General features: G+C 71.1%; 193 protein-coding genes and 7 pseudogenes (1 of these 200 running past the window's edge). 105 read left to right on the forward strand and 95 right to left on the reverse strand.

What is annotated here, in order from left to right; translation table 11 throughout:
- On the reverse strand, positions 1-301 hold a 301-nt coding region (locus ACZ7L5_RS31530; protein WP_471520951.1), incomplete at its 3' end, for a hypothetical protein.
- A 339-nt stretch (positions 302-640) separates the two neighbouring features.
- Between ACZ7L5_RS31530 and ACZ7L5_RS31535 the strand changes: the two genes are divergently transcribed.
- From ACZ7L5_RS31535 to ACZ7L5_RS31555, 5 genes are all read left to right on the forward strand, one after another.
- Positions 641-1,312 carry a response regulator transcription factor gene (locus ACZ7L5_RS31535; RefSeq protein ID WP_471521506.1) on the forward strand — a complete coding sequence of 224 codons (672 nt, stop codon included), beginning with the start codon at positions 641-643 and terminating at the stop codon, positions 1,310-1,312.
- 152 nt (positions 1,313-1,464) lie between these two features.
- Positions 1,465-2,697 carry a cytochrome P450 gene (locus ACZ7L5_RS31540; protein ID WP_471520953.1) on the forward strand — a complete coding sequence of 411 codons (1,233 nt, stop codon included), beginning with the start codon at positions 1,465-1,467 and terminating at the stop codon, positions 2,695-2,697.
- A 91-nt stretch (positions 2,698-2,788) separates the two neighbouring features.
- Positions 2,789-2,983: a ferredoxin gene (locus tag ACZ7L5_RS31545; protein ID WP_062710869.1), complete on the forward strand. Its 195-nt coding sequence runs from the start codon at positions 2,789-2,791 to the stop codon at positions 2,981-2,983.
- The gene (locus ACZ7L5_RS31550; protein WP_471520955.1) at positions 2,980-4,173 is read left to right on the forward strand and encodes an NAD(P)/FAD-dependent oxidoreductase; all 1,194 of its coding nucleotides are present in this window, start codon (positions 2,980-2,982) and stop codon (positions 4,171-4,173) included. Before ACZ7L5_RS31545 ends, ACZ7L5_RS31550 begins: the two co-directional genes overlap by 4 nt.
- A gap of 33 nt (positions 4,174-4,206) precedes the next feature.
- Positions 4,207-4,728 carry a MarR family winged helix-turn-helix transcriptional regulator gene (locus tag ACZ7L5_RS31555; protein WP_471520957.1) on the forward strand — a complete coding sequence of 174 codons (522 nt, stop codon included), beginning with the start codon at positions 4,207-4,209 and terminating at the stop codon, positions 4,726-4,728.
- 19 nt (positions 4,729-4,747) lie between these two features.
- On the opposite strand, the gene ACZ7L5_RS31560 is transcribed toward ACZ7L5_RS31555, so the two are convergent.
- Positions 4,748-5,926, reverse strand: coding sequence for an MFS transporter (locus ACZ7L5_RS31560; RefSeq protein WP_471521508.1), 1,179 nt, complete (start codon positions 5,924-5,926; stop codon positions 4,748-4,750).
- Between the two features lie 87 nt (positions 5,927-6,013).
- Here ACZ7L5_RS31560 and ACZ7L5_RS31565 point away from each other — a divergent pair, with 87 nt between their 5' ends.
- From ACZ7L5_RS31565 to ACZ7L5_RS31580, 4 genes are all read left to right on the forward strand, one after another.
- Positions 6,014-6,808: an AraC family transcriptional regulator gene (locus tag ACZ7L5_RS31565; protein ID WP_471520959.1), complete on the forward strand. Its 795-nt coding sequence runs from the start codon at positions 6,014-6,016 to the stop codon at positions 6,806-6,808.
- Between the two features lie 77 nt (positions 6,809-6,885).
- The gene (locus ACZ7L5_RS31570) at positions 6,886-7,266 is read left to right on the forward strand and encodes a DoxX family protein (protein ID WP_471520961.1); all 381 of its coding nucleotides are present in this window, start codon (positions 6,886-6,888) and stop codon (positions 7,264-7,266) included.
- Positions 7,263-7,721 carry a peroxiredoxin gene (locus tag ACZ7L5_RS31575; protein ID WP_471520963.1) on the forward strand — a complete coding sequence of 153 codons (459 nt, stop codon included), beginning with the start codon at positions 7,263-7,265 and terminating at the stop codon, positions 7,719-7,721. The genes ACZ7L5_RS31570 and ACZ7L5_RS31575 overlap by 4 nt, the downstream gene beginning before the upstream one ends.
- A gap of 108 nt (positions 7,722-7,829) precedes the next feature.
- Complete coding sequence (locus ACZ7L5_RS31580) at positions 7,830-10,166, forward strand: ATP-binding SpoIIE family protein phosphatase (RefSeq protein ID WP_471520965.1); 2,337 nt, start codon at positions 7,830-7,832, stop codon at positions 10,164-10,166.
- On the opposite strand, the gene ACZ7L5_RS31585 is transcribed toward ACZ7L5_RS31580, so the two are convergent.
- The 4 genes from ACZ7L5_RS31585 to ACZ7L5_RS31600 form a co-directional block, all read right to left on the reverse strand.
- Complete coding sequence (locus ACZ7L5_RS31585) at positions 10,090-10,557, reverse strand: ATP dependent DNA ligase (RefSeq protein WP_471520967.1); 468 nt, start codon at positions 10,555-10,557, stop codon at positions 10,090-10,092. The two genes, ACZ7L5_RS31580 and ACZ7L5_RS31585, sit on opposite strands and share 77 nt — an antisense overlap.
- A 293-nt stretch (positions 10,558-10,850) precedes the next feature.
- Positions 10,851-11,165: an ATP-dependent DNA ligase gene (locus ACZ7L5_RS31590; protein ID WP_471520969.1), complete on the reverse strand. Its 315-nt coding sequence runs from the start codon at positions 11,163-11,165 to the stop codon at positions 10,851-10,853.
- A gap of 98 nt (positions 11,166-11,263) precedes the next feature.
- Positions 11,264-11,875: a DNA polymerase ligase N-terminal domain-containing protein gene (locus ACZ7L5_RS31595; RefSeq protein ID WP_471520971.1), complete on the reverse strand. Its 612-nt coding sequence runs from the start codon at positions 11,873-11,875 to the stop codon at positions 11,264-11,266.
- 80 nt (positions 11,876-11,955) lie between these two features.
- Positions 11,956-12,786 (reverse strand): aldo/keto reductase, encoded by an 831-nt coding sequence (locus ACZ7L5_RS31600; RefSeq protein ID WP_471520973.1) that lies wholly within the window; start codon positions 12,784-12,786, stop codon positions 11,956-11,958.
- Between the two features lie 97 nt (positions 12,787-12,883).
- On the opposite strand from ACZ7L5_RS31600, the gene ACZ7L5_RS31605 reads away from it, so the two are divergent.
- Positions 12,884-13,948, forward strand: a complete 1,065-nt coding sequence (locus ACZ7L5_RS31605; protein ID WP_471521509.1) for a LacI family DNA-binding transcriptional regulator — start codon at positions 12,884-12,886, stop codon at positions 13,946-13,948.
- Here ACZ7L5_RS31605 and ACZ7L5_RS31610 read toward each other — a convergent pair.
- From ACZ7L5_RS31610 to ACZ7L5_RS31625, 4 genes are read right to left on the reverse strand one after another with little or no spacing between them, the layout of a single operon-like run.
- Positions 13,911-15,311 carry a glycoside hydrolase family 32 protein gene (locus tag ACZ7L5_RS31610; RefSeq protein ID WP_471520975.1) on the reverse strand — a complete coding sequence of 467 codons (1,401 nt, stop codon included), beginning with the start codon at positions 15,309-15,311 and terminating at the stop codon, positions 13,911-13,913. The genes ACZ7L5_RS31605 and ACZ7L5_RS31610 overlap by 38 nt on opposite strands.
- On the reverse strand, positions 15,308-16,162 hold the full coding sequence (locus ACZ7L5_RS31615; RefSeq protein WP_471520977.1) for a carbohydrate ABC transporter permease: 855 nt from the start codon (positions 16,160-16,162) through the stop codon (positions 15,308-15,310). The genes ACZ7L5_RS31610 and ACZ7L5_RS31615 overlap by 4 nt, the downstream gene beginning before the upstream one ends.
- A 13-nt stretch (positions 16,163-16,175) precedes the next feature.
- Complete coding sequence (locus tag ACZ7L5_RS31620; RefSeq protein WP_471520979.1) at positions 16,176-17,132, reverse strand: carbohydrate ABC transporter permease; 957 nt, start codon at positions 17,130-17,132, stop codon at positions 16,176-16,178.
- A complete protein-coding gene (locus tag ACZ7L5_RS31625; RefSeq protein WP_471520981.1) occupies positions 17,129-18,538 on the reverse strand; it encodes an extracellular solute-binding protein in 1,410 nt (469 codons plus the stop codon). The genes ACZ7L5_RS31620 and ACZ7L5_RS31625 overlap by 4 nt, the downstream gene beginning before the upstream one ends.
- 169 nt (positions 18,539-18,707) lie before the next feature.
- Here ACZ7L5_RS31625 and ACZ7L5_RS31630 point away from each other — a divergent pair, with 169 nt between their 5' ends.
- A complete protein-coding gene (locus ACZ7L5_RS31630) occupies positions 18,708-20,258 on the forward strand; it encodes a glycoside hydrolase family 32 protein (RefSeq protein WP_471521510.1) in 1,551 nt (516 codons plus the stop codon).
- A gap of 104 nt (positions 20,259-20,362) precedes the next feature.
- Positions 20,363-21,337: a TauD/TfdA dioxygenase family protein gene (locus ACZ7L5_RS31635; protein ID WP_471520983.1), complete on the forward strand. Its 975-nt coding sequence runs from the start codon at positions 20,363-20,365 to the stop codon at positions 21,335-21,337.
- A 36-nt stretch (positions 21,338-21,373) separates the two neighbouring features.
- Here the strand turns inward: ACZ7L5_RS31635 and ACZ7L5_RS31640 are convergent, their stop codons facing one another.
- Positions 21,374-22,252 carry an alpha/beta fold hydrolase gene (locus ACZ7L5_RS31640; protein ID WP_471520985.1) on the reverse strand — a complete coding sequence of 293 codons (879 nt, stop codon included), beginning with the start codon at positions 22,250-22,252 and terminating at the stop codon, positions 21,374-21,376.
- A gap of 86 nt (positions 22,253-22,338) precedes the next feature.
- On the opposite strand from ACZ7L5_RS31640, the pseudogene ACZ7L5_RS31645 reads away from it, so the two are divergent.
- The 3 genes and pseudogenes from ACZ7L5_RS31645 to ACZ7L5_RS31655 all read left to right on the forward strand — a co-directional run bounded on the left by ACZ7L5_RS31645 (position 22,339) and on the right by ACZ7L5_RS31655 (position 36,720).
- A pseudogene (locus ACZ7L5_RS31645) lies at positions 22,339-24,378 on the forward strand (AfsR/SARP family transcriptional regulator).
- 131 nt (positions 24,379-24,509) lie between these two features.
- Positions 24,510-31,910 (forward strand): annotated as a pseudogene (locus ACZ7L5_RS31650) (SDR family NAD(P)-dependent oxidoreductase); the annotation flags it as partial.
- A 517-nt stretch (positions 31,911-32,427) separates the two neighbouring features.
- Complete coding sequence (locus ACZ7L5_RS31655) at positions 32,428-36,720, forward strand: amino acid adenylation domain-containing protein (protein ID WP_471520987.1); 4,293 nt, start codon at positions 32,428-32,430, stop codon at positions 36,718-36,720.
- On the opposite strand, the gene ACZ7L5_RS31660 is transcribed toward ACZ7L5_RS31655, so the two are convergent.
- From ACZ7L5_RS31660 to ACZ7L5_RS31670, 3 genes are all read right to left on the reverse strand, one after another.
- Positions 36,665-37,729: an LLM class flavin-dependent oxidoreductase gene (locus ACZ7L5_RS31660; RefSeq protein ID WP_471520989.1), complete on the reverse strand. Its 1,065-nt coding sequence runs from the start codon at positions 37,727-37,729 to the stop codon at positions 36,665-36,667. The genes ACZ7L5_RS31655 and ACZ7L5_RS31660 overlap by 56 nt on opposite strands.
- A gap of 125 nt (positions 37,730-37,854) precedes the next feature.
- On the reverse strand, positions 37,855-39,357 hold the full coding sequence (locus ACZ7L5_RS31665) for a metallophosphoesterase family protein (protein WP_471520991.1): 1,503 nt from the start codon (positions 39,355-39,357) through the stop codon (positions 37,855-37,857).
- Positions 39,358-39,439: 82 nt separating this feature from the next.
- Positions 39,440-40,318 (reverse strand): MHYT domain-containing protein, encoded by an 879-nt coding sequence (locus ACZ7L5_RS31670; RefSeq protein WP_471520993.1) that lies wholly within the window; start codon positions 40,316-40,318, stop codon positions 39,440-39,442.
- Positions 40,319-40,510: 192 nt separating this feature from the next.
- On the opposite strand from ACZ7L5_RS31670, the gene ACZ7L5_RS31675 reads away from it, so the two are divergent.
- On the forward strand, positions 40,511-41,413 hold the full coding sequence (locus ACZ7L5_RS31675) for an arginase family protein (RefSeq protein WP_471520995.1): 903 nt from the start codon (positions 40,511-40,513) through the stop codon (positions 41,411-41,413).
- Between the two features lie 239 nt (positions 41,414-41,652).
- Positions 41,653-42,651 carry an alpha/beta fold hydrolase gene (locus tag ACZ7L5_RS31680; RefSeq protein WP_471520997.1) on the forward strand — a complete coding sequence of 333 codons (999 nt, stop codon included), beginning with the start codon at positions 41,653-41,655 and terminating at the stop codon, positions 42,649-42,651.
- A 49-nt stretch (positions 42,652-42,700) separates the two neighbouring features.
- Here the strand turns inward: ACZ7L5_RS31680 and ACZ7L5_RS31685 are convergent, their stop codons facing one another.
- Together ACZ7L5_RS31685 and ACZ7L5_RS31690 are read right to left on the reverse strand one after the other, a co-directional pair.
- Positions 42,701-43,891 (reverse strand): MFS transporter, encoded by a 1,191-nt coding sequence (locus ACZ7L5_RS31685; protein ID WP_471520999.1) that lies wholly within the window; start codon positions 43,889-43,891, stop codon positions 42,701-42,703.
- Between the two features lie 69 nt (positions 43,892-43,960).
- Positions 43,961-44,761, reverse strand: a complete 801-nt coding sequence (locus ACZ7L5_RS31690; RefSeq protein WP_471521001.1) for a DUF899 domain-containing protein — start codon at positions 44,759-44,761, stop codon at positions 43,961-43,963.
- Positions 44,762-44,948: 187 nt separating this feature from the next.
- Here ACZ7L5_RS31690 and ACZ7L5_RS31695 point away from each other — a divergent pair, with 187 nt between their 5' ends.
- Both ACZ7L5_RS31695 and ACZ7L5_RS31700 read left to right on the forward strand, forming a co-directional pair.
- The gene (locus ACZ7L5_RS31695; RefSeq protein ID WP_383248247.1) at positions 44,949-45,335 is read left to right on the forward strand and encodes a metalloregulator ArsR/SmtB family transcription factor; all 387 of its coding nucleotides are present in this window, start codon (positions 44,949-44,951) and stop codon (positions 45,333-45,335) included.
- Positions 45,332-45,823: an SRPBCC family protein gene (locus tag ACZ7L5_RS31700; protein ID WP_383248245.1), complete on the forward strand. Its 492-nt coding sequence runs from the start codon at positions 45,332-45,334 to the stop codon at positions 45,821-45,823. The genes ACZ7L5_RS31695 and ACZ7L5_RS31700 overlap by 4 nt, the downstream gene beginning before the upstream one ends.
- Positions 45,824-46,098: 275 nt before the next feature.
- Here the strand turns inward: ACZ7L5_RS31700 and ACZ7L5_RS31705 are convergent.
- The 3 genes and pseudogenes from ACZ7L5_RS31705 to ACZ7L5_RS31715 all read right to left on the reverse strand — a co-directional run.
- A pseudogene (locus ACZ7L5_RS31705) lies at positions 46,099-46,480 on the reverse strand (arsenate reductase/protein-tyrosine-phosphatase family protein); the annotation flags it as partial.
- Positions 46,434-47,167, reverse strand: a pseudogene (locus tag ACZ7L5_RS31710) (aquaporin). The pseudogenes ACZ7L5_RS31710 and ACZ7L5_RS31705, both read right to left, overlap by 47 nt.
- The gene (locus ACZ7L5_RS31715) at positions 47,164-47,541 is read right to left on the reverse strand and encodes an ArsR/SmtB family transcription factor (RefSeq protein ID WP_471521003.1); all 378 of its coding nucleotides are present in this window, start codon (positions 47,539-47,541) and stop codon (positions 47,164-47,166) included. Before ACZ7L5_RS31715 ends, ACZ7L5_RS31710 begins: the two are co-directional and overlap by 4 nt.
- 105 nt (positions 47,542-47,646) lie before the next feature.
- Between ACZ7L5_RS31715 and arsM the strand changes: the two genes are divergently transcribed.
- On the forward strand, positions 47,647-48,405 hold the full coding sequence (gene arsM, locus ACZ7L5_RS31720; protein WP_471521005.1) for an arsenite methyltransferase: 759 nt from the start codon (positions 47,647-47,649) through the stop codon (positions 48,403-48,405).
- Here arsM and ACZ7L5_RS31725 read toward each other — a convergent pair.
- The 3 genes from ACZ7L5_RS31725 to ACZ7L5_RS31735 form a co-directional block, all read right to left on the reverse strand.
- Positions 48,329-49,645 (reverse strand): MFS transporter, encoded by a 1,317-nt coding sequence (locus ACZ7L5_RS31725; protein WP_471521512.1) that lies wholly within the window; start codon positions 49,643-49,645, stop codon positions 48,329-48,331. The two genes, arsM and ACZ7L5_RS31725, sit on opposite strands and share 77 nt — an antisense overlap.
- Positions 49,646-49,958: 313 nt before the next feature.
- The gene (locus tag ACZ7L5_RS31730; RefSeq protein WP_471521007.1) at positions 49,959-50,714 is read right to left on the reverse strand and encodes a dienelactone hydrolase family protein; all 756 of its coding nucleotides are present in this window, start codon (positions 50,712-50,714) and stop codon (positions 49,959-49,961) included.
- Positions 50,715-50,838: 124 nt separating this feature from the next.
- The gene (locus ACZ7L5_RS31735) at positions 50,839-51,459 is read right to left on the reverse strand and encodes an L-threonylcarbamoyladenylate synthase (protein ID WP_328429969.1); all 621 of its coding nucleotides are present in this window, start codon (positions 51,457-51,459) and stop codon (positions 50,839-50,841) included.
- Between the two features lie 173 nt (positions 51,460-51,632).
- Here ACZ7L5_RS31735 and ACZ7L5_RS31740 point away from each other — a divergent pair, with 173 nt between their 5' ends.
- Positions 51,633-53,165: a helix-turn-helix domain-containing protein gene (locus ACZ7L5_RS31740; protein WP_471521009.1), complete on the forward strand. Its 1,533-nt coding sequence runs from the start codon at positions 51,633-51,635 to the stop codon at positions 53,163-53,165.
- A gap of 125 nt (positions 53,166-53,290) precedes the next feature.
- Here ACZ7L5_RS31740 and ACZ7L5_RS31745 read toward each other — a convergent pair whose 3' ends face one another.
- Genes ACZ7L5_RS31745 through ACZ7L5_RS31770 form a run of 6 tightly spaced genes read right to left on the reverse strand, consistent with a single transcriptional unit; the run spans position 53,291 to position 58,771 of the window.
- Entirely contained in the window at positions 53,291-54,541 is a 1,251-nt protein-coding gene (locus tag ACZ7L5_RS31745) for a cytochrome P450 family protein (RefSeq protein ID WP_471521011.1), read from the reverse strand.
- Complete coding sequence (locus ACZ7L5_RS31750) at positions 54,538-55,776, reverse strand: cytochrome P450 family protein (protein WP_471521013.1); 1,239 nt, start codon at positions 55,774-55,776, stop codon at positions 54,538-54,540. Before ACZ7L5_RS31750 ends, ACZ7L5_RS31745 begins: the two co-directional genes overlap by 4 nt.
- The gene (locus ACZ7L5_RS31755) at positions 55,773-56,417 is read right to left on the reverse strand and encodes a GTP-binding protein (RefSeq protein WP_471521015.1); all 645 of its coding nucleotides are present in this window, start codon (positions 56,415-56,417) and stop codon (positions 55,773-55,775) included. Before ACZ7L5_RS31755 ends, ACZ7L5_RS31750 begins: the two co-directional genes overlap by 4 nt.
- Positions 56,386-56,751, reverse strand: coding sequence for a DUF742 domain-containing protein (locus tag ACZ7L5_RS31760; RefSeq protein ID WP_471521017.1), 366 nt, complete (start codon positions 56,749-56,751; stop codon positions 56,386-56,388). Before ACZ7L5_RS31760 ends, ACZ7L5_RS31755 begins: the two co-directional genes overlap by 32 nt.
- A complete protein-coding gene (locus tag ACZ7L5_RS31765; RefSeq protein ID WP_328883901.1) occupies positions 56,748-57,170 on the reverse strand; it encodes a roadblock/LC7 domain-containing protein in 423 nt (140 codons plus the stop codon). Before ACZ7L5_RS31765 ends, ACZ7L5_RS31760 begins: the two co-directional genes overlap by 4 nt.
- Positions 57,167-58,771 carry an ATP-binding protein gene (locus tag ACZ7L5_RS31770; RefSeq protein WP_471521019.1) on the reverse strand — a complete coding sequence of 535 codons (1,605 nt, stop codon included), beginning with the start codon at positions 58,769-58,771 and terminating at the stop codon, positions 57,167-57,169. Before ACZ7L5_RS31770 ends, ACZ7L5_RS31765 begins: the two co-directional genes overlap by 4 nt.
- A gap of 295 nt (positions 58,772-59,066) precedes the next feature.
- Here ACZ7L5_RS31770 and ACZ7L5_RS31775 point away from each other — a divergent pair, with 295 nt between their 5' ends.
- The 9 genes from ACZ7L5_RS31775 to ACZ7L5_RS31815 all read left to right on the forward strand — a co-directional run bounded on the left by ACZ7L5_RS31775 (position 59,067) and on the right by ACZ7L5_RS31815 (position 82,563).
- Positions 59,067-59,303, forward strand: coding sequence for a hypothetical protein (locus ACZ7L5_RS31775; RefSeq protein WP_471521021.1), 237 nt, complete (start codon positions 59,067-59,069; stop codon positions 59,301-59,303).
- Positions 59,304-59,699: 396 nt separating this feature from the next.
- Positions 59,700-61,478, forward strand: a complete 1,779-nt coding sequence (locus tag ACZ7L5_RS31780; RefSeq protein ID WP_471521023.1) for a fatty acyl-AMP ligase — start codon at positions 59,700-59,702, stop codon at positions 61,476-61,478.
- Between the two features lie 66 nt (positions 61,479-61,544).
- On the forward strand, positions 61,545-75,359 hold the full coding sequence (locus tag ACZ7L5_RS31785; RefSeq protein ID WP_471521025.1) for an SDR family NAD(P)-dependent oxidoreductase: 13,815 nt from the start codon (positions 61,545-61,547) through the stop codon (positions 75,357-75,359).
- Positions 75,360-75,420: 61 nt separating this feature from the next.
- Positions 75,421-77,910 (forward strand): thioester reductase domain-containing protein, encoded by a 2,490-nt coding sequence (locus ACZ7L5_RS31790; RefSeq protein WP_471521027.1) that lies wholly within the window; start codon positions 75,421-75,423, stop codon positions 77,908-77,910.
- Positions 77,907-79,046, forward strand: a complete 1,140-nt coding sequence (locus ACZ7L5_RS31795; protein WP_406208685.1) for an alpha/beta hydrolase — start codon at positions 77,907-77,909, stop codon at positions 79,044-79,046. The genes ACZ7L5_RS31790 and ACZ7L5_RS31795 overlap by 4 nt, the downstream gene beginning before the upstream one ends.
- 73 nt (positions 79,047-79,119) lie before the next feature.
- Positions 79,120-79,899 carry an alpha/beta fold hydrolase gene (locus ACZ7L5_RS31800; RefSeq protein WP_471521029.1) on the forward strand — a complete coding sequence of 260 codons (780 nt, stop codon included), beginning with the start codon at positions 79,120-79,122 and terminating at the stop codon, positions 79,897-79,899.
- Positions 79,900-80,006: 107 nt separating this feature from the next.
- Complete coding sequence (locus tag ACZ7L5_RS31805; RefSeq protein WP_471521031.1) at positions 80,007-80,360, forward strand: ArsR/SmtB family transcription factor; 354 nt, start codon at positions 80,007-80,009, stop codon at positions 80,358-80,360.
- Positions 80,353-80,991 carry an SRPBCC family protein gene (locus ACZ7L5_RS31810; protein ID WP_471521033.1) on the forward strand — a complete coding sequence of 213 codons (639 nt, stop codon included), beginning with the start codon at positions 80,353-80,355 and terminating at the stop codon, positions 80,989-80,991. The genes ACZ7L5_RS31805 and ACZ7L5_RS31810 overlap by 8 nt, the downstream gene beginning before the upstream one ends.
- 189 nt (positions 80,992-81,180) lie before the next feature.
- Positions 81,181-82,563 carry a glycoside hydrolase family 10 protein gene (locus tag ACZ7L5_RS31815; RefSeq protein ID WP_471521035.1) on the forward strand — a complete coding sequence of 461 codons (1,383 nt, stop codon included), beginning with the start codon at positions 81,181-81,183 and terminating at the stop codon, positions 82,561-82,563.
- A 162-nt stretch (positions 82,564-82,725) separates the two neighbouring features.
- On the opposite strand, the gene ACZ7L5_RS31820 is transcribed toward ACZ7L5_RS31815, so the two are convergent.
- Complete coding sequence (locus ACZ7L5_RS31820) at positions 82,726-83,454, reverse strand: lipoprotein (RefSeq protein ID WP_471521037.1); 729 nt, start codon at positions 83,452-83,454, stop codon at positions 82,726-82,728.
- Between the two features lie 105 nt (positions 83,455-83,559).
- Here ACZ7L5_RS31820 and ACZ7L5_RS31825 point away from each other — a divergent pair, with 105 nt between their 5' ends.
- Complete coding sequence (locus tag ACZ7L5_RS31825; protein WP_471521039.1) at positions 83,560-84,357, forward strand: maleylpyruvate isomerase family mycothiol-dependent enzyme; 798 nt, start codon at positions 83,560-83,562, stop codon at positions 84,355-84,357.
- A gap of 1 nt (position 84,358) precedes the next feature.
- On the opposite strand, the gene ACZ7L5_RS31830 is transcribed toward ACZ7L5_RS31825, so the two are convergent.
- Complete coding sequence (locus ACZ7L5_RS31830; protein WP_471521041.1) at positions 84,359-84,988, reverse strand: NADPH-dependent F420 reductase; 630 nt, start codon at positions 84,986-84,988, stop codon at positions 84,359-84,361.
- Between the two features lie 222 nt (positions 84,989-85,210).
- On the opposite strand from ACZ7L5_RS31830, the gene ACZ7L5_RS31835 reads away from it, so the two are divergent.
- Positions 85,211-85,852 carry a class I SAM-dependent methyltransferase gene (locus ACZ7L5_RS31835; protein ID WP_471521043.1) on the forward strand — a complete coding sequence of 214 codons (642 nt, stop codon included), beginning with the start codon at positions 85,211-85,213 and terminating at the stop codon, positions 85,850-85,852.
- Positions 85,853-86,148: 296 nt separating this feature from the next.
- On the opposite strand, the gene ACZ7L5_RS31840 is transcribed toward ACZ7L5_RS31835, so the two are convergent.
- Complete coding sequence (locus ACZ7L5_RS31840) at positions 86,149-87,729, reverse strand: glycerol-3-phosphate dehydrogenase/oxidase (protein ID WP_471521045.1); 1,581 nt, start codon at positions 87,727-87,729, stop codon at positions 86,149-86,151.
- Positions 87,726-88,325, reverse strand: a complete 600-nt coding sequence (locus tag ACZ7L5_RS31845) for a TetR/AcrR family transcriptional regulator (RefSeq protein WP_365062377.1) — start codon at positions 88,323-88,325, stop codon at positions 87,726-87,728. The genes ACZ7L5_RS31840 and ACZ7L5_RS31845 overlap by 4 nt, the downstream gene beginning before the upstream one ends.
- 74 nt (positions 88,326-88,399) lie before the next feature.
- Here ACZ7L5_RS31845 and ACZ7L5_RS31850 point away from each other — a divergent pair, with 74 nt between their 5' ends.
- Positions 88,400-89,998: an FAD-binding oxidoreductase gene (locus ACZ7L5_RS31850; protein ID WP_471521047.1), complete on the forward strand. Its 1,599-nt coding sequence runs from the start codon at positions 88,400-88,402 to the stop codon at positions 89,996-89,998.
- Positions 89,999-90,136: 138 nt separating this feature from the next.
- A complete protein-coding gene (locus ACZ7L5_RS31855) occupies positions 90,137-91,018 on the forward strand; it encodes a YegS/Rv2252/BmrU family lipid kinase (protein ID WP_471521049.1) in 882 nt (293 codons plus the stop codon).
- A 378-nt stretch (positions 91,019-91,396) separates the two neighbouring features.
- Here ACZ7L5_RS31855 and ACZ7L5_RS31860 read toward each other — a convergent pair whose 3' ends face one another.
- Positions 91,397-91,762 (reverse strand): helix-turn-helix transcriptional regulator, encoded by a 366-nt coding sequence (locus ACZ7L5_RS31860; protein WP_384190598.1) that lies wholly within the window; start codon positions 91,760-91,762, stop codon positions 91,397-91,399.
- 183 nt (positions 91,763-91,945) lie between these two features.
- Here ACZ7L5_RS31860 and ACZ7L5_RS31865 point away from each other — a divergent pair, with 183 nt between their 5' ends.
- The 3 genes from ACZ7L5_RS31865 to ACZ7L5_RS31875 all read left to right on the forward strand — a co-directional run bounded on the left by ACZ7L5_RS31865 (position 91,946) and on the right by ACZ7L5_RS31875 (position 95,363).
- Entirely contained in the window at positions 91,946-92,629 is a 684-nt protein-coding gene (locus ACZ7L5_RS31865; RefSeq protein WP_471521051.1) for an ANTAR domain-containing protein, read from the forward strand.
- A 59-nt stretch (positions 92,630-92,688) separates the two neighbouring features.
- Positions 92,689-93,141, forward strand: a complete 453-nt coding sequence (locus ACZ7L5_RS31870; RefSeq protein WP_471521053.1) for a flavodoxin family protein — start codon at positions 92,689-92,691, stop codon at positions 93,139-93,141.
- A gap of 233 nt (positions 93,142-93,374) precedes the next feature.
- On the forward strand, positions 93,375-95,363 hold the full coding sequence (locus ACZ7L5_RS31875; protein ID WP_471521514.1) for a DUF1996 domain-containing protein: 1,989 nt from the start codon (positions 93,375-93,377) through the stop codon (positions 95,361-95,363).
- Positions 95,364-95,470: 107 nt separating this feature from the next.
- Here the strand turns inward: ACZ7L5_RS31875 and ACZ7L5_RS31880 are convergent, their stop codons facing one another.
- A complete protein-coding gene (locus ACZ7L5_RS31880; protein ID WP_471521055.1) occupies positions 95,471-96,232 on the reverse strand; it encodes a YqjF family protein in 762 nt (253 codons plus the stop codon).
- An 80-nt stretch (positions 96,233-96,312) separates the two neighbouring features.
- Positions 96,313-96,972 (reverse strand): TetR/AcrR family transcriptional regulator, encoded by a 660-nt coding sequence (locus tag ACZ7L5_RS31885; RefSeq protein WP_471521057.1) that lies wholly within the window; start codon positions 96,970-96,972, stop codon positions 96,313-96,315.
- A gap of 57 nt (positions 96,973-97,029) precedes the next feature.
- Between ACZ7L5_RS31885 and ACZ7L5_RS31890 the strand changes: the two genes are divergently transcribed.
- Positions 97,030-97,716: a class II aldolase/adducin family protein gene (locus ACZ7L5_RS31890; protein WP_471521059.1), complete on the forward strand. Its 687-nt coding sequence runs from the start codon at positions 97,030-97,032 to the stop codon at positions 97,714-97,716.
- On the forward strand, positions 97,713-98,642 hold the full coding sequence (locus ACZ7L5_RS31895) for a carbohydrate kinase family protein (protein WP_471521061.1): 930 nt from the start codon (positions 97,713-97,715) through the stop codon (positions 98,640-98,642). The genes ACZ7L5_RS31890 and ACZ7L5_RS31895 overlap by 4 nt, the downstream gene beginning before the upstream one ends.
- Before the next feature lie 39 nt (positions 98,643-98,681).
- Here ACZ7L5_RS31895 and ACZ7L5_RS31900 read toward each other — a convergent pair whose 3' ends face one another.
- Positions 98,682-99,413: a DUF4232 domain-containing protein gene (locus ACZ7L5_RS31900; RefSeq protein WP_471521063.1), complete on the reverse strand. Its 732-nt coding sequence runs from the start codon at positions 99,411-99,413 to the stop codon at positions 98,682-98,684.
- A 213-nt stretch (positions 99,414-99,626) separates the two neighbouring features.
- On the opposite strand from ACZ7L5_RS31900, the gene ACZ7L5_RS31905 reads away from it, so the two are divergent.
- From ACZ7L5_RS31905 to ACZ7L5_RS31915, 3 genes and pseudogenes are all read left to right on the forward strand, one after another.
- Complete coding sequence (locus tag ACZ7L5_RS31905; RefSeq protein ID WP_471521065.1) at positions 99,627-100,940, forward strand: helix-turn-helix domain-containing protein; 1,314 nt, start codon at positions 99,627-99,629, stop codon at positions 100,938-100,940.
- Between the two features lie 42 nt (positions 100,941-100,982).
- Positions 100,983-101,302 (forward strand): annotated as a pseudogene (locus ACZ7L5_RS31910) (diadenosine tetraphosphate hydrolase); the annotation flags it as partial.
- A gap of 21 nt (positions 101,303-101,323) precedes the next feature.
- Entirely contained in the window at positions 101,324-101,548 is a 225-nt protein-coding gene (locus tag ACZ7L5_RS31915) for a hypothetical protein (protein ID WP_471521550.1), read from the forward strand.
- A gap of 151 nt (positions 101,549-101,699) precedes the next feature.
- Here the strand turns inward: ACZ7L5_RS31915 and ACZ7L5_RS31920 are convergent, their stop codons facing one another.
- Together ACZ7L5_RS31920 and abc-f are read right to left on the reverse strand one after the other, a co-directional pair.
- Positions 101,700-102,827 (reverse strand): hypothetical protein, encoded by a 1,128-nt coding sequence (locus tag ACZ7L5_RS31920; RefSeq protein WP_471521067.1) that lies wholly within the window; start codon positions 102,825-102,827, stop codon positions 101,700-101,702.
- Positions 102,828-102,931: 104 nt separating this feature from the next.
- Complete coding sequence (abc-f, locus tag ACZ7L5_RS31925; protein ID WP_471521069.1) at positions 102,932-104,578, reverse strand: ribosomal protection-like ABC-F family protein; 1,647 nt, start codon at positions 104,576-104,578, stop codon at positions 102,932-102,934.
- A 209-nt stretch (positions 104,579-104,787) separates the two neighbouring features.
- Here abc-f and ACZ7L5_RS31930 point away from each other — a divergent pair, with 209 nt between their 5' ends.
- The 4 genes from ACZ7L5_RS31930 (at position 104,788) to ACZ7L5_RS31945 (ending at position 109,367) form a co-directional block, all read left to right on the forward strand.
- Complete coding sequence (locus ACZ7L5_RS31930; RefSeq protein ID WP_471521071.1) at positions 104,788-105,315, forward strand: GrpB family protein; 528 nt, start codon at positions 104,788-104,790, stop codon at positions 105,313-105,315.
- A gap of 185 nt (positions 105,316-105,500) precedes the next feature.
- On the forward strand, positions 105,501-106,298 hold the full coding sequence (locus tag ACZ7L5_RS31935; protein WP_471521516.1) for an ABC transporter ATP-binding protein: 798 nt from the start codon (positions 105,501-105,503) through the stop codon (positions 106,296-106,298).
- Complete coding sequence (locus ACZ7L5_RS31940) at positions 106,295-107,290, forward strand: iron-siderophore ABC transporter substrate-binding protein (protein ID WP_471521073.1); 996 nt, start codon at positions 106,295-106,297, stop codon at positions 107,288-107,290. Before ACZ7L5_RS31935 ends, ACZ7L5_RS31940 begins: the two co-directional genes overlap by 4 nt.
- Before the next feature lie 4 nt (positions 107,291-107,294).
- Positions 107,295-109,367: an iron ABC transporter permease gene (locus ACZ7L5_RS31945; RefSeq protein ID WP_471521075.1), complete on the forward strand. Its 2,073-nt coding sequence runs from the start codon at positions 107,295-107,297 to the stop codon at positions 109,365-109,367.
- Between the two features lie 195 nt (positions 109,368-109,562).
- Here ACZ7L5_RS31945 and ACZ7L5_RS31950 read toward each other — a convergent pair whose 3' ends face one another.
- From ACZ7L5_RS31950 to ACZ7L5_RS31965, 4 genes are read right to left on the reverse strand one after another with little or no spacing between them, the layout of a single operon-like run.
- Complete coding sequence (locus tag ACZ7L5_RS31950) at positions 109,563-110,933, reverse strand: GH1 family beta-glucosidase (protein ID WP_471521077.1); 1,371 nt, start codon at positions 110,931-110,933, stop codon at positions 109,563-109,565.
- A 59-nt stretch (positions 110,934-110,992) separates the two neighbouring features.
- Positions 110,993-111,832, reverse strand: coding sequence for a carbohydrate ABC transporter permease (locus ACZ7L5_RS31955; protein ID WP_328884600.1), 840 nt, complete (start codon positions 111,830-111,832; stop codon positions 110,993-110,995).
- Between the two features lie 25 nt (positions 111,833-111,857).
- Positions 111,858-112,853, reverse strand: a complete 996-nt coding sequence (locus ACZ7L5_RS31960; protein ID WP_471521079.1) for a carbohydrate ABC transporter permease — start codon at positions 112,851-112,853, stop codon at positions 111,858-111,860.
- Between the two features lie 5 nt (positions 112,854-112,858).
- Entirely contained in the window at positions 112,859-114,175 is a 1,317-nt protein-coding gene (locus tag ACZ7L5_RS31965; protein ID WP_471521081.1) for an ABC transporter substrate-binding protein, read from the reverse strand.
- Positions 114,176-114,336: 161 nt separating this feature from the next.
- Here ACZ7L5_RS31965 and ACZ7L5_RS31970 point away from each other — a divergent pair, with 161 nt between their 5' ends.
- Both ACZ7L5_RS31970 and cpt read left to right on the forward strand, forming a co-directional pair.
- The gene (locus ACZ7L5_RS31970) at positions 114,337-115,605 is read left to right on the forward strand and encodes an ROK family transcriptional regulator (RefSeq protein ID WP_471521083.1); all 1,269 of its coding nucleotides are present in this window, start codon (positions 114,337-114,339) and stop codon (positions 115,603-115,605) included.
- Complete coding sequence (gene cpt, locus ACZ7L5_RS31975; RefSeq protein WP_471521085.1) at positions 115,602-116,135, forward strand: chloramphenicol phosphotransferase CPT; 534 nt, start codon at positions 115,602-115,604, stop codon at positions 116,133-116,135. The genes ACZ7L5_RS31970 and cpt overlap by 4 nt, the downstream gene beginning before the upstream one ends.
- 50 nt (positions 116,136-116,185) lie before the next feature.
- Here cpt and ACZ7L5_RS31980 read toward each other — a convergent pair whose 3' ends face one another.
- Together ACZ7L5_RS31980 and ACZ7L5_RS31985 are read right to left on the reverse strand one after the other, a co-directional pair.
- Positions 116,186-116,578, reverse strand: coding sequence for a VOC family protein (locus ACZ7L5_RS31980; RefSeq protein WP_471521087.1), 393 nt, complete (start codon positions 116,576-116,578; stop codon positions 116,186-116,188).
- The gene (locus tag ACZ7L5_RS31985; protein WP_471521088.1) at positions 116,575-116,877 is read right to left on the reverse strand and encodes an ArsR/SmtB family transcription factor; all 303 of its coding nucleotides are present in this window, start codon (positions 116,875-116,877) and stop codon (positions 116,575-116,577) included. The genes ACZ7L5_RS31980 and ACZ7L5_RS31985 overlap by 4 nt, the downstream gene beginning before the upstream one ends.
- Positions 116,878-117,091: 214 nt before the next feature.
- On the opposite strand from ACZ7L5_RS31985, the gene ACZ7L5_RS31990 reads away from it, so the two are divergent.
- The gene (locus tag ACZ7L5_RS31990) at positions 117,092-117,532 is read left to right on the forward strand and encodes an ATP-binding protein (protein ID WP_365062339.1); all 441 of its coding nucleotides are present in this window, start codon (positions 117,092-117,094) and stop codon (positions 117,530-117,532) included.
- A gap of 59 nt (positions 117,533-117,591) precedes the next feature.
- Here ACZ7L5_RS31990 and ACZ7L5_RS31995 read toward each other — a convergent pair whose 3' ends face one another.
- The 4 genes from ACZ7L5_RS31995 to ACZ7L5_RS32010 form a co-directional block, all read right to left on the reverse strand.
- Positions 117,592-118,020 carry an ATP-binding protein gene (locus ACZ7L5_RS31995; protein ID WP_471521091.1) on the reverse strand — a complete coding sequence of 143 codons (429 nt, stop codon included), beginning with the start codon at positions 118,018-118,020 and terminating at the stop codon, positions 117,592-117,594.
- A gap of 156 nt (positions 118,021-118,176) precedes the next feature.
- The gene (locus ACZ7L5_RS32000; RefSeq protein WP_471521093.1) at positions 118,177-118,548 is read right to left on the reverse strand and encodes a PRC-barrel domain containing protein; all 372 of its coding nucleotides are present in this window, start codon (positions 118,546-118,548) and stop codon (positions 118,177-118,179) included.
- 49 nt (positions 118,549-118,597) lie between these two features.
- Entirely contained in the window at positions 118,598-118,897 is a 300-nt protein-coding gene (locus ACZ7L5_RS32005; protein WP_471521095.1) for a DUF5133 domain-containing protein, read from the reverse strand.
- Positions 118,898-119,006: 109 nt separating this feature from the next.
- On the reverse strand, positions 119,007-119,840 hold the full coding sequence (locus tag ACZ7L5_RS32010; protein ID WP_471521097.1) for a SigB/SigF/SigG family RNA polymerase sigma factor: 834 nt from the start codon (positions 119,838-119,840) through the stop codon (positions 119,007-119,009).
- A gap of 326 nt (positions 119,841-120,166) precedes the next feature.
- On the opposite strand from ACZ7L5_RS32010, the gene ACZ7L5_RS32015 reads away from it, so the two are divergent.
- A complete protein-coding gene (locus ACZ7L5_RS32015) occupies positions 120,167-121,042 on the forward strand; it encodes an RNA polymerase sigma factor SigF (protein ID WP_471521099.1) in 876 nt (291 codons plus the stop codon).
- A 907-nt stretch (positions 121,043-121,949) separates the two neighbouring features.
- On the opposite strand, the gene ACZ7L5_RS32020 is transcribed toward ACZ7L5_RS32015, so the two are convergent.
- Complete coding sequence (locus tag ACZ7L5_RS32020; protein ID WP_471521101.1) at positions 121,950-122,420, reverse strand: ATP-binding protein; 471 nt, start codon at positions 122,418-122,420, stop codon at positions 121,950-121,952.
- A 392-nt stretch (positions 122,421-122,812) separates the two neighbouring features.
- On the opposite strand from ACZ7L5_RS32020, the gene ACZ7L5_RS32025 reads away from it, so the two are divergent.
- On the forward strand, positions 122,813-123,211 hold the full coding sequence (locus tag ACZ7L5_RS32025) for an STAS domain-containing protein (RefSeq protein WP_471521103.1): 399 nt from the start codon (positions 122,813-122,815) through the stop codon (positions 123,209-123,211).
- 269 nt (positions 123,212-123,480) lie between these two features.
- On the opposite strand, the gene ACZ7L5_RS32030 is transcribed toward ACZ7L5_RS32025, so the two are convergent.
- Complete coding sequence (locus ACZ7L5_RS32030; RefSeq protein WP_328883956.1) at positions 123,481-123,960, reverse strand: MarR family winged helix-turn-helix transcriptional regulator; 480 nt, start codon at positions 123,958-123,960, stop codon at positions 123,481-123,483.
- A gap of 155 nt (positions 123,961-124,115) precedes the next feature.
- On the opposite strand from ACZ7L5_RS32030, the gene ACZ7L5_RS32035 reads away from it, so the two are divergent.
- The 6 genes from ACZ7L5_RS32035 (at position 124,116) to ACZ7L5_RS32060 (ending at position 129,909) form a co-directional block, all read left to right on the forward strand.
- The gene (locus ACZ7L5_RS32035) at positions 124,116-125,294 is read left to right on the forward strand and encodes a PP2C family protein-serine/threonine phosphatase (RefSeq protein WP_471521105.1); all 1,179 of its coding nucleotides are present in this window, start codon (positions 124,116-124,118) and stop codon (positions 125,292-125,294) included.
- A 62-nt stretch (positions 125,295-125,356) separates the two neighbouring features.
- Positions 125,357-126,256 (forward strand): STAS domain-containing protein, encoded by a 900-nt coding sequence (locus ACZ7L5_RS32040; RefSeq protein WP_471521107.1) that lies wholly within the window; start codon positions 125,357-125,359, stop codon positions 126,254-126,256.
- Positions 126,253-126,675 carry an STAS domain-containing protein gene (locus ACZ7L5_RS32045; protein ID WP_471521109.1) on the forward strand — a complete coding sequence of 141 codons (423 nt, stop codon included), beginning with the start codon at positions 126,253-126,255 and terminating at the stop codon, positions 126,673-126,675. The genes ACZ7L5_RS32040 and ACZ7L5_RS32045 overlap by 4 nt, the downstream gene beginning before the upstream one ends.
- Positions 126,672-127,115, forward strand: coding sequence for an anti-sigma regulatory factor (locus ACZ7L5_RS32050; RefSeq protein WP_471521111.1), 444 nt, complete (start codon positions 126,672-126,674; stop codon positions 127,113-127,115). The genes ACZ7L5_RS32045 and ACZ7L5_RS32050 overlap by 4 nt, the downstream gene beginning before the upstream one ends.
- Positions 127,115-128,188 carry a SpoIIE family protein phosphatase gene (locus ACZ7L5_RS32055; protein ID WP_471521113.1) on the forward strand — a complete coding sequence of 358 codons (1,074 nt, stop codon included), beginning with the start codon at positions 127,115-127,117 and terminating at the stop codon, positions 128,186-128,188. Before ACZ7L5_RS32050 ends, ACZ7L5_RS32055 begins: the two co-directional genes overlap by 1 nt.
- Positions 128,185-129,909, forward strand: coding sequence for a PP2C family protein-serine/threonine phosphatase (locus tag ACZ7L5_RS32060; RefSeq protein WP_471521115.1), 1,725 nt, complete (start codon positions 128,185-128,187; stop codon positions 129,907-129,909). The genes ACZ7L5_RS32055 and ACZ7L5_RS32060 overlap by 4 nt, the downstream gene beginning before the upstream one ends.
- Positions 129,910-129,936: 27 nt before the next feature.
- On the opposite strand, the gene ACZ7L5_RS32065 is transcribed toward ACZ7L5_RS32060, so the two are convergent.
- From ACZ7L5_RS32065 to ACZ7L5_RS32085, 5 genes are all read right to left on the reverse strand, one after another.
- Positions 129,937-130,437 carry a MarR family winged helix-turn-helix transcriptional regulator gene (locus tag ACZ7L5_RS32065; protein WP_471521117.1) on the reverse strand — a complete coding sequence of 167 codons (501 nt, stop codon included), beginning with the start codon at positions 130,435-130,437 and terminating at the stop codon, positions 129,937-129,939.
- A 102-nt stretch (positions 130,438-130,539) separates the two neighbouring features.
- Positions 130,540-130,860, reverse strand: coding sequence for a GYD domain-containing protein (locus ACZ7L5_RS32070; protein WP_365065737.1), 321 nt, complete (start codon positions 130,858-130,860; stop codon positions 130,540-130,542).
- Positions 130,861-130,966: 106 nt separating this feature from the next.
- Positions 130,967-131,530, reverse strand: a complete 564-nt coding sequence (locus tag ACZ7L5_RS32075; RefSeq protein WP_471521119.1) for a TetR/AcrR family transcriptional regulator — start codon at positions 131,528-131,530, stop codon at positions 130,967-130,969.
- A 16-nt stretch (positions 131,531-131,546) separates the two neighbouring features.
- Positions 131,547-132,980: an amidase gene (locus ACZ7L5_RS32080; RefSeq protein WP_471521120.1), complete on the reverse strand. Its 1,434-nt coding sequence runs from the start codon at positions 132,978-132,980 to the stop codon at positions 131,547-131,549.
- Positions 132,967-133,188: a hypothetical protein gene (locus ACZ7L5_RS32085; RefSeq protein WP_471521122.1), complete on the reverse strand. Its 222-nt coding sequence runs from the start codon at positions 133,186-133,188 to the stop codon at positions 132,967-132,969. Before ACZ7L5_RS32085 ends, ACZ7L5_RS32080 begins: the two co-directional genes overlap by 14 nt.
- A 97-nt stretch (positions 133,189-133,285) precedes the next feature.
- On the opposite strand from ACZ7L5_RS32085, the gene ACZ7L5_RS32090 reads away from it, so the two are divergent.
- Entirely contained in the window at positions 133,286-134,215 is a 930-nt protein-coding gene (locus tag ACZ7L5_RS32090; RefSeq protein ID WP_471521124.1) for an MBL fold metallo-hydrolase, read from the forward strand.
- On the opposite strand, the gene ACZ7L5_RS32095 is transcribed toward ACZ7L5_RS32090, so the two are convergent.
- Positions 134,192-135,247: a zinc-dependent alcohol dehydrogenase gene (locus ACZ7L5_RS32095; RefSeq protein WP_471521126.1), complete on the reverse strand. Its 1,056-nt coding sequence runs from the start codon at positions 135,245-135,247 to the stop codon at positions 134,192-134,194. The genes ACZ7L5_RS32090 and ACZ7L5_RS32095 overlap by 24 nt on opposite strands.
- 115 nt (positions 135,248-135,362) lie before the next feature.
- On the opposite strand from ACZ7L5_RS32095, the gene ACZ7L5_RS32100 reads away from it, so the two are divergent.
- Complete coding sequence (locus ACZ7L5_RS32100) at positions 135,363-137,078, forward strand: IlvD/Edd family dehydratase (RefSeq protein ID WP_471521128.1); 1,716 nt, start codon at positions 135,363-135,365, stop codon at positions 137,076-137,078.
- Positions 137,079-137,162: 84 nt separating this feature from the next.
- Here ACZ7L5_RS32100 and ACZ7L5_RS32105 read toward each other — a convergent pair whose 3' ends face one another.
- From ACZ7L5_RS32105 to ACZ7L5_RS32120, 4 genes are all read right to left on the reverse strand, one after another.
- Positions 137,163-137,657, reverse strand: a complete 495-nt coding sequence (locus tag ACZ7L5_RS32105; protein ID WP_471521129.1) for a peptidylprolyl isomerase — start codon at positions 137,655-137,657, stop codon at positions 137,163-137,165.
- Positions 137,658-137,725: 68 nt separating this feature from the next.
- A complete protein-coding gene (locus ACZ7L5_RS32110; protein ID WP_383243619.1) occupies positions 137,726-138,718 on the reverse strand; it encodes an alpha/beta fold hydrolase in 993 nt (330 codons plus the stop codon).
- 292 nt (positions 138,719-139,010) lie between these two features.
- Positions 139,011-139,700: a GAF and ANTAR domain-containing protein gene (locus ACZ7L5_RS32115; protein WP_363043296.1), complete on the reverse strand. Its 690-nt coding sequence runs from the start codon at positions 139,698-139,700 to the stop codon at positions 139,011-139,013.
- Positions 139,701-139,976: 276 nt separating this feature from the next.
- On the reverse strand, positions 139,977-141,362 hold the full coding sequence (locus ACZ7L5_RS32120) for an MFS transporter (RefSeq protein ID WP_471521131.1): 1,386 nt from the start codon (positions 141,360-141,362) through the stop codon (positions 139,977-139,979).
- Positions 141,363-141,611: 249 nt separating this feature from the next.
- Between ACZ7L5_RS32120 and ACZ7L5_RS32125 the strand changes: the two genes are divergently transcribed.
- Complete coding sequence (locus tag ACZ7L5_RS32125; protein ID WP_471521133.1) at positions 141,612-142,724, forward strand: methyltransferase domain-containing protein; 1,113 nt, start codon at positions 141,612-141,614, stop codon at positions 142,722-142,724.
- Here the strand turns inward: ACZ7L5_RS32125 and ACZ7L5_RS32130 are convergent.
- Positions 142,693-143,517, reverse strand: a pseudogene (locus tag ACZ7L5_RS32130) (ThuA domain-containing protein); the annotation flags it as partial. The gene ACZ7L5_RS32125 and the pseudogene ACZ7L5_RS32130 sit on opposite strands and share 32 nt — an antisense overlap.
- Entirely contained in the window at positions 143,514-145,748 is a 2,235-nt protein-coding gene (locus tag ACZ7L5_RS32135; RefSeq protein WP_471521134.1) for an RICIN domain-containing protein, read from the reverse strand. The pseudogene ACZ7L5_RS32130 and the gene ACZ7L5_RS32135, both read right to left, overlap by 4 nt.
- 293 nt (positions 145,749-146,041) lie before the next feature.
- Between ACZ7L5_RS32135 and ACZ7L5_RS32140 the strand changes: the two genes are divergently transcribed.
- Together ACZ7L5_RS32140 and ACZ7L5_RS32145 are read left to right on the forward strand one after the other, a co-directional pair.
- Positions 146,042-146,434, forward strand: coding sequence for a VOC family protein (locus ACZ7L5_RS32140; RefSeq protein WP_328883976.1), 393 nt, complete (start codon positions 146,042-146,044; stop codon positions 146,432-146,434).
- A 169-nt stretch (positions 146,435-146,603) separates the two neighbouring features.
- On the forward strand, positions 146,604-147,785 hold the full coding sequence (locus ACZ7L5_RS32145; protein WP_365065715.1) for a PP2C family protein-serine/threonine phosphatase: 1,182 nt from the start codon (positions 146,604-146,606) through the stop codon (positions 147,783-147,785).
- A 22-nt stretch (positions 147,786-147,807) separates the two neighbouring features.
- Here the strand turns inward: ACZ7L5_RS32145 and ACZ7L5_RS32150 are convergent, their stop codons facing one another.
- The 4 genes from ACZ7L5_RS32150 to ACZ7L5_RS32165 form a co-directional block, all read right to left on the reverse strand.
- Positions 147,808-148,809 carry an LLM class flavin-dependent oxidoreductase gene (locus ACZ7L5_RS32150; protein WP_471521136.1) on the reverse strand — a complete coding sequence of 334 codons (1,002 nt, stop codon included), beginning with the start codon at positions 148,807-148,809 and terminating at the stop codon, positions 147,808-147,810.
- Positions 148,810-148,872: 63 nt separating this feature from the next.
- Positions 148,873-149,826: an SMI1/KNR4 family protein gene (locus ACZ7L5_RS32155; RefSeq protein WP_471521138.1), complete on the reverse strand. Its 954-nt coding sequence runs from the start codon at positions 149,824-149,826 to the stop codon at positions 148,873-148,875.
- 69 nt (positions 149,827-149,895) lie between these two features.
- Positions 149,896-150,819 (reverse strand): GNAT family N-acetyltransferase, encoded by a 924-nt coding sequence (locus tag ACZ7L5_RS32160; protein ID WP_471521518.1) that lies wholly within the window; start codon positions 150,817-150,819, stop codon positions 149,896-149,898.
- 419 nt (positions 150,820-151,238) lie between these two features.
- Entirely contained in the window at positions 151,239-152,114 is an 876-nt protein-coding gene (locus tag ACZ7L5_RS32165; protein WP_471521520.1) for an RNA polymerase sigma-70 factor, read from the reverse strand.
- A gap of 637 nt (positions 152,115-152,751) precedes the next feature.
- Here ACZ7L5_RS32165 and ACZ7L5_RS32170 point away from each other — a divergent pair.
- Positions 152,752-153,933, forward strand: coding sequence for a DUF418 domain-containing protein (locus tag ACZ7L5_RS32170; protein WP_471521140.1), 1,182 nt, complete (start codon positions 152,752-152,754; stop codon positions 153,931-153,933).
- Positions 153,934-154,058: 125 nt separating this feature from the next.
- The gene (locus tag ACZ7L5_RS32175; RefSeq protein WP_471521141.1) at positions 154,059-154,625 is read left to right on the forward strand and encodes a hypothetical protein; all 567 of its coding nucleotides are present in this window, start codon (positions 154,059-154,061) and stop codon (positions 154,623-154,625) included.
- A gap of 238 nt (positions 154,626-154,863) precedes the next feature.
- Here the strand turns inward: ACZ7L5_RS32175 and ACZ7L5_RS32180 are convergent, their stop codons facing one another.
- Positions 154,864-155,997, reverse strand: a complete 1,134-nt coding sequence (locus ACZ7L5_RS32180) for an AI-2E family transporter (RefSeq protein WP_471521143.1) — start codon at positions 155,995-155,997, stop codon at positions 154,864-154,866.
- A 366-nt stretch (positions 155,998-156,363) separates the two neighbouring features.
- On the opposite strand from ACZ7L5_RS32180, the gene ACZ7L5_RS32185 reads away from it, so the two are divergent.
- From ACZ7L5_RS32185 to ACZ7L5_RS32205, 5 genes are all read left to right on the forward strand, one after another.
- Complete coding sequence (locus tag ACZ7L5_RS32185) at positions 156,364-157,647, forward strand: phosphatase PAP2 family protein (RefSeq protein ID WP_471521522.1); 1,284 nt, start codon at positions 156,364-156,366, stop codon at positions 157,645-157,647.
- 140 nt (positions 157,648-157,787) lie between these two features.
- A complete protein-coding gene (locus tag ACZ7L5_RS32190; protein WP_471521145.1) occupies positions 157,788-158,453 on the forward strand; it encodes a nucleoside deaminase in 666 nt (221 codons plus the stop codon).
- A gap of 105 nt (positions 158,454-158,558) precedes the next feature.
- Positions 158,559-159,173: a dihydrofolate reductase family protein gene (locus ACZ7L5_RS32195; protein ID WP_383243664.1), complete on the forward strand. Its 615-nt coding sequence runs from the start codon at positions 158,559-158,561 to the stop codon at positions 159,171-159,173.
- Between the two features lie 68 nt (positions 159,174-159,241).
- Positions 159,242-160,858 carry a phospholipase D family protein gene (locus tag ACZ7L5_RS32200; RefSeq protein WP_471521147.1) on the forward strand — a complete coding sequence of 539 codons (1,617 nt, stop codon included), beginning with the start codon at positions 159,242-159,244 and terminating at the stop codon, positions 160,856-160,858.
- A gap of 72 nt (positions 160,859-160,930) precedes the next feature.
- Positions 160,931-161,557, forward strand: a complete 627-nt coding sequence (locus ACZ7L5_RS32205; protein WP_471521149.1) for a glyoxalase — start codon at positions 160,931-160,933, stop codon at positions 161,555-161,557.
- A gap of 204 nt (positions 161,558-161,761) precedes the next feature.
- Here ACZ7L5_RS32205 and ACZ7L5_RS32210 read toward each other — a convergent pair whose 3' ends face one another.
- From ACZ7L5_RS32210 to ACZ7L5_RS32220, 3 genes are read right to left on the reverse strand one after another with little or no spacing between them, the layout of a single operon-like run.
- Positions 161,762-162,088: a hypothetical protein gene (locus ACZ7L5_RS32210; RefSeq protein ID WP_471521151.1), complete on the reverse strand. Its 327-nt coding sequence runs from the start codon at positions 162,086-162,088 to the stop codon at positions 161,762-161,764.
- On the reverse strand, positions 162,085-163,059 hold the full coding sequence (locus ACZ7L5_RS32215) for an amidohydrolase family protein (protein WP_471521153.1): 975 nt from the start codon (positions 163,057-163,059) through the stop codon (positions 162,085-162,087). Before ACZ7L5_RS32215 ends, ACZ7L5_RS32210 begins: the two co-directional genes overlap by 4 nt.
- A gap of 29 nt (positions 163,060-163,088) precedes the next feature.
- On the reverse strand, positions 163,089-163,664 hold the full coding sequence (locus tag ACZ7L5_RS32220; protein ID WP_471521155.1) for a hypothetical protein: 576 nt from the start codon (positions 163,662-163,664) through the stop codon (positions 163,089-163,091).
- A 209-nt stretch (positions 163,665-163,873) separates the two neighbouring features.
- On the opposite strand from ACZ7L5_RS32220, the gene ACZ7L5_RS32225 reads away from it, so the two are divergent.
- Genes ACZ7L5_RS32225 through ACZ7L5_RS32235 form a run of 3 tightly spaced genes read left to right on the forward strand, consistent with a single transcriptional unit; the run spans position 163,874 to position 167,213 of the window.
- Positions 163,874-165,232 (forward strand): lectin, encoded by a 1,359-nt coding sequence (locus tag ACZ7L5_RS32225; RefSeq protein ID WP_471521156.1) that lies wholly within the window; start codon positions 163,874-163,876, stop codon positions 165,230-165,232.
- 57 nt (positions 165,233-165,289) lie between these two features.
- Entirely contained in the window at positions 165,290-166,432 is a 1,143-nt protein-coding gene (locus tag ACZ7L5_RS32230) for a glycoside hydrolase family 19 protein (protein ID WP_471521159.1), read from the forward strand.
- 13 nt (positions 166,433-166,445) lie between these two features.
- Positions 166,446-167,213 carry an NPP1 family protein gene (locus tag ACZ7L5_RS32235; RefSeq protein ID WP_471521161.1) on the forward strand — a complete coding sequence of 256 codons (768 nt, stop codon included), beginning with the start codon at positions 166,446-166,448 and terminating at the stop codon, positions 167,211-167,213.
- Between the two features lie 64 nt (positions 167,214-167,277).
- Here ACZ7L5_RS32235 and ACZ7L5_RS32240 read toward each other — a convergent pair whose 3' ends face one another.
- The 3 genes from ACZ7L5_RS32240 to ACZ7L5_RS32250 form a co-directional block, all read right to left on the reverse strand.
- The gene (locus ACZ7L5_RS32240; protein ID WP_471521163.1) at positions 167,278-168,633 is read right to left on the reverse strand and encodes an MFS transporter; all 1,356 of its coding nucleotides are present in this window, start codon (positions 168,631-168,633) and stop codon (positions 167,278-167,280) included.
- A gap of 69 nt (positions 168,634-168,702) precedes the next feature.
- Entirely contained in the window at positions 168,703-170,178 is a 1,476-nt protein-coding gene (locus ACZ7L5_RS32245) for an NAD-dependent succinate-semialdehyde dehydrogenase (protein ID WP_471521165.1), read from the reverse strand.
- A gap of 177 nt (positions 170,179-170,355) precedes the next feature.
- Positions 170,356-171,153 carry an IclR family transcriptional regulator gene (locus ACZ7L5_RS32250; protein WP_328883997.1) on the reverse strand — a complete coding sequence of 266 codons (798 nt, stop codon included), beginning with the start codon at positions 171,151-171,153 and terminating at the stop codon, positions 170,356-170,358.
- Positions 171,154-171,374: 221 nt separating this feature from the next.
- Between ACZ7L5_RS32250 and fae the strand changes: the two genes are divergently transcribed.
- The 5 genes from fae (at position 171,375) to ACZ7L5_RS32275 (ending at position 176,863) form a co-directional block, all read left to right on the forward strand.
- The gene (fae, locus tag ACZ7L5_RS32255; protein WP_471521167.1) at positions 171,375-171,914 is read left to right on the forward strand and encodes a formaldehyde-activating enzyme; all 540 of its coding nucleotides are present in this window, start codon (positions 171,375-171,377) and stop codon (positions 171,912-171,914) included.
- Positions 171,911-173,023 carry a mandelate racemase/muconate lactonizing enzyme family protein gene (locus tag ACZ7L5_RS32260; RefSeq protein WP_471521169.1) on the forward strand — a complete coding sequence of 371 codons (1,113 nt, stop codon included), beginning with the start codon at positions 171,911-171,913 and terminating at the stop codon, positions 173,021-173,023. The genes fae and ACZ7L5_RS32260 overlap by 4 nt, the downstream gene beginning before the upstream one ends.
- Positions 173,020-174,540, forward strand: a complete 1,521-nt coding sequence (locus ACZ7L5_RS32265; protein ID WP_471521171.1) for an aldehyde dehydrogenase — start codon at positions 173,020-173,022, stop codon at positions 174,538-174,540. Before ACZ7L5_RS32260 ends, ACZ7L5_RS32265 begins: the two co-directional genes overlap by 4 nt.
- A gap of 80 nt (positions 174,541-174,620) precedes the next feature.
- Positions 174,621-175,559, forward strand: a complete 939-nt coding sequence (locus tag ACZ7L5_RS32270) for an NAD(P)-dependent oxidoreductase (protein ID WP_471521173.1) — start codon at positions 174,621-174,623, stop codon at positions 175,557-175,559.
- A gap of 143 nt (positions 175,560-175,702) precedes the next feature.
- Positions 175,703-176,863: an iron-containing alcohol dehydrogenase family protein gene (locus ACZ7L5_RS32275; protein WP_471521174.1), complete on the forward strand. Its 1,161-nt coding sequence runs from the start codon at positions 175,703-175,705 to the stop codon at positions 176,861-176,863.
- Between the two features lie 10 nt (positions 176,864-176,873).
- On the opposite strand, the gene rph is transcribed toward ACZ7L5_RS32275, so the two are convergent.
- The 5 genes from rph to ACZ7L5_RS32300 all read right to left on the reverse strand — a co-directional run bounded on the left by rph (position 176,874) and on the right by ACZ7L5_RS32300 (position 182,414).
- Positions 176,874-179,504, reverse strand: a complete 2,631-nt coding sequence (rph, locus tag ACZ7L5_RS32280) for a rifamycin-inactivating phosphotransferase (protein WP_471521175.1) — start codon at positions 179,502-179,504, stop codon at positions 176,874-176,876.
- 242 nt (positions 179,505-179,746) lie between these two features.
- Positions 179,747-180,358: a 3'-5' exonuclease gene (locus tag ACZ7L5_RS32285; protein ID WP_471521176.1), complete on the reverse strand. Its 612-nt coding sequence runs from the start codon at positions 180,356-180,358 to the stop codon at positions 179,747-179,749.
- A gap of 441 nt (positions 180,359-180,799) precedes the next feature.
- Positions 180,800-181,249, reverse strand: coding sequence for an SRPBCC family protein (locus ACZ7L5_RS32290; RefSeq protein WP_471521178.1), 450 nt, complete (start codon positions 181,247-181,249; stop codon positions 180,800-180,802).
- Positions 181,225-181,752, reverse strand: coding sequence for an alpha/beta fold hydrolase (locus tag ACZ7L5_RS32295; RefSeq protein ID WP_471521180.1), 528 nt, complete (start codon positions 181,750-181,752; stop codon positions 181,225-181,227). Before ACZ7L5_RS32295 ends, ACZ7L5_RS32290 begins: the two co-directional genes overlap by 25 nt.
- Positions 181,753-181,913: 161 nt before the next feature.
- Complete coding sequence (locus tag ACZ7L5_RS32300) at positions 181,914-182,414, reverse strand: DinB family protein (RefSeq protein WP_471521181.1); 501 nt, start codon at positions 182,412-182,414, stop codon at positions 181,914-181,916.
- A 236-nt stretch (positions 182,415-182,650) separates the two neighbouring features.
- Between ACZ7L5_RS32300 and ACZ7L5_RS32305 the strand changes: the two genes are divergently transcribed.
- The 5 genes from ACZ7L5_RS32305 to ACZ7L5_RS32325 all read left to right on the forward strand — a co-directional run bounded on the left by ACZ7L5_RS32305 (position 182,651) and on the right by ACZ7L5_RS32325 (position 188,128).
- Positions 182,651-183,259, forward strand: a complete 609-nt coding sequence (locus ACZ7L5_RS32305; protein WP_471521183.1) for a helix-turn-helix domain-containing protein — start codon at positions 182,651-182,653, stop codon at positions 183,257-183,259.
- 80 nt (positions 183,260-183,339) lie between these two features.
- Positions 183,340-183,906 (forward strand): DUF6817 domain-containing protein, encoded by a 567-nt coding sequence (locus ACZ7L5_RS32310; protein ID WP_471521185.1) that lies wholly within the window; start codon positions 183,340-183,342, stop codon positions 183,904-183,906.
- Positions 183,907-184,155: 249 nt separating this feature from the next.
- A complete protein-coding gene (locus ACZ7L5_RS32315) occupies positions 184,156-184,872 on the forward strand; it encodes a FadR/GntR family transcriptional regulator (RefSeq protein WP_471521187.1) in 717 nt (238 codons plus the stop codon).
- The gene (locus ACZ7L5_RS32320) at positions 184,869-186,275 is read left to right on the forward strand and encodes a hypothetical protein (protein ID WP_471521189.1); all 1,407 of its coding nucleotides are present in this window, start codon (positions 184,869-184,871) and stop codon (positions 186,273-186,275) included. Before ACZ7L5_RS32315 ends, ACZ7L5_RS32320 begins: the two co-directional genes overlap by 4 nt.
- Entirely contained in the window at positions 186,272-188,128 is a 1,857-nt protein-coding gene (locus ACZ7L5_RS32325) for a GMC family oxidoreductase (RefSeq protein WP_471521191.1), read from the forward strand. Before ACZ7L5_RS32320 ends, ACZ7L5_RS32325 begins: the two co-directional genes overlap by 4 nt.
- A gap of 31 nt (positions 188,129-188,159) precedes the next feature.
- Here ACZ7L5_RS32325 and ACZ7L5_RS32330 read toward each other — a convergent pair whose 3' ends face one another.
- The 3 genes from ACZ7L5_RS32330 to ACZ7L5_RS32340 form a co-directional block, all read right to left on the reverse strand.
- Complete coding sequence (locus ACZ7L5_RS32330) at positions 188,160-188,483, reverse strand: DUF4326 domain-containing protein (protein WP_471521193.1); 324 nt, start codon at positions 188,481-188,483, stop codon at positions 188,160-188,162.
- 8 nt (positions 188,484-188,491) lie between these two features.
- The gene (locus tag ACZ7L5_RS32335) at positions 188,492-189,046 is read right to left on the reverse strand and encodes a PaaI family thioesterase (protein ID WP_471521195.1); all 555 of its coding nucleotides are present in this window, start codon (positions 189,044-189,046) and stop codon (positions 188,492-188,494) included.
- 110 nt (positions 189,047-189,156) lie between these two features.
- Complete coding sequence (locus tag ACZ7L5_RS32340) at positions 189,157-189,456, reverse strand: putative quinol monooxygenase (protein ID WP_471521197.1); 300 nt, start codon at positions 189,454-189,456, stop codon at positions 189,157-189,159.
- Between the two features lie 167 nt (positions 189,457-189,623).
- On the opposite strand from ACZ7L5_RS32340, the gene ACZ7L5_RS32345 reads away from it, so the two are divergent.
- A complete protein-coding gene (locus ACZ7L5_RS32345; protein WP_471521199.1) occupies positions 189,624-190,583 on the forward strand; it encodes a GlxA family transcriptional regulator in 960 nt (319 codons plus the stop codon).
- 125 nt (positions 190,584-190,708) lie between these two features.
- On the opposite strand, the gene ACZ7L5_RS32350 is transcribed toward ACZ7L5_RS32345, so the two are convergent.
- From ACZ7L5_RS32350 to ACZ7L5_RS32375, 6 genes are all read right to left on the reverse strand, one after another.
- Complete coding sequence (locus tag ACZ7L5_RS32350) at positions 190,709-191,482, reverse strand: LPXTG cell wall anchor domain-containing protein (protein ID WP_471521201.1); 774 nt, start codon at positions 191,480-191,482, stop codon at positions 190,709-190,711.
- 245 nt (positions 191,483-191,727) lie between these two features.
- Positions 191,728-192,606, reverse strand: coding sequence for a PhzF family phenazine biosynthesis protein (locus ACZ7L5_RS32355; RefSeq protein WP_471521203.1), 879 nt, complete (start codon positions 192,604-192,606; stop codon positions 191,728-191,730).
- 56 nt (positions 192,607-192,662) lie between these two features.
- The gene (locus tag ACZ7L5_RS32360) at positions 192,663-193,499 is read right to left on the reverse strand and encodes a carbohydrate ABC transporter permease (protein WP_365061829.1); all 837 of its coding nucleotides are present in this window, start codon (positions 193,497-193,499) and stop codon (positions 192,663-192,665) included.
- A complete protein-coding gene (locus ACZ7L5_RS32365; protein WP_471521206.1) occupies positions 193,496-194,479 on the reverse strand; it encodes a carbohydrate ABC transporter permease in 984 nt (327 codons plus the stop codon). Before ACZ7L5_RS32365 ends, ACZ7L5_RS32360 begins: the two co-directional genes overlap by 4 nt.
- 2 nt (positions 194,480-194,481) lie before the next feature.
- Positions 194,482-195,783, reverse strand: a complete 1,302-nt coding sequence (locus ACZ7L5_RS32370; protein ID WP_471521207.1) for an ABC transporter substrate-binding protein — start codon at positions 195,781-195,783, stop codon at positions 194,482-194,484.
- A gap of 17 nt (positions 195,784-195,800) precedes the next feature.
- Positions 195,801-197,030 carry an aminotransferase class V-fold PLP-dependent enzyme gene (locus tag ACZ7L5_RS32375; protein WP_471521209.1) on the reverse strand — a complete coding sequence of 410 codons (1,230 nt, stop codon included), beginning with the start codon at positions 197,028-197,030 and terminating at the stop codon, positions 195,801-195,803.
- Between the two features lie 239 nt (positions 197,031-197,269).
- Between ACZ7L5_RS32375 and ACZ7L5_RS32380 the strand changes: the two genes are divergently transcribed.
- From ACZ7L5_RS32380 to ACZ7L5_RS32400, 5 genes are all read left to right on the forward strand, one after another.
- Positions 197,270-198,004, forward strand: a complete 735-nt coding sequence (locus tag ACZ7L5_RS32380) for a FadR/GntR family transcriptional regulator (protein WP_471521211.1) — start codon at positions 197,270-197,272, stop codon at positions 198,002-198,004.
- Between the two features lie 156 nt (positions 198,005-198,160).
- Complete coding sequence (locus ACZ7L5_RS32385; RefSeq protein ID WP_471521213.1) at positions 198,161-199,066, forward strand: hypothetical protein; 906 nt, start codon at positions 198,161-198,163, stop codon at positions 199,064-199,066.
- A 53-nt stretch (positions 199,067-199,119) separates the two neighbouring features.
- Positions 199,120-199,536, forward strand: coding sequence for a hypothetical protein (locus ACZ7L5_RS32390; protein ID WP_471521215.1), 417 nt, complete (start codon positions 199,120-199,122; stop codon positions 199,534-199,536).
- 272 nt (positions 199,537-199,808) lie between these two features.
- The gene (locus ACZ7L5_RS32395) at positions 199,809-200,636 is read left to right on the forward strand and encodes a class I SAM-dependent methyltransferase (protein ID WP_471521216.1); all 828 of its coding nucleotides are present in this window, start codon (positions 199,809-199,811) and stop codon (positions 200,634-200,636) included.
- A gap of 227 nt (positions 200,637-200,863) precedes the next feature.
- Positions 200,864-202,957 carry a SpoIIE family protein phosphatase gene (locus ACZ7L5_RS32400; protein ID WP_471521218.1) on the forward strand — a complete coding sequence of 698 codons (2,094 nt, stop codon included), beginning with the start codon at positions 200,864-200,866 and terminating at the stop codon, positions 202,955-202,957.
- 48 nt (positions 202,958-203,005) lie between these two features.
- Here ACZ7L5_RS32400 and ACZ7L5_RS32405 read toward each other — a convergent pair whose 3' ends face one another.
- Positions 203,006-204,430, reverse strand: a complete 1,425-nt coding sequence (locus ACZ7L5_RS32405) for a Gfo/Idh/MocA family protein (protein ID WP_471521220.1) — start codon at positions 204,428-204,430, stop codon at positions 203,006-203,008.
- Between the two features lie 289 nt (positions 204,431-204,719).
- On the opposite strand from ACZ7L5_RS32405, the gene ACZ7L5_RS32410 reads away from it, so the two are divergent.
- Positions 204,720-205,556: an endonuclease/exonuclease/phosphatase family protein gene (locus tag ACZ7L5_RS32410; protein ID WP_471521524.1), complete on the forward strand. Its 837-nt coding sequence runs from the start codon at positions 204,720-204,722 to the stop codon at positions 205,554-205,556.
- Positions 205,557-205,583: 27 nt separating this feature from the next.
- Here ACZ7L5_RS32410 and ACZ7L5_RS32415 read toward each other — a convergent pair whose 3' ends face one another.
- A complete protein-coding gene (locus ACZ7L5_RS32415; protein ID WP_328884025.1) occupies positions 205,584-205,961 on the reverse strand; it encodes a MerR family transcriptional regulator in 378 nt (125 codons plus the stop codon).
- A 116-nt stretch (positions 205,962-206,077) separates the two neighbouring features.
- On the opposite strand from ACZ7L5_RS32415, the gene ACZ7L5_RS32420 reads away from it, so the two are divergent.
- Positions 206,078-207,151, forward strand: coding sequence for an alkene reductase (locus tag ACZ7L5_RS32420; protein ID WP_471521222.1), 1,074 nt, complete (start codon positions 206,078-206,080; stop codon positions 207,149-207,151).
- Positions 207,152-207,170: 19 nt separating this feature from the next.
- On the opposite strand, the gene ACZ7L5_RS32425 is transcribed toward ACZ7L5_RS32420, so the two are convergent.
- The 3 genes from ACZ7L5_RS32425 to ACZ7L5_RS32435 all read right to left on the reverse strand — a co-directional run bounded on the left by ACZ7L5_RS32425 (position 207,171) and on the right by ACZ7L5_RS32435 (position 210,486).
- On the reverse strand, positions 207,171-207,638 hold the full coding sequence (locus ACZ7L5_RS32425) for an SRPBCC family protein (RefSeq protein ID WP_471521224.1): 468 nt from the start codon (positions 207,636-207,638) through the stop codon (positions 207,171-207,173).
- Between the two features lie 188 nt (positions 207,639-207,826).
- Entirely contained in the window at positions 207,827-209,170 is a 1,344-nt protein-coding gene (locus ACZ7L5_RS32430) for a carotenoid oxygenase family protein (RefSeq protein ID WP_471521226.1), read from the reverse strand.
- A complete protein-coding gene (locus tag ACZ7L5_RS32435; RefSeq protein WP_471521228.1) occupies positions 209,167-210,486 on the reverse strand; it encodes an MFS transporter in 1,320 nt (439 codons plus the stop codon). The genes ACZ7L5_RS32430 and ACZ7L5_RS32435 overlap by 4 nt, the downstream gene beginning before the upstream one ends.
- Before the next feature lie 173 nt (positions 210,487-210,659).
- Between ACZ7L5_RS32435 and ACZ7L5_RS32440 the strand changes: the two genes are divergently transcribed.
- Complete coding sequence (locus ACZ7L5_RS32440) at positions 210,660-213,323, forward strand: AAA family ATPase (protein WP_471521230.1); 2,664 nt, start codon at positions 210,660-210,662, stop codon at positions 213,321-213,323.
- On the opposite strand, the gene ACZ7L5_RS32445 is transcribed toward ACZ7L5_RS32440, so the two are convergent.
- On the reverse strand, positions 213,285-213,659 hold the full coding sequence (locus ACZ7L5_RS32445; protein WP_471521232.1) for a DUF2255 family protein: 375 nt from the start codon (positions 213,657-213,659) through the stop codon (positions 213,285-213,287). The two genes, ACZ7L5_RS32440 and ACZ7L5_RS32445, sit on opposite strands and share 39 nt — an antisense overlap.
- 107 nt (positions 213,660-213,766) lie before the next feature.
- On the opposite strand from ACZ7L5_RS32445, the gene ACZ7L5_RS32450 reads away from it, so the two are divergent.
- Positions 213,767-214,003 carry a hypothetical protein gene (locus tag ACZ7L5_RS32450; RefSeq protein ID WP_471521234.1) on the forward strand — a complete coding sequence of 79 codons (237 nt, stop codon included), beginning with the start codon at positions 213,767-213,769 and terminating at the stop codon, positions 214,001-214,003.
- A gap of 60 nt (positions 214,004-214,063) precedes the next feature.
- Here the strand turns inward: ACZ7L5_RS32450 and ACZ7L5_RS32455 are convergent.
- A pseudogene (locus ACZ7L5_RS32455) lies at positions 214,064-215,876 on the reverse strand (FAD-dependent monooxygenase).
- Positions 215,877-216,067: 191 nt separating this feature from the next.
- On the opposite strand from ACZ7L5_RS32455, the gene ACZ7L5_RS32460 reads away from it, so the two are divergent.
- From ACZ7L5_RS32460 to ACZ7L5_RS32515, 12 genes are all read left to right on the forward strand, one after another.
- Positions 216,068-216,505 carry a PPOX class F420-dependent oxidoreductase gene (locus ACZ7L5_RS32460; RefSeq protein ID WP_471521526.1) on the forward strand — a complete coding sequence of 146 codons (438 nt, stop codon included), beginning with the start codon at positions 216,068-216,070 and terminating at the stop codon, positions 216,503-216,505.
- A 91-nt stretch (positions 216,506-216,596) separates the two neighbouring features.
- Entirely contained in the window at positions 216,597-217,406 is an 810-nt protein-coding gene (locus tag ACZ7L5_RS32465) for a MerR family transcriptional regulator (RefSeq protein ID WP_471521236.1), read from the forward strand.
- Positions 217,403-218,425, forward strand: coding sequence for a BtrH N-terminal domain-containing protein (locus ACZ7L5_RS32470; protein WP_471521239.1), 1,023 nt, complete (start codon positions 217,403-217,405; stop codon positions 218,423-218,425). The genes ACZ7L5_RS32465 and ACZ7L5_RS32470 overlap by 4 nt, the downstream gene beginning before the upstream one ends.
- Positions 218,426-218,511: 86 nt before the next feature.
- Positions 218,512-219,021, forward strand: coding sequence for an SRPBCC family protein (locus ACZ7L5_RS32475; RefSeq protein ID WP_471521241.1), 510 nt, complete (start codon positions 218,512-218,514; stop codon positions 219,019-219,021).
- The gene (locus tag ACZ7L5_RS32480; protein ID WP_471521243.1) at positions 219,014-220,633 is read left to right on the forward strand and encodes a phytoene desaturase family protein; all 1,620 of its coding nucleotides are present in this window, start codon (positions 219,014-219,016) and stop codon (positions 220,631-220,633) included. The genes ACZ7L5_RS32475 and ACZ7L5_RS32480 overlap by 8 nt, the downstream gene beginning before the upstream one ends.
- A gap of 3 nt (positions 220,634-220,636) precedes the next feature.
- A complete protein-coding gene (locus ACZ7L5_RS32485) occupies positions 220,637-221,125 on the forward strand; it encodes an MSMEG_6728 family protein (protein ID WP_471521245.1) in 489 nt (162 codons plus the stop codon).
- A gap of 68 nt (positions 221,126-221,193) precedes the next feature.
- Positions 221,194-222,033, forward strand: coding sequence for an oxygenase MpaB family protein (locus ACZ7L5_RS32490; RefSeq protein ID WP_471521247.1), 840 nt, complete (start codon positions 221,194-221,196; stop codon positions 222,031-222,033).
- Between the two features lie 197 nt (positions 222,034-222,230).
- Positions 222,231-222,653 (forward strand): CBS domain-containing protein, encoded by a 423-nt coding sequence (locus ACZ7L5_RS32495; RefSeq protein WP_362385500.1) that lies wholly within the window; start codon positions 222,231-222,233, stop codon positions 222,651-222,653.
- 47 nt (positions 222,654-222,700) lie between these two features.
- On the forward strand, positions 222,701-222,931 hold the full coding sequence (locus ACZ7L5_RS32500; protein WP_328884035.1) for a DUF6480 family protein: 231 nt from the start codon (positions 222,701-222,703) through the stop codon (positions 222,929-222,931).
- Between the two features lie 241 nt (positions 222,932-223,172).
- Positions 223,173-224,354 carry a carboxylate-amine ligase gene (locus tag ACZ7L5_RS32505; protein ID WP_471521528.1) on the forward strand — a complete coding sequence of 394 codons (1,182 nt, stop codon included), beginning with the start codon at positions 223,173-223,175 and terminating at the stop codon, positions 224,352-224,354.
- A gap of 195 nt (positions 224,355-224,549) precedes the next feature.
- The gene (locus ACZ7L5_RS32510; RefSeq protein ID WP_471521249.1) at positions 224,550-226,334 is read left to right on the forward strand and encodes an N-acetylglutaminylglutamine amidotransferase; all 1,785 of its coding nucleotides are present in this window, start codon (positions 224,550-224,552) and stop codon (positions 226,332-226,334) included.
- Positions 226,307-228,550, forward strand: a complete 2,244-nt coding sequence (locus ACZ7L5_RS32515) for a S9 family peptidase (protein ID WP_471521251.1) — start codon at positions 226,307-226,309, stop codon at positions 228,548-228,550. The genes ACZ7L5_RS32510 and ACZ7L5_RS32515 overlap by 28 nt, the downstream gene beginning before the upstream one ends.
- A gap of 7 nt (positions 228,551-228,557) precedes the next feature.
- On the opposite strand, the gene ACZ7L5_RS32520 is transcribed toward ACZ7L5_RS32515, so the two are convergent.
- Entirely contained in the window at positions 228,558-229,106 is a 549-nt protein-coding gene (locus ACZ7L5_RS32520; RefSeq protein ID WP_471521530.1) for a hypothetical protein, read from the reverse strand.
- Between the two features lie 200 nt (positions 229,107-229,306).
- Here ACZ7L5_RS32520 and ACZ7L5_RS32525 point away from each other — a divergent pair, with 200 nt between their 5' ends.
- Positions 229,307-229,354 carry the 5' end (the start) of a SpoIIE family protein phosphatase gene (locus ACZ7L5_RS32525; RefSeq protein WP_471521253.1) on the forward strand. Its footprint extends 2,073 nt past the window's final position, so only the first 48 of its 2,121 coding nucleotides appear in the window; the start codon lies at positions 229,307-229,309; its stop codon lies beyond the right edge, outside the window.

Genomic DNA, 229,354 nt, shown 5'->3' on the forward strand with positions numbered 1-229,354 from the left:
GCGCGATGCTCTCCGGCAGGAGTCGGCTCTCGCTCACCGCGCTGGGTGGGAGGCGTGCGCGATGGTGCCTGATGGTGGCCTGGAGGCATCGGCCATTGCGTGGGGTGGGGCCGATGGAGCCCTGGGCCGCGTGCGCGATGCTCTCCGGCAGGAGTCGGCTCTCGCTCACCGCGCTGGGTGGGAGGCGTGCGCGATGGTGCCTGATGGTGGCCTGGAGGCATCGGCCATGGCGCGGGGTGGGGCCGATGGAGCCCTGGGCTGCGTGCGCGATGCTCTCCGGCAGGAGTCGGCTCTCGCTCACCGCGCTGGGTGGGAGGCGTGCGCGATGGTGCCTGACGGTGGCCTGAAGGCATCCGCCCTTGCGCGGGGCGCCGCCCATGAGGCTCCCGGCCTCGCTCGCAGTGCCGTCCAGGAGGCACTCACGCCCGCCTCCGCCCTGGGCGCATCTGCCTTCGCCCGGCGCGCCGGCGATGAGGCACCCGCCCTCGCGCGCACCCCCGCCCCGCAGCCACCCACCTCCACCCCCACTCCCACCTCCACCCCCTCTCCCACCTCCACCCCCTCTCCCACCTCCACCCCCACTCCCACCCCCGCACCCCCCGAAAGCCGACTCGCCCTGGCCCGTGGGGCCGGTCAGCGGATCCTGGTCGTGGCCGGCGAAGCCGACCTCGCCGAACTGCTGTCGACCACACTCGAGTTGGCCGGCTACCGGATCAGCCTCAGCGGCACCGGCGTCGACGCGCTGGCGTGGATTGCGAAGCGGCGATTCGATCTGGTCGTCTTCGACACCGACGTGCCGGACATGGGGCGATTCAGTCGGGAGCACCGGCCCCGGCTTCCGTACCGCCCGCCCGTCCTCCTCCTCAGCGGATGCGACCGTCTGCACCGGCTCGTGCCCGAACTCGGTCCGGGGGAGCGGGACTACGTCACCAAGCCCTTCCGGGTGGCCGAAGTCCTCGCCAGGATCCAGGTCTTGCTGCGGGGCACCCGGCCGGGCCCGGCAAGGGGTCATCCGCTGCAGTACGGGGACCTCGTGCTGGACGACGCGGTGTGCCGGGCGTGGCGCGGGACGAGGGCGCTCGAACTCACGCCCGCGGAGTACCGGTTGCTGCGCCATCTCCTGGCCAACGCGCACCGGGTGCTGTCCAAGGAGCAGATCGGCCGCTCCGTCTGGGGAGACCACCGCGACGACAACGCGATCGAGCAACTCGTCTCACGGCTGCGCCGCAAGGTGGACCGGGATGCCCCGTCGCTGATCCACACGCGCCGGGGTTTCGGCTACTGGCTGGGCAGGGGCGAGAGCCGTACCTGAGCCCGGCGTCCCTGTGAGCTGAGCCACGTCAGCCTCCTGTCAGGAAACTGACCGAGTCGCGTCAGACCCCTCTGTTTGCCTGTGCTCATCGAGGCCTCGACGCTTCGCCCGGCGCTCGACCCCACCCGGAGCCCCCACATCCGAGGAGAACCATGGCCGACATCCTGACCGACCCCGCGCCCGAAGCGCCGGACGCCGTCCCCGAGTTCCCGATGCCCAGGGAGTCCCGCTGCCCCTTCGACCCGCCGCCCACCCTCAAACAGCTCCAGGAACAGGGCCCGCTGACCAAGGTGCGGCTGTGGGACGGCAGTGAGCCGTGGCTCGTGACCCGGTACGCCGAGCAGCGGGCACTGCTCGGCGACGCGCGCGTCAGCGCCGACACCGACAGCCCCGGCTATCCCACCAAGGCCAGCCCCGCCGCCGGCGAGGGCAAGCTCAGCTTCATCATGATGGATGACCCCGAACACGCCCGGCTGCGCCGGATGGTGACGGCGCCGTTCGCGGTCAAGAAGGTCGAGGCGCTGCGGCCCGCCGTGCAGCGCATCGTGGACGGCCTGATCGACGACATGCTGGCCGGCCCGTCCCCGGTGGACCTGGTGGACGTGTTCGCGCTGCCGATCCCGTCGCTGGTCATCTGCGAGCTGCTGGGCGTGCCCTACGAGGAGCACGACTTCTTCCAGGAGCACACCAGGACCATGGTCCGTACGACCGCCACGCCCGAGGAACGGGGCAGGGCGAGCCGTGACGTCGCGGGCTACCTCGCCGGACTCCTCGGCAAGCGGCTCGCCGAGCCGAAGGACGACCTGCTGTCGAGCATCGCCGGCCGCATCACCGCCGGTGAACTCACGCACCAGCAGGCGACCGAGATGGCCCTCCTCCTGCTGATCGCGGGTCACGAGACCACCGCGAACATGATCGCGCTCGGCACCCTGGCGCTGCTCCGGAACCCCGACCAGCTGGCCCTGCTGCGCGAGACCGACGACCCCAAGTTCGTCTCCGGGGCCGTCGAGGAACTCCTGCGCTACCTGCACATCACCCACCTCGGCCGGCGCCGAGCGGTGACCGAGGACATCGAGATCGGCGGCCAGGTGATCAAGGCGGGCGAGGGCGTCATCATGGTCAACGAGATCGGCAACCGCGACCCCGAGGTGTTCACCGAACCCGACCGCCTCGACCTCACCCGCGACGCCCGCCGCCACGTCGCCTTCGGCTTCGGCGTGCACCAGTGCCTGGGCCAGCCGCTGGCCCGGATGGAACTCCAGGTCGTCTACAGCACGCTCTACAAACGCATCCCGACGCTGAAACTGGCGGCCCCGGTCGAGGACCTCCGCTTCAAGACCGACGCGTTCATCTACGGCGTCCACGCACTGCCCGTCTCCTGGTGACGGCTCCCCCTCACCCGCACGCGAACAGAACCTCGCACACGAACAAAGTCCGTACACGAACAAAACCCCGTACGAAGAAGGGAATCCGGTCATGAAGGTGGAGCTGGAAGCCGACAAGTGTGTCGCGTCCGGACAGTGCGTGCTCGCCGCGATGGACGTGTTCGACCAGGATGACGACGGGATCGCGATCCTGCTCGACGAGCAGCCCGCCGCCGAACACCTCGACGGCGTACGCGAGGCCGTCGCGATCTGCCCGGCCGCCGCGATCCGGCTGGTGGACCAGTGAGGCGCGTCGTCGTCGTGGGTGCCTCGGCCGCCGGACTCGCGGCGGCCGAGACGCTCCGCCGCGAGGGCCACGACGGCACGCTCACCCTGGTGGGCGACGAGCCGCTCGCCCCGTACGACCGCCCCCCGCTGTCCAAGCACCTGCTGGCCGGCGAGTGGGAGCCCGAGCGGCTGGCGCTGCGTACTCCCGACGACCTGGCCGGTCTCGACCTCGACCTGCGCCTCGGGGTGGCCGCCACGGGCCTCCGACTCACCGACGGCACAGTGCAGTTGGCCGACGGTTCGACGGTGCCGTACGACGGCCTGATCGTGGCCACCGGGGTACGCCCGCGTCGCCTGCCGGGGCAGGGCGGGCATGTGCTGCGCACGCTGGACGACGCCGTGAGGCTGCGGGACCGGCTGACCCCCGGCAGGCGACTGGTCGTGGTCGGCGCCGGGTTCCTCGGGGCCGAGGCGGCCGCCGTCGCCTGGCGGCTGGGCTGCGAGGTGACGCTCCTCGAACCCGCCCCGGTGCCGCTCGCCCACGCCGTCGGCACGCAGGTCGGCGAGCTGCTGACGCGGGCGCATCTGGAACGGGGCGTGGACCTGCGCTGCGGCGTCACCGTCACCGAGGTGACGGAGAGGGGAGTGCGACTTGCCGACGGTGGACTGGTCGACGCCGACGAGGTGTTGATCGCGGTCGGCGCTCTGCCCAACACCGACTGGCTCGACGGCAGCGGGCTCACCATCGGCGACGGCGTGGTGTGCGACGAGTACTGCGAGGCCGCTCGCAACGTGTATGCCGCGGGCGACGTCGCCCGCTGGTACAACCCGCTGTTCGGCAAGTCGACGCGGATCGAGCACCGCACCAACGCCGCCGAGCAGGGGATGGCGGTCGCGCGCAACCTGCTCAACCCTGACGGACGCAAACCGTTCGCCCCTGTGCCGTACTTCTGGTCCGACCAGTACGACATGAAGATCCAGGCGTACGGCTTTCTGCGCGGCCACGACGAAGTGGCGATCGTGGACGGTGACCTGACGGAACGCCGGTTCGTCGCCGCCTACCGCACCGGCGAACGCGTGACCGGCGCGCTCGCGGTGGGCATGCCGCCCCGCGCGATCAGGCAGTGGCGACAGACGATCGCGTCCGGCACGAACTGGCTGGAGGCGGTGGGCGGGCAGGTGGCACGCGCCAGGCAAGCCGTAAATTAATTGAGTTACGCAATGAGATGGTAAAGTGGCCCCATGTCCACACCACCGCTCCCCGAACTCCCCGAGGCTCCCGCGTCCCGCGAAGTGATCGAGATCGAGCGCGCGCTCACCCGCATCACCTATCTGAGCACGCGGGCCCGGCAGCACGACCGGCTCATGGCCCTGGCCGACGTGCCGCTGGACCGGGCCGCCGTGGCGCTCCTGCGCCAGGTCTCCGACTCGGAGTCGCTGCGCCCCGGGGAGCTGGCCAACCGGCTCGGTGTGGAGGCCTCGCATGTGACGCGCACGGTGCAACAGCTGGAGAAGAGCGGCTACGTCACCAGGGTTCCTGACCCGCAGGACCGCCGCGCCCAGCGCATCGAGCTCACCGGGCCCGGCCGGCAGGCCATCGCCCGGGTCCGCGAGGCCGGCGCCCGCGGCATGCAGCTCGCCCTGTCCGACTGGACCCCCGACGAGCTGCGGCAGCTGGCCACCCTCTTCCACCGCATGGTCGACGACTTCCTCGCCCACGCCGTCGACGAGGACACCGAGCAGCAGCCGGCCGGCACCGTCTGACCCGCGGGCCACCGCACTCTCACGCCGACGCGGTGCGAGGGCGGTGACCGGAGGCCTCGGACCCCGGCGCGGCATCGGGCTCGGCCTGTCCGGGCGAGGCAGGCTCCCGCAGCCCGCGCAGCAGCAGTCGTCCCAGCACGGGCAGCGCGATGAGCGGGACCAGTGCCGTCCGCAGCGAGGTGGCATCGGCCAGCGCGCCGATCAAGGGAGCGGCGAGGCCGCCCACGCTGACGGCCAGCCCCAGCGTCACTCCACTCGCGGTGCCCACCCGGCGGGGCAGGTAGTCCTGGCCGAGCGTGACGTGCAGCGAGAACGGGACGTACAGGCCGGCCGACGTCAGGGCGACGAACAGATACACCGCCGGCCCGGGAACGAGCACCACCCCGGCCACCGCGAGCGCGGACAGCGCATAAGCGTGGCGTACGACCGTGATGCGCCCGTACCGCTCGGCGAGCCGGCCCCCGGCCACGGTGCCCACCGCGCCGCCCGCGTAGAGCACGCACAGTGCGGCCGTTCCGGCGACGTCTCCACCGTCGGTGCGCTGACGGACGTATAGCGAGACGAACGCGCTCAGGCCGACGAACACGATCGAGCGGCACACGATGGCGCCGGACAGCCGCAGGAACGACGGCCAGTCGTCGGTGCCGACCCCTTCGGCCCTGGGGCCGGTCGCGCCACGATCCGCTGCCGAACGCACCGCCCCGACGCACAGCGCGGCCCCCGCGAGGGCCGGTACGACCAGTAGCGGGGAGGCGCGCAGTCCGCCGGTGGCGATCACCGCCGCCACCAGCAGCGGTGCGAGGGCGAAGCCGACGTTGCCGCCGAGGGAGAACCAGCCCATCGCCGTATGACTGCCTCGCGAGGCGGCGCGGGCCGCGCGGGCCGCCTCCGGGTGGTAGGCGGCGACCCCGATCCCCGACACGGCGACCACGGCCAACGTGAGTGCGTAGGAACCCATGACGCCGCTCAGTGCGACACCCGCCCCGCCCAGCAGCGCGCTCAGCGGCAGCAGCCAGGGCATCGCCCACCGGTCGGTGAGCGCCCCGAACAGCGGCTGCACCACCGACGACAGCAGGGACGCGGCGAGCACGACGCCCGAGGCGGCGGCGTAGCTGTAGGCGCGCTCGGCGACGAAGAAGGGGACGAGGGCGGCGACGGCACCCTGGTACACGTCGACACAGGCATGGCCCAGGGACATCAGGGTGATCGCTCGGTTGCGTTTCTCGGTCACCCCGCGATCGTCGCCGCGCCCGGCAGTGGCCCGCTTCCGATAATCTGCCGAAGTATGTCGGACATCCGCCACACGCCGACCGCGCCGACCCGCGCCAAGGTCCTGGCCGCCGGGGAGCGTATCGACGCCCACCGGCACGACGACCACCAGATCGTCTACGCGGGCTCCGGCGTCCTCGCCGTCACCACCGACGCCGGCACGTGGGTCGCCCCCGGCAACCGCGCCATCTGGGTCCCCGCCGGCACCGTGCACGCGCACCGCGCCCACGGCCACCTCGACCTGTACCTGGTCGGCCTGCCCGCCGACGACAACCCTCCCCCAGACTCCGTCCGGGGGCACCCCCATCTCGCTTCGCTCGGCCTGGACGCCCCCACCGTGCTCGCCGTCAGCCCGCTCCTGCGCGAACTGATCCTCGCCTACACCCGCGACCCCGCCGACGACAGCCCCGAGCGCCACCGCCTGCTCGCCGTCCTGCGCGATCAACTGCGTGCCTCGCCCCAGCAGCCCCTGCGCCTGCCCACACCCGCGGATCCACGGCTCGCCGCGGTCTGCGCGCTTGTCCACGCCGACCCGGCCGACTCGCGCACCCTCGCCGCGCTCGGCGCCGCGACCGGGGCCGGCGAGCGCACCCTCAGCCGGCTCTTCCGTGCCGAGTTCGGCATGACCTTCCCGCAGTGGCGCACTCAGTCGCGCCTCTACCACGCGCTGCGGCTGCTCGCCGAGGACATTCCCGTCACCGCCGTCGCCCACCGCTGCGGATGGTCCTCCGCCAGCGCCTTCATCGACGTCTTCCGCCGCTCCTTCGGATACACGCCGGGAGCGCACAACCGCCGCACGGAACAGGGCTGATGACCGGCCAGGGGCGGGTGTCGGGCCTTGCCCTACCCTCCGGTAGCATCCGGCGGCAGGCCATCCAAGGAGGATCCGTGCCCCGGTCCGAACGCTCACCCCTGCTGCTCGCCGGCCTGCTGGCCACCTCGGGGGTCGCCCACTTCGCCGTCCCAGGCCAGTTCGACGCGGTCGTGCCGCGCGCCCTGCCGGGAAAGCCCCGGACCTGGACGTACGCCAGCGGTGTCGCCGAGCTCGCGCTCGCGGCCGGGGTGGCGCTGCCGCGCACCCGCAAGGTCGCCGCACTGGCAGCCGCCGGCTTCTTCGTCGGCGTGTTTCCCGCGAACGTGAAGATGGCCGTCGACTGGCGGCACCGGCCCACCCCGCAGAAGGCCGCGGCCATCGGCCGGCTGCCGCTGCAGATCCCCCTCGTGCTGTGGGCCCGCGGCGTCGCGAAGAACACGGAGGGACGGGCATGAGCGCACAGCTGAAGGTCGGCGACAAGGTCGAGGACTTCGCGCTCCCGGACGAGACCGGCACCACCCGCAGCCTCACCGAACTGCTCACCGAGGGACCGGTGGTGCTCTTCTTCTACCCCGCCGCCCTCACCCCCGGTTGCACCGCGGAGGCCTGTCACTTCCGTGATCTCGCCGCCGAGTTCGCCGCCGCCGGCGCACGTCCCGTGGGCATCAGCGGCGACGCGGTCGAACGCCAGCAGGAGTTCGCCGACCGGCACACGCTCGGCATGACCCTGCTGTCCGACGCCGACGGGAAGATCCGGGACCGGTTCGGTGTGACCCGCGGCTTTTCACTGGCCCCGACCAAACGGGTCACCTTCGTCATCGCCCAGGACCACACCGTCCTGGAGGTCGTCCGCAGCGAACTGCGGATGAACACCCACGCCGACCGGGCCCTCGCCGCGCTGCGCACGTGACCCGACGGCCGCCCGGGGCGCGGCGGCAGCGTGCGCCAAGGCGTGACGGGCGGTAACGGCTGGGCGTCGCGGTTGATGCGGTACGGCCGAGGACTCATGCTGGACCACATGGAGCGCGTCTCCGCTGCGGTGATCCTTGATGCCCAGGGTGTGGTCAAGGGGTGGAGCGAAGGTGCCCTGCGGCTGACCGGGCGCACGGCCGAGGAGGTCGTAGGACGGCCCGCGCGCGAACTGCTCGCCGAGGAACCGCCGCCCGCGGCCGTCGCGGCTCTGGCCGGCACCGTCGTGCTGCGCCACCGGGACGGCTCGCACGTGCTCCTGGTGCTGCGGGCGCACAGCATGCTGGGCGAGGACGGCGCCCCCGACGGCTACATGGTCGTCGGTGAACCCGCCGAAGGGCCCGAGCCCACCGTCGCCGAGTGGGCCTTCCAGCAGGCCTCGATGTCGATGTCCGTCTTCGACACCCGGCAGCGCTACCTGCGGCTCAACGATGTCGCCTGCCAGGTGATGGGCGTGCCCGAAGAGGTCCTGATCGGCCGGCCCTTCCCGGAGACCGTGGAGGAGGCGGAGCACAGCCGCGGCTTCCACTGGCATCTGCGGCAGGTCGCCGAGACGGGCCGGCCCGTCCGCTACGAGAGCTTCACGGGAGCCCCGGCCCTGAACCGGGAGCACGCCTGGAGCATCCAGATGTGGCCCGTACGGGACACCTCCGGCGACGTCGTGGGCACGGCCCTGGCGGCGTTCGACAGCTCCGACCAGTACTGGGCGCGGGAGCGGCTGGCCCTGCTGAACGAGGCGGCGGCCGCCATCGGCACGACCCTGGACGTCGTGCGCACCGCCGAGGAACTGATCGGGATCATGGTGCCCCGGTTCGCCGACTTCGCCAGCGTCGACCTGTTCGACTGGGTCATGGGATCGGAGGAGCCCCCGGCCCTGGCCGGCACCGACATCGCCCTGCGCCGCGTCGCCCACGGCTCCGACACCGAGGGCACCCCGGAAGCGGCCGTGCACCTGGGAGGGGTGGACCACTACTCGCCCTTCTCGCCACCGGCGCGGGCCATCCTCGACGGCGGCGTGATCCAGAGTCAGGCGGGCGAGCCGGCGTTCATGCGGTGGATCGAGGAACGCAACGCCCGCGCTCCGTCCGGCCGGCGCCACCGAGTGGGCGCCCACTCGATGATGGCCGTGCCGCTGCGGGCCCGTGGCACCACGCTCGGTGTCGCGGTCGCCGTGCGCATCCGGCAGTCGGACGACTACGGAGCGGACGACGCCGTGTTCGCCGAGGAACTCGCCAGCCGCGCGGCCGTCTGCATCGACAACGCCCGCCGCTTCGCCCGGGAGCGCACCACGGCACTCGCCCTGCAGCACAACCTGCTGCCCCGCGGACTGCCCGGACAGGCGGCCGTCGAGGTGGCGCACCGCTATCGGCCGTCCGGATCGCAGGCCGGCATCGGTGGCGACTGGTTCGACGTGATCCCGCTGTCCGGTGGCCGCGTCGCCCTCGTCGTCGGTGACGTCGTCGGACACGGCATTCCGTCGTCGGCGACCATGGGCCGCCTGTGCACGGCCGTACGCACCCTCGCCGACGTGGACCTGCCGCCCGACGAACTCCTCACCCACCTCGACGACCTGGTCACCCACCTCGCGGGCGACGACAGCGACGAGGTCGCCGAACTGGGCGCTACCTGCCTCTACGCCGTCTACGACCCCGTGAGCCGCTGCCTCAGCCTCGCCGCCGCGGGCCATCCGCCACCGGCCCTCGTGCTGCCCGACGGCACCACCCGGATCGTCGAGATGAGCGCGGGACCCCCGCTCGGCGTCGGCGGGCTGCCCTTCGAGGCCGTGGAGGTGGAACTGCCCGAGGGGTCCCTGGTCGCCCTGTACACGGACGGTCTCATCGAGGACCGCGACCGCGACATCGACCACGCCACCGTCGAACTGTGCCGCGCGCTGACCGCGCCCGCCGAGAGCCTGGACGCCCTGTGCGACACGGTCCTCAAGGCCGTCCTCCCGGAGGACCCCAGCGACGACGTGGCCCTGCTGCTGGCCCGCACCCGGGCCCTGGGCGCGGACCGCATCGCCACCTGGGACGTCCTGCCGGACCCCGAATACGTGGCGAGAACCCGGCAGGCCGCCACCGACCAGCTGACCGCGTGGGGCCTCGACGAGGCGGCCTTCGTCACCGAACTCGTCGTCAGCGAACTCGTCACCAACGCGATCCGGTACGGCGCACCGCCCATCCAACTGCGCCTGATCCGCGACCGCACCCTCATCTGCGAGGTCTCCGACGGCAGTTCCACCTCCCCGCACCTGCGCCGGGCCCACGCCTACGACGAGGGCGGACGCGGACTGCTCCTCGTCGCGCAGCTCACCCAGCGCTGGGGCAGCCGGCAGACAGGCAGCGGCAAGACGATCTGGGCGGAACAGCCGCTGCCGCCGGTGTGATCCCCGAACCGGTGTGATCCCTCGCAGAGCCGTCAGGGTTCACCGGCACATCCGCCGACTTCAGCCGTCGGCCCGCCCCGACCACCGTTCCCGTACGACCTCCTCGGCCGCCTTGTCGTTCGGCAGCCCCGCAGCCCCAAGTACCGCGCATGGCGCAGCATGCCGTCGCGGTCCACTCCGTGAAGTCGACCTGCGCGACCGGTTCCGGCCTCGCCCACCGCGCCCCCGCCTCCCGCACCCGGCCGTCTAACGGCGAGGCGGCGACACGCAGACCGTCCAGGCGCTCGCGCAGATCGAGCAGCGCGGACCGGCCGAAACCGGTACCGACCTTCCCCGCGTATCGCAGGCGCCCGTGCTCGTAGTGACCGAGCAGCAGCGCACCAAGCCCCACCCGGCTCCCGGCCGGCTCGGTGAAGCCGCCGACGACGAACTCCTGCCCCTGTGAGCACTTAAGCTTGAGCCAGTCCCGGGACGGGCGCGGCTGGTAGTGCCCGTCGGCTTGGCGATCAGCCCCTCCCAGCCTTGGGCGCAGGAGGCGGCCGGCAACTCGGCGCCGCCCTCGTTGCGGTAGGGCGTCATGCGCAGCGGGTGCGGTAGGCCAGAGCGCGGCACAGCAGGGACTTGCGGGCCCTGAGCGGCAGCCGCGTGGTGTCCTGGCCGTCCAGCCCGAGCAGGTCGAAGACGTTACGTCACGGCGACACCGGCCGCCTCTACGTCCTGCCGCCGGGTCAGGCCCATGCGCTGCTGGAGTCGGGCGAAGTCGGTCCGGCCCCGGGAGGACGCGACGATCTCCCCGTCGACCGTGAAGTCCGAACAGCCCTGCCCGCCCAGTGCGTCCACGACCTCCGGATACGTGTCGTCGAGCCGGCGGCCGGTGCGGGAGAGAAGCGAGCCCCGGTCGCCCGCACGCACCGCCGGCACCCGGACCCCGTCCAGTTTCCGTTCGAAGAGCCACTCCTCGCCGGAGAAGTCCCGCCGATCGCTGAGCGTGGCGAGCATCGGCTCCGCGGCCAGGTCAGCTCCCGGGCGCGCCCCGCTCAGCAGCCGGCGCCGCGCTGCTCGGCGGGGAGCGAGTCCAGGAGACCGGTCGCCACCGCTCACCCCGTGTCGCCCTCGGCGGCGACCTGGCCGAGCGTACGGCCGGTCCGCACCGAACGCGCCCGGTGCGGGTCGGGCGTGCCGTGTCCGCGCGTGCGTCCCTTACCGGCCTTCACCAGCAGCCACGCCTCACGGTCACCGTCCTCCCCGCTGCGGAACCGGGTGAGGGCGTACTCGCCGTGCAGCTTCGAGCCGCTCAGCCGGAAGGTGGCATGGCCGCCCTCGAGCGACTCGCCGAAGTCGACCGGCCGCCCCTTGCGGTCATGGCTGAGCGGCTCATACGTCCCGTTGTCCCAGACGATCACCGTGCCGCCGCCGTACTCGCCCTTCGCGATCACGCCCTCGAAGTCCTCGTACTCCAGCGGATGATCCTCGGTGGGCATGGCGAGCCGCTTGTCATGGGGGTCGTCGGAGGGCCCCTTGGGGACCGACCAGGACTTCAGTACGTCGTCCACCTGCAGCCGGAAGTCGAAGTGCAGGGTGCTCGCGTCATGGATCTGCACCACGAAGCGCGGCTGAGTACCGGAGGCCGTCGAGCGGCCCTCGGGTTCACGGGTCCGCCCGAAGTCACGCTTGCCGCGATAGTCCCGCAGCCGGTCCTTCTCGCCCACGGTCGCCTCCTTCCTGAGCGCCCCGAGTACCCCGCGCCGTGTCCCCGACGCCCGCCGGGGGCCCGGTCGGCCACGCCCGCTCAGAACTCCTCGTGCACCGCGGGGTCGCCGCCGAGGCGCCGCTGGGCGCGGTCGGTGAGGGCGGCCATTCGGGTGTCGTCCAGGGCGAACCCGAAGATGTCGAGGTTCTCGCGCTGCCGCCCCGGGCTCGCCGACTTGGGGATGGGCAGGGCGCCCAGCTGGGTGTGCCAGCGCAGGACGACCTGCCCTGGAGTCACCCCGAGGCCGTCGGCGATACCCCGCACGACCGGGTCCTCCAGGAGGCTGGAGCCGCGGCCCAGCGGGCTCCAGCTCTCGGTGACGATGCCCTTCCCGGAGTGGAAGGCGCGCAGCTCGTCCTGTGGGAACATCGGATGCAGCTCGATCTGGTTGACGGAGGGCAGGACCCCGGTCTCCTTCTCCAGCCGGTCGATGTGTGCGGGCGTGAAGTTGGAGACCCCGATCGACCGGACGAGGCCGTCCTCGCGCAGCTTGATCATGGCCTTCCAGGAGTCGACGTACTTGTCGACCCGGGGGAGCGGCCAGTGGATGAGGTAGAGGTCCACGTAGTCCAGGCCGAGGCGGGCGCGGGACTCCTCGAAGGAGGCGAGGGTCTCCTCGTAGCCGTGATGCCGGCCGGGAAGCTTGGTCGTCACGGCGATCTCCTCGCGGGGCACGCCGCTGCCCGCGACGCCACGGCCGACGCCGGTCTCGTTGCGGTAGTTCGTCGCCGTGTCCACCAGGCGGTACCCCACTTCCAGGGCGCCACGAACCGCCTCCTCGGCCTGCGCGTCGTCCATCGGCCAGGTGCCGAGACCGAGGGCGGGGAGAGTCGTACCGTCGTTGAGCGTGTGGGTCGGGATGCTGATCACTTCCGGACCTTCCCTTGACTGTGTCGTGCATCCAGCGTCACGGATAGGGTGAGCCGTGATCAACCGGAACGGCGGGGGGACGAGGGCAGCGGACGTCATGGGCGGCATGGAGGAGAAGCAGCCGACGGGTTCGGCACGTCCGACGTCACGCGACGTCGCCCGGCTCGCCGGGGTGTCGCACACGGCGGTCTCCTTCGTCTTCAACGGCCGCGCCGAGGGCAACCTCTCGCCGGCCACGCAGGAACGCATCCGGCAGGCGGCCACGCAGCTCGGCTACCGCCCCGACCCCGTCGCCCGCGGCCTGCGCCGCCGCCGGACGGCCGTGATCGGCCTGGTCACCGACGAGATCGCCTCCTCGCCCTTCGCCGGCCGGCTGCTGCGCGGCGCCATGGAAACCGCCTGGGGGAGCGAGCACCTCGTGCTGACCATCGACTCCGGCGGCGACCCCGCCAAGGAGGACGCCGCCGTTGCCGAACTCCTCGACCGACGCGTGGACGGCATCATCTACGCGGCCATGTCCCTGCGTCGCGTCCGCGTCCCCGAGGGCCTGCACCGCACCCACTCCGTCCTCGCCAACTGCCTGCCCGAGGACGACTCCCTGCCCGCGGTCATCCCCGCCGAGCGCGCGGGCGGCCGTACGGCGGCGCGGCTGCTGCTGGACGAGGGGCACCGCAGGGTCGCCATGGTGGGCGGGCAGGACGACATCGCCTCCGTCGACCGGCTGCGCGGCTTCCGGGACGCACTGCGCGCCGAGGGGGTCACCGTTCCCAAGGAGTGGGTCGTGCGCACCGGCGGCGAGATCACCGGCGGGTACGAGGGCGCGCTGCGGGTCCTCGACGGCGTGCCCGCCGACCTGCGTCCCACCGGGATCTTCTGCTACAACGACCGGGTCGCGGCGGGCGCCCTGCACGCCGCGACCCGGCTCGGCATCGCCGTCCCCGGCGAGCTGTCGGTGGTCGGCTACGACGACCAGGAACACATGGCCGAGTTCCTCACCCCGCCCCTCACCACCGTCGCGCTGCCCCACCGGGCGATGGGCGACGCCGCCGCACGGCTGGTCCTCGACGCCATCGACACCGGCAGGACGCCGCCCGCGACGGTGCGGCGCCTGGCCTGCCCGGTGATCAGTCGCGCGTCGGTGGGACCAGCTCCCAGCCGGTGACCGCGATCGAAGCGCCGGTCACCACGAGTTCGGCCACGTCGTCCGGTCGCCGGTAGACCCGCTCGGTGACCGTCGCCCGGTCGCCGACGAACAGCTCGAACAGCGAGCCGTCGACGAGGATCCGCACCTCGCCGGCCGGGGCCCGCACCACGATCGGCCCCGATCCCTCGCGTCCTGTCCGTGGCCAGTCGCCGCGGTCGAGCGTCACGGTGCCGGCTTCCGGGTCCAGGACGACAGTCAGCTCGGCGCCCGAGGCGGACCGGAGCAGGCCGACGGTGGTGCGGCCGGACGCGGCGACGGTCAGGTCGTACGCCTCCGGCAGCGCGGTTCGACGGTCCGCCGACGTGGCGAACGGCTCCGCCGCACGCAGCAGTTCGAGCTCCGGCGCCGGTACGACCCGCAGGGCCCCGTCCGGATGCACGTCCACGACCCTCGGCGCGGTCAGGACCCCGGCCCAGCCCACTCGATCGACCTCGCCCTGCTCGCGGGCCTCCCACGACCAGCCCCACATCAACGCCCGGTCCGGCTCCTGGAGCACGGCGGGCGCGTAGAAGTCCCGCCCGTGGTCGAGCCGTCCGCCGGTGCGGGACTCGAAGTGCAACTCGCCCTCACCGTACGGCTGGAGACGCCCCGTCAGATAGCCGGTGGTGCAAGGGCTTCCGTCCCACAGCGACAGCACCAGCACCCAGTCGCCGCCCGCCGTCGAGTACAGCTGCGGACACTCCCAGCCCACCGCCCCGTCCCCGAAGGCATCCGCCGCGACCGGGTCGTCGCCGTCCAGGAACACCCCCGCGAACCGCCAGTCCGCCAGGTCGTCACAGTCGTACAGCAGCACCGACGGCGTCCCGTCGGCGTGCCCTGCGCCGACCAGTGCCCAGCGGCGTCCGCCGCTGCTGAACACGAACGGGTCGCGGAACATCACCACATCGAGGTCGGCGGGCGGGCCGGTCACGACCGGTGTCGGCAGCGGCTTCCAGTCGGTGAGCGTCTCGTCCTCCGGGACCACCGCGCGCGCCAGGCAGATCGTGCCGAGGCCGGTGTGGTGGCGGTCGACGCCCGTGTACACCGCGGCCGGTGTGCCGTCGTCGTCGACCACGCACCCGGACCAGCAGCCCGCCTCGTCCGGGCCGCCGGGCGTCGGGGTGAGCGCGATCGGATGGTGCTCCCACCGGACCAGGTCGGCGCTGGAAACGTGTCCCCAGTGGACGTTCGCGTGCACAGGAGCGGCGGGGTTGTGCTGGTAGAAGAGGTGATGGCGGCCCCGCCAACGGAAGGGCCCGTTGGGGTCGTTGATCCAGTTGGCGGGTGGACGCACCCGGAAGCGCGGGGCGCTGGGGTCCGGGGACTGAGCGGTGAGGCTCAACGGTTGACTCCTGCGGACGTGATGCCCTCACGCAGAGGGCGCTGACCGACGACGAACACGGCGACGGCGGGGATCATGGAGAGGACGACACCGGCGAGCACCACGGAGATGGAGCCGGTGCCCAGGTTGCCCTGGAGGGAGACGAGACCCAGCGGCAGCGTGTAGTTCTGGCCGGAGGTTTCCAGGATCAGCGGGCGGAAGAACTCGTTCCAGTGGTAGTTGAAGGCCAGCACACCGACGATCGCGAGACCGGGCGCGGCCAGCGGCGCGTACACGGACCGGAAGATCCGCCATGGCCCGCAGCCGTCCAGCATCGCCGCCTCGCCCAGGTCCTTGGGCATGCCCAGGAAGTACTGGCGCATCAGGAAGGTGCCGAACGCGGTCGGGAACGCCGGGATGATCAGACCGAGCAGGGTGTCGGTGAGCCCCATCGACTTCAGCACCAGGAACACCGGCACGATCGTGACCTGCAACGGCACCATCATGGTCGCGAGGGCCAGCCCGAACAGCGGCTTCTTGAACCGGAACTCGAGACGCGCGAAGGCGTAACCGGCCAGTCCCGCCGTGATCATCTGGCCCACCGCGATCAGCGCGGTCACCAGCGTCGAGTTCAGGGCGAGCAGCCATACGTCGATCTGGTCGAAGACTCCGCGGTACGCCTCGACGGACGGGTCCGTCGGGATGATCCGCGGCGGCAGGTCGAAGGCCTCGGCCGGGGTGCGCAGTGAGGTGGAGACGGTCCACAGGACCGGGCCCAGGGTCAGCAGCGCGCACGCCGCCAGCGCGGCGATCCGGGCCCACGGCGCTAGCGAGTGCCGGGTGCGGCTCAGGGACAGGGTTGCTTGGCTCATGGAACTCACCGGCTCACTGGTAGTGGACGAAACGCCGGCTGAGCCGGAACTGGAGGGCGGTGACCGCCATGATCAGCACGAACAGCAGCACACCCACCGCCGAGGCCTCGCCGAACCGCAGCTGCTCGAAGGCGCTCTCGTAGATCACCATCACCGCGGTGCGGGTGGCGTCACCGGGACCGCCGTTGGTGAGGACGTACGGCTGCTCGAAGACCTGGAGCGCGTTGATGATGCCGACCACCGACGCGACCAGCAGCGTGGGCGAGAGCAGGGGGAGCGTGATGCCCAGGTGCTTGCGCAGACCGGTCGCGCCGTCGAGTGAGGCGGCCTCGTGGACCTCCTTGGGGATGTTGTTCAGGCCTCCGACGAACAGCAGGAACGAGAAGCCGAACTGCTGCCAGACGTAGACCAGGATCACCGTGGCCATCGCCGCGTTCTCGGACGTCAGCCAGGGCACCGGAGCCACCCCGACGAGCCCCAGGAGCCAGTTCACGACCCCGAAGTCCTGGTTGAACAGGTACTTCATCACCACCGAGATCGACGCGGCGGACAGCACCAGCGGGAAGAAGAACGCCGACCGGAACACCGAGCGCAGCCACACCGGCATCCGCCCGTTCACCGCCAGGGCCAGCACCAGCGCGATCAGCAGTTGCAGTGCCACCGCGAACACCATGAAGACGAGCGTGTTGCGGAAGGAGACCAGCACGGTCGAGTCGGTGAAGGCCTCACGGTAGTTGGCGGCCCCGGCGAAGCGCGGGGAGTCGATGACGTTCCAGTGGAAGAGGCTCAGCACCACCGATCCGACGATCGGTACGACCGTGAAGACGACGATGCCGACGATCGTGGGCGCCAGGAACAGCGTGGCCAGCAGGTGCGCGCCGCGGTCGCGGGCGGAGGGGCGGGCCGTGGGTGCCGACGGAGCGGCCGGCCGCTTCGGCCGTACGGCGGCCGGTATCCGGGTGTTCGTCATACGTCACGCTCCATGGCCTTCTCCAGATCGCCCTGCATCCGGCGCAGCGCGGGGCCCACCGCACGCCGCGAGGAGAGTGCGGTACCGGTGTGCTTGAGCAGTACCTGCTCGACCTCGGCGACCTGCGGCGGCGCCGGGATCGGCCCGGTGTCGGGGAACTGGTCGAGGGTGTCGTAGAAGACCTGCCAGCGGTTCGGGCCGGTCTCGCGGTAGCGGTCGGCGGTCAGCATCGAGCGGCGCGCCGGGGTGGTCTGGTTGGTCATGAACAGCCGCGTCAGGGTGTCGTGGCGGGCGGCGTACTTGATGAACTCCCAGGCCTCCTCCTGCCGCTTCGACGTGCGCAGCAGCGCGTAGCCGGCGGCGCCGTACTGCATGCGCTGGGTGCGCCAGCGCGGGAAGTACTGCACGTCGAAGCCGCCGGCCGGCATCCCGGCCTGATGCAGGCCGCCCGCCCAGAAGCCGCCCGCGGGCGTGACCCCGACCCGGCCGGTGGAGAACACACCGATCAGGTTCTGGCCGTTGCCGCCCTCGGGACGGGTGCACAGCCCCTCCTGGATGAGGGAGGCGAGATAGTCGTACGCCTCCTCGACGCGGGCGTCGGTGGCCTGCGGCGTCGTCCACCGGAAGCCGCCCCCGCGTCCCTGTCGCTGGGCGGCAGGGTAGAAGGAGTCCCACAGCCAGCCGCCACCGGGTGCCTTGGACTCGGCGAGCAGGTTGGTGTCGTTGGCGAACAGCCAGGGCACCACGCCGCCCCACAACCGGTTGGTCCAGAAGTACGGCGTGAACTGGGAACCACTGGACCGCTTCATGTCCCGCAGCAGCGCGGTGAAGTCGTCGCGGGTCCAGCCGGCCGCCGGGAAGGCGGCCCCCGCCCGCTCCAGCACCTGGTTGTTGAGGTACATGTCGGCGGCGTTGAACTCGACCGGCAGCTGGTAGAGGCTGCCCTCGTACATCATCGACTCCACCAGCGAGGGATGGACGTCGGCGAAGTACTCGCGCAGCTCCTCGGCGTCCCGCCGCACCCAGTCGTCGAGCGGGACCCCGAGACGCTGCGCGAACAGCTGGACGCCCTCGGTGGCGACGTAGACGAGGTCGGGCGCCGTGCCCGCCGCGATCTGGGTGAGGATTTTCGCGAAGAAGTCCGACCAGTCGACGGCCTGCACGGCGTTGATCCGCAGCTTGATGTCGGGGTGGACCTTGCCGAAGCCCTCGGTGAGCGTGCGGACGGCCTCCGGTCCGTAGGCGGGGCCGAGCGTGGCGACGACGAGCGAGCCGTCGTTGCGGCCGGGGATGTCGGCTCCGGTGAGCCGCTCCCAGCTCGCGGCGGTGCCCGCCAGCGCGGCGGCTCCCGCGCCGTAGGCGCCGTACCGCAGCAGGGTGCGGCGGGTGAGGTGCGAGTCGGTCATCTGAACGGGCCTAACTCGTGTTAGTCGAGTAGTGATGCCCCAGATGATGGGAAGCGGGCCAGGGCCCTGTCAATAGGTGCGAACCACTTGACCTTTAACGAGTTAGGTCCCAAAGTCCTGATCCCACGAGCCACCGTTCTGACACCTCTGACGAGAGGAACGATGCGTGATGCGAGGGATGTCCAGGAGAGCGCTGCTAGCCGGTTCGGCGGCGGGAGCCTCGGCCGCACTGCTGGCGACCGCACCGAAGGCCGCCGCGAAGCCCAGGAAGGCGGCAGCCGCCTGCGCCAGTTACCGCGCCCAGTACCACTTCACGGTCCCCGACCAGTGGAAGAACGACCCCCAGCGCCCGATCTGGATCGACGGCGAGTATCACTACTACTACCTGTACAACCCGGACTATCTCGCCGGGGGAACCACCACCGGCACCGCCTGGCGCCTGGCCACCAGCACCGACCTGGTCTCCTTCACCGACCGCGGGATCGCCGTGCCGAAGGACACCACCCCCAACGGCGACGTCTGGTCCGGCTCGGCGGTGATCGACAGCGACAACACCGCGGGCTTCGGCGCGGGCGCGGTGATCGTCCTCGCCACGATGGCGCCGGACGAGATCACACAGGCGCAGTACCTGTACTACTCGACCGACGGCGGCCGCACGTTCACGCCCCACGGCACCGCCCCGGTCCTGCCCAACCCCGGCGTCCGGGACTTCCGTGACCCCAAGGTGATCCGCGACGAGGAACGCGGGCGCTGGGTGATGACCCTCGCCGAGAACGACAAGGTGGGCTTCTACCACTCCACCGACCTGAAGTCGTGGACGTACGTCAACGGCTTCGTCAAAGGCGGGATCGGCGTCCTGGAGTGCCCGGACCTGTTTCGCATCACCGCCGACGACGGCACCGCGAAGTGGGTGCTCGGCGTCAGCGCGAACGGCAAGGGCTCGGGGCTGCCGAACACGTACGCCTACTGGACGGGCTCCTTCGACGGCACCGCCTTCACCGCCGACGCCGCCGACCCGCAGTGGCTCGACCACGGCTGGGACTGGTACGCCGCCGTCACCTTCGACAAGCACCGGAGCGACGGCTCGGTGGACCCGGCCGTGCGCTACGCGATCGGCTGGCTCAACAACTGGGACTATGCCAACACCACGCCCACCATCGACTGCGACGGCTTCAACGGCACCGACTCGATCGTCCGCGAGATCACCCTGAAGCGGGGATCCGGCGGCACGTACCACCTCGCCTCACAACCGGTCGCCGCCCTGCACGACCACGTCTCCCGCACGGTGGACCTGGGCGACCTGGAGGTCACCGGCACCCGCGTGCTCGACTACCAGGGCACGGCCTACGAGGTGACCTGCGAGATCACCTGGGACCAACTCACGGGCGCCGGACTCCAGTTGCGCCGTTCACCCGACGGTGCCCGCCATGTCGACGCCGGGATCTACCGTGACTACGCCTTCCTCAACCGCCGCCCCACGTTGAACCCCGACGCCTCCGGCAGATGGCAGGAGAGCCACAGCCCCTTCGACCCGTCCGCCCGCACCGTGCAGCTGCGGATCCTGGTCGACCGCACGTCTGTCGAGATGTTCGTCGACGACGGACGCCATGTGCACTCGGCGGAGGTATTCCCGTATCTGATCGACACCGGGCTCGCGCTCTTCACGATCGACGGCACCGCGGTCTTCCGGAACACGGTGATACGGGAGTTCACGGTCTGAGGCTCTGTCGTGGCCCTGTCGCCAGGCCCGCCGAACACTGTCACGATCTTCCTGGGGCCGGCTCGGACCGGGGCTGGTGCGGACGGACGACCGACGGAGCAGGCATGACGACGGACAGGGCCACAGCGGACGGGACGGAGCAGTTCGCGGGGATCGAGGTGAAACCGGTCGCCGGACACATCGGGGCGGAGATCACGGGCGTCGACCTGGCCGCGGAGCCGGCCGACGCCGTGGTCGCCGCGATCCGGGCGGCCGTACTGCGCTGGAAGGTGGTGTTCTTCCGCGGGCAGCGGCTGGACCACGCCGGGCAGGTGGCGTTCGCGCGCCGGTTCGGCGAACCCGTCGTCCTGCGCAAGCGGGGGAGCGCCTCCCCGGCGGACTTCCCCGAGATCGAGACGACCGCCGACCGGCTGGAGCTGGGCGGGAAGTTCGGCATGGAGCACGACGAGTGGCTGCGGCGCCGCCGCCACACCCTGGTGCGCGGCTGGCACTGCGACCACGGCGCCCGTGTCGACCCGCCCGCCGCGACGATCCTGCGCGCCGAGACCGTACCCCCGTACGGCGGCGACACGACCTGGTCGAACCTGGCGGCCGCCTACGCCGGTCTGTCCGGCCCGGTGCGGGAGTTCGTGGACGGACTGCGGGCCGAGCACCGCCTCGGCGTCGGCTACCAGCCCCGGCCCGGCGACGACGCGTACGTCCGTCATCTCCTCGACCATCAGGTCGCCACCCTGCATCCGCTGGTCAGGGTCCACCCAGAGACGGGGGAGCGGATCCTGTACGTCAACGGCTACTACGTCGAGCAGATCGCCGATCTCTCCCGGGCGGAGAGCGCCGCCGTCCTGGAGATGCTGCTGGACCAGGCGACCCGCCCCGAGTACACGGTCCGCTTCCGCTGGGAGCCCGGCAGCGTGGCCTTCTGGGACAACCGGGCCACCATCCACCTCGCCCCCAGCGACAACGCCCACCTCGGCTTCCCCCGCACCATGCACCGGGTGATGCTCGCCGGTGACGTGCCGGTGGGGGTGGACGGCAAACCGTCGGAGCCGATCACCGGGACCGAACCCGGGCGCTGGTAGCCAACGCCCCCGGTCGGCTCGGCACATTCGGCGCGCTCAGCCGGCGATCAGGTCGCGCAGCGCCTTCACGATCTCGTCCGGCGCCTCCTCGGCCATGAAGTGACCGCACGTGACCGTGGTGTGCCGCAGATCGGGCGCCCAGGCACGCCACAGCGCGACGGCGTCGAAGCCGAGGGCGGCGCCCCAGTCCTGCTGGAGCACGCCGACCGGCATACGGAGCGTGGTTCCGGCCGCGCGGTTGGCCCGGTCGTGCTCGATGTCGACGCCGGCCGAGGCCCGGTAGTCGGCGACGATCGAGGGCACGGCCTCGCGGCAGGCCGCCAGGTAGGCGTCGCGGACCTCGTCCGGCACGGCCCGCCGGTCGGACGTCCAGATGTCGAGGAAGTGGCCGAAGAAGTCGTCCGGCGCGGCACTGATCATGCGTTCGGGCAGGCCGGGCGGCTGCGCCATCAGATAGAGGTGGAAGCCGACGGCGGCGGTGACGCCGTGCATCACCTCCCACATGTCCAGCGTCGGCAGCACATCGAGGCAGGCCAGGTGGGTGACCGTGGCGGGGTGGTCGAGCGCGGCACGGAAGGCCACCAGGGCGCCGCGGTCGTGCCCGGCCAATGCGAAGCGCTCATGTCCGAGTTCACTGGCCAGGGCCACGATGTCCGCGGCCATGGTCCGCTTGGCGTAGACGGTGCCGTCGGTCTCGGCCGGCTTGTCGCTGGCGCCGTAGCCGCGCAGGTCCGGGCAGATCACGGTGTGGTCGGCGGCGAGGTCCGCGGCCACGTGGCGCCACATCAGGTGCGTCTGCGGGAAGCCGTGCAGCAGGACGACGGGCGGGCCGGAGCCGCCGACGGCCGTGTGCAGGGACACGCCGTCGGCGACGGGGACGCGGTGGTGATCGAAGCCGGCGATGACGGGTGGCATGGCTCCGCTCCTTTCGATGCGATGGGGGAGGATCTCCCTCGGGAAGATCGGGTTCCTCGATCCTCGCGGCGGCCGATGAGCGGGTGATGAGCACAGCGGCGGCGTGGCGGCGGTGCCCAGGGAGGAGGACGGCGGTGGACGACGTGGGGCCTGCCTTCGGTGTGCTCGGACCGGTGACGGCCTGGGACGCGGACGGGAACGCGATCGACCTGAAGGGCCCGCGGCACCGCTCGGTCCTCGCCCGGCTGCTCGTGGCCAAGGGCCATGTCGTGCCTGTCTCCCGCCTGGTCGACGACCTCTGGAGGGACGACCCGCCTGCCGAGGCCGTGGGCGCCGTACGCACCTTCGTCGCGGCACTCCGCCGCGCCCTCGAACCCGACCGGCCACCCCGCACTCCGGCACGGCTGCTGGTCACCGACGGCCCGGGCTACGCCCTGCGCGCCGCGAAGGACGCGGTGGACGCCTGGCGGTTCGAGGACTCCGTCACCGCTGCTGGTGCCCTGCCGGCCAAGGAGGCGGCCGTACGGCTGGACGAAGCGCTCGGCTGTTGGCGTGGTCCTGCCTACGCGGAGTTCGCGGAGCAGGAGTGGGCCCGGACCGAGAGCCGGCGCCTGACCGAGCTGCGCCTGCACGCCGTGGAGCTGCGTGCCGAGGCGCTGCTGGCCCTCGGCCTGGCCGACCGCGCCGCCGCCGACCTTCGGGCGCACGCGGCCGAGCACCCTTGGAGGGAGAACGCCTGGCGCCTGCTGGCCCTGGCGCTGTACCGCACGGGCCGGCAGGCCGACGCGCTGGACGTGCTGCGTCGGGCGCGTGCCCTGTTGGCCGAGGAACTCGGCATCGACCCGGGGCCCGGTCTGCGTTCCCTGGAGGCGGACATCCTCCACCAGGCCGACCACCTCGGCGAGGCGCGCGACAACCCCGCCGGCCGGGTCTGGGAGCAGGTGGCCGCCGCCTACGACCGTGCCGTCGCCCCCGGCGCCCGCGCCCGCCTGGAGTCCACGGCAGGTCTGCTGCGCAACCTCGCTGTGACCGGAGGCGGTGGGCTGCTGGCTGCCCGGGAGCACCGGGTCGCGGCCGTCAAGGCCGCCGAGGAGCTGGGCGACGCCGAGCTGACCGCCCGGGTCATCGGTGCCTACGACGTCCCGGCGATCTGGACCCGCCTCGACGACCCGGACCAGGCGGCACAAGTGGTCGCGGCAGCCGAACGCACACTCATCGCCCTGCCCGCCGAAGACCACGAGGCGGCCAAGGCCCGGCTGCTGGCCACGATTGCCCTGGAGTCGCGCGGCACCGCGCATGCCCGTGGCCCGCAGGCCGCCCGCCAGGCCGAGGAGATGGCCCGCCGGCTGGACGATCCGGCGCTGCTGGCGTTCGCCCTGAACGCGGCCTTCATGCAGTGCTTCGACAGCACCGGACAGGCGCCGCGCCGCGCCGGGATCGGTGCGGAACTGGTCGCGCTCGCCACCCGCCACGGCCTGACCACGTTCGAGATCCTCGGCCACCTGATCCGGCTCCAAGCCCTGAGCGCCCTCGGCGACTTCACCGCGGCAGACCGTCACGCGGCCGCCGCCGACGCACTGGCCGTACGCCACGAGGCACCGCTGGTGGGTGTGTTCACCGGCTGGTACGCCGCACTGCGACTGGATGCCACCGGCCGGGCGCCGGTGACGGAGGTGGAGTCGGCCTACTAGGAGGCGGCCACCCTGCTGCACGGCGCGGGCATGCCGGGCCTGGCCCAAGGCCTGCTGCCGCTCGCGCTGCTGTGCCTGCGCGTGCGGCACGACCTGTCACTGCACTTCGACGACCGGACGGACTGGGGCCCATACGCGCCATGGGTGCGCCCCCTGCTGCTCCTCGACCGGGGCCACCGCTCCGAGGCCGCCGAGGCCCTCCACGCCACCCCCGAACCACCCCGCGACCTCCTCCAGGAGGCCCTGTGGTGTCTCACGGCCCGAGCGGCCCTGGGCCTCGGCGACCGGCCGGCCCTGGCACGTGTGCACACCGCCCTCACGCCGGCGGTGAACGAACTGGCCGGAGCCGGCAGCGGGTTGCTCACCCTGGGCCCGGTCTCGGCGTTCCTGCAGGACATCACCGCTGCCCTCGGCAGGACGGGCGCCACCAATTGATCATTTTGCCCGGTGAACCGTTCGGCGAGACTCGTCGTCGTACAGGTGAATGATCGACAACGCTCTGCGGGGGTACCGGACCCTGGCGGGCGCGTCCGCGGGCCTGCCCCGTGCGATGAGGAAGGAAGCGCATGCCGACTCCCGGGCGCCGTACCGCCACGCTCGTAGACCTCTTGCTGCACGCCGCCGCCGAGGCCCCCGGGCAGGTCGTCGTCCACGTCCGCGGTGACGGCGGCGAACGCACCGTCTCCTTCGCCGAGCTCCGCGACGACGCGCTGCGCGTGGCAGGTGGTCTGCACGCGGCGGGTCTGGAGCCCGGCACGCCCGTGCCGGTCCTCGCGGGTCTCGGCGAGGACTTCCAGCCGATGTTCTGGGGAGCGTTGGCGGCGGGCCTCGTGCCGGTGCCGCTCGCTCCGGAGGCGCGTCGGGTGGGGCCGGTGTGGGAGTTCCTCGGCAGGCCCGCCGTCGTCGTGGACGCGAACACGGAGGCGCTGCTCGCCGAGATTCCGGGACCGGTGAACGCGCTGCGCCTGGGTGAGCTGCGCAAGGCCGGCCCGCTTCGCTCACTGCCCCGGCGCTGCCCACAGGACCTCGCGTTCCTCCAGTTCTCCTCCGGCAGCACCGGCGCCCCGAAGGGCGTGGAACTCACCCACGAGGCCGTTCTCGCCAACCTCCGCCAGATCCGTACCGCCATGGCGATCACACCTGACGACGTGGTGGCGAGCTGGATGCCGTACTTCCACGACATGGGCCTGATCGGCACCCACCTCGTCCCCATGGCGGCGCGCCTGAAGCAGGTACGACTGGAACCGCTGACGTTCGCCAAACGCCCGGTCCTCTGGCTTGAGGCGACGGCCAGGCATGGGGCGACCCTGCTGTCGGCGGCGAACTTCGCGCTGGCGCTGGCGGCACGGCGGGTGCCGGACCGTACCTGGGCCGGACTGGACCTGAGCTCCGTACGCCTGATGCTCGTCGGCGCGGAGCCGATCGCCCCGCGCGTGTGGCGGGAGTTCACCGCGAAGGCCGGGACGGCAGGACTGGACGCCAGGGCCATGCTCCCGGTGTACGGGCTCGCCGAGGCCACGCTCGCCGTGACCGTGCCCCCGCTCGGCGAGTACGCCGTGCCGCTGCGACTGGACCGGGCGGCACTCAGCCGTGGCCGGGCCGTTCCCGCGGAACCCGGCCCGGGCGCCGTGGAGCTGATGGACGTGGGCCGTCCCGTCTCGGACTGCGAGGTCCGTGTCACCGACGATTCCGGCGAGCCGCTCGGTGACCGGCGTATCGGTCACATCGAGGTACGCGGGCCTCAGCTGGCTCGTGGCTATCACCGGGCGTTCGAGGCGAGCGCTGCCGCGTTCGACGGCGGTTGGCTGCGGACGGGCGACCTCGGCTTCCTCAACGAGGGCCGACTGTGTGTCACCGGCCGCCACAAGGACGTCGTCTTCGTGGGCGGCCGAACTTTCCACGCCCCCGATCTGGAGGAGACCGCCGCCGCTACCCCGGGACTGCCCGGAGGGACGGTGGCGGCGATCGGGTCCAGCGATCCGGACACCGGAGCCGACCGGGTCGTGGTGTTCGTGCAATGGGCTCGGCCCGCCTTGGACACGGCCCTTCCCGTGCTCGACGCGGCGGCGGTCCGGGTCCGGGAGGCGCTGGGCCACGACGACGTACGGGTGTTGCCGCTGCCGCCGGGGGCGTTTCCCCGGACGACGAGCGGCAAGCTGCGGCGCGCGGTGATGCGTGAGCGGTTCGAGTCGGGTGCCTATGCGGAGGCCGAGGGTCGGTTGTCGGCGGCGCGCGGCGTCGCCCTATCCGCGGGCCAGACCCCGGTGGATGAGGCTCGGGACCAGGAGCGCGGTCGGCAGGATCGTGCCGTGCCGCGCTCGCGGCGTGACATCGAGGACGTGATCCGGGGCATCTGGGCACGGACGCTGGACCTGCCGCCGGCGGCGATCGACCGGAACGACCGCTTCTTCGCTCTGGGAGGCTCCTCCCTCAAGGCGATGGCCGTGCTCGCCGGAATCGAGGACGCCTTCTCCGTCACGGTGGAACCTCGCGTGCTGCGCGACCATGACACCGTGGCCGGCCTGGCCGGGCATGTGCTGGCCCTGCCGACCGGGCGTGACGGTGCGTCAGGTGCCGGAGTGAGGGCGGGCGCAGACGGCAGCGGGGCGTTGCAACCGGCCGGCGAGGGGCCGGGCATTCAGCCGGTCGGGGACCCTGGGCGAAACCGTCCGGTGGCGGTGCTCGGCATGGCCTGCCGTTTCCCCGGTGCGGAGTCGCCCGAGGCCTTCTGGGAACTGCTCGCGTCCGGTCGTGACACGGTCACCGCCGTCCCCGAGGACCGCTGGGAGGACGCGGGCCGAGGAAAAGAAGAGGGCCGCGAGGGCCGCGAGGGCCGAGGCAGTCACCAGGGCGGCGCGGGCGGCGTGGGCGGCGAGGACAGCGAATACGGCGCGGGCGGCGAAGACGGCGAGGGCCGAGGCGACGGGTCCGTGAAGGCTCCCGGCGCTGCTCCCCGCTTCTCCGGCTCCTTCCTCCCCGACCCCGCCGCCTTCGACGCCGCCTGCTTCGGTATGGACGACGAGGAGGCCCGTGCCACCGATCCGCAAGCCCGGGTCTTCCTGGAACTGGCCCACGAGGCCCTGGAACGCGCGGGCTACGCGGGGCCGCGGCGGGCCGGCCGCAAGGTCGGCGTGTTCGCCGCGGTCGGCGACAGCGGCTACCGCGAGATCCTGGCCGCCGCCACGGACGGTGACCTTGCAGCCCACGCCGGCGCGCTCACCGGCAACCTGCCCAACCTGATCGCCGCCCGCCTGTCCCAGGCACTCGACCTCGACGGCCCCGCCCTGGCAGTGGACACCGCCTGCTCCTCTGCGCTCGTGGCACTCCACTTGGCCCGCCGCAGCCTCCAGGGCGGCGAGTGCGACATCGCCGTCGTCGGGGGCGTCCAACTCGCCCTCACCCCGACCGGCCACCGACTGCTCGAACGCGCCGGCGCGCTCTCCCCGACGGGCGGTAGCCGCCCCTTCGGTGCCACCGCGGACGGAATCGTGCCCGGGGAGGGCGGAGCCGCCCTCGTCCTCGCCCGCCTGGACGACGCGCAGCGGTCGGGCGATGCGGTCCTCGCCCTCGTGCGCGGCACCGCGGTCAACAACGACGGCCGGTCGCTGAGCCTGCTCGCCCCCAACCCGCGCACCCAGCGGGAGGTCATCACACAGGCGTACGGCGAGTGCGGTATCGACCCCGCAGCGGTGTCGTACGTCGAGGCGCACGGAACCGGCACTCCGGTCGGCGATCCCGTCGAGGCACAGTCGCTCGGGCATGCGTTCCCGCCCCGCGCGGACGGGCTGCCCCGCCTGCTCGGCTCGGTCAAGGCGAACATCGGGCATCTGCTCAACGCCGCGGGCATGCCGGGCCTGGTCAAGACAGTCCTGGCGCTCCAACATCGACAGGTCCCGCCCTCCCCGAACACCATGCCGGCCGCGCCGTACCTGCGACGCGTCGCACCCGGCTTTGAACTCGTCACCGAGCAGCGGGAATTGCGGGCCCAAGGGTCGGGGCCCTTGATCGCGGGCGTCAACGCATTCGGCTTCGGCGGCACGAACGCCCACGCCGTCCTTGAGGAGGCGCCTCGACGGACAACCTCCGCGAGTCCGGCCGCCGACGGGCCGCACCTGCTCACGCTGTCCGCCCGCAGTGCCGACGCCCTGCGCGCAGCAGCCACCGATCTGGCCGCCCATGTCCGCACGAACCCGGACCTGCACGAGGCGGACGTCTGCGCCACCGTGAACTCCGCGCGCGACGACGGCCCTCACCGTCTCGCCATGGTCGCGGACGGCGACCTCGCGGAACGCCTCGACGCGGCCCGCACAGCGGACTTCACCGTCGCCCGGTCCCGCCCTCGGACGGCGTTCCTCCTCCCGGGCCAGGGTGCACAGCGGGCCGGTCAAGGACGCACCCTGTACCGAACGTCCCCGGTCTTCCGGGACGTCCTGGACGAGGCCTCCTCGCTGACGGGCCCCATACGCGGGCGCTCCCTCGCCGAGTGGTGCCTCGACCCCCGTATGGATCCCGAGGAGTTGGCCAAAACGGAGGTCGCCCAGCCGCTGCTCGTCGCGTTCGGGGTGGGCCTGGCCCGGCAGTTGGCGGAGTGGGGCCTGTCGGCCGACGCGGTGGCCGGACACAGCGTGGGGGAGATCGCGGCGGCGTGTGTCGCCGGTTCGCTCACTCTGGACGAGGCGGTGGGGTTCGCCGCGGAGCGCGGGCGGCTGGTGGGCGAACGGGCCCGCCCGGGAGCCATGGCCGCGGTCAGGGGCGACGAGGACACCGTCGCCGAGCTCGTCGCCGCGTCCGGCGGCTCGCTGAGCGTCGCCGCCGTCAACGGGCCCGGGCAGGTGGTGATTTCGGGCGCCGAGGACGCCGTCGACCGTGCCCTCGCGGACCTGAGGATACGGGGCTTGGCCGCACGCCGGCTCCGTGTCTCCCACGCCTTCCACTCACCGCTGCTTGAGCCGGTCCTCGATCCACTGGGGGACGCCGCCAAGACACTGACGGTCAAGCCGGCGGCCGTTCCGATGCTGAGCACGGTCACCGGCGACTGGCGGCCCGATCTCACGCCCGCCTACTGGCAGGCGCATGCCGTCCAGCCGGTGCGGTTCGGTGCCGCCGTGGCGAGGCTTCTGGAGGAGGGGTACGACACCTTCGTCGAGCTCGGCCCGGGGAACACCCTGGTCGGGGCTGTCCGCGCCGTCGCCAGGGCGCAGGGCGTCTCGGACGTCTCGGTGTCGGCGGCAGGAGTTTCCTCCGTCCCGGACCGTGACGCGGACCCCTCCAGTGCGGGGGCGCTGCTGGAGACGGCAGGCCGACTGTGGACGCGCGGTGCTGCCCTGGATCGTGCGGCTCTGGACCGGACGACCCGGGCCGGCAACCGCCCCGCGGTGCCGGTCCCGACGTATCCCTTCCAGCGCACCCGCTTCTGGCCGAGCAAGCCCGAAGAGGCTGCTGTGGTGCGGCGCCTCGACTGGAGGGACGCACCGCTCACGCCCGCGGCCGGGCCCCGCGTCGTGCGCCTGATCGGCGGCGACCGGGCACTCGGCAGGGCCCTCGCCGAGAGGCTCACCGACCGTGGGGTGACCGTACTGAGGTCCCCCGGGCCGACCGGGACGTCGGCGGATGTCCTGGTGTTGCTGGGAGAAGAGGCGGGCGCCGACGACGGAGGCTCGCAGTCCCCGGGCCCCGCTATTTCCGCTTTGCGCCAGGCACTCGACCTGCTCTCTTCCGACTGTTCCCGCCTCCTGGTGGCCACCGAGGACGCGTACGTCACCGGTGTCTCGCAGGAGTCGGCGCGCCCGACGCACTCACTCCTGCACGGTTTCGCCCTCGCACTCCCGGAGGAACACCCAGGCCTCGCCGCCCGCAGCGTCGACCTGTCGTCCCGCGACCCGCTCGACGCGCAGGTCGATGCCCTGGAACGTGAGCTGTGCTCGGCCCACGAGCCCGGCGCCGAGGGCGCGGTCGCCTGGCGCTCCGGGCGCAGGCTCGGCCGTACGCCGGCCCAGGCGGCGGACGTATCGGCGGCACGCGAGAACCTGCCGCCGGACGGTGCGTACCTGATCACCGGGGGTGCCGGAGGGCTCGGTTCCGCCCTCGCACGCGACCTCGCGGCCCGCGGCGCAGGCGAACTGATCCTCACCGGACGCTCCCGGAGCGTCCCCGACGAACTGCTCGCCGATCTCCGGGCCCACGGCGCCCGGGCCCGGTACCACGCCGCGGATGTCTCCGACGAGGCCGACGTCGACGCGCTGTTCGCCACCCTGCCCCCGCTGGACGGGGTGTTCCACGCCGCCGGTACGGTTCGGCCCGGCACCCTCCGCACCAAGACCGACGCGGAGATCGAGCAGACGCTCGCCGCGAAGGTGCGCGGCACGCTGCTGCTCGCCGAGGCGCTGCGCCGGCACGGCCAGGAGCCGGCCGTATGCGTCGCCTTCTCCTCGGTCTCCTCGGTGCTGCCCGGCCTGGCGGGCGCGCTCGCCGACTACGCGGCCGCCAACGCCTTCCTCGACGCCTTCGCCGCCGCCGAGCGCGCGGCGGGCCGGCCCTGGCTGGCGGTCGGGTTCGGTCCGGTGGCGGACGCGGGACTGGCCGCCGGGTCACCGGCCGAGGTACGGCTGCGCGCCCGCGGGCTGAGTCCCATGACCACGCGGGCCGCGATCGCGGGACTGCGGACGGCCGTCGCGACCGGTGCCGCGCACGTGCTGGTGAGCCCCGCGCGGACGCCCGTGGCCGCCGCTCCGGGCCGCCCGCCGGCCGTGACCCGCCCGTCACCGGCCGCAGCCTCGCCTTTCGCCGCGCCTCGGTCGTCGGCCAACGCCCCCGCCGTGACCGATCCGACTCGCACCGCCGCCCTGATACGCGGCCTGCTGGCCGAGGCCTTGCACCGCGCCCCGGAGGACATCGGCGACGACGAGCAGTTCCTCAGTCTCGGACTGGACTCGCTGACCGCCGTCGACCTCGCCCGCCGCCTGGAGAGGGAACTCGGGCTCCCCCTGCCGGCGACCCTGCTCTTCGAGTACCGAACGGTCGGCGAACTGACCGCCCACCTCGGCGCACAGAACCCGCAAGCCTCCCGGACGCCCGCCACCGTGCACCGCGCCCACGACAACGGCCCGTACCCCCTCACCCCCCTCCAGCGCGCCTTCCTCACCACCGAGGAGTTGTACGAGGGCATCACCTCCTACGGCTACATCCGCCAGACCGTCCGCGGCCCCCTCGACCCATCCCTCCTCGGCCGAGCCCTCGCCCAACTCGCCGCCCGCCACCCCATGTTGCGTCTGCGGATCACGGGAGACGGTTCACCGCCGCGCCAGTACACCGTGCCCGCCGAGCCCACCGACCGGGCACCCCGCTGGTACGAGGTGCACGAGCCGGACGACACCGTGCCGTCCCTGTCCGACCTCGAACAGCGGCTGTACAACCGCCCGTTCGACCTGACCGCCGAGGATCCGGCGCGCGCCGTCCTGGTTCACGACCGCAGGGACGAGCACCTCGCCCACCTTCTGCTGGTCGTGCACCACAGCGCCGCGGACGGCTTCAGCCTCAAGGTCCTGTGCGAGGAGCTGTGGTCGCTCTACACCGCGCTCGTCCACGACCGGTCCTTTGAGCTCCCCGCCCCGCGGGCCGATTTCGCCGACTACGCCGCCCTGGTCGGCGCCGACCGCCAGTCCCCGGCCTTCACCCGGGACCAGCAGTACTGGCGTGACCGCATCGCGGAGCACAGCGCGACGGCCGCTTCCATGACCCTGCCCTACGACGGCGACCCGGAGGCACTCCCGGCGCCGCCGCTCACCCACCACCAGACCACCGTTGGCGCCTCACTCACGGCGGCGCTGCGGGAGGTGGCCGCCCGCCACGAGGTCTCCCTCTTCCATCTGCTCCTCGCGGTGTACGGCCGCTGCCTCGCCCGCTGGAGCGGACAGGGGGCCGTCGCCGTGAACGTGGCGCGTGCCCGCCGCGAGGCGGCCCTGTCCGGGATCGACCGTCTCGTGGGCCCCCTCGCCGACACCCTGCCCGTGTTCGCCGCCGTCGACCCGGGCCGAGCCCGTGACCGTACTGGCCCGGCGGTTGCAGCGGATCTGGCGGGAGGCGGAGTCCCACGCGACGCTCGCCAGCCCCGACATCGCCGCGCTGCTGCCCACCACCGGCCCCGCCCCGCGCACGGTCGCCCCGGCCGGTTTCAGCTTCGCCCGTTTCCCGGTGAGCCACGGCCAGGACTGGCCGGTCACCGTGACCCCGACCGCGGCGGCCACCGCCTCCGCCGCGACCAGGCTCGGCCTGCTGTGCTGGGAGTCGGACGCGACCCTGCGCCTCTCCTGGAACCACCCCGCGCAGCTCTTCCGACGCGAGACCGTCGAACGCCTTGCGGGGGAGTATTTGGAGGAACTGCGGGCCACGGCCGGTCAGTTGATCCCCAAGCAGCGGCACGACAACGACGCCGGGATCGTCGGCCGACTGTGTGCGCAGTTCCGGGCGACACCGCGAGCCGTCGCGGTGGACACCGGCCGTACCACGCTCACCTACGCCGGACTCGACGCCGCCACCGGCGCCCTCGCGGGCCGGCTGCGAGCGAGTGGCGTACGCCCCGGCGACCTGGTCGGCCTGCTCACCGAGCCGGGCCCGGACACGGTCGTCGGCGTCGTGGGCATCCTGCGTGCGGGCGCCGGTTGGGTGCCCATGGACGCGACCCATCCCGTGACACGGCTGCGGGACCAGGTGAAGCGCACTGGGGTCGGCGCAGTGGTCTGCCACGCCGCGACGCGGGATGCCGTCGCCGCGCTGGACGGCATCACACCGGTGGCCGCCGACGAACGGCCCCCCACCGAGCCGTGTCCGAACGAGCCGCCGCCCGCCGACCCGGACGCCATCGCCTACGTGATCTTCACGTCGGGTTCCACGGGCCGTCCCAAGGCCGTCCCGATCACCCACCGGTCCATGCTCAACTACCTCGACTGGTCACTGGCCGCCTTCGGTTACCGCCCCGGAGACCGCCTCGTGCAGACGGCGTCCATCTGCTTCGACGCCTCCGTACGCCAGTTGCTGGCACCGCTGCTCGTCGGCGCCACCGTCCACACCCTCACCCGCGACCTCCTCCGCGACCCGGAAGCCCTGCTGGACCGGATCGTCAACGACCGGATCACGGTGTGGAGTTCGGTGCCGACGCTGTGGGAGCGGCTGCTGACCGCCGCCGAGATCCGCGCGAGGCAGGACGGGACGCCCCCGGACCTGTCGGCACTGCGCTGGGTCCACGTCGGCGGCGAGGCGCTGCCCGCGGCGCACGTACGCCGCTGGTTCGACCTGATCGACGGCTGCGGGGGACCGGAGCACAGGATCTCCAACCTGTACGGGCCCACCGAGACCACCATCAACGCCACCTGCCACGTCATCGACGCCCGACCGGCCGACGACGTACGCCAGTTGCCCATCGGCCGGCCGGTCGCCGGGACCGAACTGGCCGTCGTCACCGAGGACGGGCGTCCATGCGCCCCCGGCGAGGCCGGTGAACTGCTCATCACCGGAACAGGTCTGACAGCCGGATACCTCGGCGAGCCGCAGCTGACCGCGCGGGCCTTCGTCGAGCGCGACGGCCGCCGCTGGTACCGCAGCGGCGACCGGGTCCGCCGCGCCGCGGACGGGGTACTGGAGTTCCTCGGCCGCCTCGACGACCAGGTCAAGGTCCGCGGCCACCGTGTGGAACTCGGCGAGGTCGAGGCCGCGCTGCTCGCCCACCCGGACATCGCACGCGCCGCCGTCCTGCTGATCGACGGACGCCTGGTGGCGTACCTCGAACCCCGGTCCGGCACGGCCGAGCCGGACGCACGCGAGGTGCGCGCCTTCCTCTCCCGTGTCCTGCCGCCGTACATGCTGCCCGGACGCATCCGCACGCTCCCGCTGATGCCCCTGACCGGCACCGGCAAGGTCGACCGCAACCGGCTGGCGCGCGAGGGCGAGGGGACGACGAGCACGGATGCTTCCGGCGTCGTCGACGATCAGGGTGTGCAGCCCGGAACCCCGCCCGTCACTGCGACCGAGCACACCGTTGCACGCGTCTGGTCGGCTCTGCTGGACGTACCGGACGTGACCCGCGAGGACGACTTCTTCGAACTCGGCGGGGACTCCATCATGGTCCTGGAACTCTTCGCTCGCCTGCGCGAGCAACTCCCCGCGGTCCCACGGCCGACGACGGTCTACACCCACCGCACACTGAGCGCACTCGCGGCGGCTCTCGATGCGGCAGCCGACACTCCCGTCCCCGAGCCGTCGCCCCATTCGACTCCGGACTCCGCGTCCCCGCAGCTCGCCGGCCCCTACCCCCTCACGCCGTCCCAGCGCGGATTCCTGCTCGCCGAGACCATCGACCCGGGCGCGGGCTCCGGCTGGCTCGCCCGTTTCCGGGTGAGCGGGCCGCTGCGTCATGACGTCTTCCAGCGCGCCGTCGACGTGCTGGTCGCGCGGCATCCGATGCTGCGGACCGTCTTCCCCGCGGGCGCCCGTCCGCCGGTTCAGCAGGAGCTGCCGGACTCGTTGCGCCTGCCCGTGCAGACGGAGACCCTCGCGCATCCGGACCTGCTGGAGCGGCGGATCGCCGAGGAGGCCGGGCGCCGACTGGAACCCTGGGCCTGGCCGTTGCTACGGCTGCGGCTGTTCACCGTGGCACCCGGCGAGCACGTGCTCGTCGTGCACGCACACCACCTCATCGGCGACGGCTTCAGCGCCGCGCTCCTCGCCAGGGAACTGCTCACCGCGTACGACCGCCTCGACCGCGGTCTCCCGCACGGTCTGCCGCCGCTCGACAGCACCTTCCGCGACCACGTAGCCCTGTCCACCGCCCGCCCGCGACCGGACGGACCCGGGGCCGAGGACTACCGCACCCGCCTCCGCGCGCCCTACAGACCCCCCGCGCTGCGCCGGCCGGCCACCCGGGAGACCCATGGGTCCCAACCGGCCTTCCACACCACGGGCTTCACCCTGGACACCGCCACGACCGGCGGACTGCGCCGACTCGCCCGAGCGGCACACCGCACCCTGTACGCACCGCTGCTCACCGCGTACTACCGCGCCCTGGCCGAACTCACCGGACAGCGCGACCTGATGCTCGGCCTCGCCGTGACCGGACGTGAGGAATCCACCCCGGACGCACACCGGCTGTTCGGCCCGTTCGCGCAGGCGGTGGCGCTGCGCCCGGCCCTTCCCGGAAGCTCCGGAGGGCACCAGCCGGGCTTCGCCGACGACTTGCGGCGTCTGGCCGCGGAGACGGACCTGGCCAGGGCCGAAGGCCCCAGCGACGTGCGCACGGCGGCCGGACTGCCGTGCCACGCCCAGTTCTTCTTCACCTTTCTCGACTTCACGTCCCTCGGCTCCGAGGAGGTCCGTGCGGGCCTGACCCTGCACGCGGACGAGTCCGACACCTCCCTCGCCCCTCCGCCGGTGAGCACCGATGTGTTCCTCGCCGTGCGGCCGTTGGCGGACGGTGAAGGCCTGCGCATCACCGTGCGGGCTCCGGCGGCGGCCCTGACGTCGGGCGAAGTCACCGGGTTCGCCGAGGAGATGCGGAGGCAACTGCGGGACGCGCTCAGCGATGCCCTCCCCACCCCCGCACGCGAGGACCGCCGTCGACGCCCCGACCTCGACGCCGCGCTCGTCGGTTACCTGCCCGCGCCCCACCACCTCGCCGCCCTCGCCGGCCTGCCGTACGACAGCCCCGGCCTCGGGCGCGAGGAGATCCGGGCGCTCCTGTTCCCGGACGGCCGGCCCCGCCTGCTGGAGGAGACCGGCACCCCGCTGGGAAGCTCCGGCTTCGTCGCCCTTCCGCTCTTCGCCGACGAACTGGCCCCGGCCGGCGACCTGGCGGCCCGCACCGCCCGAGCCGTCGAGCACGCCGCCTCACTCGGCGCCCGCTGCGTCTCGCTGGCGGGCATGATCCCGTCGCTCACCGGCTACGGCTACGACGTCCTGCGGGAGACCACGGCCGGCGCGGAGATCACCACCGGACATGCGTCGACGACCGTCGCCGTGGTCAAGACCGTCCACGCCGCGCTCGCGGCGACCGACCGTCGCCTCGACGATCTCTCCCTCGCCGTCGTCGGATGCGGCTCGATCGGCACCTCGTCCCTACGACTGCTGCTCGCGACAGCATCCGGTCCACCGGCCGGGCTGCTGCTGTGCGACCTGCCCGGCAGCACCCCGCGACTCGAACGGCTGGCAGCGGACCTGGCGTCCGAGTATCCGCCTGCGGCGATGCCCGTGCGGGTCGTGGAGTCGGGGCTGACGCTGCCCGCTGAGGTCTACGAGGCCGACGTGATCGTCACTGCCGTCAGCGGCGCGTCGACCCTGCTGGACGTCGACCGGCTCCGCCCCGGCACGATCGTGGTCGACGACTCCTTCCCGCACTGCTTCGACACCGGGAGGGCACTGGACCGGATGAGCCGGGAGCAGGACGTGCTGGTCATCGGCGGTGGCCTGCTGGCCCTCGACTCGACCCGGACCCGGCTCAGCGAGGACCTGCCGGCCGTGGCGAGCGCCGGCTTCGCCCTGCGGTCCGGCATTCCGGCGACCATGGCCTCGTGCCGACTTGAGTCACTGCTCCACGCCCACCTCAGGGCCTGCGGCCGGCCGCAGAGCGAACTGCCATTGACCCATGGCCTCGTCGACCTGCCCCGAGCCCTCGCTCACTGGGAGGCGGCCGAGGCCGCCGGAATCCGGCCCGCCCCGCTGCACCTGCTCGACCGGGTCATCCTCCCGGGCGCCACCCCAGCGCCGGCCCGAGCCGGCCGGCGAGATCGGTGAGGATCTGCACATAGTCCTCGTGCCCGAAGGTGAAGGGCAGCGCGAACGCCACCTCGTCCACCTCGCGGAACGCGGCATGGGCGTGGAGGCGTTCGGCGATCTCCTGCGAGCTGCCGACGAGGTCCGGCGCGAACAGCAGCCGCGCCGGACCCTGCGGTGACTTGGTCCGCGGGGTCCGCTCGGCCACGTACTCCTCGTACTTCGCACGCTGCTTCGGCGTGGCGGAGTCGGTGGGGATGACGACGAGGCCCTGGGAGACACGGGCGTTCTCGCCGTCGGGATGATGGGAGCGGAAGGCGCGGATGTGGGCGAGCTGGATCTGCGCGAAGTCCGGTGCCGCCGCCGTGTCCTCGGGGCCCTCGGCCTTGACGACGCTGCTCGTCAGGAAGTTCATCCCGTGCTCGCCGGCCCACTGGGCGGAACGCAGGCTGCCGCCGCCGTACCACATCCGGCTGCCCAGGCCGGGGGACTGGGGCTGCACGCGGTCCGAGCTGTATTCGATGTGCGGCTGAGGCCGCGCGGCCTCGAAGCCCTCGACTCCGCTGAAGTCCGTGGCCGGCTTGCCCCGCACGAAGTCCAGCAGCCGCCGCACCCGCTCGTACCCGAAGTCCTCGGCGTCGGCCGTGTCGGGGTAGAGGGCCTCCTTGACCCGGTCGTAGTGCATCGGCGGGCCCACGCTCACGCCCGGGTTGAGGCGGCCGCCCGACAGGAGGTCGACGGTCGCCAGATCCTCCGCGAGGCGTAGCGGGTTCTCCCAGCCGAGCGGGATCACCGCGGTGCCGAGTTCGATGCGGCTGGTGCGCTGCGAGGCCGCCGCCAGGACGGCGACGGGGGAGGAGATGCCGTACTGGAGATGGCGGTGGCGGAGCCATGCGCTGTCGAAGCCGAGCCGTTCGCCCAGCTCGATGATCTCCAGCGTGGACTCGTGACCGCGGCGCGGATCAGCCTCGTCGAACAGCCCGATGGTGAGGAAACCCAGCTTGCGCAGCGGGCGTGAGGTCGACGGCATGAGCCCTCCATCATGGAAGCTTCATTGAACCTTCAATGGCGTATAGCACTGCCAACTCGATCAACGCCCGCGGTGTTCCCACCGCCCGCGATCAGTGCATGCCCGCGATCAGTGCATTCTCGCGATCAGCGCAAGGGGATCGTGACCTCGTCCTCGACCGGCGGGTCCACCTCCTGGGCACGGTTGCCGGTCGCGGCGTAGCAGCGCAGGCGGACGGTCTCCGGTGTGACGTCCAGGCGCAGGAAGCACTTGAAGAACGGCGGGCTGTAGGTCGCCGAGCTGGGTGAGAACAGCTGCGTGTAGATCTTGCGCACGGGCAGGCGGAACCGTGCGGTGCGGTCCGGACGGCGGCCGGCCCCGAGCAGACTGGCGACCAGACGGGTGCGCCAGGTGATGCGGGTCGTGGTCTGCTGGGCTCGGGTCAGCGGGATGCCCAGGCGCTCGGCGACGACGGCCGCCGCCTCCGCCTCGGTGACGGTGAAGAAGCGACGCAGTCGCAGCCTGCGGCCGTACAGCTTGCTGTAGAAGGCCAGGGAGTCGCCGCGCAGCGGATAGCAGCGGAACTCCTTCTCGGTGACGTTCGCGACGTCGACCCGCGGGATGGTGTGCGTGGCGTGCATGAACGCACCGCCGCCGCCCGCGACCACGTACTGGATCGTGCGGCCGTCCACCCGGACCGGATAGCGCTGGTAGTTGTGGATGTCACCGCCGATCGCCGCGACATAGCGGTGGGCCGGATCACGGACGATCTCGTCGACGGTCCCGCCGCCCTCGATCGCGCAGGGATGGTGTTCGCCGTCCACGTACAGCGGCGATCCGGTGATGAGGATCTTCGGGCGGGGGTCCTTGGACACCTCGCGCAGCCACGCGCCCTGTTCGGCGTCGATGGTCCCGAGGAGTCCGGTGTCGATGCCTATGATCCGCACCGGCCCGGCGTCGATCGCCCAGTACGGCCCCGGCTGGACGGCCTGTTGGACCTCCGCCGACCTCAACTTCCGTGCGTCCGCGAGATGGTGGCCGTCACCCTGGCGCGGGCGGTGCCACAGCAGTGACCGCAGCCGGGCCCGGCTCAGCGGACGCGGCGCGGGCTCCGGCGCGAGTGGCGGGGCGTCGTCGCAGAAGACTCGCATGAACGCGCCGAGGTCCTCGTACCAGTCGTGGTTGCCCGGTATCGCGTAGATGGGCGCCCGGTAGTCCTGGTACGGCCGGAAGAACTTGGTGCCGTAGTCGTCGGCACTGCCGACCGGATAGATCACATCACTGGCGAGGACCGCGAACCGGGTGTCCTGACCCGTTTTCAGAAAGCCGGGTACGACGGCGAATTGGGGATCGTCCCCCTCGCCGGTGTCTCCGATGACGAGGAACGAGAAGCGGTCCGGGTCGTCGCGCCGGATCACCTTGTCGGCGGGAGCGCCGGCGGCCGTCCGCTGCGCCACCCAACGGCTCCGGGTACGGCCCGTGGGGTCCCCGAACCAGGACGCCAGCACGCCGTTGCGCGCGGCCCACAGCATCTTGGGGTCGAGCCAGGAGATCTTCTCGACCCTGGGCGGCATCAGCCGCTTGTACGTGCCGAGTTCGGGGGCGCCCCAGCCGGCGCCTTCGGCGGTATCGCGTGAGGAGTCAGACACCGGTGCACCGTAACAATGATCTAGAGAAGGACGAGAGGGGGGAGCGCGGACCCGGCGCGTCGCCGCGCTCCCGCTCCCGGGGTCACCGCTTGCGGGCGTACGGTTCCCGGTCGGGGTGCGGGGTGTGGGCAGGAGCCCTCAACTCGCTGTCACGGAAGGGCCGTTGCCTGCCGGGGCGCTGGTCGGTGCCGGACCACCGTGCTGTGCCGGGCCGGCTGCGCTCGCCCTCACCGAGGACCAGGAGCGGGTCGAACATCACCACCACACCGGCCAGGACGAGGAAGACGATCGGTCCCAGGAGCATCGGAAGCAGCAGCGAGGACGACGAGCCGCCGGCCCACGACGCGCCGGTGGTGCCGTGCAGATGGACGCTGACGGCGGCCATGCCGGTGTAGTGCATCCCGGACACGGCCACGCCCATGACCAGGCTGGCGCCGAGACTCGTCAGGAAGCCGCGGATGGTGACGGCCGCCCACAGAGCGGCGGTCGCGGCGACGATCGCGATCAGGACGGAGAGACCCACGGTGAGGATGTCGTACCGGATGGCGGCGTCGAGGCGCAGCGCCGCCATGCCCAGATAGTGCATGGCCGCCACGCCGAGTCCCGTGACGACGCCGGCGCCGACCAGTGTGCCCCTGCCCGCGCCCAGATAGCCCACGATGAACACGCCGACGCCGACCACGACGATCGCCACGGCGAGGCTGAGGACGGTGAGGTCCGCGTCGTAGCGGATCCGGGTCTCCTCGACCTCGAAGCCGATCATGGCTATGAAGTGCATCGTCCAGATGCCGCAGCCGATCGACGCGGCGCCGAGCGCGAGCCAACCCGGCTGCCACGAATGCTCGTTGAGCAAGGACCGGACGATGCACCGCAGTCCTAACGCCCCTCCCAGGCAGGCCATCAAATAGGCCGCAACCGGGGTCACCGCACCATAGCGGAACCCGTCCACCGTGCCTTCCATAAGCCAACTCCCCCCAGAGTTCTGGCCAGTTGTGGAGCAAGGTGTACGTGTGAAAGATGTGTAAAGCAAGCCTTTACCGCCGGTAGCCGTTGAAATGTGTATCACTGGCGGACCACAAGTGGTGGCCGTCCACCGTCTGTGGCAGAGATGGAGTGGGGGGAGCGGCGGCAGGCAGTGACGGAAGGGCCGGACATGCAGGAGCTCGCGATCATCGAGGCACCGTCCGTCCTCGGCCTGCGGCCGTCCGGGGTCCAGGAGCTGCCGACGGCGCTGCTCGGCGCCGGCCTCCTGAACGGTCTCGATGCGGTACGGACCGGCCGCGTCGAACCGCCCGCCTACGACCCGACGCGGGACCCCGTCACCGGAGTCCTCAACCCCCGGGCCATCGCGGAGTACTCCGCCCGACTGGCCGACGCGGTCGGAGACGTCCTCGACCACGGCCGTTTCCCCGTCGTGCTCGGCGGGGACTGCAGCATCCTGCTCGGCAACCTCCTCGCCCTGCGCCGCCGCGGACGCCACGGCCTGCTGTTCCTCGACGGCCACACCGACTTCTACCAGCCCTCGGCCGAGCCGTACGGCGAGGCGGCCTCGATGGACCTCGCCCTGGCCACGGGCCGCGGCCCCCGGCTGCTCACCGACCTCGAAGGCCTCGGCCCCTTGCTGCGCGACGAGGACGTCGTGGCCCTCGGCTTCCGCGACGCCGAAGAGTCGGCCCAGGCCGGCATGCAGCCGCTGCCACCCGAGCTGCACGCGATCGACCTCGACGGCGTGCGCGCCGCCGGCGCCCCCATGGCGGCCCGCGGCGCGGTCGACCGGCTCACCGCCGGCGCGAGCGCCGGGTTCTGGGTCCACCTCGACGTCGACGTCCTGGACGACGCGATCATGCCGGCGGTGGACTACCACCTTCCCGGCGGACTGACCTGGGAAGAGCTGGAGAGCGTGCTGCGTACGGCACTGGCCGACCCGCGAGCAGTGGGCCTCGACGTCACGATCTTCAACCCTCGCCTCGACCCCGACGGCACCATCGCCACCCGGCTGGCCGAGTGCCTGCGCCGGGGACTGTCGGCACGGCCGGATCGGGGGCCGCAGGACTGAGCGGGCCGCCGCCGACGATCCGGAGGCCGGTCAACTCCCGTGCCCGGCAAGGTGAGGCGTGATGTGGACGCCGCCCGCCTGCACCGGACGCCCGAGCGCCGATGTTGCCGAACCGGCAACGAGGTTCGCGACGCGGGGGCACCCGCCACCACGATGGCGGCACGATGCGCCGGGCCTCGCCCTGCCTCCCGCGGCCGCGAAGCCGGCGCACCCACCGACCGGCACTTCCGGAGGAGACCATGTCGAACCCCGCCCAGACGACGGACGCCACACACCGCCTGGTACCCGCTCCCGCCGGAAGGCTCCATCTCGTGGAACAGGGGACGGGTCCGCTGATCCTCCTCGTGCACGGCTTCCCGGAGACCTGGTACTCATGGCGCCACCAGCTGCCGGCGCTGGCAGCGGCCGGATACCGCGCGGTCGCCATGGACGTGCGTGGCTACGGCCGCTCCTCCAGGCCGGAGGCGGTGGACTCGTACCGGATGCTGGAGCTGGTGGAGGACAACGTCGCCGTGGTGGAGGCCCTCGGTGAACGGTCCGCGGTGATCGTGGGGCACGACTGGGGCGCGACCATCGCCGCGAACTCCGCGCTGCTGCGACCCGACGTGTTCCGCGCGGTCGGGCTGCTGAGTGTGCCCTACACCCCGCCCGGCGGCCCGAAGCCGAGCGAGGTCTTCGCGCAACTGGGCGGCCCGGACGAGTTCTACGTCTCCTACTTCCAGCAGCCCGGCCGGGCCGAGGCCGAGATCGAGCCGGACGTACGAGGCTGGCTCGCGGGCTTCTACGCCGCACTGTCCGCCGACACCCGGCCGGCCGCCGACGCCCCGGACCCGCACTTCGTCGGCCCCGGCGGCACACTGCGGGACAGGTTCCCCGCCGGCCGACTGCCCTCCTGGCTCGACGAGTCGGACCTGGACGTCTACGCGGGAGAGTTCGAACGGACCGGCATGACCGGCGCCCTGAACCGCTACCGGAACATGGACCGCGACTGGGCCGATCTGGCCGCCCACACCGGCGTCCCCATCACCCAGCCCTCGCTGTTCCTCGGCGGTGCGCTGGACGCCTCGACCACATGGCTGGCCGACGCGATCAAGGCCTTCCCCGCGACCCTGCCCGGCCTGCGCTCCTCACATGTCCTCGACGGCTGCGGCCACTGGATCCAGCAGGAACGCCCCAAGGAGACCAACGAACTGCTGACCGGATGGCTCGCATCCCTGCCGGCCCCGGAAAGCGCGTAGCTGCCACGGACCGGCACGGACCTGTGCGGCGCATCCCGCCCGCACAGGCTCAGGTCCCCACCGGAACCGGCCGCCGCAGCACAAAGGCCGCCGCGCTCGAGACCAGCACGGTCATGCAGGCGATGAACACCAGGCCCGCGCCCTCCAACCCCATCGGTTCCGTCAGGAAGCCCACACCGATCACCGGCAGCGAGATGCCCGTGTAGGCCACCACGAACAGCGTCGAGATCACCGCCGCCCGCTGCTCCGCCGGAGCCGCCGCGGCGATCGCGGACAGTGCCCCGCGGAACGACAGCCCCTGCCCGACCCCGCCGACGATCGCGCTCAGCACGACCAGCCACAGCAGATCCCACCACAATGCGCCCGCGAGCAGCGCCAGCCCGCCGAGGAGCACGGCGCAGCCCAGCGGCAGCGATCGCCCCACCCCGACCGGGCCGACGGCCAGTTGCCCGGCGGTCGAGGCGAAGAAGGCCAGCGCGACGACCAGCCCGCTGACGGCGTGATTGCGTTCATGGAGGGACTCGGCCAGGAACGCCGGGCTGACCGCCGTGAACACCCCGAACAGCGCGAAACCCGCGAACGAGGCGATCGCCGCCGGCGCGAACACCGTGCGCACCTGCGCGGGCAGGCTGGGCCGTTGCGGCCGCACCGTACGCAGCGACCGCCGCTCCCGTACGGTCTCCGGAAGCCGCACCAGCACGGCGACCGCGCACGCCACGAGCGCGAGGTGCACGACGAACGGCAGGTACAGCGGCCACGGAGCGTACTGCGCCAGCACTCCGGCGAGCAGCGGACCGCAGCCCAGCCCGCCCATGTTGGCGGCGGTCGCGATGAAGGTGGCCCGGGAGGCGCCGCCTTGCGGAGCCAGCTCCATCACGTACGCCGTCGCGGCCCCGGTGAGCAGGCCTGCGGACAGCCCCGACAGCAGCCGCCCCGCGTACAGCCAGCCCAGCCCCGTGGCGCACAGGAAGCAGACGGCGCTCGCGGCCGCGAATCCCAGTCCCGTCAGAATCACCGGACGCCTCCCCACGGCGTCCGAGGCATTGCCCGCCAGCAGCAGCACGCCGATGACGCCGAAGGCGTACACGGCGTAGACGACGGTGACCGTCAGCTCGGAGAAGCCGAACTTGTCCTGGTAGTGGCCGTACAGCGGAGTCGGCAGCGTGGTGCCGGCCATGCACACGGCGAACACCGCCCCGCTGAGCACACACGCGAGCCAGCCTCGGCGATCACCGTCCATGCCGCCGACGGTAACCCCGCGTGCCTGACGGAAGGACCGTCGGGCGGCGCTCGGCATGTCGCGTCGACGTCAGGCGTCGTACTCGTCGGGCAGCCGCAAGCCGGGCCCGCCGACCTGCAGTCCGAGCGGTTCCGCGCGGCCCTTCGGCTCCTCCCACACCTCCTGGCGGCCGAGCGCGGTGAGGTCGAGGTGCGGGTAGCCGTTGTGGAACTCCTCGATGCCGCGGCCGAACGTGGAGTACGTGTGGAAGACGTCGTCCCCGACGCGCAGGAACGCGCTGATCCCCGGATAGTCGCCGCGCATGGCCTCCGACCAGGGCATTCCGACCTCGGCCAGCTCGTCCTCGGTGCGCTGGTCGACCTCAACCGGTGCGACCCGCTCGTCGACGGTGGAGTGGAAGTCGTAGTTGAAGTCGCTGCCGGCGGACGAATACCAGGGGAACGTCCACCCCATCCGCTCGCGGTACGCGGCGAGCTTCGCGTACGGCGCCCGGCTCACCGCAGCCAGCGTGGTGTTACGGACGTGCAGCTGCCGCAGCCTGGCGGGGAACTGGTCGGCCGCGGAGGAGCAGCTGGAGCAGCCCGTGTCGCGAGGGTGCTCGGTGCCGTCCGCGTCGATGTCGTAGGTCCACATGAAGTGGTGCATGACCAGTTGGGGCCGCCCCTCGAACAGATCGAGCAGGCCGACCTGCCCGTCCGGCCCCTCGAAGGTGTACGGCTTGTCGACGCGCACCATCGGCAGCCGCCGCCGCTCGGCGTTGACCCGGTCGCGGGCCCGCGTGAGCTCCTTCTCCTTGGCCAGCAGCTCCCTACGGGCGGCCACCCACTCCTCGCGCGACACCACCTCCGGCAGGTGCGCCATCGATGTCATCCGAGTTCTCCCCACACGTCAGGTGCCGGCGGACGAAGCGGGCACACGACCAGCTTGCGCCCGCCCCACCGGTGACGCATATCCGCGCTCGCGCCCGCCACGCACCTCGTGGGTCCTCAGTTCGTCCACCCGAGCCTCCAGCCCTGCTGCCCGCGCAGATGCGTAACCGATGGGTTACGCTTTCTTCGTGGACGAACTGACGGACGTGGCCGACGCGATCGCCGATCCCGTGCGCCGGGAGATCCTGGTCATGCTGCGACACGCTCCTCTGACGGCGGGCGACATCGCCGCCGGGTTCTCCATCAGCCGGCCGGCGGTGAGCCGCCATCTGCGCGTGCTGCGCGAGAGCGGCCTCGTCCGGGACGAGCAGGCCGGACGTCATCGGCGCTATTCGCTCAACCGCTCCCGGCTGGGTCCTCTCACCGCCTGGCTCGCCCAGTTCGACACCCAGCGGTCCGACTGGTCGCAGCGTCTCGCGGCGCTGGAGACCGAGGTCCACCGGACGCGCAGGGACCGCACCCGTTCGACCCCCGCCGACACCCCGCGAACCGCGCACCAGGAGGACACGGCATGAACCCTGAACCCACCGGGCAGCTCGTACCCACCCCGACGGGGTACGACCTGATCATCACCCGCACGTACCGTGCCCCCGTCGACGACGTCTGGGCGAGTGTCACCGAACCGGAGCGCACGGCCCGCTGGTTCGGCCCCTGGCGCGGCGAGGCCGGACCCGGCCGGACCGTCGAGGTGCAGCTGGTGTTCGAGGAGTCGGCGCCCTGGTACCCGATGCGGATCGAGGCCTGTGAACCTCCGCACCGACTCGCCGTCATGACGGATGACGCCGTCGGCTCCTGGTCCCTGGAGCTGGTCCTGGCCGAGGCTGACGGCACCACCGAGCTCCGGCTGATCCACCACCTCACCTCCACCGAACAGCTCGGCGAGACCGGCCCGGGCTGGGAGTACTACCTGGACATGCTCACCGTCAGCCGCACGGGCGGGCCCCAGCCCGAATTCGAGCAGTACTACCCGGCGCAGAAGGCCTACTTCGAGTCCCTGAAGTAGCCGGCAGCGGGGGCGGTGGCGAGGACGGGAGCGCTACGTAAATCCGGTCGCGGCCCAGGAACGGCGGAACTACCCTCGCCTGGGCCGGCCTTGCCTGCCGATCGGAGGGCGACGCGCGCACCGAACAGGCGATCGAGCGCGTCGGCTCGCTCTTCCGCCCCGGTCACGAGCACGACCACCGCCTCTCCGCTCTGTGGACCTGGCAGTGGGAACGGCACCACCCTCCGACGCCCACCTCGCAGTGACGGCCCCGGTGAACCCGGGTGAGGCGACAGCACCGCCGAGATCAGCCCGTGGACCCGTTCCTCGATCGCGTCGCGGATCGGGCGAACGGCCTCGATGCCCTGCCCGGCGGGGTCGTCGAGCTGCCAGTCGAGACAGCTCTTGCCCGGGAAGACGGGCCGGGCGTCACCGCACCCCATGGTGATCACCACGTCGGAGGCCTCTACGGCCTCGACCGTGAGGAGCTTCGGGGTCTGCGCGGCGATGTCGATCCCGACCTCGGTCATCGCCTCGACTACCGCCGGGTTCACCTGCTCCGGGCGCCGATCCGGCGGAGCGAACCTCGATCCGCTCGCCCGCGAGGTGGGTGAGGAAACGCGGCGGCGGCTCAGGAGGGGGAGAGTTCGCGCTCGCTGTGCGCGGCGGCGACAGCATTGTGGGCTGGGACGGGGTGGCGGCCGTACACCACTGCGACGGCGCCCAGTCCCAGTGCGGCGCCGACCAGTTGGGCGGCGACGAACGGGGCCACCGAGGTGGGGGCGATCCCGGCGAAGGTGTCGGTGAAGGCACGTCCCACGGTCACCGCGGGATTCGCGAACGACGTGGACGAGGTGAACCAGCACGCGGCCCCGATGTACGCGGCCACGGCCGCCGGGGCCACCGAGACACGGCCGATGCGCCCCAGGCCCAGCACGAGGAGGATCAGCCCGGCCGTGGCGAGGACTTCGCCCAGCCACAGGTGACCGGCGAATCGCTCATGCGTGGAGAACCGCACCAGGGGTCTCGCGAACCTCGCGTCGGCCAGGATCGCCCCGCCCATCGCCCCGGCCACCTGTGCGGGGACGACGCGGCGACCTCTCGTGGGGACGGCCCGGTGCCGGCCCGGCGGCCCGTGAACCAGGCGGCCGGAGTGACGGCCGGCTTGAAGTGCGCGCCGGAGACGGGTACGAGCAGCGTGATCAGCACGGCCAGGCCGAACACGGTGGCCAGGGAGTTGGCGAGTAGTGGCACGCCGATGTCGGGTGACAGGGCGGTGGCCTGGATCCCGGAGCCGACGACGGTGACCAGCAGCCCGGTCCCGAGTGCCTCCGCGGTGGTGCGACGGCCGAGCGAGGCAGTCATGCGGGGACCTGACCGGCCTGCGGGGTGGCGAGGAACCCGGCCAGCCTGTCCAGCGCGCCGGGCAGTACCCAGTAGTACACCCAGGTGCCACGGCGTTCGCAGTCGATCAGGCCCGCCTGGCGCAGCAGCTTCAGGTGGTGGGAGATCGTCGGCTGGGACAGGTCGAACGCGGGCGTCATCTCGCAGACGCAGACCTCGCCGCCCTCCCGGGAGGCGATCATCGACAGCAGGCGCAGCCGGACCGGGTCCCCGAGCGCCTTGAACACTTTGGCCAGCTCCGCCGCCCGCTCGTCGTCCAAGGGCGCGGACGCGAGCCGACCGCAGCAGTCGCCGTCCGTGTCCTGGCCGATCACCGCGAGCTCCTGATTCGACATGGCTCTATGTTGACGTTTTTCGATCCAAGGCGCAAGCTTGCATCAAAGAACGTCAATACAAGCCGTTCCGGGGCGTGACCGCGCCCCGTCACCCAGGAGCCGGACATGACTGAGCAGTCCATTGACCTGCGTGAAACCGTCCGCATGCGATACGCCGAAGCTGCCGTACAGGTCACCGGGGGCGGCACCGCCTGTTGCGGGCCGCAGCCCGTCGAGGTCGACGAGAACTTCGGCTCGACCCTCTACGCCGCCGACGAACGCGACGCCCTGCCCGCCGAGGCGGTGGCCGCCTCCCTCGGCTGCGGCAACCCCACGGCCGTCGCCGACCTCCGTGAGGGCGACCGCGTCCTCGACCTCGGCTCGGGCGGCGGCATCGACGTCCTGCTCTCCGCCCGCCGCGTCGGCCCGACCGGCAAGGCGTACGGGCTGGACATGACCGACGAGATGCTCCAACTCGCGCTCGGCAACGCCCGGAAGGCAGGCGCGACCAACGTCGAGTTCCTCAAGGGCACCATTGAGTCGATCCCGCTGCCCGCGGACACCATCGACGTGGTGATCTCCAACTGCGTGATCAACCTGTCCGTCGACAAGCCCGCCGTCTTCGCCGAGACCTTCCGCGTCCTCAGGCCCGGCGGCCGCATCGGCGTCTCCGACGTCGTCGCCGACGACGCCCTCACCCCGGAGCAGCGGGGCGAGCGCGGCGACTACGTCGGCTGCATCGCCGGCGCCCTGTCCTTCGCCGAATACCGGCAGGGACTGGAGGCCGCGGGCTTCACGGACGTCGAGATCACCCCGACCCACCCGGTCGCCGACGGTATGCACTCCGCCATCGTCCACGCCACCAAGCCCGCACCGGCGCAGTAGGTTCCCGCAGCGCCTCGCGCGCGGCCGGAAGTTCGCGTCCCAGGAGGGCGAGTGGGGACAGCGCCATGATCACCGGGGACAGCAGCATGCCTGCCGCCGTCACCAGAAGACTTGTGCGCAGCCCCCACTCCTCCGCGAGGAGTCCGCCGAGCAGGGAACCGAGCGGGGTCAACCCCCCGCCGACGAACGTGATCGTCGCGGCCGCGCGGCCCTGCATCCCGTCCGGAGTGACGGCCTGCCGGACGGCCATGACCGTCACATTCACCAACTGGCCGCCCAACCCGAACACGAAGCCGACCGCAAGGAGAGCGGCAACCGTTGCGGCGGAGGAGCCGTGCAGCGCGGGCACCCACAAGAACGCGCCGTCGCCGAGTGCGGCCGCTCCCACGAGCACCGCACCATGACCGAACCGGCCCGGCAGACGCGCGGCCAGCAGTGAGCCCAGCAGCGCACCCGGTCCCGCCGCCGCGAGCGCCAGCCCCACGACGGTGCCCGACAGGTGCAGTTCCCGCGGCAGGAAAAGCAGATAGACGGTCATCATGGCCGCGAAGGAGAACTGGAAGGCGGCCGAGGCCAGGCACACGGTCCGAAGCACGGTACTCCGGGCGACGAAACGCAGGCCCTCATGAATCAGCCGCCAGACCCGAGGGGGGCCCGGGCGGTCGGGGAGTGATTCGGGTCGGCGGATCCGCCAAATCGACAGGAACGACAGCGCGAAGAACAGCGCGCTGGAGGCGGCGGCGATCGGCGCCGACAGCAGCGACACCAACGCACCGCCGAGCGCGGGACCGCCGATCTGCGCCGCGGACCGGCTGCCCTCGAGCGCGCTGTTGCCTCGCACCAGGTGGTCGCGTTCCACCAGTCGTACGAGAGACGCCTGGTAGGCCACGTCGAAGAACACGGACAGCGCCCCGACAACGAAGGCGAGCGCAAGCAGGCCGGGCAGGCCGAGCCAGCCGAAGAGCCCGGCCAGGGCGGCGGCGCCCAGGGCCAGCGCCCGGCCGACGTCCGTGAGCACCATGGTCGTGCGGGTCCGCCAGCTGTCCACCCACGCGCCGACGAAGAGCGAGAGCAACAGGATCGGCGCCTGCCCCACCGCACGCAGGGCGCCCAACTGGCCTGCACCGGCGTGCAGTGTCAGGACGGCGAACAGCGGCAGAACCACCAGACTTGCGTGTTCGCCGAGTTGGGAGGCTGTCTGGCCCAGCCAAAGTCCACGAAAGTCCGGATTCCGCCACAGGCTCGTCGGAGCAGGGCGACCGGAATCGGATACGCCGCAAGCGGAAGCGGAAGCGGACGGCACGGGGATCCCTGGGGTTGTCGACAACGAGGCCGTCACCCGGCGCACCACAGGTGCGTCGACGGTTCAGGCAGAGGAAGGCTCGCTGTGCCGCAACATCAGGGGCAGCACGCGATGACGGGCCGGAAACGGCCTACAACGTCAACGCGCGCCGGGAAGACCGACCATGTCTCAGCTCCTCGTGACTCACTCGCTGCACCCGGACCCTAGCGGCGCACCGGCACCCTGGTCTCCAACTCCGGCGGACCGATACTCACAACGTCCGCTTCAGCAGATCGAGCAGGGCCGCCCAGTGCCGCTCGTCCGCGGCCTTGTCGTACGCGGCGGTGTCGGCCTGCGTGTATCCGTGGTGGGCGCCCTCGTAGACCTCGTACCGGTGGCGGACCCCGGCCGCGGTGAGTGCGGCGGCGAGGCGCTCCATCTGCTCGGGAGGCATCGAGTGGTCGGCGTCGGCGTGGCCGAAGTACAGCTCCGCGGTGACGTGTTCGGCGGCCAGATGCGGGCTGTCCGGCGCGTCGGTCGCCAGCTGCCCGCCGTGGAAACCGGCCGCGGCGGCCACCCGCTCCGGATAGGCGCCGGCGGTGCGCAGGGCGAGCCGCGCGCCCATGCAATAGCCGGTGAGGGCGACCGGACCGTCGGCGAACTCCGGCCGCTCCGCCATCCAGCGCAGATAGGCGCCGGCATCCCGCACGGCCGACTCGGGCGTCAGGGACTGCATGACCGGGCCGATGCTGTCGAACAGCCCGGGCCGCGTGGCGGGGTCGATGAACTCGGGCAGATCGAACACCGGGCTGCGCCCGTGCCGGTAGAAGACGTTCGGCACGAGGACCGCGTACCCGGCGCCCGCGAGCCGGTCGGCCATCGACCGCAACTGCGGACGCAGCCCGAAGGCGTCCTGGTAGAGGAGGACCCCCGGCCTGGGAAGTCCGTCGCCCGGGTGGGCCAGGTAGGCGTCGGCTGCACCGTCCTCGGTGGGGACGTCCACGTCTGTTCCCTGTACGGAGGTCATGGGGTTGCCTCTCTGCGCGGTCCACGGACAACGGGTCGCCGACCCGGCGGAACCGGGTCGTCGGCACATGGTTTCAGGCACCACACAAACGGGCCGCGGCACCCCCGCCCACTTGGGGACGGCTTTACTCGAACCGGGACGTGTCCCCCGCTCCCTTCCGCACGATCTCTGCCTCGCCGCCCGAGAAGTCGATCACCGTCGTCGGCTCGGTGCCGCAGTCCCCGGAGTCGACGACCGCGTCCAGCACATGGTCGAGCCGGTCCTTGATCTCCCAGCCCTGGGTCATCGGCTCGTCCTCGTCGGGCAGCAGCAGCGTGCTGGACAGCAGCGGCTCCCCGAGCTCCGTGAGCAGCGCATGAGTGACGACGTGATCGGGGATGCGCACACCGACCGTCTTCTTCTTCGGATGCTGGAGCATGCGCGGCACCTCCCTCGTCGCGGGCAGGATGAACGTGTAGCTGCCGGGCGTCGACGCCTTGATCGCGCGGAACACGTCGTTGTCGACCCGCACGAACTGGCCGAGCTGCGCGAAGTCCTGGCAGACGAGGGTGAAGTGATGCCGGTCGTCCAGGCGGCGAATGGTCCGGATCCGGTCGATGCCGTCACGGCTGCCCAACCGGCAGCCCAGCGCATAGCAGGAGTCTGTCGGATACGCGATGAGCGCACCGGCGCGGACGCTGTCGGCGACCTGGGAGATGGTGCGCGGCTGAGGATTGTCGGGGTGCACGTCAAAGTACTTCGCCATTCACCGAGCCTATGCCCTGGACGCCATGAGGCTGCGCAGGCACCCGAATCGCTGGTGCGTCCATGTATCGGTTCGGCTGGTCGGGCCGTCCGGCACCGTGTGGATGAGGGCGGGTGGGGTAACGTCCCGGGCGGTATGGCGTGAGTGACGTGCAGGGCGAGGTGAAGGCCGACATGGCTGGCAGAGAGGACGGGATCCGTCGGACGGGGGCGAGGAGCGCCGAAGCCTCGGCGTGGGCGGAGGAGTTGCTGGACCACCTGCGGCCGAACGGACGGGACATCGGCAGGGTCGTCGCCTGGCTCGCCGACGCCGTGCAGGGCACCGCCTCGCTGCAGGACGACACGGGCGCGCTGCTCGCGGGCACGCTGCCGGACCTGGACGACGACCTCGTCGCGGCCGTCGCCGCCGGCCGCATCGCGTCGGCCGCCTGGGAGGGCCAGGGCCGCCACCTGCGTTTGGTCCGGGTGTCGTGTCCGAACCCGGCGTCGGCGGGCGTGCTCGCGGTGGCGCGCGAGACCCCCTTCGACCGGCGCAGCTCCGACATCCTCACGCACACCGTCCAGGTCATCGAACTGCTGCTGAAGGCGGGCGAGACGACCGCCGCCGGGCGCCGGCTCGAACGGGCGACGTCCGACCTGCGGCTGGCCATTCTGCAGTTCCTGATGGTGGAGGACACCGTCTCGGCGCGGCGCGTCGCCGCGGGACTGTGGCCCGGCCTGCTGGACACGGACTCCGCCTGCGTCTACGTCGTCGAGTGCACCGTGGAGGAGCGCGACCGGCTCGCCGAGGAGTGCATCGAGGTGACGGGCGAGCAGGCGCTGGTCGTGCTCTGCCCGGCGGTGGACGAGCACGTCATCGTCGTCACGCCCGGCGAGGCCGCGGCGCGGGAACTGCGGATGCTGATCGGCCCCCGACCGCGCACGTTCATCGGCGGCAGCGCCCGGCAGAGCCTGGCCCGCACGGCCACCGCCTACGGGCAGGCGGTGAGCGCCCTCGCCGTCGCGCACTTCCGGCCGGAGAAGGCCGCCGTCTACGCCGAACGCACCCACCCCGAGCGCCTCATCGACCCGGCGCCCCTGCGGGGGTGGGCGGCCCGCGTCCTGCACCCCCTCGACACCCTCGCGCACCACACCCGCGCCGAACTGCTCGCCACCACTCGGCTGGGCCTCGAGTTCACCGCCGTGAGCGCGGCCAAGGTCCTCGGCGTCAGCCGCAACACCGTCCGCGCCCGGATGGAACGGGTGGAAGCCCTGCTGCACACGGACTTCTCCGACGTGACCGCCCGCGCCGTGGTCCACCTGGCACTCAACACCCAGGTGAGCCTGGCGGACGTACCCGCCGCCGACGGTTCCGGGCAGGCGGCTCAGGCCTCGCTGCCCGACCTGCTGGCCGGGCCCGCCCTGCGCACCTGGGCGCAGGACGTGCTCGCGCGCCTGGAGAACGACACGCGGGACCTGCGCCGGACGCTGCGCACCTGGATCGCCGAGGGCGGCAACGCCGAACGCGCCGCGCAGACCCTGGGCGTGCACGCCCAGACCGTCCGCGAGCACGTCCGCAGCGCGGAACCCGTCCTGGAACGCCAGCTCCTCGCCGGCGGCAGCGACCTGTACGAGGTCGTCCTGGCCCATCTCGCGGTGGGCGATCTGGACCAGCCCGTCCTGCCCGCGCCGAAATCGGGCCTTCCGGACTCACTTGTGCACAGGTGAGTCCCTACGGCGGCGCATCGGGCACGGATGCGATACCCAAGGCCTCCGTCGTCGACGTAGGTTCGTCTTCCCGCGGGGGCACGACCGGAACGGGGGACCGGTCGCGTCCCCGCGCGCGAAACCGTTCAGGCCCGCAGCCGCACCGGAATCTCCCGCCATCCGAACGCGATGAACGACGGCACCTGACGCAGCTCCTCCGCATCGACAGCGAGCTGCAGGCCGGGGAAACGGTCGAAGAGGGCGGGCAGCGCCGTCAGGGCCTCGACGCGGGCCAGCGGAGCGCCGATGCAGCGGTGCACCCCGATCCCGAACGCCAGATGGTCGTCGGCCCCGCGGGACGCGTCGAAGCTGTCCGCGTCAGGCCCGTAGTGCACGGGATCCAGCCCGGCGGCGGCGTACGTGGTGATGATGGCGTCCCCGGCGGCGATGGTCACGCCCCCGATCTCGATGTCGGTGACGGCGAACCGCAGGGGGAGGGACGCGATCGACGGATGCACCCGCAGCGTCTCGTCGATCACCGCGTCCCAGCCGATCTCCCCGGAGCGTACGGCGGCCAGCTGCTCGGGGTGGGTCAGCAGGGCGACGACCGCGTTGCCGATGAGATTGACGGTCGTCTCGAACCCGGCACCGATCACCAGCAGCAGCGTGTACACCAGCTCCTCGCCGCTGAGCCGGTCACCGTCCTGGTCGCGCACCCGGATCAGCTCGGTCGTCAGATCGTCCCCGGGGTGCTCGCTGCGGTGGGCGATCAGCGCCCCCAGCACCGTGCCGATCTGCTGCTGCACGAACGCGGCGTGCTCCGGGCTCGGGTCGGAGGTGTCCATGATGGCCGCGATGAGCCCGGCGGTGTCCTCCCGCAACTCCTCGGGCACACCGAACAGTTCGCAGATCATCCGCATCGGCAACGGGTGGGCGAACCCGGCCTTGAGGTCGACGACCGCGCCGCTCGCGTCGTCCGCGCCGCCCTTGTCGAGCGCGTCGAGCAGCTCCGCGGTGATCGCCTCCACACGGGACCGCATCTTCTCCGTGCGCCGCTGGGTGAAGCTCGGCGCAACCAGCCTGCGCAGCCGTGTGTGGTCGGCCCCGTACGTCGAGAGCATGTTGATCACGCCGACCCAGCCCAGGATCCAGCCCCAGGAGGGGTGTTCGCCTACCTCGGGCCACAGCCGCCAGTGCTGTCGCGGGTCCTTGCTGACCCGTGCGTCGAGGATGAGCTCCTTCAGGGTGTCGTAGCGCGTGGGCGCCCACGCGGGGATGCCGCCGGGCAGCTCCACGGGCACGATCGGGCCGAGGGAGCGCAGCCGGGCCATCTCGGCGGTGATGTCGGCGCCGAACGGGTCGATGGCGACGCGGTCGATACGGTCGGTCACGGTCACGACGGAACTCCTGGCTGGTCGGGGGAGCGGGGGCTGAACCGGACGGGCAGTGAGGTCAGCGAGCGGTGGAAGGGGCCGGGCCGCCAGGTCAGGCGCGCCCGGGGCAGCACCGGCTCCAGGTCGGGCAGCCACTGCGTGAGCCGCTCGATCGCCTCGGTGGCGATGAGCAGCGTGTGCTGCCGGACCGGGCAGGCGTGCGGGCCCGCCGACCACGACAGGTGCGAGGCGTCCTTGGGGTGGCGTCCGCCGGTGACCTCCTGCTCGGCGAAGTGCGCGAGCGCCCCGTAGGAGACGACCACCGGCACCGCGGCCCTGATCCACGTGCCGTGGAACGACACGGAGTTGCGGGCGTAGTGGATGCCGTAGTTGGCGAGCGGCGTCTCGTGATGGAGGACCTCCACCACCGCGTCCGTCACGGGGCGGGCGCCGCTGGTGAGGGTGGAGTAGTACTGGGGGTTGCCGAGGATGCGGGAGAGCGCGTTCGACACCAGGTTGGCCGTCGGCTCGTGTCCGGCGCCGAGGGTGAGGAACACCTGCCAGGTGACCTCCTCGGGGGTGAGCCCGGCGGGGTGGTCGAGGAGCCGGCTCGGCAGGTCGTCGCCCCGCCGCGCGGCCTTGGCGGCGATCAGCTCCAGTACATAGCCGCCGAACTCCGCCTCGCCCTCGGCCGCTTCGGCGCCGCCCTCCATCAGCTTGCCCAGCGCGGCGTTGAGCCGGTCGCTCTGGCTGTCGGGCATCCCGAAGAGGCTGTTGAACACCAGCGCCATCAGCGGCCGGGTGAACTCGGCCACCAGATCGGCCTCGCCCTTCGGCCCGAACCGGCCCACCAGCAGCCGTACCGCCCGGTGCACGCGCGCCCGCAGGTCGTGCGGCTCGATCAGGTCGAAGGTGTCGATCAGCGAGGTGCGGTAGCGCACGTGGGCCTCGCCGTCGGCGAACAGCGTGTTGGGCCGCCAGCGCATCATGCCCAGGATCGGCGAGTCGTCGGCGACCGTGGCCTCCCACGGCCGTGGGTCGTGCGAGAACGTGTCCGTGTCGTGCAGCAGATCCAGCGCCGCCCGCCGGTCCGTGACGACGTACGCTGGCACACCCGGCGCCAACTCCGCCCAGCCGACCGGGCCCTGGGCGCGCAGGGAGTCGTAGTAGCGGTACGGATCCAGCGCGAAGCCGTCCTCCCACAGCCGCACGGGGGCGGAGCGGGAGAAGGCCTTCAGGTCGGGGGAGTGGGTGGTCACCGGTCCTCCGGAGCGTGACGGTCGATCAGGTGCTGTACCAGCGCGAGCAGCGCGTCGACGGACGAGTCGGCGTCCCGCGCGTCGCAGGTCACCATCGGTGTGCCTGCCTCCAGGTCCAGGGAGGCGCGCAGCTGTTCCTCGGTGTGGTGCCGGGGCGCGTCCGGAAAGGCGTTGAAGGCGACCGCGTACGGCAGCCCCGACTCCTCCACCAGCCCGAGCACGTCGAACGACGCGTCGATGCGCCGGCTGTCGACCAGGACCAGGGCGCCCAGCGCGCCGTACGCGATGTCGTCCCACAGGGCCCGGAAGCGTTCCTGCCCGGGTGTGCCGAACAGATACAGCACCACCCCGCCGGGCAGGCTGATCCGGCCGAAGTCGACGGCGACGGTGGTCGTCGTCTTGTCCCGTACCCCGGCGAGATCGTCCACCTGCGCGGACGCCTCGCTGAGCGGCTCCTCGGTGTGCAGGGGCCGGATCTCGGAGACGGAGTCGATCAGGGTCGTCTTGCCCACCCCGAAGGGGCCGGCGACCAGGATCTTGACCAGGTCGCGGGCGGAGTCGGGCAGGTGGATGTCCGCGGCCGGGCCTGCCGTGTCGCGGACGCCGGTGTCACGGGTGGTGCTTGAGGGCGCGAAGGCCATCGGCCACTCTCTTCAGCAGGTCGGGGTCGAAGCGTCCGGCGGGCGGGATCGGCGCACGGGCCAGCGCCAGGTCCCGGTCGACGAGTTCGGCCGCCAGGACCCGCACCGCGGACACCGGCAGCCGCAGCAGCGCAGCGGCCTCCACGACCGTCAGCGAACCGCCGTCCAGGGCGTCCAGCAGGGCGAGTTGGGCGGCCGGCAGACCGGTCGGTGCGGTGGTGCCGGTGCCCGTGAGCACCGACAGCCGCTCCAGCTGGGGCCGGCTGGGCCGGGTCACACCGCCGGTGGACAGATACGCGGGAACCAGGGGACGGCCGCCGGGGCGGTCCGTCATGCCCGTGCGTCGCCGTCGCCGCCTCGGGGCGCGGCGGCCATCGCCTTCTCGCCAAGCCGCGCCACCTGCGAGTGCACCCGGTGCGCCAGCAGGTCCAGGCGCACCTCCTCGTCCCCGTAGGCGGCCACACATGTGCCGTGGTCCGTCGGCACGATCAGCACATACCCGTGGTCCGACTCGATCACCACCTGCCGTACCTCGGCGCCCTCCCGGTCGGCGAACGCGGCAGCCGCCGTACGGCACGCCGCCTGCACGGTGCTGGTGATCGCGGCCACCCGCTCGGCCGAGGGCCGGCTGAGCGCGTCCGTGTACCCGGTCACCAGCCCGTCCCGCGTGAGCAGCACGGCGGCGACCACGTGCGGCACCTGCAGGATCGGATCGAGCACCCACGCCGTGTCTCCCGTATCGCGGCTGGTCATCGAGCCGTTCCCCCTTCATGGTCGGTCTGTTCGGTGTCGTTCGCCGCGGCTTCGGCCGGCCGCTGCGCCGCACGCTCGCTCTCCGGCTCGGTCTTCGGTACGGCGGTGGTGTCGTCGTCGGTGTCCTCGTCGGCAGCGGACCGGGCGGCTGCGGTACCGGCCTGCAGCGCACCCAGCGCGGCGGCGGCCCGCTCCGGCCGGCGCACCGCGGGCCGCGATGCGGGCATGTCACGCGTCGCCGCGGCGACCTGGGCACGACGCCGGCGCCGGGGCAGGCCACCCGTGTCGCGCGGGGCGTGATGCCCGGATACGGGGTCGGAGGCATCGGCGTCGGGCTCGGCGCCGTATCCGTGCGAGGTACCGGATCCCTCGGCCACCGGGGCGACGTCGACGGATGCTTCGGCGTCGGGGACATCTCCGACGGATGCTCCGGTTCCGTGGGCAGCGTCGACGGATGCCTCGGTTCCGGGACCAGCGTCGACGGATGCCTCGGTTTTGGGAGTGACCGTCGCTTCGTGCCGGGAGGCCGTGCGCGTGGAGCGTGGCGCACTCGCCGCAGGTGGCCGTTCGGCGGGGTCGATATGGCTGAGCAGATGACTGTCGACGCGCAGCACCGCCCGCACCCCGCCGTAGGGCGACGGCGACGAGACGTCCACGCCCAGATCGAACTGCCTGGTCAGCTGCCCGATCGCGGCGAGCCCCATGCGCGGCGGATCGCCGAGGTCGGTGAGGAGGATCGGCTCCGACCCCGCCACCAGCCGCTGCGCGCGGGCGCGTTCCTCCTGGGTCATGCCCAGGCCCGCGTCGTCGACCGTGACGCAGACGCCGTGATGGACGTGCTCCAGGTTGACCACGACGTCCGTGTCCGGCGCGGAGTGCCGCAGGGCGTTGTCGAGGAGTTCGGCGACGATGATGGCGACGGGCTCCACGGCGTGGGACACGAGCGCGGTGCCGGCGGTGAGGTGGTTGTGGACCCGGACCCGGTGATATCCCGAGAGCCGGGCCTGGCCGCCGGTCACCGCCTCCACCAGGTGCGACTCCTCCCGGGCGAGCCCGACCCAGGCCCCGCACACCACGGCCGCGACCTGCGCCCGCCGCAGCGACTGCTCGTTCTCGTGGTCCAGCTGGAACAGGGTCTGCGCCAACTCCGGGTCGTCGTACTTCTGTTGCAGCTGACGCAAGGCGTCCTGCAACCGGTACAGGGCCGCCTGGATCTCGCGTGTCGCCCCGCGCATACCGGCCTGTGCCGCCGCGTCGATGCGGGTGCGCTGGGCGGTCAGCTCGGTGCGCAGTCCGCTCAGCACGTTATCCAGCGCGGGACCCAGCGGCGACTGCGCGGTCTGCGGATGGAGCGGACCCGGTACGGCGACATGGGGGTGAGCCAGCCGGCGGGCGGCGGCCGGGACGCGCTGCGTCGCCAGATGCTCCACCTCGGCGGTGAACGCCTCCAGTACGCCTTCGAGTTGACGGCGCAGGGCGGTGATCTCGGCGCGCTGCCTGGCCTGTTGGCGCTGTGCGTGCAGCAGCCCGCCGCCCAAGGCGAGCGCGGATAGCATGCCGACGGCGAGACCGCCGGTCGCCAGGTCCGGTAGTTCGATCATCGAGTCGGTTTCCCAGGAAGTCGGTTCGGGGCAGTCGGGCAGGGCTCGGTCCGCAGCCGTGGGACGAGGCGTTCGCAGCACAGTACACACCGTCATCGACCGATCTCGCGCGGTCGATCGATACTTGATTTCGCAACTGCCGGAACTCTGCTCACTTCTGCCTGGGACTGTCTGTATTGCCTATGGCGTAGGGGAGTTGGTGCCTTTGTCTGCCCCCGGGGGGTGTCGTGTGTGCCCGGGCAGGACGACGGGTACTCGGTGAGGCCAGAAACGAGAACGCCGGAGGAGGCCAGGCATGACCAGTGGCACCGAGGCCGGTGGCGTGACCGGTACGCAGGACAAGGACTACAACCTGATCTGGTACGTCGAAGCGTGCCTGAGCAACGCGCTGCGGTTGGAGACCTACATCGAGGACGCGGAACGCGACAAGGACACCGAGGTGGCCGACCTGTTCCGCAAGGCCCAGGCGGACAGCCGCAAGGGCGCCGAACTGGGCAAGAACCTGCTGCGCAGGCGGTTGAGCGGCGACTGACCGAGAGGCCGACCGCGACGGCCCGGACAACTGCGGGGCCCGGACACCCGGGTGACCGTGGTGTCCGGGCCCTCGTCTGTCCTGGACTGGTTCCCTCCGGATGCGACCGATCGGCAGTGCGACGTACTTCACTGCGCAGGCCGTGTTCGGACACGTAGGGTTAACACCCGTTCGGCCCGTCGGACCGAACGGAGTTGCTATCGTTCAACTCGCCGGTAGCAAGCCACACGGGGGACGTGAGGAGTCGGCGGATCAGCGTCGTCGCTCCTCGGCGAGTCGTCGGGACGAACGGTCGGGCAAGGGGGCCCGGGCCGATCGGGCTGCTGTGTCCATCCAGCGGCTGAGCCTCGAACTCCAGTTCCTCGCCCACCGATCCAGACAGGTGAGACTCGCAACATGGTTCGATCACTGGTCGATCTGCTGACCAAGCACGCCGCCCACCACCCCGACCGAACCGCCTACCGCTACCTCGCCACCGGCGACTGCGACGGTGAGATCCACGAGATCTCGTACGCCCGTCTCGCCGACCGGTCCCACGCCGTCGCCGCCTGGCTCCAGGAGCGCGGCCTGGCCGGCTCCCGCGCGATGCTGCTGTACCCGCCCGGCCTGGAGTTCATCTGCGGCTACCTCGGCTGTCTTTCGGCCGGTGTCGTGGCCGTACCGGGCGTCCCGCCGCAGGGCCGTTCGCAGAACCACCGCGCCCTCACCCGGATGAAGCGGCTCATCGCCGACGCCGACGCCAAGGTGATCCTGGGCGGCCGCGAGGTGATCACGGCCCTGTCGGGCATGGTGGAGCACCTGCCCGAGCTCGCCGACATCACCTGCGTCGCCACCGAGGACATCCCGGACGAGGCGGCCGCCGCCTGGCACGAGCCCGACCTCACCGCCGACTCGGTCGCCTTCCTCCAGTACACCTCCGGCTCCACCTCCGCCCCGCGCGGCGTCATGGTCACCCACGGAAACCTGCTGGACAACGAGCGAGTCATCACCGAGCGCATGGGCCACACCCCGGACGCCCTCGCCGAGTACGACCACGAGATGTTCGTCAGCTGGCTGCCCGTGTACCACGACATGGGCCTCATAGGCCCCGTCCTCAACACGGTCCACCTCGGCGCGACCGCCACCCTGTTCTCTCCGCTGCACTTCCTGCAGCAGCCCCAGCGCTGGCTGACCGCGATCAGCCACTACCGCCCGCACACCAGCGGCGGCCCCAACTTCGCGTACGAACTCGCCCTCAAGCATGCCGGCCCCGGACTCCTCGACGGCCTCGACCTCAGCAGCTGGCGCGTCGCGTTCAACGGCGCCGAACCCGTACGCGCCGCCACCCTGCGCCGCTTCACCGAGACCTTCGCCCCGGCCGGCTTCCGCCGCGAGGCCCTCTACCCCTGCTACGGCCTGGCCGAGGCCACCCTCATGGTCACCGGCGGCACGGTCCACACCCCGCCCACCCTGCTCCAGGCCTCCGAAACCGGCCCGCACGCCGGCCGGACCGACGCCGCGGCCGTCAGCTCGGGCCGCCCCGGCGCCGACCTCACGGTCGCCATCGCCGACCCCGAACGGCACGAGGAACTGCCCGAGGGCGACGTCGGCGAGATCTGGGTGCGCGGTGCGAGCGTCGCCAAGGGCTACTGGCGCAACGCCCTCGCCACCCGCGAGACCTTCCGCGCGACGCTGGCCGGCCACGAAGGCCGCTTCCTGCGCACCGGCGACCTCGGATTCCTGCGCGACGGCGAACTCTTCGTCACCGGGCGCCTCAAGGACCTCATCGTCATCGACGGACGCAACCACTACCCGCAGGACCTGGAACTGACCGCCGAGATGTCCCACCCGGCCCTGCGCCCCGGCTGCACCGCCGCGTTCTCCGTGGAAGCCGCGGAATCCGGGGAGTCCGCGGAACCGGGGGAGTCCGTGGCAGGGGACGACGCGGGAGCCGGCGGTGAGCAGCCCGTCATCGTCGCCGAGATCGCCCCGGACGCGGCGGGCGAGGCGGAGAAGATCATCGACGTCATCCGCAGCGGGATCGGCGAGGCCCACGGCCTGTCGGTGCGTGACGTCGTCCTGGTCCAGCCGGGCACCATCCCCAAGACCTCCAGCGGCAAGATCCAGCGCCGCGCCACCCGCACGGCCTACCTGGGCGGCGCCCTCGCCGCGCTCGACGCGCCCGCCCTGAGCTGACGCCGCCCGGTCCACCGTCGTACGGCCACAGCGCTTGCCCCCGAATCCACGAGGACACCTGTCTACATGCCTGCGCACGAGTCCCCGAAGCAGTCCTTCGAGCCGTCCCTGACCACACCGGAGGGAGTGCGGGCCTGGCTGGAGTCGGCCGTCGCCGAGGCGGCCGGTCTCACCCCGCCGGCCGTCGACCCGGACCGCCCGCTCGCCGAATTCGGCCTGGGGTCAAGGCAGTTGGTGACGCTCGCCGCCGAGCTGTCCGCGCTGACGGGGCGGCCCCTGGACCCGTCGCTGGTGTTCAACCACCCGACCATCTCGGCGCTCGCCGGCGCGGTGTTCGACGAGGGGCCCGCGCAGGCGGTGACCGCGCCGTCCACCCGGGCGGGAGCCGCCGGTGGGCCGGACGACGACATCGCCATCATCTCCATGGCCTGCCGCTTCCCGGGCGGCGCCGACGATCCCGAGGCCCTGTGGCGGCTGCTGGGCACGGGCGAGGACGCCATCACCGAGGTGCCGGCGGGCCGTTGGGACACCCAGGGGCTGCACGACCCCGACCCGGAGGCCACCGGCAAGGCGTACTCCCTGCGCGGCGGCTACCTCGCCGGCATCGACCGCTTCGACGCGCCCTTCTTCGGGATCTCGCCCCGCGAGGCCGCGGCCATGGACCCCCAACAGCGGCTGCTCCTGCAGACCAGCTGGGAGGCGATCGAGCGCGCCGGGATCGTCCCGGACACGCTGAACGGCAGCTCCACGGGCGTCTACATCGGCCTGTACGACAGCGGCTACCTCGCCTCGGCCGCCCTGGACCAGCTCGACGGGCACGTCGGCACCGGCTCGGCGTCCAGCGTGGCGTCCGGCCGTATCGCCTACACGCTCGGCCTCCAGGGCCCGGCGGTCACCGTCGACACCGCCTGCTCGTCCTCCCTGGTCGCCCTGCACCTGGCGGCTCGGGCCCTGGCCGGCGGCGAGTGCGACCTCGCGTTGGCCGGCGGGGCGTCGCTGCTGGTGACGCCGCGCGGGCACGTCGAGTTCAGCAGGCTGCGCGGCCTGTCGCCGTCCGGGCGGTGCAGCCCGTTCTCCGCCGCCGCGGACGGCGTGGTGTGGGCCGAGGGCTGTGGTGTGGTCCTGCTCAAGAGGCTGGCGGACGCACGCCGCGACGGCGACCGGATCCTCGCCGTCGTCAAGGGCTCGGCGATCAATCAGGACGGCCGCAGCCAGGGCCTCAGCGCACCCAACGGCCCTGCTCAGGAACGGGTGCTGAGGGCCGCCCTCGACTCGGCCGGACTCCAGCCGCGCGACCTGGACCACATTGAGGCGCACGGCACCGGCACTCCGTTGGGCGATCCCATCGAGGGTCGCGCCCTGGCCGCCGTCTTCGGCCCCGACCGCGCCGCCGACCGCCCCCTCGGCCTCGGCTCCCTGAAGTCCAACATCGGCCACACCCAGGCCGCCGCGGGCATCGCCGGTGTCATCAAGACCGTGCTGGCCCTGCACCACGAGCGGATACCGGCGTCCCTGCATGCCGACACCCCGACCGAGCACATCGACTGGACGCACAGTGGTCTCCGCGTCCTCGGCGAGGCCCAGGCCTGGCCGAGGGACCCCGACCGGGTGCGACGCGCCGGTGTAAGCGCCTTCGGTATCAGCGGCACGAACGCCCATGTGGTGCTGGAGGAGGCGCCCGAGGACCAGCCGCAGCCGCACCTCCGACTGCCTGGAGATCTCCCCGGCACGACTCTCTTCCCGCTCTCCGCCCGCACCCTCCCCGCACTCCGGGGCCAGGCCGGACGCCTTCTCGAAACCCTCGATCGGCAGCCCGAGCCGTCGCTCCCTGCCATCGCCGCGACGCTGGCCCACCACCGCACCCACTTCGAGCACCGAGCCGTCCTCCAGGCGAGCGACCACGACGAACTGCTCACCGCGCTACGAGCCCTCGTCGCCGACGGGCCCGACACCGAGCGAGCGGTCGGGCCACAGCAGACCGTCTCCGCAGGCAAGTTGGCGTTCGTTTTCCCCGGGCAGGGCTCGCAGTGGGCCGGCATGGCACGTGATCTCCTCGACCGGGACCCGGTGTTCGCCGACGAGCTGGACCGCTGTGACGCCGCATTGCGCCAGTTCACCGACTGGTCGGTGACGTCCGTCCTGCGCGGTGACGCGAGCGCCCCGGCCCTGGACCGTGTAGACGTCGTCCAGCCGGTGCTGTTCGCCGTGATGGTGTCCCTCGCCGCCGTGTGGCGCGCCCGTGGCATACGGCCGGACGCGGTCGTCGGGCACAGCCAGGGCGAGGTCGCCGCGGCCTGCGTCGCCGGGGCGCTCAGCCTCAACGACGCCGCGGCCGTGGTCGCCCTGCGCAGCCAGGCCCTGACCGAGCTGTCCGGCAGCGGCACGATGGCCGTCGTCGCCCAGCCGCACGTGGAGGTCGAGGCCCGCCTCGCCGACCACGGCGGCGAGATCGGTGTCGCCGCCGTCAACAGCGGCCGCTCCACCGTCATCGCCGGTGCCGTCGACGCCGTGGAGGACCTGCTCGCCGACCTCGAACGGCAGCAGATCTTCGTCCGCCGCCTCGACGTCGACTACGCCTCCCACAGCACCCAGGTCGAGCCGGTCCGCGCGACGATCCTCGACGAACTCGACGGCGTCACCACCCACCCCACGTCCGTCGCCTGGTACTCCACGGTCACGGCCGAACCGGTCACCGAGGAACTCGAAGCCGACTACTGGTACACCAACCTGCGCGAACCCGTCCGCTTCGCGCCCACCGTCGAGCGCATGGCCGCCGACGGCTACCGCTGCTTCGTCGAACTGAGCCCGCACCCCGCACTGCTCACCGCGCTGAGCACGATCGACGAGGACCTGTTCGCGGTCGGATCGCTGCGCCGCGACGAGGACGGCCCCGCCTGTCTGGACCGCGCCGCCGCCGAACTCCACGTCCACGGACGCCGACTCGACTGGCGCCGCCTCGTCCCGCACACCACCCCGGCGGATCTGCCGACGTACGCCTGGGACGCGCAGCGCCACTGGATCGAAGCCGCAGCCTCCGCGACCGCCCCCGGCCTCTTCGACCGCGCCGCGCACCCGTTGCTCGGTATCCAGCTCCAGGCGGCGGACGAGACCCGCTGGACCTTCCGCAACGAGTGGTCCCCTGCCACCGCGGACTGGCTTGCCGACCACGCCGTCTTCGGCCGGACCGTGGTCTCGGGCACGACCCTGCTGGAACTCTGCCGCGCCGCCCTCGCCGTGGCCCGCCCGGACACCCCCGCCGACGTCACCGACCTGCTCCTCCTCGCACCGCTCACCCTGCCCGGCACCGGCACGGTAGAGGTGTCCGTCGAGGTGGTCACCGCCGGGACCGCGCCGGAGATCACGGTCCACAGCCGGCCACGCGGCCCGGAAGCCACGGACTGGACCCTGCACGCCACCGCGTCCGCCGCAGAGCCGGCCGCCGAGCCGACCGACGAACCTCCGACCTGGCCCGAGAGGGCCGAACAGGCCTGGAGCGAGGACACCTACGAGCGACTGAACGGGCTGGGCCTCGGCTACGGTCCGGCCTTCCAGGGCGTACGACGGGCCGCCGCGACCGGAGACGGGGCCCTGATCGCCCACCTCTCACTGCCGCCCGTGGCCCGTGACACGGCCGACCCCTACCCGCTGCACCCGGCGCTTCTGGACGCCGCCCTCCACGTCGCCGCTGCTCTCGACATCTCCGACCAGCGGGTCCTGCTGCCGGTCGCGATGGCCCGCTGCGTCCTGCCTCCCGTCGGCGCGACGGATCTGACCGCGTCCGTCCGCCGCACCGGTGCCTTGGGCACGGATCTCACGCTGGACGTCACCCTGTGGGACGCCGACGGCTTCCCGGCAGGCCGGCTGGAGGGCGTACGCCTTCGGGCCGTGAACCCGGCCGACCTGGCCGGCGCCTCGGAGAACGCCCGGCACCTGTACGAGGTGGCGTGGACGGCCGTACCGGAGCAGACGGCGGCCGTACCGGAGCGGTCGGCCGAGGCGCCCGGCACCGCATGGACCGTCCACGGCGACGAGTCGGACCCGGCCGTCGCGGCGGCCCTGCGCGACCTGCGCGCGGCCGGCGCCCAGGTCGCCGACGAGGGCGCCGACACCGTCGTACGATTCTGGCCCCGACCGGCGGCCGAGATCGAACCGGCCGCCACAGCACGTGAGTTGGCGGCCAAGGGCCTGGCAGAACTCCAGACGCTGATCGCCCTCCCGCCCGGCGAGACTCCCGCACGCACCATCTGGGTGACCCGCGGAGCGATCGCGGCCGCCGACGGGGACACCGTCCCCGAGCCCGCCCAGTCGGTGCTGTGGGGCCTGGCCCGAAGCGCCCGCACCGAGCACCCCGGCCTCGGGCTGATCCTGCTCGACGTGGACGACACTGACGAACCGTCTCTGCTCACCGCGGTGGCCCCCACCGGTGAGCCGGAACTCGCCCTGCGGGGAGGTGAGTTGCTCGTACCGCGCCTGGTCCGTGCCCGTCCCGCGCCATCCGGCCCTCCCGCCGCCGCGATTCCCGCCGACGGCACCGTGCTGATCACCGGAGGTCTCGGCGCGGTCGGCCGCAGCATCGCCCGAGTCCTGGCCGAGAACGGCGTACCTCGCCTGCTGCTGACGTCCCGTCAAGGCACTGAACATCCTCGCGCCGCCGAAGTCGCAGCCGAACTGGCCGCGTTCGGCGCCGAGGTCGAGGTCGCCATGTGCGATGTCGCGGACGAGGCGGCCGTGGCGGACGTACTGGCGCGCTTCGGTGACCGGTCGCCGCTGCGTGGCGTCGTCCACTGCGCCGGGGTGCTCGCCGACGGTGTCGTCGCCGAACTGACCCCGGAACGCCTTGCCCACGTGCTGCGCCCCAAGGTCGACGGCGCCGCTCACCTGCACCGGCTCACCGCCGGCCATCCGCTCGGTCTCTTCCTGCTCGTTTCCTCGGCCGCGGGAGTCGTGGGCAACGCGGGCCAGGCCAACTACGCCGCCGCCAACGTCTTCCTCGACCAGCTCGCCCACCACCGGCGCGCCCTGGGCCTGCCCGGCACCTCGGTCTCCTTCGGGGCCTGGGCCGGCGAGGGACTCGCCGCCGAGCACGCCGACCTGGAACGGATGGCCCGACTCGGCCACCGCGCCATCACCCCCGAGCAGGGCCGCGAGCTGACCGAGCTGTCCCTGCGGCGCGACGCCTCGCACCTGGTGGCCTGGGCCCTGGACCTGCCCAGGCTGAGGTCCGCCGCGCCGACGGGAGCACTGTGGCGCTCCCTGCTCCCCGCACCCCGCTCGGCCCAGGCCGGCAGCCACACCCTGGCCGACCGGCTGGCCCGGCTCCCGGAGCCCGAACGGGCCGCCCGCGTCCTCGCCCTGGTCCGCGAGGAGGCCGCCCACGCGCTGGGCCTGCGCTCGGCGGAGTCCGTCCGTCGTGACCAGCCGCTCCGCGACCTCGGCATGGACTCGGTGACGGCCGTCGACCTGCGCAACCGCATCAGCACCCGCATCGGCAGCAAGCTCCCCGCCACCCTCCTCTTCGACCACCCCACGCCCACCCGGCTGGCCGAGTACCTGCTGGCGGGCGCTCTCGCGACAACAGGCCGTAGGAGCCAGAAGCCCGTGCCCGCGGCCTGGCCCGTGCTGTCTTCGGACGAGCCGGTCGCCCTCGTCGCCATGGCCTGCCGGGCTCCCGGCGGAGTGAGCGACCCGGACGGCCTGTGGCGCCTCGTCGCCGAGGGCCGCGACGCGGTCGGACCGTTCCCGGCGGGGCGGTGGGACGTCGAGTCGCTGTACGACCCCGACCCGGACGTGCCGGGCAAGTCGTACGCCCGGGAGGGCGGCTTCCTCGACGACATCGACTCCTTCGACGCCGGTTTCTTCGGAATCACCCCGAAGGAGGCGGCGGCCATGGACCCGCAGCAGCGGCTGCTGCTGGAGACCGCCTGGGAGTCACTGGAGCGCGCCGGAATCGTGCCCTCCGATCTCGCGGGCAGCACGACCGGCGTGTACGTCGGCATGTTCGGCAGCGACTACCTGTCCGGCACCCGCCTCGACCAACTGGACGGCTACGTCGGTACGGGCTCCGCGCTGAGCGTGGCCTCGGGCCGGCTCGCCTACACGCTCGGGCTGAACGGCCCGGCGCTGACAGTGGACACCGCGTGCTCGTCGTCGCTGGTGGCCGTGCATCTGGCGGCGCAGGCGCTGCGGGCGGGGGAGTGCGATCTGGCACTCGCCGGCGGCGTCACGCTGATGGTCACGCCGCAGACCTTCGTCGAGTTCAGCCGGCTGCGCGGCCTGTCGCCGACGGGCCGCTGCCGCTCGTTCTCCGATGGGGCCGACGGCGCCATCTGGGCCGAGGGCGCCGGCATGGTCGTACTGAAACGACTGAGCGACGCCAGGCGGGACGGCGACCGGATCCTGGCCGTGCTGCGCGGCACCGCCGTCAACCAGGACGGCCGCAGCCAGGGCCTGTCCGCGCCGAACGGGCCCGCGCAGGAGCAGGTGATCCGGCGCGCACTGGAGCAGTCCGGCCTCCGGCCCGACGACATCGACTACGTCGAGGCACACGGCACGGGCACGACCCTGGGCGACCCGATCGAGGCGAACGCCCTCGCGGAAGTCTTCGGCGCCACGCGCGACGGCGAGCGCCCGCTGTACCTGGGCTCGCTGAAGTCGAACATCGGGCACGCACAGGCAGCTTCGGGCGTGATCGGCCTGATCAAGGTCGTTCAGTCCCTGCACCACGAAACCCTCCCGCGCACCCTCCACGCGGACACGCCCAGCCGCCACGTCGACTGGACGGACAGCGGCTTGCACCTGTTGCGGGACGAGGTGGCCTGGCCCGCGTCGGCTGCGCGGGTACGGCGCGCGGGTGTCAGCGCCTTCGGGATCAGCGGCACCAACGCGCACCTGATCGTGGAGGAGGCCGTCCAGGCTCCGGTGCCGGAACCCGTCGTCGAACTCCCCGCAGAACAGCGCCTGTTCGTCCTGTCCGGCCACAGCGAGGAGGGCCTGCGCCGCCAGGCCGCCGCCCTGGCCCGGCACCTCGCCGAGGACACCGGCGCCGCTGCACTGCCCGACCTCGCCCACACCCTGGCCCGCCACCGCACCCACTTCGAGCGGCGCACCGCAGTCCTGGCCGAGAACCGGAACGAACTGCGCTCCGTACTGGACGAGTTGGCCACCGGGCGGATCACGCTGCCGCCGTTCCGGGAGGAGCAGACGGGCAAGGTCGCCTTCGTCTACTCCGGACACGGCGGTCAATGGCCCGGCATGGGCCTGGACCTGATGACCCAGTCGGAGGCGTTCCGTGAGGAACTGACCCGGATCGACGAGGCGGTCCAGCGGCACGTCGGCTGGTCGGTGCTCAACGCGCTGCGCGCGCCGGAGGAGTTCACCCCCCTGGAGCGGACCGAGTATCTGCAGCCGACGCTGTTCGCGGTGAACGCGGCGCTGACGGCCGCCTGGCGCTCGCTCGGCATCACCGCGGACGCCGTGGTCGGGCACAGCCTGGGCGAGATAGCCGCCGCCCACAGCGCGGGCGCCCTCACCCTGGACGACGCCGTGGCCGTCGTGACCGGGCGTGCCCAGGCGGTCGTACCGGTCGCGGGCAAGGGCGGCATGCTGTCCCTGGAACTGCCGCGCCCGCGCGTCGAGGAACTCCTCGCGCCGTACGCCGGCCGGCTGTTCGTGGCCGCCGTCAACAGCCCGCACTCCACGGCCGTCTCCGGCGACAGCGAAGCGCTGGCCGAGCTGAGCCGGAGCCTCGACGAGCAGGGGATCGAGGCACGGTCGCTGTCGACCCCGTTCGCCTCGCACACCCCGCTGATGGCCCCGCTCCGCGAGGACCTGCTCGACCATTGGTCCGGCATCCGGGGCACCGGCACCGCCGTCCCGCTGTACTCGACGGTGCTGGCGGAACCCGTGCCCGGCGACCGTCTGGACCCCGCCTACTGGTACGCCAACCTCAGCGAGCCCGTCCGCTTCGCGGACACGATCACCCGCATGCTGGAGGACGGCTACCGCTACTTCGTCGAGCTGAGCCCGCACCCCTCGCTCGGCTCGTCCATCGAAGCGGTGGCGGCGGACGCCGGAATCGACGCGGTGAGCGTCGGCTCGCTGCGCCGCCAGCGCGGCGGTCGGGACGTACTGCTGTGCAGGCTGGGGGAGTTGTACACGGGCGGCCACTCGCCCGACTGGTCGGCGCTGTTCCCTGAGGGCCGACGCGTCGACCTGCCCACGTACGCCTTCGCCCGCGAACGCCACTGGCTCGCACCCGCCCCGGCCACCGCGACCGGCGCCTCGCCGCTCCTGGGCACACATGTCGAGGCCAGCGACGAAGCCGACCGGCACCTCTTCCAGAGCGAGGTGGACCTGCGCGACAGCCGCTTCGCCTATCTGACCGACCACCGGGTCGCCGGCGAGGTCTGGCTGCCCGGCGCCGCCTTCCTCGACATGGTGCTGGAGGCCGCGTCCGCCGTGCAGGACGGCGACGACGTACGGCTCGCCGACGTCAGGTTCCTCCAGGCGCTGCGCCTCGACGAGTCCGGGCCGACCCGGCTGCAACTGGTCCTGCGACCCGCCCGCGACGGCTTCCGGGACTTCACCATCGCCTCGGCGCCCGTTACCGGCGGCGGACAGGGTGGTGCCCGCTGGGAACGCCACGTTGCCGGACGTATCGCCGTCACGCCGGGCACGCCTGCGGAGCCCATCGCCGAGCCCGCTGCCGCAGCAGGCGAACCACTCGCCGCGCTGCGCAAGCAATGCACCGAGCCGGTCGATCTGCCCGCCGTCTACGGCGCCCTCTCCGCCCTCGGCATCGACTACGGCCCCGCCTTCCGAGGCCTGGAGTCGGGCCACCGAGCCCCATCCACCGCCCTCGGCCGACTCACCGACAAGCCCGCCGCCGGTCATCTCCTCCACCCGGCCGTCCTCGACGCCGCCTTCCACACGGCCGCGCTGCCCGGCGACGCGCCCCAGGGACGGGCGTTCATCCCGGCCGGGGTCGGCCGGCTCCGCCACACCGGACTCCGCTCCACCCCGGCGTGGGTGACCTGCGAACTGCGCTCCGTGTCCGGCGACACCGCGACGCTCGACCTTCGGCTGTACGACGACAAGGACCAACTCCTCCTGGCAGCTGAGCAGTTCGAGCTGGCCGCGCTCTCGCCCCTGGACGGCGCACTGTTCGAGACCAGCTGGCAGCCCCGCCCGATCGCCAACGAGGCCCCTTCGCAGGGGAGGTGGCTGATCCTGGCCGACGAGTCGGGCGTGGCAGCCCGACTCGTCGAGCGGCTGGGCACCTCGGTGCCGTACGTGGTCGCCCGCAGGGGCGAGGAGTTCGCAGCCGAAGGACCCGGCCGCTACGTCCTCGACCCGGCCGACCCACAGCACCTGGGCCGCCTCCTCGACGAGGCCTTCGCGAGCGAACCACCCGAGCTGGTCGTCCAGTTGACAGCACTCGACGCTCCCGCGATCGAGGACGCCCGTACGGCCGAGGAGGCGGCGCGGCTGTGCTGCCTGAGTACCCTCCACGTAGTGCGCACGTTCACCGAGCGGGCCCAGGGTACGGCGCCCCGGCTCTTCGTCGTGGCGCGAGGCAGCCAAGCAGCGGGTGACAGTACGCAGGTGACGCAGCCCCAGCAGGCGCTCGCCTGGGGCTTCGGCCTCGCGGTGGCGCAGGAGCACCCGGAGCTGAGGACCACCCTCGTCGATCTCCCCGCGACGGACGGCGTCGACGCCCTGTGGACCCAGCTGCGGCACGCCGACGACGAACGGCTCGTCGCGTTGCGCGAGGCCGGGCGACTGGTGCCCCGCCTGACCCGCACCCGCCCGGACGACGCCGGGCACGGCGCAACCACCCCGGACGGCGTGTATCTGATCACCGGTGGTCTGGGCGGTCTCGGGCGTGTCGTCGCCGAGCGCCTGGTCCGTCGCGGCGCCCGTCGGCTGGCCCTCATGAGCCGGAGCGCGCCGGCCGCGGAGGCCATGGCCTGGATCCGGGGACTCGAAGAGCGGGGCGTGAGCGTGCACTTGGCCCGCGCTGACGTGGCCGACCGTGATGGACTGACCGCCGCCCTGGACGCCGTACGACACGCACTCGGCCCGATCACCGGGGTCGTGCACGCGGCCGGCGTCCTGGACGACGCCACCATCGCCAACCTGACCGACGAGCGCGTCCTGCGCGTCCTCGGCCCCAAGGTCCTGGGCACCGCCCTGCTCACCGAACTGACCCCGGACGCCGCGGACTTCGTGCTGTTCGCGTCGGCGGCCGGACTGCTCGGCTCGGCCGGGCAGAGCCCGTACTCGGCGGCGAACGCCTTCCTCGATGCCTGGGCGCACCACCTCTCCCGCACGGACCGCCGTGCGCTGAGCCTGGACTGGGGCGCATGGTCCGGGGTGGGCATGGTGTCCGAGTCCGGTGTCCGCGAGGCGGAGACGGGCCGCTCGGGTCTGGTCGCCTTCTCAACACAGGACGGCGGCGAGCTCTTCGAGCGCGTGCTGGGCACCGCCCGTCGCCAGCTCGCCCCCATGGTCCTGGACTGGGAGATGCTGTCCCTGGACCCTGATGCGGCCCGCACCCGCCCGATCCTGGCCGACCTGGTCACCGTCCCCACGGGTACGCCCGGCACGGACGACCTGGTCAAGAAGGTGTTCGCGGCGAAGACCGAGACCGAGCGGGCCGTACGCCTGGAGGCATACGTACGCGCGAGAGTCGGTGAGGTGGCCGGCGGCGCGGTACAGGTCTCGGCCACCACGGCTCTGAAGGAGCTCGGCCTCGACTCCCTCATGCTCGTGCGGCTGCGCAACGCCTTCGCCCGAGAACTCGGCGTCGAACTCCCCGCCGCCACCGTCTTCTCGGCCGCCGACATGCGCGGCCTCGCCCAGGCCCTGAGCACGGCGCTGCCCGAACGGCAGGCCACGGCACAGGACGACGAGCCGCAGCACACCACCGAGGTACCGGCGACGGAGCTGCACCCGGCGACCCGCGACGTCGTACGACTGCTGCGCAGCGCCCAGCCCGGCATGCCGGACGCGGCCCACGCCGTCGGCCTCGCCGTACGCCTCACCACGCCGACCACCCCCGAGACACTGACCGCCATCCTCGGCCGCCTCACGGCACGGCACGCGGCCCTGCGCACCGCCATCGTCACCGCGGCCGGGGGAGGGCGCGAGCTGCGGGTGCACCGTCAACTGCCGGAACCGCTGCTGCGGTGGACGGTCGTACCGGACGAGGTCTCCTTCGACGCCGCCGACCGGCTCCGCGAGCTTCTTGAACCTCCGTTCGACCTGGAAGCCGCGCCGCTGTGGCGCTTCGAGCTGCTGGACGGCGGCGAACGTGGCCAACTGCTCGCGTACGGCGCTCACCACGCCGTCAGCGATCTGCAGTCGCTGCTGCTGGTGGCGAGCGAGATCGACGCCGAGCTGTCCGGCAATGTACTCGGCGACACTGTCACCAACCGCGATATCGCCTTGCTGATCGAGGCCCAGGAGACCGGTGAGCAAGCCGACGTGCGGGGCGACGGAAAGACCGGCGGCCGAGCCGACGGCCGGGCCGAGGCCGCCGCATGGCGCGAGGCCTTCCAGGGCAGCGCACGCCTCGACCTCACCCTCAGCCGGCCGCGCCCCGAGACCCGCTCGTACCGGGCCGGCAGCGTCACCGTGCCCATCCCCGACGGCCTCATGGACCGCCTCTCGGCCGCCGCGAGCCGACTGGCCGTGACGCCGGCCGCCTTCTGTCTCGGCACCCTGACCGTCCTGCTGGCCAGGAAGCGCGAACTCGAACGCTTCGTCCTCGCCGTGCCCGTCGACACCCGCATCCACGCCGACGCCTACGACGCCCTGGGCTTCTTCGGCGTGCCGGTGCCCTTCCCCGCCGAGGCGGGCGCGGGGGAGCGCATCGAGGAGGTGCTGCGCCGCACCGACGGGCGGCTGCAGCGGGTCCTGGCCAAGGGGGCGATGTTCTCCGACGTACTGCCGGTGCTCGCCCAGCAGGGCCTGTACCGGGCGAACGCGCCGCTGGTGGAGGTGTACTTCAACTACGTACGCGCCGCGGGCGGGTTGACCGGCCTGGAGGTACTGCCGGCGGGCACGGGCTACTCCGACCTCGACCTCATGATCACCATGACGCCGGACGCGGGCCGGATCCGCCTCGACCACAACCTCGACATCCTCGACGCGGCGACAGTCGCAGAGCTGGGGGAGGCGCTGGTGCGTCTGCTCGCGGAGACGGCGCAGGACGCGACGGGGCCGGTTCGCACGACGCCGAAGTCGGCGAGGGCCACGGCTGCCGTCGAAGATCCGCCCACGACTCCAACCCACACCCTCGCCCTCGCCGCCACCTTCGCCCTCGGCAACCTGCCCCTGATGTGCGAGACGGCCGTCAACGAATCGATACGGGACGGCAGCGGGACCACGGTCGCGGAAGCCCCGTACCACCACGTGCTGGCGAGCCTGCGCGACCCGTCCGGCGTGTTCGCCGACCCGGCCACCACAGCAGGTGTCGTACTGCTGCGGGCGACGGACCTGCAACGCTTCGGCACCGTCGACGACGCCCTGCTGGCCGAACTGCGCACCGCCTACCCGGCCGCCCTGCGCACGGTGGCCGAGCGCACCCGCAAGCCGCTGATCGTCGGCTTCCTGCCCGCCGCACAGGGGGAGGACCGCTTGGGGCACTGGGAAGCGGAGATCGCGGCCGAGTTGGCGGAGGTGCCGGGCATCGCCGTGCTCGGCCCCGACGACTGGAACCGCCACCACCCCGTCGAGGAACGCTTCGACGAGCGCACCGAACGGCTGGCCCACCTCCCGTTCACCCCGCAGTTCCAGGCAGCCGTGGCCCTCCGCCTGGCCGAGGTCGTACGCGCGGTCCGGCGCCGGGCGCCGAAGGTGATCGCGGTCGACGGCGACGAGACGCTGTGGGGTGGAGTGGCCGGAGAGATCGGCCCCGACGCCGTGGACCTGACCGGGCCGCGAGCCCTGCTGGCGCGCCGGTTGCTGCAGTGGCGCGCGGCAGGTGCGCTGCTCGTGCTGGTCAGCAACAACGACGAGGACACGGTCCGCGCGGTACTGGACCGTCCGGACAGTCCGTTGAAGGCCGAGCACTTCAGCGTGCTCTCCGCGGCCTGGGGCCCGAAGCCGACCCGCCTGGCGGACGTCGCGCGGACGCTCAACCTCGGCCTGGACAGCTTCCTGTTCCTCGACGACAACCCGGCCGAGATCGCCAAGATGCGCTCGGCGCTGCCGCAGGTGCTGTCGGTGACCTGCCCCTCGGTCGCCGAACTCCCCGAGTTCTTTCGCCGGTTGTGGCCGCTGGTACCTGCCGCGGCGACGGCCGAGGACGCGCTGCGGGCGCGGTTCTACGAGCAGGAGCGGGAGCGGGACTCCGTCCGCGAGCAAGCGAGCTTCGAGGAGTTCCTGGACCAGCTGGAACTGGAGGTCGACATCCGGGCCCTGGCCGACGCCGACGTCCAGCGGGCGGAGCAACTCGTGGCCCGCACCAACCAGTTCACTCTCCGCACCCGCTCCACGGACGGCGGCGACGTCGCTCGGTGGCGCGAACGCGGCGAGGTCTGGACGGCTGCGGCGCGTGACAGGTTCGGCGACTACGGCCAGATCGGCCTGCTCGCCGTGCACTGCCAGGGCGACCAACTGGACGTCATGGCCTGGCTGATGAGCTGCCGCGCACTCGGCCGGGGCGTCGAGGAGCGGCTGCTGCAATGGCTCGCGGACCGCGCCGAGGAACTGGACTGCGCCAAGGTCCGCCTCACAGCGGAGCGCACGCCGCGCAACACCCCGGCCCGCCGTCTGCTGTCGGCACTGGGCGGCGGCGACCAGGACGACGACCGACTGGAGACCGTGGTCACGCCGGAGCAGCTGCGGGCGTTCCGCTCGTGGCGGCGGCAGTGACGGCCGGCGACGAGCCGGTCAGTACCGATCAAGGGGCAGGGCAACACCGTGAAGGGCTCTCATGCGTGAGGTGAACGAGAACGTGTCGGCAGCCGCCGGACAGCGGGCGACCGAGGAGGAGATGGAGCGGGGCGGACTCGGACTGTCCGTGACCGACCTGCTGGCCAGGGTCGCGGCAGCGGCTGCGCCGCCCACGCCGGAGGCCGAAGGACCTTCAACTCCGCGGCAGACGGCCGCGATCAGCGCGGGTGCGCCGTCCGGCACCGACACCGACAGCCCCGCTCCGCCTGACGTGGACACCCTCGCGGCCGCCGTGGCAGCCGTGGCCGGCCGCTACGTCCCCGCAGGGCAGCTGTCACCCGACGCCGACTTCTTCGACGCCGGGGGCACCTCCGTGAACGCCGTGGAGCTCGTCGCCGCGCTGGAGGACGAGCTGGGCATGGAGATCGACCTGGACGAGGTGTTCGCCGACGCCCGGCCGATCAACCTGGCCAGGCGAGGGCTCGGGAGCAGCACCGGGGTCGCGGCTGCCGTACCGGAAACGGCCGTAGGGGAAGTCGCCGCACCGGAGGCCGCCGTACGGGAAGCGACTGCACTGGAACCGGCCGCCCTTGCGCCGGTCCGCACGGTTCAGCTCCCGGCAGCCGCCGCCCCACTCCCGGCAATCACCGCCCCGCCCCCGCCTGCGGCCCTGGCGCGCGCCACCCCCTCGGACGCCACCGCCCGCCCCGAGGACCTCAGCCAGATCCTCGCCGACCTGGCCCTTGCCGACCGCCTCCCCTTCACCGCCTCGCCCGACCCCCTCCCGCCCCGCCGCATCCTGCTGACCGGCGCCACCGGCTTCCTCGGCAGCCATATGCTCCTGGACCTGCTGCGCCACAGTGACGCCCACGTCTACTGCCTGGTCCGGGCCGCCGACGAGGACGCGGCCACCTCCCGGCTCGGCGACGCTCTCAAGAGCTACTCGCTGCCCTGGTCGTCGGAGGTCCGCCGCCGCATCACCGTGCTCCCCGGCGACATGCGCGACCCTCGCCTGGGCCTGTCCGACGACCTCTGGAACACCCTCGCCCAGGAGCTGGACAGCGTCGTCGGCGTCGCGGCCGCCGTGGACTTCCTGCGCGGGTACCAGTCCCTGCGCAGCAGCAACGTCCTCGGAGCCCTCACCCTGGCCGAACTCGCCGCGACCGGGCGCCCCAAGCCCCTGCACCACATCTCCTCGATCGCCGTCTTCAACGAGGTCGGCATCCCCTCCATGGGCGAGGACGACCCGTTCGCGCACATCGACCGTCTGATCGCCGGCTACGACCAGACCAAGTGGGCCGCCGAGGTCGCCCTGCGCCGGGCCCGCGACCACGGCCTGGTCGTCACCGCCCTGCGCCCGGGCGGAATCGGCGGCCACAGCAAGACCGGCGCCTACAACCCCCAGGACCTCAGCAGCGGGCTCATCTCGGCCTTCGGCCGGTTCCGCACAGTCCCCGCCTTCCGCTACCTCAACGCCGCCCCGGTCGACTGGGTCAGCCGCGTCGCGGTCGCCGCCATCTGCGAACCCGACGCCTGGGGCTTCGACTACAACCTCACCGGCGTCCCCAACACCCTCGACGACGTCGTCCAGGACATGGCGCTCGGCGGCATGCACGTCCGCGTCCAGGACTGGGACGAGTGGCGCACCGACGCCCTGGCCCGCCTCCAGGCCGACCCGGTCCCCGAACTGGCCTTCCTCACCCGCGTGTTGCAGAGCCCCACCGCCCTGAAACTGTGCGAGGCGACCCTGAAGGGACCCGCCGCCATCGCCGACCGGACCACGGCACTGGTCGAGGCACTCGGCCTGCCGCCTGCCGCCCGCTACGACGCCCGGGCCCAGCTGAAGACGTTCGAGCGCCTCGCCGGCGACGGGCTGGCCCGCCTCCCGCACAAGGACGACCGGCCCTACCTCTGGTTCGACGAGACGACCGAGGGCAGCGTCGGCCCCGTCGGCGCCGCGCCCGACACTCCTTGCTCGATGGCCCTCACCCTCTCCATCGCGAGCATGCACCAGCTGGTGACGGACCGCCGTGTAGACGTCCGCGGCCAGGTCACCTGCCCGGCCGTGCACCCCGAGCCGCTCACCGTGGCACGCGGCGACATCTGGGTCCGCCCCGAGGAAGGCATCCCGCACCGCCACGGTCTTCGCCACCAACTTCTGCGCTACCGCATGCAGTTGACGGACGTCGACGGTGGCCGCTGGTGGCTGGAGGGCCACAAATACGCCCGCGCCCGCCGCGACGTCTGGCGCCAGACCCGGGCCCTGACCGTGGAGCTCGGCCGTGAGGGCGAACCGGCGAGCCTGGCCGGCGAGGTCGTCGTCCCCGCCGACTCCTACGTACGCGACCAGATCGACGGCATCAAGGTCGACCCGCGCCTGACCAGCCAGGAGAAGCGCGCCGCCAAGCTGACCTGGCTCGCCTGGTTCGGCCTGGAGATGGGCCGCGGCCTGCTCGGGCCCTTCGCCCGCGCCGCCGCGGACCTGCTCGACCTGCGCCGCACCCAAACACCCACGGAGCACCACCGATGATCTTCCGGACGACGAACGCCAGGACCGCCAGGCCGGCCCTGCGCAAGGTCAGGACCACCACGACCCTGCGCCCCCTCCAGCACCGCCTCGACCCGGCCAGGATCGAGGAGATCCCGTTCCACACCAGTGACGGCGTACGCCTCGGCCTGACCCGCATCGACACCGGCGACCGGGGCCGCCCCGCCGTGCTGCTCCTGCACGGACACACCGCCTCGGCCGACATGTTCCTGCTGCCCGAGACCCGCAACCTGGTCGACGTCCTGCTGGACGAGGGCTACGAGCCCTGGCTGCTCGACTGGCGAGGCAGCTGCCGCCTCCCGTACAACGAGACGGGCCGCCGCTACACCTACGACGACGTCGCCCTCTACGACATCCCCGAGGCCGTCCGCCACATCCGCACCCGCATCGGCGACCGCCCCCTGTTCGCCGTCGCCCACTGCATCGGCTCCCTCACCCTCTCCCTGAGCATGACGGCGGGCCTGGTCCCCGGGCTTGCCGGCGTGGTCTCCCAGGGTGTGTTCCTCACGCCGAAGCTCGCGGGCCGCACCTCCCTGCGCATGACCCTGGCCGGGGAGCTGCTGAAGTCCCGCATCGACCACATCCCCGTCGACTTCCGCAAGGTCGGCCTGCGGTCGAAGTACACCCCGCTGTTCGCCCTCGCCTCCCGCAAGGCGACCTGTCCGGACCCCACCTGCCAGATCCTGCACAACTCGGCCTGGGGCACCGGCGCCTCGCTGTTCGTGCACGAGCACCTCACCGACACGACCCACAACCGTCTCGCGGACCTCCTCGGCCCCGCCCCGCTGTGGATCCTGCCGCACCTGCGCCGCATCGAACTGGCCCGCACCGTCGTCCGCTGGCACGACACCGACCAGCGCTACCGGGCCCTCCCGCAGAACGCCCTGGACGCGGCGGCCCGCATCGACACCCCCGTCCTGCTCCTGGCGGGCAGCGAGAACGGCCTGTGGCTCGACTCCCAGGAGCTGTGCCGCGACGTCCTCGCCCACCGCCAGCCACAGCTGGACGTGACGTACACCGAGATCCCCGGCTACGGCCACCTGGACACGTTCCTCGGCAGGGGAGCGGCCCTCGATGTGTTCGGGCACATCCTCGATTTCCTGGACGAACGACGGTGACGGCGGCCTACGACGCCGGTTAACGTACCGATCAGTAACCAGATCCTTTTCGCCGTATCCCAGGAGGCCACCCATGCCGCAGCTCGAAGTCGACGGCGCGACGCTGACGTACGACGACGAGGGCCCTCGCGAGGGCTCGGGTGTGCCCCTGGTGTTCGTCCACGGCTGGACGGCGAACCGGCATCGCTGGGACCACCAGGTGGCCCACTTCGCCGAGAAGCGGCGCGTCGTCCGGCTCGACCTGCGCGGGCACGGCGAGAGCAGCGGGGCGGGAGCGCGCACGATCGACGACCTGGCCAAGGACGTGCTCGCCCTCCTCGGCCACCTCGAGATCGAGCGGTTCGCGATCATCGGCCACTCCATGGGCGGCATGATCGCCCAGACCATCACCCTCGCCCATCCGGAACGGGTCGAGCGCATGGTGCTGGTGAACTCCATCGGCAGGATGGCCTACAGCCGGGGCCGCGCCCTGCTGATGGCCGCCTCGACGCTCGCCCCCTTCAAGCTGTTCGTCGCCACCAACATCCAGCGCGCCTTCGCCCCCGGCTACCCGCGCGAGGAGATCCGCGAGTACGTCCGCGCCTCCGCCGACACTCCCCGCGAAGTCGTCATGACGCTCTACGGCGCCATGCGTGCCTTCGACGTCCTGGACAGGGTCGGCGAGATACGCACGCCCACCCTGATGGTGCACGGCTACCACGACATCCAGCTGCCCCTCGGTCAGATGCTGCGGATGGCCAAGGCCTACCCCGACGCGGTGATCCGCGTCCTGGACGCCGGCCACGAACTGCCGGTGGAGAAGCCGGCCGAACTGACCGCGGCACTCGACGGGTTCCTCACCGACCGCGGATAGGTGGGAAGGGCACGCGGCAGGCGGACATCCCGTGCTCCGGCCGCGGCCCGTCCAGGTCCATTATTTAAGCCTTGCCTTATATAAGTAGCCGCTGGCATAGTAAAGCCGTGCACGCATTCGATGTACTGGGCGATCCGGTCAGGCGCCGGATATTGGAGCTGCTCGCCACCGGCGAGCAGGCGTCGGGCGACATCAGTGCCGTGATCCAGGACGAGTTCGGAATCTCCCAGCCGGCCGTGTCGCAGCACCTGCGGGTGCTGCGCGAGAGCGGCTTCGCGTCCGTGCGGGCGGAAGGCACGCGCCGGCTGTACGCCGTTGATGCCACGCCGCTGCGTGAAGTGGACGCATGGCTGGAGAGATTCCGCGGCTACTGGGAACAACGGCTCGACGCCCTCGGAACGGAACTCGCGCGAGGCAAGCGCGAGCGCAGGCTGAAAAAGGAAGCGAGCGGGGATGAGTGAGATCGTCGACGAGTTGAACCGCCTGCACCGGCAGGTCGGTGCGCGGCAGGTCGAGACCGGCGAGGCCCGCACGGTGCTGCTGCGGCGTACGTACGAGGCCGAGTTGGCGGACGTGTGGGACGCGGTGACGTCGCCCGAGCGGATCAGCCGCTGGTTGCTGCCCGTCAGCGGGGAGTTCGAGGTCGGCGGGCGCTATCAGCTGGAGGGCAACGCCGGTGGTGAGATCCTCGCATGCGAGGAGCCCTCGCGGCTGCGGGTGAGCTGGCTGTACGGGCCCGACCCGGGATTCAGCGAGGTCGAGGTGCGGCTCACGCCGGAGGGCGAGGAGTGCACGGTGCTGGAGCTGGAGCATGTGGCCGTCGTGCCGGACGAGTTCTGGGACCAGTTCGGGCCGGGAGCCGTGGGCGTCGGCTGGGACCTCGGGCTGCTGGGCCTCGCCATGCACCTCGCCGGCGGCGGGATGAGCAAGGAGGAGTCCGAGGCCTGGCAGCTCTCGGACGAGGGCAAGGCGTACGCGACCCGGTCCGGCGAGCTGTGGGGTGAGGCCTACACCGCCTCGGGAGCCGATGGGCAGGTCGTGGCGGCCGCTACGGCGGCGACGATCGCGGCCTACACCGGCGCTGGGGCGTAGGCGCTGCTGCGGCAGTCGGAGGGCGGATCGAAACTTTCGATCCGCCAACGGCTGTCGCGAGGGGCATTCTTGAGCCAACTGAGGTTCTTGGGCGTGCAGTCTGTTGACGGCCATGGGTGTCACTCCTAGGGTCTGCCGCGAAATTCGGAAACCCGTCCGAAACTTTCGAAGCACCAGGAAGGAGACGAGATGGTGACCCGCACATCCGTCGACCCGCCTCCTCAGCGTCGCCCCCGCCGCTCGCGCACCCGCACCGCACTGGCCCTCGGCATGGCGGGCCTGCTCGCCGCCGGCGGCGTCACCGCCCTCGCGGGCACCGCCGAGGCCGCCAGTACCCTCGGCGCCGCGGCGGCCGAGAAGGGCCGCTACTTCGGCGCCGCCGTCGCCGCGAACCACCTGGGCGAAGCCCCCTACGCCTCCACGCTCGACACCGAGTTCAACTCGGTGACGCCGGAGAACGAGATGAAGTGGGACGCCACCGAGCGCACCCGCGGCACCTTCACCTTCGGCTCGGCCGACCAGATCGTGAACCACGCCCGGAGCAGAGGCATGACGGTCCGCGGACACACCCTCGTCTGGCACTCCCAGCTGCCGAGCTGGGTCGCCGGCCTCGGCACCGCCGACCTCAGATCGGCGATGAACAACCACATCACGCAGGTCATGCAGCACTACAAGGGCAAGATCCACTCCTGGGACGTCGTCAACGAGGCCTTCCAGGACGGGAGCAGCGGCGCCCGGCGCAGCTCGCCCTTCCAGGACAAGCTCGGCAACGGCTTCATCGAGGAGGCGTTCCGCACCGCCCGCGCCGCGGACCCGGCCGCCAAGCTCTGCTACAACGACTACAACACCGACGGCGTCAACGCGAAGAGCAATGCCGTCTACAACCTGGTCAGGGACTTCAAGTCCCGCGGCGTACCGATCGACTGCGTCGGCTTCCAGTCCCACTTCAACAGCGCCTCCCCCGTCCCGTCCGACTACCAGTCCAATCTCCAGCGCTTCGCCGACCTCGGCGTCGACGTGCAGATCACCGAGCTGGACATCGAGGGCTCGGGCACGGCACAGGCCAACAGCTACACCAACGTGACACGGGCCTGCCTGGCCGTCTCGCGCTGCACCGGCATCACCGTCTGGGGCGTCACCGACAAGTACTCCTGGCGCGCGAGCGGAACACCTCTGCTGTTCGACGACAACTACAACAAGAAGCCGGCGTACAACGCGGTCCTGACCGCGCTCGGTGGCTCCTCCTCGGGCGGCGGCAGTCCCGGCTCCGCCTGCACGGCCACCTACAGCAAGGCCGAGGAATGGAGTGATCGCTTCAACGGCAAGGTCACCATCACCGCGGGGAGTTCAGGGATCAGCACCTGGACCGCGACCGTCACGGTGACACCCCCGCAGAAGGTCTCCGCGACCTGGAACGGCACGCCCAGCTGGGACACCGGCGGCAACGTCATGACGATGAGGCCGAACGGCAACGGCACCCTGGCCGCCGGAGCAACCACCAGCTTCGGCTTCACGGTGATGAAGAACGGCACCGATGCGGCGCCGGTGGTCGGCTCCTGTACGGCTTCCTGACCCATACGGCTTCCTGACCCATACGGCTTCTTAACCCGTACGGCTTCTTGACCCGTACGGCTCACTGACCGACCCGGGACCGGCTTCGGACCGGCACCGGACGGGCTCAGGACCGGTGTCCGGCGCGGCGGCCCTTCCAGCCGCGCCGGACACACCTGTCGCTCAGCCGACCCGCAGCGTCTTCTTGGCCAGTTCGTACGCCGGCAGCATCGCCCGGTGCTCCTCGGTGTCCATCCCGCCGAGGTGTATGACGACCGGCCCCTTCTCGGTGGTGACGGCCAGGGCGGTCTCCTCCTTCGTCTCCTCCAGGAGCTTGCTCGTGACGAGGTACTTCACCTCGGCACCGGCGAGGTCACCCGTTTTGAACGCGCTGTACTTCGCCTTGCTCACGCCGTTCTCGTCGGCCAGGAAGGCCTCCAGCACGGTGCGTGCGTCGTCGTCACCCGGCTCACCCGTCCAGATGCGCAGGAAGCCGATGTTCCCCGCCGGCTTTGCGTCGACCTCGCAGGCGGCCGTGACCGGGCCCTGGTGCAGCAGCGCGTCGGCGATCTCCTGGGCCAGCTCGCTGTCCTCGGAGTCTCCCGACCCCTCACCACTGCCGCCCGCCTTGTCCTTCCCGGTCCCGCCGTCGACGGCCTCCGCCTCCCAGTACTGGGCGATGTCGAAAGTGACGGGGAGTTCGCAGTCCGATCCGGCGGCGCCGATGGTTCCCCCGCGCTTCACCGCCGTACCGCCGTCACTCGCCGCCTCGGCCGACGCGGCCGCCGACGTCGATGCGCTCGCCGACGTCTGCGGATCGTCTTCGGCCGCCCCCGAACAGCCCGTCAGCACCCCTGCCAGCAATGCCACCTGCGCCAGCCGGCGCCGTACCTGTCCCGCCCCCACCAACATGGTGATCTCCCCACCCGATCCTGCTCTTGCTGATCTTGCTCAGGCGGCACACAGTATCCGAGACCACTGACAAGGCAGATCCTGGCCCTGCGGCATCATGAGGCGATGACCTCGCTGACCTTCGACCGTTACTGCGACGCGATCGTCTCCCAGACCGAGCGGCTCACCGCCCACGTGCGCGGCGCGGACATGACCTCGCCGGTGCTCTCCTGCCCCGGCTGGAACCTCGGCCAGCTGTTGCGGCACGTGGGGGGCGACCACCGGTGGGCCGAGGAGATCGTACGGACCCGCGCCACCGGTCCGATCCCCGACGACGGCGTGAACGACGTGACCCCGTACACCCACGAGCACGAGGACTTCCTGCTCCCGTGGCTCACCGAAGGCGCGGCACGGCTCAGCGCCACCCTGCGCGCCGCCGGCCCCGACGCTCAGGCGTGGAACCCGTCCGACGATCGGTCGGCGCCGGTGGCGTTCTGGGCCCGGCGCATGACCTACGAGACCGCCCTGCACCGGGCCGACGCCGCCCTGACGGTGGGGGCCGAGTACGCGCTCGATGGCGACCTCGCCGTCGACGCGGTGCAGGAATGGCTGGAGTTCTCGACGTTCCCCGAGGCATTCGAGCCGGGTCCGGACCTGCCCGACCTGCTCGGTCCGGACCGTGGCCTCCACTTCGACGCGACGGACGCCGGCGGGTGGCTCGTCGACCTCGCGGGCAAGCGCCCCGACTGGCGCCCCGGACCCGGCGACGCCACCGCGACCGCAACCGCACGCGGCCCGGTGACCGACCTCCTCCTGTACTTCTACCGTCGGCCGACATCCGCCGTGGAGACAAAGGGCGACACCGCACTCCTCGACCTGTGGCGCACGCGCGCGGGCTTCTGGCTGGAGGCGCCGGGGGAGTGACCTACTCGACGGCTGCGCGCGTGACCACCTTGATGTTGAACATGTGCGCGCCCACGCCGCCCGCGATCCCCATGAAGAGCAACGCGAAGTGCTCCTGTCCGCGTGCCGTGCGGATGCCACCGATGTCGAGTTGGGACGACGGGGCCCAGCCGAGGTCGGTGAGCAGCCGGCCGGTGGTCCGCTTGGCCTCGGCGTCGTTGCCGGAGAGGAAGACGGTGCTCGCGCCCTCGAGATCGTTCGGGGCGATCATCACCGTGGCGTCCATGGTGCACAGCGTCTTGACGACCGGGGTCAGGGGGAAGGCCTCCTGGATCTGTTCACCCAGGCTGCTGTTGGGGTGGGAGAGTTCGGTGTAGTCGTCGCTGAGGCCGACCCCGACATCGATCAGCAGGATGCCGGCCAGCGCCGGTGCCCCGATCGAGTGCAGCAGTTCCACGGAGACGGTCCCGGGGGTGGCGTTGACCAGAACCTCCGCGTGGGCCGCCGTCTCGTTCAGGTCTGCCACGGGGAGGTCGAGGTCAGTGCGTTCCTTCGGGTTGCGCGAGCCCAGTAACACGTCGTGTCCTGCGGCGCGCCATCCATGGCCCAGTGCTCGGGCGACGTTGCCGGTGCCAAGTAGTCCAATACGCATGGTGTGAGGCTAGGCGGGGCGCGGGCTCGGTAGATCGGGCCGCGGGCTCAGGTGGACCGGGACCAAGGTCGTAGTTCTGTGGTCGCTCACCCCTCGCTTTGCTGAACCGGCAACGCTGTTTGCCTCCCTCCATCCGCCTCCCGCAGGCTTCGTGAGCGTGGGACCGGGCAGGCTTCGCGTCTGTCCGAGTCCCTCCAGGCATCTGTGTGTACGGGAGGCGCCATGACCGAGACATCCGACCTGAAGGCCGCCGAGTTCTGGGAGGCCCGCTACCGCGACCGCGACGGGCGCCTGTGGAGCGGTCGCCCCAACGCGCTCCTCGTGCGTGAGGCCTCCGGCCTCGCACCCGCAAGCGCGCTCGACCTCGGATGCGGCGAAGGAGGCGACGCGGTGTGGCTCGCCTCACGCGGCTGGCACGTCACCGGCGTCGACATCGCACACACGGCTCTGGAACGCGCGGCCCTGCACGCCGCCGACGCGGGTGTGAGCGACCGAACGTCCTGGGAACGGCACGTGCTCGGCGAGACGTTTCCCGAGGGCTCCTTCGACCTGGTGAACGCGCAGTTCCTTCAGTCACCGGTCCCGCTCGACCAACAGAGGGTTCTCCGGCAGGCCGCAGCGGCCGTCGCGGTCGGCGGCACCTTGCTGATCGTCATGCACGCAGGCTGGCCCTCCTGGCAGACCGAGCCGCCCTTCGAAGCGGAGTTCCCCACTCTGCGGGGCGTCCTCGACGAACTCGCCCTGCCTGAGGCCGACTGGAGCGTGGAAACGCTGGACACGGTACGCAAGCCGAGCGAGTCACCCGAGGGGCTGGAGGGCTTCCGGGACGACCACGTGTGGCGACTTCGGCGCACCGGCGTCTGACGTACGGCGTCGATGTCGATGTCGATGTACAGGGCTTGCCGGTCACGCGAAGGTCACCTCCGCCGTGGCATGCCGTTGCTCGCGGTGGGTGGCGACGCGCAGGTCGGCGCGGTCGCCCGAGGGTGTGCCGCAGGCCCGTCGGCTCACCCGTCCAACTCTTCGCCCCGAGACGGCCACGCAGGTCGCCCTCAACGCCGTCCGCAACCAACGCGGTTACGGCTGCTCCACCGAGTTCGACGTCGAGCGCACGGTCGTGAAGAGCGTGCCGATGCGGCCCACTCGCGCGCCGGTCGGAGTCAGATCGACACCTCGGACCAGACCTGGCGGACGGCATCCAGTGCAGCCGCGCGATCGGCCGGGACCAGTCCGATGCGTGTCCGCCGGTCGAGCAGGTCGGCCTCGTCCAGGGCGCCTTCGTGGCGTACGGCCCACAGCAGTTCGGCGGTGGTGACGGGATGTCCCGGAAGCACAGGTTCGGCCAGCCGGGGATCCTGCGCGGCGAGTGCGTGGATGGCCGGTGCCTCCGTGCCGTAGCGCTGGATGAGGCGGCGTGGTGCCTGGAGGGAGCCGAGGGCGGCGGGTGATGCGGCGCCGACGAGGGGCAGGGTGGCCGTGGGGGAGGGGCCGGCGGTGAGCCGGCGGGCGGTGACGGCCGCGTCGACGGCGTCCTGGGCCATGCGCCGGTACGTGGTGAGCTTGCCGCCGACCACGGTGATCACGCCGTCCGGCGAGGTGACCACCGCGTGCCGACGGGAGATGTCGGCGGTCCGCGGAGCTGAACCGGAGCGTGCCGTCGGCGTGGTGTCGAGCAGGGGGCGCAGGCCCGCGAACGCGCCCACCACGTCGTCGCGTTGGACGGGGAGGTCCAGGACGGAGCCGAGGACGTCGAGGAGGAAGCCGACGTCCGTCTCGGGCACCTCCGGAACGTCGGGGATGTCGCCCTCGACGGGCTCGTCGGTGAGCCCGACATAGACACGGCCGTCGCCCTGGGGCAGGACGAGGACGAAGCGGTTGGTCTCGCCGGGGACCGGGACGTGCAGGCCTGCGGGCAGCGGACCGAGGTGGTCGGAGCGCAGGACGAGGTGGGTGCCGCGTGAGGGGCGGATCCGGATGCCCTCCACCAGGTCGCCCGCCCAGACGCCGGAAGCGTTGATCACCGCGCGGGCCTTGATCTCGCCCTCCTCGCCGGTGAGTTCGTCGCGTATGCGGGCGCCGGACGCGGTGAGCTCCAGGGCCCTCACGCGGGTCAGGATGCGTGCGTCGCGTGCGGCGGCGGTGCGGGCGATCGCGGTCACCAGGCGGGCGTCGTCGGTGAGCCGTCCGTCCCAGGACAGCAGGCCGCCGCGCAGGCCCTGGGTGCGCAGGGCGGGGGCGAGGTGCCGGGTCTCCACGACGGAGAGCCGACGCGGGGCGGGCAGGGTGGCGCGGGCCGTGCGGGCCGCCAGGCGCAGGGTGTCGCCGGCGCGGAATCCGGCCCAGGCCAGGGCGGACTGACCGCGGGAGACCAGAGGGGTGAGGGGGAGCACGAAGGGCTGGGCCCGGACCAGGTGCGGTGCCGTGCGCTCCATCAACACCCCGCGCTCGACGGCGCTCTCATGGGCCACGTCGAGCTGTGCCGAGGCGAGGTAGCGCAGCCCGCCGTGGATGAGCTTGCTACTGAAACGCGAGGTGCCGAAGGCCAGGTCGTGGGCGTCGACGGCGACCACCGACAGACCGCGGGCCGCGGCGTCCAGGGCGACCCCGGCCCCCGTCGCGCCCAGCCCCACGACCAGGACGTCCACGGCCGGACCGCCGACGGCCTCGGCCAGTTCGCGCGAGCGCCGCGCGGCGGACAGGGACGATCCGGGAACCGGGGGAGGGGGAGTGGCGGGGCTCATGGCGTGAGGGTCCTTTCCAGGATGCTGCGCAGTTCCGCCAGGAAGGCCTCACTGCTCAGGTCGGCGTCGTCCTCGTCGGTCATGGTCCGCAAGGACAGGGTGAAGGACTGGACGATCAGCAGCAGGGCCCGTGCCTGCCGTTCGACATGGCCGGCGCGCACCGACCCGTCGGCGTGGCCTTCTCGCAGGCCGTCGGCCAGCAGGGCGAGAAGGGCCTGCTGGCTCGCGCCGCGGCGGTCGAGGACGTAAGGCAGAAGCAGTTCCGGGTCGACGTCGACGATCTTCCGGAAGAGCGGATGGGCGCGGAAGGCCCCCACTCCGGTCACGAGTCCTTCGACGATCAGACCGCGCGCACTCGTCCCGGGCCGCCGTTCGGGCATGGCCGCGGTGGCCACGGCGACCCACTCGCGGGTCATGAGGTCGCCCACCAGGGAGCGCACATCGGGCCAGCGTCTGTACAGCGTCATCCGGGAGACACCCGCGCGGCGGGCCACGTCGGTCAGCGTCGTACGGCGGACTCCGACGGCCAGGACGCAGTCGCGCACCGCGTCGAGCACTGCGTCGCTGTCCGAGTGGTTGTGACGAATAGGCGTCATGTGTCACAGTGTAACGCCTGCGGGGCCGTCCGGGACACGGCATCGCTCGAATCGACCGGTGAGGACAACAGCCAATGGACATGCTGTGGAGCGGCTGGGGCGACCCGGCCAAGGCGGCGCCGCTGCCCGAGACCGTGACCGGGCTGCTGCGCGACTGGCTCGGCGTCAAGCCGCGCACCGCCGAACCGGTCGCCCTGACGGACATCGCCGTACCCGAGCCGGGACTCGAACCCGCCGCACTCCAGGCCCTGTCCGCAGCGGTCGGTGGCGAGGAGTACGTGCGCACCGACGCGGAGAGCCGCATCCGGCACACGCGCGGCAAGTCCACCCCCGACCTGCTCCGGATGCGCGAGGGCGAGGTCGACGACATCCCCGCGGCCGTCGTACTCCCCGCCGGCCACGACGACGTGCTCGCGGCACTGCGCGCCTGCGCCGAACACGGCCTGGCCGTCGTCCCGTTCGGCGGCGGCACCTCCGTCGTGGGCGGCCTCGCCCCTGCCCGGCGCGGCCCCTTCGTCGCCCTGGACCTGCGCCGCATGGACGAGTTGCTCGCCCTCGACCCGGTCTCCCGCACGGCCACGCTGCACGCCGGGCTGCGCGCGCCCCACGCCGAGACGCTGCTGGCCGAACAGGGCTTCACGCTCGGGCACTTCCCCCAGTCCTTCGAGTGGGCCACCATCGGCGGGTTCGCCGCCGCCCGCTCCAGCGGCCAGGCGTCCGCCGGCTACGGCCGCTTCGACGAGATGGTCCTGGGCCTGACCGTCGCCACCCCCGAGGGCACCCTCGACACGGGCCGCGCGCCTCGCTCGGCGGCCGGCCCCGACCTGCGGCAGCTCGTGCTCGGCTCGGAGGGCGCGTTCGGCGTCATCACGTCCGTCACCGTGCGGATCCGTCCCGTGCCCGCGACCCGCGTGTACGAGGGCTGGCGCTTCGACTCCTTCGAGCAGGGCGCCGCCGCGCTGCGCCGCCTCGCCCAGGACGGCCCACGCCCGACGGTGCTGCGGCTGTCCGACGAGACGGAGACGCTGATCGGCCTCGCCCAGCCCGACGCCATCGGTGCCGCCGTCGACGGGCAGCAGTCGGCGGGATGCACGGCGATCGCCGGTTACGAAGGCACCGACGAGGACACCTCGTACCGCAGGGAGCGTGCGTCGGCCGTCCTCCGGGACTGCGGCGGAACCCCGCTGGGCGAGGAACCCGGACAGCGCTGGGCGCACGGCCGCTATTCGGCCCCCTATCTGCGGGACTCCCTGCTGGACGCCGGGGCGTTCGTCGAGACACTGGAGACGGCGACGTTCTGGTCACGCGTGCCCGAGCTGTACGCGTCCGTGCGCGACGCCCTGACCACGACGCTCACCGAGGCCGGCACGCCGCCCCTGATCATGTGCCACATCTCCCACGTCTACGAGAACGGTGCCTCGCTGTACTTCACCGTCGTCTCGGCGCAGGGTGACGAACCGGTGGTGCACTGGGAGAAGGCGAAGCACGCGGCCAACGAGGCGATCCTCGCCGCGGGCGGCACCATCAGCCACCACCACGGCGTGGGCACCGACCACCGCGACTGGTACGTCCGTGAGGCGGGCCCCCTGGGCATCGAGGCGCTGCAGGCCGTGAAGGGCCGACTGGACCCGAGGGGACTGCTCAACCCCGGGGTCCTCCTGCCCCTCGACTGACCGTCCGGACTGTTCATCCCCCCGGGGGTCCCTCGGGTCCCCGGGGCCCCGGGCCCACCCGGACCTTGCGCTCATCACCCATCCACCTCCTCCGCCCGCCTCCGGCAGCACCCTCCCGTCGGCCCGAAAGGCACCCCGATGCGACAGTTCACCGCCATCGTCAACCCCACGGCGGGCGGATCCGCCTCAGCTGCCGCACTGCTGAACGTGGCCAGGCCGCTGCGGGAGGCCGGGGCCGACCTGGAGACCGAGTACAGCCGCAGCCTGGCCCATGCCCAGGAACTGGCCCGTGACGCCGGGCAGCGGGGCCGGGTGGTGCTCGCCGTCGGCGGCGACGGAATCGCCGGCGGTGTCGGCGGGGCCCTCAGCGGCACCGACGCCGTGCTCGGCCTGGTCCCCGCCGGCCGCGGCAACGACTTCGCCCGGGCGCTGAACCTGCCCACCGAGCCCGCCGCCCTCGCCGAGGTACTGCTCGACCACGAACCCCGGCACGTCGACACCATCGAGGTCGAGTCGGCCGTACACGACCGCACGGTGGTCCTGGGCAGCGTGTACGCAGGTGTCGACGCCCTGGCCAACCGGCACGCCAACGAGGCCAGACTGCTGCGCGGCTCGGCCTCCTACTACGCGGGCGGCCTGCGTGCCGTCACCACCTGGCGCCCCGCGCGCTACCGCGTCACCGTCGACGGCCAGGAGCACCTGCACACCGGCTACACGGTCGTGGCCGCCAACTCCGGCTACTACGGATCCGGCCGCCTGATCGCTCCCGACGCCCGCGTCGACGACGGTCTGCTGGACGTCGTGATGATCCGCGAGGCGCCGCGGCGGCTGTTCTTCGCCCTGATGAACGAGCTCAAGACCGGCGCCCACGTCCAGCGTCCCCAGGTGCAGATCCTGCGAGGCCGGGAGATCCGTATCGCGGCCGACCGTGAGGTGCCCTACGGCGCGGACGGTGAGGTGGAGGCCAACCTGCCGGTCACGGTCAGGGTTCTGCCGGGAGCGCTGCGCGTCCTGTGCTGAGGCCGGGCCGCCGGTGTCTCCACGGCGGCCGAGTCCGGCGACCGGCCGCCCGCCGCGGCCGAGTCATGTCGTCTGTGCGGGGTACGACCCACCCGCCCGTCTCTGCGGGGGCACACCTCATCCGCAGGTCATAGGCCCTTTCAAGCGCACCCGCCGTCAGCGGACCAAGCGCTTTCCGTGCGGCACACCTCACCCGCAGGTCATAGGCCCTTTCAAGCGCACCCGCCCTCAGCGGACCAAGCGCCTTCGGCGCGGCAGGCGCCGTCCGCGGGTCATCAGCCCTCTGCAGGGCACGCGCCCTCCGTAAGCCATCCACCGCCGGCCATCCACCGCCGGTCATCCACCGACGGTCATCCACCGACGGTCATCCACCGACGGTCATCCACCGTCCACGGGCATCCGCGGGCGCGCCGTCCTGAGCTGCTGCGAGGCGGTGGTGTGTCCGGCCTCGGCCTGGATGAGCAGCGAGAGCAGTTCTGCCACCGGCAGTCCGGCCTCGGCAGGGTGCCGCAGCACCTTGCCGGCCTCGATCCGGTACGTGTTGGTGCGTCCCTCGCGCGTGTGGGACAGATAGCCGTCCTGCTCCAGGTCGGAAATGATCTTCTGGACAGCACGCTCGGTGAGTCGGCAGTGCGCGGCGATGTTCCGGATCCGCACGTTCGGGTTGTCGGCGATGGCCGCGAGGACGCGGGCATGGTTCGTCAGAAACGTCCATCCGGTGTGCGGCTCAGGGACTCCGTCCATGGCTCAAGAGTACGGCTGGGTGTTCACGAATACAAATACACGCACTCAATTTCATGTATCTGTTGACGTGTTCCGCGGTTCGGGGTCACTCTTGTAGTGAGACGGGGAGTACCTGAGAGAGAGGCGGTCATGCCCGAGCTCGCGTCCTCTGCACAGCCCCCCAAAAGGGGCGCTGCCGACCGTGTGAACTTCGATGGCGAACCGGCGGCGGATTCGTCGTGGCCGCTGGTCACCACCGTCAGCGCGGGTGGCGACAGGGTCATGGTGAAGGTCTCCGGAGAGCTCGATCTCGACAGCGGCGAGCGACTCCAGGGCGTCCTGCGTGAAGCTCTGAACCGCTCGGTCCATGGCATCGATCTGCATCTGGAGGGCGTCTCCTTCTGCGACTGCTCGACCCTCAACATCCTGCTCAACATGCGCCACTTCGCCTTGGAGCAGGGCAAGACGGTCGCTGTCCACGCAGCCAGTACGGCCGTCGACCGCCTGCTCTCCCTGACCGGCACGCACTCGCTGTTCGGCCGGCTCGACCCGGACGGGCATGCCGCGGTCAATGGGCACGCCCAGGACCCGGAGGCGCCCGAGGGCGCACATCACGATCTGCGGATAGAGGTCGCCCAACTGCGCCGGGCCATGCAGACCCGGCCGACCATCGACCTGGCCCGCGGCATCCTGATGGCCTCGTTCAGCCTGAGCTCGGAGGAGGCCTGGACGGTACTGGTCACGGCCTCCCAGAACACCAACACCAAGCTGCACTCCCTGGCCGGGGATCTCGTCACCGCGGTCAAGGGCGATGCGCTGTCCGAAGAGGTGCAGGAACATCTGTCGGCCGCGGTCGCCAGGGTCAACCACGTCATCCCCGAGCACTGAGGGCAACACTCCGCACGTCAGGGTTGCGTCGCGAACCGGCACCCCGGCAGGGTTCGGATGTGCCCACCTTGCTGATCGTGCATCACACGCCCTCGCCCAACTGCCAGTCCATGCTCGAAGCCCTCATCTCCGGTGCCACGGCGCCGGAGATCGAGAACGTCGAGGTCGTGCGCCGGCCGGCGCTGTCGGCCACGGCCTCCGACGTGCTGGCCGCCGACGGCTACCTCCTCGCCACCCCGGCGAACCTCGGCTACATCTCCGGAGCCCTCAAGCACTTCTTCGACCAGGTCTACTACCCCTGCCTGGACGCGACCCAGGGCCGGCCCTTCGGCTACTGCGTGCACGGCGGCAGCGACGTCACCGGAGCGGTACGGGCGATCGACTCGATCACAACGGGCCTGGGCTGGCGCCGGGCGGCGAATCCGGTGACGGTCACGGGCGAGCCCACCAAGGCGGACACCGAGGCCTGCTGGGAGCTGGGGGCGACGCTCGCCGCCGGTCTGATGGGCTGATCTGGACCGCGACTTCTCCCCAACACCCCACTGCGACCAGGGTGTTTACCTTCGTTGTGAGAAATTTCTGTGAATCCGTGAGGCGTTTGAACACAACGCGGCCCGTCTCCGTATTGGACCGGGGGATTTTCATGCCCTGACCGATCACGAGGCGTAGGAGTACTTCCTTGGGACGCAGCACGCGAAGACGCCCCACGGGCGCACGGCGCGCGACCTTTGCAGCGGTCGCGCTGATGTTGGGCGGCGGCGGCATGGTCGCGGCCAACGTCTATGCCTCGGCAACCGAGGACGGCGGAGCGGATCCCGCCCGGACGCTGTCCACCCCGGCCGGCACGATCGACTGCCCTGATGTCGGCAGCGAACTGACGGATGTGCCGGACGGAGCGCGCGAGGACGTCGCGAAGGAACTCGCGCTCCTCGACCAGCAGATAGCCGAGGCCTACCAGCGGCTGCAGGAGTCGGCTCAGGCCATCCAGCAGGACGCGGGCTTCGCCGACAGCGCGATCATGAAACCGCTCAAGGACAAGCGGGCCGCGACGATCGAGCGGATCGCCATCGCTGTCGACCGTGTGGGAGACCGGCCCGAGGGCCTCGACTCCCTCGCCTCCTGCACCCTGCGCGCCGCGGACAACGGCACAGGTGAGGACGGCGACGGCGACCAGGAACAGGGCGGCGACAACCAGGACGGCGCGGACCAGGGCAACCAGCAGCCCGGCAACGGCGACCAGCAGGGCAACGGCGGACAGGCGGGCAACGGCCCGGTCGCCGCGGACTTCGTGGACATCAAGTCCGTCCAGCCGAACGCGGCCGGCGCGGCCCAGCAGAAGGGAGCCTCCCGGGGCACCTTCGCCACCAGCTGCGGCGTCAACGAGAACGGCCTGTTCAACTCCGACAACGTCATCGTGGCCCCCGGCGTCTCCAACGGCGCCCACCACTTCCACGACTACATCGGCAACCAGTCCAACGACGCCTTCGCCAGCGACGAGGACCTGGCGAACGCCGAGACGAGCTGCGTCGACCAGGGCGACAAGTCCACGTACTACTGGCCCGTGATCCGGCTCCAGAACGGCAGCCAGGAAAAGGACGCCAACTCGCCCGGCGGTGGCATCGAGGGCAACGCCGGTGAGATCGTCACTCCCAAGGAAGTGACGCTGGACTTCGTGGGCAACCCCCGCAGCAAGGTCACCGAGATGCCGCGCCTGCTGCGCATCATCACCGGCGACGCCAAGGCGTTCGTGAACGGCACCGCCAACGCCAACGCCTCCTGGAGCTGCACCGGCTTCGAGGACCGGCAGCTGAAGGACAAGTACCCGCTGTGCCCGCAGGGCAGTGACGTGGTGCGCACCTTCAAGTTCCAGAGCTGCTGGGACGGACAGAACATCGACAGCGCCAACCACCGCACCCACGTGGCCTTCGCGGCGGCCGACGGCAGCTGTGCGAACGGCTTCAAGGCCATTCCGCAGCTGGTGCAGCGGATCGTGTACGACGTCGACGCGCCCAGCCTCCAGGACGGCGGGAAGACGACCCCGCTGTTCGCGGTGGACTCCTTCCCCGAGCAACTGCACAAGCCGGTCACCGACCACGGCGACTTCATCAACGTCTTCAGCGAGGAACTGATGAGCGAGATGGTCGACTGCATCAACGAGGGCCGCAAGTGCGGCGCCGGAGCGGGCGACGGCGACGAGCCGGGCGGCGAGGAGCCGACCGAGGAGCCGACTCAGGCTCCCACCACCCCGCCGGGCGGGAACGACGACCCGGGCGACGACAATGCGGAGCCCGGCGACGGAGGGGACAAGCCGACCGACGCGCCGGCGACCGAGGACCCCGCGACGGACGAGCCCGCCACGCAGGAGCCGACCGGGAAGCCGGCGACCGAGAAGCCCGCGACGGACGAGCCCGCGACCGAACCGGCGGAGGAGGACGGCAAGCCCACCCTGTCGAGCACGGTGGCGCCCAAGGCCGACGGAACCCCCACGGCGAACGAGAACGCCAACGGCCAGGGACAGGGCGACGACGGCGCCGGCTCGGTAAACACTCCGGCGCAGACCCAGCCCGCCGCGGACGGCGACGACTCCGGCGCCGGTTCCGGGACGGAGCCGCAGGCGGTCGGGAATGGTGACCTGGCGGAGACGGGCACGTCCCTGTGGCCGGCCGCGGCCGGCGCCGTGCTCCTGATGGCAGGCTTCCTGCTGCTCATGCGCACGAGGCGCCGCGCCGAGTGAAGGTGAGGACGGACACCCCGTAACGGCATGTGACGCCGATACGTTCCAGGGGGCTCGGACCGGTCATCCCGGTTCCGGGCCCCCTGGGTTTTGCCGTCCTCCGCCGATCACGGCGTGGGGATGCCCGCCGGCCGCGCCGGGCGGCCCAGACGGACCGGGACGCCGGGGGAGTACAGGACGCTGACCGGGGCGGTGCTCGGGGCGGGCAGCCCGGCCGTGGTGATCAGGTTCTCCTCGCAGCTGACCAGCTCGGCCCGGTACAGCGGCCACCGAGGGTGGTGGTTGGGCAGGTACGCCACCGGTTCGGGACCGCCGAAGAAGGCGTTGTGCATGCCCCAGCGTGCGGTGAGGAAGTGCTCCAGCTCGGTGGGCTCCTCGATGCGATCACCGGTGCGTACGGTGATCCGGCTGGACGCGCCGCGCGGACCGGGCCAGCGACGGGAGCTGGTGTACGTGACCGTGTCGCCGGCCGAGCGCACGGCCATCCGGGACCACAGATACGGCAACCGGAATCCGACCCGCCCCATCACCACCGGGATCAACCGGGAGGCGTCCATCGACCGGAACACGACGCCGCGCCGTCCGTGTGCGTCCACGGAGTAGAGGCGCACGTTGGTCTCGGGAAACGTCCCGAGATACGGCACCCCGGGCAGCCGCAGCCAGCCGACCCGATGCATCCGGAAGGCGACGAGGCCGACGTACGTGACCCCGTCATGCGTGTCCGGAACGGTACCGCGCGGCAGCAGGCCGGCCACCACGTCCGGCTCGACGGCCCAGTGGATGAAGGCCAGGTCGAGCCACTGCTGGGTGAGGAGCGGGGTGCGTATGTGGGCGGGGGCATCAGGGGTGACAGGAGACGGTTTCGGCACACAGCCAGGATGTCAGAGTCGTGCTCCGAAGCCCCGGGCACTGCCGGGCCCCGCGCGCCGGACCCTGTCCGTCACCTGTCCTACGGCCCCTCATAGCGCGCGGCGACACCGGCGAGATACCCCCGCAGCATGAGCCTGGCCTCGTCGAGCAGCCCCGGGTCGCCCTCGGGGTCTCGGCGGAAGGCCTCCTGCGCGAGGGCGTCGGCGGCGAGGACCGCGGCATGGCAAGCCCGGGCGAGCGCTTCGTCGTCCCGTGCGACGCCCAGGGTCACCAGGATGCGCCGGACTCCGTCCGCCATACGGCGTTTGTGCTCACGGTCCGCGGCCCGGGTCTGCTCGGTGAGGCTGCTGCCGAACCACAGGGCCCTGAAGCCGTGCTCGGTGCGATAGATCGCGGCGTACACGTCGATGAGCACACCGACCGGGTCGTCCCAGTGCTCGGCCGCGGCGGCGCGTACGAGGTCGTCCATGGCGCTTTCGAGCCGGGCGAAGTACCCGGCCGCGAGGGCATCGATGATCGCGTCGCGGTCGGGCAGGTACTGATACAGCGACCCGACCGAGACCTGCGCCTCGGCGGCGATGCGGGTCGTGGTCAGCGCCTGCACGCCCTCGCCGATCAGGACGCGTTCCGCCGCCTGAAGCACGCGGGTGAGGCGGGCCTTGCTGCGTGCCTGTTGGGGAGTACGGCGCAACGGGACATGCCACGTGCCGCCGGCGGGTTGCGGGGCGGGATCGCCCATGTACGGCCTCCGAACCTGAACGTGACATCGTTTCAGGTTTACGTTAGCGTCGCGTACATGACCGACTCAAGCTCAACGCTGGGTCAGGAGCGCGCCGCGGTGGCCGAGGCGTGCCGTCGCCTGGGGGCGGAGGGCCTGCTCATCGGCACGGCCGGCAACGTCAGCATGCGGGTCGAGGACCGGGTCGCGATCACGGCCACGGGCACGGTGCTCGCGGAACTGACGGCCGACCAGGTGACGGTGGTCGACCTCGACGGAAACGTCGTGGCCGGGACCCTGGAACCCACCTCCGAACTGGACCTGCACCTCGGTGTCTACCGCCGCTACGGAACGGGCGCGGTCGTCCACACCCACGCCCCGATGGCGACCGCGCTGTCCTGCGTGCTCGACGAACTGCCCTGCATTCACTACCAGTTGCTGAGCCTGGGCGGCTCGGTGCGCGTGGCGCCGGACGCCACCTTCGGCACACCGGAGCTCGCCGAGTCCGTGCTGACGGCGCTGGAGGGCCGCAGCGCCGCGCTGATGGCCAGCCACGGCTCGGTCACGCACGCTCCCACGTTGGCCAAGGCGGTCGAGCACGCCCTGCTGCTGGAGTGGGCGTGCGGCGTCCACCAGCATGCGGCCGCCCTCGGTAAGCCCCGTGTTCTCGACGAACACCAGCAACTCGCGGTGATCGAGGCCGCGCTCGCCCGGAACTACGGCACCACCCACCCCGTACCACCCGTGCAGGAGGGACACCGATGAACGTCGTCACGATGGGCGTGCATGTGCTGGACGTACTGGTGCGGCCGGTGGAGGCGATTCCCGAGGGCCAGGGCGCGACGCTGGTGGACGACATCAGGATGACCGCCGCCGGAACGGCGGGCGGCACTGCGCTCACCCTCGCCAAACTCGGCGCGTCGGTGAGCAGCGCCGGGGCGATCGGCTCGGACCCGACCGGGGACATGCTGGTCCGACTGCTCGGCGCGGCAGGCATCGACACCCGGTTCCTCGTCCGCCGCACGGACACCCCCACCTCCGCGAGTGTCCTGCCCATCCGCCCCAACGGCGACCGGCCCTCGCTGCACCTGCTGGGCGCCAACATCACGTACGGCCCCGAGGACGTGCCCTGGGACGCGATCGCCGAGGCGAACCACCTCCACCTCGGCGGTCCCGAACTCATCGGCGTCGACACCGCGACGCGCGTCCTGTCGTACGCCAAGGAACACGGCGTGGTGACCTCGGTCGACCTCCTCGCACCCGGCGCCCTCGGAAGTTTCGAACAGATCGAGTCCGTCCTGCCGTACGTCGACCACGTGCTGCCCAACGAGGACCAGGTCCTCGGCTTCACCGGTGAGGAGGACGTGGTGGCGGGGGCGAAGAAGCTCCTCGCTGCCGGAGCGGGCCTGGTCGCGGTCACTCGTGGCGGTGACGGGGCCCTGCTGGTGACCCCCGAGGGCCTCGAGAAGGTGCCCGCGTTCGCGATCGACGTCGTGGACACGACCGGCTGCGGCGACGCCTTCTCGGCCGGCTTCGTACGCGGCATGGGCCTGGGCCGCAGGCCGTACGACTCCGCCGTCCTCGGGTGTGCCGCGGCGGCCTTGGTGGCTCAGGGACTCGGCAGCGACCACGGAGACTTCGACCTCGCCGGCGCTGATGCGTTCGCTGCGACGTGCAAGACACGCGGATGACTTTCGGGGCAACGAGGGGACGGCTTCAGCCACGGGGCGTCAGTCGAGGGCCGTCTCCACGTCCGTCTGCCAGTACGTGACGCTCAGGGCGCTGTCGTAGTAGACGCCCTTCGCCGGCAGGGACGGGGTGGCCGACGGGCCGCCGGAGCTGTTCGGCGTCTTGCCCTGGAAGGCGACTGTGAGCGCGCGGCCGGTGTCGCCGCCCGTGCCGCTGCCGTCGGCCGCGCTGAGCCGGACGCCCGCGTAGCCGGAGGCGCCCGGCTCCAGCATCGGCACTGCCTGCGGCTTGGTGTCGTCGAAGGCCTGCGGCACCCACTGCATCTCGTCGAACCGGAGCACCGGGTAGTACGGCAGGGCGCACGGCTTCGAGCCGGTGTTGGTGACGGTGAGGAGCATGTGGTTCAGCGGGCGGGGGACGGGCTGAGCCGTGGTCTTGGTGTTGGACCCATTGCAGATGGTCAGGTCCCCCGGTGCGTTTGCGCCTCCCGTCGCACCCTCGCTAGTACCGCTGCCCCCGCTGATGCCGTTCTCCGCGGGCCTGCCCGTCTGCGAGGGCGGGGCCGACTGCTGCCCGGAGCCCCCGCTCTGCCCCGGCCGATGGGACGACGTGTCCTGCGCAGGCTTCGACGTGTCCGCCGCCGCGGACGGTGACGTCGGCTGTGAGTCGCCCTCGTCGCGGGTCCCGGAGCCGTTCTCGCATGCGGTGAGGGCGAGGGCGGTGATGGCGGCGCCGGCGGTGGCGAGAAGGCGGGTGCGACGGAAGGTGCGCATGGCTGATTCCTTGTCGGTGCAAAGGACTTGAAGGCAGCCGCTCGACCGGGTGCCGGGAGCGGCGTGCTTGGATGACCTGAGCTTGCCCGGTGATCCGTCCCGGCCGCCACGTCCGTCGGCGATCAGGGAAACCGGAACGGCTGCAATGGATCTGACCTGGAGAAACGTCCATTCCCTGGAATGAGGGAATGGGACAAGGGGGATGGAGGAACGGTGTCGGAAGGCACGGCTGCGACCGATTTCGCGGCGTTTCTGCGGCAGTTGAAGGACCGCTCGGGGCTCAGCTACGGGGTCCTCGGCAAACGGCTGCACATGAGCACCTCGACGCTGCACCGGTACTGCAACGGGGATGCCGTCCCCACCGACTACGCGCCCGTGGAGCGGCTGGCCCGCCTGTGCAAGGCCTCGCCGGAGGAACTGGTGGAGCTGCATCGGCGGTGGGTGCTGGCGGATGCCGTGCGGGGGAGGAAGGGGGCGGCAGCGGCGTCGACCTCCGATGACGGGACGGCCGTCGGGCCCGACCTCGACCAGGCCGGGTCCGAACCCACGCCCGCTCCCGAGCCCACGCCGGGCCCGGCCCCCGCCGACCTTGCCGGTCCCCTCCAGCTCCAGCGCAGCCACCCGGCCCGCCCTCGCCGCCGTACCGCGCTCCTCGCCGGTGTCGCGGTGGCCGCTGTTCTCGGTGCCGCCGCGCTCGCCATGAATCTGCCGTTGGACGGGAGCCGGGGCGACGACGACCGGGGGAGCAGCGTCGGTGCCGCCGCCTCGAAGGACGTGTCTGCCCCGCCCGCCAAGGCCTCGCCGCAGTCGTCGCCGTCCGACTCGCGGAGCGCCAAGCCGGGCGGGACGAACTCCCCGTCCGCCTCCGCAACCCCGACGAAGAACGCGCCCGACGGCGGTGCGGGCGCCGGCGCCAAGACGGACGCCGAGCCACCGCTGACCGTGAACGTCCGCCCGTACAGCTGGGAACACCCCTGCTACCAGCACTACTTGATCGACCGGCCTCCGACGGATATCGGCCCGCCCCCGGTCGAGCAGGACGCGCCGGCCTGGATCGGGGCGAACAAGGCGGTGACGGCCGGGGAACAACTCGTGACGCTGACCGTCCAGGGCACCGGCAAGGAGACGGTCGTGATCGATGGCCTTGACGTTCGCGTGGTCCGCAAGGACACGCCACTGGCCTGGAACGACTACGTGATGGGCGTCGGGTGCGGCGGCAACGTGCCGACACGTCCCTTCACCGTCGCCCTCGACGCCGCACGGCCGGTCGTCGTGGCCGGGGCCGGCCAGCGCGACTTCTCCTTCAAGGTGAGCGAGTCGGACCCGGAGGTCTTCAAGATCACCGCCGATGCCTCGGCGTACGACGTGACCTGGTACCTGGAGCTGACCTGGTCCAGCGGTGGCCGCAAGGGCACGCTGGTCGTCGACGACAACGGCAGGCCGTTCCGGACGAGCGGCAACAACGGGCGACCGGCGTACGAGTTCCCGCTTGGCGGCGAGAAGTGGCTGAAGTCGGCGGAGGGATAGGGGGGCCGCGCGGTGTCGCGGCGGCTTGAATCGGGGTTCGCGGTGACTCGCGATGGGCGGACGGATCGGATCGGGGCCACTCTCCGCGGCGAGAACCCCACAGTGCTGCGGCGACTCGGGTCCGGGTTCGCGGTGATCGGCGACGTCCGGTTTTTGCCGGGCTACTCCGTTCTCCTCGTGGACGAACCCGGTGTTCAACGCCTCTTCGACCTGCCGAAGGCCAAACTGCCGGCGTTTCTCTCCGACATGGACATGCTCGGCGATGGTCGAGCGGGCCTGTCGGCGCATGGACCCCGAATTCCGCCGGGTCAACCTGGAGATCCGGCAATACGGACCCGTTCCTGCAGGCGTTCGTCGCTCCGACGCCGCAGGCCCTCGACGCGGTGAAGCTCGTGCACCCCGGGGTGCAGGAGCAGCCGTGGGTCGGCAAGTCCTACGTCGGCATACCTGAGTACGCGGGACTCGGTAACCGCGTGTCCGCGGAAATCTCCGCCGATATCGCCGGCCGCCGGTCCGTCGACGAGGCCCTGGCCAGGTCACAGATCTTCGCGAGGGACGTGGTCGAGGGGGGTGGGTACAGGGATCAGGGAGGGGAGCGGGGGTCGTGACCGAGGTGGAGGTCAAGGACGTTTACCCCGTGGGAGCCGCCGGCCGTCGGAGCCGTCGGAGACGCCGTAGCCGATAGCGTCGACTGAGCCGGGCTCGCCCATCGGCTCTTTCCTGGGCGGCCCGACCCTCACCCTCCCTCCCGGGTCCGCGTCAGGCTTCGAGGCGTTCCGTGTACGCCTCGGTCGGCGGAGACGGGGTCGGTCTCGTCATGCCCACCGACCAGAACCCGGTGGTGCCGGGGATGGACGTCACGGCATTGAGATACGGCGCCGGCGCCGTGCCGGCCGGGCCCCGGACGGTGGTCCAGGTGCCTCCGTCCCGGCGTAAGTACGTACTGCGGCTCTGGTCCTGGAAGTTCCAGCCCGAGATCCACGCGGCGCGCCCCTGCGCATCGCCCGCGATTCCGGTCAACGAGCCGGCGACGAAGCCCGTTTCCACCCGTGTCCAGGCCGTGCCGTCCCAGTGGCTGAGGGACGGGTTGCCCGGACGGCCCGGCGGCCCGCCGACGCCGAACTCGGTGCCCACCGCCCATACATCGTCGGAACCGGCCGAGTGGAGGTCGGCGATGCTGAGGCGCAGGCCCGCGACCGGGGGCAGTACGGTCCAGGCTCCGTCCCAGCGGGCCACGAGCCCGGTCCATCCGCCCCCGTTCGGCTGGTCGCCGCTCACCCAGACCTCGCCCGGCGAGCGCAGGACCAGCCGGTACAGGTTCACGCTCGCCACGGGCAGCGGGTCCAGCCAGCGCCAGCGTTGCCCGTCCCCGTGCAGCAGACGGGCGGCGCCGCCTCGGCTGCCGCAGATCCACACCTGCCGGTCCGGGCCGACCGCCACCGCGTTCAACCGCACGTCCGGCTCGCCCTGGCCCGGGAACGCGACCTCGCGCCAGGTGGTTCCGTCCCAGCGCAGCAGCGGGCTGCCGGCGCCGGCTGGTTGGCCCACACTCCACGCCGCGGTGGCGCAGACACCGGCGACATCGCTCAACCGCGTGTGGTTCAGATGCGACAGGTCGGTCTTCGTCCACGCGCTGCCGTTCCACTGCATGGCCAGGGCTCGCCCCTGCGACGACCCGCCGCGGGCCTCTTCGCCCACGGCCCAGGCCAGTTGAGGTCCGACGGCGGCGATACGCCGTAGCTGCGCGGCCGGAACGCTGCCGGGTGCCGGCACGGCCTGCCAGTCCTGCGTACGGGGCGTCGTTACGTCGGCCAGGGCCTGGCCCGGGCCGAGCGCGACCCCCGAGAGTGCGCCGATCGCCCCTGCCACAAATCGCCTTCGTCTCACCGCGGTGTCCCTCCAGGCCGATAGGGCGGATAGGAGGGACACCGTGAACCAGCGGGCCTCAGAGGTCTAGATACGGGGATGACAAAGCTCGCCGGGGAGCTCGTTCAGCACCTGCGGCCGGCGTGCAGCTCCAACCGCTCCCCGGTGAACCGCTCGCGGAAGCCGCGGTCGTGCGAGACCGCGACCACCGCTCCCGGGTACGCAGCCAGCGCCGCCTCCATGTCCTCGATCAGGTCGAGCGCGATGTGGTTCGTCGGCTCGTCGAGTACGAGCAGGTCCGCGGGCCGGGTCACCAGGATCGCGATCTGGAGTCGCCGTTGCTGTCCCGCCGACAGCGCGGCCACCGGTACGAGCAGGTCCTCCTCACGGAACAGACCCAGTGCCAGTAGCCGCTCGGCGTACTCCTCCGGCAGCCCGGGCCGCCCTGCCGCGAAGGCGGCGAGCAGCGGGAGCCGTGTGGAGCGCGGGGGCAGTTCCTGCGCGAGGTACCCGATCCGCGCGGGGCGGCGTACCGCGCCTGCGTCCTGCTTCAGGTCTCCCGCCAGGACGCGCAGCAGTGTCGTCTTGCCCGCTCCGTTCTCGCCGGTGACGAGCAGCCGCTGCCCGGGCGCGATCGTCAGCGTCCCGTCCAGCCGCAGCCGCTCCGCGACCATGACGTCGTCGAGTTCGGCGAGCGGGCGCTCGGCGGGATGCCCGCCGCCCGCCGCCGACAGCGCCGCTGTGAACCGCAGCGGTTCCGGGGGCGCCGTGACCGGGTTGCGTCGCAGGTGGGCCAGCCGTTCCCGGGCCGCACGGACCTGCCCGCCGAGCTTCGCCTCGTGCGAGCGGCGGTGCTTGCCGAAGCCCTGACGGGGGTCTTTGCCGGTGCCGGCCAGCCGCTTCCCGGCGGCCTCGACCAGCTCTTCGGTACGGGCCACTTCTTCCAGCCAGTCCGCGTGCTCCTGAGCCGCACGGCGGCGGGCGGCGGCCTTCGCCGTGCGGTATCCGGTCCAGCCGTCGCCGTACCGGTGCACGGTGTACGCGTCCCGGTCGACTTCGAGGATCGTGGTGGCGATGCGTTCGAGGAAGCCGCGGTCGTGGGTGACCGCGACGACGGTGCCGCGGTGTGTGCGCAGATGGTCCTCCAGCCAGCGCACGGCCGTCGCGTCGAGGTGGTTCGTCGGCTCGTCCAGGAGGAGCAGCTCGGGTGCGGCGGCCAGTACGCAGGCGAGCGCGAGCCGTGACTGTTCGCCGCCGGAGAGTGAGCCGAGGGCGCGGTCGCGGGTGATCCCGGCGATCCCGAGCCCGTGCATGGCGGCGTCGACGCGGGCGTCCGCCTCGTATCCGCCGCGTTCCTCGTACGCCATCAGCAGCTCGCCGTACGCAGCGAGTTCGTCCTGTGATGCCTCGCCGAGACTCTCCTCCGCCTCGCGCAGGCGGCGCTCCATGTCGCGCAGTTCGGTCAGGGCGAGGTCCACGGCGTCCTGCACGGTGCAGTCCGGGTCCAGGTCGAGGGTCTGGGTGAGGTGGCCGACGCCACCGGGGAAGCTGACGGTGATCTCCCCGGCATCCGGCCCCTCGGCTTCGGCCAGCAGCCGCAGCAGGGTGGACTTGCCGGAGCCGTTCTCGCCGATGACGGCGGCTTTCTCGCCGGGGCGTACGGTGAAGGACACCTGGTCGAGGACGGTGCGGGTGCCGTAGGACTTGGTGACGTCCTTGACGGACAACTGGGCCACGGCAGTGGGGGCAGCGGTGTGGGCGCGTTCGCGCATGTGACTTTCCCTGGGAATACGAAGTGTCTACGGGCAGCAGAAACGGCGGCATCGGCCGTGCCCGGACTCAGAGAAAGAAGAAGAAGCGCATACCCCCACTGTAGCAAGACGATGCGTATCGTCTCAACTTGAGTTCCGGTGACCTGGGCAAGTACGCCGAGCCGACGTGATCGGGGTGGGGTCGGCGTCGGCGCCGATAGCGTTGTGGTGTGGCTGACCTCGACGAACCGATCCATGTCGTCGCTCCTGATCCGGCCTGGGGAGACCAGGGGCGGACGCTGGTCCACGACATCTCGGCAGCTCTGCGCGGACTGCCCGTGGATGTGGCGCACATCGGTTCAACCGCCGTTCCAGGACTTGAGGCCAAGCCGGTCATCGACGTTCAGGTCGGCTGTCCGGCCGGCAGAACCGAGGGTGCTGTCGCCCGCATCGAGCGGCTGGGCTTTGAGTGGCTGGGGGAGGCCGGCGTCCCCGGGCGGCAGTACCTGCGCCGGCGTTCCGGGCTGCCGGCCAATGTCCATGTGGTCGGGCGGCAGGGGCGATTGTGGGCCGACAACCTCCTCTTCCGGGACTATCTGATCACTCATCCGGACGCGGTGGCCCGATATGCGGCCGCGAAGCGGGAAGCCGCTCGCCGGGCGCCGACTCTGCTGGCGTACTCGGACCTGAAGGCGCAGGTCGTGGCGGAGATCATGAGGGCGGCGCGAGGTGCCGCACCGGGTGGGCGGGGTTCGTAGGGCATGCCGCCCGGACGGTCCTGGCCCCGCCCGGCCGGGATTCGGCCTTTGGCTGATCCTCTTCTTGCGCTCGGGCCCCGCCCACCCCTCACCCATTTGAGTAAGGTTAGGCTAACCTATGCCGCGTGCAAGCAGGTGAAGAGACATCCGCGGCGGTGCGCCCCCGCGGTCATGAGCTGTCGGCCATGGATGTCACCGTGGCCTACGAAGGCGTGGACGTCGTACACGACGCTTCGGTGACGCTGCGGCCGGGTGAAGTGACCGTGCTGGTGGGGCCGAACGGCAGTGGGAAGTCCACGCTGCTGCGGACGATCTCGCGGTTGCAGCGGCCCAGGAGCGCGACGCTCGTCATCGACGGCGCCGACGGACTGGCGCTGACCCCGCGTGAGTTCTCGCGTCGCGTCGCCCTGTTGACGCAGGGGCGCCCCACGCCCAGCGGCCTGACCGTACGGGACGTCGTGGACTTCGGCCGCTACCCGTACCGGGGCCGTTGGGGCAGGGCAGACCCGGGCGGCCCGGCCGCGGTGGAGCGCGCGCTCGTCATGACCGGCGTCGCCGAGCTCGCCGAACGGGGCGCCGAGCATCTCTCCGGCGGACAGCTCCAGCGGGTATGGCTCGCCGGCTGCCTCGCGCAGGAGACCGGCGTGCTGCTCCTCGACGAGCCGACCACCTACCTCGACCTGCGCTACCAGATCGAACTCCTCGACCTGATCCGCGACCTGGCGGACGACCACGGGATCGCCGTGGGCGCCGTCCTGCACGACCTCGACCAGGCCGCGGCCCTCGCCGACCGGATCGTGCTGCTCCACGAGGGGCGGATCGTCGCGGACGGCCCCCCCGAGGACGTACTGACGGCTCGGCGGCTGACCGACATCTACGGCATCCGCATCGAAGTCGACACCGACCCCCTGACGGGCCGGCTGCGCACCCGCGCGATCGGCCGGCACCACACGCGAACCGAAAGGCTCAGCACACCCTCATGAGACGCCTCCTCACGACCGCGGCGGTCGCCACCGCCGCGGCCCTCACCCTGACCGCCTGCGGTACGACCGAGCCCGCCGCCGACAGCAGCGACGCGAAGAAGAAGGCCGGCGAGGCCATCACCCTCACCGACGCCTCCGGCAAGAAGGTCGAACTCGACGGGCCGGCCAAGAAGGTCGTCGGAACCGAGTGGCACGAAGTCGAGCTCCTGGTGTCGCTGGGTGTCGACCCGGCCGGCGTCGCCGACGTCAAGGGCTACAACACCTGGGACACCGCGGTCCCGCTGAAGAACGAGCCCAAGGACATCGGCACCCGCGGCGAGCCCAGCATGGACACCATCGCCGCGCTGGCGCCGGACCTCATCGTCGCCAGCACCGACCTGCCGCCGGCGGCCGTGAAGCAGCTGCGCAAGGTCGCCCCCGTCCTGGAGGTGCGCTCCGCAGACGCCTCCGACCCGATCGGGCAGATGACGGAGAACCTCGACCTCATCGCCAAGGCCACCGGCACCACCGACCAGGCCGAGAAGATCAAGGACGAGTTCGACGCGAAGGTCGCCGAGGGCAAGAAGGCCCTCGCGGACGCCGGCCTCGACGGTGCCGAGTTCGCCTTCGCCGACGGCTACGACATCTCCAACCAGGTTTCCATCAGGCCGTTCACGAGCGGCTCGCTCATCGGCGCGGTCAACGAGGAACTCGGCCTGAAGAACGCCTGGACGGTCAAGGGCGACAAGGACTACGGGCTCGGCACCACTGACGTCGAGGGGCTCACCAAGCTGGGCGACGACGTGCAGTTCGCCTACATCGCCAACGACGGCGACAAGAGCAGCACCCCGTTCACGGCCACCGGCGCCCTGTCCAAGGACAAGGTGTGGACCTCGCAGCCGTTCGTGAAGAAGGGCAACGTCCACCGACTGCCCGACGGTATCTGGATGTTCGGCGGCCAGGAGTCGATGGGGGCGTACATCGACGCCCTCGTCAAGGAGCTGACGAAGTAACACCATGGCCGTCACCGCGACAACTCCCGCCACCCGTCCGCCCGCGGCCCCCGCCACGTCCCGGACCGGTGCGGCCGCGGTGACGGCCGCTCTGGTCCTGCTGGTGGCAGGCCTGGCAGTCGTGGACATCACGCAGGGCACGGCCGCCGTCGGCGCCGGCGAGGTGTTCAAGGCGCTCACCGGCCGGGCCGACCCGGCCGACGCCTCCGTCGTCATCGCGTCCCGGCTGCCGCGCATGGCCGCCGGGCTCCTCGTCGGAGCCCTGCTCGGGATGGCGGGGGCCACCCTCCAGGCGATCAGCCGCAACGTGCTCGCCTCGCCCGACACCCTCGCGGTCAACGCGGGCTCCTACCTGGCGCTCGGGCTGGCCGCCGTCACCGGCGTCTCGCTGCCCCTGCTCGCCTCCTCCGGCGTCGCGTTCGCCGGGGGCCTCGTGGCGGTGTCCGTCGTGCTCGGCCTGTCCGGCCTGGGCGCGGGCACCGTCCGGCTCGTGCTCGCCGGCAGTGCCCTCGCCCTCGGCCTGACCGCCGTGACCGAGGGTCTGCTCCAGCTCTTCCCCCAGGAGACCCAGGGCCTCTACAAGTGGAACCAGGGCAGCATCGCCCAGAGCGGGTTCGACGGCGTGGCCCAGCTCGCACCCCTCGGCGTCGCCGGTCTCCTCGGGCTGCTGCTCGTCGCCCGCAGGGTCGACGCTTTGGCCCTCGGCGACGACGCCGCCCGCGGGCTCGGCGTGCCGGTGCGGGCCACCCGGGTCACGGCGGTCGTGTGCGCGGCGCTGCTCTCCGCGGCGGCCGTCACCCTCGCCGGCCCCATCGGCTTCGTCGGCCTGTGCGCCCCCGCGCTGGTGCGTCCCCTCGCCCGCAGGTTCCGCGGGTTCACCCGGGCACATGCGAGCCTTCCGCTCGCGGGCCTGACCGGGGCGGCACTCGTCCTCGGCTCGGACGTCCTGCTGCGGGCCCTCGTGCCGACGGACCTGGCGGTCGCCGTGCCGACGGGCGTCGTCACCAGCCTCGTCGGTGCCGTGTTCCTGATCGTGATGGCCACACGGCTGAAGGACACGGCCGCGGCCGCCGCACCCGACCGGCTGCGCATCAGAAGCCGGACCGTCTTCGTCACCACCACGGCCGTCCTGGTGGCGGTGCTGGTCGGCGTGATGATCGCCTCGGTGCTGCTCGGGGACAGCAAGCTGCTGCTGGGCGACGTCGTCAACTGGGCGCAGGGCAGGGCGGGTCGGGCCGTGTCGTTCGTACTCGACACCCGGGTGCCCCGGGTTCTCGCGGCGCTCCTCGCGGGCGCGGCACTCGCGCTGGCCGGGACCCTCGTGCAGGCCGTCACGCGCAATCCGCTGGCGGAGCCCGGTGTCCTGGGCGTCTCCGGCGGGGCAGCGCTCGGCGCGGTGCTGCTGGTGACGACCGTGCCGCTGGCCGGCTCGTGGAGTGTGGCCGGGGCGGCGTTCACCGGCGCGGCGGTCAGCTCGATCATCGTCTTCGGGCTCGCCGCGCGGGGCGGGTTCCAGCAGAACCGGCTCGTCCTCGTCGGCATCGGCATGGCCACCGGCTCCACCGCGCTGGTGAGCCTGCTGATCGTCCTCACCGACCCGTTCAACGCGGCGAAGGCCCTCACCTGGCTGTCCGGTTCCACGCACGGGCGCACTCTGCCCGACATCGCACCGCTCGCGGCCGTCCTCGCCCTGGGCGTGGCCGTGGCGGTCCTGCGGCGCGCGGAACTCGACCTCGTGTCCCTCGACGAGGACACCCCGAGGCTGCTCGGGCTCAATCTGGCGCGTGGGCGCCTCGGTTTCCTCCTCCTGAGCGTCCTGCTCGCCGCCACCGCGGTCGCCGCCGCGGGCACGATCGGCTTCGTGGGCCTGGTCGCCCCGCACGCGGCCCGGGCGCTCGTGGGCCGACCGCACGTCCGGGTGATCCCGGTCTCCGTGCTGCTGGGCGCCGCCCTCGTCTGCACCGCGGACCTGCTCGGCCGCACCGTGATCGCACCTGCCCAACTCGGCGCCGGTCTGATGACCGCGGTGATCGGCACGCCGTACTTCCTCCACCTGCTCGTGCGCAGCCGCCGGTAGGAGACCGGCGAACGGTCACCCGCGGGGCGTACGGCGGCCGCGGGGACCGTTCACCGGGCGAGCCATCGACACGACTCCCCGCGATGCCTCCGGCTCAACCGGCGCCGCCCGCCGCGACGTCGGCCGGGTCGGCGCCCAAGTGGTGGTGTGACCACCCCTCGATCTCCCCGTACGACCGAGGGGCCGCCCGGCCCGCTAGGCGGCGTTGCGTGCCCGCTCCGCATACGTCCGGATGATGTCCGCGTACCGGTGGCCGCTGCCCTTGATGGTGCGGACCTGGGTGCGGTAGTCGACATGCACCAGACCGAAGCGCTTGTCGTAGCCGTACGCCCACTCGAAGTTGTCCAGCAGCGACCAGGCGAAGTAGCCGGCCAGCGGGGCGCCCCTGCGGGCGGCGGACGCGCACGCCGCGAGGTGGCCGATCAGGTACTCCTGGCGCTCCGGGTCGTCCACCGTCCCGTCGGGGCGTACGACATCGGGGTAGGCCGAGCCGTTCTCCGTGACGTACAGCTTGCGGGTGCCGTAGTCCTGCGTCAGCCGGAGCAGCAGGCGCTCGATGCCCGATGCGTCGATCTCCCAGTCCATGCCCGTGCGGGGGACGCCGGGACGGCGGATCGTGCGGACGTGCGGAGCCGGTCCGGTGGGGTCGTCGGCGACGGTCGAGGAGAAGTAGTAGTTGAGGCCCAGCCAGTCCAGGGGCTGCGCGATCGTCTCCAAGTCGCCCGGCTGCTCGGGGAGTTCGACGCCGCATGCGGCGGCGTAGACCTCGCGCATGTCCTTCGGGAAGCCACGGCCGTGGACCGGGTCCAGCCACCAGCGGTTGGTGTGCCCGTCCTGGCGCCGGGCCGCCGCGACGTCCTCGGGGCGGTCGGTGGCGGCCTCGACGGCGGACAGGTTGTTGACGATGCCGACCTGGGCGCCCGGTGCCGCCGCCCGGATCGCCTGCGCCGCCAGACCGTGGCCGAGGAGGAGATGGTAGGAGGCGTGGACGGCCGCCGAGAGGTCGGTAAGGCCGGGCGCCATCTTGCCTTCCAGGTGCCCGATCCAGGCGGAGCACAGGGGCTCGTTGAGCGTGGTCCAGTGCTGGACACGGTCACCGAGACGCTCGGCGACGACCGCCGCGTACGAGCCGAAGTGGTGGGCGGTGTCGCGGGCCGGCCAGCCGCCCCGGTCCTGGAGCGCCTGCGGCAGGTCCCAGTGGTAAAGGGTGACGGACGGGGTGATGCCCGCCTCCAGCAGGCCGTCGATCAACGCGTCGTAGAAGTCGAGGCCCTTCGCGTTCGCCGGCCCGTCGCCGCCCGGCACCACACGCGGCCAGGCGATCGACAACCGGTAGGCGTTGGTGCCCAGCCGGCGCATCAGCGCGATGTCCTCGCGCCAGCGGTGGTAGTGGTCGCAGGCGACGTCGCCGTGGTCGTCGTTGTCGATCTTGCCGGGAGTGTGCGAGAACGTGTCCCAGATCGAGGGGGAGCGGCCGTCCTCGGCGACGGCTCCCTCGATCTGGTAGGCCGACGTGGCCGTGCCCCACAGGAAGTCCTCGGGGAGTGCGGCAAGGTCGATGGTCACGGAATTCCTTTCGGAGACAGCAGAGCCGGAGACAACGGAGCCGGACACAGCAGCGTGGGTCACTTGACGGCTCCCGCCGTCAGTCCGGTGACGAGATAGCGCTGCAGAAGCAGGAACCCGGCGACCACGGGCACGCTGACGACCAGCGAGGCGGCCATGATCTGGTTCCAGTACACGTTGTTGAGCGTGGAGTAGCCCTGGAGGCCGACGGCCAGCGTGCGGGTGGTGTCGTTGGTCATCACCGACGCGAACAGCACTTCGCCCCAGGCGGTCATGAAGGCGTACACGGCGACCGCGACGATGCCTGGGATCGCCGCCGGCACGACGACCCGGAACAGCGCCCCGAGCGGCCCGCAGCCGTCCACCATCGCCGCCTCGTCCAGGTCGCGCGGCACCGAGTCGAGGTACCCGATCAGCATCCAGATCGAGAACGGCAGCGAGAAGGTCAGATACGTCAGGATCAGACCGCCGCGCGAGCCGAACAGGGCTATACCGGTGGCGTTGCCGATGTTGACGTAGATCAGGAACAGCGGCAGCAGGAAGAGGATGCCGGGGAACATCTGCGTGGACAGCACGGTGACCGTGAAGACGCGCTTGCCCCGGAAGTTGTGGCGGCTGACCGCGTACGCCGCGAACACCGCGATCACCACCGAGCAGACGGTCGCCGCGCCCGCCACGATCAGCGAGTTCACGAAGTACCGGGCCAGCGGGATCGTCGACCAGATGTCGATGTACGGCCGGATCGTCAGCTCGCTCGGCAGCCAGCGGAACTCCCCGGAGACGTCGGCCAGTGGCTTCAACGAGCTGGAGACCATGACGTAGACCGGCACCAGGACGAACCCGGTGAGCAGGGTGAGGAAGACCCGCCGGGACCAGTAGTAGGACCGCGGCGGAGCCATCGGCGAGCGGGGAGCCCGGGAGGTGCTAGACATCGGCCGTCTTCCTTCCTCGGGAGGTCAGCAGGAGGTAGACGCCCGTCACCACGAGCAGGAACAGCAGCAGCAGGACGGACATGGCGGAACCGGTGCCGAAGTTCCAGGTGACGAACGACGCCTGGTAGATGTGGACCGAGATCAGGTCCGCGGCCTGCGGAGCGGTCCTGCCGAACAGGACGTACGGCGTGTTGAAGTCGTTGAACGTCCACAGGAACAGCACGAGCACCAGGACCTGGTTGACCGGGCGCAGCGAGGGCAGGGTGATCCGGCGGATCTGCTGCCACATGCCGGCCCCGTCGAGGGCTGCGGCCTCGTACTGCTCCTTCGGGATGCTCTGCAGACCGGCCATGACGATGAGGAAGGCGAACGGCCAGCCCTTCCACACCGACACCACGAGCAGCGCGACGAAGCTGTTGTCGCCGATGAGCCAGAAGGACGGCTTGTCGGTGATGCCGAGCTGGTCGTGCAGGACGTGGTTCACCAGCCCGTTGTCGTGCTGGAACATGAACACCCAGGTGATGACCGCCGCGTACACGGGTAGCGCGTACGGCACCAGGAACAGGGCGCGCAGCAGGCCCCGGCCGCGGAAGGTGTCCTGCATGTAGATCGCCGCCGCCGTACCGATCAGCCAGCACAGGCCCACCGACAGCAGGGTGAAGGCGATGGTGACGAAGAACGAGTGCAGCAGCGCCTCGCCCACGGGGGCGTCGAAGTCCACCGACACCTCGTAGTTGGACAGCCCCGTCCAGGGCGCGGTGCCCCAGTCGCGGATGTAGAACTGCGTGAGCTCCTTGAAGCTCATCACGATGCCGATCACCATCGGCACCAGATGGACCAGCAGTTCGAGGATCAGGGCCGGCAGGAGCAGCAGATACGGCAGTGCGATACGGCGGATCCGCCCGGGGCGGCGGAAGCGGGGCGTTTGCTCCGCCGACCCGGACGAACTCTTGTGCGGGGCCGCCTCTGCGGGAGCAGCGGTCGTCATCGTGCTCACTTCGTCGGCATCTGCTGCTGGGCCTTCTCGAGCGCCGCCTTCACCGAGTCGGTGGTGACCGGACGCCCGGCGGCCGCGTCGGCGAACAGGTCCTTCACGGCCGTACCGACGGCTGTCTCGAACTGGGACTCGTCGGCGACCTGCGGCATCGCGACGGCGCTCTGGGCGAGGGTGTCCTTCAGGACGGCGTTGGCCCCGGCGTTGAAGGAGGCGTCCGACTGGGCGCCCTTCACAGGCGGGATCGAGCTGAACGCGGTGTTCAGGACCTTCTGTTCCTCGTCGCTGGTCATGAACTTCACGAACTTCTTGGCGCCGTCGACGTTGTCGGTGTTCTTGAACACGGCGAGGTTGATGCCGGCCACGATGGAGTTGACCTGCTTGTCGGTCCCGGGACTGCCGGACTGCACCGGAACGGGGGCGACACCGTAGGAGTCCGCGCTCATGCCCTGGGACTCGAGGTTGGCGGACGCGCTCTGCCACAGCAGCATCGCGGTCTTGCCCTTGGCGAAGTCGCTGACCGACTGGTTCTGGGCGTACTCGGCGTTGCCCGGCGCGATGACCTTGTCCTTGGCCATCAGGTCGACGTACTGCTTGATCGCGTCGACCGCACCGTCATTGGCGAAGTCGGGCTTGCCGTCGGCGGTGAAGAAGTCGGCACCGTGCTGCTTGGCGAAGACGAAGACGTGGTGGATGTTCTCCGACGGGTTCGACCCTTCGGTGCCCAGGCCCCACTTGCCGTCCCCCGACAGCTTCTTGCCCGCGGCGACGAGGTCGTCCCAGGTGGCCGGGGGCTTGGCTATGCCCGCGTCGGCGAACAGCTTCTTGTTGTAGTAGAGCGCGTACGCCATCGAGTACAGCGGTACGGCCGCCGGGTCCTGGCCCTGCGCGCCGGTCGATCCGAGCGCGGAGTCGACGAAGCGGTCCTTGCCGCCGATCGCGGTGAAGTTCTTCTCGTCCCACGGCAGCAGCGCGCCGGTCGCCTGGAGGGAGGCGCTCCAGGTGTTGCCGATGTTCAGGACGTCGGGGCCCTGGCCCGAGGTGGTGGCGGTGAGGATCCGGTTCAGCAGGTCCGACCAGGGGATGACCTCCAGTTTCACCTCGATCCCGGTCTGCTTCTTGAACTTGTCGAGCTCGGGCTGGAGGACCTTCTTGTCGACCTCGATGCTGGCGCCCTGGTTGGAGGCCCAATAGGTGAGCGTCTTCGGTGAGTCGTTGGACCCGCCGCCCGTCGACGAGCCGCCACCGCAGGCGGTCACGGCGGTCAGCAGGGAAACGGTGACGGCACCGACGGCCGCGGCTCGGATTCTGCGCATGGCTCAGGTGTCCCTTTCCGGAGGGATACCCAACGCGAGCGTTCACTTCCCGAACGCCGCTCATGGGTTAATTTAGAGCGTGATTTAAGACCCGAAGGAAGGGCGCGTCAAGAGATCCCGCGGCGGTATGTTGCTGTTCGGGCGCGTCGGAAGGGACCCACATGGCAGGGCGGAGCGGGCGGACAGTGCGTGACCTGCGACGGGGCAATCGCACCGTCGTACTGCAACGGTTGTATTTCGACGGCCCGTTGAGCCGCTTCGAACTGGCCCCGGCCACCGGGCTGAGTGGCGGTTCCATCAGCAACGTCGTCGCGGAACTCGTCGCCGACGGCCTCGTCGAGGAGGCCGGAACCGTCGAGTCCGACGGCGGCCGTCCCCGCACCCTGCTGCGCGTCGCCCCCGCGGGCGGCCACATGATCGGCGTCGACGTCGGCGAGACCCGCGTACGCGTTGAGCTCTTCGACCTCACCCTCACCGAACTCGCCCGCACCGAGCGGCCGCTGGAGCGCCAGGGCTACGACGTCGAGGTCATCGTCGGGCACATCCGCGACGGCGTCACCGAGGTTCTCGCCGAGACGGGCATCGCCCCCGGACAACTCCTCGGCGTGGGCATCGGAGTCCCCGGCATCGTCGCCCGCACCCCTGAACAGGGCGCCGTGGTCCATGGCCAGACGATCGGCTGGGACGCCGTACCGCTCGAATCGCTGCTCCGCTCGACGTGCGAACTCCCCGACTCCGTCCCGTACTTCATCGACAACGGCGCCCGGACCCTCGGCCAGGCCGAGATGTGGTTCGGCGCCGGCCGCGGTGCCCGCAGCGCGGTGGTCGTCCTCTTCGGCTCCGGCGTCGGCGCCTGTCTCGTCACACAGGAGGTGGAGCAGGGCCGGTCCGTCGAGTGGGGGCACCTGACCGTACGGGTCAGGGGGCGCCGCTGCCGCTGCGGCGCCCTCGGCTGCCTGGACGCGTACGCGGGCGCGGAGGCCCTCCTCGACCGCTGGCGGGAGGAGGGCGGCCACCCGCCGGAGGGCACCGACGAGGAGACCGCACTGACGGCGATGCTCGCCGCGGCTCACCCCGCCGAGGGCACCGAGGCCGACCCGGTGGCCCTCGCCGTCCTCGACGAGGCCGCCGAGTACCTGGGCGCCGGCCTGTCCGACCTGATCAACCTCTTCCAGCCCGAACGCATCCTCATCGGCGGCTGGGCGGCACTCCGGCTGGGCCCCCGTATCCTGCCCGCCGTGTGCCGCTACGCCACCGCCTACGCCCTGCGCCATCCCGCGGAACGCGTCTCCATCGACCTCGGTGGCCTCGGCCCGGACGCGGTCACGGTCGGCGCGGCGATCCTGCCCCTCGCGGAGTTCTTCGCCGGGGGCGGACAACGGGAAATTCCAGCGGGGCAGGGTGGGAAGCGCTCTAGTGTGGCGCGGTGACTACTCAGGTGATCGTGCTGAACGGCGGTTCGAGCTCCGGGAAGTCCGGGATCGTACGGTGTCTGCAGGCCGTACTGCCGGATCCGTGGCTGGCGTTCGGGGTCGACTCGTTCGTCGCCGCCCTGCCGGCGAGGATGCAGGGGGCGGACGGGGGGATCACGTTCGCGCCGGACGGCGGGGTGAGCGTCGGGGCGGAATTCCGGGCGTTGGACGCGGCCTGGATCGAGGGGATCGCTGCAATGGCCCACGCGGGCGCGAGGGTCATCGTCGACGACGTCTTCCTCGGCGGGGCAGGGTCCCAGCAGCGGTGGCAGAAGGCGCTGGGCGATCTGGCCGTGCTGTGGGTCGGCGTCAGGTGCGACAGCGTGGTTGCCGCGGGCCGTGAGGTCGCACGCGGAGACCGGGTCCAGGGGATGGCCGCGCTCCAGGCGCAGGTGGTTCACGACGGGGTCGGCTATGACCTGGAGGTGGACACGACGCACGCCGAGTCCCTGGTGTGCGCGCAAACCATCGCCGCGCGGGTCGGCTGACGGAGGCCAACTCCTCGGCGCCGGGCCGAGGCCCCTGCGCGGTTCGCCGCCTACCGCGGCTCCGTGGCGATCTGGATCAGGTTGCCGCAGGTGTCGTCGAGGACCGCGGTGGTGACGGGACCCATGTCCAGGGGTTCCTGGGTGAAACGGACGCCGAGGTTGCGCAAGCGGTCGTACTCCGCCTGGACGTCGTCGACGGCGAACTGAGCGAGGGGAATGCCGTCCTGGACCAGGGCGTCGCGGTAGGTCTTCACGGCCGGGTGGCCGGCGGGCTCCAGGAGCAGTTCGGTGCCACCCGGCTCGTCGGGGGAGACGACGGTCAGCCAGCGGTCCTTCTCGCCCACCGGGACGTCATGCTTCTTCACGAAGCCGAGGATCTCGGTGTAGAAGTGCTCGGCCTTGGCCTGGTCGTCGACGAAGACGCTGGTCAGGTGGATCTTCATGGGGTGCTCTCCTCGGGTCCGGATGGGTCGTGCACGAGCCATCGCTCGGTGATCTGCCGCAGCGGGGCCGTGTTCAGGTCATGGAACTTGTAGCGGCCCTCCCGCCTGGTCTCGACGAGCCCGGCGGCCTCCAGCACGGCCAGGTGCTGGGAGACCCCCTGACGCGAGATGCCGAGCTGATGCTTCATGCTCAGCCGCGCACAGATCTCGAACAGTGTCTGCCCGGACTTCTCCGTCAGCTCGTCGAGAATCGTGCGGCGGGTGGGGTCGGCCAAGGCTTTGAAAAGGTCGTCGGCCACGACCACAGCATAGGCAAGTCGTTGCTTGCCTATCAAGTCGGGATGGGTCGCGTCCTGAACCGGCGTGGCATGCCCCTGTGACCTCCCTCTTCCGCGATGTCCCGCAGGCTCCTAACGTTCCGGACGCGTAGCCGCGCTCAGCCTGGGAACCAGCAGCGGTGAAAGCTGTACGACGAAGTCACGCGGCCGACGGCAGCGGGCCGAAGAAGGTGTGATGGCGACCGAATCGCGTGGGGGCGGGAAGAAACCGCCGTCCGAAGAGATCGAGGACTGGGAGGCAGGGTTTGACGGGGGATTTGGTGATGTGACGAGAGCCCGCCTCAGCGCGGAGGAGTTCCTGACCACGCTCGCGCGGTCGGTCGCGCCGACGACGCCCGAGTACCGGGACGACATCCTGCTCGTCGTCAGCGAGCTGGCGGCCAATGCGATCCAGTACGCACCCGGGCCGCTGCGGCTGGTGATGCGCAGGACGTTCGACGGGGTGCACGTGACGTTCAGCGACACGAGCACCACGCCACCGGAGCCACGCCCGTTCCACCCCGGCAACGGCACCGGCGGCGGTATCGGCTGGTACCTGATCCACACGCTGTGCGACCAGGTCAGTGTGGTGGTGCGGGACGACGGCAAGGACGTGCACGCGTTCCTGCCCTGGTGAGGGGCGCCCGCCTCGGCGGGCGGACTCTCAGCCCCTCACGGACCTCAGCCCGGCACGCCTCACGCCAGGGGCACAAGCACACTGACCGTCTTGCCGCCCTCGCGGCGGCGTTCGATGTGGATCTCGCGGGTGAGGCGGATGATCAGCGGCCACCCGTACCCGCTGCCCTCGTGGACGAGCGGCAGCGTGCCGGGCCCGTAGGCCGCGGAGGGCACGGTGTCGCTGTAGTCGTGCACGCTCAGGCTCACGGCATCGGGCAGCAGGGCCACCTCGAACCCCGCGAGACCGCCGCCATGCCGGATCGCGTTGGTGACCAGTTCGGAGACCACCAGCAGGAGATCCGTGACGGCTCGCTCACTCGCCGGGTCGGACGGCGCACGCCATGCCTCCGCCACGACCGACCGTACGTAGCTCCGCGCCGCCGCGCTGGTGATCGGGACCGGCCTGGCAGGCACGGTCCCGACGTCCCCGGCCGGACGGCGTTCCATCGGCTTCACGGCTGCTCGTACGCTGCCGGTGGAATGCTCGTCACTCCCTGAGCATCACAGGCGCGCACCAAGAAGACTACGGCTCCCGTCACTTCACCATTCCTCGCACGTCGTTGTCTCCGCTCCTCGTCGTCCGACCGTGTTCCTGGCGCTCTGCTACCCGGGCTCTCCCGAATCATGGGGCAACGTGGCGTAGTACGCACCGACGGCGGACAGGTACTCGGGATCGAGCGTCTCGCGGTCCGTCCTGAAACGGGGAGCCGCCTTGGCCTCCTCACGGGTACACCCCACAGTGACCAGCCGGGCCCTCATGTCGATGCCGGTGATCATCCCCGCGGGGATCAGCAGACTCCTGCCGAAAACCCATGTGCCCGTGTCGACGATCAGGTGGCGCAGGGGAGTGTCGTCGGCCTGGCGGTCCACATGGCCGACGACGCCGTCGGCCGCCTCGACCTTGAACCCCGTGAGCGTCCGTCCCTCCTGGTGACCGCTCCCGGGACGGTACGACCAGATTCTGTCGATGCTCACATCGCCGCCCTCTCCTCTGCCGCTCCGGGTGGTGTCCCACTTGGGCATGTCAGCCGACCACCGCCGGCCCCTGCGCCGCCGAAGGCTCGTCGACTGCCAGGCCCGCCGCGGGCACGCGTCGCTTCACCTGTACCGCGACGGGTTCGTGTGCGGCGGCGAGCAGGCGACGGGCGACCTTCAGGGCCTGTCCCACCTCGCGGGTGCCGGTCGACACGCACAGCGTGTAGGCCAGGTCCTGCGTGCGCACGTCACGCCGACCGGTGCCGGCCTCGACGTCGCCGTCGTGGGCCACCAGCGCCTCGTACTCCTCGACGAGTCTGCGCAGCATCGCCGGATGGGGCATCAGCATGAGTATCCGCTCCTGGATGAAGTGATGGGGGATGGAAGGCACCGGGAACCGGGGCCGGCCGTGCGTCGCACGCACGGCCGGCACGCGGTCCGGTCACGGCCGCCGTGGGCTACGGCTGGTTCCCCCGGTCGAGTGCCTCTTCCCGCACCTGCGCGCAGCACCGGCTGATGAGGCGGGAGACATGCATCTGGGAGATCCCCAGCTGCTCGGCGATACGGCTCTGCGTCATGTCCTCGAAGAACCGCATGTACAGGATGGCGCGCTCCCGTTCGGGCAGCCGCCGCAGTCCCTCCTTCGCCGCCTCACGGTCTATGACGACGTCGTACGCCTCCTCGTCGCTGCCGATGGTGTCGGCGAGGCTGAAGCCGTCGTCGCTCGAGGACATCTCGGCGTCGAGGGACAGGGTGCTGAAGCTGTCCAACGCCTCCAGCCCCGCGTTGACCTCCTCCTCGGTCAGCCCCGCACGGGCGGCGATCTCGGCGACCGAGGGGGTGGAGCCGCCCGAGGCCGTGATGAGGTCGCGGCGTGCGATCCGTACCTTGTTGCGCAGCTCCTGGACGCGACGGGGAACCCGCAGGGCCCACATCCGGTCGCGGAAGTGCCGCTTGATCTCGCCCGTGATGGTGGGCACTGCGTAGCTCTCGAAGGCTCCTCGTCCCGGCTCGAACCGGTCTATCGCCTTCACCAGCCCGAGGGCCGCGACCTGGCGCAGATCGTCCAGCGACTCACCGCGGTTGCGGAAGCGGCCGGCGATGCGGTGGGCCATGGGCAGCCACGCCCGGGCCAGTTCGTCGCGTACGGCCTCGCGCTCGGGCCCTTCGGGCAGAGCGGCCAGCCGGGTGAAGTCGGCCGCGGTGTCGGGGGCGTCGTCGTGGACGCGTCCGCCGGCCACGCGGGGACGGGCAGAGTTGTCGGAACCATGTGCGGACGTTTCAACCAGCATGAGGAACAGCTCCCGAACGACGTTCTCAGGGAATCTCCGTGGGAAACGGTGCAGAGGGCTCGAAGGCCCTGGAGCGGTCACGCCTGTCGCACCGTGGCGCCTCTTGTCCGAAGCACGAAAATCCGCATGCCCCGCAACTCCCCACGCAAACGAGCGAACGTAGAAGAGCCGTCCGATGAGGAGGTGGCCGGATCGACCGGTCTCAAGGGCGACTTCACGCCAGTACTCATCTCCGTGCCGCGATCCGTACGACACAAGAGGAGTGAGTTGCTCGATCTCGGGCACGCGGGGAAACGACAGCAGGTTCCGGCGATCGGGAGGACAGCATGGCAGCCGTGACGGTGGCGCAGGCAACGGCCACGGCACAGGAGACGGTCACGACGCAGGGGGCGGCGCTGCCTCGGGTCGAGGATCCGACGAGGGTGAGCCCTCAGGACGCACGTGGGTTGTCGCGTCAGTTCTTCGACCGACTGGTCATGCTGGAAGAGGGCACGCACGAACACCAATACGTGCGTAACACGCTGATCGAGATGAACCTCTCGCTGGTGCGGTACGCGGCTTCGCGGTTCCGCACGCGGGGGGACTCGTTGGAGGACGTGGTCCAGGTCGGGACCATCGGGCTGATCAAGGCCATCGACCGCTTCGAGGTCGCGCGGGAGGTCGAGTTCACGACGTTCGCGGTCCCGTACATCGTTGGCGAGATCAAGCGGTTCTTCCGTGACACGAGCTGGGCCGTTCATGTGCCGCGCCGGTTGCAGGAGGCGCGCGCGGAGTTGGCGAAGGCGACGGAGGAACTGAGTTCCCGTCTGGGCCGCGTACCGACCACCCGCGAACTCTCGGAGCTGATGTCCCTCTCCGAGGAAGAGGTGATCGAGGCCCGCAAGGCCTCCAACGGCTACCAGTCCGCCTCCCTCGACGCGGCCGTCACGTCCGACTCCGAGAACGGCGAGTCCGTTCTGGCCGACCTCCTCGGCGAGGAGGATCCCTCGCTGGAACTCGTCGAGGACTTCCACTCGTTGGCACCCCTGATCGCGGGGCTGGACGAGCGGGAGCGCCGGATCATCCATCTGCGCTTCGTCGAGGAACTCACCCAGGCGCAGATCGCCGAACAGATCGGCGTCTCCCAGATGCACGTCTCGCGCCTCATCAGCCGCATCATCAAGCAACTGCGCGCGGGCTTGTTGGAGCCCGGGGTGGCCTGACCCGAAGCACCCCGGCACCCCGAGCCGACCTCGCCGGCCGACGCCCACCTGGGCGTCGGCCGGTTCGCCTGAGTGGCACCAGCGGGGCCGGCCTGTCGGCCCTCGGCCTGTCGGCCCTCGGCCTGTCGGCCCTCGGCCTGTCGGCCCTCGGCCTGTCGGCTAGGGTGCCCCGGCCGGGGTGCCACGGTGTTTGCACGCTTGCCCATCGGTCTGTCCGGCGCCCCACCGGTCTTCTGGCGCTGACCGATTGGACTGTCCCGTCGGCCCACTGAACCATCCGCGTCGGTGTCCGGCCAGTCGCGTCGCTAGGCCAGCCCCTCCAGGGCGGCTCTACATCCGCGCCCGACCGATCCGGTCGGTAGCCGACCTGCCGGCGTCGGGCCCTGATGCCCCGGTCCCGGCCGCGCTGACCCACCGGCCCCTCTGTGCCGGTCACTGGCCTCGCCCGCTGACCCGCCGGCGCCACGACTCCGGCGCCTATGGCCCCCGTCCCGTCCCGTTGGCCTGCTGGCCCTCCGTGCCCCCGGCCACCGGTCCCTCCTTGAACCACGGCCTCGAACCACGGCCTCCTGACGCTGGCGGCCACCGGCCCGTCCCCGTAGTCCGTCGGCCTTTCCACCCGCTGGCCCCCGGCCCCGCCCGCTGGCGCACCGGGTCCCATGGCCACTGCCGGTCACTGGCTCGTCCCGTTGCCCGTCGGGGTCTCCGCGCCGTCCAACCGGCCAGTCCCCTCGGGCCACCGCGCGGAAACAATGGTCTGGCTGGCCCGTCCCGTCCGCACCCAGCCCAGCCCAGTCCGCGTCGGCCCCGGCCAGTTCCGTAGGCAGCGGCAGCCTCTCCGCTCCGGCCCATCATCCGCGGCCCGTTCGCTCAGGCCGGCAAGCCGACCCGCCCTGACCCGCCCCCGTCAGGCCCTGTTGGCCCACTCCGGGCACTCCGTCGGTAGCCGCAGCACCGCGGTGACGCGCTTGCCGCCCGTCGGGAGGTCGGAGACCAGCACCGTGCGGGACAGCCTGCAGACGATGGGCCAGCCGCGGCCTCCGCAGCGGTGGCGGCCCTGGCGGTCGATCGGGTCGAGGGCGACCGGCCGGCGACGCTCACGGTCGCTGACGGACAGATACAGGTCCTCGCCGACGACCTCGACATCGAAGCCGGTGACGCCGCCGCCGTGCAGCATCGCGTTGGTCGTCAGCTCCGACGCCACCAGCAGCGCGTCAGAGAGGGTGTCCGGCTCGCAGGCGGCACCGCGTGCGAGCGACTGTTCGGACAGGACCTGCCGCACAGCGCCGCGCGCCTCCGCCGGACTCCGCGGCCCCCGGCGCGCACGGCCCGCGCCCGTTGAGGTCTTGGTGACACCGGTCCGGTACTGCTCACTCATCCTTACGCTCCCTGAAGAGGCGAGGAGGCCCGAGTTCCTTTCCCTCCTCCACATCGTGTGATGTCTCTCTAATCGCGTGACCCGTCGACCGCCCGCCAAACCGCCCGCCTGGGCCTTGCACGCAAAAGCAGTCAGAAGGAGCCGCCGGAAGCGTGACGGCGTACCGCTCGCTCGCACGTGCCCCGTGTGCTGGGGAGATTCGGGGGTAGGCGGCCGAACGCATCGACAGACGGTCAACACGCGTGCAGCACAGGAGCGTCATGCCCGAAACCGCCTGCGACGGGCCCGTGAGAGGCGCGATCGGCCGGTTGCGGGGAATTCTTCGCTCCTCGATGCATTGAATTCGTCCGTCGGGGCACCCGTCACGATCGCCAACGCCTGTGGAGGTACTTGTGTCCGTTGCCCAGAATCCCTTGTCGATCAAGGTGGAAGTGCCCCGCGAGGATGCCGTGCTGCTCACGGTCGAGGGCGACCTGGACATGGATACAGCGACTGAGCTGCAGCACCATCTCGCGAACCAGCTGCACCATGGCCGACGGAACTTCATCCTGGACATCGCCGGCGTCCCCTTCATGGACTCGTCCGGCATGAACATCGTCCTGCGGGCTTATCAGGAGGTACGGGAGATTCCGGGGGGTGTGTATGTGATCTCCCCGACGCCCGCCGTCCGGCGGATCATGGATCTCACCGGTGTCAGCATCACCGTCCCGATCGTGGGGAGTGTCGAGGAGGCACTCGCCACCGCGGACGCGGGGCCCGAGTCAGAGCCTCCAGCCACCGCGGTGGAGTGATGACCGCTTCGGACTGAAGACCGCTGCCCGAAGAGGCAGTTCATCGATCGCGAGCCGCACCCGCATGCCCAACAGTTGCCGTTTGACAACTATGGTCATGAGGCAACAGAGTGAGCGAGTCAAGCGTGGGAGGGGTGGGGAACGTGCCGGTCAGCAACGACGACGGCCCGCGTCGCCGGGTGGCGGCACGTATCCAGCCCTGTCCTGGCGCCGCACTGGGGCGTCGGCGGGATTCAGGCACTCCTGATGTCTCAGACACTCCTGAAGTCTCAGGCGCTCCTGACGTCGGAGGCCTCGTCGCCTTCGTGGATTTCCGCGGACGCCGCGGCGCAGAACGCCTCCAGGCCCTCCAGCAGGGCGGTCCGCTTGGTGGCGGGCATCTGCTCCAGCACCGACTGCAGCGCGGCTTCGCGTCGCGCGCGCAGCTCGGTCAGAAAGGTCCGTCCGCGACGGCTCAGATGCAGCCGCAGCTCGCGGCGGCTGGAGGCGCTGGGTGCCCGCTCGACGAAGCCGACCGCCTGCAGGCGGTCGCACAGCCGGCTGGTCGACGGCGGTGTGGAGCCGAGGGCCTCGGCGAGCATGCGCAGGTTGATGCCGTCGCTGTGCTCCAGGATGAACAGCACGCGGATCTGGGAGGCGGACACCGGCGCCGTCGAGGCCCGGCCCCACAAGACCTCCAGCAACTCGGCGGCCTCGGAGGTCACACGCGCCACCTCGTCCGGCCGCGGTTGCGAGTAGGAGGAAGTCACGCTGCCACTCTTTCAGGCTTCAAGGGCACTGTCAGCCCACCGGTTCGGACAATACGTGCAGAACACTAGATACGGACAAGAAGGACCGACGGGCGGCGTCCGCGGCAGCGCGGGTCCAGCGCCGTCACTGTGACAAGAATGGCGTATCCAACATCGTGAACAGATTCGTGGCAGCCGAGCGGGCACTTCGCTCCGCGGCCCCGCACCAACTGGTGGACGCGGTCCGCGAAGTACTGTGCAACGACTACGCGGCGAAGACCGTCCAGCTCTACCTGGCCGACTACGGCCTCGCCACGCTCCAGGCCGTCCACACGGCTCCGAGCCCGCCCGAGTCGGTGCCCGCGTACGGCACGCCCGCCGGACGGGCCTTCGGGTCCCAGGAACCCTTCGTCGAGAAGCTGAACGACGGCCAGGTGCGCCTGCACCTGCCCGTGACCGTACGGGGTGACCGACTGGGCGTCCTGGCCGTTACGATGCCCTCGGCGGACCAGGCCGAGGAGTGCCTGGACGAACTGGCCGAGGTGGCGAAGGTGCTGGGGCACGAAGTGATCGTCGCCGACAGGGACACCGATCTGTACGTCCGGACGCGCCGCACCGACCGCCTCACCCTGGCGGCGGAGATGCAGTGGCAACTCCTGCCGGGCCGCTCCTGCACCCGCCCCGAGTACGCGGTCGGCGCCCAACTGGAACCCGCCTACGCGATCTTCGGCGACAACTTCGACTGGTCCGCCGACGCCGACCGCCTGATGATCTACATCACCAACGGCATGGGGGAGGGCATCGAGGCCTCCCTCCTGACCAACCTGGGCATCAACGCCCTGCGCAACGCACGCCGTGCGGGCCTGTCCATCGCGGACCAGGCCGCACTCGCCGACCAGGCCGTCTACGCCCAGTACCGCGGAGACGCCCACCTGTCCGTGCTCCTGCTCGACCTCGACCTGCACACCGGCAGGCTCCAGGTCGTCGACGCCGGCTCCCCGCAGATGCTGCGCCTGCGCGGCCGTACCGTCACCGCCGTCGAGTTCGATGCGCAGCTGCCCCTCGGCATGTTCGAGGAGACGGACTACGTCGCCCAGCAGGTCGTCGAAATGGAGCCCGGGGACCGGCTCATCCTCGCCAGCGACGGGGTGTACGCCGTCGCCGCGCCCGGTGGCGGTGAGCAGTACGGGGAGCGCGCTCTGGCCCGGGCCATCGTGTCCACCAGCCTGCTGCCCGCGGCCGAGGTCCCTCGTGCCGTCCTGAGGGAACTGGCCGGTCACCGCGGCACTCCCGTGCCCGACGACGATGCGCTCGTGGTCTGCCTGGACTGGTTCGGGCCTCGGCAGGCATCGTGACCGTACAGTCCGGCGCTCCCTGTGAGATCGGGGCGGCGCACACCATATGAGGAGGGAAGTACGTGCCGGAGCAGCAAACGGCAAAAGATCGGACCGATCCGGCCGAGGAGGTCGGGGACTTCCTGCGGCGACGCCGGGAGCAGATCGCGCAGCGCTGGGCCGACGCGGCGCTGTTCCGCACCGTGTTCACCGTCTCCCGGGACGAGGCGGTGGAAGCCGGCAGGGCCGTTGTGGAGGCGCTCGCCGCGGTGGCCGCGTCGGGGCGTATGGAGGACTCGGAGGCTGACGGGTTCACGGTCGTCCGCGAGCAGTTGGCGCGTACCGCGCACTCCCGGGCGCGGGCCGGCGCCACCCTCGGGCAGATCTCGGCCGAGATGGACGCGTTGCGGCCACCCGTCACCGACCTCCTGCTCGACGAGCTCTCCGACGCACCCGCCGAGCATGTCCGGGAGTGCACGACGGCCCTGACCGTCCTGATGGGCACCCTGCGTCTGGTGATGCAGGAGACGACCAAGGTCGCCGGGCAGGAGCTCATCAACCGCCAGCGGCTCGAACTGCTCGAAATCGCCACCCCCGTGATCAAGTTGTGGGAAGGCATCGTCGCCGTCCCGCTGATCGGCACGCTCGACAGTGCCCGCAGCCAGGTGGTGATGGAGACGCTCCTGGACGCCGTCGTCGAGCAGCACGCCCGCATCGCCATCCTGGACATCACCGGGGTCCCCACCGTGGACTCCCTGGTGGCGCAGCACCTGATGAAGACCGTGGCGGCGGCGCGCCTCATGGGAGCGGAGTGCATAGTCTCCGGAATCCGGCCGGCCATCGCGCAGACCATCGTCCACCTCGGCATCGACCTGAGCGATGTGCTGACCCGCGCCAGCCTCGCCGACGCCCTGGCCTACGCCCTCCAGCAGCAGGGGGCGCACATCGTGGCGAACCCCACATCGGCCGCGGAGCCGAGGTGACGGGCGTGTCCACCTTCCCGTACGAAGGTCATGTGCCCGTACTGAGGCTCGGCGGGGTCCTTCTGGTCACCCTCCAGGGCGACCTGTACGACAGCACGGCCGAACAGCTCCGGCAGGACATCGGCGAGACGGTCTCCGACAGCGCGGTCAACGGTGTGGTCATCGACCTGTCCGGGGTCGAGATCGTCGACTCCTTCATGGGCCGCGTGCTCAGTGACGTCGCGGCCATGACCAAGCTGCTGGCCGCTCAGACCGTGGTCGCGGGGATGCGTCCGGCGGTGGCCATCACCCTGGTGGAACTGGGTCTGACCCTGCCGGGGCTGCGCACCGCCCTCAACACCGAGGAGGCCATGCACCTGCTCGGGGCCGAGGTCTCGGTGCTGCCCCGCGGCGGGCGCCCACGCCGGGAGCGCCCGTGACCCACAGCACCGGCAGTGTCTCCGCCTTCCTGCCGATCCGCTCGGACCTCGATCTGGTGCGGGTGCGGCAGCATGTGCGGCAGATGACCGCCCAACTCGGGTTCGGCCTGGTCGAGCAGACCAAACTCGTCACGGCGGCCAGTGAGCTGGCGCGCAACGCCCTCGTGCACGGCGGCGGGGGACAGATGGAGTGCACGGAGGTGACCAGCGGCGCGATACAGGGGCTGCGTCTCGTCTTCAGCGACGAGGGTCCCGGTATCGACGACCTGGACCAGGCCCTCGGCGACGGCTACACATCCGGTGGAGGGCTCGGGATGGGGCTGGGCGGATCCCGGCGCCTGGTCCACGAGTTCTCCATCGACAGCAGCCGTGGCAACGGCACCAGCGTGACGGTGACGTCCTGGATCGCCGGGCCGCCCCGGCCGCGCGAGGCGCCCTGATGCCGCGCGTCTGGGAGGTGCCGGTGCACGACTCGACCCGCGTACGTGGCGTGCGCGTGGCGGCCGGGGCCGCGGCCCGCCGTGCCGGGCTCGCCGAGGACCGGGTCGCCGCCGCGGAGCTCGTGGCCACCGAACTCGCCACCAATCTGCTGAAGCACGCCGGTGGCGGACAGATACTGCTCGACCTCGTGGGTCCGTCCGTTCCGGCCTACGGCGACGAGCGGATCTCCATGATGCAGATCATGGCCGTCGACCACGGGCCGGGCATGCGCGACAGCGACGCGGCGTTGCGCGACGGCTACTCGACCGCCGCCTCCCTGGGCGCCGGTCTCGGCACTTGTCGGCGCACGGCCGACGACTTCGGCCTGCACAGCACACCCGGTCGGGGAACGATCGTCATGGCCAGGATCGGTCCCCGACCGGACCGGGACCCCGCCGGGCCGCACACCGGCGCGCTGCCGGTGCGGGCCGGGGGAGTCAACATCCCCCTCGCGGCAGCGGAGTTCTCCGGCGACGCCTGGACGTGCGTCCGGACGTCGGACCATGTGACGCTGATGCTGGCCGACGGCCTCGGCCACGGACCCCTGGCGGCCGACGCGTCCTCCGCCGCGGTGGACGCGGTGCGAACCGCGCCCCACCTGCCGCCGGCCGACCTGCTGCGGCGGCTGCACGGCGCCCTGCGCGACACCAGGGGGGCGGCCGCAGCCGTCGCCCAGCTCGACGTCACCGGCGGTCGGCTGTCCTTCGCCGGAGTGGGCAACGTGGGGGCCCGGCTGCACCGCGGCGACAGCTGGCGCGGGCTGGTTTCGCACCCCGGCATCGTCGGCGCCCACTTCCCCGCACACCTCCCTGCGCACCAGGAGACGTGGACCGACGACTGCCTCCTGGTTCTGCACAGTGACGGCCTGCCGAGCCGCTGGAGTCCCGGCCCGGCCGTTTGCGCCCCTACGTCCCTCGACCCCGCCGTGATCGCCGCGTCGATCGTGCGGGACGCCAGCAGCGCCGCCCGGCCGGTACGCGACGACACCGCCGTCGTCGTGCTGAGCCCCTGCCCTCCGGACCGCTCGTCATGACCCGTACCTGGTACGTCAGCAGCATCACCGACGCCGCGCAGGCCCGCATCGCCACGGCGCGGCTGGCCGCCGCGTGCGGAGTACCCCCCGTCGAGCGCACCCGCCTGGTCTCCGCGCTCACCGCACAGCTGAAGCAGTGCCTCACCAAGGGCGGTGACTGGCGGGTCGGCATGGCAGCGACCCTGTCACCCGGCGGGGGCGCCTTCAACGTCGAGGTGGCCCCGGCGAAGCGCCGCCCAGAGGACCTGCAGCCCCCGTGGCGCGCGTCCGTCCCCTGCGCCGAGGACGCGGACGTCTCCGGCGGCGAGCACGCGGCCGACGATCCGGCGACGCTCGCCGAGGCCCTGTTCGGCGCCGACGAGGACGCGGCCCTGCTGCTGGAGCGGCTCGACGAGCAGGAGGCGCTGGTCGCCGTCCACCGCGAGGAACTCCACCAGACCAACCAGGGCGTACTGGCCCTGCACGCCGACCTGGACGCCGCGGGCCGGGCGCAGCGCGAGCTGTTCGACGCCGAGCAGAAGGCCCGCAAGGAGGCGGAGAACGCCCGCGGCCGACTGACCTTCCTGGCGGATGCCAGCGCCGCACTGACGGCCTCCCTCAACCCCGAGGCCATCGTGCGGCTCCTGCCCGCCCTGCTGGTGCCGAGATACGCGCGCACCGTCGACGTCTGGTTGTTCGACGGGGTCGACGAAGCGGTGGGCAGCGGCCCCCATCCGGCCGCAGCCGTCCGCGCCGCCCGCCGCGGGCGCCCCCAGTACGCAGCCGACCACCCCGGCGGCCTGCCCGGCGTCGACGACCAGCCGCCCTCGGCCCTCGACCCCGGCCGGCCCCTCCTGTGCATCCCCCTGCTCACCCGCCGGACCTCTCAGGGCGTGCTCACCCTGTCGCCCCCCGATGAGCGGTGGGACGCGGACGACGCCATCATGCTCATCGAGCTGACCCGCAGGGCCAGCATCGCCCTGGAGAACGCCAGGCGCTTCGAGCACAACCGCGACATCGCCGAGACCCTGCAACGCGCCCTGCTGACCGACCTGCCCACCGCGGAGGGTCTGACCCTGGCTGCGCGTTACCTCCCGGCCACCCGGGGCCTCAACATCGGCGGTGACTGGTACGACGCGTTCCGCCAGCCCGACGGCAGCCTCATCACCGTCATAGGCGACGTCACCGGCCACGGGCTGCACGCCGCGGTGATGATGAGCCAGCTGCGCACCGCTCTGCGCGCCTACGCCGTCGACGGCAGCAGCCCCGGCCAACTCCTGACGCGACTGCACCTCTTCCTGCACCGTCTGCGCCTGGACCTGTACGCCACCGCGGTCATCGCGCGTTTCCACCCGGACGACCCCACACTCACCTGGGCCGCAGCCGGCCATCCGCCACCCGTGCTGCGCACCCCCGACGGTCAGGTGCACACGCTCGACGCCAAGCCCGGCGCGATGCTCGGCATCCCGCTGAAACAGGAGATCCGCGACCACACCGTGCCGCTCCCGCCCGGATCGACGCTGGCGCTGTACACCGACGGGCTCGTGGAACGGCGCGCCCACGGGATCGACCCCGGCATCCAGCGACTCACCGAGGTACTGGGCGACTTCCGCCCTGCGGAACTCGAAGACGAACTCGACGCATCGGCCGACCGGCTCCTGCACCCGCTGCTGCACGACTCCGAACACGACGACGACGTATGCCTGTTGCTGTGCCACGTGCACGGCGACGCGCAGCGGTAACGGGCGGCGGAGTCCTGAGCGGCGGGTTCAGTGTTCGGGCCCGGCGTCCGCGCCGGGTTCCGGTGCCGTTCTGGGGGCGCCGGGGAACGCGCCCTCGTCGAAGACGCGCAGCGCCTGTTCGAGCGGTGCGCGCTGTGCGGGAGGAACCCTGTCGAGAGTGGTGGCCAGCCGCATCGACAGCCGCTCGGTGACGTCCCCCAGGAACGTCCGCCCCTGCGCCGTCACCTCCAGGTGCACCTCACGCCGGTCGCCGGGATCCACGCATCGCCGGAGCAGCCCGGCGTTCTCGAGCCGGTCGCAGAGCCGGCTGGCGGTGGGCAGCCCGACCCGCAGATGCTCGGCCAGGGCGGTGACGTTGAGCGCCGGTCGACGGCGAACGGCCCGCAAGGCACGTATGTGGCGCGGCGGAAGCCGCGGACTGGTCTCCTCGACGGCCGAGAACCAGAGCGACACCAGGTTCTCCACGGCGTCGACGAGCTGCCGTCCGACGAGGTCGGGGGCGCTCTCGGGATCCGGCTCGCGGCCCATGAAGACTTCTCTCTCGGTCGACTCAGGCCTGTGCTCCATCAGTGTTGGGGCCTACCCGAAGCGCGGGAGAGTACACAGGTAAACCTTCACCCGTTCCGCGGCCTACTTGCCGGGAGCCCTGAAGGCGACCTGTCGCCGGGCCGCCTCGTCGATCTCTTCGAGGGTCAGCAGGGGAGTGGCCCGGGTGTGGAGGGCGCCACTGGCCTTCACGGCGAGGCTGGCGGCGGCCATGGAGACGGGATCGGGGAAGTCGATGATGCACACGAAGTCGTGCTCACCGAAGGCGAAGTACATGGCTTCGACGGTGCCGCCGAGTCCGCTGACGACCTGTTCGACAGCGGCGCGACGGCCGCTCGCGCCCTCCTTGAGCAGCCCCTTGGTGCCCTCGGGCGTGTAGGTCGCCTGGATGAGGTACTTCGGCATCGGGACGCTCCCTGACCATCGCTTGTCGGTGACAAGGACGGCCTTCCCGTCGTCACGGCGGCTGCCGCTCACCGCACGGGTGGATTCACTCGTTGGCGGCCGGACTTCACGCCCCTGCGCTGTCGGAAGTCGCCACCAGGTGACGGGCGTAGGAGGCGTCCAGCCCGTCCGGGCGGAAGAGGATGCGGTACATCAGGGGGGCGACGACGCGGTCGATCACCGCCTCGACGTCGGGAACGGCCTCCCCGCGCTCGACCGCGCGGCCCAGGATGACGGCGATCTGCTCGGCCGCGTAGTCCGAGCACTGACCGGCGTTGCTGCCGTCCGGGTCGCCGAGCAGGGCGTCGCGGATGTAGGCGCGGCCCGTGGGAGAGGCCATCTCGTCCAGGAACTGCTCGGCCCAGGCCGTCAGGTCGGAGAGCAGGTCACCGTGTTCCTCCGGCGCCGTCTCCGGGCGCAGGCGCTCGACGGCGACGTCCGACAGGAGTTCCTGGAGATCGCCCCAGCGGCGGTAGATCGTCGACGGCGTCACCCCCGCGCGCTGCGCGACGAGCGGCACGGTCAGGGCGTCCCGCCCCACCTCCGAGGCGAGTTCGCGCACCGCGGTGTGGACCGACTCCTGAACCCGGGCGCTGCGCCCGCCCGGGCGCACCATCTGTCTGCGAGCCATACGGGAATTGTATCCGCTAAAGCGAATCCTTGGCCTTAGCGGCTCCAGTGCCGACGGGTGCGACGGCGGCCACGCTCAGCTCGTACGCGTGCCCGACCCGCAGGAGCACGGCCTCCCCGAGGCCGCGCCTGAGGAGCTGCATGCCGATCGGCATCCCGGCGCCGTCGTTGCCGACGGGTAGGGACAGTGAGGGTATGCCCGTGATGTTGGCGGGGGCCGAGAGACGTACGTAGGCGTCGGAGACGCTCTCCACCGTGCCGTCGGACCACGTGACCGTCTCCTGGCCGGCCGGTACCGCGGTCGTCGGGACCGTCGGGGCGGCGATCACGTCGACCTGCTCCAGCAGCCGCGCCCACTCCCGCCGCATCAGGGCCCGGGCGCGCTGGGCGCGCAGATGGTCCCCGGCCGGCATCAGCTCGCCGGCTTCGAGGAGGATGCGTACGTCCGCCCCGTACAGGTCGGGCATCGCACGCAGCGTCCGCTCGTGACAGGCGGTGGCCTCCGGAACCATCAGGCCCCACTGCGTCGCCTGGATGTAGCGCGTCATCGGGATCTCGACCTCGACGAGCCGTGCGCCGAGCGTTTCCAGCCGGTCGATGGCCCGCCGGACCGCGGTCTCGACCTCCGGGTCGACGCGGTCGAAGTAGTAGTTGCGGGGTACTCCGACCCGCATCCCCGTCAGGTCCGCGCTCACCGCCCCCGACCCATAGGCACCCCGCCCGTAGTCCTCGGCGGGGACCGGCAGTGAGGCCGGGTCGCGGGGGTCGTGTCCGGCGAGGGCGGACAGGACCACGGCCGCGTCCGCCACCGCGCGCGTCAGGGGGCCGACGTGGTCCAGCGACCAGGACAGCGACGTCACGCCGTGGCGGGGGACCAGACCATACGTCGGCTTCAGGCCGACGACCCCGTTCAGTGCGGCGGGCACCCGGATCGACCCGCCGGTGTCGGTGCCCAGGGCGAAGGTCGCGGTACCGGCCGCCACGGCCACGGCCGACCCGCCGCTGGAGCCGCCCGCGACCCGCCCCCGGTTCCGGGCGTTGCGTGTCTGCGGGGTGGTCAGCCCGTAGGCGAACTCGTGCGTATGGGTCTTGCCGACGAGGATCGCACCCGCCGCCGTCAGGCGTGCGGCCACCGTGCTGTCGGAGTCGGCGCGGTGACCGGCCCGGACCCGGGAGCCGGCCGTGGTCGGCAGGCCCGCGACATCGATCAGGTCCTTCAGGCCCATGGGGATCCCGTGCAGCGTGCCCCGGAAACGGCCCGACGCCGCTTCACGCTCGGCCGCCATCGCCGACCGGCGCGCCTGCTCGGCCACCACCGTGACGTAGGCCCCCAGCTGCGGCTCGACCTCCGTGACGCGATCGAGGACGGAGTCGACCAGCTCGACCGGCGACAGCCGCCGCTGCCGTATCGCGTCGGACGCGGCGACGAGGGACAGCTCAGACGGCCGCATCGTGCTTCTCCTCTCCGGCTCGGTGGCGCGCATCGAAGGCGGAGGCGGGCGGGGTGTCGCCGAAGTCGAGTTCCCGCAGGACCGAGACGACGGAGTGGATGTGCCGGGCGGTGGCCGCCACCCCGGCGTGGCGGGCCTCGTCCAGGGGCAGCCCGGCGCGGGCGGCCCAGCGGGCTGCCTCCGGCGGCGTGAGTTCATCGGCGGACATGAAGCGGCTCCCGGTAAAAGCTAACGGTTTGCTTTAAGTGATCGTAGAGCCTAGCTTCGCTTAAAGCAAACCTGTTGCGTTTAGAAGGAGGGACCTCATGCGCAGGATCACTCACACACCAACGGCCGACGACGGGCCCGCCCCGGGCTCCATCCCCTCCTGGCTCGTGGGCGACCTCACCGTTCACCGCATCGACGAGGTCCTCCTGCCACCGGCGACCGGGCCCTGGCTGCTCCCCGATGCGACCACCGACGTGGTCTCACGGCACGACTGGCTGCGCCCCGACTTCGCCGACCACCAAGGCACCCTGCACCTCGACAGCCACAGCTTCGCCTTCGAAGCGGGCGGCCTGCGCGTGCTCGTCGACACCGGCATCGGCAACGGCAAGACGCGCGCGAACCCGGCCTGGCACAACCTGCGGACCGGCTACCTCGAGCACCTCACGGCCGCCGGATTCCCCCCGGACTCCGTAGACCTGGTCCTCCTCACGCACCTGCACACCGACCATGTCGGCTGGAACACCCGTGAGGTCGACGGCGAGTGGGTTCCCACCTTCCCCAACGCCCGCTACGTCACCTCCCGTACCGAGCGGGAGTTCTGGGTCGGGTACGACATGGACGAGCCGCGGCGGCACATGTTCGACGACTCCGTGATCCCGGTCGAGAAGGCGGGGCTGCTCGACCTCGTCGACGTCCGGCCCGAGGGCACCGACATCGCCCCCGGACTGCGGCTGCTCCCCACCCCAGGCCATACCCCCGGCCACATCGCCGTGCAGCTGACCGACAGCGGCACATCGGCCCTGATCACCGGCGACGCCCTCCATCACCCCGTCCAGTTCGCCCACCCCGCCATCGGCTCCTGCGTCGACATCGACCCGCGGCAGTCCGAGGAGTCGCGCCGCAAGCTGATCGGCTCCCTGGCCGGTACGGACACCCTCGTGCTGGGCACGCATTTCCCGCCGCCCACCGCGGGCCACGTGATCACACACGGGGACGGCTATCGGCTACGGCCGGTCCGAGCTGCCTGACGCGGCCGCGCCGGCACCGTCCAGACCGGGGTCCACATGGATCTTGGGGCCGGGCCCGGCGCCCTCCGGTCGCTCACCCGCGAGAACCGGGCCGACCTCGTCGAGAGTGACGGTCGCTGCGACGAGGGGCCTGGGGTCGACCGCTCCGGACGCATAGGCGCGGATGGCGGCGTCCAGGCCGGGCGAGGCAGACAGGATGCCCACCGCCGTCACGTCCCTGAGCACGAGCGCGCGAGTGTCGATCCTGCTCGGCTCACCGGCCAGCCCGATGTACACGACCCGGCCGGCCGGTTCGACCAACTCCAGTGCTTTCCCCGGCAGATGGGCCGCGTTCGTGGCATCGACGACCGCGTCGAAGGGCAGGTCCGGCAGGGACCCCTCGTCCCATACGTGTTCGAAGCCCAGGGCGTGGGCGAAGGCGGGGGAATGGCCGGGGCGATCCAGTAGGTGGACCTCCGCGCCGACCGCCCGAAGGAACATGGCGACCAGGAGACCGATGGTCCCGGGCCCCACGACGAGAGCACGGTCACCGGCGCGAGCCGCCGCGGCCTGTGCCGCGCGCAGGGCGTTGCCGCCCGGCTCGACGAGCGCGCCCAGTACCGCGTCGACCGAGTCGGGCAGCGCGCGCAACGAAAATTCAGGTACGGCGAGTTGCTCCGCCAGCGCCCCGGCCCGCGCGCCCCGGATGCCGACCTCCTGGCGCTTCTCGCACACATGCTGATGCCCGCGCAGACAGCGTCGGCAACTGCCGCAGCCCAGCATCGTGTCGCCCATGACGCGGCGCCCGGTCCAGGCCGGGTCGACGCCCTCGCCGACCGTCGCGACCCGCCCGGCCCACTCGTGACCCGGCCGCATCGGGTAGGAGGAGTGCCCTTGGTGGAGGTACGCCATGGCGCCGGTGAAGAACTCCATGTCGGTGCCGCACACGCCGACCCGCTCGACGTCGACGACGACTTCACCCGGTGCGGCAACCGGCGCCGGGAGGTCCTGGACCTCGTACGCGCCGGGCTCGGTCAGGACGAACGCGCGCATGAGCCGAGGGCGGTCGGGCCGTCCCCAACGGGGTCTGTCGAGCCGTCGTACGTCTGCGTACGCTCCATGGCGTTCCAGACTGTAGACCTCCGTACCGACTGCCGGAAGAGGTCCCATGGTGAGGCTGCGCAGCGCACAGTGGTACGCGGGACAGGACCGCAACGCCTACATCCACCGCGCGTGGATGCGCAGAGGCGTGCCCGGCGACGCGTTCACCGGTCGGCCGCAGATCGCCATCGCCAACTCGGCCTCGGACCTGGCCCCTTGCAACGCCCATCTCGACGAGGTCGCGTCGTCCGTGCGCGACGGCGTGTACGAGGCGGGCGGCATCCCGCTGGACCTGCCCGTGGTGTCCCTGGGCGAGACGAACGTGCGGCCGACCGCCATGCTCTGGCGCAACATGGCCGCCATGGCCACGGAGGAGATGCTGCGGGCCAACCCCATCGACGGAGTCGTCCTGCTGGGCGGCTGCGACAAGACCATCCCGTCGCTGCTCATGGCCGCCGCGTCGGTGGACCTGCCCGCCGTCGTCGTGCCCGGCGGTCCGATGCTGACCGGGACGTTCCGTGGTACGCCGCTGGGCTGCGGCACCGATGTCTGGCGGCTGTCGGAGGAGGTCCGTGCGGGCACGCTGTCGCAGGAGCAGTTCACCCGTTCCGAGTCGGCGATGATCCGCAGCCGCGGCCACTGCAACACCATGGGCACCGCCTCCACCATGGCCCTGGTGGCCGAGGCCCTCGGCACAGTCGTCCCCGGCGTGGCAGGGACTCCCGCCCCCGACAGCCGTCTGCTGGAGGCCGCGCACCACACCGGCCGACTCGTGGTCGACATGGTGGGCGCAGACCGCCGGCCGGGCACTTTCCTCACCAAGGCGTCCTTCCACAACGCGATCGTCGCGCTGGCCGCCATCGGAGGCTCGACCAACGCCGTCGTCCACCTCCTGGCCATCGCCGGCCGCCTGGGCATCAGCCTCTCCCTCGACGACTTCGACCGCATCGGCTCGCACGTACCGGTCCTGGTGGACCTCCAGCCGGCCGGCCGCTTCCTCATGGAGGACTTCCACCGCGCCGGCGGGCTCCTCGCCGTCCTGCGCGAGGTCCGCGACCTGCTCGACCCCGACGCCCTGACGGTCACCGGCGAGCCGTTGGCCGCCGCCCTCGACGATGCCCCGATCTGGGACAGCGAGGTCATCCGCACCCGCGCCGAACCACTGGTAGCCGAGGGTGGCATCGCCGTCCTGCGCGGCAACCTCGCACCCGACGGCGCCCTCGTCAAACCGGCCGCAGCCTCCCCGCACCTGCTGCGCCACCGGGGCCGGGCCGTCGTCTTCGACTCCATCGAGGACTTCCACGCCCGCATCGACGACCCCGGACTCGACGTGGACGCCGACTCCGTCCTCGTCCTGCGCGGCTGCGGTCCCAAGGGTTACCCGGGCATGCCCGAGGTCTCGAACATGCCCCTGCCGAAGAAACTTCTCGCACAGGGCGTCCGTGACATGGTCCGCGTCTGCGACGGCCGGATGAGCGGCACCGCATACGGCACGGTCGTCCTGCACGTGGCTCCAGAGGCCGCCGCCGGTGGCCCTCTCGCCCTCGTGCGCACCGGGGACTTCGTCACCCTGGACGTCGAAGCCCGCCGTATCGACATCGACGTACCCGACGACGAACTCGCCCGCAGAACCCCGAGCGAGGCCTCCGCCAAGGCCTACGCCAACCCACGGCGCGGCTGGGAACGCCTCTACGTCGACCACGTCCTCCAGGCCGACAGCGGCGCCGATCTCGACTTCCTCGTGGGCTCCAGCGGCTCGGACGTCAGCCGCGAATCGCACTGACCGCGGAAAAGACATCAGGTCCACCGGGCCCGCATGGTGCGGACCTGATGGACCTGATGGCACTGATGTGCGGCTGAGGCTGCGTCAGGCGACGATGCCGCAGTCCTCGACGACGATCTTCTTGGCCGTCGTGCCCGAGCGGCTGCCCAGGGCCTCGACCGCCTTGACGACGTCCTCGCCCTCGATGACCTCGCCGAAGACGACGTGCTTGCCGTCCAGCCACGGCGTCACCACGGTGGTGACGAAGAACTGCGAGCCGTTGGTGCCCGGGCCCGCGTTGGCCATGCTGAGCAGGAACGGCCTGTCGTGCTTCAGCTGGAAGTTCTCGTCGGCGAACGTCTCACCGTAGATGCTCTTGCCGCCGGTGCCGTTGCCCGCGGTGAAGTCACCGCCCTGCAGCATGAACTCCGGGATGACCCGGTGGAAGGGCGAACCCTTGTAGCCGTAACCGTTCTGGCCGGTCGCCAGCTCACGGAAGTTGCGCGCGGTCTTGGGCACGACATCGTCGTACAGCCGGAAGACGATGCGGCCGAGGTTCTCGCCATTAGCAGAAATACTGAAGAACACGTTCTCGCTCATGGCCCTGATTCTGCACAATCGACGCGGCCAGGTCGAACTGACCGGGCCGGACAGCTTCAGAACGTGCCTCAACCGCCCAGGAGGGGTGCCGAAAAGCGGCAATGCACGCGTTGGGCATGTGCGGGGTCGAGGGCGTTCAGGACGAGCTGGGCGGCGTTCGAGTCGTAGGCGATCGACAGGTGCTCGGAGCGGTCCTGGGGACAGACGTCCTGGAGAGTGATGTTGCGTACCGTCGCGCCCGGCCCCGCCGTCAGGAACTGGTTGTGGTACGGCGTGACGGCCTCGTCGTACCGGGTGGCGATGACGGTGTACGCGACGCCTCGTTGTGTGTCGCCGTCCCGGTCGAGCGTGGTGTTCACCCGGGACCCCACCATCTGGTCGGAGAACGCCTGCCCTGCCACGGCCGACACCGTCGGGTTGAGGCCGAGCGTGGTGGTGAGGGTGCCCAGACCGGACAGGGTCGTGCCGTGGTTGGACGGGGCCAGTCCGATGAGCCGGCGCACCTTGTTGTGCGACGGGCGTGCGGGGTTCGTGCCGCCCTCGAAGCGCAGGTACCAGCGGGGCAGCAGACCTCCGCCCTGGGAGTGCCCCACCAGGTCGACCTGGCGGGAACCCGTCGCCTTGAGGACTCGGTCGACGTAACGGGCGACCTCGCGGGCGGAGTCGGGGATGTGCCGCGTGCCCTTGAAGGGAACTCCCGGTGCCCCGCCGTAGTTGGGCGCGAAAACGCAGTACCCGGCCCTCTTCAGCTGGGGCGACAGCATGCTCCAGTTCGTGTGGGCGTTCGTGAGGGTCGCGTGCAGCAGGACGACCGGGCGGGGGTGGGCAGCGGTCGGCCGGCACTTCCAGTTGTTCGCCCCGGGCGGCGCGGCCTCCGGCTGGAGGGTTCCTCGGACGAAGGCGGCGGGGGCCGCGGTGATGCCTCCCTCCGGCGGGGTCGGACGGTCGGCCGCGACCGATGTGCCGGGCAGGCCGAGTGCCAGAGCTGTGACCGCGCCGGCGGTTGCCCACCAGGTGATCAGGCGGGAACGCGGCGCAGGCCGGACACGGCGATGGGACATTTCTTCCGCTCCTCGTCAGGGTCAGTCACAGCAGCTGACGATCAAGATCCTCAAGGAGCGGGCGCCCAGGTCACGGCCATTCCGCACCGGAAACCCCCGTTGGAGTGATGGCTTTCATTCGCGCGGCTCCGCCGCGTCCGGCGATCCCGGCAATCCTGCGGTCCGGCGCGTGCGTGAACGACGCGGAGATGGGCACTTGGCGTTGAGGCCGGGCTTAGCGGCGTACCCCTTGGGGGCTGGCCTGACCAGGCTCCTCTGGTTCAGACCTCGAGCCGGGGGAGCCGACCGCAGTTCAGGACAGACCGCCTCGCTCGCAGATCATGGCGGCGACCTCGCGGAGTTTGATGTTGTTCTTCTGCGAGTACCGGCGCAATATGTCGAACGCCTGTTCCTCTGTGAGGTTGTGGCTGCCCATGAGGATGCCCATGGCCTCGCCGATCATGTGGCGGGTGGCGACGGCGTTCTCCATCTGGGCATGCGCGCGGGCACTGGAGAACGCGACCGCGGCGTGCGAGGCCAGCAGCCAGCCGGCCAGCTCGCTGGCCTCGGTGAACGCGCCTCGCTTGCGGGAGTAGACGTTCAGTGCACCGAGATCTTCGTCCTCGGTGTACAGCAGGAAGCCCATCATGCTGCCCACCCCGAGTTCGTGGGCCTGAGGGCCGAAGGAGGGCCACTTCGGCTGGTCACTGGCGAAGTCCGGGATGCGGAACACCCGCTCGCCGTCCTTGGTGCGAGCGGCGTCGAAGCAGGGCCCCTCGCGCAGCCGCTCCTGGAGCTGGTCACTGCGGACGACCAGGTCCTCCGTGGGTGCCAGCGTCTGGACCTTCTTGCCGTGCAGCACGAGGATGCCGGCCGCTTCGCAGCCCTCCACCAGCTCGGTGGCCGACTTGGTGATCCGTTCGAGGGTGGCGTCGACCGACTCCTGGGCGAGCAGTTCCCGCGCCATCGAAGCCAGGTCCTGCGCGAACCGAGCCCAGTCCATCGCACCCGCCACCTCTCGGTCCGCCTCGGTGAGGCTGTGCACCCAGCATTCCACGTGGGGGTCGCTGAATGTCGGGACGGGTTTTGGGGGCCGGCCCCCTGGGGTGGAGGTGAGGTGAGGTCATCGGCGGAAGGATGTCGGTGCCGGTGAGCATCACGTCCGCGAGTTGTCACACCGTGTATGCGACCCTTGCTGAGGGTGACGCATCGCGGCTGGCTCATCGCGGCTGGCTCCCCGCCGACCTCGCCCACTGCTCGCCCGACAGCCCCAAGGCCCCTACGCCCTCCCGGACTTCCCCGGCACGCACAGCCACGCGAGGCCTGCGGCTGTGAGGTAGGCGAGTGCGCCGATGGCCATACCGGTGCGCAGCCCGGTGGTGTAGTTGGTGGCCGTCGCGAGCAGGCTGCCGCCGAGGGCCACTCCGGTGGCGCTGCCGATCTGGCGGGTGGTGTTGAACAGGGCGGAGGCGGTCCCCGAGTACGCGGGGGGTGCCGCGCCCATCACGGTGGCGGTCGAGCCGGTGAGGGCGAACGAGGTGCCGAATCCGGCGGCCATCATCGGCGCCACCAGCAGCGCGTATGCGGGATCGGCTCCGGCCGCGGCCCAGCCGGCCAGCCCCGCGGCGGCCAGGAGCATGCCGGAGATCACCAGTGGACGATCGCCCGTGCGGCGGGTCAGCCGCCCGGACAGGACGGACGCGAACATGGTCATCGCCACCGCAGGAAACAGTGCCAGCCCGGTACCGAGGGCGCTGAAGCCGCGCTGATGCTGGAAGTACAGGCTGGCCGTGAACACCATGCCGTAGAAGCCGAAGTTGAACAGCAGGCCGATGGCGGCTCCACCGCTCAATGTGCGAGAGCGCAGCAGGTTCAGCGGCAGGGCGGGGGTGCGGGCCAGCCGCTCGCGGACCACGAAGGCCGCGGCGGCCAGCAAGGCCAGGCCCACCCCTGCGAGCACCGCCGGGTCGGACCAGCCGCGCCGTCCGGCCTCGTTGAGTGACGCGGTCAGCAGCGCCACCGCGGCCACGACCGCGACCTGCGCCGGCCAGTCCAGGGCCCGGTCGGCACGCCGGGGCGAGCGCGCGACGTGACGCAGCGTCAGGGCCAGACAGGCCACGCCGACGGGCAGATTGATGAGGAACACCCAGCGCCAGCCCACCGTGGAGACGAGCAGCCCGCCCAGCAGCGGTCCGGCAGAAGCCGCGATGCCCGCCATCGACCCCCACAGCCCGAAGGCCCGTGATCGTGCGGCCGGCTCCGGGTAGGCCTGCTGGAGCAGCGCCAGCGAACCGGGCACGATCAGCGCCGCGCCCAACCCCTCCACCAGCCGGGCCGCCACGAGGAAGGCGGTGCTCGGCGCGAGCGCGCACGCGGCCGACGACACCGTGAACACCGCCACGCCCGAGCAGAAGACCCGGCGATTGCCCAGCCGGTCGCCCAGTGCCCCACCGGTCAGCAGGAAGCCGGCAAAGACCAGGGTGTACCCGTCGGTGATCCACTGGATGCCGGTCAGCGAGGCCGACAGCTCCCGGCCGATCACCGGCACGGCGACATTGAGCACCGTCACATCCAGGATCACCATGAAGTATCCGGCGCAGACCGCCAGCAACGGTGCCCAGGACCGACGCCCGACCCCCGGCGCAGACTGCTCCGCGAACGCCACGGCCCCAACTCCATCCCGTCCGCGGAGGCTCTGGATCAGCAGTCACACTAAGGGACATTTGGTCCATGTCGATGGAGCCAGGGTCTTGGCCGCGACCTCCGAGCCCGCACGCCACCGCTAGACTGCGCCCATGACGTACTTCTTCCACCTCCGCTAGGCACCGTCGGCGAAGCGAGGACCCCCCGTCGCCGACGACGCGGGGCAGCGGAGCGCTGTCCCGAGTGCTGACGTGGAAGAAGAAACAACACCATGCACACGCTCCTCGTGGCGCGCTGCCTCCGCGGCCTGGAGGCCGTGGTCGCCGCCGAGGTTCTTGGGTCCGGGCTCGGCGCCGTCACCGAACTGCGCCACCGCGAAGTCCATTTCCGTACGCACCGGTCCGTGCCGGCCCTGCGCACCGCTGACGACCTGTTCCTGCTCGCCGCCCGCCGCCCCGACATCGGACCCACGCGACAATCCCTGCACGACCTCGCCGAGCTTGCCGATCCGACCGCGATCGGCCACCTCCTGTCCCTGCGTCCCCACAGCGCGACGACGGCGGCCCCGGACCTCACCGGCATAGACGTCTCGGCCTCCTTCCTCGGCCGGCGGACCTTCACCCGGTACGACGCCGAGGACGTGGTGGGACAGGCCCTGGCGCGGCGCCTCCGCGTCCCGTACCACTCGCGGCGGGCAGGAACCCCGCCCCCGCCCGGCTGCTGGGGCTGGCGACTGACCCTGGACGGATCGCGGGCCACGCTCATGCTGCGGCTCGACGACCGTCCGCTGCACCGCCGCACCTACAAGCAGCACACCATCCCGGGCACCCTGCACCCGCCGCTGGCCGCAGCCATGGCCCGGCTGGCCGACATCCGCCCCGGCCACGTCGTCCTCGACCCGTGCTGCGGCGCCGGCACGCTGCTCATCGAGGCGGCACTCGCCCACCCCGACGCCCGCTGCCACGGCTTCGACCTCTCCGCGGACGCGGTCGCCGCGGCCTGCGCCAACGCAGGCGACCTGCCCGTCGCCATCCGCCGTTCCGACGCCGGCCGTCTTCCCCTTCCCGACCACTCGGTCGACCGCGTGCTGTGCAACCCGCCCTGGGGCGGGCAGGTCCAGGCCCGCGGCCTGCTCGCGACCGCCCCTTCCCGCTGGTGGACGGAACTGCGCCGCGTCCTGGCCCCCGACGGAACGGCCGTACTCCTCCTACCCGACCCCGACGACCTCGCCGCCGCCATCCGCCACCACTTCACGCCCGTACACGTGGAACGGCTGCGCCTGTTCGGGGCACAGCCGTTCCTCGTCCGTCTGGCGCCGGCACCGGGTGCGGGCAGCGTGACAGCTACTCAGCCGCGCGGCCGAGCCACTTCAGGCCGTCGATGAGGAAGCGGTTCTGGCTGGGGCTTGCGAACGTGGAGGACAGGCGGGTGTTGGTCTCGTAGTTCATGGCGTTGTGGCCGAAGTTCGCGTACAGCATCCGGTACTTGGTGTTGGTCCACAGGATCGGGTAGTAGCCGCTGTACCAGGACTGGTTGGGGTCGGTGCCCAGGGGGAAGCTCGACGGGTCGACCGATGCCAGGATCTTGATGTTCGGCTTGGTGCGCAGGTCGTTGGACCAGCTGTACCACTCGCTCACCGCCGAGGTGAACGTCGCCGGCAGCGCGGTGGTCGAGGGGTGCGTACGGTCCTCGGTGCGCAGGTTCGCCGTCGTGGGGCCCCAGGTGTTCGACCTGAAGTTCCCGCTGCCGAGGAAGGTGTTGTAGTACCAGGGCCACGATCCGGCGTCGGTCGTGAACGCCGAGACGTGGAAGCCCATCCAGCCGCCGCCCGCCCGCACATACCGCTCGAAGCCGGCCCGCTGGGCCGCGGTGTCCGGCGCGTCGTCGAGGAAGAGGACGACCTGGTAGTCGTTCACCCCGCCGTTGGCGAGCAGGTTCCAGTCGGTCGTCGCCCGGTACGTGAAGTTGTTCTGGGCGGCGGTGCGCGGGAACCACTCGTTGGCTTCCTTGACGAAGTCGATGTGCGCGGCGTCCCAGGTGCCGTTGTAGAAGGCGATGACCTTGAAGGCGGGCGCCTGGGGCGCGGCGGAGGCGTGGAGCCCGGCGGGCGCCGGGGCTGCGGTCAGCCCCAGCACCAGGGCCAGCCCCGCCAGCAGTCGTGCTGCCAGCCGCCTCACGGGTAGCTCACCACGTTGGCCACGTTGGTGGACGAGTTGGACGGGCCGCCCCGGTCGTTGATGACGTGCCGGATGGTTCCGGTGCCGCCGAGCGAGACGGTCACCATGTTCTGGAAGCGGACGCCCGGCGTGTTGGGGACCTCGAAGGCGCGCTCCGCGGTGACAGCCGGGTTGACGTTGAAGAAGCAGTAACTGCCGAGCCCGTACGCCTGGTGGCTGGTCACGGAGTTCGCGACCTTGTAGGCGGCGTAGCCCTGCGTGGAACCGTTCATCCAGGCGGCCTGGTTGGGCGGGTCGTAGGGCATTTCGTTCTGGTAGAAGTACGTCCGCCCGCCGTTGCCGTTCCAGATGGTCTGGTGCTTCTGGTAGTGCTCGACGAACAGGCCGTACATGGTGACGTTGTCGCCGTTGACGATGAGGCCGGTGTCGCCGGTGTTGCTGTTCCAGCCGATGCCGGTGCCGTGGTCGCCGCGCCAGATCCACATGTGGTCGCCGATGACGTTGTCGCTGTTGACGACAAGGCTGGTGGTCGCCTTGCCCACGGCGGCACCGCCGACGCGGAAGTACACGTCATGCAGGGAGGTGGGGTTCGCCGCGTGGTTGGCGGCGGCGCCGGACGGGCCGATCTCCACCAGTGTCTGGGAGTTGGTCGTACCGGCGTCGAAGAGGACGCCCGCGATCTTCACGCCGTCGACGTCGGCGACCGTCATGGCCGTGATGCCGTTGTCCGGGATGAAAGTGGCCAGACCGAGCCCGAGGACCACGGTGTCGGGGCGGGTGACCCGCAGGGTTTGGTTCAGGTGGTAGACACCGGGGGTGACCAGCAGGTTCTTGCCCTCTGCGAGAGCGGCATTGATCTGTGCGGCGGTCGCGCCCGGCTTGACGACGAAGAACTGGTCGATGCCGAGCGAGCTGCCCGCCGCGGCCCCGTTCGCCCAGGTCGTGGCCGAGGAGTTCGTCCGCAGGGACGGCACGAACACCCGGTAGGCGCCCGCGTTGTCGACGTACAGGAAGGGCTTTTCCCGCACCGTCGGGGTCTGGTTGACCGTGGTGTACGGCGGGTTGGGGAACGTGTTGCCCGGTACGCCCTGGCTGCCGACGAAGACCATGTTCCAGTTGGAGCCGGTCCAGCTGCCGAGCTGGGAGTTGCGGGTCAGCCACTGCTGCTGCGTGCCGGAGCGGACCTGTCCGTCGATCTTCGTGTCGGCCATGAAGCCGCCGCTGGACCAGCCGCCGTCGCTGAGTTCGAGGTTGCCGCGGACGTGCATGCGCCGGTACCCGGACGCCTGCGAGACGGCCCAGCGGTCGGTGCCGCCCGTGGGGTTCACCGAGAGGTTCTCCGCGCCCCGCCAGAAGTTCTGGGTCGCGTTCTGTGGTGGGAACCAGTCCGCCTCCACGTGCACGGCGCCGTTGATCGTGACCGAGTCGGGTGACTCGCCCAGGCCCAGGACCTGGGTGTAGAAGCCGACGTTCACGTCATTGCTGTACGTGCCCGGCTTGAACATCACCGCGTAGCGCTGTGAACCGAACTGGTTCGTCTCCTGCTGCCGGAATATCGAGTCCAGCCGGCTCTGGATGGTGGACGACGGCATCGACGGATCGAAGACGGCCACGTTGGGGCCGAGGTCGACATCGCCCGGGGCGGTGCTCACGGGCGCGACCTGGAAGCGCTGGGCGGCCGAACCGTTGCAGGTGTACTGCACCAGCTGGACGCTGTCGGCCGTCGAGGCGGACGGTACGTCAAGGCACTTGCCGCTGTTCCGGTTGACGAAGTGGTAGGCGCCGCCGCCCTCGTCGACGGCCTGCCACTGCTGGTTGTTGCCCCCGCCGTACGTCCACAGATGCACGGCCGCGTTGTCTGCCGTGGACACATCGCTGACGTCCACCACCTGCTGGGCGTCGTTGCGGTTGTTGATCCGCACGTAGCCGTCACTGGTCGATGTGAAGCTCCACTGCTGCGCCGTGCTGTTGTTGCAGGCGTACTGCTGCACCGCCGTGCCGTTGACGGTGGCGGCCGCTCGTGCGTCCAGGCACTTGCCGCTGCCGCTGTTCACCACCGTGGACCAGCTGGTGGGGAGGGCGGCGGCGGAAGAGGCCGCCTCGGCAGTGTGTTCCGGAACGGCCTGGGTGGGCTGGACGGCGCTGAGGAGCGAGGCCGCCGTGACGGCGGCGACGAAGGCCGCGGTCAATGGACCGCGGCCTCTGATGGGTGGTCGCGAGGTAGGGGGCATGTCATCTCCTGCGCCGACGAAGCGGCATGAGTGGGGGGTGAAGGGGGTGCGGGATGGCGCTTATTTCAATGCATGATTTAAGAAGTGACGGAAACCACTGTCAAGACTTTGGTATAGGCCAACTCCGATGTTGTGTGCGTCGCCGATCCGCAAACCCGGTAGGGGAGTTGGGCCGCCCGGCTGAAGGACACACGACCATCCGGACGGCTGCCAGCGCGCCGCGCCGCCGGGCGCGGCGCGCGTGAGGTGCCCTGAGACGTCAGGACGGATCACCCACGAAGGAGACACACGGCATGCTCGGACAATCGCACGCGTACAGCGGCTTCTCGGTCGACGATCTCGACGTGGCCCGCCGCTTCTACGGTGAGACCCTCGGCCTCCAGGTGGAGGAGACGGGCCAGGGCGAGATGCGGATGCTGACCGTCAAGCTCGGCGGTGGCGCGCACGTCTTCGTCTATCCCAAGGACACGCACACCCCCGCGACGTTCACGATTCTCAACTTCCCCGTGGACGACATCGAGGCCGCCGTCGCCGAACTGGAGCGGCGCGGCGTGACCCTTGAGCGCTACTCCGGCTTCGACCACGACGAGAAGGGCATCGTTCGAGTCGGCCAGGGCGGCCCCGCGGCGATCGCATGGTTCACCGACCCCGCGGGGAACGTGCTCTCCGTGGTCCAGGAGGACTGACCGGCCCACCTCGGCATCATGAGGCGCCCCCTCATCCATACGGCGGTGTCGCCGGGGCCCGCTGCCGCCCCGGCCCGCCCCCGTCGCCGGGCACGCCGCGGGCCGCGATGTGAGACTGCTGAACGACGCGCCCGATCCGCGTCCCACGGTCGCGACGAGAGGAGACGAGGTGGTGACGGCCGAGCCCGGCGACGGTCTGCTGGAGGAGTTCCTCGCCGACCCGGAGAACGCGGCGCTGGACCTGTCCACCGCGGTGGCCCGCTGCTCCAAAGCCCTGGGGCTGCAACACGCGGTGATCTACCTCGCCGACCTCCAGCAGCGCCGGCTGGTCCCGCTGACCGACGCGGGCGCCCCTCTTCCGGTCGACGACTCGCTCGCCGGCTGGACGTACCGCACCCAGTCCCTGCGCGTGGAGGAGTCCGAGGCCGGCGGCATGACGGCCTGGCTCCCCCTCCTGGACGGCGCCGAGCGGCTCGGCGTACTCGCGGTGCACTCGCCGGCTCTGACACCGCCCTCGCTGCGACGCAGCCGTACCCTCGCCGCTCTCCTCGCCATGATGATCACGTCCAAGCGGGCCTACAAGGACTCCTTCGTACGACGGACCCGCAGCGAACCGATGCAACTGCCCGCCGAGATGCTGCGCGCCTTCCTGCCGCCCCGCACGATCGGCACGGCGCACGTCGTGTCCACGGCCGTACTGGAGCCCGCCTACGAACTCGGCGGCGATGCCTTCGACCACTCCCTCACCGAGACCACCCTGCACGCCGCCGTCCTCGACGCCATGGGCCACAACCTGGCCTCGGGCCTGACCACCGCGGTGTCGCTCGCCGCCTGCCGCAACGCCCGGCGCACCGGGGCCGAGCTCCCGGAACTGGTGCAGAGCGTGGACGACGCCCTGGCGCGATGGCTCCCCGACCAGTTCTGCACCGGCGTCCTCGCCCAGCTCGACCTGGCGAGCGGCGTGCTGCGCTGGACCAACTGCGGACACCCCGCGCCGCTGCTCATCCGGGACCAGCGGCTGCTGGTCGACGCCATGGAGAGGGAGCCCGAACCGCCGATGGGGCTGCCGTCCCTGCTCGCCCAGCGCACCCGGCAGACCCATGAGATCGCCCTCCAGCCCGGCGACCGGGTGCTGCTCTACACCGACGGCGTCACCGAGTCCCGTACCCGGGACGGCGGCATGTTCGGTCTGGAGCACTTCACCGACTACATCATCCGGGCCACCGCCGCGGGCGAACTGGCGCCGGAGACCCTACGGCGACTGATCCACTCGATCCTGGACGCACAGCCCGGCAGCCTTCGGGACGACGCGACGCTGCTGCTGTTCGAGTGGTGGCCGCCGACGCGGTGAGTGGCGGCCAGGACGCCCTGCCCTACGCGGTGGCGACCGGCTCGTCGCCCTGCGCGGGTGACGACGCGGCGATGAGCTCGAAGGACCGGAGGCGGTCCTTCAGTGCGTACACCGGCGACACGAGCATCAATTCCTGCGCGCCGGTCGCGTCGGTCAGCTCTGTGAGACGTCGTACGACGGTCTCGGGATCGCCGTACGCCTGGTGCGCGTGGAACGCCGCGAGAGCCTGCCGCTCCTGGTCGGTGAAGGGATGCACGGCCGCCTCGGCGGGGGTGGGAAAGGCGATGTCGCTTCGCCCTTGGAGAAGTCCGACCTTGACGACGTTCATCGGCCCGACGAGCCATTCGGCCTCCTCGCGCGTCGGGGCGCACACCGCCTCCACGCACAGCAGCACACGCGGGCTCGGGCACCAGCGGGACGGCACGAACCGCGCGCGGTAGTGCTCGATCGCAGCAGTGGTGTTCTCGGGGCGGAAGTGGTGGGCGAAGGCCATCGGCAGACCGAGCTGCGCGGCGAGAGCGGCACCGGCGGTGCTGGAGGCCAGCAGCCACGGCTCGGGCAGCGAGTCGAGCGCGACCTCGTCCACCAGGAAGCGCAGGGTCGCCGCCACGTCGTCGCGGTACTCCTCGTCCGTCGCCGGCCCCGCCCCACGCCGCAGCGCCAGGGCTGTCGCCTCGTGCACGGTCCCCGGGCCACGGCCGATCCCGAGATCGACGCGATCGGGGTGCAACGCGGCGAGTGTGCCGAACTGTTCGGCCAGCATGATCGGAGCGTGGTTGGGGGCGAGGACTCCTCCGGAGCCCAGCCGGATCGAGGACGTCGACGCGGCGGCATGAGCGATCAGAACCACCGGAGGGAATGCGCCGATGGCGGGGGAGTGGTGATGCTCGGCGTACCAGAGCCGTCGGTAGCCGAGCCCTTCGACGCCACGGGCGAACTCGGTCGTGTCCCTCAAGGTGTCCGTGGGGTCCGTACCGCGCTGGACCATCGCGACTTCGAGTACGGAGAGCGGCACACCCATCATGTGATCAGTATGGCCGAACGCGTCGTGGTTGGAGGACTCTTGCACGGTCAGCCGGTCAGCCGGTCAGCCGGTCAGGGGACGCCACCGGTCCTCCACCGCGTGGCCGAACCCGCCGCGCCACACGAGCGCCCCACCCATCAGGCCGGGCTTGTCCCGCGTGGCCAGCGCCGGGGCTTCGAGCATGTCGGCGGCCTCTTCCAAGTAGGTGACCAGCGTGTCGAGTTCTTCGCCCGGGGCGTCGTTGTAGCGGGACCAACGGCCCAGGTAGCCGGTCGCGGTGTCCAGGTACAGGCCGGAGGTGCTGTCAGCGGGACCGCGTGAGACGACAGGAATCCAGGTCGCTCTCCACACGGTGATCTGCTCCTCCTCGGGCCGGCCGGCGTTGCTGGTGTCGTGGTCGGCCTGGTGGTCCGACATCCGCCGGTAGACGTCGGCGACGGCGTCCAGGGTCATCAGCGCCTCATTGCCCGGAAGGCATCCCGCGCCCCAGCCGGCGGCCCCTTCGTCGCCTGCGCTCAGAAGCCACAGGGTGCGCAGCTCGGTGGGTATGCGGACGCCGAGATCGTTCTCCAAGGCGGCGATCGCGGAGAGCTCGGCGCCGGAGCGGAGGGCGGCATAGGAGTCGGGGGCGGTGAGCCGGAGCCGGCGGAGGATACGCAGCCAGGCGTCGGCGATCTGCCGTACGGTGACGGCCTCGATAGTCGGGTCGACGGGCTGGACACGCTCCTGACCTGGGTCCTCCTCCTGGACGGCCACTACGGGTTTGGCGGAGGGGGCGAGGTTCACGTACCGGATCTGGATCCAGTCCGGCTCGCGGATGTAGCCGACGGCCAGGTCGGGGCAGTCCTCGTACAAGTCGCCCTCGACGATGACGGTGAGGATGCCGGGCAGACTGGACGGCGTGCCCATGTCCGGGTCGTCGGCCAGTCGGCCCGCCAGGACCTTCAGGGCGTAAGGAGCTCCCGCCCCGAACTGGGCAGCGGTCTCCTGCAGGAACGGGGGGAGCTCGACGTTCAACGGTCCTGTACTCCTTGCTGGTTGGCCGGGCTGGGCCGGGCTGGCCGGGCTGGGGGGCGGTACGCGTGATCAGTTCCAGGTCATGTTGATCTCACGCCCGAAGTTGACGTACTGGGCCCGCCGGAAGGCGTTCGCCATGGGGACGTTGCCGAGGTCCGTGGCGGCTCGGACACGGGGAACATCCTGCTCGGCGAGGATGCGGGTTCCCTCGGCGAGGACGTCGTCGATGTAGCCGTTGCCGCGATGTGCGGGCAGGACCGCGAGGTAGGCGATGATCGGGTTGTAGCCGTTGTGGGCAGGGACCACGAACCCCACCGGTTCTCCATCCGGCAGTGTGGCGATCCGCCACCAGTCTCGCGGGCTCGTGTAGCGGGCGAGTTCCTCCTCGTAGTGCTGGGTGGCCGCCTCCTGGGGACTCATCCGCGTCAGTTCGTCACGGCCGTGTGCGTCCAGCGTGCCGTCCAGGACGAGGGCCATCAGGGCCACGAGTTCCCCGGCATCCCGGACCGGCCGGAAGAGCAGACGCTTGCCGGATTCGGGAACCGGTGACGTCGGATTCCATTCCAGGCGCAGGCGCTCCACGAAGAGCCGGGCACCCGTCCGCTCCAGGACCGTCATGCGGTCTTCGACGACCTGCCTGGTCGCCGCGTTGTCACGCCAGTCCGGTGGGATGAATCGGCTGTACTCCGGGGGCCGCGAAGGGTCCGGGAGGACAGCGGCCATCGCCGTCCGCAGAAGCCGCACCCCGATGTCCAGGCGAGCGGGATTCGGGGCCCCGTCGTCGATGTCGAGGACATCCAGGATCAGTGGTGCGTCCCCGCCGGGCCGACTCCACCAGGCGGCCCTGGCCAGCAGACGGTCACCGTGCTGGGCGACCCACATCCATTCGGGACGTCGACGGCCGGCGGCAAGGTCGTCGGCCAGTTCCGGGTTGAGGACGTAGGGCAGTTGAGAGAAGAGGTCGAGTTCTCCGCGTCCGGTGATCGGACGCATGGTCAGGTCGTTCAGTTCCACGGTCAAGGCACACTCCGGTGAAGGCGCCTGTCCGCTCCGGGGGTCAGACGCGGTCCGCGCCCCGGGAGGACACAAGCGCGGTGATCATGGGGATCATCTGCTCATCCCTCCTCTCGCTGTCATCCCCTCAGCCCTCGTGGCCGGGGGTCCAGCCGCAACATCTATCCAAGGGCGGCCCGGTCCGCAAACTCTTTTCGCACACAGGGGCGTTCAGGCCTCGGCGCGGGGGTCACGCAGGGCGATCGGGACGTGGACCGGGCGGCGTATGCCGTGGCGGCGGCGCACAGTGCCTGCGGCACGTCGGCAGCGAGGGGTTGGAGTGTATGGGTCCCGTCAGCGGCGGGGACAGCGCTGCCCCCGCCGCCTGGGTGCCCTCGGAGCCGACCGGCCGGCCGGGATCAGCGGCTCACCGCGGTCTCCTGCTCCACGCGTGACAGCTTCTCGGGGTTGCGTACGGCGTAGAGGCCGCTGATGAGGCCGTCGTCGATGCGGACGGCCAAGACCGTGTTGATGCGGCCGTCCAGCCGGAGGATCAGTGCCGGATGGCCGTTGATGCGCGCCGATTCCAGCGTCGCCGCCGCGCCGAATCGCCCCAGCCCGGCAACCAGGGGCGCCACCTCGGCAGCACCCACGACGGGCGCCGGCACGGCCTGCACGACTCCGCCGCCGTCGCCCAGCAGGACTACGTCCGGCGCGAGAACATCGAGCAGCCGTTGCAGATCGCCCGGATCGACGGCCCGCCGGAAGGCGTCGAACGCGTTCTGCGCCTCGGCCGGAGACACGGCCCCGCGCGGGCGGCGCGCTGCGACGTGCGCCCGCGCGCGGTGGGCGATCTGACGGATGGCGGCCGGGCTCTTGTCGACGGCTTCCGCGATCTCGTCGTATGCCAGGTCGAAGACCTCGCGCAGCACGAACACCGCCCGCTCGGTGGGGCCGAGTGTCTCCAGCACCAGCAGCATCGCCATCGAGACGCTGTCCGCCAGCTCGACGTCCTCGGCCACGTCGGGTGCGGTCAGCAGCGGTTCGGGCAGCCAGGGGCCGACGTAGGACTCCTTGCGCCGGCGAAGCGTACGCAGTCGGATCAGTGCCCGGCGGGTGGTGATCCGGACCAGGAACGCGCGCTGATCGCGCACGGTGTCGAGATCGATGCCGGCCCAGCGCAGCCAGGTCTCCTGCAGGACGTCCTCCGCGTCGGCGGCCGAGCCGAGCATCTCGTAGGCGACGGTGAAGAGCAGATTCCGGTGTGCGACGAACGCCTCGGTGGCGGAGCTCATCCCCTCGCCGGGCGCATGAGGTTCAGCGGTGTCCTTCGGTCGCGCGCTGCGCTCGGTCACGGCTGACTCCCACCTCTTCGCGGTCCGGCGTTCCTCACGCACAAGATGCCGGTCCCCGCTGCCTCGCCCAACTGCTGCCGCAGGCGCTCCTCGTGACGGCCCCACAGGTTCTCAAGGGGAGTGATGGAGCGGTCCAGTTCGTACGGGGAGACACCCAGCAGTTCGTAAGCGGCTCGGGAGACAAGCGCATCTCGATGCACTCGACGCGCTTGCCGTGAATCCGGGCCGAACCTGGCGACAGCGCGGCAACGAGGCTGTTCAGCCGGGAGGGCACCCCGTGTCGAGCAGAGGAGGACTCATGCTTCTGAAGAGGCTGGCCGCAGTTGGGCAGTCGTCGCGCTCGCAGTGGGCCTGAGCAGAACACGGGCGAGCGCAGTACCACGCACGACGGGGTTCGAGAACCAGGCGACGGAGGCAACTCCCCACGCTGGTCGATCCAGTAGACCTCTCGTAGCCAGGCGGCGTTCGCGCCAGTGCCAGTGCCAGTGCACCGACGCCCGCACTGCATCGAAGGATGTACGACGTTTTCGTCCGGCCGCACGACGATCGGGCCGCAAAGCGCGGAGAACCTGAAGGCATGCCCAACAGCCTCCGCGCCTCCTTTGACGAAACGTCCTCCGCCCGGTCCGCGGCCCCGCCCCGGCTGCCGTTGCTCGATGTGCTCCGTGGAGCGGCGATTCTAGGCACGCTGATGACCAACGTGTGGATCTTCGCGACGCCTGGCTCGGAGTGGGCGATCCTGCAGGGGACTCCCATGACGGACCCGCTGGGCGAGCCGGCTGAGGCGCTGTTCCGGTTCCTCGCCGACGGGAAGTTCCTGGCGCTGCTGACGATCCTGTTCGGTGTAGGTCTGGCCATTCAGTACGACTCCGCCGCCCGCCGCGGCACCCCGTGGCCGCGCGGTTACCGGCCCCGCGCACTGTTCCTGTTCGCGGAGGGCACGCTGCACTTCGTCCTGGTCTTCGGGTTCGACGTGCTGATGGGGTACGCACTGACGGCCCTGCTGATCGCGAGGCTGCTGGCGCGTTCCGAGCGCGTACGGCGCGCGGTGATGTGGACGTCGGTGAGTCTGCACGTGGTCCTGATGTCGCTGATCACGGTCGCCCTGCTGGCCGCGCCCTCGGACGACTCCGGGAACGAGGTGTCCGACGCGGCGGTGGACGTGTACGCCCACGGCAGCTGGTTCGACCAGATCGCCTTCCGGCTGGAGAACGCGATCCCCCTCCGAATGGAACCCGTCTTCTCCTTCGGCCTGCTGGTCTTCCTCTTCCTGCTCGGCGTCCGCCTCCACCGCGCCGGCGCCTTCACACCCACCGACCGTGGACGGCAACTGCGCTCTCGGATGGCTGTCTGGGGCCTGGGGCTGGGCATTCCGTTCAACGCGGCCCTGTGGCTTGGCGGGGAGGAGTTCTTCTTCCTCGGCCGCTATGTCGCCGCCCCCGTGGTCGCCGTCGGCTACATGGGTCTGGTCGGCGTCGCCCTGGACCGCGGGTGGTTCCCGGCCTTCCTGACCCACGGGCTGTCCGCGGTCGGCCGTACGGCACTGTCCTCCTACGTCCTGCAGAACGTGCTGTGCATGCTGGCCTGCTACGGCGTCGGCCTCGGCCTGGCCGAACACTTCGCCGACAGTGGCCCCTGGTGGGTGATGGGCCTGTGGGCGACGGTCTGCGCCCTCCTCGTCGCCGCCTCGACCCTGTGGCTGCGCCACTTCTCCCACGGCCCGCTGGAGTCGGTCCAGCGCCGGGTGCTGCGCCGCTGAGCCGGTACAGCGAGGTGGGCGCGCCTTGGATCTGCTTCGGGGCGACGGGCAGCCGCCGCCCCCGCCCCGGCGACACGCCCTGACGTAGCGTCAGACAGGCAAGGTCGAACACCTACGCTGACGGCATGGGCCACGACGACAGCGAGGGCGCCGGGGGCCTGCCCTTCCCGGTCGGCGGCCCGGCGGCCGGGGCGGGCAAAGATCCGCGGACCACGGCCGATTGGCTCAACTGGCTCAAGGAACGGCTGTACGCGACCATCACCATGATCTCGGTGGTGATCGGCCTGACGGCGGCCGAGCACCCTTCCTCCGCCGGCGCCGCGGCCAGTGTGGCGGCCGCCGCGGTGGGCCTCTGGCTCGCGACGCTCGTCGCCGACGAGCAGGCCCATCGCACAGTGCACGGCCGGGTTGCCACCGGCGCGGAGCTGCGCCGGATGCTGTGGGTCAGCAGCCCGTTGCTGCTGTCCGCCGTCGGCCCGCTCGTCCTCATCGGCTCCGCGGCCTTGGACGTGATGGATCTGGACACCGCCCTGTTCATCGCGGCCGGGGTCAACGTGGCCGGCCTGTTCGGCTGGGGCTGGTACGGCGGCGTCCGGATGGGCAACAGCACCAGTGCCGGCCTCCTGGCCGGCGTGCTCGACGCGGTGATCGGGGTGGCGGTCGCCCTGGTCAAGGCCGCCGCCGGCCACTGACCGGCCGTACCGGCGCCGTACCGGCCCCGTGCCGCCCGTCCCGACGCGGTGCCGTCCGTCCGGCCCCGTGCCGTCCGTCCGGCCCCGTGCCGTCCGTCCGGCCCCGTGCCGGCCGTTCCGGCGCCGGCCGTTCCGGCGCCGTACCGGCCGTCCCTTCTCAGCACCCGCTCCGGCCCCCTCCCACTCCCCATCCCTCAGCTCACCCCGCCCCACCCCAACACCGGTCACCGAACACGGCTCAGGCGCTCTCGTCACCCGACCCCGCCCCGACCCCTTCCGGTTCGTCGGTGCGGCCTCGCAGTGCCTGGCACACCGACCAGAGGACGGCGACCAGCGGTACGGCCACAACGGCGCCGATCACTCCCGCCGCCACCGCTCCGCCGACGACCGCCAGCGCCACCACGACCGGGTGCAGTCGGACGGCCCAGCTCATCACGATGGGGTGCAGGAGGTGGCCCTCGATCTGTCCGATGACCACGATCAGGGCCACGACCAGCAGGGCGATCAGTACTCCCTTGGAAGTCAGCGCGACGACGGCCGCGACCGCGAGAGCGATGGGCGAGCCGATCAGCGGGATGAACGCGGCCGCGAACTCCAGCAGCGCCAACGGCACGGCGAGGGGCACCCCGAGGGCGAGCAGGGCGATGCCCACGAGGACCGCGTTGGTTCCCGCGACCAGCAGGATGCCGTGCGTATAACCGGTGAACGTCCGCCAGGCGGCCGCGCCCGCGACGGCGAAACGCTCACGGGCCGCGACGGGGAGCTGATCGCACAGCCATTGCCACTGCTTCTCGCCGGAGTGCGTGAAGAAGACCGCGCAGAACAGAGCCAGGGCCAGCACGGTCAGCACCTCGAGCAGCCGGCTCGCGCCGCTGAGCGCCGTACTGATGAGGGTCGAGCGGTGACTCGACAGGAGTTTGCCGATCCGGGACTGGAGATCGTCGAACACGTCCGGGGGAAGCCGGAACGGAGGCTCCTCCAGCTGACGTTCGATCCGGTCGATCCCTGTCACGAACTCCCGCTCCAGCCCGCTTCGCTGGTCCGCCACCGTCTCACCGACCAGGGCCAGCGCCCCGAGGACGAGGACGATGCCGCCGATGAGGGACGCGGCGACCGCGAGCGGCCGGGGCATGTAGCGGGCGAGGAGGCCGGCCACCGGGCGGAGCACGGCAGCCATGACGAGACCGAGGAAGACGGCGACGGCGATCCGGTGGAACTGCCCCAGCACGGAGAAGGCGACGCGAACGACGATGCCGATGGCGATGATCCGCCATGCGTACGCGGCGGTGGTTCGCAGCAGCGCCGGCACGCGCGACTCCACGCCGCTCGGATGCTCGAGCGGTGTGGCGGGCGGATCGGGGGGCGCGGCCATCTCATGCCCGTACCACCCGACGGCCACCGGACCGCGCAGCCGACGCACAATTCCCCCGAAGGCCGGTACCGGCAGAGCCCAGGCAGGCCTGGCAGGCAACCTGTCAGGCGAACGGTCACCGTGCTGAGTGTGCGTCAGTTCACCGAGCCGAAACCTACTGGCCTTCTCCGCTAACATGTTCGAACTCGCGATGATCGCCCTCATCGCAACTCTTGACCCAAAACCGTATCAAACAGAGCAAAGTGACCCGTTTACCTAACATCTGAAAACCGGCCAAACAAATTGATACCCATGTCGTCGCGGGCGTGCTCGCGAATAAAAAACAGAATCAAGTTCCTCTTCGCCGCGTGGCGTCAACCGCGGGCGATGCTGTGGACCGCGGCGGCTCTGGTGGCGCTCGGGTTCCTCGTCGCGCTGGAGATCGCCGCGCGTCACCACGGCATACCGGGGCCGATCACCACACAGGCGCGAGAGGTGATATTCCCGCCCAAGTCGGGTTTCCTGCTCTACGCCGGTATGGCGTTGATGATGGTGGTGCTCACCCGGCGACAACGGTTCATCGCGGTTGGTGCCGCGATCGGCATCGACCTCGTAGTCCTCGTGGTGCGGTGGGCGGCCGGCATAAAGGTGACCGAAGGCCACCCCTTCGGCAACGGCGCGTTGTGGGTGATGCTTGGCTGCGCGGTCATCGCCGTCACGCGCCGCACCGGCCGGGAACGTGCCCTGCTGCTGAAGGGCGTCGGCCTGGGCCTGCTGCTGGTGGCCGGCCGTAAGACCGGCGACGCCTGGCTGCACATCACGGCGAAGACCCGCCCGGTGGTGCTGGACCAGTACATGGCAACCGCCGATCAGGCGCTGGGCAACCCGTCGTGGCTGGTGGGCCGGATCGTTCGGGCCACCGGCCCGGCCGGCGCCCATGTTCTCGACTACGTCTACGTCCAGCTTGCGGTCGCCTCAGTCGTCGTCGCGCTGTACCAACTGCGCCACGTGGCCGCCGAGCGCCGCTTCCCGAGCCATCATCTGGTGCGCACGTTCCTCGTCGTCGGCCTTCTCGGGCCGGGCATCTACATGATCTACCCGGTGGTCGGACCGATCTTCGCCTACGGCGTCGACGGCGGCCAGTGGGCGGTGGCCAACCTGTGGCCGGAGACGGCGCCGCCGATCAGCACGCCGCACGCGATGCCGTTCGACGAGATCACCCCACGCAACTGCATGCCCAGCCTGCACACGGCCTGGGCCACCGTGATCTTCCTGCACTCCCGCAAGGGGCCGCGGATTCTGCGATTCGCAGGCAGCTTCTGGCTGATCGCCACCCTCGGCGCAACTCTGGGATTCGGCTACCACTACGGCGTGGACCTCGTCGCCGGCGTGGTGTTCGCGCTCACGATCGAAGCGGCCATGCGTTCGCTGGCCCGTGGTTGGGACCGGTCGGGAATCCAGTTGGTCGCCTACGGCACGACGGTCTTCGCGGCCCTGTTGGTGACGTATCGCTATCTGTCGATGGAGATGGCCAGATATCCGTTGGTGTTCGGGCCGCTTCTCATTCTGGCGATGGTCTCAGTGATTCTCGGCTACATGCGGACCACCAGACTCTGGGAACCGAAGGTCGTGCCGGGGAGACGACTGGAACCGCAGCCCGAACTGGTCTGACTCGTGGCGCACCAGGTTCCGTGCCGGCCCCTCGGGCTTGGTGCGCCATGGGCCGGAGGCATGATGCCGACCCGGATCGGAAACCATCTGTGATGTTTCGATCACTCCGTGGAGTTACGGTGGCGGGCAAGGAGCAGCGTATGGACTCGGGCAGGCGTCGGTTCCTCGGTAGGTTCGCAGCCGTGGTGACGGGAGTTGCGGCCCCCATCGCACTCCCTCGGCATGCGGTGCAAGAGAGCAACGCCGCCCCGGACTTCAGGCCCGGTACGAACGCGGCGACGGATCTGCGAACCGGCACCGGCACCGCCACTGGCACCCGTCACGAGCAGTTCATGTGGCGGGCCATCGAGGAGGCTCGGAGGAACCCCGAGTGGCCGTTCGGCGCGGTGATCGTGGACAACCGCACCGGCGAGGTCCGGGGGAGCGGGGTCAACACCGGGGCGGAGAGCCCGCTGCTGCACGGCGAGGTGGTCGCCATGAATGACTACGTGGAGCGCCACGGCAACCAGGGCTGGTCCGACACCACCCTCTACACCACGGGCGAGCCCTGCTCGATGTGCATGAGCGCGATGGCGTGGGCGAATCTGCGGCGTGTCGTGTGGGGCAGCTCCATCGACGAGATCCGCCGGACCGAGATCATTCAGATTGATCTGTCGGCACGGGAGGTGGCCGCCGCCGCGCGGTCCTTCTACAGTCCCGAACTGCTGCTGGGCGGCGTGCTCGCCGGCCACACGAACCGCCTCTTCCGGGACGCCCAACGGCTGCGCCAGAGCCTTCCGGACGCGCCGTCGGCCGGTCTGTCGTGACGTTGGTTCTCCGGTGATGCATTTTCGGCGATGAACTGCTGGCGATGAATTTCTGCGGCGGGAGCGGTCGACATGTACGAGGACCCCCGACGAGAGGAACCGATCATGGCCACCGCGGAGACTCCCCACAGCCCCGACGACACGTTCCCCAGGGCCCTGCCGGACACGGAACCACAGACGGCCGCGGGGAAGGTGCTGTTGCACTTCTCCATGTCGCTGGACGGGTTCGTGGCAGGGCCGGAGCATTCGATGGACTGGCTGACGGGCATCTCGTCCCGGCCCGGCATCATCGAGGAGTACGTCGAGACGACCGGCGCCGTGCTGGGCGGTCGGCAGGGCTGGGATGCCTACCCCGAGCCCGGCGCCATCTACGGCGGGGCGTGGCAGGGGCCGCTCTTCGTCCTGACGCACCATCCTGAGGACGCCAAGCAGGCCGAGGGCGTGACATTCCTGAGCTGCGACGTGGCCGAGGCGGTGCGGATCGGGCTGGAGGCCGCGGGCGGCAAGAACCTCGAGGTCTTCTCGCCCACGATCGGGCGGCAACTCCTCGAACGCGGACTGGTCGACGAGATCGACCTGCACATCGCGCCTGTGCTGCTCGGCGACGGGGTCCGATTCTTCGACAACCCCGGGGGCGTGCCCATTCGGCTCGAACTGCTCAACGGCAGCGACCGAACCGCAGAAGTGAACCTGCGCTACCACCCCGTCGCGAAGAGCTGACGGCTCTCGGAGCGCTGGATGAGGGGGCGCGAACGGGGTACCCGACGTGTCATCGGGAGGCTTCGGCTGTGGAACTGAGCAACTGGTTGCTGACCTCGGCCGAGCGCGGCAACAGCGCCACACGCCTGGACAGCCGTCGGTCGGGCCGGCAGGCGTGGTCGTACGGCAACCTGGTGCGGCCGCTCGTCCACGGCGCGTCGTACTTCCCGGCGCTCCTCAGCGCGATCCGTGCGCAGCGTGCGGGAGACCTGCTCCTGTTCACCGACTGGCGCGGCGACCCCGACGAGCGCCTCGACGGACCCGGCAGCGAAATCGGTGCCGTCCTGGCCGAGGCGGCCCACCGAGGAGTGATCGTCAAGGGGCTGCTCTGGCGCTCCCACCTGGACCGTTTCCAGTTCAGCGAGGCCGAGAACCGGCACCTCGGCGACGCGATCGAAGCGGGCGGCGGCGAGTGCCTGCTCGACATGCGAGTACGCCCCGGCGGCTCGCACCACCAGAAGCTCGTCGTGCTCCGGCATCCCGGCCGACCGGATCACGACGTCGCGTTCGTCGGCGGTATCGACCTGTGCCACAACCGCAACGACGACGCAGCGCACCGCGGAGACCCCCAGTCAATGCGCATCGCCGCCGCATACGGACCGCGTCCGGCGTGGCACGACATCCAGCTCGCGATACGCGGACCGGCCGTCGGCGACATCGAGGCAGGCTTCCGCGAACGCTGGGAAGACCCCGCGCCCCTCACCCGCAGCCCGCTCGTCCGCCTGCGCGAGCTCGCTCACGACGAGGACACCCGTGCCGACACGCTGCCGGCCCAGGCCCCCGACCCGCCGCCCTGCGGCACGCACATCGTCCAGGCCCTGCGCACCTACCCCAACCGGCTGCTGCGCGGCTACGACTTCGCCCCGGACGGCGAGCGCAGCATCGCGCGCGGCTACCGCAAGGCGCTGCGCAGGGCCCGGACCCTGATCTACCTGGAGGACCAGTACCTGTGGTCTCCGCACGTCGTGGAATGTTTCGCCGAGGCACTCGACGCCCACCCCGGCCTGCGCCTGATCGCGGTCATCCCCAGCGTCCCCGAGCAGGACGGCCGGCTCACCCTGCCGATGAACCTGATCGGCCGGATCACGGCCCTGGACAGGCTGCGCCGGGCCGGCGGCGGGCGCGTCGCGGTGTACGGGCTGGAGAACCACGCCGGGACGCCGGTGTACGTGCACGCCAAGGTGTGTGTGCTCGACGACGTGTGGGCCTCGGTCGGATCCGACAACATCAACCTCCGCTCCTGGACCCACGACTCGGAACTCACCTGTGCCGTCCTGGACGAGAGCCCGGACCCGCGCGAGCCATGCGACCCCGGCGGTCTCGGGGACGGCGCGCGCACCTTTGCCAGGGATCTGCGCCTGGAACTCATGCGCGAGCACCTGGATGTGGAAGCACCAAGGGTTCCGGACGCGCCCGACGCGCTCTGCGATCCCCTGAAGGCCTTCGACGCCTTCGCCGCGAGCGCCGCCGCGCTGGATGCCTGGCACGACAACGGACGGCACGGCCCCAGACCTCCCGGGCGTCTGCGTACCTATCGTCGGCCGAACCTCTCCCGCACGGCCAAGACGCTCTACGCGCCTCTGCACCGCCTGCTCGTCGACCCGGACGGCCGTCCGTTCGGGCTGCGGCGCCGCAACGAGTACTGACCAAGCGCTCGGCTTTCGTTCCGGTCAGGAATCGAGAAGCGCCGATGGCCGGCCCTGACTAGCGTCATACCCATGACTTCCATCGAATTCGTCACCCTCGAGGTGGCCGACACCGCCGCCGCCAGGAGCTTCTACGCCACCGCCTTCGGGCTCGGCAGCCAGGTACGCCTGGAGGCATCCGAGGCACCGACGACCGGTTTCCGCGGATTCACGCTGTCGCTGGTGGTGTCCCAGCCGGGCAACGTCAACGCCCTCGTCGACGCCGCCGTGGCAGCCGGCGCCACGACGCTGAAGCCCGCCGCCAAGTCGCTCTGGGGTTACGGGGGCGTCGTACAGGCTCCGGACGGGACGGTCTGGCAGATCGCGTCGTCGTCGAAGAAGGACACCGGCCCGGCCACCCGGGAGATCGACGAGATCGTGCTCCTGCTCGGCGTCGAGGACGTGAAGGCCAGCAAGCAGTTCTACGTCGATCACGGCCTCGCCGTCGCGAAGAGCTTCGGTGGCAAGTACGTCGAGTTCGCCAGCGGCTCGGGCCCGGTCAAGCTGGGCCTCTACAAGCGCCGTGGTCTGGCCAAGGTCGCCGGCGTTTCGCCCGACGGCACGGGATCGCACCGGCTCGCGATCGGCAGCGACGCCGGGGCCTTCACCGACCCGGACGGCTTCGCGTGGACGACCGCCTCGGAGACCGCCTCGCTGTGAACCGGCGACGCAGGGCGGCGGACACGGTTGTCGCAGGCGCGGCCACCATGGTGCGCGCGCCGGCTGTCGCCGTGGCCGCACGGTCCATCACGCAGCGGTGACAGCGGCGGGCATTGCTACGGGTGGGACCGCTGAGCAGGGCTGAAGGTTGTAGCTCGCAGTGGACCCCCCGAGTGCCGGAGGCGCCCCGACCCCATACCACCTTCAGTGGGCGAACTCGGGCGCCTGATAGGGGGCCCACCAACTGGTAAGGGCCCAGATCCCCAGGGCGGCCGCGGCGACGGCGGCCGCGGCGGCGAGCCACGGGCGGTGGAACCGGCGCAAGGTGAGCAGCCAGAAGGTGAGCGGCACCAGGGCGCCGCCCGCGGCGACCAGCGGCAGGTCGATGTAGAGGACACTGAGGTCCCTGTGGAGCCCCTCGAAGCCGCCTTCCACATTGACCCGTGCCAGTGGGGCCCAGGCCAGCAGCGCCGCCACGGCACCCACACCGGCCACAAGGAAACCGGCGAGGCCCTTGATCTCTTCCCTCATGTCAGGTTCGGACGCCGCAGCCCCGCGGGCAGTTCCAGTCCGAAGAGCTGTGCCGCGTTGTCGTGGCACACGGCTCGCAGCCACGCGTCTCCGAGTCCCAGCCGCTCCAGAGCCTGGAGTTGGTGGATGTACGGGTAGGGGATGTTCGGGAAGTCGGAGCCGAGCAGGATGCGGTCGCCGAGGCCGGCCAGCCGGGGGAGGGCACGGTGCGGGAACGGCGTGAGCTGTTCGGCGAAGTCGGTGAACGCCATCGTCGTGTCCAGCCGCACCTCCTCGTACTGCTCGGCGAGGCCGAGGAACTCCTCGTACTCGGGCATCCCGAGGTGCGCGATGATCAGCCGCAGCCGGGGGTGCCGTGCCAGAACCCGTGCGATCGGGCCGGGCCCGGTGTGTTTCCCGGGCGCCGGCCCGGAGCCGCAGTGGATCACGATCGGAATGCGCGCTTCGGCGAGCAGCCCCCACGCCGGCTCGAGCAGTTCGTCGGCCGGATCGTACGCACCCACCTGCACGTGCGCCTTGAAGACGCGCGCACCCGCCTCGACGGCATCGCGGACGTAGGCTTCGACGCCCGGTTCGGGGTGAAGGGTCGCGGTGTGCAGACAGTCGGGGGTGCGGCGGGCGAAGTCGGCCGCCCAGCCGTTCAGCCACCGGGCCATGCCGGGCTTGTGCGGGTAGAGCATCGCGGTGAAGGCACCTACGCCGAACTCACGGAGGACGGTGGTTCGTTCGGCCTCCTCCTTGCGGTACGTGATCGGCCATTCGACTCCGCCGGTCAGCGGCCCCAGGGCGTCGAAGTAGTCCCACACCTTGCGCAGGACGCGTTCGGGCATGAAGTGCGTGTGGACGTCGACCAGTCCGGGAAGACCGAGCCGGCTCCAGAAGCGGCGGACTGCGGCGGCCTCCCCGCCGGTGACATGAGCGGCGGGGCCGGGCTCGGCGGAATCGGCAGGGTGGCCAGGTCCAGGTGCCATGCGGTGACCCTTCGAGATCGCGGTCGGCTTCAGCGCAAGGGGGCTTCGAACACGATGCCCAGGTGTCGTAGGAGGCCGCCCCGCTGTTCGGCTGTGGCCAGGACCATGTAGTCGTCGCCGAGGTCCGCGCCTTCCTGCTCGACGCAGCGGAACTCCCGAGGGTCGTCGGGTGGGCTGAGCGCTTCGATGGCCGCCTGCGCCGCTCCCATGTCGAGATAGTCGTTCGACTCCTGCTCGATGCCGAAGGAGAGAGGCCGGCCGTTGCATTCGAAGTGCATCGTTCCCAGGCCGCAGTCCTCGTCGTCCGGGTCGCTCTTGTCGAAGCGGTAGTTGGAGACGGCGACGCTGCCGCCGGTGAGGGCTGCGGCCTCGTTGAGGAGCCATTGGTAGTGCTCGTCGGCGAAGTCGACGTCGTCGGAGTGGATGGACACGGCCACGCCGAAGCCTTCGAGGGCGTCGGCGACTTCGTGGCGTCGTTCCATCGGCTCGGTCGCGTAGTCGGAGGCCTCGTCCAGGACTGTCCGGGCCTGCTCGTCGGTGATCATGCCGAGATCGGTGAGGACCTCGGCAATCCGCGCATAGGTGATCGGCTGGGTGTTCGCCATGCGTGCATCCTGTCAGCTGCCTGTGGGGAGGTGCGGAGGCGGCCGATCGGTGGCTCCAAGTTGCTTCTCTCACGGCTTACTTCATGTCTTGACGAAAATGGTCCATACCTTTAGGTTCACGGGTCAGCCAGGCACCGTGCGACGCACTCACCGTTCACGAGGTGAATGCGCATCGGTTGTTCACACCCCCCACGAAGGGCTCCGCGCGTATGCCCAGATCTCTCCCCGCAGCCTGCTCACTCACCGTGCTCTGCCTCGCCACCGGCCTGCTCACCGCGTCGCCCGCGCAGGCCGCCACCGGCACCGTCACCGGCCTCGCCGGCAAGTGCCTCGACGTCGCCGGAGCCAACTCCGCCAACGGCACCGCCGTACAGCTCTACGACTGCAACGGCACCGCGGCCCAGCAGTGGACGGTCGGCAGCGATGGCACCCTTCGCGCCCTCGGCAAGTGCCTTGACATCACCGGAAGTTCCACCGCGGACGGGGCCAAGGTGCAGCTGTGGAGCTGTACCGGCGCCGCCAATCAGAAGTGGTCGGTCTCGTCCGCACGTGACATCGTCAACCCGCACGCGAACAAGTGCCTGGACGTCACCGGCAACAACGCCGCCAACGGCACCCGCATCCAGATCTGGAGCTGCGGCGGCGGCGCCAACCAGAAGTGGAACGCACCCGCCCCCGGCGACGGCACCAACCCCTCCGCGCCGATGGCCGTGGCGCCCTACCTCTACAACGGCTGGGGAAGCCCGCCGAACCCCACCACCGTCACCAACGCCACCGGCGTCAAGTACTTCACCCTCGCCTTCGTCCTCAGCAACGGCTACTGCAACCCCCAGTGGGACGGCGGCCGTGCGCTGACCGGCGGAGTCGACCAGCAGACGATCAACACCGTGCGGGCGAACGGCGGTGACGTCATCCCGTCCTTCGGCGGCTGGAGCGGCAACAAGCTGGAGAGTTCCTGCTCCACCGCGAGCGAGCTGGCCGCCGCCTACCAGAAGGTCATCAGCACCTACGGGCTCAAGGCCATCGACATCGACATCGAAGCCGAGGCCTACAGCAACCCGACCGTGCAACAGCGCACCGTCGACGCCCTGAAGACCGTCAAGGCCAACAACTCCGGCCTGAAGGTCTACGTCACCATCGGCACCGGCCAGAACGGCCCCGACACGAGCCTGATCAACCGGGCGGCGAACTCGGCGCTGACCGTGGACGGCTGGACCATCATGCCGTTCAACTTCGAGGGCGCCGGTCAGAACATGGGCAACCTCTCCGTGCAGGCGGCCGAGGGCCTGAAGAACTCGCTGAAGAGCGCGTACGGCTACACCGACGACCAGGCCTACCGGTCCATGGGCATCTCGTCCATGAACGGCATCACCGACCAGAACGAGACCGTCACGGTCAACGACTTCCGCACCATGCTCGCCTACGCCCAGCAACACCACCTGGCGCGGCTGACCTTCTGGTCGGCCAACCGCGACCGCCCGTGCACCGGCGGCCCCGCCGACAGCTGCTCCGGCGTGAACCAGTCCGATTGGGACTTCACCCGCGTGTTCGCCGGCTACACCGGCTGATCCAGCCGCCCCCGCCGGCTCTTGGCCCCTCAGCGCACCGAAGGAGCGTCCTCGACCATGCCTCTTCCCCACCACAGACAGTCCGGTACCAGACGCGGTCCCGTCGGCCGGTTCGCGGTCTTCGCCGTACTCTCCGCCGTTCTCACCACGCTGTTCACCGTGACGCCCGCCCAGGCGGCCGACGGCACGATCACCGGACTCGCCGGCAAGTGCGTCGACGTGGCGGGCGCAAGCAACGCCAACGGCACCGCCGTACAGCTCTACGACTGCAACGGAACGGGCGCCCAGATCTGGGCCAACCAGGGGGACGGAACCCTGCGCGCGCTCGGCAAGTGCCTCGACGTCGTCGACCGCGGTACCGCGGACGGCGCGGCGGTCCAGCTGTGGGACTGCTCGGGTGGCGCCAACCAGCAGTGGGTGGTCACCGCGGCCCGCGACATCGTGAATCCGGCTGCGAACAAGTGCCTCGACGTCCGGGAGAACAACAGCGCCAACGGCACCCGGCTGCAGATCTGGAGCTGCACCGGCGCCCCCAACCAGAAGTGGAACGCGCCGGCGAGCGGTGGCGGCGGCAACCCGTCCGGGTTCGTCGTGAGTGAGTCGCAGTTCAACCAGATGTTCCCGAACCGGAATTCGTTCTACACGTACAGCGGCCTGACCGCCGCGCTCAGCGCCTACCCGGGCTTCGCCAACACCGGCAGCGACACGGTGAAGAAGCAGGAGGCCGCCGCGTTCCTCGCCAACGTCAACCACGAGACCGGCGGCCTCGTCCACGTCGTGGAGCAGAACACCGCCAACTACCCCCACTACTGCGACCGGAGCCGGCCGTACGGCTGTCCCGCGGGCCAGGACGCCTACTACGGCCGCGGTCCCATCCAGCTCAGCTGGAACTTCAACTACAAGGCCGCCGGTGACGCGCTCGGCATCGATCTGCTGAACAACCCCTGGCGGGTGCAGAACGAGTCGGCCGTCGCCTGGAAGACCGGCCTGTGGTACTGGAACACCCAGTCCGGCCCCGGCACCATGACCCCCCACAACGCCATGGTGAACCAGGCCGGCTTCGGCCAGACGATCCGCAGCATCAACGGCTCCCTGGAGTGCGACGGCAAGAACCCGGCGCAGGTCCAGAGCCGCGTCGACGCCTACAACCGGTTCACCTCGACCCTCGGCGTCACACCGGGCGGCAACCTCTACTGCTGAGCCGGGAGCCGTGATGCGCAAGCTGAGATCCCTTGCCAAGGTCGCCCTCGGCGCCCTCGGCGCGATGACGCTCGTCGTGGCCCTCCCGGCGAGCGCCCACGCCAACGTCCTGACCCTGCTGCCGCAGAACGCCGACGGTCTGGAGCAGACGTTCTCCCCGGCCTACGACTACGACGGCGACGGCTGCTACGCCACGGCCGCCATCGGCGCCGACGGGACCCTCAACCCGGGTCTCAAGCTCGGCGGCGACGTCAACGGCAACTGCCACGACTACGCGCAGCTGGCGAACGCCAACACCTACTCGCGCGCGAAGTGCAACAACGGCTGGTGCGCGGTGATGTACGCGAGCTACTTCGAGAAGGACCAGATCACCCTCGGTCCGGCGGCCCTCGGGCACACCCACGACTGGGAACACGTCATCGTGTGGATCAGCGACAACCAGGCCGAGTACGTGTCGGTGTCACAGCACAACACCTACCAGCCGGCGGCCCGTTCGGCGATCCGCTTCGACGGCACCCACCCGAAGATCGTGTACCACAAGGACGGCGTCTCCAGTCACTGCTTCCGGTTCGCCGACACCAACGACGAACCGGCGGAGAACGCCACCGGCACCTGGTTCTTCCCGCGCTTGGTGGGCTGGGAGGGCTATCCGGCCGGGTACCGCGGCAAGCTCATGAGCGCCGACTTCGGCCCGGCCACGATCAAGATCGACGACGGCGACTTCCAGTGGGCTCTCAACTACGCGAAGCCCTCCGGGATTCCCTTCGATGCCTACGCGTGACGCTCGACAGTGCACGGCCCCGCAGGCGATCGCCCGCGGGGCCGTGCACTGTGGTGTGCGGTGGCTATGCCCCGCGTGCTTTGCGTGCCGCCCGCGCGAGGTCCATGTCGGTCGTCTCCGGGGCCAGGAACTGCGAGACCAGACCACCGACGGCCAGCACACCCGCACCGATGAGGAGCACGAACTCCGCCCCGAACCGCTCCAGTCCCATCGGCAGCAGGAAGGTGCCGATGGCCGCGCCCACCCGGCTCATCGCCGTGGCGAAACCGACGCCCGTGGTGCGCAGGGCGGTCGGGAAGACCTCCAGCGGATAGACGGCGGTCAGTGCGCTCGAAGCGGCGTTGAGGAAGATGAAGAACAGGAACCCGCCGACGATGACCGGCGTCGATGTCGGCCACAACGCGACCAGGGCCAGACAGCCGGCGGTGATCCAGAACGGCGGGATGAGCAGCCTGCGCCGGCCTATCCGGTCGACGACGAGGCAGCCCGCCGTCACACCGGCGACAGCGGTGAAGGAGTAGACGAGCAGCGCCGCGACCGCGTTGTCGCCCATGTTGAGGGCCTCGAAGACCTGGGTCCAGAACGTGCCGATGGCGAAGTACGGCAGCACCAGTGCAGCCCAGAAGACGCTCGCGAACACCGTGCTGCGCAGGTGCCGGCGATGGAACAGCGCACCGAACCCCTCCTTCGCGGGCGCGTCACGCTCCTCGAGTTCGGCGTCGACGTCGACCTCGATGCCGTACTTCTCGATCAACGCCTCCGCTTCCTCGCGGCGTCCCTTGCTCAGCAGCCAGCGTGCCGACTCCGGTATGCCGCCGCGCAGTGCCACGCACACCACGGCGATGACCGCGCTGCTGGCCAGGGACCAGCGCCAGCCGCCGTCGACCTCGGCGAAGAGGGCGCCGACGACCGTCGCCAGCGCGTAGCCGACGTACCAGCTGATCTCCAGGCTGGCCAGCAGTCGGCCGCGGCCCTGGCGAGGCGCGTACTCGGACAGCAGCGGTGCGCCGATCGCGTACTCGCCGCCGATCGCGACGCCCATCAGCAGGCGGATCAGGAAGAGTTGGAGTCCGTCGGCGACGAAGAACTGCAGGACCGAACCGACCAGGAAGATCAGCATGTCGACGAGGAACACGGGGCGCCGGCCGAACCGGTCCGCGAGCCGTCCGAAGAGGGGGCCGCCGATGAAGATGCCGATCAGCGGGGAAGCCCCGACCAGTCCCTGCATGAGCGGCGAGAGGTGGAGGTCGGCGGTGAGCGCGGCCATCGCCATGCCGATGCCGCCGATGATGTAGCCGTCGATGCCCTGCCCGATCTGAGTGGCGAGCTTCAACTTGGTGTGCAGACGGCGGCGTTCACGCGTGAAGTCGGGAACTGCCGGGGTGCTGGGCTGTTTCTGGGTCGCAGGCGTCATTGCCATGGGCGGTCCTTGTCCTGAGCGGCGTGAGCCGAGGGGGAGGGCAGGAGGGGGAGCGGGGGAGTGCCGTGATCAGAGCGGCCAGTCGAGAGCGATGTACTGCGTCTCCAGGAAGGCCTCGATGCCCTCGCGGCCGCCTTCCCGGCCGAGACCGGACTGCTTGACACCGCCGAACGGGGCCGCGGGGTCGGACAGCAGGCCGCGGTTGACGCCGACCATGCCCGCCTCGAGGCGTTCGGCGATCCGCAGCGCGCGGCCGACGTCGCGGGAGTAGACGTACGAGGCGAGACCGTGCACCGTCGCGTTGGCGCGCGCCAGCATCTCGTCCTCGTCGGTGAATGTGGTGAGGGGCGCCACCGGTCCGAAGACCTCCTCGTGCAGGATGCGGGCGTCGTCGGGCACGTCGACGAGGACGGTCGCCGGGTGGAAGTGGCCGGGCCCGTCGGGCGTAGTGCCCTGCGCCGCGATCTTCGCGCCGCGCCTGAGGGCGTCGTCGACGAGCGCGCGGATCTTGTCGACGGCGGTCCGGTTGATCATGGGGCCGAGGGTGACGCCGTCCTCCATGCCGGGGCCCGTCCGTACGGCGGCCATGGCGGCGCCGAACTTCTCGGTGAACTCGGCGGCGACCGACTCGTGGACGTAGAACCGGTTGGCGGCGATGCAGACTTCGCCGCCGCCGCGCATCTTGGCGTCCATCGCGCCGCTCACCGCCGCGTCGATGTCGGCGTCCTCGCACACGACGAAGGGGGCGTTGCCACCCAGCTCCATGGTCACGTTGACGACGTTCGCCGCAGCCTGCTCCAGGAGCAGCCTGCCGGTGGCGGTGGAGCCCGTGAACGAGAACTTGCGGACCCGCTCGTCGCCGAGCCAGGCCGAGACCACCTCGGGGGCACGGTCGGTCGGCAGGACGTTCAACAGCCCGTCGGGCAGGCCGGCTTCAGCCAGGAGGGCGGCGATGGCGAGGGCGGTGAGCGGGGTCTCCGGCGCGGGCTTGAGCAGGACGGGGCAGCCCGCCGCGAGCGCCGGGGCGATCTTCCGGGTGGCCATGGCGGCGGGGAAGTTCCAGGGCGTCACGAAGGCGGTGACGCCAACGGGGTGCTTGCGTACGACATGCCGGAAGCCGCCTGCCGGTGCGTCCGCGAAGGAGGAGCCGATCCGGACCGCTTCCTCGGCGAACCAGCGGAAGAACTCGGCGGCGTAGGCGACTTCGCCCGCCGCGTCACGGTACGCCTTGCCGTTCTCCAGCACGATGAGCCGGGCGAGGGTGTCCGAGTGCTCGCGCATCAGCGCGAAGGCGGCGTGCAGGATCTCCGATCGGCGCCGGGGCGGTGTCGTACGCCAGCCGGCCGCCGCCGACCGGGCCGCATCGATCGCCGCGCGGGCATCCTCGGGTCCCGCCGAGGAGACCTCGCGGACCAGGTCGCCGGTGGCCGGGTCGTGGACGGGGTAGGTCCGTCCGTCGGCGGCCGGGAGCCAGCGGCCGCCGAGGAACACATCGCCTTCGGCGAGCGGGGCCTTGGCCAGGAGGTCGATGCCGGCGAGGTTCATGAGCTGCTCTTTTCTCCGTTCCGGACGGGGGCTCGTCCGATGCGCGGTGAATTTACGAGGGCGTCATGGGGCCGACAAGACAACCTCGGCGGATCGCAACCGTGGTTGCTGTGAGGGCAACTCGCTCACCGGTCGTCCTGCGCGGGAGCACGGGCAGCGGTGACAGCGGTGGAGCCGTCAGGTCAGGCGGGCGCGCAGCTGGGGCGTGCGCCGGGGTTCCCAGCCCAGCAGCGACGACACCCGCCCCGCCGCCCGAGCCGTCGTACGCCCCGCCACGTCGAGGCGGTCGCCGAGCCGGGACTTGGGGGCGGAGATGTTGATGGCCGCGACCACCCGGCCGCGGAAGTCGCGCACCGGTGCCGACACCCCGACCAGGCCCTCCTCGAACTCCTCGCTCACCCGCGCGTAACCCAGCCGTCTGGCGTCCTGGATGAGGGCCCACAGCTCCTGCACCGGCATTTCACCGGTCGTGCCGAAGCGGACGTACAGCTCGTCCGGTGTCGCGTCGGCGAGCAGGACGCGCCCCGCGGACAGCCGCCAGGCGGGCACCCCGCGCCCCTCCCAGCCGTGGACGCGGAAGGAGTGCCCGGAGACCGACAGCAGGGTGAGGACCTCACGCTCGCTGAGCACACACAGGTGGCTGGTCTCCTCCAGGTCGGCCGACAGGGTGTGCATGACCGGCTCGGCCACCCGCACCAGGCGGCTCTCGGAAGTGCGGGCCACCAGGGAGAACAGCCGCCAGCCCAGCCGGTACTCCAGGGTGTCGGGGTCACGCTCGACGATGCCCTCGGCGGCGAGCGCCTTCAGGGCCCTGGAGACCTGCGTCTTCTCGCGGCCCACCAGCTGTGCGAGGCGTACGACGCCGAGCCCGCCGGCGTTCTGCGCCTCGTCGGACGCGAGCGCCTCCAGCAGGTCGATGTCGCGGCGCAGGCCATGTCCGCGGGAAGCCGAGGAAGAGTCGGTCACGCAGGTCATCGTATGCGGGCACGCAGCCCGAGGAACCTCCAGGTCAGGGAGGAAGTTGTCAGGAGAGCAACCGGCATTTCGATTCCCGCGACCGCCTTGCGAGGGGATGGCGGCCGACCTAGATTCGCCGCATCGAGCCGGATGAACTGCGAGGTATGCGAGCTTTGCGCTCACTCGCCGGGTCCACCGGCCCGCCACAGCTCCCCGCTCCCGGAGATCCAGGAGATCCCATGCCTTCGCCCTTTGCCCCGACCGCGCTCATCGGCGAGTCCTTCGTCGGTGAGGGCGCCAATGCCGCCCACACGAACGTCGTGATCGGACGCAAGGGCGGCCCCGTCGAGACCGCCTGGGCGACGGCACTGGCCACACCGAGCGCCGGGCACGTCCCGTTCATGACGGTCGTACGGCCGTCCGTCCCCGTGAAGCCGCTGACCCTGTTCGTGGCCAAGGCCGCCGCGGAGGGCGAGCTGCACCAGCGTGCCACCTGGGGTTCCGCCCAGGCCGGGCTGGCGCAGGGGATCTCGGACGCGGTCGACGCAGGGCTGATCCCCGCAGAGGAGGCCGACGATCTGCTGATCATCGCCGCGATGTGGATCAACCCCGCGGTCGACGACCTGGACGAGTCCTTCCGCAACCAGCGCGCCGCCGCCCACGACGCGATACGGGCCGCCGTGACCGGAACCCCCACCGTCTCCGACGTACAGGCTGCCGCCGAGCAGGGGCCGACGAACCCGTTCTACACGCCGACCGCCGAGGTGCTCGCCCGATGAAGATCACAGACATCACCCTGGACCGGCTGCGCCTCGAACTGGACCCGCCGTTCCGCGCCGCCTGGGACCCCGAGCCGCGCCGGCACTTCGACGCCACGATCGTCCGCGTCCACACCGACGAGGGCATCACCGGTATCGGCTCCGGCGACCTGATGGACGGCTTCGAGACATACAAGCACCTGTTCGTCGGCGAGGACCCCCTCGACATCACCCGGCACGTCAAGGCGATCGAGACCGCCAACTTCCACGGCGCCCACTACTGGCCCTTGGAAGCGGCCCTGTGGGACATCATCGGCAAGGTGCACGGCCGCCCGGTGTCGGAGCTCTTCGGCAACGCGGCGAAGCGACTGCCCGCATACGCCTCCTCGGGCGAGCTCAAGTCACCCGAGGAGCGTGTCGCCACGGCCCTGAAGGTGCGCGAGGCCGGCTTCCGCGCCATGAAGATCCGTATCGACCGCAACCGGATCGACGAGGGCGTAGCGGCGGTGCGTGCCGTGCGCGAGGAACTCGGGGCCGACTTCGAGATCATGGTCGACCTCAACCAGTCCTGGCGGATGGCCGGCGACACGGCGAACGCCTCCGACCTCGCGGGGACCCGCAAGACCATCGCCCGCCTCGCCGAGCTCGACGTGTTCTGGGTCGAGGAGCCACTGCCGTACGCGGACCTGAACGGCTTCAAGCGGCTGCGCGCCGAGAACCCGGGCGTCCGCATCGCCGCCGGCGAGATGCACCACTCGCCCAGCGAGCTGCTGCGCTACCTCGAAGAGGACGCCCTCGACATCTACCAGATGGACGTGGTGCTCGCGATCGGCATGCACCGCGCCCGCACGCTGGCCGAGCTGGCGCAGCTGAAGCACCGTCAGTTCACCCCGCACAGCTGGACCAACGGCATCGGCGTGCTCGCCAACCTGCACGTCGCGGCGGGCGTCGGCGGCGGGCCCTTCTTCGAGTTCCCCTACGACCCGCCCGGCTGGACCCCCGAGCGCCGCGACTTCATGCTCGCCGAGCCCGTCCGCGTGAACGCCGAGGGCGACCTCGAAATCCCGGACAGGCCCGGCCTCGGCGTCGAGCTGGACGAGGACGCGATCGACCGCTGGAGGATCAAGTGACTTACACGATCGACGAGTTGCTCAAGCGTTCGCACGACGAGTGGCTGACTGCGGCGAGCAAGCTCACCTTCGAGACACGCCCCTTCATCGACGGCGCCTTCACCGACGCCACCTCCGGCGACAGCTTCACCAGCGTCTCGCCACGCGACGGCGCCGTGCTCGCGGAAGTCCAGGCCGCCGGCATTGACGACGTCGACCGTGCGGTACGGTCCGCACGCGCCGCCTTCGAGGACGGCCGCTGGCGCGACCTGGCGCCGAGGGAACGCAAGAGTGTCCTGCTGCGCTGGGCCGACCTGATCCGGGCGAACGCCGAGGAACTGGCGCTGCTGGACACCCTGGAGATGGGCAAGCCCATCACCGAGTCGGTGCGCATCGACGTGGACAAGGCCGCCGAGACCATCGCCTGGTACGCCGAGGCCATCGACAAGACGTACGACGAGGTGGCCCCGACTGCTGGCGACGCGCTGGCGCTGATCACACGGGAGCCGCTGGGTGTCGTCGGCGCGGTCGTGCCGTGGAACTACGCGCTGCTGATCGCCAGTTGGAAGCTGGCACCGGCGCTCGCCACCGGCAACAGCCTCGTCCTCAAGCCCGCCGAGCAGACCTCCCTCGCAGCCCTGCGGCTGGCGTCACTGGCCACCGAGGCCGGGCTGCCCGACGGCGTGTTCAACGTGATCCCCGGGCGGGGCGAGGTCGCGGGGCAGGCCCTCGGCCGGCACCCCGAGGTCGACAAGATCGCCTTCACCGGCTCGGCCGAGGTCGCCCGGCTGTTCCAGGTGTACGCGGGCGAGTCCAACGGCAAGCAGGTCGCCGTGGAGGCGGGCGGCAAGTCGCCGCAGCTCGTGCTGGCCGACGCCGACATCGAGGCCGCCGCGTCCGCCGTGGCATGGGGGATCTTCTACAACGCGGGGCAGACCTGCAACGCGGGCTCCCGCGTCGTGGTCCACGCGTCGGTGAAGGACCAACTCCTGGACGCCGTCCAGCGGATCACCGCCGGCACCTTCCGCGTCGGGGACCCGCTCGACCCCGCCACCGTCATGGGGCCCATCGTCGACGAGGCCCAACTGGCCAAGATCCTCGGCTACATCGAGCGCGGCAGGACGGACGGGGCGCAGGTACTCCTCGGCGGGGGACGCACCCTCACCGAGACCGGCGGCACCTTCGTCGAGCCGACCGTGCTCGACGGCGTGGCGAACACGTCCGCCGTCGGCCAGGAGGAGATCTTCGGCCCGGTCCTCGCCGTCGTGTCGTACGACGGTGACACAGACGAGGGCGTACGGCTCGCGAACCAGAGCGACTTCGGGCTCGTCGCCTCCGTCTGGACCCGGGACGTCACGGTCGCCCACCGCACCGCCAAGCGACTGCGGGCCGGCACGGTCTGGATCAACACCTTCGACGCCAGCGACGTCATCACCCCCTTCGGCGGCTTCAAGGCCACCGGCGCGGGACGCGACAAGTCCCTGCACGCGCTGGACGCGTACACGGCACTCAAGACGACCTGGATCAACCTGGCCTGACCGGGCCGCCACCTCACTCCACCCCGTCACCTGCACACTTTTCACCTGCACACCCCTACAGAGCTGTAGCGAGGACAACGATGAGGATCGGTTTCATCGGACTGGGCAACATGGGAAGCCACATGGCCCGCCACCTGATCCACGCGGGCCACCTGGTCACCGTGCACGACACCCGGCCCGAGGCCGCCGCCGAGCACATGGCGCTCGGTGCGCGCTGGGCCGACACCCCGGCGGCATGCGCCGCCGATGCCGAACTGCTCGTCACGATGCTGCCGAATCCGCGCATCGTCGAGGACGTGCTGCTGCGCGGCGGCGCCGCCGAGGCGCTGCCCGAAGGCGCCCTGTGGATCGACATGTCGACCTCCACGCCGGCCGCCGCCGACCGGGTCGCCGCCGAGGTGCTCGACCGACGCGGCGTACGCCGCCTTGACGCCCCCGTCAGCGGCATGGCACGCGGCGCCGAAGCCGGGCGGCTGCAGATCTTCGTCGGCGGGACCGCGGACGACTTCCGCATGTGCCTGCCGGTGCTCGAAGCCATGGGCGACCCCGACAAGGTGCTCCACGTCGGCCCGCTCGGCGCCGGCTACACGGTCAAGCTGATGATCAACCTGCTGTGGTTCAGCCACCTCGTCGCCACGTCCGAGGTGCTGGCCATGGGCGTGAAGGCGGGCGTGGACCTCGGCGTGCTGCGCAGTTCGCTGCTCGCCAGCCCGGCCGCCTCGAACTTCCTCGAGAACGACATCCTGTGCGTCCTCGCCGACGGCGACTACGACGACTCCTTCGCCATGGCCCTCGCCTGCAAGGACCTCGGACTCGCCATCGACCTCGGCCGCGACGTCGGCGTCTCCACGGAACTGTCCGCGCTCGTGGAGCAGATCTTCCGCCGCGCCAAGGCGCACCACGGAGACCTGGCCGGCGAGATGAGCCCCGTCCGCCTCTACGAGGCCCTGGCCGGAGCGGACTTCCGCCTCCCGAACCCGGCCGCCGCCCGCGACGACGCGGCGCTGAGCTCTGTGTGATCCGCTGGATCCGTTCGCGTCCCGCCGGGCCGGTCAACATCCCGGCTCGGCGGGGCACGGTCCCCCTTCCCTCTCCCCTCTGAGTACCGTCCCTCTCCTTCCGAGCACCGCACGTCCCGCCGCGTCTTCAGGAGCCGAACGCCATGGGCGAGTCCCGCACCGACCAGCTGACCATCGACCCGACCTGCCGCATCGAGTTCGGCCCCGGCCGCATCGCACACCTCCCGGAGCTCGTCTCCTCCCTCGGCATGAGCCGCGCGTTCGTCGTCACCGACCGGGGTCTGCGGGCCGCCGGCATCGTTGACCAGGTGCTCAAGGTCCTGGACAGGGGGGGCGTGGAGCACGGCGTGTACGACGGCGTCGGCGCCAACCCGTCCACCGGCAACGTCGACGAGGGCGCCGCCCGGGCGCGCGCCTTCGGTCCGTCGGTCGTCGTCGCCCTCGGCGGGGGCTCCGTCCTCGACGCGGCCAAGGGCATCTCGCTCCTGGTCGGTAACACCGACGCTGCGGCCGCCGACGCGGACGCGCTGTGGGATGCGCTCGACGGCCTGCCGCTGATCGCGATCCCCACCACCTCGGGCACGGGCGCGGAGACCAACGGCTTCGGCGTCATCGAGGACGCCGCCGCCTGCCGCAAGGTGTACATCGGCCACCCCTCGGTCAAGCCCCGGATCGCGCTCCTCGACCCGGAGCTGACCCTCGGCCTGCCGGCCCGGATCACGGCCGCGACCGGCATCGACGCCCTGGTCCACGGCATCGAGTCGCTGGCCTCGCGAAGCGCCAACCCGGTCTCGGCGGCGTACGCCACCCAGGCGGTGGCCATGGTCGGCCGCTGGCTGCCGGCCGCCCACCGCGACGGCTCGGACCTGGAGGCCCGCGCCCAGCTGATGCTCGGCGCCCACCTGGCGGGCCAGGCGCTGACCATCTCCGGCCTGGGCCTGGTCCATGGCATCGGCCACGCCCTCACCGCCCACACCGGCACCCCGCACGGCATCGCCCTCGCCGCCGTCCTGGAGGAGGTCCTGGAGTTCAGCGCCCCGGCGGCCCGGGACGCCTACGAGCAGACCGCCCGCGCGCTACGCCTTCCCCCGCCCGTCGACGGCGACTGGGCCCGCGCCGCGATCGACGCCGTACGCGAGATCTCCGGCGCGCTCGACATCAAGCAGCCCCTGCGCGACCTCGGCGTCCGCCCGGACATGCTGCGCCCGATCGCCTCCGGCGCCCTGGCCGACGCGGTGACCCGCAACGCACCGCGGCAGCCGACGGAGGGGGAGATCGTGGGGATCCTCGAAGCGGTGCTCTAGCCTCGGGCCTTCACGAAGGGCGTGGTCCGGCCGGTGACGGAGAAAGGATCTCGACGTACCCGTCGGTTCCGTGCACGCGGATCCGCTGCCCGTCCCGGATCAGCCGGGTGGCCTGCTCCACGCCCACGACGGCCGGCAGGCCGTACTCGCGGGCGATGACCGCGCCATGGGTCATCAGGCCGCCCACCTCCGTCACCAGGCCCGCGATGCCGACGAACAGCGGCGACCAGCTGGGGTCCGTGAACGGCGTGACCAGGATGTCGCCCGCTTCGAGATCGGCGTCCGCCATGTCCAGGACGACGCGGGCCCTCCCCTCGACGGTCCCGGCGGACACCGGCACGCCGACCAGGGCGCCGGCCGGCACGCCGTCGCGCCGGTACGCACCGGTGACGGCCTCACCATCCGATGTGAGCACCCGGGGCGGTGTGAGCGCGTGGTACGACCGGAACGCGTCCTTGCGCTGCTGGATGAGCGGGCCATCCACCTGGTGCGAGCGCACGACGTCGTGGAGTTCCTGGAACGTGAGGTAGAAGATGTCCTCCTTCTCAGGAAGCACGCCGGCCGCCACGAGGCGCTCGGCCTCCGCCAACAGGGCCTGCTTGTAGACGAAGTAGCGGCTGATGATGTCGTACTTGGGGTACTCCCGGTATCCGATGAAGGCCCGGACCCGGTCGATCATCCGCTTGGCCTCGTCGGCCTTCCCGTCCCCGTCCGGCAGCGCCCGCAGGCGTGACAGTACGTCCTGTTCCTTCTTCTGCGCCTTCTGCCGCCCCTGCTCGAAGCGCCGTTCGGCGGCGCCCGGCTCGAAGTTCCTGACATGGTCGAGGATCACGGGCACGAGCGTGCTGGGGCGCTCGCGCCACCTCGGCCTCGTGATGTCGATCTCGCCGACGCAGCGCATGCCGTACCGGTCGAGGTAGGCCTCGATGGCGTCGCGCGCTTCGGTCCCGCCCGCCGGCTTCGCCAACTCGTCCAGGAAGCCGTCGTCCTCGACACCCTGCAGGAACGCCACCACCTCCGCATGCGGGCGGATCACATCGGCGACGTCGAGCAGGGCCAGTCCCATCTCCGACGTGACGTTGTCGGGGGCGGACAGCGTGAGCGTGTCAGCCGCGTTCTTCTCGCCCAGCCACTCCCGCAGCTTGTCGTTGAGCCACCACGTGGCCTCCATCCCCGCCATGATCGCCCGGATGTTCAGCGGATCACCGAGGACGCGCTTGTGCTCCTCGAACGCCTCCACCAGGAAGTCGAACAGCGCCGGTCCGGTCTTCGTCCGGATGTCGCGCTCCAGAGCGGCGACGGACTCCTGGCTGCGCTCGATCAGCTCGGTGACGATGGCCGGGTCCGGGTCGGTCCCCTTCGGAGCGGGTGCACCGCCGGCCGGCGGCCGGCCGGGATCCGCGTCCGGGACCGACGGGACGAAGCCGTCGCGGTCGAGGACCGTCTCCAGAGCGTCCCTGATCAGCGGATCGCCCTTACCCATCGCGTCCAGGAGGGCGGCGCGGCTCGCGGGCGCGGCAAGGCGCCGGGTGACGTCGACGAACAGCCTCCCGCCGGCCTCGCGCATCGGCACCATGGCCGTCAACTGCCACATGGAGAGCCCCAGGGGCTTCATGGGGTCGGTCATCATCTGCCCGTGGCCGACGGAGACATAGACGTGATTCTCCTGGTCGTCGGTCGTCGGGATGGGGAACAGCGTCGTGATCGGCCGGCTCTGAACGATCTGGAAGTCGTCATCGGCCAGGCACCATTCGATGTCCTGCGGGCGGCCGAAGTGCGCCTCGATCCGCCGGCCGAGCTCCACGAGCCGCACGACCTGCTCATCCGTCAGCGCCGGCTGCGCCTGCCGCTGCGTGTCGATCGCCACTTCCTGCGTACCGCCGGCCGGCAGGGCGTGAACGGCACGCTGCTTGGCGGCGATCGCCTTGGCGACGACTTCGCCGTGCCGCACCTTGAAGACGTCCGGGTTCACCAGGCCGGAGACCAGAGCCTCGCCGAGGCCGAAGCCGGCGTCCACGGTGGCGACCTTCCGGTTGCCCGTTACGGGGTCGGCCGTGAACAGGATGCCGGCCGCATGCGGGAAGACCATCCGCTGCACGACCACGGCCATGAGGACCGTACGGTGGTCGATGCCGTTCCGCTGGCGGTAGGTCACGGCCCGCTCGGTGAACAGAGAGGCCCAGCACCGGCTGACGTGCTGGAGGATCGCCGCCGGCCCTACGACATTCAGGTACGTGTCCTGCTGGCCGGCGAAGGAGGCCGTCGGCAGGTCCTCCGCTGTCGCGCTGGACCGGACGGCGTAGGCGGCGTGCTCCCCGAGCCGGCCGAGCGCCCGGGTGATCGCCGCCGCGAGATCGCCCGGGATGGCGATCCCTTCGACGGTCCGACGAATCTGCGCGCTGAGCGTGCGGATCGCCTCCCGGTCGTCCGGGTCCAGGCGCGACAACTGCTCGATCAGACCGTCGACCGACGGCGCTTCCGCCATGATCCGCCGGAAGGCGTCCGTCGTCACGCAGAAGCCACCCGGCACACTGATGCCCTCGATCCGCGACAGCCCGCCCAGATGCGCACCCTTGCCGCCGACGACCGCGACCTGCGTCTCGTCGACCTCGTGCAGATCCAACACGTACTGCTCAATCACTTCGCTACCAACTTTGCCGTCGACAACAACACACGCACGCCGTGCCCCCGTTTCCGCAGGTTGTGGCATCGGCCGACGATTCTGCGCCCTGACCCGGGTCTTGCGGCAAGCCCCCCGGCGCGCTATAAGTTGAGAGTGGCAAGGAGACATCTCTCCTTGCCTTTTCCGTTTGGCCCTCGAATCGAGCAGACACACCGGCCGGCCGCCTCCCCCCGGGACTCAGGACTCCTGAACGATCGCGGCTAGCCGTTGTAAGGACGCCGCAGACACCCGTCGGGCAGGGCGGCGCCGGTGCTGCACAGGTGTTCAAGGGCGGCGGCGAAGGAATAGCAGTCGAAAAGTGCGGAGTGCTCTTCACCGGCTGCGGGCTTCGGGAGACCGAGCACCTGCCACAGGCGTCCCACGTTGACCGTCGTCGTCTCCGGCGCGAGAATATTCAGCCACGGTCGGATATTCAGGAAATGGGCAGCGAGGTACCCATTCTTGACCTCTTCGCCTCGCGCTCGCGCCCAGCCCACGTTCTCCCCGAGAACCACCATGTCGTTCCCGTAGGAGAGCACCGACTCGCCCCGGCAGAACCCCAGGAACTCGCCCAGTGCCTCTGACGGAGAAATCGCCTCTCGATCCAGCGTGTCCTGGTCGATGCCGGTGAGATCAGTGAAGTACGCGGAAAGCCGGGGGTTGGCCATGGGCTGCACCAACGCCTCGAACTCCTCGACGACGGAACAGTCCTCGCGCAGGCGCAGCGCACCGATCTGCACGATCTCGCGAAGCTGACCGGTCGCGCCCCAGTCCTGCTCAAGTGCCCCCGGCCATGACGTGAACTCAAGGTCGAACACAACGAACGTGGACACAACGAGTCTCCCTCTGGCGTGAGTCGCCGTCAGATTACCTCGGCGATGACAGGCCTCCATTGACATGGGGAGGGTTTCCCGCCACAGCAACTTTCGGTGGTCGTAACGGAGTCGGCATATTTTGTTAGTGGCCCGTACCGCTTTCATTTCCTTGTGTGCCGGTCGCCTCTGTCGCCCCCGAGCGGGCGACCTGTGAATCCGAAAATTCGGCGAGCGTGCGGAAGTCGTCCTGACGGAGACCGATTCGGGGGTCGACGTGGGCCGCCGGACCGAGAGTCCTCCAGGTCCCCCGGGCCGCCGCTGTCCTGGGGCACCCTGAGTGTGATGTAGCCGTGGGGGCGCTTCTCTGGTTTGGCCGCATAGGGGTTGAGTGGCCCGTCCACATCCAGGAACAGCAGTGGTCGGTACACGATCTCTCCCTTGCCGGTAACACCGTAGGCATCACTGAGTCGGCTTCAACCCCTCTGCGTAGCGGGCCAGGCCTTCCGCCATTCCCTGCATGAACTTCTGGAGGTAGCGCGGCATGAGCCAGCCCAACAGTCTGCTCGTCTCGTACGTGCCGTACCAGTGGATAACCGTGCCTGACGTCGCCGTCGGCGTCAGCTCGATGCGCGCGTGATAGTTGCGCATCGACGAATTGAACGCGTCTTCGTAGGCCAGGAGGCGTTGCTCGACCTTCTCGGTCAGCCGCTCCCCGGTGACGGCGCGTCCCGTCCGGAAAGCGCGGACGGCGCCGACGCCGTCGTCGCCGTCGGGGTCGAGGCCGACCGACCGGGTCGTGTCCAGACTGTCCACCTTGGACCAAAGCGGCCAACTTGCCGCGTCGACCAGCAGCTTCCACACGATTTCCGGCGAGGCACTGGTAGTCACGGTGACGTCGTATTTGTGCATGGTGGAGGACTCCTGTCAGTGGATACGGGCGGCGTCCCGGCTTGTCGAGGGCGCGGTAGAGCTCGAAGCCGTCCGACAGCACTTTTGCCGGCTGTGGGTTCGCGCGTACTCGTTGATCTCGGCGCCGTGAACGGCGACCGGGCAGAGGTGCCGCCGAACGCCGTGCCACGGAACGAGACCTGGGGATAGAACAGTGCCAGGTACTTGCGGACATCGTCGCCCACGACGGCCTCGGGGGCCCGTCGCTGGGGGTGAGAGGCGATGTGCCAGCTCAGTGAGCGGTAGGTGGGTGTATGGCTCGCGGACCTGGGCAGCGGCAGGTCCAGATATCCGTCGTAGCCACTGGGCGAGCCGGTGCTGTCACCCAGTCCCGGAAGTTCGACGGCGTAGACGGTGTGGTGCCTGGCGAGTTCCGGCATGATCGGCCACCAGCCGTACCAGGTCTGGGGCCAACCGTGCAGCAGCACGACCGGCGCTCCGCTGCCGCCGGTCACGTAGTGCATACGCACGCCGTCGACGTCGGTGAACGCGTGTCGGAAGGTGCCTGCGAACCGGGGTGAGCAGGAGGGTGAGCACGACGGTCGCCGCTGTGCGCGCGGATCGGAGGAAGCGGCGCGGCGACGGCGGGTGCACTGATCATGGGTTTTGTTCTGGAGAAGGTGGATCAGCGGCCGGTCGTGCCGTCGATGAGTTCGCGGAGGATGTCCGCGTGGCCCGCGTGTCGGCCGGTCTCCTCGATCATGTGGGTGAGTGCCCAGCGGATGCTGGGAGCGGGGCGGTCCGGCTGCGGCCGGGGGACCGGTGCGCCGAGATCGGTGCACGCGTCGAGAACGTCGTTCGCGCGCTTGACCGCGTCTCGGTAGCGGGCGACGACATCGGCCACGCTGTCCGCCGGTGCGGCTCGGAACGTCGCGTGCCAGTCGGTGACGTCCTCCCCGAGGAACATCGAGCGCTCCACGAAGGTCAGGTGGTTCAGCAGTCCGAGCAGGTTCGTGCCCGACGGCACTGCGGCTGTTCGCACTTGCGGCTCTGGAGCGCCGTCGACCTTCGCGGCGATCGAGGTGCGGAGGTAGGTGAGGAATCCGCGCAGAACCTCGGACTCGTTGCTTCCGGTCCGGGGCGGCGGGGTGTCGCGGCGGCGGTTGCCGCGCTTGGTGCTGGGCACCGTGGTCTCCCTTCCTGGGGCAGGTCCATACCCACGGCGACTTCCCGCGGGCTCGGGTGGCAGATGTCGGATCCTGGTTCCACGACCACGACCACGACCACGACCACGATCTCGATCATGACCACGTCCATCGCGCGGCCGAGCCGTAACGTGTCGTGTCCTGTCGGAATGCACTCAGTCTTGCCACGCACCCCACGACCTGGCACGAAATCTTGCGGTTACGGCAAGATGGCCTGATGGACCGCAAGACGGACGACGACGTGCTTGACGGTGTGGGGCCGCGCCTTCGTACGCTGCGTCGTGCCCGGGGCATCACCCTCGCCGAACTCGCGGCGACGACCGGCGTCTCGGAGAGCACTCTGTCCCGGCTGGAGAGCGGGCAGCGCCGGCCGAGCCTGGAATTGCTGCTGCCGCTGGCCCGCACGTATGACGTCCCGTTGGACGAACTCGTCGGCGCCCCGCGCACCGGCGACCCCCGGATCCACCTCAAGCCGATCAGCCGTTTTGGGATGACGTTCGTGCCCCTGTCCCGGCGGCCGGGCGGGGTGCACGCGTTCAAGATGATCATCCCGGCCTCACCGGAACCGCTCGAACCGACCCCGCAGACCCACGAAGGCTTCGAATGGCTCTACGTGCTCAACGGACGCCTGCGGCTCGTGATCGGCGAGCGCGACCTGACGCTGCCGCCCGGTGAGGCAGCAGAGTTCGACACGTCCTTGCCCCACTGGCTGGGCAGCGCCGACGGCGGCGCGGTTGAGCTTCTCATCCTGTTCGGCCTGCAAGGGGTCCGTGCACACGTACGCACCGACCCTCATCGATCGCCGCAGGCGGGGAACCGGCGATGAACCACCGATGAGCGGCGCGCCGAGAGGCGCAGCGACGCCGACGGCCGAGACCGCCACACCGGTGAGAGGACATCCGAACCATGGCATCAGCCAGGCAACGGCCGCTGACCGGACAGGGCCAGGCGGCTGTCGAGGCTTTTCTGCTGGACCGGGGAGCCGCCGGGATGCCTCATCCCGGCGGCACCTTGCTGGAGCATCTGCAGCGCGTTCAGCGGTTGTTGGCCGATTGGGGAGCCGATCCCGCCGTCCGGGCAGCGGGTCTGTGCCATGCGACGTACGGAACCGACGGTTTCGCACCGACCCTGCTTCCCCTCACCTACCGGGCGACGCTCGTCGCGCTGATCGGCGAACGGGCGGAGGCGTTGGTGTACCTGTACGCCAGCTGCGACCGCGCCACCGTCCATCCCCGTCTCGACGGCACCGCCGCAGTCGCCTTCCGAGACCGTTTCACCAGCCGTGACCACAGTCCGACGCCCGACGGCCTGCGGGCGTTTCTCGAGATCACGGCAGCCAACGAACTCGATGTACTGGCACACACCGCGGAACTGGCCGAGCAGCACGGACCCGGGCTCTACGACCTCCTCAAACGGACCGGCCCATTGCTGTCGCCTGCCGCGCAGGACGCCGTCGCCGGGCAGTTGGCATAGGACACTGCGCCGGCGGGGTGGCGGAGTCGGTGTCCCGCCCCAACTCCGGTGGCCGCCAGACCCGAACGCGACCTCCCGGCTCACTCCCGGAGGCGGCGTTCCCGATCCCGCGGCACGGGACGCGTGCGTCCTGCCGGCCAGGCCGAGCGCACGTCGAACTCCGTTCCGCGGAAGATTCGTTGACCCGAGGTCAATATTAGTGGTTCAGTGGATGAGTCACTGATCCACAGCACGGTTGGAGGCGCCGGGATGGAAGCACTGCCACGCGAGACCGTCGTCGACGTCCTTGAGAAACGGCTGCGCGAGGACATTCTCGCCGGGCGGCACCCGGCGGGGAGTTATCTGCCCCCCGAGCGTGAACTCGCCGACGGGTTCGGCGTCAACCGCACCACGCTCAAGCATGCCTTCGGCAGGCTGGCGCAGTCGGGGCTCTTGGAGACTCGACACGGCGTGGGGACCCGCGTCCGGGATTTCCTGCGCCTTGGCGGCGCGGATCTTCTGCCGATGCTCGTGCGGCACAGTCCGGACTGGATCGGTGAGATCTTCGAAGTACGGCGCAGTATCGGAACGTTGATCGCGGAGCGTGCCGCTGACCGGGCCACCGGGGCCCAGGTCGCCGAGCTGCGGGCGCTGCTGGCGGCGGTCGGGGACGCGGACGGCGCCGACGACGTGCAGCTGGCGGACGCCGAGGTGCACCGGGCGCTCGCCCGTGCCACGGGCAACCGCGTGTATGTCCTGCTGACCAACACCCTGTTCAACGCCTATCTGCCGGTACGCGCAGCGCTGGTCGGGCCCTTCACGGAGGCCGGCGCGGCCCACGACCGTCTGGCGCCGGTCGTGGAGGCCGTCGCCGCCCGCGACTCCGAGGCGGCGCGTGTCGCGGCGGGCGCCTATCTGTCGGCGACGGAACGCATCATGCTCGAGGGCCTGGCGCGCTCGCGTGAACGCCGGGACGGTGCGCTGTGACCTCACGCGGAACGGAGTTCCAGGAGGCGATGCTGGGGCGCGTGCACTTGAGCGACGAGGATCGTGAGCGCCCGATGCGCCTGGACCTCGTGGTCCGGTCCGACGACCTGATGCTGCCCCACCGCACGACTCAGGCGCGCCTGACGGGAAGGGTGCGCATATCCGGGCGGGCGGACGACGCCGAAGCCGCCGGTGAGCTGGAGATCTCGCCGCTGGCCCGCCGCAGGATCCGCTACCGGGTCACGTTCGCCATGGAGGGCCGGCGCCTGGTGCTGGACGGCTGGAAGTCCATCTCGCCCGCGCGTCCCCTCTCTTCGATGACCTTGCTGCCGTACACCCTCTACGAGGACGGCGAACGGGTGGGCGAGGGCACACTCCGCTTCCCCCTCGCCACCGGCCTGCTGCCCTTCCTGGCGAGCTTCCGCTTCCCGCGCTCGGCGCAGTCCGCACCCGCACCCGCAGCCGACCGGTATCTGGCCTCGCGGTGGGACGGGAATCCCGGGCGCACGGAGGTCTGGTACACGACCCTGACCGATCCGGTGACCGGCAGCGGAGTGTGGCTGCACCACGAAGTGGTGGCGCCGACCGATGGCTCCGGCGCCTACGCGCACGGCTGGGTCGCCGTCTTCCCGAAGGACGGCCCCGCCGAGCACGCACGCTTCGGCCCCGTGCCGTGGACAGAGGACCAACAGGGCTTCGTCACCAAGGACATCAGCGCCCGGCCCGGCCGTCTCACCGGTTGTGCGGGGCCGTTCACCTGGTCGCTCACCGAGACGCCCCTGAGTGAGCCGGTCCACACCTTCCCCCGCTGGTCGTGGCGGCGCCCCTGGCTGCCGGCCAGTCACATGCTGCCGGCCGCCCGTTGCCACTACAGCGGAGCAGTCCGGTACGGGGCCGACGAGCTGCGGCTGGACCGGGCGGTCGGCGCGAGCGCCCGTATCTACGGCCACGGCAACGCCCGGCGCTGGGCGTGGCTGCACGCGGACCTCGGCGGCGGTGACGTCCTGGAGATCGTCGCCGCGGTGTCCATGCGACGCGGACTCGACCGACTGCCGCCGCTGGTGTTCCTGCGCCTGCTGCGGAACGGGCGTGCCTGGCCCCGTCGTGCCGAGCGCGCCGCCGTGGGCTGGGCGGGACTCGGCCGGTTCCGGGCGGACATCGGCCTGCCCGAGTGGCACGTGACCGGCCGCGTGGGCCGGCGCCGCATCCGGGTGACGGTGACCCAGCCGCCGGAGCGGACGCTGGCCCTCGACTACACCGACCCCGACGGATCTCCCGCGGTCTGCCGCAACACCGAGACCGCGGACGCCCTGGTCAGCGTGGAACGCTGGTGGGGCACATGGAGTCCGGAGGCCACCTGGCGACTCTCCGGCACCGCCCACGCGGAGGTCGGCGACCGATGACTCCTTCAACTTCCCCTGGACTTACCGCTCTTGCCGAGACGCTGCTCGCGGACGACGGCACGGCCGAGTGGACCCGGGCCGTGCCACGGCGCCTAGAGACGCTCCTGGCTGCCATGCCCGCCCCCGCCCGCACCGCGATACACGGCGCGACCAAGGCGATCAACGCCTACGCCGTCGCCCGCACCGGCCGGCGGCTGCCCGCACTCGGGCCCGCGGAACGCGAGCGCGTCATGGCGTCGCTCGCCTCCCACCGGGCCCTGCTGCCCCTGCTGGACGCGGTCAAGGTCCCGGTGCTGCTGGCGGCGGGTACCGAACGGACGGCGCACCAAGGCCCCGCGACCTCAGTGACCGCGGCCGACGATCCGCCGCTCGACTGCACCCCTTCCGGGGAGTGGCCGACACGTTCCACCGCCGATGCCGTCGTCGTCGGATCGGGGGCGGGCGGCGCGATGGCCGCCCGGACCTTGGCCCGCGCGGGACTGCGAGTCGTCATGGTCGAGGAGGGGGAGCACCACACCACCGCGTCCTTCGGGCGCAGGGCTCCCCTGGACCGCTTCACCGACCTCTACCGGGACGGCGGCGCCACGCTCGCCCTCGGGAACCCACCGCTGGTCCTGCCCGTCGGCCGCGCGGTCGGCGGCACCACCGTCGTCAACTCCGGCACCTGCTACCGCACACCGGACCACGTCGTCACCCGCTGGCTGACCCACCACGGATTCGACGTCGCCGAGGGCTTCGACGCACAGCTCGACGAGGTGGAACGCACCCTTCGAGTGGCGCGCCAGCCGATGGACGTCCTGGGCAACAACGGGCTGCTCGCCCTGGCCGGCGCGAAGGAACTCGGCTGGGCCGCGGCACCCCTGCGCCGCAACGCCCCCGGCTGCCGGGGCTCGTGCCAGTGTGTGGTCGGCTGCCCCACCGGCGCCAAACAGAGCGTCCAGCTGTCCGTGCTCCCCGACGCCTGCGCGGCCGGCACCGCGATCGTGACGGGCGCCCGCGTCCTGCGGATCCTCACCGACCGCGACCGGCCCGGCGGTCCCCGGGCCGCCGGAGTGGTGGTCGGCCGCCCCGACGGCAGTGAACTGGAGATCCTCAGCTCCCTGGTCGTGGTCGCCGCCGGCGCCCTGCAGACCCCGCAGCTGCTGCGCCGCTCGGGTCTCGGCGGGCACCCTCGGATCGGCCGGAACCTCAGCGTGCACCCGGCCATCAGCGTCGCGGGCCGCTTCAGCCGCCCGGTCACCGGCTGGAAAGGGGTCCTGCAGAGCGTAGGAGTGGAAGAACTGCACGCCGACGGCATCCTGATCGAAGCCACCGCGGCGCCCCCGGGGATGAGTTCGTTCGTGCTGCCGGGCGTCGGACGCGAACTGCGCCGCGAAGTGGAGGAGACGGAGCAACTGGCCACCCTCGGCGCCATGGTCGCCGATCGCCCCTCGGGCCGTGTCCTCGGCCGGGACCGCACCCTGCTGCGCTACGACCTGGCACCGCGCGATGCCCGGCGCCTGCTCCGAGCCCAACGCGCCATGGGCCGCCTGCTGTTCGCCGCCGGCGCCGAGGAGGTACTGACCGGCGTTCCGCATGCCCCACGCGCTCGCACGCCCGAACAACTGGAGGTGCTGCTCGACACGGTGACGGCTCGGCACCTGCACATGTCCGCGTTCCACCCCACGGGCACGGCCGCCGCCGGGACGGACCCGGAGCGGTCACCGGCCGACGCCGAGGGACGCCTTCGTGGCGTGCGCGGGGTGCTCGTCGCCGACGGGTCCGTGCTGCCGAGCTGCCCGGAGGTGAATCCGCAGCTGAGCATCATGGCGGCCGCCCTGGGTGTCGCTGAGCGCTTCGTGGCGGATGACTGAGCCAGGGACCGGCCGTCTCCGGGGCCACACGCTACGGCGCGAGTGAATCGGCCAGTTCGGCGATGACCTGCGCGTGGCACGGCTGAGGAACGCACCAGCAGCCGAGCCTGCGGCCACGGAGGGCGGGCAGCAGATCGAGCAGGTCCGGACGGCTCAGCAGATGGGCCCGGTACTTCTCGATCACCGCCTCCCGGGTGCCGTCCCGGCCGGGCCGGAAGGGACTTGCGAGCGGTGAGGCACCGAGGTCCCATCCGCCGCGGCGCATCGCGCGGCCGACGTAGACGACGTCCGCGTAGCCCGGGTCGTCGCGGTGCCCTTTCATGTTGACGACCGTCGCCCGGTTCACGTCGTTCATACGCACCCTCAGTCCGCGCCGGGCAGGGGGAACACGGCGCAGGTGGCGGTCCCGTGCGCATACAGCTTGCCGTCGACTGCTCCGACGAGCCGTGCCTGTGCGGTCGCGGTCGTACGGCCGACGTGGACGGCGGTGCCCTCGCAGCGCAGCGTGGGAGTGGTGGCGAGCACCGGCCTGACCATGTTCACGCCGAGCTGGACGGTGGTGTAAGCACGGCCGGCCGGCAGGGCGCTCAATACGGCGGTGCCGAGCGCCGAGTCGAGGAGGGTGGCCATGAAGCCTCCGTGGACGGTGCCCATGGGGTTGAAGAGGTGTTCTCCCGGCTCGCCCTCGAAGACGGCCTGCCCCTCCTCGACCGCCACGAGGCGAAACCCGAGGGTGGTGCAGATCGGGGCCTCGGGCAGACGGCCGTCCAGGCTCATACGGGCCAGCTCGATGCCCGTATGGGCGCCGGCGGCCGCGTAGCTCGCCGGCGGTTGCCAGGTGTGCGTACGTGAGCGGGATCGGGCGGAGGGCACCCCGTCGCCGGTGGTGCTGTCGTCCTTGGTAGCGGGCTGTGCCATGGTCTCTCTTCCTCAGTCTGCCTCGGTCGGCCCGGTCGGGGCCGTGGCGCACTTGTGTGGAGTGCGCCGGCCGGCAGCGCAGGTCAGGGCGCTGCCGGCCGGCGGCGGGATCAGGGGAGCTTCACCGCCAGGAGGTCGACCGGCCGGATGTCCGGTGCCTCACTGAGCATGGTTTCGGCCGCCCCCATCAGCGCGGCGGCGATCCTTCCCTGGAGGTGCCCCTGACGCCCCTGCTCGTCGGCGAAGGTGTCGAAGACCCCGAAGGTGGTCGCGTCCTGCCGGAACGCGAACCAGGTGACGGTGTGCTCCTCCTGCTGCGCCAGTTGGACGGCGTCCCTCAGCAGAGCCTCCACCTTCTCGGCGTACTCCGGCTTGGCCTCGATGCGGGCCAGCAGCCCCAGCTTCGTCATGCTGCATTCCTGTCTGTGGTCATGGCTGAACGTGCGGTTGTCGCTGGTCATCGGTGAACGTTCGGTGCTGGTCCCGGGCACCGGATGTCGTCCGGACACCACAAAACTAGGCCGCCGCAGTCGTCCCGCCCAGCGTCGGAAACGACGCATCCGATATCGTTTCCGTCATGGATGTGGCTGTACTGGCGTACGACGGCGTGTTCGACTCCGGGCTCTCCGCCCTGCTCGATGTAATCGACGGGGCGAACGCCATGCGCGAGGAACTCCCCAAACCACCGCCCGCCTGGAACGTCTCCACGGTCGGCTTTCGCCGCCGGATCCGCACTGGAGCCGGGCATGTGGTCGAGACTCTCCCCGCGGACACGGCGACGGGCGCGGACCTGCTGCTGGTGCCCGCGCTGGCCGAGCGACGGCCCGACGCCCTGATCGCCCATGTGTCGGGTTCGGCCACCGAGCCGGTACGACGCCTGGTGGCCGCGACGCGGGAACGTGGCACGCCCATCGCGTCCGCTTGCACGGGCACGTTTCTGCTGGCCGAGTCGGGGGTCCTGGACGGGCACCGGGCCACGACGAGTTGGTGGCTCGCACCGTACTTCCGTAAGCGCTATCCGGCGGTGACCGTCGACGAGACCCGCATGGTCACCACGTCCGACGGGGTGACCACGGCCGGTGCCGCCTTCGGGCACGTCGACCTGGCGATCGCGATCGTACGGATGAGCAGCCCGGCCCTCGCGGATCTGGTTGCGCGCTACCTCGTCGTCGACGAGCGCCCGTCGCAGGCGGCGTACACGATCACCTCGGCCCTCGCGCAGAGCGACCCCACGCTGGCGGCCTTCGAGCGCTGGGCCCGGGTGCACCTGGACCAGCCGGTCTCGATCGCCGACGCGGCACGCACCCTCGGCGTCAGCGAACGCACGCTCCAGCGCATCGTGCGCCGCACGCTCGGTACCTCACCCGTCCGCTTCGTCCAGGACCTGCGCGTCGAGCACGCCTCACACCTGCTGCGGACAACGGACCTGCCCCTCGAAGCCATCGCCCGCAAAGTCGGCTACGAACACGCCAACACTCTGCGCATCCTGCTCCGCGAACGCACCGGAGAGACGGCGAGCTCCCTGCGGGCACGATGAGTTCCAGACCGGCCGAGGGGGCCTGCTGCTGGGCGTGGAAGCAGCACGGCTGCTGGTGCATGCAGCGCGGCGGCGCGGAGCCGATGTGTGCTCCGCGCCGCCACGGGCGTCCGGTATGGGATGCGCTAGCGGCGGGACGCGGCCCTGCCTCGCCGGTACAGGAAGGTCCCGGCGGCCAGCAGCGCTCCACCGCCGGCCATGGCGGCCAGGACACCTTCATCGATGCCGGTGTCGGGCAACTCCCCGTGAGGGGCAGGCTTCTCGGGTGCATGCCTGGTCGGCGTCGGAGTAGGTGAGGCCGGCGGGGTGGTGTGCAGCGGAGGCGTGGGCTTGGGCGGCTCCTCGGGGCCGTATCCGGCCGGTTCGTCGGGGCCGTATCCGGCCGGTTCGTCGGGGCCGTACCCGGCTGGTTCCTCCGGGCCGTATCCGGCCGGTTCGTCGGGCCCGTACCCGGCCGGTTCGTCGGGGCCGTACCCGGCTGGTGACTCCGAGCCGTACCCGGTCGGTTCGTCGGGGCCGTACCCGGACGGTTCCGACGGCCCGTACCCGGACGGTTCATCGGGTCCGTATGCGGATGTCTCCCGTGTGCCGGACGTGCCCCCACGGCCGTTCGCGGACGGTTCCCCCGTGTGGTGCCCGGACGTGTCTTGCGAGTCCTGGCCCCACATCTTGTCGAACCGGGACATGGTGTCTTCGACCTTGGAGTGCATGGCGTCAAATTGCTTGACGTCGAACGGCTCGTCCGGGACCTCCCACTGGAACGCACGGCTCGACGGCGCTGTGGGCGCGTCCGCCTCTGTGCCTTGTGGATCGTGGGCCGCGAACGCCCATGTGCCGCACAGGGACAGGGCGCTTGTGGTGGCGGCCACGGCCAGTGCCCTGCTGAGGATCTGTCGCACTCTAGTTGTCTTTCTCTCGGACGGCAGGGTCGCGGCGCGTGCGAACGCAACGCGCACCTGCGCACTCGCCGAGACGGGCAAATTGTGCACGAATGGTGAAGGTTCGCAGGTGTGGAAATGCTTGTACTGCTCTGGAATTAACCCAATCGTCCGCCTGTGGAGCTGGTTGGCCCGAAGCGAAAGGCCCTGCCGCGCCGGAGATGAACCCGGCGAGGGAGGGCCTGAGGCTGCTCGGGACCGGCGCTTCAGTCGATGCGCGTCCCCGCGCCACTGACTCGGATCCGCGGGTCACCCGCGCGCAGCGTCACGGTGAGTTCACCAGGGCGGCCCAGATCCGCGCCCTGGTGCAGCGTGAGGACGGCGTCCTGGTCGACCAGGCCCAACTCGCGCGCGTACGCACCGAACGCGGCGGCCGCGGCGCCGGTTGCCGGGTCCTCGACGACGCCGCCGACGGGGAACGGGTCACGGACATGGAACACGGTGGGGGATTCCCGCCACACCAGTTGAACCGTGGTCAGGTCCAGACGGTGCATCAGGGCTTCGAGGCGAGTGAAGTCGTACCTGAGATCCGCGAGGCGGGCGCGCGTTGCCCCCGCGAGAACGAGGTGGCGGGCGCCGGCGAAGGCGACGCGGGGCGGGAAGGCCGGGTCGAGATCGGCGGCCGGCCAGTCGAGCGCGGCGAGTGCCTCGGCGAGGTCTGCGTCCCCGATTTCCTCGATGTGCGGCTCCACGCTGGTGAGCGTGGCCCTGATCGTCCCGCCCTCCTCGGTGACCTCCACCGGCACGGTGCCCGCGCGCGTCACGAACACCAACTCCCCGGAGCCGATCCGTTCGGCGAGCGCGACCGCGGTCGCGACAGTGGCGTGCCCGCAGAACGGCACCTCGGCCTTGGGGCTGAAGTAGCGGATCGTGTACGCCCGTCCCGCCTGGCCGACGAGGCCCTCCGGGGGCGCCGTCAGGAACGCGGACTCCGAGTACCCGAGGTCGGCGGCGATGGCCAACATGTCGTTGTCGCCCAGACCGGCGGCGTCCAGAACGACGCCGGCTGGGTTTCCGCCGTCGGGCGTGCCGGCGAAGGCGGTGTAGCGCAATACCTCGGGCTGCTGGGGCGAGTTCGTCGTCATGATCGTGGCAACCGGGGCGAGCCCACGGTCATTCCCGCGGGTGGCCCGCCTGCCTCTCAGCCCTTCACCGCCCCCGATGTGAGGCCCTGAACGATGTGCCGGCTGGCGAAGGCGAACAGGAGCATGGTGGGCAGGATCGTGAGCACGGCCGCCGCGGACATCGAGCCCCAGTCGATGTTGAAGCTGGAGATGAAGCCGTTCAGGGCCGTGGGCACGGTCTTGTTGCTGTCGCTGTTCATGAGCGTCACGGACAGGAACAGCTCGTTCCAGCAGTTGACGAAGTTGAAGATGAAGGCGGCGACGATGCCGGGGCGCATCACCGGCAGCAGGACGCGGAACAGCGCCGTGAACCGGGACAGGCCGTCGATCATGGCGGCCTCCTCCAGCGCGTCCGGGATGTTCTCGAAGAAGCCGCGCAGCATCACCGTGCAGAAGGGGATGCACACCGCGATGTAGACGAGGATCAGGCCGAAGCGGTTGTCGACCAGTTTCAGATCGGTCATCAGCAGGTACAGCGGTCCCAGCGCGATGAACGACGGGATCATCTGGGTGACCAGCGCGGCCATCAGCAGCGCGGACTTGGTGCGGAACTCGAAGCGGGCGAGCACGTACGCGGAGAGCATCGAGATCGCCGTGGCCGTCGCGCCGGCCACGGTGGAGACGATGAGGCTGTTGGTGAGGTAGGTCCCGAAGTCCGCCGTGCCGAACAGGCCGCTGTAGTTCTCCAAGGAGAACCGCTCGGGCCAGTAGGCGAGCGGGAAGTGGAAGATGTCGCCGGGTGCCTTGAGCGAGGTGACGGTGATCCAGTAGAGCGGGAAGACGGTGAAGAGCAGCCACACGCCGAGGAAGGTGAACTTGACGGCCCGGCCGGCCGCGGACTCCTTGCCGATCACGGCCTCACTCCTTTCTTCTCGCGCGTGGCCAGGAGGAAGAACACCGCGAACACCAGCAGCGCGGCCACCACGAGGAGGCCGAGCGCGGAGGCCCTGCCGTAGTCGCCCTGCTGAGTGATCTTGATCATCCAGGTGGTCACGATGTGCGTCTCGTTGTTCGGCCCGCCGCCGGTCATGCCGAAGATCAGGTCGGGGAAGTTGAAGATCCAGATCACCCGCAGCAGCACGGTCAGGGCCAGTGTGGTGCGGATGTACGGGATGGTGATCTGGAAGAGCGTGCGTGACTTGCTCGCGCCGTCCAGTGCCGCCGCCTCGTAGAGCTCGTCGGGGATCGACTGGAGCGCTGCCAGAATCATGATCGCGAAGAAGGTGACCCCGTACCAGATGTTGGCGATGAGCACGGCCGCCATCGCCGTCTTCGGGTCCGCCAGCCAGGCGATCGGCTCGTCGATCAGTCCGGCCTTCTGCAGCAGGTCGTTGACGACGCCGAACTCGCTGTTGAACAGCCAGCGGAACAGGATGCCGATGAGGAATCCGGAGATCGCCCAGGGGAAGAAGATCAGCGCCTGGTAGAGGCCGCGGAAGCGGAAGCGGCGGCGCAGCCACAGGGCGAGGGCGAAGCCGATCACCAGCTGGGGGACGATCGAGCCGACCACCCAGACCGCGGTGTTGCCGAGCACGGTGCCCCAGGCGGGGTCCGCGAAGACGTCGCGGAAGTTCTTCAGCCCGACCCATGACGTGTCCGTGAGGTCGGTCAACTTCCAGTTGCGGAAGGCCATTTGGCCACCCGCGATCATGGGGTAGTAGGTGAAGACCGCAACGAAGACCGCCGCCGGCGCCATGAAGGCGGCGATCTGCAGGCCACGCCGGGTGGTGAACTCCCGCCTCCGGCCGCCCCCTTGGGGGAGACCTCGCTTGCGGGAGGCCTCCCCCCTGCCCGACCCCGTTGTCTTCGCCGTACTTGTGGACGTGACGGACATGCCTACTGCTCCTGCTGCCATTTCTCGGTCCAGTACGCGTCCCAGCCCGCGAGCAGCTTCTTGGGCGTCGTCTTGCCCAGGATCAGCTTCTGCACGTCGGCGTCCGCCTTCTGCTGCCACTCGGCCCACCAGGTGACGCCGCGGGGCTGGGTGACGACGAGGTACTTGTCCGGCTGCTCGGTCATGGTGACGTAGCTCGACCAGGGGCCGGTCTTGTAGAAGGGGTCGCTGGTCGCGGACTTGAGGATGGGCACCAGGCTGTTCTTCTTGGTGAACGTCGTCGATGCCTCGCCCTGCGAGAGGAACTCGACCAGCTGCACGGCCTCGGCCTTGTGCCCGCTGCCCTTGGCGACACCCCACCCGGCGGTGGCCAGCGGCTGCACGGTCTTGCCGCCAGGGCCGGCCACCAGCGGCGCGGTGCCCCACTGGCCCTTCGAGATCGACTTGGACTCCGAGACCGTGGCGATCACCTCGGGGTCCTGGAGCAGGAATGCCGTCGACCCGTTGGAGAAGGCCTCGACCATCTCCGGGTAGCCCCAGGAGACGGACGACTTGGGGGACGCCTGCTTGAAGAGCTTGAGGTAGTTCTCCATCGCGTCCTGCGCCCCGGGGGCGGAGAAGATCGTACGGCCGCTCTTGAGCTTGAAGCCGTTGGCCGGGTCGACCTGGTCGGCGAGGTAGGCCTCGATGGCGGCGGTGGCGTTGCTGTTGGAGTTGGCGCCGCCACGGAAGGCGTAGCCGTATCGGCGCTTGGCCGGGTCGTGGACGGCGGAGGCCTGCTCCACCAAGTCCGCCCAGGTGGCCGGCGGCTTGCTGAAGCCCGCCTCCTTGATCAGGTCTTTGCGGTAGAAGAGGCTCAGGCCGTAGAAGCCGTACGGGACGAAGTATGTCCTGCCCTTGGCGTCCTTCGAGGCGTTGACGGCGTTCTCCGTCATCGCCTCCCAGCCCTTCCAGCCGTCGAGGTCCTTCTTCATGTCGTAGAGCCAGCCGTTGTTCGACCAGGGCCCGACGGTGATGTCGCGGACCTCCAGGACGTCCACTCCGCTGCCGGACTGGAGCATCTGCTGGAGCTTCTGGTCGGCCTGCTCGGTGGGCGGGGAGACCAGGTTGACCTTGATCTTGGGGTTCTGCTGCTCGAAGTCGGCTATGAGGTCCTTGAGCAGGTCGGTGCGGGTCGGGTTCGTCAGGCTCTCGACCATGTTGAGGGTGACTGTTCCGCTCGCCTCGGGGCTCATGGTGGAACAGCCGGTCAGGACCATCGCGGCGGCGGTGCCGAGCGCGAGAGCTGCCGTCCTTCTTCTCATTGTGCTGACCTCTTCCTTCAGTTTTCTCGTGCCCACCTGCCGAGGACGGGGACGCATTCCTCGGCGAAGTACTCGTAGTCGGCGGCGGTGTTGTAGACGTGAGCGGACAGGCGCATGTAGCCGACGCCGTCGAAGCTGGTGAACGCCGCCTCCACGCCCAGTTCGAGGGCCACCCGGTCGCGCAGTGCGTCGGCCTCGATCCGGTCGGCGGCGAGTCCGTCCGGGAGACGCACCAGGCGCATCCCGGGCACGGGCATGCCGACGTCGACCGCGGTGTCCGCGGTGTCCGCGCCGGTCGGCTCGGCGAACGCGGAGCCGATGACACGGGCGCCGTAGTCGGCCAGGTCGTTCATATGGCGGCGGGCGGCGGTCCAGCCCCAGGTGCGCTCGATGAAGGCGAGGGACGTCGGCGCGGCCAGGTAGGCGGTGGCGTCGATGGTGCCCTGCTGGTCGAAGCGGTCGGGGTAGGGATCGGCCGCCGCCCACGAGTCGATGAGCGGGAAGAGCCGCTCGCGCAGCGGACCGCGGGCGACCAGCGCCGCTGTGCCGCGCGGGGCGCAGCCCCACTTGTGCAGGTTGCCGGTCCAGAAGTCGTAGGTCGCGTCGGCGAGCGGCGCGGCGAGGAGTCCTGGTGCATGCGCGCCGTCGACGAGGACGGGGATGCCGCGCCGCCGGGCCTCCGCCCCGATGCGTTCCACCGGCAGCCGGCGCGCTGTCGCCGACGTGATCTGGTCGACGACGACGAGTTCGGTGGCCTCGCAGAACTCCTCGACCACGGCCTCGTACGCCTGGTCCGCGTCCGCGTCCAGCGGAACCCGGGCGGTACGGACCCGGCCGCCCCACCGGCGCGCGAGCCGCTCGGCACCCATGGTCACCGCCCCGTAGCCATGGTCGGTGACGACGATCTCCCCGCCCTGGCGGAGGGTGAGCGCGGCATAGACGACGCTCGCGCCGGCGCTGGCGTTGGGCACCAGGGCGAGGTCCCCGGGACTGACGCGCAGGAAGTCGGCGAGCTCGACACGGGCGGCGGCGAGCCGTTGGGGCAGCGCCGGGAACCACACCACGGGCGAGCGCTCCATCTCCACGCGCAGCAGTTCCTGCCGCTCCTGCGCCACGAACGGCACCGCCCCGAAGGATCCGTGGTTCAGGTGCTTGAGGGCAGGATCCAGCGACCACGCCCGGTCGGCAGGCCGGCCGTCGGCCAGCACCAGAGGGCGCGGCGCGGTGGTCACCTCGGTCTCGCTCACAGGACTCCAGATCTGGGCAGGGGCGGTCCGACGGAAGGTCGGGCTCCGCCGGACACATCTGATGACTCGGCATCCTGCACACCTTCTCCGGCGGAAACAAGGGTCGTACAGTGAAAGTCATCAGATGACTTTCGGGCGGTACGCAACCGACACATCTGATGACTCGCCACACCTCGCTACAGTGCTCCGAGGGGACCGCGGCATGATCGCTGTTCCGTCAGGGGAGGAAGAGGGGACGGATGTCCGCAGTCGAGAGGGCGTTCCACGGCCTACGGCACATGATCGCGTCGGGGCGGCTCGGCCCGGGTGAACGCATTCCGCCCGAGGGAGACCTCTGCGAGGAACTGGGCGTCTCACGCGGCTCGCTGCGCGAGGCCGTACGGATGCTCGCCGCCCTCGGCGTCATCGAGCCGCGGCACGGCTCGGGTACGTACGTCTCACAGCTGCGGCCCGAGGACGTGATCGGCAGCCTCTCGCTGACCCTCGAACTCCTCCCGCTGTCCGGCCTGTTGGAGGTCTACGAGATCCGGCGCGTCCTTGAGGCCCACGTCGCCGCCCAGGCCGCGGCGCGGTGCACACCGGAGGCGGTGCGCACGCTCTTCTCGCTCATCGAGGACATGGAGGCCACGAGCGACCCCACCAAGGCCTCCGAACTCGACCACCGCTTCCACGCCGAAATCGCCCGCGTCGGCGGCAACCCGACCCTGGCCACCCTCCTTGCGGTCTTCCGTTCCCGCTCCCGCAAGTACCAGGTCTTCACCTTGCCCGAGGGCCCTGAACTGCGCAGGAAGAGCGACGACGACCACCGTGTCCTGGCCACCGCCATCGCCGACCGCGACCCCGTCGCCGCGGCAGGCGCGGCGCAGGCACACGTCGCCCAGACGGAGCGGTGGCTGCGCGCGTTCATGCCGCCGATCGAGGAGGCGAACGTCCTGGACGGGACGCACGACGTTGACGAGGCCGACGGGGCTTAGAACGCTCCCCGTGCAGCATCCGGCAATCACGCAGAAATCCGCCGCTGCCGCGGTACCGTATTGCTGAGAGTGTGGTTACCGCGAGCGCGATGAGCAAAATGGTCCAGTCCTCGAATTCATGAGGTACCCGCATGATGCCGACCCGAATGGGGCACCGTGACTGACGCCGCCGCTCGCGCAGGGCAGCGGGTGGCGGTTGCGCAGTGCGACACGGCTGAGCGTCTTGCGCTGGCGCGAGAGTTCTACGACGCCGTACCAGGCGGCTTCTCCCGATACGGGTATGCCGAGTTGAGCTTCATGCGCTGGTCGGCCGCTCGCGGAGTACTGGAACCGGAGTCTGCCGTTCCGGCCGGTAGTCCGTGGTGGCGCAAAGTCAATGAAATGCTGCTGCGGGACAAGGTCGAGGCAAGTCTCTTGACCGTCGGTAATTCAGGAAATGCCAGCAGCCACAGCGTTCGATACTGGATTGACTTCATCGGGAAACCGTCGCCGACCCGGTGGTACCGGGCCCATAACGCCAGCATTGTCGCGGGCTATCTGAAGTATGAAGGCCTGGCGTCCGAGGAACTCAAAGTAGAGCGATTCATGATGAACGTCGCGCTGATTCGAGTTCTTTACACCCACGCCATGCTGGCGAATCCGCGACTCGCGCTGGGGAGCCGGCTGGCCTTCCTCGGCCCCCGGCTGGTCGACCCGCGCCACCGCAGCGTCAAGATGTTCCTCGACCTCGGCCGCTCGTTCCCGAGGGAGTACCCGGTGGCCGGATCCCTGGAAGAAGTCGTCCTCGCCGAGCACGCCCTCGCCCGCATGCTCGACTACGGCCTGATCGCCCCTCGCCTTCCCGCGCTCTACGAGTTCGCAGCCGAAGCACTTGAGGAGCCCCGGCTGACCTCCCTCCTCGACGACGGCGTGCCGGCCTACGTGTGGCCGCACGCCGACCGATCGGTCTGGTTCATCGGAAACACGGGACCGCACCTGCGCGCCATCGCCCGGATGACCGGGGTACGGCTGCTGTGGGCGCCCTCTCCGTACCGTCGGTTGTTCCGGAGGACGCGAGGCTGAGGTTGGTTCCGTCCGGTTGGCATGCGCCGGGGTCCGCGGGCAGGATGCTGTCCATGCGCAAGCCGTATCAGGCCCAGGCCCCGGACCGTCCGTGCGCCCGCGCCGGCGCCGGCGCCACCCAGGCAGTGCTGTCGCTGTGGTCGCAGGACTCCGTGCTGTCGATCGGTTCGGTCGGATCGGTACTGTCCGTCGGCTCCGTCGGGTCCGCTCTCTCCATCGGCTCGATCGGCAGCGCTCTGTCGGTCGGCTCCATCGGTTCCAGCCTGTCGCTGCTGTCCTTCGGCTCGTGGCTGAGCACCGGTTCGGTGCTGTCCGCCCAGTCGACCTGGTCGGCGCTCTCCTGGCGTTCCTCGCGCAGTTTCCTGTCCTCCGAGGGCAGGCGGGTCGCCGGGGTACTGGGGGTCGCGGGCGCGGCGGCGGGCGCGACGGTGCTGCTCGCGCGCACTACTCGGCCCGGGCGCCGGGTCTAGCCACTCGGCGGGTTGCGAGCCGCATGGACGCGCGGCTGTGCCGCTCGTGCGCCCGGGCGTTCTCGCGCTGCCGGCCGCGGCGTCCTTGGGCCGTTCGGCGCGCGCCCGGCGCGCCTCGGCTGCGCAGGCGGCCCCCGGTGGAGGATCGTCAGGACGGCGGCCGTGGGACGTGCCGCCCCGGTATCGCTCGACTGTCTGAAGAGGTCGGTCATGATCAGGGACATGGAGTCCGGCGAACCCCGTCGCACGCTCGATGCCGCGCGGGCGGCGGCGTGACCGCCGCAGCGGGAGGGGGCGCGCGGGGCGGCGGCCGTTACGGCGAGGACGTCTTCCGCCCCGAACAGGCGGGGGAGGGCGAACGTATCGATTTCGGTGCGCTCGCCTACGACGACATCACCATGGGACGGTTGCGGGCGCTGGGGGTCGGCCCGGGCTGGCGCTGCCTCGACGTGGGTGCCGGAACGGGCACGGTCTCCCGTCGGCTCCTGGGCGAGGCCGGAGTCGACAGCGTGCTGGCGGTCGACCGTGACGTACGTTTCCTCACCGCGCGGCCCGCCCGCGGGCTGGATGTCCTGGAAGCCGACCTCACGGCCCCGGACTTCGTCTCCGGCACGTTCCGGCTCGTCCACGCGCGCTTCGTGCTGATGCACCTGGCCGAGCACGACCGGCTGATCACAGCACTGGCCGAACTGGTCGCGCCCGGCGGTGTGCTGGTGCTCAGCGACGCCGTCGACCTGACGAGCGACCGGACACCCGGCACGCCGTACACCGAGGTGATGCGGGCGATGTGGCAGGGGCTGGGGGCCAGCATCGGCACCGATGTCTCCTGGGTGCCGTCGTACCCGCACCTGCTGCGCGGGGCCGGGCTCGTGCCTGTCGCCGCCGAGATCCAGGTGCCGCCGCTGGTGCCGGGCAGCCCCATCAGCCGCTTCTGGGCGGACACTTGGGAGCGGAGCAGAACGGCGATGCTCGCGACCGGCCTGGTCGACGACGCGGATATTGATACGGCGATCCGGTACCTGGACTCGCAGGAGTGCGCCGCGCTGTCGGCCGGCATGCTCACCGCGTGGGGATGGAAGCCCGAGGCGGGACTGGCGTAGGTACGCACGCCTGAGGCACCGGAGACGGGGAGGGCCGGAGAGCCGGAGAGGGGGAGGGCCGGAGAGCCGGAGAGCCGGAGAGCCGGAGAGGGGGAGGGGGAGCTGGTCAGGGGGCGGACCGGCCTCCGGCGGGCAGTCTGCGGGTGCGGTCCTGCCGACCGTGGAGCACGCTGGGACATGGGGCAGCCGTACCCCCGGGTGATCGCAGTACCTCGGAGGTGGGTCCCGTGGCGCACAGGGATCCCGGCGGGCGCGTCGACGAGGCAGCCGCCCTGATGCTGGAGGCGCTGTTCACGCAGTCCCCGGTAGGGCTCCACCTCATTGACACGGACCTGCGGGTGCTGCGCGTCAACACCGCCACTCCTGGCATGCGGAACCTGTCCATGGACGACCTCCGGGGGCGCCCGGTCCGTGAGGTCTACAGCCTCGTGGACGACGACGTGGAGGCGCTCCTCAGGGACGTACTCGACACCGGGGTCCCCCTGCGCCGGCGCATCGTCCGGGCGCATGTCGAGGGAATTGCGCAGGAGCGGAAATTCGAGGTCAGCGCCTTGCGTCTGGAAGACTCCCAGCGCTCGGTGCTCGGGGTGGCGGTCACCGCGGTCGACGTCACCGAACGGGAGAGAGGCCTGGCCCGCACCAGGATGCTCGACGTGGTGCGGGAGCGGGTGGGACGCACGCTGGAGCCGGCCTTGATCGGCGAGGAACTTGCCGCGGCCGTGGTCCCCGCGTTCGCTGACGTCGCCGTCGTGGACGTGGTGGACGCCGTGCTCCGCGGCGATGATCCCCCTCTCGTCCCGCCGCCCACCGGCACGCACGTCATACGCACCGCGTTCCACGGCGCCGGCAGACGGCCGCCGCCTGCCCGTTCGGTCGGCGACATCCACCGCCTCGCAGGTCCGACGCCCTTCACCCAGGCCCTCGCCGACCTGCGGCCGAGAGTGGTCCAGCTGCGGCCGGACACGTCGTGGCCGGCCGCCGATCCCGCGCTCGCGGAGGCGATCCGGTCATCCGGAGCCCATTCCCTCCTCGTGGTTCCCCTGACGCTGCGCGACACCGCCCTCGGAATCGTGAGCCTGTACCGGACGGAGCACTCGCCGGCATTCGACGAGGACGACTGCGCGTTCGCAGTCGAGTTGGCCACGCACGCCGCACTGTGCATCGACAACGCACGGCGCTACACGCGTGAACACACGATCGCCGCGACGGTTCAGCGTCAACTGCTGCCCCGCCGGCCGGAAGCCCACGCCTGGCTGGAGACCGCCTATCTCTCCGTCACGGGTGCCGATCCCGGTGCCTGGTACGACACCACCACGCTCTCCAGTGCCCGCACAGCGATCGTTGTCGGCGAGGTGTCGGGACGCGGTGTGCACGCGGCCGCGATCATGGGACAGCTCCGCACCGCCGTACGCTCCCTGTCGGCCTTCGACCTCACCCCCGACGAGCTGTTCGCCCGTCTGCACGACACGGCGGGGCGCCTCGCCGCCGAACGGGCTCACCTCCCGCTCAGCGACCCGCTGCGCCAAGAAGCGCTCACCGCCGACTGTGTGTACGCGGTCCACGACCCTCTGACCGGCACGTGCACGATGGCGGCGGCCGGCCGACTGGCCCCCTTGGTCGTACGGCCGGACGGGACGGTGTCCCTCCACGGCGCACCGGCCGGGCCCAGACTGGGGAGTTCGGAGGGCGCGCCCTTCGCGGCCGTCGAGATCGACGTGCCGGCCGGCAGCGTCCTGGTGTTCGCCAGCGACCCGCTCCTCACTTCGTATCTGGCCGAACTCCCCGGCCCGTTGGCCAACGTGTCCGCATACGCCGACCGCCCGCTCCAGGACCTCGGCGACGCCCTCGTCTACTCGCTTCCGGCGGATCTGGGCGTCAGTGACGCCGCGGTGATCGTCGCGCGCACCCGGGCGTTCCCCGCAGACCGGTGCGCCGCATGGCCGCTGGACCCCGAACCGGCGTCCGTGGCCGACGCCCGACGTCGTACGCGCCGGCAACTCGCCGCGTGGAACGTGGATGACGAGACCGCCTACAACATCCAGCTCATCGTCAGCGAACTCGTCACCAACGCCATCCGGTACGGCAGATCACCGCTCGAACTGCGGCTCATCCATGACCGCACCCTGACCTGCGAGATGCGGGACGCCGGCTCGGCCGCCCCACACCTGCGCCACGCCGCCACGGCCGACGAGGGCGGGCGAGGCCTGTTCATCATCGCGCAACTGGCTCAGGCATGGGGGACCCGCTTCAGCACGCGGGGGAAGACGATCTGGGCCGAGCAGGAACTCTCCGGCACCACGGGGCCCGAGGGCTCGGTCTGATGGCCGTTGACGCCGCCGCGCCGATCGAAGGCCGCGCGCGGCGTGAGCTCAGCCGACCGGTGGCATCTCCGTGGGGCTGGAGTCCAGTCCCGGGCGTTTGGCGGACCAGGCGCCGCGCGTGAAGTCCGGGATCTCGACGGGGCGGCCGTTCCTCGCCAGGGACGCCGCGCTCAGCGGGACCGCCGAGCACCAGGCAGCGGAGTCGTACACGTCGATGTCGGGCACCAGCCCCGCGCGCATCAACTGGACGGTGCGCCATTGCAGGACGTAGTCCATGCCGCCGTGGCCGCCGTTGTTCGCGGCGTCGTCACCGACCTTCTGCCACAGCCAGTGGTCGTACTCCTTGCGGTAGTCGGCGAAGTCGCGCCAGGTGTGGCCGCCGTGATCCGGTTCGAGATAGACGCGCGCGCCGGTCGGGGCGGGCCCGGTGTAGTCCTCGACGATCCCGCGGCTGCCGGCGAGGGTGTTGATCCTGCTGTACGGCCGGGGCGAACTCACCTCGTGCTCGGCCCGGATGATCCTGCCCTTGTCGGTCTCGATGAGGCAGGTGACCAGGTCACCGTTGATGTACGTCTCTTTCCAGGACGGGTGGTCGCGGGGGACGAAGCGTTCGCGGTAGTCGGCCAGGCCCTTCGGGGCGGTCGCGGTGGCGGCGAGGGTGGTCATCCGGTCGCCGCGGTTGATGTCCATGGCCGCCGCGATCGGGGCCAGCCCGTGCATGGGATAGAGCGACGCGGTGCTGCGGGTGTGCCACAGCCGCCGCCAGGAGTCGGTGTAGTACGTGTCGGAGAACAGGAGTTCACGCAGGTCGTGCTGGTAGCCGCCATGGCCGTTGGTGATGTCGCCGAACAGGCCGGCGTGCGCCATCCTCAGCATGGCCAGTTCGTTGCGGCCGTAGCTGCAGTTCTCGGCGAGGAGCAGGTGCCTGCGGGTCCGCTCGGAGGTGTCGACCAGATCCCACAGCTCGCGCAGTTCGGTCGCGATGGGGAGTTCCACCACGGCGTGCCTGCCGCTCAGCAGTGCGGCTCTGCCGTGCTCGTAGTGGAACTCCCACGGCGTTGCGATGTACACCAGGTCGATGTCGTCGCGCCGGAGCATCCGGGCGTAGGAGTCGGCTGATCCGCCGTATTCGGCGGGGCGTGGCTCGCCCTTGCTCACCAGCCGGTCGGCGGCGCGGCGCGCGCGGTCGGCGCGGATGTCGCAGACGGCGGTCACGGTGCAGCCGGGCACGGCCGCCCAGCTCTCGACCATGCCTCCGCCGCGGTTGCCCAGGCCGATGACACCGACGCGGACAGTTCTGTGGACCTGGAACGGCACGCCGATCATCGACTTCTGTCCGGGACGGCGGCGGGGCACCTGTCCGGTCGCGGCGGCCGCGGGCGGGGCCGCGGCGGTCATCCCGACCGCGGCCGCGCCGGTGGCGACGGCTCCGCCGAGGAGCAGTCGGCGTGAGACAGCGGGTGTTTCGGACATGACGGCAACACTCCTCGCTGAGGTGGCTTGCATCACTGCCGGGGCACTGTGGGGACTGTCGGGGCATGACTCTGCGGGCTTCGACGGTTCATGTCAATACGTGCTCGATAGAGAGCAGTTCCGAGCAGGAACAAGCATCGATGGGTGGTTGGCGGGCCGCCGACCCGGTCGGTACGGGGCTGGGTAGGGAGCCTGATGAAGAAGCGGAAGCAGGTGTTGCTGACCACCCCGTCCCATAACCTCGTATGTGGAGACGTCAGATGCCGTGGGCATCCGGATCGAGGAGGCGATGGTGTTCGTAAGGGGCACGCGGTTGTTCGCGGCCGCGGTGATCGTCGCCTGCATGGTGCTCGTCGGCCCCAGTGCACCGAGCGGTGCCCTCTTCGCCAGGTCGGTGCCCGTCGAAGCCGTCAAGGACGTCGTACCGAACCGGGTCATGACGTGGAACATCTGCAACCCCTGCGAGGTCGGCAACGTCGACCGGGCCGCGGAGATCGCCGCGTACGCGCCCCAGGTCATCGGCATGCAGGAAGCGTGCGTGCGTGACGTCGAGAGGATCCGGGAGTACCTGGAGAGCCTTCACGGGCTGGTCTACCACGTCGAGTACGGGACGGTTCTTCGGAGTTGGGGCCGCTGCGGGGGAGTGCCGTGGAGTCCGGGGGCCTACGGCCAGGCGGTCCTCTCGGCGGCGCCGATGACGGACCGCGTCAACGTGGAGTACCCCGACGGAGGATCGGAGGACCGTGGGTACATGGCGGTCACCACCATGGTGGACGGCCGACCTGCCCGGGTCTTCAACACCCACCTCGCCCATCGACGTCAGGAGGAAGTCCGGGCGGCCCAGGTCGGCGTGCTGGCCGCGGAGGTCGCGCGACACGACCGCGCCGTCGTTCTCGGCGACTTCAACGCTGTGCCGGACGCTCCCGAACTCGCCCGGATGTGGGACCTGGCCGTGGACGCGGACCCCCAGTGTCACCCTTCGCCCGTCGGCACCTGCCGGACGACCACGGACTGGCACACCAAGTTCGACTACATCTATCTGCGAGGCATCGTCCCGCACGGGCACCGTGTTCATCCCAGCCCGTACTCGGACCACCACTTGCAGTACGCCGACCTGGACGCCTAGGGGCTGTTTGCGCCACTCGTCCCGGGCTCAGCCCGTCGCGGCCGACTTCAGGCGCCTTCGGTGGGCCCGGTTCGTGGCCATCAACGTGTCGAGGGCTTCCCGGGTGCGGATGAGGTCCTCGATGTGCTCGGAGAGCCGGTCGCGCTCCTCTGCCATGCGTTCCAGCGCGGCGTCGGACGTCTCCTCGCTGGGTGAGTCGACGCAGGGCAGCAGTTCGGAGATGGTCCGGCTGGACAGACCCGCGGCGTACATCCGCTGAAGGAACGTCACGCGGTCGACGTGGTGCTCCGAGTAGTGCCGCTGTCCGCTGGCGCTGCGGGTGCTGGACAGCAGGCCCTGTTCCTCGTAGTAGCGCAGGGATCTGACGCTGACTCCGGCCCGTGCCGCGAGCTCGCCGATACGCATGGCGCCCCTCCCCGTTGTGATCCGGAGCACAACCCTTGCCTCTGACGTCAATGTCAGGTTTTAGCGTAGCCGACGTGCCCGGATGCGGGCACGACCGATGACGAAGGAGACGTGACGTGACGACCCTTTTCTCCGGCTACCGACTGGGCACCCTGGCACTGCCCAACCGCGTGGTGATGGCGCCGATGACACGTGTACGGGCCGCCGCGGGCGGACTTCCGACGCCGTCGATGGCGCGCTACTACGCCCAGCGGGCAACGGCCGGCCTGATCGTCAGCGAGGGGGTGCAGCCGAGCCTGGTCGGGCAGTCCAACCCTGGCACTCCGGGGCTGTACACCGACCAGCAGGTGGCCGCCTGGCGCCCGGTGACCGATGCGGTGCACACCAACGGCGGCCGGATCTTCGCCCAGATCATGCACGGCGGACGTGTCTCGCACCCCGACACCATCGGAATGCGGCCCGTCGGCCCCTCGGCCATCGCGGCCCTCGGTGAGGTGTTCACCCCCAACGGGCCGCTGCCCGCGCCGACTCCGCGCGCCCTGGACACGGCCGAGGTGCCCGAGCACGTCCAGTCGTACGCTGACGCCGCACGCCGTGCCGTCGACGCCGGTTTCGACGGTGTGGAACTCCATGGCGCCAACGGCTATCTGATCTCGCAGTTCCTCTCCTCCAACGCCAACCTGCGGACGGACCGGTACGGCGGCTCGGTGACCAACCGGATCAGGTTCGCCGTCGAGGCGGCCGCCGCGACCGCCGAAGCCATCGGCGCGGACCGGACCGGCATCCGTCTCTCCCCCGGAGGCGCCTTCTGGGGCATCGAGGAGACCGACGTCGCCGAGCTCTACACCGCGCTCCTGACCGAGCTGTCCGGGCTCGGCCTGGCCTACGTCCACCTTGAGGCCACCACCGACGAGGAGACGCTTCTCGGCCTGCGCGGGGCCTGGTCCGGCACCCTCGTCATGAACCCGGTTCTGCCGATGGGGCCGAAGCAGACCGGCCGGGCCGACGCCGACCACTGGCTGAACCTGGGAGCAGATCTCATCAGCTTCGGGCGCGCTTTCATCGCCAATCCCGACCTGGTGGAGCGTCTGCGCACCGGCCTCCCGATCGCTCCGGCCGACGACGCGACGTACTTCCAGGGCGGCGACAACGGCTATCTCACGTACTCGGCCTACCAGCACTCGGCGTAGCCGCCAAGGGACCGGCGTCTTACAGGCCCCACTGCGCCGCCGCCGCCTCCGCCGCCTTCTTCAGGGCGTCGAGCCAGGAAGCGAGCGAGTCGTCCAGCGCCGCGGCGAGGTTGTCCCGATCGGCGTCGATCGGAGCGCCGGCCCAGGATTCCCGGGTGCGGACCACGACCCGGTCGCCGTCCTCGGTGAACGTCCACTCGTGCACGCCGGTGATGCCGTGAGCGGGGCCGCCCCACAGGATGCGGTGCCGCTCGGCGTCGACCGCGTAGATGGTGGAGTCGATGGTCAGGCCCGCGGTCGCCCAGTGGAAAGTGCTCCCGGGTGCGATGGGGCCGTCGAGCCGGGCCTCGGTGATGGCGTGCTGCCAGGCGGGCCAGGAGGTGATGTCGGTGTGCAGTTGCCAGACCCGCTCGAGGGGAGCGGCGATCCGGATGGAGTGGTCGGCGACGACGGGGGCGTGCTTGTCGATGGTCGTGGGGTAGATCATGGCAGCTCCTCTGTGTCGGGGTGCCCGGGCCGCCGTGGGGGAGTGGGCGGCGGCCCGGGCTGCTGGGGCGGGGCGGGCGAGTCTGGCCGAGTGGGGGAGCTGGAGGCCTTGGCCTCCGGAGGGGGCGACGGCCCCGGGCCGTATCGGTGAGGCGGTCGGGACCCGATGCCCGAGCCGGCTCCGGTGGGTCAGGCGGGCAGTTCGGCGTCGGGGATCCAGTGGCCGTGGATGCCGGCGGGCACCCTGCGGGGGAGTTCGACGGCGGCCACGGTGCTCAGGTCGCTCGCGTCCAGGACCAGCAGTTCCGATGCGTCGGCTGTGAGGTCGCTGACGATGGTGAGCAGATAGCCGTCGTCCTCGCCGGTTGCGCCCTCGGCGGGTGCGAAGACGGCCTCCCCCGGCATCCGGCCCTCGCCGTGCGCGAGCAGCTTCTCCTTGCCGGTGAGGGTGTCGAACTTGACGGTGTGGTAGCCCGACAGGCCCGCGCCGGGGAAGGCGATGGCGTAGCTGTAGCGGTGGGCCGAACCGGTGTGGGCGTCGTTGATCGACGGGAACTCGGTGGCCAGGTCGTTGAGTGACTCGGTGCTGACCTTGCCCGTGGCCGGATCGATGAGCCACCGGTACATCGTCGAGCCGGCGTCGGGGCTGGTGCCGTAGCCGGGGGCACCGACCCACCACTTCCACGAGTTCTCCCAGGCGGAACGGTCGAACCGCGGTGCTTCGAGGACGATCCGGCCCTGCGCGTCGGTGTAGGCGTTGGCGACGTGCAACAGCGCCGCCTGGTCGGCCACTTCGAACCAGGTGGTCCTGCCCCCGGCGCGCGGTATCACGCCGATGCGCAGCGGGACGTCGTCGTGCCAGCGGTAGGGGATGCCGGAGTGCTCGGCGTGGTCGAAGACGACGGGCGAGTTGATGAAGACCACGTGCTCGCGGGTGATGGCGAAGTCGTGCATGAGCGACGGGCCGGAGCCGTCGACGACCTCCGACTTGACGATGTCGCCGGCGGGGTCGGCCACGTAGTAGGTCAGGTACGGCGCGAAGGGGCTGTAGCTGAAGAAGTGCAGCTCGCCGGTTGCCGGGTCCTCCTTGGGGTGGGCGGTCATCGCGCTGGTGAGCTTGCCGCCGAAGTCGTGCACGCCGATGGTGTCGAGTTCGGCGCTGACCTCGTAGGGCAGGTTGGCCTCCTGCAGGGCCAGGTAACGGCCCCCGTGGAAGATGATGTTGGTGGCGGCGGCGCTGACTTCGAGCTCGGTTCCGGTGAACGGGACGCCGTCCAGGAAGGGTGTGCGCACCCACCGGTTGCGGTACCACTCGGCCCGGCCGTCGGTGAGGCGGATGCCGTGGATCATGCCCTCGCCGCGGAACCAGTGCGTGGGGGTGATGCCCGGTTTGGGGTTGTGGCCGTTGCGGAAGTAGCGGCCGTTGAGCTCGGGCGGAAGGGTGCCGCGCACTTTCAGGTCGTGGCCGGTGATCTCGTCGGTGACGGGGGTGAAGTGGCCGCTGACGTACGGCTTGTCGAGGGTCATGGTCATGCCTTTCGTGTCGAGGGAGTCGAGACGGCCGAGCGGGCCGAGCAGGCCGAGAGGGCCGAGATGAGGAGGGCCAGGGCGGCGCAGGTCGCGAAGGCCGCGCCGGGGGAGGGGAGCAGGGTCAGGAAGGACAGGCCGACGGCTCCGCCGATCTGCCGGGTGGCGTTGACCAGCCCGCCGGCCAGGCCGTTGTCGGCTGCCGCGACGCCGGTGGAGGACATCGCGGTGAGCCGGACGAAGGCCACTCCCAGCCCGGCGCCGATCAGGAGCGTCGGGCCGAGCAGGTCCACGGGGAAGGTGCCGTGGGCCGGGGTTCGGGACAGCCAGGCCAGTCCGGCCGCGAGGACCAGCAGGCCCATGGGGAGCACATGGCGGCCGGAGACTTTGCCGACGGCCCACGACGAGAGGGTGATCGTGAGGGCGAGGGGCAGCTGGGTCAGCCCGGCCTCCAACGGCGAGTAGCCGAGGGCGCGTTGCTGGTAGAGGGGGAGGAAGTAGAACAGGCCGAGCCAGACCGCGCCCAGCAGGGCCATCAGCACATTGGGCACCGCCACCACGCTCATGCGCGCCGGCAGCAGCGGATCGGCGCCGCGGCGCTGGAGCGCCACGAACACACCGAGCAGCGCCAGCCCGATCACAGCGAGGGGCCAAGGGCCTGACAGGCCATAGGTGAGCGTGACCAGCCCCGCCGTCACCGTCATCGTGCCCACCGCGTCCAGGCTTCCGCCGCGCGGCCGGTCGGCCCCGACCAGCAGCCAAGTGGCAGTCAGGACGGCCAGCGCGAGCGGCACCATCACGACGAACACCGCACGCCAGCCGTACAGGCTGGTGAGCAGCCCGCTGAGCAGCACGCCCGCCGCGCCGCCGGCACCGGAGACCGCACCCCACACCCCGAGCGCGGTGCCACGCCGCCTGCCGCCGGGGTAGAGCGTCAGCACGAGGGCCAGCGCCGTGGGCGCCAGCAGCGCGGCACCGATGCCCTGCACGGCCCTGCAGGCGATCAGCACGCTCGCGTTGGGAGCCAGTGCCGCGCCCAGCGAGGAGAGGGCGAACAGGCCGATGCCGATCAGGAACACGCGGCGAAGGCCGTACACGTCACCCGCGCGCCCGCCCGGCAGAAGCAGCGCGCCGAAGACCAGTACGTAGGCGTTGACCGCCCACGCCTGGCCGGCGTCCGACAGATCGAGCCCTGCCCGGATCTGGGGCAGTGCGACGTTCACGATCGACGTGCTCAGCACGACCAGGAACTGGGCCGTGGCCAGGACAGCCAGCGGTATCCAGCCGGTGGTGGCGGTCGTGTGCGGTGCGGTGCGGGTCATGACTCGACACTCGCAGCGGGCGCCTACCGCTCGCGTCGGCAGTCATCGCCTATACGGTTCCCTGCGGGAGACTCTTGAGGGCGGATCACACGCCTCGTGGCGGCCGACGACTGAGTACGACTCAGGGCTTTCCCCGATTCCCCCGCGGCGCACGACCGCATAGGTTGTCGATCATGCCCGAGACGAACACGGATGTGCTGGTCGGTCGTCAGGACGAGATACGGCGGCTCAACGCCTCGCTCCATGAGGCGCGTCAGGGCCGGGGCGGTGCCCTGGTCCTGCGCGGTGAGCCGGGCATCGGCAAGAGCGTGCTGCTGCGGCATCTGGATGAGGCCGCGACCAGATTCCTCGTGATGCGGGCGTCCGGGGCGGAGTTCGAGATGGAGCTGCCGTACGCCGCGCTGCACCAGTTGCTCGCCCCCGTCACCGGCCGGCTGACGGAGCTGCCCGCGCCGCACCGCAAGGCGCTGCGGATCGCCTTCGGTCTCGACACCGGCACACCCGATCCGTTCCTGGTCGGCGTCGCGTCGCTGGGCCTGCTGGCGGAGACCGTGCAGGAGCGCCCGCTGCTGTGTGTCGTGGACGACGCACAGTGGCTGGACCAGGCGTCCGCCAAGGCGCTGGCCTTCCTGGCCCGCCGGATCTCGGCCGAACGAATCGCCCTCGTGTTCGCGGCGCGCGAGCCCAGCCGTCTGCCCGAACTGGACGGGCTGCCCGCCCTTTCGCTTCAGGGACTTGGCGAATCCGATGCCCGCGCGCTGCTGGCCGCGGCGGTCCGCGCCCCGTTGGACGAGCGGGTGCGCGACCGGATCCTGGCCGAGGCGCGCGGCAACCCCCTCGCGCTGCTGGAGCTTCCCAGGACCGCCGGTCTCGCCGGGATGGCGGGCGGTTTCGCTCAGCCGGACTCGGTGCCCGGCGTGATCGAGCAGAGCTTCCGGTCCCGACTGGAGCTACTGCCGCCGGAGGCCCGGCTGCTGGTGACCGTCGCCGCCGCCGACCCCATCGGTGATCCCGGGCTGCTGTGGCGTGCGGCAGCGCTCCTCGGTGTCGACGCGGCCGCCGAACAGTCCGTCCCACTGGTCGAGTTCGGCACCCGGATCCGCTTCAGCCATCCCCTCGCCCGCTCGGCCGCCTACCGCGCCGCAGCCCCGGAGGAGCGGCGCAGGGCGCACGAGGCACTGGCCGCCGTGACCGACCCGGTCGCCGATCCCGACCGGCGGGCCTGGCATCGCGCCCAGGCCAGTGCCGGCCCCGACGAGGAGGTCGCCGCCGAGCTCGAGGTCTCCGCCACCCGCGCCCAGGAACGCGGCGGCCTCGCCGCGGCGGCGGCCTTCCTCGAACGCTCCGCCGCGCTCACCATCAGCCCGGTCCAGCGCGCCGAGCGAGTCCTCGCGGCGGCCTCGGCCAAGCTCTCGGTGGGCGACTTCGACACGGCGGCCGCCCTGCTCACCACCGTCCCCACCGACGACCCCGGCCAGGCCGCCAGGGCCGACCTGCTGCGCGGGAGACTGTCGTTCGTCCGCCGCCGCGGCGACGAAGGACCCACCGCCCATCTCCTGCGCGCCGCCGCCGGGTTGGCGGCCACCGACCCTGCCTGGTCGCGGGAGTGCTATCTGGACGCCATCGAAATGGGCCTGCTGCTCGGCGGCCTCGTCCAGGTGGTGGAGACCGCAGGAAAGGCGGCCCCGCCGTCGGGCGATCCGGTATCGACCGCGGCGGCGGTCCTGACCGGCCTGATCAGCCTCGTCGGCGACGGGCATGCGGCGGCGGGGGAGATCCTCAGGCCGGTCCTCGGCGACACCGACGACCAGGTGTGGGTCAGACGCCCGTCGCTGGGCTTCATGGTCGCCACCGAACTGTGGAACTTCGACGCGCTGCACGCCATCGCCACCCGTGCGGTCGCCGCCGGCCGCGAGTCGGGCTCCTTCCACGCGCTGCCCATCGCACTGGCCATGCAGGCCACCGCGAACGTCCACACCGGCGACTTCGGTACGGCGATGGAGCTGATCTCCGAGGAGGAGGCGATCGCCGACGCCACCGGCGCGGCCCCGCTCGTCTACCCGCGCCTGCATCTGGCGGCGCTGCGCGGACGACACAAGGAGGCCGCCGAGCTGTTCGCAACGGTGGACCACCGGATGAGCCTGAGCGTGCAGTGGGCGACGGCCGTACTCCACAACGGCCTGGCCGACTATCCCGCGGCGCTGAACGCGGCGAAACAGGCCATCGAGTACGGCGCCGTCGGCACGGCCGGCCTTGCCCTGCCCGAACTGGTCGAGGCCGCCACGCGCTGCGGCGACACCGATGCCGCCGCCGCGGCCCTCGCCTCGCTCCAACAGCGCACGCAGACAGGCCGCCACGCGTGGGGACTCGGCGTCGAGGCCTACGCGCGTGCCCTGGTCACCGAGGACGAGTCCGCCTACCAGGAGGCGATCGCCCTGCTCGACGACAGCGCGCTCGTCGTCTACCGGGCCCGCGCCCATCTGCTGTACGGGGAGTGGCTGCGCCGTCAGGGCCGCCGGCGTGACGCCCGGTCCGCGCTGCGGCTGGCGCACGAGCCGCTGTCCGGCCTGGGGTTGGAGGCCTTCGCCGAGCGCGCCGCCGGCGAGCTGCGCGCCACGGGCGAGCAGGCCCGCAGCCGCACGTCGAACGCATCGGACCAGTTGACGATGCAGGAGGTGCACATCGCACGCCTGGTCGCCGACGGCGCCACCTCCAAGGAGGTGGCGGCGAAACTGTTCCTCAGCCCACGCACGGTCGACGCGCACCTGCGCAACATCTTCCGCAAGCTTCAGCTCACCTCACGCAGGCAACTGCGAGACCTGCCGGGCATCCGCTAGCCACAGGGTGGTGGCCGCCGCCTCGGGCCCGTTCATCGACTCCACCGGTCCGGGCCACCGCAGCCCGTACTTGGCCCGATAGGCATCGGAGACGCGCCGGACGAGCCCGGGATCGTCGACCGGCTGCAGGATGACGGTCCGCCGGACCCCGGCCACCTCCACCTGCGTGTCCGCCTGCCGCAGGACGCGCCGGTACCAGGCACTGCGCCGTCCGAAAGCCGAGCGGACATACGCCTGCCCGTCGACCACCACCACCCAGACCGTCCTGGCCGACCACCGGCCGTCCGCATGCCGTACCCGCAAGTCGATCTCCGCCGCGTCCATGACCGTGTCCATGGACCCACCTTCACCGTGCCGGCACTACCTACGCGTCGGTGGTCATCACCTACATAGGCGGGCTTCGCCGACGCGAGAGTGGCGCTCTCGGAACGAGGGTGAGTGGCATGACGAACACCGACATGAACCTCGCAACCGACACGGCCTCGAAGAAGAACGAGGACGCCAAGGAGAGCCAGGGCGCCACGGAGAACAGGGGCGCCAAGAAGAGCAAGACCCAACGGCGCGCCGCCAAGGCACTGGCGTACTTCGCCCTGATCTTCACCGGGCTCGCGGTCCTGGCCGAGCCATGGCTGCTGATCCCGGTCGCCGCGCTGATGCTGGCGATCTCGCTCTGGGACTGACCAGGGCGCCGGGGGCCCCGCGCGTCAGAACGGCGATGTTCCTGTCCGCGTCCCGTGCGGCTACGGCAGGTGGAAGACGCGTCCCAGTGCGTGGGCCAGCGCGGGCACGGTCCCGGGAGCAGCCAGCGGTGACAGCCGTGCGCTCAGATATCCGTCCGGGCGGATGAGAAAGGCCGTCGGGCCGTCGACGCCGTACAACTGCTCGAACTCCGCCGCGCCGTCGCTGAAGGCGGGCAGGTGCAGGCCGTCGGCATCGCTCTGCGCGCGGGCGGCTTCCGCCGTGTGCTCGTGCCGGGCGACAACGAACGCGGCCACCTTGCCGCCTGCCAGCCGGTGGGCGGTGGCGGCGGCCTCGCGGCACGCGGTGAGCGCGTCGGCCGAGTCGGTGTAGAGCACGAGGACGTGACCGCGATCGCGCAGCAGGTCATACAGGCGCAGCGGAGTCGCGGCCACGCCTGCGACGAGGTTGCGGCAGTCGGGAGCCCGCTCACCCGGCCCTGGCCCCTTCCCCGCGCTCGACCCTGGCGATTCCGAGGCGCCGTTATCTGCCCCTGCCCCTGCCCCTGCCCCTGCCCCTGCCCCTGCCCCTGCCCCTGCCCCTGCCCCTGCCCCTGCCCCTGCCCCTGCCCCTGCCCCTGCCCCTACGCCCGCGCCGTCGGCCGCGACCACCGGACTGTCCGGGTAGGCGACAAGTAGCTGCGCCTCGCGCAGCATCACCGTCTTCATGTCCTGCGAGGGCGCCCGGATGCCCTCGGTGGCATGCCGGACGGTGCGGCCGACGACTTCCTCGCCGACAGGCCGGCGCTCGGCGTTATAGCTGCCGAGGAGTTGCTGATGAGCGTCGCCCGTCAGCGTCAGGGCCAGCTTCCACGCGAGGTTGTAGGCGTCCTGGATACCGGTGTTCATGCCCTGGGCGCCGGTGGGCGGATGGATGTGCGCGGCGTCCCCGGCGACGAAGACCCGGCCGACGCTGTACCGGTCGACGAGGCGGTGACTGATGCGGAAGACCGACGACCAGCGCAGGGCGGACGCGGTGGTGGGCTCCGGGGCCAGCCGGTCGAGGACCGCCTGGACGTGCTCGATGCGGGGCGCGCGTCCGCCCTCCAGCCCGTGGGCCACCGTCTCCCGCGACGCGGCCCCGCCGGTGCCCTCGCCATTCGCCGACAACTCGTCAGGTACCAGCATCGACATGCGGTAGCGGCCATCGCCGGGCAGCGGGATGCAGACCAGGGCATCGTCGATGCGGCCCTCGGCGTCGTGGTGCATGGCCCGCACCCCGTAGCCCTGGGGAAGACCCCAGTCCACCTCGACGTCGGCGAGCATGTACTCCTCCGCAAAAGCGCCCCCCTCGAAGGCGAGTCCGAGTTGCTTGCGGACGATGCTGTGCGCCCCGTCGCAGCCGATCAGGAAGCGTGACCGCAGCTCCTGCTGGGTGCCGGATGCCGTGACGATCCGGCTGACGACCCCGTCCTCGTGCTGTGTGAACCCCACCAGCTCGGTGCCCCGCTCGATCCCGGTGCCGAACCGTGCGAGATGCTCCTCGAGGATCCGCTCCGTCTCGTACCTGGGGCAGGGACGCGAAGACGTACGGGACCTCGGGCGGCAGCCTCAGCTCGATGCGGGCCTGCTCGACCCCGTCGGCGTACATCAGCTGTCCGCGCAGCGGCACGGCGACCTCCAGAGCGGCACGCACCATGCCCATCCGGTCCCAGATCTCCAGCGTCCGAGGTTGCACGCCCACCGCCTTGGCGTACGGCAACCGGGCCGGAAGCCTGTCGATGAGCCGGCAGGCGACACCCTGACGCCGCAGCTCCGCGGCCGCGGTCAGCCCGACCGGTCCCGCACCCACGATCAGTACATCCGTGTCCACCACAGGCGTCTCCCGCCAGGAGAGCCCCCCTTCTGCCTTGCCTCAATCGTCCACCGCCGACACGGGACGAGCGACTCAACAGGGGGCACCGAAGGCCGCTGACACGTCGCCGCCGCGGTAGATCGGCCCGGTCCGGCGTGACCATCGTCGGGAAACGGGCACACGACTGATCAAAGAGAGATCCCGCCCGAACGATCCAAGGAGCGCTTGATTCCAAGCCGCCGCTGCCCTCGGAGGCCGTGGAGTTGCTGCGCCGAGCCAACCCGTGCGTGATGGCGACCCTGCGTTCGGACGGCACACCGGTATCCACTCCCACCTGGTACCTGTGGGAGGACGGCCGCGTCCTGATCAGCCTCGACGAGGGCCGCGTCCGCCTCAAGCACCTGCGCCGCGACCCGCGCGTGACCCTCACCGTCCCCGACGGCGACGACTGGTACACGCACATCACACTGATCGGCCGCGTCGTCGAGACGCACGACGACGAGGACCTGAAGGACATCGACCGTCTCGCCACGCACCACATCGGCAAGCCCTACCCCGACCGTGTCCGGGCCCGCGTGAGCGCCTGGATCGAGGTCGACCGCCGGCACGGCTGGGGCGCGATGAAGGACAGCGACCAGGCTTCCGGCTGACAACCCGCCCGCAGAGCAAGACGGCGGCGACCCCGGGCCGTAATCGCAAAGGGGTGGACCCTCCCACCGTGGGAGGGTCCACCATGATGGCGTGCGGGACGAACTTCTCACCATCGGGCGCTTCGCCCGACTGTGCCGGCTCAGCGTCAAGCAGCTGCGCCACTACGACGAGACGGGGCTGTTGACCCCGGTCCACGTCGACGCCGCCTCCGGCTATCGCTACTACGCGCCCGAGCAGGCACGCGACGCCCTGACCGTCGCCCTGCTCCGGGACATGGATCTTCCGCTGGCCGTGATCGCCCGTACCCTCGCCGCCGAACCCGAGTCCAGGGCACAGATCCTGCGCGCCGAACGGGACCGGCTGGCCGAACGGATCAGCAAGGACCAGGCACGGCTGAGGATGCTGGAGCGACTGGCAGAACGCGGCCTGCCCGGCTACGAGGTGACGATGAGTCAGGAACCGGAACGGCGCCTGGCCGTCGTGCGCGCGGGCTGCACCCCGGCGGAGATCGGGGAGAAGGTCGCAGAGTGCGTGGCGCGGCTGCTGCCCGGGCTCGGCCGGGCCGGGGTCGCCTGGGAGCCGCCCCTGTGGGCTCTGTACCCGCTGGACCTTCAAGAGCCCATGGAGATCGCCGTGGGAGTCCAGACGCCGCCGGGGGAGGCGACGGAAGCGGTCCCTGACTTCGAGGTGCTGCCCGGCGGACCCGTGGCCGAGACGGTGCACGTCGGCCCGTACGCACAGCTGCCCCTGGCCTACAACGCGCTCTTCGCCGTCATCCACGAGCGCGGGCTGCACCCGAAAGCACCCGCACGCGAGGCCTACCTCGTCGGGCCGGCCGAGGCGCCGCCGGAAGACCTGCTGACCCGGCTGATCATCCCGATCCAGGAGAGCACGGCATGACATTGCTGGACGTCGACGCCCGCGGCACGCAGCACTGCGAGACGACAGCTCTGGGAGTGCTGCTGCGCACCCAAGGGCTCGATCTTTCCGAGCCCATGCTCTTCGGCCTCGGCTCGGGTCTGTCCTTCGTCTACTGGGACAGCAAGAAGATGGCCTTCCCTTTCCTGGGGGGACGAGTGAAGCCCTTCGACCTCACCAGGAATCTCGCCTCCAGACTCGGGCTGGAGCTCGTCGTGCGGGAGACCGGTTCCCCCCGCAGGGCGTGGGAGAACGTGGCAGCCCCCATCGACTCGGGCCACCCCGTCGGACTGCAGCTCGACAGTTTCCATCTGGACTACTTCGGGTCGAAGGTGCACTTCGGCGGGCATGTCGTCGCCATGTACGGCTACGACGACCACGACGCCTACCTGGTGGACACCGACCAGCAAGGCGGAGCGGTGACCACGAGCCTGACCAGCCTCGCGCAGGCAAGAGCCGCACGCGGCCCGATGACCGCCAAGCACCGGTCCTTCACACTCACCGTTCCGACGGACCTGCCCTCCCCCCAGGTCCGGATCACTGCCGCCATCACGGCCTGTGCCGACGCCTTCCTCGACCCGCCCATCGCCAACCTGGGCCACCGCGGCATCGAGAAGGCCGGCAAGCTGGTACGCACCTGGCTCCAGCGCACCGACGCCCCGCACCGGGACCTGCCACAGGCAGCCCTCATGATGGAGAAGGCCGGCACCGGCGGCGCACTGTTCCGCAACCTCTACCGCGACTTCCTCGCCGAATGCACCGACCTGCTCGACAGCGATCACCTGCGCGCCGGACACAGGCTGTACACCGAGGCAGCCACGCTGTGGACGGAAGCCGCGGCACTGATCACGAAGGCCGGCGAATCAGGCGACGCACAGTGCCTCGACCGGGCAGGCGCCGTCCTGCACGATCTCTCCCGCATCGAGCGCGAGGCCATGCGGTCCCTGAGCCGTCTGACCGTACCGGCCCGGAATCCGGCACCTCCCGCAAGAGCCGATTGAGGTCGATGGAACCGGTTCGACCCGTGATGCGCGGGCACTCGGGCGTGGCCGACGGGCAATCCGGTCGAGGCACCCTGGAGGTCTCCATGGCCGTTCGCCATCGTCTGATCCACGCCGACCCGAGTGCCGTATGGGCCGTACTCGCCGACGGCAGACGGTATGCGGAGTGGGTGGTGGGGACCGCGCGGTCCGAGCCGCTTCGCGGGCGGTGGCCGGACACCGACGCCGCGATCCGCTACGAGGTCCGGGTCGGCCCCGCCCGGCTGTTCAACGAGACGGTCGTTCGCCGCTGCGAGCCCGGTGTGGCCATGGAGCTGGAGGCTTACGCCGGTGTGCTGGGCACGGCACGTATCGCGATCGAGCTGCGGCCGTGGGGCGAAAAGTGCCTGGTGCTCGTGGACGAGCACCCCCTCCAGGGAGCGGGCGGCCGGCTGCACAACATGGGCTTCGAGGCACTGATCCAACTGCGCCACCGGGCGATGCTCGCCCGCCTCGCCCGGCTCTGCGAGAGCGAGGCGCAGGACGCCCGTCGCGCCCCACGGAGGGCACCGGCCGCGTCGGCGGTGCCGGGCGTGGACGGAGCCGGTCGTGCCTGACGCCGTGGTGATCGGCGCCGGACCCAACGGTCTGGTGGCCGCCAACGTGCTGGCGGACGCCGGGTGGAGCGTCGAGGTGCTGGAGGAACAGCCGGAGCCGGGCGGCGCCGTCCGTCACGACCGCGGCGTCGACCCCGACTTCGTCAACGACGTCTTCAGCTCCTTCTACCCGCTCGCAGCCGCCTCCCCGGTCCTGTCCGCCCTGCGGTTGCAGGACTACGGGCTGCGGTGGAGCCACGCGCCCAGTGTGCTGGCGCATCCCCTCACCGACGGCAGCTGTGCCGTGCTGGACCGGGACATCGGCACCACTGCGGCGTCCCTGGATGCCTTCGCACCGGGCGACGGAGCCGCGTGGGAGCGGCTGCATGGCGTGTGGCAGCGCCTGCACCCCGACCTGCTGAACTCTCTGTTCACCCCGTTCCCGCCCGTGCGCTCCGCGGCACGGCTGGCGTTGCGGCTGCGGGCCGCGGGCGGTCTGCGCATGGCACGCTCCCTGGTACTGCCGGTGCGCCGCCTGGGGGAGGAGGAGTTCGACGGTCAGGGAGGCCGGCTGCTGCTGGCCGGCAACGCCCTGCACGCCGACCTCGCCCCGGAGTCGGCCGGCAGCGGCGGCTTCGGCTGGCTGATGGCCATGCTCGGACAGACGTACGGCTTCCCCACCCCCGTCGGTGGCTCGGGCGCCCTGACCCAGGCTCTGACGCTGCGCCTGAAGGCCCGGGGCGTGCGGGTGCGCTGCGGGCAGCGGGTCGAGCGGATCGTCGTGCGCGGCGGGCGGGCCGTCGGCGTGCGTACGGCGGTCGGCGACGCGGTACAGGCACGCCGGGCGGTACTGGCCGATGTGTCGGTTCCCGCTCTGTACGGCGATCTCCTCGAACCCGAGCACGTGCCCGACCAGCTCCTGGACGACCTGCGTCGCTTCCAGTGGGACTTCGCCACGTTCAAGGTGGACTGGGCGCTCGACGGCCCGGTGCCCTGGGAGGCGGAGCAGGCGTCCCGGGCAGGCACCGTCCACCTGGCCGACGGCATGGACGAACTCACCCGCTTCGCCGCACAGATCGCGATGCGGCAGGTCCCGGACCGTCCCTTCCTGCTGTTCGGCCAGATGACCACCGCCGACGCCACCCGCTCCCCGCTGGGCACCGAATCAGCCTGGGCCTACACCCACGTGTCCCGCGAGATCGCCGCCGACGCCGCCGACGAGGGCATCACCGGCCGCTGGGACACCAAGGACCAGGAACTCATGGCCGACCGGGTCGAACGCCAGGTGGAACGCTTCGCGCCCGGTTTCCGCTCGCTGATCCGCGCCCGACGCATCCTGGCGCCCCCCACCCTCGAGGCACTCGACGCCAATCTGTGCGGCGGAGCGATCAACGGCGGCACGACCGCGATCCACCAGCAACTCGTCTTCCGCCCCGTGCCCGGCACCGGGCGCCCCGAGACCCCCGTCCCAGGGCTCTTCCTGTCCTCCGCCGGGGCACACCCGGGCGGCGGCGTGCACGGCGCGCCGGGAGCCAATGCCGCCCGGGCCGCCCTGCACCGCCACCGGCCACCCGGCCTCGCGCGTGCCCAACGACTCCTGAGCCGACGTGACCGCACCGGAACCGCGCACTGACTGATGCAGACGTTCCTGCCCCACCCCGATTTCCGGCAGACGGCCCTGCTCCTCGACCGGCGCCGACTGGGCAAGCAGCGGGTCGAGGCGCTCCAGGTCCTGCGCGGTCTGACCGTCCCCGGCTACGGGTGGCGCCGGCACCCGGCCGTTCGGATGTGGACCGGGTACGAGGAGGCCCTCGTCCGGTACGGCTTGGAGATCTGTCGGGTCTGGCGGGAGCAGGGACACCGGGACAGCTGCGCCGCCTCCCTGGTCGCCGGACTGGCCGTGCACCGACCGGGCGTTGCCGTACGCGATCAGACGGAATTGGCCGCCGCAGGTGAGCTGCCGCCCTGGCTGGGCGACGAGGCCTTCCACGAGAGCCACCGTTCGGCACTGGTCCGCAAGGACCGCGAGGTGTACGGCGACCTGTTCTCCGGCGTCCCCGACGACCTGCCCTACGTGTGGCCGGCATCGGACCGTGAACCCCGGTACGTGCCCACCGGCAGGTGAGGCGCACGGGCATGGCCGGTTTCGGGTCGGCATCGCGGACACTGGCAGCAGGAGAGGGGAGGCCGACCGTGCTGACCTCAGTCCGTGACCAACTGGGCCAGGCCCTGTTCCGCCGCGTCGCCGGCCCCGACGGCCCGGCCACACGCGCCCGCATCCATGACACGCCCGGCCCGCGCTGGTTCGGCCCGGATCGCCCGATCCGCACGGTCCACGGTGACGCCTCGATGTTCATCGGCGGACTGAGCGCACTGCTGCTGCAGTCCCTTCATCCGCTCGCCATGGCGGCCGTGGCCGGTCACTCCGGATACCGCGGCGACCCGTGGGGCCGACTTCAGCGCACGAGCTCATTTCTGGCCGTGACGACCTACGGCACCGCTACGGACGCCCAGCAGGCCGTGGACCACGTTCGCGGCATCCACGAACGGATCCGCGGGACGACGGCCGAGGGCCTGCCCTACCACGCGGCTGATCCACACCTGCTCGGCTGGGTGCACGCCGCCGAGACCGACAGCTTCCTGCGCGCCCACGAACGCTACGGAGCACACTCGCTGGACGACGCCGCCTACGACGCGTACGTGGCCGACGCGGCACGCATCGCGGAGGCACTGGGGGTGATCGACCCGCCACGCGACCGCCGCGAACTCGTCGAGCGGCTGTCCGCGTACCGGCCCGAACTGCGGGCCGGTCCCGAGGCCCGTGCCGCCGCCCGCTTCCTGCTCTTCCAGCCGCCCCTGCCCCTCGCGCTGCGTCCCTTCTACGGAGGCCTTGCCGCGAACGCCGTCGCACTGCTCCCGCCCTGGACCCGCAACATGCTGTGGCTGCCGCGGCTCCCGGTCGTGGAGGACCTCGCCGTACGCCCCACCGGCCAGGCACTGACCCGGACCATCCGCTGGGCCATGCACCGCTGAGGAGCGACGGCTGGCTGCGTACGCGTCCTGTGCGACCCGGGCGGGGCACCCGCCCTGCCTCTTTGCCCGCACGGCCGACGTATGTCCGCGGCAGTTGATGAGGGCCGGCGAGGACGTGGCAGCCGGGTCGTCCGCGGGTACTCGGTGGCTGCACGGCGGTGAACGGCACCGCCCCAACTTCGCGGAGTGACGTTCCCATGACTCAGCATGTCCGCGACGTCATGACGACCGACCCGATGACCGTGGAACCGCAGGCCTCGGTGCAGGCGGTGGCCCGGATGATGCGCGACGAGGACATCGGCGCGGTGCTGGTCACCGAGGGCGGGCGGCTGCGCGGGCTGGTCAGTGACCGTGACCTGGTGGTACGCGCGGTGGCCGAGGGCGGCGACCCGGACCGTACGACCGTGGCCCAGGCGTGCAGCGAGGACCTGGTCACGGTGGGACCCGACGACGACCTGATTCTCGCGGTGCAGGTGATGCGCGAGCATTCCGTGCGGCGTGTGCCTGTCGTCGACCGAGAAAGCCACCCGGTGGGCATAGTCGCCCTCGCCGACCTCGCCATGGAACGTGATCCAGGCTCGGCCCTCGGCGACATCAGCGCCGCGCGCCCCAACCAGTGAACCGGCAACGCCCCGTGGCCGGCCCGAGATCGAGAGGAGGGCGCGCCATGACGAACCCTGATCGCGAGCCCACACGAGCCCCAGGACACGACCCCGGAAAAAGGGGAGTACCACCCGGTGAGACCCCGCCCGCCGAGGACGACACCACGTCCGCCATCTCCTATCCGCAGTCCGAGCTGCGCAGGGGCTGGGGCCCCATGCCGATCGTCCTGATCATGCTGGTCGTGGCGCTGGTGGCGATCGGGCTGATCGCGATGGCGGTGGACCTGATCGCGTAGCGTCGGCGGGCGAGCACGGCATACGACGGCGAAACCGGGGCCGGGGTCTCCGGCTGCCCGAGCGCCCAGAGGCCCCCTCACTTACGCTCGTTTGTGCGAGCTGCATCTCAAACGCGCAGGCGGCAGGCTTACGTCCCGGGGGACTGGGAACTCAGAGCACACCACAGCCGCCCCACCGCCCGGGGTCGGGTCGCCCCCTCCCTTGCGGCAGGCGCCGGGATTCGTAGGAGTGAACGTGAGCATGCGCATCGGAGTGGAGGAAGAGTTTCACGTCCTGGAGGTGGAGAGCGGACTGCTCGTGCCGCGAGCCGACGCGATCCTGCGACGGCTTCCGGGACGGACCTACACCACCGAACTGCATCAGTGCACCGTGGAGTCCAACAGCTCCGTGCACACGTCCCTGGATGACCTCTACGCCGACCTCACGGACCTGAGGCGGCGGCTCGACGCGGCAGCCTCCTCGCTGGGGCTGGCCGTGGTGGCCGCCGGCACGGCCCCACTGGCGCCCGCGGCCTCGGCCCACACCACAGCCGGAGCACGCTACCGCCACATGACCGAGGAGTACCGCAAGGTCGCCGACGAGCAACTCATCTGCGGCGCCCAGGTTCATGTGGACGTACCCGACCGCGACACCGCCGTACGGGCCATGTGCGAGATCTCGCCCTGGCTGCCGGTGCTGCTGGCCCTCTCCGCCAGTTCGCCGTTCTGGCAGGCCGCCGACACGGGCTACGCGAGCTGGCGCACCCTGCTGTGGCAGCGCTGGCCCACCGCGGGGCCGGTCGGCTGCTTCCCGAACGCGGCCGAGTACGACGCTGCCGTGGAGGACTTCGTGCGCGCCGGGATCATCAGCGACGCGGGAATGATCTACTACGACGTCCGCCCGTCGGACCATCTGCCCACGCTGGAACTGCGCACCTGTGATGCCTGTCCGCGCCCGGAGACCGTCGTGCTCATCGCCGGACTGTTCCGTGCCCTGGTGACCGAGGCCCGCGAACGTCTCGGCCGCGGCGATGCCCCCGGGTGCACCAGGCGGCACGAGTGGCTTCGGGGTGCGTCGTGGCGTGCCGCCCGGTCGGGACTCGAAGGGACGCTGGTGGACCCCGAGACCCACGAGGAGGCACCCGCGCACACGGTGGTGCGCAAGCTGCTCGTCCGGCTGCGGCCCGCGCTGGAAGCCCACGGGGACTGGCAGATCGTCCGGGAGCTCACCGGGTCGGCCCTAGCGAACGGAAGCGCTGCCCGGCGGATGCGCCGTGCGGCACAGGACGAGGACCTGCTGGCCTGCGTCGACATGCTGATCGCAGAGACCCGTGGCGAACACGGCCGCCGCAGGCCTCCGCTGCCCGACCGCAGCCCCGCCCGTGCCGTCGTCCAGGACGGCTCACCCTCCTCCATCGTCCCGGGCGGCCCGCCTCCGCCGTAGCCCCCGAGGCCCCGGACGGCATCGGCCGCCGGCCCGCCAGCGGCCGCCCGGCGGCCACGGCGAAGTTCTCGTCCCCGCGCAGAAAGGTCACGTGATGTCTCGCAGCACCGCCCAGACCCTCCTGACCGGCGCCCGCGCACCGGCACCCCCGTGCAGGCGCGCCGACGCCGACGCGAGCAAGGGAGGCGGGACGTCATGTGCGGTCTGACCGGCGAGGTCCGCTTCGACGGCCGGCGAGCCGACGAGGCTGCCGTCGAACGCATGGCCGACCGGCTCGCCGCCCGTGGACCCGACGGGCAGGGCACCTGGGCGCGGGGCCCGGTCGCACTGGGACACCGGCGACTGAAGATCATCGATCTCTCGGACCGGGGAGCCCAGCCGATGACCGACCCCCGCGGTCAGGTCACCGGCGTCTTCAACGGCTGCGTGTACAACCACCCTGAGCTGCGCGAAGAGCTGCGCGGCCTCGGGCACCGATTCGAGTCGACGTCGGACACGGAGGTCGTACTCAAGGCCTACCAGCAGTGGGGCACCGCCTGCGTCGAGCACTTCCTCGGCATGTTCGCCTTCGCGCTCGTCGAGCACCGGACCGGCCGTGTGGTCCTCGCCAGGGACCGGCTCGGAATCAAGCCCCTGTACCTCGCGCGGACACCGGGCCGGCTGCGGTTCGCCTCGACGCTGCCCGCTCTCCTCGCCGGCGGAGACGTGGACACATCGCTCGATCCGGTCGCCGTCCACCAGTACCTGAGCTGGCACGCCACCGTCGCGGCGCCGCGCACCGTCCTCAACGGGGTGCACAAGCTCCCGCCCGCCACCGTGCGGGTCGTCGAACCGGACGGCACCCATCGGGATCACTGCTACTGGCAGCCGGAGTACACACGCCGGGCCGAGTACGCCGGCATGGGCGCGGACGAATGGCGTGACGCGGTGCTGGACGCGCTCCGCACGGCCGTGCGCCGCAGGATGGTGTCCGACGTGGAGGTCGGTGTCCTGCTCTCCGGCGGCCTCGACTCCAGTCTGATCGTCGCGTTGCTGGCCGACGAGGGCCTGCACGACCTGATGACGTTCAGCGTCGGGTTCGAGACGGAGGGCGGCGAGAAGGGCGACGAGTTCCAGTACTCGGACCTGGTCGCCCGCGAGTTCGGGACCGACCACCGCCAGCTGATGGTTCCCTCCGACCGGGTGTCGATGGCTCTGGACGGGGCGGTCGCGGCCATGAGCGAGCCGATGATCAGCCACGACGTGGTCGCCTTCTACCTGCTGTCCGAGCAGGTCTCCAAGGAGGTCAAGGTCGTGCAGAGCGGCCAGGGAGCCGACGAGGTCTTCGCCGGCTACCACTGGTACCCGCAGCTGGCGGAGGTCTCCCGCGAGGACGAACCGGAGCGGTACGCCGCGACCTACTTCGACCGGCCGCATGCCGACCTCGCCAGGGTTTTGCAGCCGGACATGCTGCCGCGCGACGACGTATCGGGCAGCTTCGTCCGCAGCCACATGGCGGTCCCGGGCGCGGAGACCGCGCTCGACGCGGCTCTTCGGCTGGACACCCACGTCATGCTCGTCGACGACCCCGTGAAACGGGTCGACAACATGACCATGGCCTGGGGCCTGGAGGCACGGGTTCCGTTCCTCGACCACGAGCTGGTCGAGCTGGCGGCGGCCTGCCCGCCGGAGCTGAAACTGGCCGACGGCGGCAAGGGTGTGCTCAAGGAGGCGGGCCGCAAGCTCCTGCCTCGCGAAGTCGTCGACCGGCCCAAGGGCTACTTCCCCGTGCCGGCCATCCGGCACATGGCGGGCCCCGTCCTGGAACGCGTACGTGAAGCGCTCCAGACGCCCGAGGCGAAGCAACGCGGCCTCTTCCAGGAGTCGTACGTGACCGAGCTCCTCGCGGCGCCCGACGAGCACCGGACCCATCGGGGTGCGAACGCCCTGTGGCAGATTGCTTTGCTGGAGATATGGCTGCAGACCCACGGAATCAAGTGACCGAAGCCGGGGGCAGGCGGGTGGCGCACGGCCCGGCGCCCGTGTTCGCGGGTCCCAAGCCACTCACTTCGGCCACCGTGGAGCCCTCTGACAGCCGGACGGGGGATCTGTACGGTGCCGCCCGCGCCGCCGCTCCAGCGCCCCTTCCGCTGCCCGAGGCAGGCGGTCCCCGGGACGCCGTGACCCGGCTGCGCGCCCACGGCTGCTGGTACCCCTCGGCCAACGCGGACGGCACCGAAGTGGCGTTCATCTGTGACCGAGGAGGCGTCCCCCAGCTGTGGGCCGGCTCCGTCGACAGTGACGAGGTGCGGCTGCTCGACTCCTCACCGGACCCTGTGAAAGAGGTGTCCTGGTCACCGAACGGACAGTGGATCGCATACACCACCGCGCCGGGCGGCGGAGAGCACACCCGGGTCCTGTGCGTGCGGCCCGACGGCACCGGCCGGCGCCTCCTGGCGGGGGCCGACCCGGCCAGTTCCGCCTATCTGGGCTGCTGGGCACACGACGGCTCGTCCGTCGCCGTCACGTTCGCTGCTCCGGCCACCCAGCAGTACGGGATCATCACGGGGAACGCCGTGCGGGACCCGGACCTTGCCGACGGCCGCCCCGACGGCATCCGCCCGCCCACCGACTGGGCGGACCGGGACCGTCGCGCGACGCTTCTCGGCCCAGCCGCGTACGACGGGGCACCAGGGGAGCAACGGAGCCGAACGGCAAGCGACCTCCGGACTCCGGCGGCGCCCACGGTGCGTCCCGACGGCGGCCTCTCCGTCTACCTGATCGATCCCGACGGCCTGGCTTCCCCCGCCCTGCTCACCAGGGAGACCCACGCCGCCTCCCTCCGGGTGTGCGACCTCAGCCGGGACGGCAGCCTCGCACTGCTGCGCCGCGGGCCGCGCGGACGCAGGGAGGCGGTCGTCCGACGCACCGCCGACTCGGAGAGCACCTTCGCCATGCCGGTCGCCGACGGCGACCCTTGGATCGGCCGGTTCTCTCCCGACGGGCGGACACTGTGGCTGCGCAGCAACGCCGACCGGGAGTACGCGGCGCTCCTCGCGGTCGCTCTGGATACCGACGGCGCCCCACGCGGCGTGTCCCTCGCGGCGGAACGCGAGGGGGTCGACCTCGAACTCCTGACACTGGCGCACGACGGCCGCACGGCCGCGCTGGCATGGAACGTCCAGGGCGCGAACGAACTGGAACTCGTCGAGACCCACCCGACCCGACAGCCCCCGGACGACACGGGCCCGGCACGGCCCGTTCCCCTGCCCCACGAGGTCGCCACCCGCGTGACCGCCGCCGGCGCCGGGGGCCTGGTCCTGGCGCTGTCCGGCTCGCAACGCCGACCGGGCCTCTGGCGGGCTCACGAGGGCGTCTCCATGCTGCGCACGCCTTGGTCCTCCCAGGACGAGGACGCCGTCCCGCCGGGCCGCCCGCCGGTACGCCCCGTCCCGCTGCGTCTCACTGCGAGGGACGGGCTGCCCCTGAGCGGTTGGTACTACCGGGCGCCGGGCCGGGCCCCGGACGAGCCGGCACCCTGTGTGATCCACCTTCACGGCGGTCCCGAAGAGCAGGAACGGCCGGTGTTCAGCCCGCTCTACCACGAGCTGGTCGGGCGCGGCCTGGACATCTTCGCCCCCGACGTCCGAGGCTCCCTGGGGCACGGCCGGTCGTTCGTCGACGCCGACCTGGGCGCAGGACGCTTCGAGGCGTTCGACGACGTCGCCGACTGCGCGGGCCACGCGGTCATGGCCGGCCCCGCCGATCCGACGCGGCTGGCGGTCATGGGCCGCTCGTACGGGGGCTATCTGACGTTCGCCTCCGTCGTGTGGCACCCGGATCTGTTCCGCACCGCGGTCGCGGTCTGCGGCATGTCGGACTTCCTCACTTTCTTCGCCGGCACCGAGCCCTGGATCGCGGAATCGGCCGCTCACAAGTACGGCCACCCGGACCGCGACCGCGAGCTCCTGCGCACCCTGTCGCCGATGAGCCGCATCGACGCACTGCGGGTCCCGCTGCTGGCCGTCCACGGCGAACACGACACCAACGTGCCGCTGGGGGAGTCCCGGCAGTTCGTACGCGCCGCGCAGGAACGCGGCATCGAAGCCGAACTGCTGACTCTGCGCGACGAGGGCCACGACTTCCTGCGCGCCGACAACCGGCGACTGTTCCGCCGGGCCGCGGCGGACTGGCTGGAAGGCCACCTCCACTTGTGAACCGGCCTCATGCGGGGCCCAGCTCCACCGTGGTCGTGACCCGTGTGACGGCGGGCCCGGCCGGCACAGAACCGAACCCGAACCGCACCGGCGGTTCGACGGCCGCCAGCTCACCGAGGTACTGACCCTCCCAAGCGGCCGACACGGTGGAGACCGGCCGCAGATCCCGTGCGCCGTACCACTCGCGGCGGCCCGCACCGGCACTGCCCCGTGTCCGCACGCCGCGCAGCAGCACACCGGCAGGCCGGTCCGTCAGCGCGCTCCATGCCGGACGGCGGGCGAGGAATCCGGGCACGGCGCACAACAGGAGCCCCAGCGGCCCTCGTCGGCCGGTGGTGAAACACAGGTCGAGGGGGCCCGCCGCGACAGTCCAGGTGCTGTCGGCCACACGTACGTCGACCGGGGCGACTCGTACGGTGTCGAAGATGTAGGTGCTGCTGATGAAGTCGGCGGTCTCCGGTGTGGGCGCCAGCAAGAGCCGTTCCCCGTCGGCCCGCTCCACCATCACGTCGCTGAACCGCCCGAACGGCGACCGCTCCCAGCGCCCGAGCACCATCCGCGTTCCGGAGGACGTGCCCAGACCGGCGATCCAGCCGTCGAAACGCAGCCGCGGTGCCACCACAGCAGGCGAGTCCCCCACACAGGGCCACAGGAAACGGGCGGGACAGACGGCCCCGCATGGGCGTAGCGTCCTCATATGGGCGAGCACGGCTACGTGCGGCGTCCGAATGCCGCGCCCCGAGGGGAGCAGTCGGCATGACCGGTACGGGTGATCCGGCCCCGGACGACGACGCACTGGATGCC

It is taken from the genome of Streptomyces sp. NPDC107528 (genome assembly GCF_055639295.1).

Excerpts from the sequence above, each read along its gene's own strand:
- ACZ7L5_RS32140 (WP_328883976.1), top strand. The coding sequence starts at position 146,042 with ATGCTCGGACAATCGCACGCGTACAGCGGCTTCTCGGTCGACGATCTC.
- ACZ7L5_RS32240 (WP_471521163.1), bottom strand. The coding sequence starts at position 168,633 with ATGGCAATGACGCCTGCGACCCAGAAACAGCCCAGCACCCCGGCAGTT.
- ACZ7L5_RS31625 (WP_471520981.1), bottom strand. The coding sequence starts at position 18,538 with ATGACCGACTCGCACCTCACCCGCCGCACCCTGCTGCGGTACGGCGCC.
- ACZ7L5_RS31860 (WP_384190598.1), bottom strand. The coding sequence starts at position 91,762 with ATGGACGGAGTCCCTGAGCCGCACACCGGATGGACGTTTCTGACGAAC.
- ACZ7L5_RS31890 (WP_471521059.1), top strand. The coding sequence starts at position 97,030 with ATGACCGACTCAAGCTCAACGCTGGGTCAGGAGCGCGCCGCGGTGGCC.
- ACZ7L5_RS32195 (WP_383243664.1), top strand. The coding sequence starts at position 158,559 with ATGGCCACCGCGGAGACTCCCCACAGCCCCGACGACACGTTCCCCAGG.
- ACZ7L5_RS32365 (WP_471521206.1), bottom strand. The coding sequence starts at position 194,479 with ATGTCCGTCACGTCCACAAGTACGGCGAAGACAACGGGGTCGGGCAGG.
- ACZ7L5_RS32075 (WP_471521119.1), bottom strand. The coding sequence starts at position 131,530 with ATGGCTCGCAGACAGATGGTGCGCCCGGGCGGGCGCAGCGCCCGGGTT.
- ACZ7L5_RS32335 (WP_471521195.1), bottom strand. The coding sequence starts at position 189,046 with ATGGCACAGCCCGCTACCAAGGACGACAGCACCACCGGCGACGGGGTG.
- ACZ7L5_RS31730 (WP_471521007.1), bottom strand. The coding sequence starts at position 50,714 with ATGACCTCCGTACAGGGAACAGACGTGGACGTCCCCACCGAGGACGGT.
- ACZ7L5_RS32415 (WP_328884025.1), bottom strand. The coding sequence starts at position 205,961 with ATGCGTATCGGCGAGCTCGCGGCACGGGCCGGAGTCAGCGTCAGATCC.
- ACZ7L5_RS32190 (WP_471521145.1), top strand. The coding sequence starts at position 157,788 with ATGGACTCGGGCAGGCGTCGGTTCCTCGGTAGGTTCGCAGCCGTGGTG.
- ACZ7L5_RS31980 (WP_471521087.1), bottom strand. The coding sequence starts at position 116,578 with ATGAAGATCCACCTGACCAGCGTCTTCGTCGACGACCAGGCCAAGGCC.
- ACZ7L5_RS31945 (WP_471521075.1), top strand. The coding sequence starts at position 107,295 with ATGGCCGTCACCGCGACAACTCCCGCCACCCGTCCGCCCGCGGCCCCC.
- ACZ7L5_RS32515 (WP_471521251.1), top strand. The coding sequence starts at position 226,307 with ATGGCTGCAGACCCACGGAATCAAGTGACCGAAGCCGGGGGCAGGCGG.
- ACZ7L5_RS32115 (WP_363043296.1), bottom strand. The coding sequence starts at position 139,700 with ATGGACTGGGCTCGGTTCGCGCAGGACCTGGCTTCGATGGCGCGGGAA.
- ACZ7L5_RS32305 (WP_471521183.1), top strand. The coding sequence starts at position 182,651 with ATGGACCGCAAGACGGACGACGACGTGCTTGACGGTGTGGGGCCGCGC.
- ACZ7L5_RS32505 (WP_471521528.1), top strand. The coding sequence starts at position 223,173 with ATGCGCATCGGAGTGGAGGAAGAGTTTCACGTCCTGGAGGTGGAGAGC.
- ACZ7L5_RS31560 (WP_471521508.1), bottom strand. The coding sequence starts at position 5,926 with ATGTCCCTGGGCCATGCCTGTGTCGACGTGTACCAGGGTGCCGTCGCC.
- ACZ7L5_RS32175 (WP_471521141.1), top strand. The coding sequence starts at position 154,059 with ATGGGCCACGACGACAGCGAGGGCGCCGGGGGCCTGCCCTTCCCGGTC.
- ACZ7L5_RS32390 (WP_471521215.1), top strand. The coding sequence starts at position 199,120 with ATGCGCAAGCCGTATCAGGCCCAGGCCCCGGACCGTCCGTGCGCCCGC.
- ACZ7L5_RS32340 (WP_471521197.1), bottom strand. The coding sequence starts at position 189,456 with ATGACGAAGCTGGGGCTGCTGGCCCGCATCGAGGCCAAGCCGGAGTAC.
- ACZ7L5_RS32060 (WP_471521115.1), top strand. The coding sequence starts at position 128,185 with ATGACCCGTACCTGGTACGTCAGCAGCATCACCGACGCCGCGCAGGCC.
- ACZ7L5_RS32215 (WP_471521153.1), bottom strand. The coding sequence starts at position 163,059 with ATGGCACCTGGACCTGGCCACCCTGCCGATTCCGCCGAGCCCGGCCCC.
- abc-f (WP_471521069.1), bottom strand. The coding sequence starts at position 104,578 with ATGCGCGAACGCGCCCACACCGCTGCCCCCACTGCCGTGGCCCAGTTG.
- ACZ7L5_RS31640 (WP_471520985.1), bottom strand. The coding sequence starts at position 22,252 with ATGCCACCCGTCATCGCCGGCTTCGATCACCACCGCGTCCCCGTCGCC.
- ACZ7L5_RS32170 (WP_471521140.1), top strand. The coding sequence starts at position 152,752 with ATGCCCAACAGCCTCCGCGCCTCCTTTGACGAAACGTCCTCCGCCCGG.
- ACZ7L5_RS31970 (WP_471521083.1), top strand. The coding sequence starts at position 114,337 with ATGGCAGGGCGGAGCGGGCGGACAGTGCGTGACCTGCGACGGGGCAAT.
- ACZ7L5_RS31855 (WP_471521049.1), top strand. The coding sequence starts at position 90,137 with ATGCGACAGTTCACCGCCATCGTCAACCCCACGGCGGGCGGATCCGCC.
- ACZ7L5_RS31565 (WP_471520959.1), top strand. The coding sequence starts at position 6,014 with ATGTCGGACATCCGCCACACGCCGACCGCGCCGACCCGCGCCAAGGTC.
- ACZ7L5_RS32205 (WP_471521149.1), top strand. The coding sequence starts at position 160,931 with ATGACTTCCATCGAATTCGTCACCCTCGAGGTGGCCGACACCGCCGCC.
- ACZ7L5_RS32475 (WP_471521241.1), top strand. The coding sequence starts at position 218,512 with ATGGCCGTTCGCCATCGTCTGATCCACGCCGACCCGAGTGCCGTATGG.
- ACZ7L5_RS31785 (WP_471521025.1), top strand. The coding sequence starts at position 61,545 with ATGCCTGCGCACGAGTCCCCGAAGCAGTCCTTCGAGCCGTCCCTGACC.
- ACZ7L5_RS32370 (WP_471521207.1), bottom strand. The coding sequence starts at position 195,783 with ATGAGAAGAAGGACGGCAGCTCTCGCGCTCGGCACCGCCGCCGCGATG.
- ACZ7L5_RS31895 (WP_471521061.1), top strand. The coding sequence starts at position 97,713 with ATGAACGTCGTCACGATGGGCGTGCATGTGCTGGACGTACTGGTGCGG.
- ACZ7L5_RS31830 (WP_471521041.1), bottom strand. The coding sequence starts at position 84,988 with ATGCGTATTGGACTACTTGGCACCGGCAACGTCGCCCGAGCACTGGGC.
- ACZ7L5_RS32410 (WP_471521524.1), top strand. The coding sequence starts at position 204,720 with ATGGTGTTCGTAAGGGGCACGCGGTTGTTCGCGGCCGCGGTGATCGTC.
- ACZ7L5_RS32010 (WP_471521097.1), bottom strand. The coding sequence starts at position 119,840 with ATGCTGGTTGAAACGTCCGCACATGGTTCCGACAACTCTGCCCGTCCC.
- ACZ7L5_RS31755 (WP_471521015.1), bottom strand. The coding sequence starts at position 56,417 with ATGGCCTTCGCGCCCTCAAGCACCACCCGTGACACCGGCGTCCGCGAC.
- ACZ7L5_RS31590 (WP_471520969.1), bottom strand. The coding sequence starts at position 11,165 with ATGCTCGCCACGCTCAGCGATCGGCGGGACTTCTCCGGCGAGGAGTGG.
- ACZ7L5_RS31995 (WP_471521091.1), bottom strand. The coding sequence starts at position 118,020 with ATGGAACGCCGTCCGGCCGGGGACGTCGGGACCGTGCCTGCCAGGCCG.
- ACZ7L5_RS32510 (WP_471521249.1), top strand. The coding sequence starts at position 224,550 with ATGTGCGGTCTGACCGGCGAGGTCCGCTTCGACGGCCGGCGAGCCGAC.
- ACZ7L5_RS31620 (WP_471520979.1), bottom strand. The coding sequence starts at position 17,132 with ATGACGAACACCCGGATACCGGCCGCCGTACGGCCGAAGCGGCCGGCC.
- ACZ7L5_RS32445 (WP_471521232.1), bottom strand. The coding sequence starts at position 213,659 with ATGGACACGGTCATGGACGCGGCGGAGATCGACTTGCGGGTACGGCAT.
- ACZ7L5_RS31790 (WP_471521027.1), top strand. The coding sequence starts at position 75,421 with ATGCGTGAGGTGAACGAGAACGTGTCGGCAGCCGCCGGACAGCGGGCG.
- ACZ7L5_RS31680 (WP_471520997.1), top strand. The coding sequence starts at position 41,653 with ATGTCGAACCCCGCCCAGACGACGGACGCCACACACCGCCTGGTACCC.
- ACZ7L5_RS32405 (WP_471521220.1), bottom strand. The coding sequence starts at position 204,430 with ATGTCCGAAACACCCGCTGTCTCACGCCGACTGCTCCTCGGCGGAGCC.
- ACZ7L5_RS32165 (WP_471521520.1), bottom strand. The coding sequence starts at position 152,114 with ATGAGCTCCGCCACCGAGGCGTTCGTCGCACACCGGAATCTGCTCTTC.
- ACZ7L5_RS31780 (WP_471521023.1), top strand. The coding sequence starts at position 59,700 with ATGGTTCGATCACTGGTCGATCTGCTGACCAAGCACGCCGCCCACCAC.
- ACZ7L5_RS31700 (WP_383248245.1), top strand. The coding sequence starts at position 45,332 with ATGAACCCTGAACCCACCGGGCAGCTCGTACCCACCCCGACGGGGTAC.
- ACZ7L5_RS31605 (WP_471521509.1), top strand. The coding sequence starts at position 12,884 with ATGGGCGGCATGGAGGAGAAGCAGCCGACGGGTTCGGCACGTCCGACG.
- ACZ7L5_RS32160 (WP_471521518.1), bottom strand. The coding sequence starts at position 150,819 with ATGCGTCCGATCACCGGACGCGGAGAACTCGACCTCTTCTCTCAACTG.
- ACZ7L5_RS32100 (WP_471521128.1), top strand. The coding sequence starts at position 135,363 with ATGGTGAGGCTGCGCAGCGCACAGTGGTACGCGGGACAGGACCGCAAC.
- ACZ7L5_RS32210 (WP_471521151.1), bottom strand. The coding sequence starts at position 162,088 with ATGAGGGAAGAGATCAAGGGCCTCGCCGGTTTCCTTGTGGCCGGTGTG.
- ACZ7L5_RS32315 (WP_471521187.1), top strand. The coding sequence starts at position 184,156 with ATGGAAGCACTGCCACGCGAGACCGTCGTCGACGTCCTTGAGAAACGG.
- ACZ7L5_RS32135 (WP_471521134.1), bottom strand. The coding sequence starts at position 145,748 with ATGCCCCCTACCTCGCGACCACCCATCAGAGGCCGCGGTCCATTGACC.
- ACZ7L5_RS31795 (WP_406208685.1), top strand. The coding sequence starts at position 77,907 with ATGATCTTCCGGACGACGAACGCCAGGACCGCCAGGCCGGCCCTGCGC.
- ACZ7L5_RS31955 (WP_328884600.1), bottom strand. The coding sequence starts at position 111,832 with ATGGCTCCGCCGCGGTCCTACTACTGGTCCCGGCGGGTCTTCCTCACC.
- ACZ7L5_RS32290 (WP_471521178.1), bottom strand. The coding sequence starts at position 181,249 with ATGCACAAATACGACGTCACCGTGACTACCAGTGCCTCGCCGGAAATC.
- ACZ7L5_RS31545 (WP_062710869.1), top strand. The coding sequence starts at position 2,789 with ATGAAGGTGGAGCTGGAAGCCGACAAGTGTGTCGCGTCCGGACAGTGC.
- ACZ7L5_RS31635 (WP_471520983.1), top strand. The coding sequence starts at position 20,363 with ATGACGACGGACAGGGCCACAGCGGACGGGACGGAGCAGTTCGCGGGG.
- ACZ7L5_RS31615 (WP_471520977.1), bottom strand. The coding sequence starts at position 16,162 with ATGAGCCAAGCAACCCTGTCCCTGAGCCGCACCCGGCACTCGCTAGCG.
- ACZ7L5_RS32105 (WP_471521129.1), bottom strand. The coding sequence starts at position 137,657 with ATGAGCGAGAACGTGTTCTTCAGTATTTCTGCTAATGGCGAGAACCTC.
- ACZ7L5_RS31810 (WP_471521033.1), top strand. The coding sequence starts at position 80,353 with ATGAGTGAGATCGTCGACGAGTTGAACCGCCTGCACCGGCAGGTCGGT.
- ACZ7L5_RS32520 (WP_471521530.1), bottom strand. The coding sequence starts at position 229,106 with ATGGTGCTCGGGCGCTGGGAGCGGTCGCCGTTCGGGCGGTTCAGCGAC.
- fae (WP_471521167.1), top strand. The coding sequence starts at position 171,375 with ATGCCTTCGCCCTTTGCCCCGACCGCGCTCATCGGCGAGTCCTTCGTC.
- ACZ7L5_RS32085 (WP_471521122.1), bottom strand. The coding sequence starts at position 133,188 with ATGTCCGCCGATGAACTCACGCCGCCGGAGGCAGCCCGCTGGGCCGCC.
- ACZ7L5_RS31935 (WP_471521516.1), top strand. The coding sequence starts at position 105,501 with ATGGATGTCACCGTGGCCTACGAAGGCGTGGACGTCGTACACGACGCT.
- ACZ7L5_RS31715 (WP_471521003.1), bottom strand. The coding sequence starts at position 47,541 with ATGTCGAATCAGGAGCTCGCGGTGATCGGCCAGGACACGGACGGCGAC.
- ACZ7L5_RS32125 (WP_471521133.1), top strand. The coding sequence starts at position 141,612 with ATGCACACGCTCCTCGTGGCGCGCTGCCTCCGCGGCCTGGAGGCCGTG.
- ACZ7L5_RS32225 (WP_471521156.1), top strand. The coding sequence starts at position 163,874 with ATGCCCAGATCTCTCCCCGCAGCCTGCTCACTCACCGTGCTCTGCCTC.
- ACZ7L5_RS32005 (WP_471521095.1), bottom strand. The coding sequence starts at position 118,897 with ATGCTGATGCCCCATCCGGCGATGCTGCGCAGACTCGTCGAGGAGTAC.
- ACZ7L5_RS31960 (WP_471521079.1), bottom strand. The coding sequence starts at position 112,853 with ATGACGACCGCTGCTCCCGCAGAGGCGGCCCCGCACAAGAGTTCGTCC.
- ACZ7L5_RS31580 (WP_471520965.1), top strand. The coding sequence starts at position 7,830 with ATGGAGCGCGTCTCCGCTGCGGTGATCCTTGATGCCCAGGGTGTGGTC.
- ACZ7L5_RS31900 (WP_471521063.1), bottom strand. The coding sequence starts at position 99,413 with ATGCGCACCTTCCGTCGCACCCGCCTTCTCGCCACCGCCGGCGCCGCC.
- ACZ7L5_RS31835 (WP_471521043.1), top strand. The coding sequence starts at position 85,211 with ATGACCGAGACATCCGACCTGAAGGCCGCCGAGTTCTGGGAGGCCCGC.
- ACZ7L5_RS32065 (WP_471521117.1), bottom strand. The coding sequence starts at position 130,437 with ATGGGCCGCGAGCCGGATCCCGAGAGCGCCCCCGACCTCGTCGGACGG.
- ACZ7L5_RS32235 (WP_471521161.1), top strand. The coding sequence starts at position 166,446 with ATGCGCAAGCTGAGATCCCTTGCCAAGGTCGCCCTCGGCGCCCTCGGC.
- ACZ7L5_RS31555 (WP_471520957.1), top strand. The coding sequence starts at position 4,207 with ATGTCCACACCACCGCTCCCCGAACTCCCCGAGGCTCCCGCGTCCCGC.
- ACZ7L5_RS32070 (WP_365065737.1), bottom strand. The coding sequence starts at position 130,860 with ATGCCGAAGTACCTCATCCAGGCGACCTACACGCCCGAGGGCACCAAG.
- ACZ7L5_RS32450 (WP_471521234.1), top strand. The coding sequence starts at position 213,767 with ATGACGAACACCGACATGAACCTCGCAACCGACACGGCCTCGAAGAAG.
- ACZ7L5_RS31575 (WP_471520963.1), top strand. The coding sequence starts at position 7,263 with ATGAGCGCACAGCTGAAGGTCGGCGACAAGGTCGAGGACTTCGCGCTC.
- arsM (WP_471521005.1), top strand. The coding sequence starts at position 47,647 with ATGACTGAGCAGTCCATTGACCTGCGTGAAACCGTCCGCATGCGATAC.
- ACZ7L5_RS32095 (WP_471521126.1), bottom strand. The coding sequence starts at position 135,247 with ATGCGCGCGTTCGTCCTGACCGAGCCCGGCGCGTACGAGGTCCAGGAC.
- ACZ7L5_RS31740 (WP_471521009.1), top strand. The coding sequence starts at position 51,633 with ATGGCTGGCAGAGAGGACGGGATCCGTCGGACGGGGGCGAGGAGCGCC.
- ACZ7L5_RS32485 (WP_471521245.1), top strand. The coding sequence starts at position 220,637 with ATGCAGACGTTCCTGCCCCACCCCGATTTCCGGCAGACGGCCCTGCTC.
- ACZ7L5_RS32435 (WP_471521228.1), bottom strand. The coding sequence starts at position 210,486 with ATGACCCGCACCGCACCGCACACGACCGCCACCACCGGCTGGATACCG.
- ACZ7L5_RS32260 (WP_471521169.1), top strand. The coding sequence starts at position 171,911 with ATGAAGATCACAGACATCACCCTGGACCGGCTGCGCCTCGAACTGGAC.
- ACZ7L5_RS31990 (WP_365062339.1), top strand. The coding sequence starts at position 117,092 with ATGGCGACCGAATCGCGTGGGGGCGGGAAGAAACCGCCGTCCGAAGAG.
- ACZ7L5_RS31690 (WP_471521001.1), bottom strand. The coding sequence starts at position 44,761 with ATGACATCGATGGCGCACCTGCCGGAGGTGGTGTCGCGCGAGGAGTGG.
- ACZ7L5_RS31940 (WP_471521073.1), top strand. The coding sequence starts at position 106,295 with ATGAGACGCCTCCTCACGACCGCGGCGGTCGCCACCGCCGCGGCCCTC.
- ACZ7L5_RS31800 (WP_471521029.1), top strand. The coding sequence starts at position 79,120 with ATGCCGCAGCTCGAAGTCGACGGCGCGACGCTGACGTACGACGACGAG.
- ACZ7L5_RS32345 (WP_471521199.1), top strand. The coding sequence starts at position 189,624 with ATGGATGTGGCTGTACTGGCGTACGACGGCGTGTTCGACTCCGGGCTC.
- ACZ7L5_RS32250 (WP_328883997.1), bottom strand. The coding sequence starts at position 171,153 with ATGACCTGCGTGACCGACTCTTCCTCGGCTTCCCGCGGACATGGCCTG.
- ACZ7L5_RS32090 (WP_471521124.1), top strand. The coding sequence starts at position 133,286 with ATGCGCAGGATCACTCACACACCAACGGCCGACGACGGGCCCGCCCCG.
- ACZ7L5_RS32470 (WP_471521239.1), top strand. The coding sequence starts at position 217,403 with ATGACATTGCTGGACGTCGACGCCCGCGGCACGCAGCACTGCGAGACG.
- ACZ7L5_RS31840 (WP_471521045.1), bottom strand. The coding sequence starts at position 87,729 with ATGAGCCCCGCCACTCCCCCTCCCCCGGTTCCCGGATCGTCCCTGTCC.
- ACZ7L5_RS32270 (WP_471521173.1), top strand. The coding sequence starts at position 174,621 with ATGAGGATCGGTTTCATCGGACTGGGCAACATGGGAAGCCACATGGCC.
- ACZ7L5_RS32150 (WP_471521136.1), bottom strand. The coding sequence starts at position 148,809 with ATGATGGGTGTGCCGCTCTCCGTACTCGAAGTCGCGATGGTCCAGCGC.
- ACZ7L5_RS32310 (WP_471521185.1), top strand. The coding sequence starts at position 183,340 with ATGGCATCAGCCAGGCAACGGCCGCTGACCGGACAGGGCCAGGCGGCT.
- ACZ7L5_RS31845 (WP_365062377.1), bottom strand. The coding sequence starts at position 88,325 with ATGACGCCTATTCGTCACAACCACTCGGACAGCGACGCAGTGCTCGAC.
- ACZ7L5_RS32495 (WP_362385500.1), top strand. The coding sequence starts at position 222,231 with ATGACTCAGCATGTCCGCGACGTCATGACGACCGACCCGATGACCGTG.
- ACZ7L5_RS31965 (WP_471521081.1), bottom strand. The coding sequence starts at position 114,175 with ATGCGCAGAATCCGAGCCGCGGCCGTCGGTGCCGTCACCGTTTCCCTG.
- ACZ7L5_RS32275 (WP_471521174.1), top strand. The coding sequence starts at position 175,703 with ATGGGCGAGTCCCGCACCGACCAGCTGACCATCGACCCGACCTGCCGC.
- ACZ7L5_RS32245 (WP_471521165.1), bottom strand. The coding sequence starts at position 170,178 with ATGAACCTCGCCGGCATCGACCTCCTGGCCAAGGCCCCGCTCGCCGAA.
- ACZ7L5_RS32500 (WP_328884035.1), top strand. The coding sequence starts at position 222,701 with ATGACGAACCCTGATCGCGAGCCCACACGAGCCCCAGGACACGACCCC.
- ACZ7L5_RS31815 (WP_471521035.1), top strand. The coding sequence starts at position 81,181 with ATGGTGACCCGCACATCCGTCGACCCGCCTCCTCAGCGTCGCCCCCGC.
- ACZ7L5_RS32185 (WP_471521522.1), top strand. The coding sequence starts at position 156,364 with ATGCTGTGGACCGCGGCGGCTCTGGTGGCGCTCGGGTTCCTCGTCGCG.
- ACZ7L5_RS32330 (WP_471521193.1), bottom strand. The coding sequence starts at position 188,483 with ATGAACGACGTGAACCGGGCGACGGTCGTCAACATGAAAGGGCACCGC.
- ACZ7L5_RS32015 (WP_471521099.1), top strand. The coding sequence starts at position 120,167 with ATGGCAGCCGTGACGGTGGCGCAGGCAACGGCCACGGCACAGGAGACG.
- ACZ7L5_RS31765 (WP_328883901.1), bottom strand. The coding sequence starts at position 57,170 with ATGACCAGCCGCGATACGGGAGACACGGCGTGGGTGCTCGATCCGATC.
- ACZ7L5_RS32180 (WP_471521143.1), bottom strand. The coding sequence starts at position 155,997 with ATGGCCGCGCCCCCCGATCCGCCCGCCACACCGCTCGAGCATCCGAGC.
- ACZ7L5_RS31670 (WP_471520993.1), bottom strand. The coding sequence starts at position 40,318 with ATGGAAGGCACGGTGGACGGGTTCCGCTATGGTGCGGTGACCCCGGTT.
- ACZ7L5_RS32080 (WP_471521120.1), bottom strand. The coding sequence starts at position 132,980 with ATGCGGCCGTCTGAGCTGTCCCTCGTCGCCGCGTCCGACGCGATACGG.
- ACZ7L5_RS31885 (WP_471521057.1), bottom strand. The coding sequence starts at position 96,972 with ATGGGCGATCCCGCCCCGCAACCCGCCGGCGGCACGTGGCATGTCCCG.
- ACZ7L5_RS32425 (WP_471521224.1), bottom strand. The coding sequence starts at position 207,638 with ATGATCTACCCCACGACCATCGACAAGCACGCCCCCGTCGTCGCCGAC.
- ACZ7L5_RS31850 (WP_471521047.1), top strand. The coding sequence starts at position 88,400 with ATGGACATGCTGTGGAGCGGCTGGGGCGACCCGGCCAAGGCGGCGCCG.
- ACZ7L5_RS31685 (WP_471520999.1), bottom strand. The coding sequence starts at position 43,891 with ATGGACGGTGATCGCCGAGGCTGGCTCGCGTGTGTGCTCAGCGGGGCG.
- ACZ7L5_RS31735 (WP_328429969.1), bottom strand. The coding sequence starts at position 51,459 with ATGGCGAAGTACTTTGACGTGCACCCCGACAATCCTCAGCCGCGCACC.
- ACZ7L5_RS31770 (WP_471521019.1), bottom strand. The coding sequence starts at position 58,771 with ATGATCGAACTACCGGACCTGGCGACCGGCGGTCTCGCCGTCGGCATG.
- ACZ7L5_RS31825 (WP_471521039.1), top strand. The coding sequence starts at position 83,560 with ATGACCTCGCTGACCTTCGACCGTTACTGCGACGCGATCGTCTCCCAG.
- ACZ7L5_RS31660 (WP_471520989.1), bottom strand. The coding sequence starts at position 37,729 with ATGCCGTCGACCTCACGCCCGCTGCGCAAGCTGGGTTTCCTCACCATC.
- ACZ7L5_RS31760 (WP_471521017.1), bottom strand. The coding sequence starts at position 56,751 with ATGACGGACCGCCCCGGCGGCCGTCCCCTGGTTCCCGCGTATCTGTCC.
- ACZ7L5_RS32295 (WP_471521180.1), bottom strand. The coding sequence starts at position 181,752 with ATGCACTACGTGACCGGCGGCAGCGGAGCGCCGGTCGTGCTGCTGCAC.
- ACZ7L5_RS31675 (WP_471520995.1), top strand. The coding sequence starts at position 40,511 with ATGCAGGAGCTCGCGATCATCGAGGCACCGTCCGTCCTCGGCCTGCGG.
- ACZ7L5_RS32110 (WP_383243619.1), bottom strand. The coding sequence starts at position 138,718 with ATGTCCCATCGCCGTGTCCGGCCTGCGCCGCGTTCCCGCCTGATCACC.
- ACZ7L5_RS32355 (WP_471521203.1), bottom strand. The coding sequence starts at position 192,606 with ATGACGACGAACTCGCCCCAGCAGCCCGAGGTATTGCGCTACACCGCC.
- ACZ7L5_RS31875 (WP_471521514.1), top strand. The coding sequence starts at position 93,375 with ATGTTGGGCGGCGGCGGCATGGTCGCGGCCAACGTCTATGCCTCGGCA.
- ACZ7L5_RS32220 (WP_471521155.1), bottom strand. The coding sequence starts at position 163,664 with ATGGCGAACACCCAGCCGATCACCTATGCGCGGATTGCCGAGGTCCTC.
- ACZ7L5_RS31540 (WP_471520953.1), top strand. The coding sequence starts at position 1,465 with ATGGCCGACATCCTGACCGACCCCGCGCCCGAAGCGCCGGACGCCGTC.
- ACZ7L5_RS32380 (WP_471521211.1), top strand. The coding sequence starts at position 197,270 with ATGTCCGCAGTCGAGAGGGCGTTCCACGGCCTACGGCACATGATCGCG.
- ACZ7L5_RS32055 (WP_471521113.1), top strand. The coding sequence starts at position 127,115 with ATGCCGCGCGTCTGGGAGGTGCCGGTGCACGACTCGACCCGCGTACGT.
- ACZ7L5_RS32440 (WP_471521230.1), top strand. The coding sequence starts at position 210,660 with ATGCCCGAGACGAACACGGATGTGCTGGTCGGTCGTCAGGACGAGATA.
- ACZ7L5_RS32020 (WP_471521101.1), bottom strand. The coding sequence starts at position 122,420 with ATGAGTGAGCAGTACCGGACCGGTGTCACCAAGACCTCAACGGGCGCG.
- ACZ7L5_RS31630 (WP_471521510.1), top strand. The coding sequence starts at position 18,708 with ATGCGAGGGATGTCCAGGAGAGCGCTGCTAGCCGGTTCGGCGGCGGGA.
- ACZ7L5_RS31820 (WP_471521037.1), bottom strand. The coding sequence starts at position 83,454 with ATGTTGGTGGGGGCGGGACAGGTACGGCGCCGGCTGGCGCAGGTGGCA.
- ACZ7L5_RS32230 (WP_471521159.1), top strand. The coding sequence starts at position 165,290 with ATGCCTCTTCCCCACCACAGACAGTCCGGTACCAGACGCGGTCCCGTC.
- ACZ7L5_RS31775 (WP_471521021.1), top strand. The coding sequence starts at position 59,067 with ATGACCAGTGGCACCGAGGCCGGTGGCGTGACCGGTACGCAGGACAAG.
- ACZ7L5_RS32325 (WP_471521191.1), top strand. The coding sequence starts at position 186,272 with ATGACTCCTTCAACTTCCCCTGGACTTACCGCTCTTGCCGAGACGCTG.
- ACZ7L5_RS32430 (WP_471521226.1), bottom strand. The coding sequence starts at position 209,170 with ATGACCATGACCCTCGACAAGCCGTACGTCAGCGGCCACTTCACCCCC.